At 60.6% G+C, this 224,270-nt stretch carries 222 protein-coding genes, 4 tRNA genes, 1 other RNA gene, 1 pseudogene and 1 riboswitch (2 of these 229 only partly in view); of the genes and pseudogenes, 151 read left to right on the top strand and 77 right to left on the bottom strand.

All coding sequences use genetic code 11. The annotated features are described in order from the left end of the window. The 10 genes from WDB88_RS05140 to WDB88_RS05185 all read left to right on the top strand — a co-directional run. Positions 1-565, top strand: partial view of a carbohydrate ABC transporter permease gene (locus tag WDB88_RS05140; protein WP_339109131.1) — the 3' portion only. 326 nt of this gene lie to the left of the window's left edge; 565 of the gene's 891 nt are visible here — the last part of the coding sequence; its start codon lies beyond the left edge, outside the window; the stop codon is at positions 563-565. 4 nt (positions 566-569) lie between these two features. After that, positions 570-1,661, top strand: coding sequence for a sn-glycerol-3-phosphate ABC transporter ATP-binding protein UgpC (ugpC, locus tag WDB88_RS05145; RefSeq protein WP_339109132.1), 1,092 nt, complete (start codon positions 570-572; stop codon positions 1,659-1,661). A gap of 334 nt (positions 1,662-1,995) precedes the next feature. Further along, positions 1,996-4,287 carry an arginine/lysine/ornithine decarboxylase gene (locus WDB88_RS05150; RefSeq protein ID WP_339109133.1) on the top strand — a complete coding sequence of 764 codons (2,292 nt, stop codon included), beginning with the start codon at positions 1,996-1,998 and terminating at the stop codon, positions 4,285-4,287. Between the two features lie 100 nt (positions 4,288-4,387). After that, positions 4,388-5,041 (top strand): HAD family phosphatase, encoded by a 654-nt coding sequence (locus tag WDB88_RS05155; protein WP_339109134.1) that lies wholly within the window; start codon positions 4,388-4,390, stop codon positions 5,039-5,041. Between the two features lie 79 nt (positions 5,042-5,120). Beyond that, a riboswitch (glycine riboswitch) is annotated at positions 5,121-5,212 on the top strand. A gap of 171 nt (positions 5,213-5,383) precedes the next feature. After that, positions 5,384-6,484: a glycine cleavage system aminomethyltransferase GcvT gene (gene gcvT / locus WDB88_RS05160; protein WP_339109135.1), complete on the top strand. Its 1,101-nt coding sequence runs from the start codon at positions 5,384-5,386 to the stop codon at positions 6,482-6,484. A 64-nt stretch (positions 6,485-6,548) separates the two neighbouring features. Next, positions 6,549-6,908, top strand: a complete 360-nt coding sequence (gcvH, locus tag WDB88_RS05165) for a glycine cleavage system protein GcvH (RefSeq protein WP_339109476.1) — start codon at positions 6,549-6,551, stop codon at positions 6,906-6,908. Positions 6,909-7,016: 108 nt separating this feature from the next. Then, a complete protein-coding gene (gcvP, locus tag WDB88_RS05170; protein WP_339109136.1) occupies positions 7,017-9,848 on the top strand; it encodes an aminomethyl-transferring glycine dehydrogenase in 2,832 nt (943 codons plus the stop codon). A gap of 103 nt (positions 9,849-9,951) precedes the next feature. Then, entirely contained in the window at positions 9,952-10,788 is an 837-nt protein-coding gene (nadC, locus tag WDB88_RS05175) for a carboxylating nicotinate-nucleotide diphosphorylase (RefSeq protein ID WP_339109137.1), read from the top strand. 67 nt (positions 10,789-10,855) lie between these two features. Further along, entirely contained in the window at positions 10,856-11,455 is a 600-nt protein-coding gene (locus WDB88_RS05180; RefSeq protein ID WP_339109138.1) for a sigma-70 family RNA polymerase sigma factor, read from the top strand. Then, complete coding sequence (locus WDB88_RS05185) at positions 11,452-12,147, top strand: anti-sigma factor (RefSeq protein ID WP_339109139.1); 696 nt, start codon at positions 11,452-11,454, stop codon at positions 12,145-12,147. The genes WDB88_RS05180 and WDB88_RS05185 overlap by 4 nt, the downstream gene beginning before the upstream one ends. A 71-nt stretch (positions 12,148-12,218) precedes the next feature. Here WDB88_RS05185 and WDB88_RS05190 read toward each other — a convergent pair whose 3' ends face one another. Next, entirely contained in the window at positions 12,219-14,540 is a 2,322-nt protein-coding gene (locus WDB88_RS05190) for an FdhF/YdeP family oxidoreductase (protein WP_339109140.1), read from the bottom strand. 179 nt (positions 14,541-14,719) lie between these two features. Between WDB88_RS05190 and WDB88_RS05195 the strand changes: the two genes are divergently transcribed. Then, positions 14,720-15,640: a formate/nitrite transporter family protein gene (locus WDB88_RS05195; protein WP_339109141.1), complete on the top strand. Its 921-nt coding sequence runs from the start codon at positions 14,720-14,722 to the stop codon at positions 15,638-15,640. A gap of 38 nt (positions 15,641-15,678) precedes the next feature. Here WDB88_RS05195 and WDB88_RS05200 read toward each other — a convergent pair whose 3' ends face one another. The 5 genes from WDB88_RS05200 to WDB88_RS05220 form a co-directional block, all read right to left on the bottom strand. Beyond that, on the bottom strand, positions 15,679-17,907 hold the full coding sequence (locus WDB88_RS05200) for a HAMP domain-containing methyl-accepting chemotaxis protein (RefSeq protein ID WP_339109142.1): 2,229 nt from the start codon (positions 17,905-17,907) through the stop codon (positions 15,679-15,681). 357 nt (positions 17,908-18,264) lie between these two features. Beyond that, positions 18,265-19,677 carry a HAMP domain-containing sensor histidine kinase gene (locus tag WDB88_RS05205; RefSeq protein WP_339109143.1) on the bottom strand — a complete coding sequence of 471 codons (1,413 nt, stop codon included), beginning with the start codon at positions 19,675-19,677 and terminating at the stop codon, positions 18,265-18,267. Further along, positions 19,674-20,333 (bottom strand): response regulator, encoded by a 660-nt coding sequence (locus WDB88_RS05210; protein ID WP_339109144.1) that lies wholly within the window; start codon positions 20,331-20,333, stop codon positions 19,674-19,676. The genes WDB88_RS05205 and WDB88_RS05210 overlap by 4 nt, the downstream gene beginning before the upstream one ends. A gap of 67 nt (positions 20,334-20,400) precedes the next feature. Further along, the gene (locus tag WDB88_RS05215) at positions 20,401-20,901 is read right to left on the bottom strand and encodes a DUF4405 domain-containing protein (protein ID WP_339109145.1); all 501 of its coding nucleotides are present in this window, start codon (positions 20,899-20,901) and stop codon (positions 20,401-20,403) included. Between the two features lie 72 nt (positions 20,902-20,973). Then, entirely contained in the window at positions 20,974-21,720 is a 747-nt protein-coding gene (locus WDB88_RS05220) for a siderophore-interacting protein (protein WP_339109146.1), read from the bottom strand. 726 nt (positions 21,721-22,446) lie between these two features. On the opposite strand from WDB88_RS05220, the gene cyoA reads away from it, so the two are divergent. The 11 genes from cyoA to cynS all read left to right on the top strand — a co-directional run bounded on the left by cyoA (position 22,447) and on the right by cynS (position 34,730). Continuing rightward, the gene (gene cyoA / locus WDB88_RS05225; protein WP_339109477.1) at positions 22,447-23,562 is read left to right on the top strand and encodes a ubiquinol oxidase subunit II; all 1,116 of its coding nucleotides are present in this window, start codon (positions 22,447-22,449) and stop codon (positions 23,560-23,562) included. Next, complete coding sequence (gene cyoB, locus WDB88_RS05230) at positions 23,552-25,549, top strand: cytochrome o ubiquinol oxidase subunit I (RefSeq protein WP_339109147.1); 1,998 nt, start codon at positions 23,552-23,554, stop codon at positions 25,547-25,549. Before cyoA ends, cyoB begins: the two co-directional genes overlap by 11 nt. Positions 25,550-25,551: 2 nt before the next feature. Further along, complete coding sequence (gene cyoC, locus WDB88_RS05235) at positions 25,552-26,175, top strand: cytochrome o ubiquinol oxidase subunit III (protein WP_339109478.1); 624 nt, start codon at positions 25,552-25,554, stop codon at positions 26,173-26,175. Further along, positions 26,175-26,549 (top strand): cytochrome o ubiquinol oxidase subunit IV, encoded by a 375-nt coding sequence (gene cyoD / locus WDB88_RS05240; RefSeq protein ID WP_339109148.1) that lies wholly within the window; start codon positions 26,175-26,177, stop codon positions 26,547-26,549. Before cyoC ends, cyoD begins: the two co-directional genes overlap by 1 nt. A gap of 86 nt (positions 26,550-26,635) precedes the next feature. After that, positions 26,636-27,358, top strand: coding sequence for an SURF1 family protein (locus WDB88_RS05245; protein WP_339109149.1), 723 nt, complete (start codon positions 26,636-26,638; stop codon positions 27,356-27,358). Between the two features lie 209 nt (positions 27,359-27,567). Then, positions 27,568-28,455 carry a uroporphyrinogen-III C-methyltransferase gene (gene cobA, locus WDB88_RS05250; protein WP_339109150.1) on the top strand — a complete coding sequence of 296 codons (888 nt, stop codon included), beginning with the start codon at positions 27,568-27,570 and terminating at the stop codon, positions 28,453-28,455. 387 nt (positions 28,456-28,842) lie between these two features. Continuing rightward, positions 28,843-31,287, top strand: a complete 2,445-nt coding sequence (gene nirB / locus WDB88_RS05255; RefSeq protein WP_339109151.1) for a nitrite reductase large subunit NirB — start codon at positions 28,843-28,845, stop codon at positions 31,285-31,287. Next, the gene (gene nirD, locus WDB88_RS05260; protein WP_339109152.1) at positions 31,284-31,610 is read left to right on the top strand and encodes a nitrite reductase small subunit NirD; all 327 of its coding nucleotides are present in this window, start codon (positions 31,284-31,286) and stop codon (positions 31,608-31,610) included. Before nirB ends, nirD begins: the two co-directional genes overlap by 4 nt. Before the next feature lie 45 nt (positions 31,611-31,655). Beyond that, a complete protein-coding gene (locus WDB88_RS05265) occupies positions 31,656-32,507 on the top strand; it encodes a formate/nitrite transporter family protein (protein ID WP_339109153.1) in 852 nt (283 codons plus the stop codon). A 65-nt stretch (positions 32,508-32,572) separates the two neighbouring features. Continuing rightward, positions 32,573-34,243, top strand: a complete 1,671-nt coding sequence (locus WDB88_RS05270) for a bifunctional protein-serine/threonine kinase/phosphatase (protein WP_339109154.1) — start codon at positions 32,573-32,575, stop codon at positions 34,241-34,243. Positions 34,244-34,265: 22 nt separating this feature from the next. Further along, positions 34,266-34,730 (top strand): cyanase, encoded by a 465-nt coding sequence (gene cynS, locus WDB88_RS05275; RefSeq protein ID WP_339109155.1) that lies wholly within the window; start codon positions 34,266-34,268, stop codon positions 34,728-34,730. 56 nt (positions 34,731-34,786) lie between these two features. Here the strand turns inward: cynS and WDB88_RS05280 are convergent, their stop codons facing one another. The 7 genes from WDB88_RS05280 to WDB88_RS05310 all read right to left on the bottom strand — a co-directional run bounded on the left by WDB88_RS05280 (position 34,787) and on the right by WDB88_RS05310 (position 44,771). Further along, complete coding sequence (locus tag WDB88_RS05280) at positions 34,787-35,953, bottom strand: ABC transporter substrate-binding protein (protein WP_339109156.1); 1,167 nt, start codon at positions 35,951-35,953, stop codon at positions 34,787-34,789. Then, entirely contained in the window at positions 35,950-36,534 is a 585-nt protein-coding gene (locus WDB88_RS05285) for an ANTAR domain-containing protein (protein WP_339109157.1), read from the bottom strand. The genes WDB88_RS05280 and WDB88_RS05285 overlap by 4 nt, the downstream gene beginning before the upstream one ends. A gap of 100 nt (positions 36,535-36,634) precedes the next feature. Next, positions 36,635-39,280, bottom strand: a complete 2,646-nt coding sequence (locus WDB88_RS05290; RefSeq protein ID WP_339109158.1) for a molybdopterin-dependent oxidoreductase — start codon at positions 39,278-39,280, stop codon at positions 36,635-36,637. Between the two features lie 25 nt (positions 39,281-39,305). After that, complete coding sequence (locus tag WDB88_RS05295; protein WP_339109159.1) at positions 39,306-40,544, bottom strand: FAD-dependent oxidoreductase; 1,239 nt, start codon at positions 40,542-40,544, stop codon at positions 39,306-39,308. 5 nt (positions 40,545-40,549) lie between these two features. Continuing rightward, positions 40,550-42,223, bottom strand: a complete 1,674-nt coding sequence (locus WDB88_RS05300) for a nitrate ABC transporter ATP-binding protein (protein ID WP_339109160.1) — start codon at positions 42,221-42,223, stop codon at positions 40,550-40,552. A 5-nt stretch (positions 42,224-42,228) separates the two neighbouring features. Beyond that, positions 42,229-43,320: an ABC transporter permease gene (locus tag WDB88_RS05305; RefSeq protein WP_339109161.1), complete on the bottom strand. Its 1,092-nt coding sequence runs from the start codon at positions 43,318-43,320 to the stop codon at positions 42,229-42,231. A gap of 83 nt (positions 43,321-43,403) precedes the next feature. Next, the gene (locus tag WDB88_RS05310; protein WP_339109162.1) at positions 43,404-44,771 is read right to left on the bottom strand and encodes a CmpA/NrtA family ABC transporter substrate-binding protein; all 1,368 of its coding nucleotides are present in this window, start codon (positions 44,769-44,771) and stop codon (positions 43,404-43,406) included. Positions 44,772-45,164: 393 nt separating this feature from the next. Between WDB88_RS05310 and WDB88_RS05315 the strand changes: the two genes are divergently transcribed. After that, entirely contained in the window at positions 45,165-45,428 is a 264-nt protein-coding gene (locus tag WDB88_RS05315) for a hypothetical protein (RefSeq protein WP_339109163.1), read from the top strand. Between the two features lie 369 nt (positions 45,429-45,797). Here WDB88_RS05315 and WDB88_RS05320 read toward each other — a convergent pair whose 3' ends face one another. Continuing rightward, on the bottom strand, positions 45,798-46,193 hold the full coding sequence (locus WDB88_RS05320; RefSeq protein ID WP_339109164.1) for a helix-turn-helix transcriptional regulator: 396 nt from the start codon (positions 46,191-46,193) through the stop codon (positions 45,798-45,800). Positions 46,194-46,531: 338 nt separating this feature from the next. Between WDB88_RS05320 and WDB88_RS05325 the strand changes: the two genes are divergently transcribed. Both WDB88_RS05325 and WDB88_RS05330 read left to right on the top strand, forming a co-directional pair. Beyond that, the gene (locus WDB88_RS05325) at positions 46,532-46,789 is read left to right on the top strand and encodes a hypothetical protein (RefSeq protein WP_339109165.1); all 258 of its coding nucleotides are present in this window, start codon (positions 46,532-46,534) and stop codon (positions 46,787-46,789) included. A gap of 926 nt (positions 46,790-47,715) precedes the next feature. Beyond that, complete coding sequence (locus WDB88_RS05330) at positions 47,716-48,114, top strand: hypothetical protein (protein WP_339109166.1); 399 nt, start codon at positions 47,716-47,718, stop codon at positions 48,112-48,114. A 372-nt stretch (positions 48,115-48,486) separates the two neighbouring features. On the opposite strand, the gene WDB88_RS05335 is transcribed toward WDB88_RS05330, so the two are convergent. Beyond that, a complete protein-coding gene (locus WDB88_RS05335) occupies positions 48,487-48,837 on the bottom strand; it encodes a hypothetical protein (protein ID WP_339109167.1) in 351 nt (116 codons plus the stop codon). Positions 48,838-50,983: 2,146 nt separating this feature from the next. Between WDB88_RS05335 and WDB88_RS05340 the strand changes: the two genes are divergently transcribed. Continuing rightward, positions 50,984-55,876, top strand: a complete 4,893-nt coding sequence (locus WDB88_RS05340; protein WP_339109168.1) for a type ISP restriction/modification enzyme — start codon at positions 50,984-50,986, stop codon at positions 55,874-55,876. A 106-nt stretch (positions 55,877-55,982) separates the two neighbouring features. After that, on the top strand, positions 55,983-56,822 hold the full coding sequence (locus WDB88_RS05345; protein ID WP_339109169.1) for a hypothetical protein: 840 nt from the start codon (positions 55,983-55,985) through the stop codon (positions 56,820-56,822). Here WDB88_RS05345 and WDB88_RS05350 read toward each other — a convergent pair. Together WDB88_RS05350 and WDB88_RS05355 are read right to left on the bottom strand one after the other, a co-directional pair. After that, positions 56,817-58,553 (bottom strand): integrase, encoded by a 1,737-nt coding sequence (locus WDB88_RS05350; protein ID WP_339109170.1) that lies wholly within the window; start codon positions 58,551-58,553, stop codon positions 56,817-56,819. The genes WDB88_RS05345 and WDB88_RS05350 overlap by 6 nt on opposite strands. 90 nt (positions 58,554-58,643) lie before the next feature. After that, positions 58,644-58,718, bottom strand: a tRNA-Thr gene (locus WDB88_RS05355). Between the two features lie 134 nt (positions 58,719-58,852). On the opposite strand from WDB88_RS05355, the gene WDB88_RS05360 reads away from it, so the two are divergent. The 17 genes from WDB88_RS05360 (at position 58,853) to WDB88_RS05440 (ending at position 70,905) form a co-directional block, all read left to right on the top strand. Beyond that, the gene (locus tag WDB88_RS05360) at positions 58,853-59,059 is read left to right on the top strand and encodes a hypothetical protein (RefSeq protein ID WP_339109171.1); all 207 of its coding nucleotides are present in this window, start codon (positions 58,853-58,855) and stop codon (positions 59,057-59,059) included. Beyond that, a complete protein-coding gene (gene murA / locus WDB88_RS05365) occupies positions 59,059-60,327 on the top strand; it encodes a UDP-N-acetylglucosamine 1-carboxyvinyltransferase (RefSeq protein WP_339109172.1) in 1,269 nt (422 codons plus the stop codon). Before WDB88_RS05360 ends, murA begins: the two co-directional genes overlap by 1 nt. A gap of 114 nt (positions 60,328-60,441) precedes the next feature. Then, positions 60,442-60,927 carry a DUF2948 family protein gene (locus WDB88_RS05370; RefSeq protein ID WP_339109173.1) on the top strand — a complete coding sequence of 162 codons (486 nt, stop codon included), beginning with the start codon at positions 60,442-60,444 and terminating at the stop codon, positions 60,925-60,927. 267 nt (positions 60,928-61,194) lie between these two features. Further along, on the top strand, positions 61,195-62,013 hold the full coding sequence (locus tag WDB88_RS05375; protein ID WP_339109174.1) for an ArsR family transcriptional regulator: 819 nt from the start codon (positions 61,195-61,197) through the stop codon (positions 62,011-62,013). Position 62,014: 1 nt separating this feature from the next. Continuing rightward, a complete protein-coding gene (locus WDB88_RS05380; protein WP_339109175.1) occupies positions 62,015-63,013 on the top strand; it encodes an ArsJ-associated glyceraldehyde-3-phosphate dehydrogenase in 999 nt (332 codons plus the stop codon). Then, positions 63,010-64,260, top strand: a complete 1,251-nt coding sequence (arsJ, locus tag WDB88_RS05385) for an organoarsenical effux MFS transporter ArsJ (protein WP_339109176.1) — start codon at positions 63,010-63,012, stop codon at positions 64,258-64,260. The genes WDB88_RS05380 and arsJ overlap by 4 nt, the downstream gene beginning before the upstream one ends. A 56-nt stretch (positions 64,261-64,316) precedes the next feature. Next, positions 64,317-65,618, top strand: a complete 1,302-nt coding sequence (hisD, locus tag WDB88_RS05390) for a histidinol dehydrogenase (protein ID WP_339109177.1) — start codon at positions 64,317-64,319, stop codon at positions 65,616-65,618. Positions 65,619-65,729: 111 nt separating this feature from the next. Next, the gene (locus WDB88_RS05395) at positions 65,730-66,209 is read left to right on the top strand and encodes a UPF0262 family protein (protein ID WP_339109178.1); all 480 of its coding nucleotides are present in this window, start codon (positions 65,730-65,732) and stop codon (positions 66,207-66,209) included. Then, positions 66,209-66,667, top strand: coding sequence for a low molecular weight phosphatase family protein (locus tag WDB88_RS05400; RefSeq protein ID WP_339109179.1), 459 nt, complete (start codon positions 66,209-66,211; stop codon positions 66,665-66,667). Before WDB88_RS05395 ends, WDB88_RS05400 begins: the two co-directional genes overlap by 1 nt. A 21-nt stretch (positions 66,668-66,688) precedes the next feature. Beyond that, positions 66,689-67,096, top strand: coding sequence for a ketosteroid isomerase-related protein (locus WDB88_RS05405; protein ID WP_339109180.1), 408 nt, complete (start codon positions 66,689-66,691; stop codon positions 67,094-67,096). Beyond that, the gene (locus tag WDB88_RS05410; RefSeq protein ID WP_339109181.1) at positions 67,096-67,677 is read left to right on the top strand and encodes a GNAT family N-acetyltransferase; all 582 of its coding nucleotides are present in this window, start codon (positions 67,096-67,098) and stop codon (positions 67,675-67,677) included. The genes WDB88_RS05405 and WDB88_RS05410 overlap by 1 nt, the downstream gene beginning before the upstream one ends. Then, a complete protein-coding gene (locus WDB88_RS05415) occupies positions 67,674-68,585 on the top strand; it encodes a carbon-nitrogen hydrolase family protein (RefSeq protein WP_339109182.1) in 912 nt (303 codons plus the stop codon). The genes WDB88_RS05410 and WDB88_RS05415 overlap by 4 nt, the downstream gene beginning before the upstream one ends. Before the next feature lie 87 nt (positions 68,586-68,672). Then, entirely contained in the window at positions 68,673-68,891 is a 219-nt protein-coding gene (infA, locus tag WDB88_RS05420) for a translation initiation factor IF-1 (protein WP_036636451.1), read from the top strand. 4 nt (positions 68,892-68,895) lie between these two features. Next, positions 68,896-69,471, top strand: coding sequence for a Maf family protein (locus WDB88_RS05425; RefSeq protein ID WP_339109183.1), 576 nt, complete (start codon positions 68,896-68,898; stop codon positions 69,469-69,471). Beyond that, entirely contained in the window at positions 69,468-70,511 is a 1,044-nt protein-coding gene (locus tag WDB88_RS05430; RefSeq protein WP_339109184.1) for a ribonuclease E/G, read from the top strand. The genes WDB88_RS05425 and WDB88_RS05430 overlap by 4 nt, the downstream gene beginning before the upstream one ends. After that, positions 70,508-70,687: a DNA gyrase inhibitor YacG gene (gene yacG, locus WDB88_RS05435; protein ID WP_339109185.1), complete on the top strand. Its 180-nt coding sequence runs from the start codon at positions 70,508-70,510 to the stop codon at positions 70,685-70,687. The genes WDB88_RS05430 and yacG overlap by 4 nt, the downstream gene beginning before the upstream one ends. Before the next feature lie 142 nt (positions 70,688-70,829). After that, positions 70,830-70,905 (top strand) — tRNA-Phe (locus tag WDB88_RS05440). A gap of 321 nt (positions 70,906-71,226) precedes the next feature. Here WDB88_RS05440 and WDB88_RS05445 read toward each other — a convergent pair. The 9 genes from WDB88_RS05445 to WDB88_RS05485 all read right to left on the bottom strand — a co-directional run bounded on the left by WDB88_RS05445 (position 71,227) and on the right by WDB88_RS05485 (position 82,465). Next, positions 71,227-72,150 (bottom strand): LysR substrate-binding domain-containing protein, encoded by a 924-nt coding sequence (locus WDB88_RS05445; RefSeq protein ID WP_339109186.1) that lies wholly within the window; start codon positions 72,148-72,150, stop codon positions 71,227-71,229. A 112-nt stretch (positions 72,151-72,262) separates the two neighbouring features. Further along, a complete protein-coding gene (gene ahpF, locus WDB88_RS05450) occupies positions 72,263-73,852 on the bottom strand; it encodes an alkyl hydroperoxide reductase subunit F (protein ID WP_339109187.1) in 1,590 nt (529 codons plus the stop codon). A 134-nt stretch (positions 73,853-73,986) separates the two neighbouring features. Further along, entirely contained in the window at positions 73,987-74,550 is a 564-nt protein-coding gene (ahpC, locus tag WDB88_RS05455) for an alkyl hydroperoxide reductase subunit C (protein WP_339109188.1), read from the bottom strand. Between the two features lie 114 nt (positions 74,551-74,664). Next, the gene (locus tag WDB88_RS05460) at positions 74,665-75,915 is read right to left on the bottom strand and encodes an amidase family protein (RefSeq protein WP_339109189.1); all 1,251 of its coding nucleotides are present in this window, start codon (positions 75,913-75,915) and stop codon (positions 74,665-74,667) included. Positions 75,916-76,138: 223 nt separating this feature from the next. Beyond that, positions 76,139-77,785 carry a BCCT family transporter gene (locus WDB88_RS05465; RefSeq protein WP_339109190.1) on the bottom strand — a complete coding sequence of 549 codons (1,647 nt, stop codon included), beginning with the start codon at positions 77,783-77,785 and terminating at the stop codon, positions 76,139-76,141. Between the two features lie 159 nt (positions 77,786-77,944). Beyond that, on the bottom strand, positions 77,945-78,976 hold the full coding sequence (locus WDB88_RS05470) for an HlyD family secretion protein (RefSeq protein ID WP_339109191.1): 1,032 nt from the start codon (positions 78,974-78,976) through the stop codon (positions 77,945-77,947). A 7-nt stretch (positions 78,977-78,983) separates the two neighbouring features. After that, a complete protein-coding gene (locus WDB88_RS05475; RefSeq protein WP_339109192.1) occupies positions 78,984-80,636 on the bottom strand; it encodes an MFS transporter in 1,653 nt (550 codons plus the stop codon). After that, positions 80,629-81,072: a MarR family transcriptional regulator gene (locus WDB88_RS05480; RefSeq protein ID WP_339109193.1), complete on the bottom strand. Its 444-nt coding sequence runs from the start codon at positions 81,070-81,072 to the stop codon at positions 80,629-80,631. Before WDB88_RS05480 ends, WDB88_RS05475 begins: the two co-directional genes overlap by 8 nt. A 151-nt stretch (positions 81,073-81,223) precedes the next feature. Then, complete coding sequence (locus tag WDB88_RS05485; RefSeq protein WP_339109194.1) at positions 81,224-82,465, bottom strand: Hsp70 family protein; 1,242 nt, start codon at positions 82,463-82,465, stop codon at positions 81,224-81,226. 173 nt (positions 82,466-82,638) lie between these two features. Here WDB88_RS05485 and WDB88_RS05490 point away from each other — a divergent pair. Continuing rightward, positions 82,639-82,712: transfer RNA gene (locus WDB88_RS05490), tRNA-Gly, on the top strand. A 137-nt stretch (positions 82,713-82,849) separates the two neighbouring features. Here the strand turns inward: WDB88_RS05490 and rlmF are convergent. Next, complete coding sequence (gene rlmF, locus WDB88_RS05495; RefSeq protein WP_339109195.1) at positions 82,850-83,755, bottom strand: 23S rRNA (adenine(1618)-N(6))-methyltransferase RlmF; 906 nt, start codon at positions 83,753-83,755, stop codon at positions 82,850-82,852. A 258-nt stretch (positions 83,756-84,013) separates the two neighbouring features. Next, positions 84,014-84,163 carry a hemin uptake protein HemP gene (locus WDB88_RS05500; RefSeq protein WP_339109196.1) on the bottom strand — a complete coding sequence of 50 codons (150 nt, stop codon included), beginning with the start codon at positions 84,161-84,163 and terminating at the stop codon, positions 84,014-84,016. Between the two features lie 334 nt (positions 84,164-84,497). On the opposite strand from WDB88_RS05500, the gene WDB88_RS05505 reads away from it, so the two are divergent. The 21 genes from WDB88_RS05505 to hypE all read left to right on the top strand — a co-directional run bounded on the left by WDB88_RS05505 (position 84,498) and on the right by hypE (position 105,813). After that, positions 84,498-85,850: an ATP-binding protein gene (locus tag WDB88_RS05505; protein ID WP_339109479.1), complete on the top strand. Its 1,353-nt coding sequence runs from the start codon at positions 84,498-84,500 to the stop codon at positions 85,848-85,850. Next, a complete protein-coding gene (locus WDB88_RS05510; protein ID WP_339109197.1) occupies positions 85,850-86,869 on the top strand; it encodes a HupU protein in 1,020 nt (339 codons plus the stop codon). The genes WDB88_RS05505 and WDB88_RS05510 overlap by 1 nt, the downstream gene beginning before the upstream one ends. Next, a complete protein-coding gene (locus WDB88_RS05515; protein WP_339109198.1) occupies positions 86,866-88,299 on the top strand; it encodes a nickel-dependent hydrogenase large subunit in 1,434 nt (477 codons plus the stop codon). Before WDB88_RS05510 ends, WDB88_RS05515 begins: the two co-directional genes overlap by 4 nt. 76 nt (positions 88,300-88,375) lie before the next feature. Further along, on the top strand, positions 88,376-90,640 hold the full coding sequence (hypF, locus tag WDB88_RS05520; protein ID WP_339109199.1) for a carbamoyltransferase HypF: 2,265 nt from the start codon (positions 88,376-88,378) through the stop codon (positions 90,638-90,640). 210 nt (positions 90,641-90,850) lie between these two features. After that, positions 90,851-91,927, top strand: a complete 1,077-nt coding sequence (locus WDB88_RS05525) for a hydrogenase small subunit (RefSeq protein ID WP_339109200.1) — start codon at positions 90,851-90,853, stop codon at positions 91,925-91,927. A gap of 2 nt (positions 91,928-91,929) precedes the next feature. Next, the gene (locus tag WDB88_RS05530; RefSeq protein WP_339109201.1) at positions 91,930-93,726 is read left to right on the top strand and encodes a nickel-dependent hydrogenase large subunit; all 1,797 of its coding nucleotides are present in this window, start codon (positions 91,930-91,932) and stop codon (positions 93,724-93,726) included. 13 nt (positions 93,727-93,739) lie between these two features. Next, the gene (locus WDB88_RS05535) at positions 93,740-93,934 is read left to right on the top strand and encodes a hypothetical protein (protein ID WP_339109202.1); all 195 of its coding nucleotides are present in this window, start codon (positions 93,740-93,742) and stop codon (positions 93,932-93,934) included. A 3-nt stretch (positions 93,935-93,937) separates the two neighbouring features. Further along, a complete protein-coding gene (gene cybH, locus WDB88_RS05540) occupies positions 93,938-94,717 on the top strand; it encodes a Ni/Fe-hydrogenase, b-type cytochrome subunit (protein ID WP_339109203.1) in 780 nt (259 codons plus the stop codon). 135 nt (positions 94,718-94,852) lie between these two features. Next, entirely contained in the window at positions 94,853-96,355 is a 1,503-nt protein-coding gene (locus WDB88_RS05545; RefSeq protein ID WP_339109204.1) for an FAD-dependent oxidoreductase, read from the top strand. A gap of 250 nt (positions 96,356-96,605) precedes the next feature. Beyond that, positions 96,606-97,247, top strand: coding sequence for a HyaD/HybD family hydrogenase maturation endopeptidase (locus WDB88_RS05550; RefSeq protein WP_339109205.1), 642 nt, complete (start codon positions 96,606-96,608; stop codon positions 97,245-97,247). After that, on the top strand, positions 97,247-97,567 hold the full coding sequence (locus tag WDB88_RS05555; protein WP_339109206.1) for a HypC/HybG/HupF family hydrogenase formation chaperone: 321 nt from the start codon (positions 97,247-97,249) through the stop codon (positions 97,565-97,567). The genes WDB88_RS05550 and WDB88_RS05555 overlap by 1 nt, the downstream gene beginning before the upstream one ends. A gap of 10 nt (positions 97,568-97,577) precedes the next feature. Then, entirely contained in the window at positions 97,578-97,994 is a 417-nt protein-coding gene (locus WDB88_RS05560; protein ID WP_339109207.1) for a hydrogenase accessory protein, read from the top strand. Positions 97,995-97,998: 4 nt separating this feature from the next. Next, positions 97,999-98,823 (top strand): hydrogenase expression/formation protein, encoded by an 825-nt coding sequence (locus WDB88_RS05565; protein ID WP_339109208.1) that lies wholly within the window; start codon positions 97,999-98,001, stop codon positions 98,821-98,823. Between the two features lie 17 nt (positions 98,824-98,840). Beyond that, on the top strand, positions 98,841-99,677 hold the full coding sequence (hybE, locus tag WDB88_RS05570; RefSeq protein WP_339109480.1) for a [NiFe]-hydrogenase assembly chaperone HybE: 837 nt from the start codon (positions 98,841-98,843) through the stop codon (positions 99,675-99,677). Further along, a complete protein-coding gene (locus tag WDB88_RS05575; protein WP_339109209.1) occupies positions 99,674-100,558 on the top strand; it encodes a hypothetical protein in 885 nt (294 codons plus the stop codon). Before hybE ends, WDB88_RS05575 begins: the two co-directional genes overlap by 4 nt. Next, positions 100,551-100,892 carry a hydrogenase maturation nickel metallochaperone HypA gene (hypA, locus tag WDB88_RS05580; RefSeq protein WP_339109210.1) on the top strand — a complete coding sequence of 114 codons (342 nt, stop codon included), beginning with the start codon at positions 100,551-100,553 and terminating at the stop codon, positions 100,890-100,892. Before WDB88_RS05575 ends, hypA begins: the two co-directional genes overlap by 8 nt. 131 nt (positions 100,893-101,023) lie before the next feature. Further along, a complete protein-coding gene (hypB, locus tag WDB88_RS05585; protein ID WP_339109481.1) occupies positions 101,024-101,779 on the top strand; it encodes a hydrogenase nickel incorporation protein HypB in 756 nt (251 codons plus the stop codon). Continuing rightward, positions 101,779-103,260 (top strand): sigma-54 dependent transcriptional regulator, encoded by a 1,482-nt coding sequence (locus WDB88_RS05590; protein ID WP_339109482.1) that lies wholly within the window; start codon positions 101,779-101,781, stop codon positions 103,258-103,260. The genes hypB and WDB88_RS05590 overlap by 1 nt, the downstream gene beginning before the upstream one ends. Continuing rightward, on the top strand, positions 103,260-103,550 hold the full coding sequence (hypC, locus tag WDB88_RS05595) for a HypC/HybG/HupF family hydrogenase formation chaperone (RefSeq protein ID WP_339109211.1): 291 nt from the start codon (positions 103,260-103,262) through the stop codon (positions 103,548-103,550). The genes WDB88_RS05590 and hypC overlap by 1 nt, the downstream gene beginning before the upstream one ends. A 7-nt stretch (positions 103,551-103,557) precedes the next feature. After that, a complete protein-coding gene (gene hypD / locus WDB88_RS05600; protein WP_339109483.1) occupies positions 103,558-104,694 on the top strand; it encodes a hydrogenase formation protein HypD in 1,137 nt (378 codons plus the stop codon). A gap of 96 nt (positions 104,695-104,790) precedes the next feature. Beyond that, entirely contained in the window at positions 104,791-105,813 is a 1,023-nt protein-coding gene (gene hypE, locus WDB88_RS05605) for a hydrogenase expression/formation protein HypE (RefSeq protein ID WP_339109212.1), read from the top strand. Positions 105,814-105,824: 11 nt separating this feature from the next. On the opposite strand, the gene WDB88_RS05610 is transcribed toward hypE, so the two are convergent. From WDB88_RS05610 to parE, 3 genes are read right to left on the bottom strand one after another with little or no spacing between them, the layout of a single operon-like run. Continuing rightward, positions 105,825-106,676, bottom strand: a complete 852-nt coding sequence (locus WDB88_RS05610; RefSeq protein WP_339109213.1) for an aldose 1-epimerase family protein — start codon at positions 106,674-106,676, stop codon at positions 105,825-105,827. A 4-nt stretch (positions 106,677-106,680) separates the two neighbouring features. Continuing rightward, positions 106,681-107,409, bottom strand: a complete 729-nt coding sequence (locus WDB88_RS05615; protein WP_339109214.1) for a hypothetical protein — start codon at positions 107,407-107,409, stop codon at positions 106,681-106,683. Beyond that, the gene (parE, locus tag WDB88_RS05620) at positions 107,406-109,364 is read right to left on the bottom strand and encodes a DNA topoisomerase IV subunit B (protein WP_339109215.1); all 1,959 of its coding nucleotides are present in this window, start codon (positions 109,362-109,364) and stop codon (positions 107,406-107,408) included. The genes WDB88_RS05615 and parE overlap by 4 nt, the downstream gene beginning before the upstream one ends. A 286-nt stretch (positions 109,365-109,650) precedes the next feature. Between parE and WDB88_RS05625 the strand changes: the two genes are divergently transcribed. The 3 genes from WDB88_RS05625 (at position 109,651) to WDB88_RS05635 (ending at position 112,465) form a co-directional block, all read left to right on the top strand. After that, complete coding sequence (locus tag WDB88_RS05625; RefSeq protein WP_339109216.1) at positions 109,651-110,247, top strand: class I SAM-dependent methyltransferase; 597 nt, start codon at positions 109,651-109,653, stop codon at positions 110,245-110,247. Between the two features lie 89 nt (positions 110,248-110,336). Further along, positions 110,337-110,969, top strand: a complete 633-nt coding sequence (locus WDB88_RS05630; RefSeq protein WP_339109217.1) for a cytochrome b/b6 domain-containing protein — start codon at positions 110,337-110,339, stop codon at positions 110,967-110,969. A gap of 143 nt (positions 110,970-111,112) precedes the next feature. After that, positions 111,113-112,465: an MATE family efflux transporter gene (locus WDB88_RS05635; RefSeq protein WP_339109484.1), complete on the top strand. Its 1,353-nt coding sequence runs from the start codon at positions 111,113-111,115 to the stop codon at positions 112,463-112,465. Here WDB88_RS05635 and WDB88_RS05640 read toward each other — a convergent pair. Further along, positions 112,462-112,884 (bottom strand): hypothetical protein, encoded by a 423-nt coding sequence (locus WDB88_RS05640; protein ID WP_339109218.1) that lies wholly within the window; start codon positions 112,882-112,884, stop codon positions 112,462-112,464. The two genes, WDB88_RS05635 and WDB88_RS05640, sit on opposite strands and share 4 nt — an antisense overlap. A 333-nt stretch (positions 112,885-113,217) precedes the next feature. Here WDB88_RS05640 and WDB88_RS05645 point away from each other — a divergent pair, with 333 nt between their 5' ends. Continuing rightward, entirely contained in the window at positions 113,218-113,544 is a 327-nt protein-coding gene (locus WDB88_RS05645; protein WP_339109219.1) for a VPLPA-CTERM sorting domain-containing protein, read from the top strand. Positions 113,545-113,643: 99 nt separating this feature from the next. Here the strand turns inward: WDB88_RS05645 and WDB88_RS05650 are convergent, their stop codons facing one another. Continuing rightward, positions 113,644-114,846 (bottom strand): pyridoxal phosphate-dependent aminotransferase, encoded by a 1,203-nt coding sequence (locus WDB88_RS05650; RefSeq protein WP_339109220.1) that lies wholly within the window; start codon positions 114,844-114,846, stop codon positions 113,644-113,646. Between the two features lie 81 nt (positions 114,847-114,927). On the opposite strand from WDB88_RS05650, the gene WDB88_RS05655 reads away from it, so the two are divergent. The 5 genes from WDB88_RS05655 (at position 114,928) to WDB88_RS05675 (ending at position 117,397) form a co-directional block, all read left to right on the top strand. Further along, on the top strand, positions 114,928-115,308 hold the full coding sequence (locus tag WDB88_RS05655; protein WP_339109221.1) for a helix-turn-helix transcriptional regulator: 381 nt from the start codon (positions 114,928-114,930) through the stop codon (positions 115,306-115,308). After that, positions 115,305-115,589: a succinate dehydrogenase assembly factor 2 gene (locus tag WDB88_RS05660; RefSeq protein ID WP_339109222.1), complete on the top strand. Its 285-nt coding sequence runs from the start codon at positions 115,305-115,307 to the stop codon at positions 115,587-115,589. The genes WDB88_RS05655 and WDB88_RS05660 overlap by 4 nt, the downstream gene beginning before the upstream one ends. Before the next feature lie 178 nt (positions 115,590-115,767). After that, complete coding sequence (locus WDB88_RS05665; RefSeq protein ID WP_339109485.1) at positions 115,768-116,262, top strand: winged helix DNA-binding protein; 495 nt, start codon at positions 115,768-115,770, stop codon at positions 116,260-116,262. Positions 116,263-116,417: 155 nt separating this feature from the next. Then, positions 116,418-116,801: a DUF2237 domain-containing protein gene (locus tag WDB88_RS05670; RefSeq protein WP_339109223.1), complete on the top strand. Its 384-nt coding sequence runs from the start codon at positions 116,418-116,420 to the stop codon at positions 116,799-116,801. Between the two features lie 20 nt (positions 116,802-116,821). Continuing rightward, positions 116,822-117,397, top strand: a complete 576-nt coding sequence (locus WDB88_RS05675; protein ID WP_339109224.1) for a hypothetical protein — start codon at positions 116,822-116,824, stop codon at positions 117,395-117,397. Here the strand turns inward: WDB88_RS05675 and epmA are convergent. Then, a complete protein-coding gene (epmA, locus tag WDB88_RS05680) occupies positions 117,369-118,424 on the bottom strand; it encodes an EF-P lysine aminoacylase EpmA (protein ID WP_339109486.1) in 1,056 nt (351 codons plus the stop codon). The two genes, WDB88_RS05675 and epmA, sit on opposite strands and share 29 nt — an antisense overlap. A 137-nt stretch (positions 118,425-118,561) precedes the next feature. On the opposite strand from epmA, the gene efp reads away from it, so the two are divergent. Beyond that, positions 118,562-119,131, top strand: coding sequence for an elongation factor P (efp, locus tag WDB88_RS05685; RefSeq protein WP_339109225.1), 570 nt, complete (start codon positions 118,562-118,564; stop codon positions 119,129-119,131). A gap of 169 nt (positions 119,132-119,300) precedes the next feature. Next, positions 119,301-119,528 (top strand): DUF1413 domain-containing protein, encoded by a 228-nt coding sequence (locus WDB88_RS05690; protein WP_339109226.1) that lies wholly within the window; start codon positions 119,301-119,303, stop codon positions 119,526-119,528. Between the two features lie 9 nt (positions 119,529-119,537). Here WDB88_RS05690 and irrA read toward each other — a convergent pair whose 3' ends face one another. Continuing rightward, positions 119,538-119,954 (bottom strand): iron response transcriptional regulator IrrA, encoded by a 417-nt coding sequence (gene irrA / locus WDB88_RS05695; RefSeq protein ID WP_339109227.1) that lies wholly within the window; start codon positions 119,952-119,954, stop codon positions 119,538-119,540. A 212-nt stretch (positions 119,955-120,166) separates the two neighbouring features. Between irrA and fabA the strand changes: the two genes are divergently transcribed. Genes fabA through WDB88_RS05710 form a run of 3 tightly spaced genes read left to right on the top strand, consistent with a single transcriptional unit; the run spans position 120,167 to position 122,732 of the window. After that, positions 120,167-120,676, top strand: a complete 510-nt coding sequence (fabA, locus tag WDB88_RS05700; protein ID WP_339109228.1) for a bifunctional 3-hydroxydecanoyl-ACP dehydratase/trans-2-decenoyl-ACP isomerase — start codon at positions 120,167-120,169, stop codon at positions 120,674-120,676. Between the two features lie 28 nt (positions 120,677-120,704). Next, on the top strand, positions 120,705-121,931 hold the full coding sequence (fabB, locus tag WDB88_RS05705; protein ID WP_339109229.1) for a beta-ketoacyl-ACP synthase I: 1,227 nt from the start codon (positions 120,705-120,707) through the stop codon (positions 121,929-121,931). A gap of 12 nt (positions 121,932-121,943) precedes the next feature. Next, entirely contained in the window at positions 121,944-122,732 is a 789-nt protein-coding gene (locus tag WDB88_RS05710) for an SDR family oxidoreductase (RefSeq protein WP_339109230.1), read from the top strand. Between the two features lie 57 nt (positions 122,733-122,789). On the opposite strand, the gene ssrS is transcribed toward WDB88_RS05710, so the two are convergent. Next, positions 122,790-122,948, bottom strand: a non-coding RNA gene (gene ssrS, locus WDB88_RS05715) — 6S RNA. Positions 122,949-123,065: 117 nt separating this feature from the next. Here ssrS and WDB88_RS05720 point away from each other — a divergent pair. After that, positions 123,066-123,536 carry an MmcB family DNA repair protein gene (locus tag WDB88_RS05720; RefSeq protein ID WP_339109231.1) on the top strand — a complete coding sequence of 157 codons (471 nt, stop codon included), beginning with the start codon at positions 123,066-123,068 and terminating at the stop codon, positions 123,534-123,536. 2 nt (positions 123,537-123,538) lie between these two features. Here the strand turns inward: WDB88_RS05720 and WDB88_RS05725 are convergent, their stop codons facing one another. Further along, positions 123,539-123,763: a DUF6324 family protein gene (locus tag WDB88_RS05725; RefSeq protein ID WP_339109232.1), complete on the bottom strand. Its 225-nt coding sequence runs from the start codon at positions 123,761-123,763 to the stop codon at positions 123,539-123,541. Between the two features lie 129 nt (positions 123,764-123,892). Here WDB88_RS05725 and WDB88_RS05730 point away from each other — a divergent pair. Continuing rightward, positions 123,893-123,969, top strand: a tRNA-His gene (locus WDB88_RS05730). Between the two features lie 82 nt (positions 123,970-124,051). Here WDB88_RS05730 and WDB88_RS05735 read toward each other — a convergent pair. The 15 genes from WDB88_RS05735 to WDB88_RS05805 form a co-directional block, all read right to left on the bottom strand. Beyond that, entirely contained in the window at positions 124,052-125,257 is a 1,206-nt protein-coding gene (locus WDB88_RS05735; protein WP_339109233.1) for a recombinase, read from the bottom strand. Then, a complete protein-coding gene (locus tag WDB88_RS05740; RefSeq protein WP_339109234.1) occupies positions 125,247-125,555 on the bottom strand; it encodes a hypothetical protein in 309 nt (102 codons plus the stop codon). Before WDB88_RS05740 ends, WDB88_RS05735 begins: the two co-directional genes overlap by 11 nt. Beyond that, positions 125,548-125,670: a hypothetical protein gene (locus WDB88_RS05745; protein WP_339109235.1), complete on the bottom strand. Its 123-nt coding sequence runs from the start codon at positions 125,668-125,670 to the stop codon at positions 125,548-125,550. The genes WDB88_RS05740 and WDB88_RS05745 overlap by 8 nt, the downstream gene beginning before the upstream one ends. Next, positions 125,671-125,868 (bottom strand): hypothetical protein, encoded by a 198-nt coding sequence (locus WDB88_RS05750; RefSeq protein ID WP_339109236.1) that lies wholly within the window; start codon positions 125,866-125,868, stop codon positions 125,671-125,673. A gap of 104 nt (positions 125,869-125,972) precedes the next feature. After that, positions 125,973-126,143, bottom strand: coding sequence for a hypothetical protein (locus WDB88_RS05755; RefSeq protein WP_339109237.1), 171 nt, complete (start codon positions 126,141-126,143; stop codon positions 125,973-125,975). A gap of 23 nt (positions 126,144-126,166) precedes the next feature. Beyond that, positions 126,167-126,358 carry a hypothetical protein gene (locus WDB88_RS05760; protein ID WP_339109238.1) on the bottom strand — a complete coding sequence of 64 codons (192 nt, stop codon included), beginning with the start codon at positions 126,356-126,358 and terminating at the stop codon, positions 126,167-126,169. 42 nt (positions 126,359-126,400) lie between these two features. After that, a complete protein-coding gene (locus WDB88_RS05765; RefSeq protein WP_339109239.1) occupies positions 126,401-126,649 on the bottom strand; it encodes a hypothetical protein in 249 nt (82 codons plus the stop codon). Positions 126,650-126,664: 15 nt separating this feature from the next. After that, the gene (locus tag WDB88_RS05770) at positions 126,665-126,844 is read right to left on the bottom strand and encodes a hypothetical protein (RefSeq protein ID WP_339109240.1); all 180 of its coding nucleotides are present in this window, start codon (positions 126,842-126,844) and stop codon (positions 126,665-126,667) included. A gap of 10 nt (positions 126,845-126,854) precedes the next feature. Next, positions 126,855-127,121: a helix-turn-helix transcriptional regulator gene (locus tag WDB88_RS05775; RefSeq protein WP_339109241.1), complete on the bottom strand. Its 267-nt coding sequence runs from the start codon at positions 127,119-127,121 to the stop codon at positions 126,855-126,857. Between the two features lie 208 nt (positions 127,122-127,329). Beyond that, on the bottom strand, positions 127,330-127,632 hold the full coding sequence (locus WDB88_RS05780) for a Gp49 family protein (protein ID WP_339109242.1): 303 nt from the start codon (positions 127,630-127,632) through the stop codon (positions 127,330-127,332). Between the two features lie 12 nt (positions 127,633-127,644). Next, positions 127,645-127,941, bottom strand: coding sequence for a hypothetical protein (locus WDB88_RS05785; protein ID WP_339109243.1), 297 nt, complete (start codon positions 127,939-127,941; stop codon positions 127,645-127,647). A 240-nt stretch (positions 127,942-128,181) separates the two neighbouring features. Then, entirely contained in the window at positions 128,182-129,165 is a 984-nt protein-coding gene (locus WDB88_RS05790) for a DUF2303 family protein (RefSeq protein ID WP_339109244.1), read from the bottom strand. A 3-nt stretch (positions 129,166-129,168) separates the two neighbouring features. Then, a complete protein-coding gene (locus WDB88_RS05795) occupies positions 129,169-129,546 on the bottom strand; it encodes a hypothetical protein (RefSeq protein ID WP_339109245.1) in 378 nt (125 codons plus the stop codon). Positions 129,547-129,638: 92 nt separating this feature from the next. Next, positions 129,639-129,788 (bottom strand): hypothetical protein, encoded by a 150-nt coding sequence (locus WDB88_RS05800; protein ID WP_339109246.1) that lies wholly within the window; start codon positions 129,786-129,788, stop codon positions 129,639-129,641. Between the two features lie 327 nt (positions 129,789-130,115). Then, positions 130,116-130,400, bottom strand: coding sequence for a helix-turn-helix domain-containing protein (locus WDB88_RS05805; RefSeq protein WP_339109247.1), 285 nt, complete (start codon positions 130,398-130,400; stop codon positions 130,116-130,118). 28 nt (positions 130,401-130,428) lie between these two features. Between WDB88_RS05805 and WDB88_RS05810 the strand changes: the two genes are divergently transcribed. The 8 genes from WDB88_RS05810 (at position 130,429) to WDB88_RS05845 (ending at position 134,608) form a co-directional block, all read left to right on the top strand. Further along, entirely contained in the window at positions 130,429-130,740 is a 312-nt protein-coding gene (locus WDB88_RS05810) for a hypothetical protein (protein WP_339109248.1), read from the top strand. 97 nt (positions 130,741-130,837) lie between these two features. After that, positions 130,838-131,272 (top strand): hypothetical protein, encoded by a 435-nt coding sequence (locus WDB88_RS05815; RefSeq protein ID WP_339109249.1) that lies wholly within the window; start codon positions 130,838-130,840, stop codon positions 131,270-131,272. Further along, positions 131,272-131,505 carry a hypothetical protein gene (locus tag WDB88_RS05820; RefSeq protein WP_339109250.1) on the top strand — a complete coding sequence of 78 codons (234 nt, stop codon included), beginning with the start codon at positions 131,272-131,274 and terminating at the stop codon, positions 131,503-131,505. Before WDB88_RS05815 ends, WDB88_RS05820 begins: the two co-directional genes overlap by 1 nt. Then, positions 131,505-132,206 (top strand): hypothetical protein, encoded by a 702-nt coding sequence (locus WDB88_RS05825; protein ID WP_339109251.1) that lies wholly within the window; start codon positions 131,505-131,507, stop codon positions 132,204-132,206. Before WDB88_RS05820 ends, WDB88_RS05825 begins: the two co-directional genes overlap by 1 nt. After that, positions 132,203-132,670: a DUF1937 family protein gene (locus WDB88_RS05830; protein ID WP_339109252.1), complete on the top strand. Its 468-nt coding sequence runs from the start codon at positions 132,203-132,205 to the stop codon at positions 132,668-132,670. The genes WDB88_RS05825 and WDB88_RS05830 overlap by 4 nt, the downstream gene beginning before the upstream one ends. Beyond that, on the top strand, positions 132,660-133,280 hold the full coding sequence (locus WDB88_RS05835) for a hypothetical protein (protein WP_339109253.1): 621 nt from the start codon (positions 132,660-132,662) through the stop codon (positions 133,278-133,280). The genes WDB88_RS05830 and WDB88_RS05835 overlap by 11 nt, the downstream gene beginning before the upstream one ends. Positions 133,281-133,496: 216 nt before the next feature. Further along, complete coding sequence (locus WDB88_RS05840) at positions 133,497-134,081, top strand: hypothetical protein (RefSeq protein WP_339109254.1); 585 nt, start codon at positions 133,497-133,499, stop codon at positions 134,079-134,081. Beyond that, positions 134,078-134,608 (top strand): hypothetical protein, encoded by a 531-nt coding sequence (locus tag WDB88_RS05845; RefSeq protein ID WP_339109255.1) that lies wholly within the window; start codon positions 134,078-134,080, stop codon positions 134,606-134,608. The genes WDB88_RS05840 and WDB88_RS05845 overlap by 4 nt, the downstream gene beginning before the upstream one ends. Positions 134,609-134,696: 88 nt before the next feature. Here WDB88_RS05845 and WDB88_RS05850 read toward each other — a convergent pair whose 3' ends face one another. Then, on the bottom strand, positions 134,697-135,431 hold the full coding sequence (locus WDB88_RS05850) for a DUF4396 domain-containing protein (RefSeq protein WP_339109256.1): 735 nt from the start codon (positions 135,429-135,431) through the stop codon (positions 134,697-134,699). A gap of 149 nt (positions 135,432-135,580) precedes the next feature. Between WDB88_RS05850 and WDB88_RS05855 the strand changes: the two genes are divergently transcribed. The 20 genes from WDB88_RS05855 (at position 135,581) to WDB88_RS05950 (ending at position 154,905) form a co-directional block, all read left to right on the top strand. After that, on the top strand, positions 135,581-136,291 hold the full coding sequence (locus tag WDB88_RS05855; protein ID WP_339109257.1) for a hypothetical protein: 711 nt from the start codon (positions 135,581-135,583) through the stop codon (positions 136,289-136,291). A 256-nt stretch (positions 136,292-136,547) separates the two neighbouring features. Beyond that, complete coding sequence (locus tag WDB88_RS05860) at positions 136,548-137,210, top strand: DUF1441 family protein (RefSeq protein WP_339109258.1); 663 nt, start codon at positions 136,548-136,550, stop codon at positions 137,208-137,210. A gap of 3 nt (positions 137,211-137,213) precedes the next feature. Next, positions 137,214-139,430, top strand: coding sequence for a terminase gpA endonuclease subunit (locus WDB88_RS05865; protein ID WP_339109259.1), 2,217 nt, complete (start codon positions 137,214-137,216; stop codon positions 139,428-139,430). A 3-nt stretch (positions 139,431-139,433) separates the two neighbouring features. After that, positions 139,434-139,637, top strand: a complete 204-nt coding sequence (locus WDB88_RS05870) for a hypothetical protein (RefSeq protein ID WP_339109260.1) — start codon at positions 139,434-139,436, stop codon at positions 139,635-139,637. Positions 139,638-139,640: 3 nt separating this feature from the next. After that, positions 139,641-141,089 carry a phage portal protein gene (locus WDB88_RS05875; protein ID WP_339109261.1) on the top strand — a complete coding sequence of 483 codons (1,449 nt, stop codon included), beginning with the start codon at positions 139,641-139,643 and terminating at the stop codon, positions 141,087-141,089. After that, complete coding sequence (locus tag WDB88_RS05880) at positions 141,073-143,124, top strand: head maturation protease, ClpP-related (protein WP_339109262.1); 2,052 nt, start codon at positions 141,073-141,075, stop codon at positions 143,122-143,124. The genes WDB88_RS05875 and WDB88_RS05880 overlap by 17 nt, the downstream gene beginning before the upstream one ends. A gap of 93 nt (positions 143,125-143,217) precedes the next feature. Continuing rightward, positions 143,218-143,550, top strand: coding sequence for a DUF2190 family protein (locus WDB88_RS05885; RefSeq protein ID WP_339109263.1), 333 nt, complete (start codon positions 143,218-143,220; stop codon positions 143,548-143,550). Further along, positions 143,547-143,873: a hypothetical protein gene (locus WDB88_RS05890; protein WP_339109264.1), complete on the top strand. Its 327-nt coding sequence runs from the start codon at positions 143,547-143,549 to the stop codon at positions 143,871-143,873. The genes WDB88_RS05885 and WDB88_RS05890 overlap by 4 nt, the downstream gene beginning before the upstream one ends. Next, a complete protein-coding gene (locus WDB88_RS05895; protein WP_339109265.1) occupies positions 143,870-144,280 on the top strand; it encodes a hypothetical protein in 411 nt (136 codons plus the stop codon). The genes WDB88_RS05890 and WDB88_RS05895 overlap by 4 nt, the downstream gene beginning before the upstream one ends. A 38-nt stretch (positions 144,281-144,318) precedes the next feature. Beyond that, on the top strand, positions 144,319-144,525 hold the full coding sequence (locus tag WDB88_RS05900; RefSeq protein WP_339109266.1) for a hypothetical protein: 207 nt from the start codon (positions 144,319-144,321) through the stop codon (positions 144,523-144,525). 3 nt (positions 144,526-144,528) lie between these two features. Next, entirely contained in the window at positions 144,529-144,975 is a 447-nt protein-coding gene (locus tag WDB88_RS05905) for a hypothetical protein (protein ID WP_339109267.1), read from the top strand. 106 nt (positions 144,976-145,081) lie between these two features. Beyond that, on the top strand, positions 145,082-145,534 hold the full coding sequence (locus WDB88_RS05910) for a hypothetical protein (protein WP_339109268.1): 453 nt from the start codon (positions 145,082-145,084) through the stop codon (positions 145,532-145,534). Between the two features lie 80 nt (positions 145,535-145,614). Next, positions 145,615-145,890, top strand: coding sequence for a hypothetical protein (locus WDB88_RS05915; RefSeq protein ID WP_339109269.1), 276 nt, complete (start codon positions 145,615-145,617; stop codon positions 145,888-145,890). A 101-nt stretch (positions 145,891-145,991) separates the two neighbouring features. Next, positions 145,992-146,498 (top strand): hypothetical protein, encoded by a 507-nt coding sequence (locus WDB88_RS05920; protein ID WP_339109270.1) that lies wholly within the window; start codon positions 145,992-145,994, stop codon positions 146,496-146,498. 89 nt (positions 146,499-146,587) lie between these two features. Next, positions 146,588-151,741 carry a hypothetical protein gene (locus tag WDB88_RS05925; protein ID WP_339109271.1) on the top strand — a complete coding sequence of 1,718 codons (5,154 nt, stop codon included), beginning with the start codon at positions 146,588-146,590 and terminating at the stop codon, positions 151,739-151,741. After that, a complete protein-coding gene (locus tag WDB88_RS05930) occupies positions 151,738-152,655 on the top strand; it encodes a hypothetical protein (RefSeq protein ID WP_339109272.1) in 918 nt (305 codons plus the stop codon). The genes WDB88_RS05925 and WDB88_RS05930 overlap by 4 nt, the downstream gene beginning before the upstream one ends. Further along, on the top strand, positions 152,655-153,644 hold the full coding sequence (locus WDB88_RS05935; protein WP_339109273.1) for a hypothetical protein: 990 nt from the start codon (positions 152,655-152,657) through the stop codon (positions 153,642-153,644). Before WDB88_RS05930 ends, WDB88_RS05935 begins: the two co-directional genes overlap by 1 nt. A 10-nt stretch (positions 153,645-153,654) precedes the next feature. Further along, positions 153,655-153,996, top strand: coding sequence for a hypothetical protein (locus WDB88_RS05940; protein ID WP_339109274.1), 342 nt, complete (start codon positions 153,655-153,657; stop codon positions 153,994-153,996). A 76-nt stretch (positions 153,997-154,072) separates the two neighbouring features. Then, positions 154,073-154,459 carry a hypothetical protein gene (locus WDB88_RS05945; RefSeq protein ID WP_339109275.1) on the top strand — a complete coding sequence of 129 codons (387 nt, stop codon included), beginning with the start codon at positions 154,073-154,075 and terminating at the stop codon, positions 154,457-154,459. Next, complete coding sequence (locus WDB88_RS05950) at positions 154,459-154,905, top strand: hypothetical protein (RefSeq protein WP_339109276.1); 447 nt, start codon at positions 154,459-154,461, stop codon at positions 154,903-154,905. Before WDB88_RS05945 ends, WDB88_RS05950 begins: the two co-directional genes overlap by 1 nt. 253 nt (positions 154,906-155,158) lie before the next feature. Here the strand turns inward: WDB88_RS05950 and WDB88_RS05955 are convergent, their stop codons facing one another. Next, a complete protein-coding gene (locus WDB88_RS05955; RefSeq protein ID WP_339109277.1) occupies positions 155,159-155,830 on the bottom strand; it encodes a hypothetical protein in 672 nt (223 codons plus the stop codon). 118 nt (positions 155,831-155,948) lie between these two features. On the opposite strand from WDB88_RS05955, the gene WDB88_RS05960 reads away from it, so the two are divergent. The 3 genes from WDB88_RS05960 (at position 155,949) to WDB88_RS05970 (ending at position 158,811) form a co-directional block, all read left to right on the top strand. Next, positions 155,949-156,602: a glycoside hydrolase family 19 protein gene (locus WDB88_RS05960; RefSeq protein ID WP_339109278.1), complete on the top strand. Its 654-nt coding sequence runs from the start codon at positions 155,949-155,951 to the stop codon at positions 156,600-156,602. 12 nt (positions 156,603-156,614) lie between these two features. After that, positions 156,615-156,950, top strand: a complete 336-nt coding sequence (locus tag WDB88_RS05965; protein ID WP_339109279.1) for a hypothetical protein — start codon at positions 156,615-156,617, stop codon at positions 156,948-156,950. A 64-nt stretch (positions 156,951-157,014) separates the two neighbouring features. Further along, positions 157,015-158,811 (top strand): SGNH/GDSL hydrolase family protein, encoded by a 1,797-nt coding sequence (locus WDB88_RS05970; RefSeq protein ID WP_339109280.1) that lies wholly within the window; start codon positions 157,015-157,017, stop codon positions 158,809-158,811. Positions 158,812-159,046: 235 nt separating this feature from the next. Here the strand turns inward: WDB88_RS05970 and WDB88_RS05975 are convergent, their stop codons facing one another. Genes WDB88_RS05975 through WDB88_RS05985 form a run of 3 tightly spaced genes read right to left on the bottom strand, consistent with a single transcriptional unit; the run spans position 159,047 to position 162,140 of the window. Further along, positions 159,047-159,742, bottom strand: a complete 696-nt coding sequence (locus WDB88_RS05975; RefSeq protein WP_339109281.1) for a hypothetical protein — start codon at positions 159,740-159,742, stop codon at positions 159,047-159,049. Between the two features lie 14 nt (positions 159,743-159,756). Then, on the bottom strand, positions 159,757-160,422 hold the full coding sequence (locus WDB88_RS05980) for an HAD hydrolase-like protein (RefSeq protein ID WP_339109282.1): 666 nt from the start codon (positions 160,420-160,422) through the stop codon (positions 159,757-159,759). Beyond that, on the bottom strand, positions 160,419-162,140 hold the full coding sequence (locus WDB88_RS05985) for a hypothetical protein (protein WP_339109283.1): 1,722 nt from the start codon (positions 162,138-162,140) through the stop codon (positions 160,419-160,421). Before WDB88_RS05985 ends, WDB88_RS05980 begins: the two co-directional genes overlap by 4 nt. A 223-nt stretch (positions 162,141-162,363) precedes the next feature. On the opposite strand from WDB88_RS05985, the gene WDB88_RS05990 reads away from it, so the two are divergent. From WDB88_RS05990 to WDB88_RS06005, 4 genes are all read left to right on the top strand, one after another. Beyond that, positions 162,364-163,419 (top strand): hypothetical protein, encoded by a 1,056-nt coding sequence (locus WDB88_RS05990; protein ID WP_339109284.1) that lies wholly within the window; start codon positions 162,364-162,366, stop codon positions 163,417-163,419. 320 nt (positions 163,420-163,739) lie between these two features. Continuing rightward, the gene (locus tag WDB88_RS05995) at positions 163,740-167,660 is read left to right on the top strand and encodes a glycosyltransferase family 2 protein (protein ID WP_339109285.1); all 3,921 of its coding nucleotides are present in this window, start codon (positions 163,740-163,742) and stop codon (positions 167,658-167,660) included. Between the two features lie 140 nt (positions 167,661-167,800). Then, entirely contained in the window at positions 167,801-168,445 is a 645-nt protein-coding gene (locus WDB88_RS06000) for a sulfotransferase family 2 domain-containing protein (RefSeq protein WP_339109286.1), read from the top strand. A gap of 544 nt (positions 168,446-168,989) precedes the next feature. Next, positions 168,990-170,195 carry a hypothetical protein gene (locus WDB88_RS06005; protein WP_339109287.1) on the top strand — a complete coding sequence of 402 codons (1,206 nt, stop codon included), beginning with the start codon at positions 168,990-168,992 and terminating at the stop codon, positions 170,193-170,195. Positions 170,196-170,467: 272 nt separating this feature from the next. Here WDB88_RS06005 and WDB88_RS06010 read toward each other — a convergent pair whose 3' ends face one another. The 3 genes and pseudogenes from WDB88_RS06010 to WDB88_RS06020 all read right to left on the bottom strand — a co-directional run. Further along, positions 170,468-171,289: an IS3 family transposase gene (locus tag WDB88_RS06010; RefSeq protein WP_339108529.1), complete on the bottom strand. Its 822-nt coding sequence runs from the start codon at positions 171,287-171,289 to the stop codon at positions 170,468-170,470. Positions 171,290-171,331: 42 nt separating this feature from the next. Further along, positions 171,332-171,640 (bottom strand): DUF1153 domain-containing protein, encoded by a 309-nt coding sequence (locus WDB88_RS06015; protein ID WP_339107151.1) that lies wholly within the window; start codon positions 171,638-171,640, stop codon positions 171,332-171,334. A gap of 51 nt (positions 171,641-171,691) precedes the next feature. Further along, a pseudogene (locus WDB88_RS06020) lies at positions 171,692-171,931 on the bottom strand (DDE-type integrase/transposase/recombinase); the annotation flags it as partial. Between the two features lie 289 nt (positions 171,932-172,220). On the opposite strand from WDB88_RS06020, the gene WDB88_RS06025 reads away from it, so the two are divergent. From WDB88_RS06025 to WDB88_RS06035, 3 genes are all read left to right on the top strand, one after another. After that, the gene (locus WDB88_RS06025; protein WP_339109288.1) at positions 172,221-172,649 is read left to right on the top strand and encodes a YeeE/YedE thiosulfate transporter family protein; all 429 of its coding nucleotides are present in this window, start codon (positions 172,221-172,223) and stop codon (positions 172,647-172,649) included. Continuing rightward, complete coding sequence (locus tag WDB88_RS06030) at positions 172,649-173,053, top strand: DUF6691 family protein (RefSeq protein WP_339109289.1); 405 nt, start codon at positions 172,649-172,651, stop codon at positions 173,051-173,053. Before WDB88_RS06025 ends, WDB88_RS06030 begins: the two co-directional genes overlap by 1 nt. Positions 173,054-173,220: 167 nt before the next feature. Then, the gene (locus WDB88_RS06035) at positions 173,221-174,606 is read left to right on the top strand and encodes a nucleobase:cation symporter-2 family protein (RefSeq protein ID WP_339109290.1); all 1,386 of its coding nucleotides are present in this window, start codon (positions 173,221-173,223) and stop codon (positions 174,604-174,606) included. Positions 174,607-174,707: 101 nt separating this feature from the next. Here the strand turns inward: WDB88_RS06035 and ilvD are convergent, their stop codons facing one another. Beyond that, entirely contained in the window at positions 174,708-176,549 is a 1,842-nt protein-coding gene (ilvD, locus tag WDB88_RS06040; RefSeq protein WP_339109291.1) for a dihydroxy-acid dehydratase, read from the bottom strand. A gap of 502 nt (positions 176,550-177,051) precedes the next feature. Between ilvD and WDB88_RS06045 the strand changes: the two genes are divergently transcribed. Together WDB88_RS06045 and rpsD are read left to right on the top strand one after the other, a co-directional pair. Further along, entirely contained in the window at positions 177,052-178,002 is a 951-nt protein-coding gene (locus WDB88_RS06045; RefSeq protein ID WP_339109292.1) for a lipid A-modifier LpxR family protein, read from the top strand. Positions 178,003-178,180: 178 nt separating this feature from the next. Beyond that, positions 178,181-178,801 (top strand): 30S ribosomal protein S4, encoded by a 621-nt coding sequence (rpsD, locus tag WDB88_RS06050; protein ID WP_339109293.1) that lies wholly within the window; start codon positions 178,181-178,183, stop codon positions 178,799-178,801. A 146-nt stretch (positions 178,802-178,947) separates the two neighbouring features. On the opposite strand, the gene WDB88_RS06055 is transcribed toward rpsD, so the two are convergent. Continuing rightward, entirely contained in the window at positions 178,948-179,238 is a 291-nt protein-coding gene (locus WDB88_RS06055) for a hypothetical protein (protein WP_339109294.1), read from the bottom strand. Positions 179,239-179,584: 346 nt separating this feature from the next. Here WDB88_RS06055 and hisC point away from each other — a divergent pair, with 346 nt between their 5' ends. Both hisC and WDB88_RS06065 read left to right on the top strand, forming a co-directional pair. Next, on the top strand, positions 179,585-180,688 hold the full coding sequence (gene hisC, locus WDB88_RS06060) for a histidinol-phosphate transaminase (protein ID WP_339109295.1): 1,104 nt from the start codon (positions 179,585-179,587) through the stop codon (positions 180,686-180,688). Then, positions 180,685-181,605: a prephenate/arogenate dehydrogenase family protein gene (locus WDB88_RS06065; protein WP_339109296.1), complete on the top strand. Its 921-nt coding sequence runs from the start codon at positions 180,685-180,687 to the stop codon at positions 181,603-181,605. The genes hisC and WDB88_RS06065 overlap by 4 nt, the downstream gene beginning before the upstream one ends. 45 nt (positions 181,606-181,650) lie before the next feature. Here WDB88_RS06065 and WDB88_RS06070 read toward each other — a convergent pair whose 3' ends face one another. Continuing rightward, positions 181,651-182,712 (bottom strand): DUF2125 domain-containing protein, encoded by a 1,062-nt coding sequence (locus WDB88_RS06070; RefSeq protein ID WP_339109297.1) that lies wholly within the window; start codon positions 182,710-182,712, stop codon positions 181,651-181,653. 63 nt (positions 182,713-182,775) lie between these two features. Here WDB88_RS06070 and WDB88_RS06075 point away from each other — a divergent pair, with 63 nt between their 5' ends. The 3 genes from WDB88_RS06075 (at position 182,776) to WDB88_RS06085 (ending at position 185,940) form a co-directional block, all read left to right on the top strand. Continuing rightward, complete coding sequence (locus tag WDB88_RS06075; protein WP_339109298.1) at positions 182,776-183,321, top strand: gamma-glutamylcyclotransferase; 546 nt, start codon at positions 182,776-182,778, stop codon at positions 183,319-183,321. A gap of 62 nt (positions 183,322-183,383) precedes the next feature. Further along, the gene (locus WDB88_RS06080; protein ID WP_339109299.1) at positions 183,384-184,556 is read left to right on the top strand and encodes a biopolymer transporter ExbB; all 1,173 of its coding nucleotides are present in this window, start codon (positions 183,384-183,386) and stop codon (positions 184,554-184,556) included. Between the two features lies 1 nt (position 184,557). Then, positions 184,558-185,940 (top strand): peptidoglycan -binding protein, encoded by a 1,383-nt coding sequence (locus WDB88_RS06085; protein WP_339109300.1) that lies wholly within the window; start codon positions 184,558-184,560, stop codon positions 185,938-185,940. Here the strand turns inward: WDB88_RS06085 and WDB88_RS06090 are convergent. From WDB88_RS06090 to WDB88_RS06100, 3 genes are all read right to left on the bottom strand, one after another. Continuing rightward, positions 185,937-186,785: a M23 family metallopeptidase gene (locus WDB88_RS06090; RefSeq protein WP_339109301.1), complete on the bottom strand. Its 849-nt coding sequence runs from the start codon at positions 186,783-186,785 to the stop codon at positions 185,937-185,939. The genes WDB88_RS06085 and WDB88_RS06090 overlap by 4 nt on opposite strands. A gap of 92 nt (positions 186,786-186,877) precedes the next feature. Next, positions 186,878-189,211 carry an ATP-dependent Clp protease ATP-binding subunit ClpA gene (gene clpA / locus WDB88_RS06095; RefSeq protein ID WP_339109302.1) on the bottom strand — a complete coding sequence of 778 codons (2,334 nt, stop codon included), beginning with the start codon at positions 189,209-189,211 and terminating at the stop codon, positions 186,878-186,880. Positions 189,212-189,337: 126 nt separating this feature from the next. Then, a complete protein-coding gene (locus WDB88_RS06100; RefSeq protein WP_339109303.1) occupies positions 189,338-189,733 on the bottom strand; it encodes a hypothetical protein in 396 nt (131 codons plus the stop codon). Positions 189,734-189,771: 38 nt separating this feature from the next. Here WDB88_RS06100 and WDB88_RS06105 point away from each other — a divergent pair, with 38 nt between their 5' ends. Then, on the top strand, positions 189,772-191,076 hold the full coding sequence (locus WDB88_RS06105) for a chloride channel protein (RefSeq protein ID WP_339109304.1): 1,305 nt from the start codon (positions 189,772-189,774) through the stop codon (positions 191,074-191,076). Here the strand turns inward: WDB88_RS06105 and gloB are convergent. Further along, entirely contained in the window at positions 191,073-191,843 is a 771-nt protein-coding gene (gene gloB, locus WDB88_RS06110; protein ID WP_339109305.1) for a hydroxyacylglutathione hydrolase, read from the bottom strand. The two genes, WDB88_RS06105 and gloB, sit on opposite strands and share 4 nt — an antisense overlap. Positions 191,844-191,905: 62 nt before the next feature. Between gloB and WDB88_RS06115 the strand changes: the two genes are divergently transcribed. The 7 genes from WDB88_RS06115 to WDB88_RS06145 all read left to right on the top strand — a co-directional run bounded on the left by WDB88_RS06115 (position 191,906) and on the right by WDB88_RS06145 (position 198,320). Next, complete coding sequence (locus WDB88_RS06115; RefSeq protein WP_339109306.1) at positions 191,906-192,721, top strand: hypothetical protein; 816 nt, start codon at positions 191,906-191,908, stop codon at positions 192,719-192,721. 311 nt (positions 192,722-193,032) lie between these two features. Further along, the gene (locus tag WDB88_RS06120; RefSeq protein ID WP_339109307.1) at positions 193,033-193,593 is read left to right on the top strand and encodes a F0F1 ATP synthase subunit delta; all 561 of its coding nucleotides are present in this window, start codon (positions 193,033-193,035) and stop codon (positions 193,591-193,593) included. Beyond that, positions 193,593-195,122 (top strand): F0F1 ATP synthase subunit alpha, encoded by a 1,530-nt coding sequence (gene atpA, locus WDB88_RS06125; RefSeq protein WP_339109308.1) that lies wholly within the window; start codon positions 193,593-193,595, stop codon positions 195,120-195,122. Before WDB88_RS06120 ends, atpA begins: the two co-directional genes overlap by 1 nt. 21 nt (positions 195,123-195,143) lie before the next feature. Next, positions 195,144-196,022 (top strand): F0F1 ATP synthase subunit gamma, encoded by an 879-nt coding sequence (locus WDB88_RS06130; RefSeq protein ID WP_339109309.1) that lies wholly within the window; start codon positions 195,144-195,146, stop codon positions 196,020-196,022. A gap of 22 nt (positions 196,023-196,044) precedes the next feature. Beyond that, the gene (gene atpD, locus WDB88_RS06135; RefSeq protein WP_339109310.1) at positions 196,045-197,463 is read left to right on the top strand and encodes a F0F1 ATP synthase subunit beta; all 1,419 of its coding nucleotides are present in this window, start codon (positions 196,045-196,047) and stop codon (positions 197,461-197,463) included. A gap of 11 nt (positions 197,464-197,474) precedes the next feature. Next, entirely contained in the window at positions 197,475-197,873 is a 399-nt protein-coding gene (locus WDB88_RS06140) for a F0F1 ATP synthase subunit epsilon (RefSeq protein ID WP_339109311.1), read from the top strand. 96 nt (positions 197,874-197,969) lie between these two features. Beyond that, positions 197,970-198,320 carry an H-type lectin domain-containing protein gene (locus WDB88_RS06145; protein WP_339109312.1) on the top strand — a complete coding sequence of 117 codons (351 nt, stop codon included), beginning with the start codon at positions 197,970-197,972 and terminating at the stop codon, positions 198,318-198,320. A gap of 10 nt (positions 198,321-198,330) precedes the next feature. On the opposite strand, the gene WDB88_RS06150 is transcribed toward WDB88_RS06145, so the two are convergent. From WDB88_RS06150 to groES, 3 genes are all read right to left on the bottom strand, one after another. Then, positions 198,331-199,563, bottom strand: a complete 1,233-nt coding sequence (locus tag WDB88_RS06150) for an EAL domain-containing protein (protein ID WP_339109313.1) — start codon at positions 199,561-199,563, stop codon at positions 198,331-198,333. Positions 199,564-199,863: 300 nt separating this feature from the next. Then, a complete protein-coding gene (gene groL / locus WDB88_RS06155; RefSeq protein WP_339109314.1) occupies positions 199,864-201,513 on the bottom strand; it encodes a chaperonin GroEL in 1,650 nt (549 codons plus the stop codon). Positions 201,514-201,571: 58 nt separating this feature from the next. Further along, positions 201,572-201,859: a co-chaperone GroES gene (groES, locus tag WDB88_RS06160; protein ID WP_339109315.1), complete on the bottom strand. Its 288-nt coding sequence runs from the start codon at positions 201,857-201,859 to the stop codon at positions 201,572-201,574. Between the two features lie 233 nt (positions 201,860-202,092). Between groES and WDB88_RS06165 the strand changes: the two genes are divergently transcribed. Continuing rightward, a complete protein-coding gene (locus tag WDB88_RS06165; RefSeq protein ID WP_339109316.1) occupies positions 202,093-203,100 on the top strand; it encodes a TraB/GumN family protein in 1,008 nt (335 codons plus the stop codon). Positions 203,101-203,201: 101 nt separating this feature from the next. Then, a complete protein-coding gene (locus WDB88_RS06170; RefSeq protein ID WP_339109317.1) occupies positions 203,202-204,122 on the top strand; it encodes a manganese-dependent inorganic pyrophosphatase in 921 nt (306 codons plus the stop codon). A gap of 30 nt (positions 204,123-204,152) precedes the next feature. Here WDB88_RS06170 and WDB88_RS06175 read toward each other — a convergent pair whose 3' ends face one another. Together WDB88_RS06175 and WDB88_RS06180 are read right to left on the bottom strand one after the other, a co-directional pair. Further along, positions 204,153-205,274, bottom strand: a complete 1,122-nt coding sequence (locus WDB88_RS06175) for an alpha-D-ribose 1-methylphosphonate 5-triphosphate diphosphatase (protein ID WP_339109318.1) — start codon at positions 205,272-205,274, stop codon at positions 204,153-204,155. A 42-nt stretch (positions 205,275-205,316) separates the two neighbouring features. After that, positions 205,317-206,192: a LysR family transcriptional regulator ArgP gene (locus WDB88_RS06180; protein WP_339109319.1), complete on the bottom strand. Its 876-nt coding sequence runs from the start codon at positions 206,190-206,192 to the stop codon at positions 205,317-205,319. A gap of 84 nt (positions 206,193-206,276) precedes the next feature. Between WDB88_RS06180 and WDB88_RS06185 the strand changes: the two genes are divergently transcribed. After that, positions 206,277-206,882, top strand: a complete 606-nt coding sequence (locus tag WDB88_RS06185; protein ID WP_339109320.1) for a LysE/ArgO family amino acid transporter — start codon at positions 206,277-206,279, stop codon at positions 206,880-206,882. Positions 206,883-206,933: 51 nt separating this feature from the next. Further along, positions 206,934-207,884, top strand: coding sequence for a DMT family transporter (locus WDB88_RS06190; RefSeq protein WP_339109321.1), 951 nt, complete (start codon positions 206,934-206,936; stop codon positions 207,882-207,884). A gap of 66 nt (positions 207,885-207,950) precedes the next feature. Here the strand turns inward: WDB88_RS06190 and choV are convergent, their stop codons facing one another. The 3 genes from choV to choX form a co-directional block, all read right to left on the bottom strand. After that, the gene (gene choV, locus WDB88_RS06195) at positions 207,951-209,003 is read right to left on the bottom strand and encodes a choline ABC transporter ATP-binding protein (protein WP_339109322.1); all 1,053 of its coding nucleotides are present in this window, start codon (positions 209,001-209,003) and stop codon (positions 207,951-207,953) included. A 1-nt stretch (position 209,004) separates the two neighbouring features. Continuing rightward, complete coding sequence (gene choW, locus WDB88_RS06200; RefSeq protein ID WP_339109323.1) at positions 209,005-209,868, bottom strand: choline ABC transporter permease subunit; 864 nt, start codon at positions 209,866-209,868, stop codon at positions 209,005-209,007. Between the two features lie 85 nt (positions 209,869-209,953). Further along, the gene (gene choX / locus WDB88_RS06205; RefSeq protein WP_339109324.1) at positions 209,954-210,883 is read right to left on the bottom strand and encodes a choline ABC transporter substrate-binding protein; all 930 of its coding nucleotides are present in this window, start codon (positions 210,881-210,883) and stop codon (positions 209,954-209,956) included. Positions 210,884-210,985: 102 nt separating this feature from the next. On the opposite strand from choX, the gene betI reads away from it, so the two are divergent. From betI to WDB88_RS06230, 5 genes are all read left to right on the top strand, one after another. Continuing rightward, positions 210,986-211,567: a transcriptional regulator BetI gene (gene betI, locus WDB88_RS06210; protein WP_339109325.1), complete on the top strand. Its 582-nt coding sequence runs from the start codon at positions 210,986-210,988 to the stop codon at positions 211,565-211,567. After that, the gene (betB, locus tag WDB88_RS06215) at positions 211,564-213,009 is read left to right on the top strand and encodes a betaine-aldehyde dehydrogenase (protein WP_339109326.1); all 1,446 of its coding nucleotides are present in this window, start codon (positions 211,564-211,566) and stop codon (positions 213,007-213,009) included. Before betI ends, betB begins: the two co-directional genes overlap by 4 nt. A gap of 87 nt (positions 213,010-213,096) precedes the next feature. Continuing rightward, positions 213,097-214,758, top strand: a complete 1,662-nt coding sequence (betA, locus tag WDB88_RS06220) for a choline dehydrogenase (RefSeq protein WP_339109327.1) — start codon at positions 213,097-213,099, stop codon at positions 214,756-214,758. A gap of 50 nt (positions 214,759-214,808) precedes the next feature. Continuing rightward, positions 214,809-215,477 (top strand): thermonuclease family protein, encoded by a 669-nt coding sequence (locus tag WDB88_RS06225; RefSeq protein ID WP_339109328.1) that lies wholly within the window; start codon positions 214,809-214,811, stop codon positions 215,475-215,477. An 81-nt stretch (positions 215,478-215,558) separates the two neighbouring features. After that, a complete protein-coding gene (locus WDB88_RS06230; protein ID WP_339109329.1) occupies positions 215,559-215,810 on the top strand; it encodes a DUF465 domain-containing protein in 252 nt (83 codons plus the stop codon). A gap of 90 nt (positions 215,811-215,900) precedes the next feature. On the opposite strand, the gene WDB88_RS06235 is transcribed toward WDB88_RS06230, so the two are convergent. Further along, positions 215,901-217,295 (bottom strand): short-chain fatty acyl-CoA regulator family protein, encoded by a 1,395-nt coding sequence (locus WDB88_RS06235; protein ID WP_339109330.1) that lies wholly within the window; start codon positions 217,293-217,295, stop codon positions 215,901-215,903. A 108-nt stretch (positions 217,296-217,403) separates the two neighbouring features. On the opposite strand from WDB88_RS06235, the gene WDB88_RS06240 reads away from it, so the two are divergent. From WDB88_RS06240 to WDB88_RS06270, 7 genes are all read left to right on the top strand, one after another. After that, the gene (locus tag WDB88_RS06240; protein ID WP_339109331.1) at positions 217,404-218,000 is read left to right on the top strand and encodes a hypothetical protein; all 597 of its coding nucleotides are present in this window, start codon (positions 217,404-217,406) and stop codon (positions 217,998-218,000) included. A 250-nt stretch (positions 218,001-218,250) separates the two neighbouring features. Beyond that, positions 218,251-219,783 (top strand): acyl-CoA carboxylase subunit beta, encoded by a 1,533-nt coding sequence (locus WDB88_RS06245; RefSeq protein ID WP_339109332.1) that lies wholly within the window; start codon positions 218,251-218,253, stop codon positions 219,781-219,783. A 6-nt stretch (positions 219,784-219,789) separates the two neighbouring features. Beyond that, complete coding sequence (locus WDB88_RS06250) at positions 219,790-220,212, top strand: DUF6497 family protein (protein WP_339109333.1); 423 nt, start codon at positions 219,790-219,792, stop codon at positions 220,210-220,212. Between the two features lie 196 nt (positions 220,213-220,408). Then, positions 220,409-220,537: a hypothetical protein gene (locus tag WDB88_RS06255; RefSeq protein ID WP_339109334.1), complete on the top strand. Its 129-nt coding sequence runs from the start codon at positions 220,409-220,411 to the stop codon at positions 220,535-220,537. Positions 220,538-220,756: 219 nt separating this feature from the next. Next, the gene (locus tag WDB88_RS06260) at positions 220,757-221,149 is read left to right on the top strand and encodes a hypothetical protein (RefSeq protein ID WP_339109335.1); all 393 of its coding nucleotides are present in this window, start codon (positions 220,757-220,759) and stop codon (positions 221,147-221,149) included. A gap of 379 nt (positions 221,150-221,528) precedes the next feature. Then, the gene (locus tag WDB88_RS06265; RefSeq protein WP_339109336.1) at positions 221,529-221,762 is read left to right on the top strand and encodes a hypothetical protein; all 234 of its coding nucleotides are present in this window, start codon (positions 221,529-221,531) and stop codon (positions 221,760-221,762) included. Between the two features lie 184 nt (positions 221,763-221,946). Beyond that, positions 221,947-223,950, top strand: coding sequence for an acetyl/propionyl/methylcrotonyl-CoA carboxylase subunit alpha (locus WDB88_RS06270; protein WP_339109337.1), 2,004 nt, complete (start codon positions 221,947-221,949; stop codon positions 223,948-223,950). Between the two features lie 21 nt (positions 223,951-223,971). Here the strand turns inward: WDB88_RS06270 and WDB88_RS06275 are convergent, their stop codons facing one another. Continuing rightward, on the bottom strand, positions 223,972-224,270 hold the 3' portion of the coding sequence (locus WDB88_RS06275; protein ID WP_339109338.1) for a DUF4174 domain-containing protein. The gene runs 64 nt beyond the window's last position; the window shows 299 of its 363 coding nt (coding positions 65-363); its start codon lies off the right edge, out of view; its stop codon occupies positions 223,972-223,974.

Here is a 224,270-nt window from a genome sequence, read left to right on the forward strand (position 1 = left end):
GAACGGCTATGTCTTTGCCCAGTGGCGGTTCAGGGGCGCGAATCTCTTCTTCGCCTTCCTGCTCTTTGGCTGCTTCATCCCGTTTCAGGTGGTGCTGCTGCCGATGGCGCGGATGCTGGGGATCTTCGGCATGGCCGGCACCATTCCGGGGCTGATCTTCGTGCATACGATCTATGGTCTGGGCTTTACCACGCTGTTTTTCCGCAACTATTACGTCACCATCCCGCATGAGCTGGTGAGGGCGGCCAAAATCGACGGGGCGGGCTTCTTCCGTATCTTCTGGTCGATCTTCCTGCCGCTCTCGCTGCCGATCTGCGTGGTGACGATCATCTGGCAATTCACCCAGATCTGGAACGACTTCCTCTTCGGGGTGTCCTTCAGCTCGGCGGGCAGCCAGCCGATCACCGTGGCGCTCAACAATATCGTTAACTCCACCACCGGCGTGAAAGAATATAACGTGGATATGGCGGCTGCGATCATCGCGGGCCTGCCGACGCTCCTCGTCTATATCGTCGCCGGCAAATATTTCATCCGCGGGCTGACCGCCGGTTCCGTGAAAGGCTGATCTCATGGCTCCTATCCTTGACATCAAACATCTGCGTAAAAGCTACGGCGCGACCGAAATCCTGAAGGATATCAACGTCTCTATCGAGAAGGGCGATTTCCTTGTGCTGGTCGGGCCGTCGGGCTGCGGCAAGTCGACCCTGCTCAACTGTATCGCGGGGCTCGAGGAGATCTCGGGCGGAACGGTCGAAATTGACGGGCGCGACATGACCCATGTCAGCCCGAAAGACCGTGACATCGCGATGGTGTTCCAATCTTACGCGCTTTACCCCACCATGTCGGTCGCCAAAAATATCACCTTCGGCATGAAGGTGCGCGGCGTCCCGCAGGACGAACAGGACCGCAAGCTGGCCGAAGTGGCGAAACAGTTGCAGATCGAGGCGCTTCTGAAGCGCCGTCCGGGGCAGCTTTCGGGTGGTCAGCGCCAGCGGGTTGCGATGGGTCGGGCGCTGGTGCGCGATCCGGCGCTGTTTCTGTTCGACGAGCCGCTGTCGAACCTTGACGCCAAGCTGCGGGTCGAAATGCGCTCGGAAATCAAGAAGCTGCATCACCGGCTTGGGGCGTCGATGGTCTATGTGACCCATGACCAGATCGAGGCGATGACGCTGGCCACCAAGATCGTGGTGATGAAGGGCGGCGTGATCCAGCAGATCGGCACCCCTGCCGAGATCTACAACCATCCCGCCAATACCTTTGTCGCCGATTTCATGGGCAGCCCGCCGATGAACCTGATCCCCGTGAAAACCCAAGCCGCAGGCGCTGGGGCGCAGGTTCGGATCGATCGCGACGGCATGGACCCGATTGTGCTGAATGTGCCGCGCAGCGATCTGCCTGCCGAGGTGCTGATGGGCGTGCGCCCCGAAGACCTTGCCGAGGCGGGTTATCGCGCGGGCAGTTCCGTCCAGCGCGCGCAGATCCGTGTGGATATGGTCGAACCTGCGGGGGCCGATACCTATGTGACCACCCAGATGGGGGGGCGCATGATCACCGCGCGTCTGCACGCCGAAACGCTGGCCCATGCGGGCGAGTTGCTGGATCTGGAATTCGATCTGGACAAGGTGACCTTCTTCGAACCCCAAAGCGGCGCGCGGCTATAAGCGCGTCTTGGGGCGGGCCTCTGTCAGGTGGCCTGTCCCCGCGCGTCCTTCGGGGGCGGTCGGGCGGTGCGAACGCCACGGGGCTTGCGGTGCAAAGCTGTGGATATCTTGTCGGAAATCGGGCTTTGGCCGCGTTTCCTGCAAATAGCGTCTTGCCAAGTTTGGATGTTTCGTGATCCTCGGCTTCGTGATCTGCTATGGTCGGGTTATCCTGAGTGATGGCTTGACGCTCGTCTTATGAGCAGTGACAAACAGGCAACCGCTCGTTTTGCCAGCAGGGTCAGCGGATGACCCTTCTGGCCCTTTGCAGACGCCATCCCTCAAGGAGAGTGTGATGAAGTTCCGTTTCCCCATTGTCATCATCGACGAGGATTTCCGTTCGGAGAATTCGTCAGGCCTCGGCATTCGCGCCTTGGCCGAAGCCATTGAAACCGAAGGGTTCGAGGTGCTGGGCGCCACGAGCTATGGCGATCTGTCGCAATTCGCCCAGCAACAATCGCGCGCCTCGGCGTTTGTGCTGTCGATTGACGACGAGGAATTCACCCCCGGTCCCGATCTGGACCCTGCGGTGATGAACCTGCGCAATTTCATCGAGGAGGTGCGTTGGAAAAACCCTGATGTGCCGATCTATGTCTATGGCGAGACCAAGACCTCGCGCCATCTGCCCAATGACATCCTGCGCGAGCTGCACGGCTTTATCCATATGTTCGAGGATACGCCGGAATTTGTCGCCCGCCATATCGTGCGCGAGGCGAAATCCTATCTGGAAAGCATCCAGCCGCCCTTCTTCAAGGCGCTTCTGGATTATGCCGAGGACGGGTCCTATTCATGGCATTGTCCGGGGCATTCAGGCGGCGTGGCCTTCCTGAAATCGCCCATCGGCCAGATGTATCACCAGTTCTATGGCGAGAACATGCTGCGCGCCGATGTCTGCAATGCGGTGGAAGAATTGGGCCAGCTTCTGGACCATAACGGCGCGATTGGCGCCTCCGAGCGCAATGCCGCGCGGATCTTCAATTCGGACCATTGTTTCTTCGTGACCAATGGCACCTCGACCTCCAACAAGATCGTCTGGCACCACACGGTGGCACCGGGCGATGTGGTGGTGGTGGACCGCAACTGCCACAAATCGATCCTGCATTCGATCATCATGACGGGGGCTATACCGGTTTTCCTGAAGCCCACGCGCAACCATTTCGGCATCATCGGCCCGATCCCGAAATCCGAATTCACGATGGAGTCGATCCGCGCGAAAATTGCCGCCAACCCTCTGCTGGCCGGCAAGGACAAGGAAGAGGCCACGCCCCGCATCCTGACCCTGACGCAATCGACCTATGATGGCGTGCTCTACAATACCGAAGACATCAAGGAGATGCTCGACGGCCATATCGAGAACCTGCATTTTGACGAGGCATGGCTGCCGCATGCGGCCTTCCACCCGTTCTATGGCCGCTTTCATGCGATGGGCCGCAAGCGCGGGCGCACCAAGAAATCGGTCACCTATGCGACGCAATCGGTGCATAAGCTCCTGGCGGGAATTTCTCAGGCAAGCCATGTGCTGGTGCAGGATAGCGAGGAGATCAAGTTGGACCGGAGCCTCTTCAACGAGGCCTATCTGATGCATACCTCGACCTCGCCGCAATATTCGATCATCGCGTCCTGCGATGTGGCGGCGGCGATGATGGAGCCTCCGGGCGGCACCGCGCTGGTGGAAGAGAGCATCGTCGAGAGCCTCAATTTCCGCCGTGCGATGGCCAAGGTCGATGAGGAATATGCCGCGGACTGGTGGTTCAAGGTCTGGGGGCCGGAAGATTTCGACCATAATTCCGATGGTATGGGGCAGGCCCGCGACTGGGTCCTGAAGAAAACCGATGCCGAGGGTGTGGAAACCGGCGGTGGCGACAGCTGGCACGGCTTTGGCGATATGGCGCCCGGTTTCAACATGCTGGACCCGATCAAGGCGACCATCGTGACGCCGGGTCTGAACCTTGACGGGCGCTTTGACGACTGGGGGATTCCGGCCTCTATCGTGACCAAATATCTGGCCGAACATGGCGTGGTGGTCGAGAAAACGGGCCTTTATTCCTTCTTTATCCTATTCACCATCGGCATCACCAAGGGCCGCTGGAACACGCTTCTGACGGCGCTCCAGCAGTTCAAGGATGATTTCGACAAGAACCAGCCGCTCTGGCGGGCGATGCCCGAGTTCTGCCACAAGCAGCCGCGTTATGAACGGATGGGGCTGCGCGACCTGTGCGATCATGTCCATAAGCTTTACGCAAAATACGATGTGGCGAAGCTCTCGACCGAGATCTATCTGTCGGATCTGACGCCCTCGATGACGCCAGCCGATGCGTTCTCGCATATCGCGCGGCGCACCACGCAGCGGGTACCGATCGATGATCTGGAAGGCCGCATCACCACCTCGCTTGTGACGCCTTATCCGCCGGGCATTCCGCTGCTGATCCCCGGCGAGGTCTTCAACAAACGCATCGTGGATTACCTCAAGTTCAACCGCGAATTCGCCCGCGAATGCCCGGGGTTCGAGACCGATATCCACGGTCTGGTGCAGGAGACCGGCCCCGACGGCCAGATCCAGTATTTCGCGGATTGCGTGGCCGAATAGGCCCCTGTTCCCTGCGTCATCCGGCCGGATCGGGTGACGCTGCCGCCCCCTGGCACGACCCGTGCGTGAGACCGATGCGCAGACCACACAGGAGCCGACCATGAGCTTTCCCCATCAGGCCATCTTCTGGGATATCGATGGCACACTTGCCGATAGCGAGCCGGTGCATGAGCGTTCGTTCCATCAGGCCATCAAAGGTTTGGGGCTCAGCCTGCCCGACGATCTGCATGACCGCATTCTGGGGCTGAGCGAGGAGGTCTGCCACGCTTTTCTGGTCGATCACTGCGGTCTGCGGATGGATCTGGCCGACTGGACCCATCGTCGCCATGCGATCTATATGGGGATGCTGGGCGAGGTGGCCCCCTTTCCCAGGGCGCTGCAGATCTGGGCCGGGCTGGAGGCGGCCGGAATCGCCCAGATGCCGGTCTCCAATTCCGACCGCAGGCTGGTGATGGCCAATCTGGATGTGCTCGGTCTGAGCCGTCCGCGGATGAAGCTGGTCAGTCGCAATGATGTGCGTGCAGGCAAACCCGCCCCCGAGCCTTACCTGCGTGCGGCATGGTTGCTTGAACTGGACCCGACCACCTGCGCGGTGGTCGAGGACAGCCCGACGGGCGTGCAGGCCGGACGGGCCGCGGGCATGACCGTTTATGCCGCCCCCGATATGGCGCCTGCCTTGCGTGAAAAGCTGGATCTGCCCTGCGCGCTAAGCCTTCTGGACGGGCTTCCGGCGCAGGCGGCACCTGTCGCCTAAAGTCGCAATTTATCGCGCAAGCGTCGGTTTTGCGTAAAAATCACTTGCCCTGTCGCAGCGGATCGGGCATCCCTCAGCCAACAGCCGCTACGGGAGAATCCGGCCATCGCGCCGGTGCCGAAGGAGCAACCGCCCCGGGAAACTCTCAGGCAAAAGGACCGAACGGCTACAGACTCTGGAGAGAGGCGCGGGAAACTGCGTCCGCCGAAGGAATAACATTCTCAGGCGCCTGAGACCCGTATGGGGTCGGGCAGGGACAGATGGGGCATCGAGCGGTTGCAGGGCTTTCCTGCGACGAAACACATCGATGCCGGGGATCCGGCTTTATATAAGGAGATCCCGATGACGGAGCTCTTGCGCACGGATCTGTATGATCTGCATGTGTCTTTGGGTGCCAAGATGGTGCCTTTCGCTGGCTGGGAAATGCCCGTGCAATATCCTATGGGCGTGATGAAGGAACATCTTCACACACGCGCCGAGGCCGGTCTGTTCGATGTCTCGCATATGGGGCAGGTGATCGTGCCCTTGTCAGCCATTGACGCGCTGGAAGCCCTGATCCCCGTCGATATCGCGGGGCTGAAGGAAGGCCGCCAGCGCTATGGCATTTTCACCAATGAGACGGGCGGCATTCTGGACGATCTGATGATCGCACGTAAATCCGACCATCTGTTTCTGGTGGTCAATGCCGCCTGTGCCGAGGCCGATATCGCCCATCTTCAGGCCCATCTGCCCGAGGTCACCGTTATCCGCGACCGTGCCCTGATCGCGCTGCAAGGCCCCAAGGCCGAGGCTGCTTTGGCCCGCCTGATGCCCTCCGTGGCCGAGATGCGCTTCATGGATGTCGCAGAGGCCGAATGGAACGGTCAGCTGCTGTGGATCTCGCGCTCGGGCTATACCGGCGAGGATGGCTACGAGATTTCGGTGCCCTCTGCGGTGGCAGTAAGCTTCACGCAGGCACTTCTCGATATGGACGAGGTTGCGCCCATCGGTCTGGGCGCGCGCGACAGCCTGCGCCTTGAGGCGGGGCTGTGCCTTTATGGCCATGATCTTGACCCCGATACCACGCCTGTCGAAGGCAATATCGCTTGGGCCATCCAGAAGGTCCGCCGCAAGGGGGGCGCCCGCGAGGGCGGCTTCCCCGGTGCGGACCGCATCTTGGCGCAGTTGGAGACAGGTGCCACCCGCCGCCGCATGGGCCTGCGCCCCGAAGGCCGCGCCCCCATGCGCGAGGGCGTCGAGGTCTTTGACGCGCCCGAAGGCGGAGCCAAGATCGGCACGATCACCTCGGGCGGTTTCGGCCCCTCGGTCGGCGCGCCCATCGCGATGGCCTATCTGCCCGCTAGCCTGACCGAAGGCGATACCGTCTGGGGCGAGGTCCGCGGCAAGCGCCTGCCTGCCAAGGTGGCGGCGATGCCCTTCCAAGTGCAAACCTACAAACGTTAAACCTACCTTCGTGCCCTAGGCACAAGCATCATCACATAGGCATCATCATACAGGGGAACGCATGATGAAATTCACCGAAGAGCATGAATGGCTCCGCGTCGAGGGCGATCTGGTTGTTGTCGGTATCACCGAGCATGCCTCCGAGCAGCTTGGCGATGTGGTCTTTGTCGAACTGCCCGAGCCCGGCACGCAAGTGGCCAAGGGCGACGAGATCTGCGTGATCGAGTCGGTCAAAGCGGCGTCGGACATCAGCGCCCCCGTTGATGGCGAAGTGGTCGAGGTCAATGACGCGCTGGCCGATAATCCCGCGCTGGTCAACGAAGACCCGCTGGAAGGCGCATGGTTCTTCAAGATGAAGCTCGAGGACATGGACCAGCTCGACGCCTTCATGGACGAAGACGAATATAAAGACTTCATCGGCTGATTGGCCGGTCGGACGGGCCCTTTTCGGGCCCGTTCGCACGATGGTCCGCCTCTATCGGTCCGCATGTTGCGGGCTGGACGTCTCCCCTATTGGAACAGGTGCTGCGCTATGCCCTTTACCCCTTCCGCCTATAATACCTATGACTTCGCCAATCGTCGCCACATCGGCCCCAGCCCCTCGGAAATGGCCGAGATGCTGAAGGTGGTGGGCGTGCAGACGCTCGACCAGCTGATCGACGAGACCGTGCCTGCGGGTATCCGCCAGAAGGACGCGCTGTCTTGGGCGCCTTTGTCGGAATACCGCCTGCTGGAGAAAATGCGCGAGGTGGCGGGCAAGAACCGCGTGATGACCTCGCTGATCGGGCAGGGCTATTACGGCACTGTCACGCCCCCCGCGATCCAGCGCAATATCCTCGAGAACCCCGCTTGGTACACGGCCTATACGCCCTATCAGCCCGAGATCGCGCAGGGCCGTCTTGAGGCGCTGCTGAACTACCAGACGATGGTGTCCGACCTGACTGGCCTGCCGGTGGCCAATGCCTCCCTGCTGGATGAGGCGACGGCGGCGGCCGAGGCGATGGCCATGGCGCAGCGTTCGGCCAAGTCGAAGGCCAAGGCGTTCTTCGTCGACATCAACTGCCACCCGCAGACGATTTCGGTGATCGAGACCCGTGCGCTTCCTCTGGGTATCGAGATCCTCAAGGGCGAGCCGGAAGAGCTGGTGGCCGATCAGGTCTTCGGCGCGATCTTCCAATATCCGGGCACTCTGGGCCATGTGCGTGATTTCACCGCCCAATGCGAGGCGCTGCATGAGGCTAAGGCCGTGGCCGTGGTCGCCACCGATCTGCTGGCGCTTTGCGTGCTGAAAGAGCCGGGCGCGATGGGCGCCGATATTGCCGTGGGTTCCGCGCAGCGCTTCGGCGTGCCGATGGGCTATGGTGGCCCGCATGCCGCCTTCATGTCCTGCCGCGATGAGTTCAAACGCTCCATGCCGGGGCGGATTGTGGGCGTGTCGATCGACGCCAAGGGCAATAAGGCCTACCGCCTTGCGCTGCAGACGCGCGAACAGCATATCCGCCGCGAGAAGGCGACCTCGAATGTCTGTACCGCTCAGGCTCTGCTGGCAGTGATGGCCTCTTTCTATGCCGTCTTCCACGGGCCGATGGGCCTGAAGGCGATTGCGGAATCGGTGCATTACCATGCCGTGCGTCTGCGTGATGCGTTGGTGGCGGCAGGGGCCGATGTGCAGCCCGCAGCCTTCTTCGACACGCTGACCGTGCGCGTGGGTGTGGGCCAGCAGGGCATCATGGCCGCTGCCCGTCACCGTGGGCTGAACCTGCGCAGGGTCGGCACGGACCGCGTGGGGATTTCGGTCGATGAGCTCACCGATGAGGGCGTGCTGACCCGCCTGCTGGACGCGTTCGGCATCACCGATCCGGCCCCCACGCAGGTTGAACGCGGCTTCCCCGAGGCGCTGGTCCGCGAAAGCGAGTACCTCACCCATCCGGTCTTCCAGATGAACCGCGCCGAATCCGAGATGATGCGCTATATGCGCCGCCTCTCGGACCGCGATCTGGCGCTGGATCGCGCGATGATCCCGCTTGGGTCCTGCACGATGAAGCTCAATGCCGCCGCCGAGATGATGCCGATCACCTGGCCGGAATTCGGCTCGCTGCATCCGTTCGCGCCGCGCAATCAGGCCGAGGGCTATCATGAGGCGATTGCCGATCTGACCGAGAAGCTGTGCGAAATCACCGGCTATGACGCGTTCTCCATGCAGCCGAACTCGGGTGCGCAGGGTGAATATGCGGGGCTTCTGACTATTGCCGCCTATCACAAGGCACGCGGTGAAGAGCACCGCAATATCTGCCTGATCCCCGTCTCGGCGCATGGCACCAATCCGGCCTCCGCTCAGATGGCGGGTATGAAGGTCGTGGTGGTGAAATCCGCGCCCAATGGCGATGTGGATATCGAGGATTTCGAGGCCAAGGCTCTGGAGGCAGGGGCCAATCTTGCGGCCTGCATGATCACCTATCCCTCGACCCACGGCGTCTTCGAGGAAACCGTCCGCACGATCTGCGAGATCACCCATAAGCACGGCGGTCAGGTCTATCTGGACGGGGCCAATATGAACGCGATGGTGGGTCTGGTGAAACCGGGCGAGGTCGGCTCGGATGTCAGCCACCTCAACCTGCATAAAACCTTCGCCATCCCGCATGGCGGCGGTGGTCCGGGCATGGGGCCGATTGGCGTGAAGGCACATCTGGCACCCTATCTGCCCGGTCACCCCGAAGAGGGCACTGATGGCACGGTCTCGGCGGCGCCCTATGGCTCGGCCTCTATCCTGCTGATCTCATGGGCCTATTGCCTGATGATGGGCGGCGAGGGTCTGGCGCAGGCGACCCGTGTGGCGATCCTGAACGCCAATTACATCGCCTCGCGCCTGAAAGGCGATTACCCGATCCTCTTCATGGGCAATCGTGGCCGTGTGGCGCATGAGTGCATCCTTGATACGCGCGGCTTTGCCGATGTGGGAGTGACCGTGGATGATCTGGCCAAGCGTCTGGTGGATAACGGTTTCCACGCGCCGACCATGTCCTTCCCTGTGGCGGGTACGCTGATGGTGGAGCCGACCGAGTCGGAAACCAAGGCGGAAATCGACCGCTTCATCACGGCGCTGCTGGCGATCCGCGAGGAAGTGCGCGCAGTGGAAAATGGCGAGATCTCGGCAGAGGATAGCCCGCTGCGCCATGCCCCGCATACGGTTGAAGACCTCGTGGCCGAATGGGACCGCGCCTATACCCGCGAGGCAGGCTGTTTCCCGCCCGGGTCGTTCCGCGAGGATAAATACTGGCCGCCGGTGGGGCGTGTGGACAATGTCCATGGCGACCGCAATCTGATCTGTATCTGCCCGCCGCCCGAGGCCTATGCGGCAGAATGATCCATAAGAGGGGGCGATAGCGCCCCCTTTTTCTTTGGCCTTTCGGCCTCTTTTGCTTGGGCGCATGACAGGGTAGAAACCGGCAAACCGGAGGAGGACCCCGATGCTTTACGATATGCGCAAGCTTGACGCCCAGATCGCGCTCTGGCTCGATGAAGATTGTGGCCAGTTCGATCTGACCGCGAAGATCATGGTGGAGGAGGACGCGCAGGGGCGGTTCGCCTTTAACGCGCGCGAGGATATGGTGCTGGCAGGGCTGCCGATGGCCGCGCGGGTGTTCCGCCATCTGGACCCGAAACTGAAGCTGGAGGCTTTGGCCGAGGAAGGCGAGCGGATCGAGGCGGGCACCACTTTCGCCATTATTCAGGGCAATGCGCAGGCGATCCTGACGGGCGAGCGTGTCGCGCTGAACCTGATGCAGCGGATGTGCGGCATTGCCACGCTGACCGCCGCCTATGTGGCCGAGATCAAGGGCACGGGGGCGTTTCTGGTGGATACGCGCAAGACCACGCCGGGGCTGCGCGGGCTTGAGAAATATGCGGTCACCTGTGGCGGCGGGCGCAACCACCGCCTCAGCCTTGATGGCGGGATCATGTTGAAAGACAACCATATCGCGGTGGCCGGATCGATCACTTTGGCGGTGGCACGCGCCAAGGCGGCAGCACCCGTTCTGACCAAGATCGAGGTCGAATGCGACCGTCTGGAGCAGGTCGAAGAGGCGCTGGCGGCGGGGGCCGATGTTATCATGCTGGATAATATGAGCAATGACGAGATGCGCGCGGCGGTCAGGCTGGTGGGCGGGCGCGTGCCGCTGGAATGTTCGGGCGGGGTGCGGCTGGACACGATCCGCGCCAAGGCGGAAACCGGCGTCGATTTCATCTCGGTCGGACGTATTACCCAAAGCGCGCCCTGCGTCGATATCGGGCTGGATGACCTGTAAGGTTTTCATGGACATAAGGGCGCAGGGTCTTAGATAATGGCCCGACCGCTCAGGGAGGATGAGGTCCATGCAGACGATCAGCGGGACTGCCCCGCGCAAGACCACAGGAGCGGTCGGGGGCAGGGTCTCGACGCCCGAAGAGATCGAGGGGCTGATCGCCCGTATTGTCCTGCGCGACCGCGCGGCGTTTTCGGCGCTTTATGATGCCACAAGCGCCAAGCTGTTCGGCGTCTGCCTGAACATCCTCGACAACCGCGCCGAGGCCGAAGACGCTTTGCAGGACGTGTTCCTGCGGATCTGGCGCAAGGCCGACCGTTATAGCGCCACAGGGCATAGCCCGATGACATGGCTGATCACGCTGGCACGTAATCTGGCCATTGACCGGTTGCGCAAGCGCCAGAAGGGGCGCACCGACCTTGACGAGATGCCCGATCTTTCCGATGGCCGCCCCGATCCCGAAGCGGTGCTGATTGCACATTCGGAGGCCCGACGGATCGGCTCCTGCCTTGAGCGGCTGGAAGATGGTCGTGCCGATGCGGTGCGCGGGGCCTATCTGCGCGGCGATAGCTATGCCGATCTGGCCGAGCGGCATGGCGTGCCGCTGAACACGATGCGAACATGGCTGCGCCGGAGCCTGATGAAGCTGAAGGACTGCATGAGCCAATGAGTGCCGCGCCCGATTCCGATGACGATCTGCTGGCCGCCGAACAGGCGCTGCGCCTGCTTGCCCCCGAGGAACAGGCCGCCTTTGCCAAGCGCGCGCAAGATGATCCCGCGCTGCGCACCGCTTTGCGCGCGTGGGAGACGCGGCTTTCCGCGCTGTCCGACAGCTTTCCCGAAGCGGCTCCCCCTGCCGCGCTCAAGCGCAGGCTGATGGGACAGATCGGCGGCAGGACCAGCCGGAAATCCGTTCTGCTCTGGGGCTGGCTGGCCAGTGGCGTGGTGGCGCTGGGGATTACGGCGACTTTCTTCGTGCCCAATATCCTGCGCATTCTGACGGCACCGGCGCTGCATGGCTTTACCGCCGGAATGCAGGCCGAGCTGATGGGGGCGGATGACCGCCTTCTGGTGCAGGTGCAATATGATACCGGCACCGGAGATGTCCGTCTGGTGCAGATGGACGGCGTCAGACATGCGGCAGATCGTTCGATGGAGCTTTGGCTGATCCCGCGCGGGCAGGCGCCGATCTCTTTGGGGCTGATGCCTGAAAATCGCGAGGCGCAGATGCCGATGCCCGAAAACCTGCGCCCGATGCTGGCAGGGGCCACTTTCGCGATTACCGACGAGCCTTTGGGGGGCGCACCTGCGGGCGTGGCGACAGGGCCGGTGATTGCGCAAGGGATGATGACGGCGGTCTAGGCTGTCCGGGGTCGCGCGGGGGCTGAAGCCGCGCGACCGCGTCCTGATCCGCTTGGACCAGCGCCCGATATTTAGGAGGCTGGCGCTTCGGGGATGATACGCACAGGGGTGCCCTTATAGGCGGGCGTGCCGGAGCGGATCTCGTGATGTTCCAGCGGAATCAACGGGTTCAGCTCGGGGTAATAGCCCGCGATGCACCCATCAGGCAGATCGAATGCGGTGACGCTGAGCCCCGACACGCGGCGGTCGCGCCCGTCGTCAATATCACAGACCAGCGTGACCTTCTGGCCCTCTGTCAGGCTGGCGCGCGCCATCTCGCCGCGATTGATCAACACCACCATACGCGAGCCGGACAGGCCCCGCAGCCGGTCGGAATGGCCGTAAATCGTGGTGTTGAACTGATCGTTCGAGCGCATCGTATTGAGCGTATAGCTTTGACCGCGCGCGGTTTCTCCGGGTTCCTGCCCCAATGCCGACAAGGTGGTCGGCGTGGTGAACAGCGCCTTTCCGGCGGCGTTGTTCCAGCGCCGTTCCCGTGCCGCATTCCCCCGATAGAAGCCGCCCGCCTGGCTCATCCGCGCATTCATATCGTGGAATTGCGCGGGCCATGTGGCGGCGATGAGATCGCGCACATGGTCGTAATTTGCGGTCCAGTCATCCCATTTCAGGGTGGGGTTTTCAGGCAGGATGGCCTTGGCGATGCCGGTGATGATCGCCAGTTCTGACTTCAGCTGGTCGCTTGGCGGTTTGGCGCGGCCCAGAGAGGCGAAGATATGGCTCATGGTGTCCTCGACCGTCTGCACCTGCGGCACGCCATTTTGCAGGTCCTCGTCGGTGCGGCCCAGACAGGGCAGGATATAGGACACCTTGCCCGGATTGAGATGCGACCGGTTGAGCTTGATCGCGATCGAGACCGTGAGGTTCTGGCTGCCCCATGCCTCTTCCAGCCGTTCGATATCGGGCATGGCGCGCAAGAGGTTGCCGCCAAGCGCGATGGTGGCCTTTACACGGCCCTCGATCACCGCCTTGCCTGCCTTGACGATATTCATGCCGCGTTCGCGGGGCAGGGTGACGCCGAACATCTCCTCCTGTCGGTCAAGCGGGAAGAGGGCGGGGTTTTCGCCAATGCCTACGGTGCGCTGGCCCTGCACATTCGAATGCCCCCGCACAGGCGAGATCCCCGCCCCCAAGCGCCCCATATTACCACGCAAAAGCAACAGGTTGACTAGCATCCCAAGGTTCAGCCAGCCATTCACATGCTGGGTCAGCCCCATGCCATAGACACCGATCACCCGTTTGGCGCTGACATAGATCTGGGCCGCTTCCTCGATCATCGCGCGGCTCAGGCCCGAGTGGCGCTCGATTTCGGCCCAGTCCATCATGCGGATCTCGGCCAGTGCCTCGTCCACGCCCTGTGTATGGTCTTTAAGGAAGGCATGGTCCAGCACGGTGCCGGGGGCGGCGTCCTCGCAGGCCAGAACATATTTGATCATGCCCGCCAATACGGCGATATCACCGCCCGGGCGCACCTGATAATAATGGTCCGAGATTTTGGTCGCTTTGCCCATGACCATCTGTTTCGGGCTTTGCGGGTCGGTAAATTCCAGCAGCCCTTTCTCGCGGATCGGATTGAACGTGACCACTTTGCAGCCGCGCTCGACCGCCAGCTTGAGCGTATGCAGAAGCCGTGGGCTATTGGTGCCGGTATTCTGGCCAAAGAAGAACAGCGCATCGCAATGGTCGAAATCTTCCAAGGTGCAGGTGCCCACCGGCACGCCGAGATAGGTGTTGAGATTGACCGAGGTCGTCTCGTGGCACATGTTCGAGGATTGCGGCAGGTTGTTGGTGCCATAGATCCGCGCCATCAACGCATAAAGATAGGACGGCTCCAGCGCCGCATGCCCCGAGGAATAGAATACCGCCTCGTCGGGGGCGATGGCCTTGAGTTCCTGCCCGATCTCGGCAAAGGCCTGATCCCAGGCGACGGGTTTATAGGTGTCGCTTGCGGCATCATAGCGCATCGGATGGGTCAGGCGTCCGGCATATTCCAGATCGTGGTCCGACCATTTGCGCAGATCGGCCACCTTATGCTGGTCGAAGAATGCCGGACCGACTTTCTTGGTGGTCAGTTCCCATAGCGTGGCTTTCGCCCCGTTTTCACAAAATTCGAATGTGCCGGGATTGGCGGGTTTTGCCCATGCGCAAGACGAGCACATGGCCCCGCCTTGCTTGTTCAGCTTGGCAAGGATCTGCAGCGCCAAAGGGGTTGGCGGCTCTTTTTTCATGATCCGCGCGACCCCTTCCAAAGACCCCCAGCCGCCTGCGGGCCGCTTGTAGGCGGGCGTGCCGGAATCGGCAGAAATGGGCGAATGGCTGTAATCTTCTGGCTTCATAATGCGATCTCCCTGCGCGCAAGGCTTTGGATTTTGTGCCGCGACGGGCGATATGGCACAAGCCTGTATGCGACAATCTATAGCACGCATCGCGACAGCCGGAACGATTTTGCACCGGCTAACGTTCCTCACCCGAGTGAAATTCTGCGTGAGTGCAGCGGGTTCAAGGGGAACAGGACGTGGCGGAAGATGGACAGGCGGCGGCAGATCAGGCGCAGACGCAGGCGGAGAAGAAACATGAAGGCTCTTTCGAAGAGCACGAATTACGCGCGATCGAGCAGACAGGGGCGATGAGCCCGCCCGCGATATTTGAATCGATCCGGCGGTCAGGTATCGAGGAGCTGATGCGTCCGGCCTCGGCCCTGGTGATGTCGGCACTGATTGCCGGGATTGCGATCGGGTTTTCGGTCTTCACCGAAGGCCTGCTGCGCGCGCATCTGCCGGAAACGGACTGGCGTCCCCTGATCGAGAATTTCGGCTATACGGTCGGCTTTGTGATCGTGATCATGGGGCAGATGCAGCTGTTTACCGAGAATACGATCACGGCGGTCTGTCCGGCCCTGGACGAACCCTGTGCCGATGTGTTCAAACGCTTGGCGCGCCTTTGGGGGATTGTGTTTCTGTTCAACCTGATAGGGGCGATGCTGTTCGGGTCGGTGATGTATCTGACGCGCGGCTACGACCCCGCACTCTGGCAGGCGGTGCTGGACCTCTCCGAAGAGGCCACCCATTTCCCGTGGATGGAAACCATGTTGCGCGGCATCGGTGCGGGCTGGTTGATTGCCGCTTTGGTCTGGATGCTGCCGAATGCGCGTCAGTCGAAGCTTCTGATGATCGTGTTGGTGACCTGGATCATCGCCACTGCCGAGTTTACCCATGTGGTGGCGGGATCGACCGAGGCGACGATTGTCATTCTGGCGGGCAAGATGGGCATCGTGGAGGCGTTGTCGGGTTTTACCCTGCCCACACTTATCGGCAATGTTCTGGGCGGTTCGGTGTTTTTTACCGTGCTGACATGGGCGCAGATCAAGACCGAGCTGGAAGAGCCGAAAGACTGCCCGTGGCGGCAGGATCAGAACGCACCCCGCCGCCGCGCCTGACGGGACTGGTGGGGCGTGCCCCACCAGTTCATCGCCATTCAGGCCGCGTGAGACCGCGTGTCCTGCGCCGTGCTCACACGGAACTGGGTGATGGCCTCGTTCAGCGTCTGTGCTTCTTGGGACAAAGCCAGACTCGCGGCGGATGTTTCCTCGAACATGGCGGCATTCTGCTGCGTCATCTGGTCAAGCTGGGCGGTGGCCGAATTGATCTCGCGCACGGCATGCGACTGCTCTTCCACCGAATTCGCGACGCTGGAGACATTGGTTGCGATTGCCGCAATGGAATCGGCGATGCGTTGCAGGGCCGTATCTGTCTGGCCCACCAGATCCACCCCGACCGTGACACTTTGCGAGCTTTCCGAAATCAGCCCGCCAATTTCGCTGGCCGCTTCCGAGGACCGCTGCGCCAGAGCCCGTACTTCCGAGGCGACAACGGCAAAGCCACGTCCGGCATCACCCGCCCTTGCGGCCTCGACCCCCGCATTCAGCGCAAGAAGGTTGGTCTGGAAGGCGATGTCGTCGATGACCCCGATGATCCGTGTGATCCGGTTCGAGCTTTCCGCAATCGAGTTCATGGCGGCAACGGCCTGTGCCATGATCTCCCGCGAGGCAAGGGTCTCGGATTTCGAACTGTCCACGATCTTTTCCGTGCGGCGGCTGTTTTCGGCGGCTGAAGCGGTGTTAGCGGCCAGTTCTTCGACTGCGGCGGCGGTTTCCTCCAGAGTGGCCGCCGCGCTTTCGGTGCGGTGGGACAGATCCGAGGATGCCTGACTGACCTCGGCCGAGTTGTTCAGGATGTGGCTCACGCTGGTCTGGATCGACCCGACCAGATGGCTCAGAGAGTCGATGGTGCGATTGTAATCGGTGCGCAGCGCCTCATAGCTGTCGGGGAAGGCGGTGTCGATGCGGCGTGTGAGGTCGCCATGCGACAGGCGGCCCAAAGCCTCTGCCAATGTCCGGACCACATGCGCCTGTTCCGCATTACGGGCCGCAGTCTCGGCCTCGGCCTGTGCGGCAAGGCGCTGTTTTTCGGCAGCGGCGCTTTGTTCGCGCTCCATCCGTTCCTGCGTCTCGCGGGTCTGACGCTCCATCTCGGCGCGTTCGGCATCCAATTTGCGCTGGGCTTCGGCCTCACGTTCGGCAGCTTCGCGTGCCCGAGCTTCGCGTTGCTGCTCTTCCAGGGCGCGGTTGGCCACGATGTTCTGACGGAAGGTTTCAAGCGCCTCGCGCATCGCGCCCAATTCGCCTGCGCGACGCTTCGCCCCCTCTAGCGCATCGGTGTCACCTTCAGCCAGTTTGCGGGTCCGCGAGGTCAGATCCCGCAGCGGGCGAACCAGCACAAACTGCAAGAAGCCGATGGTCAGCACCAGCACGACGATCGCGGCAAGGGTGGCCATTTCCATCATCCGCGTAGCACGATCCGTCGCGCTATTGAGAGTGTTCGCGCTTTCGCTCACCTCGTCCAAAGCCCTATCGCTGACGGTTTCGGCCGTTTCGCTGAGTTGGGAAACTGTTTTGAGTGCCGCAGTTGCCGCATCCGAGGCCTCTTGCAGCGCCGAGAGTTCCAGACCGCGTTGGGCGATCACCCCGGTGTCAGGGTCGATTATCGTGTTCAGGGTGGCGACATCATCCTCATACCCGCGCCCGAGACTGAAGATCAGCAGCTTCGTCTGCCCTTCAATCGCCGCTTTATGACGGTCCAGTCCGATCAGTTCGCCTTCGAAGGAAATGCTCACAATCTGGCGCAGGAGCGCCTGGGCATCGGCACGGGCTTGCGGGGTGCCCATCAGTTCGAGTTGCGATACCAGCAGTTCCAGCTTGGCAAGTTTGTCGCGCATGGTGGCATGTGCCTGCGCTGCATTCTCGCGGGCGGTCGACAGGGTGTCGATATTGCCTTGGAAGGCGGCCACCTGCCGGTCCAGCAGGGCGGCATCCTCTTGCGACAGCTGTTGGGTCAGGGCAATGAAGGCCTTGAATTGCTGGTCCGACGTGCTCAGCACCTGCTCTATGTCAGCGGGTGTGTCGGCCAGAAGCAAGGCGGTGATGATTTCGGGCAACCGGTTGGTGGCCACCATGATATCGTTTGTATTGCGCAGATCCGGCACGCGATTTTCGCTGAGCCTGTCCATGCTGAGCGAGAAGTGCTGGAAGTTCATCCAGGCCATACCGATGGCACTTCCCAGAATGCCTACAAGAACCAGTTGGCTAAAGGCCAGACGGGGGCCAATGCCCCCCAGAAAGCGTCGGATATTGGAGAAGGGTTTCATATGGTCCTTGGCCTCTTAGTTCTGGACGGCGGTCTGTGCGAAGGGGACCCCATCGGGGCGCGCATTGCCTGTCGTCGCTCTGCGCGTGTTTTGCCGTTGATCTGCGTCGGGTGGCAGGCCGCGCGCCGCTGTGCCCGAGCGGGGGCGGGCCGTGCACGGGCGGGACGTATATGGGCGGGGCGTATATGGGCAGGGCGCAGAATCTGCACCGGAGAAAAGCATTGCACCGAACGTCATGACACACCTTTCAAGCAAAACAGACCAAGGGGATGATTCCCGTCGGCTTGATTTCCTTGGGTAAGGGGCGGACCCTAAAAAATGTTTAGCTAATTGGCTAAAATGCTCATAACGGGTGATCTAACCGGAAAAAATGGCCATAAAACCGCGTTTTTGATCAGGTATGGGGCTGTAAAGTGACAAATCGGCCCCTGCGCGCTCGGCGATGACATGGGCGATCGCAAGGCCCAGCCCTGTGCCGTCGCCTGCTCCGTCGCCGCGTGCGAAACGGTCCGACATGCGGGCAAGCTGGTCGGCGGGCAGGGGCGCACAATCATTCTGCACCGAGAAACGGCCATCCGGCTGCAGTGCGATACCGATCTCGCCCTGACCATGTTTGCGTGCATTTTCAATAAGATTGCGGGCCAGAATGGCAAAGGCATCGGGGTCAAGGTCGCTCATCACCGGCGTGGCGGGACGCTCTACCGTAATCGCTGCGGCAAATTGCGGATCGGCGCGACGCATGTCGTCCAGAAGGATATCCAGAATCATGCGCAGATCGGTTTTCTCCTCCACCCGCAGCCTTGCGCCTTCGGCTCGTGCCATCTGCATCAGCTTCTCGGACAGGCGCGAGAGCCGCTTCAGCCCGCTCTCGATCTCGAGGGCGCGGGCGATCGCCACAGGATCCTTGCTTTCGGCACGTAGTCTCTGGGCCTGCGCGATCGCTCCGGCCACAGGGGTGCGCATTTCATGCGCCGCGTTCGAGGCAAAGCTGCGCTCTGACTCGAAGGCCGATCTGAGCCGGTTGATCAATCCGTTGATGCCCGCCGCAATCGGGCGCAATTCGGTGACCATGCCATCGCTGGCCAGTGGGTCCAGATTTTGCGGGCCGCGTCTGGCCAGAGCGCGCTCCAGACTGCGCACCGGATTAAGCGCGCGCCGCACCGCCAGAAAAATGCCGGAGAGGCCGAAGGGCAGGGCGATCAGCAGCGGCAGGGACAGCAGAACGATCATATTGCGCCGCACCGACTGCCGATGGTCCAGTGGCTCGGCCACGGTGATCGACAGCCCCGCCCGCCGCGAGATATCGGTGTAAAGCCGGTAGCCGGGCACCGTGACATATCCCGCACCAATGCGGGCGGGCAGCGTGATCGTCTTGCTGCCATCGGTTTGCAAAAGCACCTCGCCCGCCTGATTGCGCACGACAAATTCGACCGTATCGGGGCGTTCATCCAGCCGCGCAATGGCACGGCTCTCGGGCGGTGGCGGTGGCCAGAGACGGCCATTGGGGGGTGTCAGGACCTCGTCTCGGGTGCCTTTCGGACGGGAGGGCTCGTCGGTCTCGGTGCCGTCATTGCGAGCGCGCAGGCGCTGTTCGCGCAGCGCGAAAGGCAGGATACGCTGCGCCGTCGCGCTGAGTTCGCGGTCAAAGACGCTGTTCATCTCGTGGCTCATCAGCCCCGCCGTGACGATGGCCGCGACCAGCCAGAGCACGGTGATGCCCGCACCGATCAGCAGGGCAATGCGCAGCCCCAGAGAATGCGGCAGGGTCATTGCGTTACCAGCCGGTAGCCCAGACCGCGTTCGGTCTGGATACGGTCACGCCCCAGCTTTTTGCGCAGATGGCTGACATGGACCTCGATCGTGTTCGAGCCGATCTCGTCATCAAAGCTGTAAAGCGCCTCTTCAAGCTGGGCCTTGGACAGAAGCTGGCCGGGGCGGCCAAGAAAAGCTTCGAACAGCGCCCATTCGCGACCGGTCAGCGTGACAGGCTGCCCGTCACGGCTCACCGATTTCGCGGGTAGATCGATGCTCAGATCGGCAAGCTCGATCATCGGGTTCGGATTGCCGCTATAACGTCGCGCCACAGAGCCGATACGCGCGGACAGTTCGTCCAGATCGAACGGCTTGACCAGATAGTCATCGGCACCGGCATTCAGTCCGGCAATCCTGTCGCTGACCTGATCGAGCGCGGTCAGAATGATCACCGGCACGCTATTGCCGGCATTGCGTTGGTCCTTGAGGAAGGTGATGCCCCGCCCGTCCGGCAGCATCAGGTCCAGCAAGAGCAGGTCGAAGCGCGAAATCCTCGTAAGATCACGCGCTTCTTCAAGCGTTTGCGCCCAGTCGAGGGAATGGCCGTCGGCGCGGATCTGGTCGCTTACGGCGCTGCCAAGGCTCTTGTCGTCTTCGATCAGCAGAATACGCATGGGGCATGTCCTTCGCGGCGAGGGAGGCGGCCCCTGCCCAAAGCACAGGGCGGGGGCATCAAGGGGCTTATGGCATCAGCAGGCGCGCGACAGTGTCGGCGCTGGTGCCCGACGCTTCGGCGATCTGGGTGGCGGACTGGTCTGCGGTGCCTTGGTAGCCTGCCGACGTCAGACGGGCCAGAATGTCTTCAGGGGTGGTGTCAAGCACCGGTGCCACTTCCGATAGCGGCGCCTCCAGAAGCTTCTGTGCCAGCGCGAATTGCGGCGGACGGCCACCTTTGGCGGTGCCGGTCCCCGAAGTGGCCGGAATGGCAAAGGCCAGAGCGGCCACCAAAGACGCGGCCAGCGCCAGCGCCATAGGGGCCTTCTTCATGTAATTCATCAATGGGCGCCAGTTGCGCCACAGATGCAGGACGAAGGGCACGATCAGCACCATCGACAGCCATTCGTGCATGCTGTGGAACCAGCCCATCTGCCAATGGAAAAACAGGGCAACGCCGGAAACGAGGGATACCAGAAATAGCCCGGTGATCAGGGGCGTGGCGTAACGAAAGAAAAAGCTGCGCATGATGGACTCCAGAAAAGCGGTAAACGCGTTCTCTGGAATCCTTCAATATGAACCTGATGTAAAGCTGAAGCTTTAAAGCGATTTGTCGCTGGCATCGGCCTGTCCGGCCACCCAATAGCCTGCGGCCTTCATCCAGGGCAGGGGATGGCCGTTTTGTTGCAGGTGGTCACGCAGCGCTCGGGCCACGGACGCCTCGGCGGCGATCCAGACAAATGTGCCTTCGCCCAGCGGAATCTGCTTGAGCTGTTCCAGAAGCGGCGCGGGGTCGGTGGCATCGGTGCGATGGACCCAGAGCGGCAGGTGGTTTGCCTTGGTCGGCATGTCCTGTTCGTCTGCGGCTTCCGGCACGCCGACCAGCGTGGTCACCGGCGTTCCGGCCTCCATCTCGAAGAGGCGCCGCGCGATGGCGGGCAGGGCGGTTTCGTCCCCGATAAGAACCCAGCGCTGGATCGGGCCGGTGATGTTTTGCGAGCCGCGCGGCCCGCCCATCATCACGGTATCACCAACTTTGGCGGATTTCGCCCAAAGCGTGGCCGGTCCCGCTTCATGCAGGGCGAAATCGACGGTCAGCGACAGGGTTTCGGGGTCGAAATGGCGCGGGGTATAATCGCGCATCGCTTTCTCGCCATTCGCATCGGGGATCATCAGTTTGAAATGGTCATCCGGCGCGGTCGAGGTGAACCCCTCCAGCTCGGGGCCGGTCAGCACGATGCGGATCATATGCGGGGTCAGGGCGCGGGCTTCCGAGACGGTGAGGGTCCGGCGGACAAGTTCGTGGCGCTGGCGTTCAATGCGGGGCAAGCTATCGAGGTCGGTCATTATAATCCTTACTAAAGACGGAAGGCCGGTGCGTATGATGTGCATATGGGGTCAGCGGAGCGCGGCCTGTTATTTCTTGATAAAAAAGATCGAGATTGAGGTTTCGTCAAGCCGTCCCGATGCAGAATGGTCTGTGCAAATTTTCACTGTTGAGTGAGACGGGAAGCCGTCACGGGCCGATTTGCGCAAATCTCGGACGTAGAGCGGGAATTGCCATGAGTTCAGTGCATATCGGATATGCAATTTTATCAAAAAACTGTGAGTTGAAAACCGTATCTCCGGCGCGGGGCAGGGGCAGATAATCGGCTTGATTTGCGCCAGATCAATTCTGTCAACCCACATCTAGGAGAGGTGGAGATGTCGTTGCGATCAAGAAAAATTTTATGAACAAAAACAGGGTGATTTTTCAAAATTGTTATATTTTACATTCGCTTGCTTAGCAAAATTCACGCTTCGTTACACTTTTGTGATACATGATTCGCGCCGCCGGTTTTCGAAAAAGAGAATCGGCTAGTCCAAAGCATGCCCTAATGCAGCGCGTCGGAATGTCGCATCGCGAAATGGCGCCGTGATGCATAATGCGGGCAATAGTCTTGTCTTGGCGACATGCTCATGGCATGTGGTCACGACTTTTACTACCAATTGCGGCGAGGGTGCTGCATTGCATGCCCGAAGCTGCAAAGCTGCAAGAGGCACGCATTGTTGAAACACTTCAAACTCCCCCTGATGCTGTTGGCGGCAGCGTCTCTGGCGGGATGTCAGTACGAAGTTCTCGCACCGAGCGGCTGGGTCGCTGTGCAAGAACGAAATCTGCTGCTCATCTCGACAGTTTTGATGCTGCTGATCATCGTTCCCGTGATCGTCATGACCGTCTATTTCCCGTGGAAATACCGTCATGACCGTGATGACACCTCCGATTACGAACCCGAATGGGCACACTCGACCAAGCTCGAGGTGATCGTATGGGGTGCGCCCATCATTATCGTCGCTATCCTTGGCGTCTTCCTGGCGATCTATACCTATCGTCTGGACCCCTATCGTCCGCTGGACCACACCGAAAACATGGGTGCGCCGGTGGAAGTCGAAGCGGTATCGCTCGACTGGAAATGGCTCTTTATCTATCCCGAACAAGGTGTGGCTTCTGTCAATGAACTGGTGATCCCGGAAGGGCGCCCGATCAACATGAAGCTGTCCGGCTCGACCGTGATGAACACGTTCTGGGTTCCGGCGCTGACGGGGATGGTTTACTCGATGGCCGGTATGGAGACGCAACTGCACTTCATCGCCGATACCACCGGTGACTTCCAGTCGCGTTCTGCCCATTATTCGGGCCCCGGTTTCTCGAAAATGACGTTCACCACGCATTCCGTGACCGACGCCGATTTCGATGCTTGGGTCGAAAAAGCAAAAGCACAAGGTCAGCCTCTGACCCGCGCATCTTACTTGCAGCTTGAGCAGCCCTCGATCGCCGCCCCGATCAGCTATTACAATTCGGTCGAAGACAATCTCTTCAATCGCATTGTCGGGCTTTGTGTCGAAGAGAACAAAGTTTGCATGAACGAGATGATGATGCTCGACATGCATCGCGACATGATGCCGAAAGCCGAAGAGGACGATAAATCTTCCGAAGGCGAGCATGGTCAGATCGGTCTGCCGAAGCAGCTGTTCGAATATGACATGGAGCGTTCGATCGACGGTCATGGCAACCTGATCAGCCTTCCGGCCGACACGTCCGAAGAGCATATGTCTGCTTTGGACGCGCGCAAGCTGATGGCTCAGGTCGCACTTAGCGCCGATGGCCTCTGCCTCCCGAACCAGGAGTACAAAACTAATGTCAACTGAAGTCGCTCAAACGACGCATGAGACGATTTCGCCGATTTTCGGGCGGCTAAGTCTTTCGTCGATCCCCTATCACGAGCCGATCCTCATCGCGACCTTCGCGGGTGTGGCCGTGGCCGGGATTATCTTCTTGGCGCTCATGACCTATTTCAAGGCATGGAAGCCGCTGTGGACCGACTGGGTCACCACCATCGACCACAAAAAGATCGGCATCATGTATATGGTGCTCGGGTTCATCATGTTCGTGCGCGGCTTTGCCGATGCGCTGATGATGCGTGCGCAGCAGGCAATGGCTGCGGGCGGGGCAGAGGGCTACCTTCCGCCGCACCACTACGATCAGGTCTTCACCGCACACGGCGTGATCATGATCTTCTTCGTGGCTATGGCCTTCATCACCGGTGTGATGAACTTCGTCATGCCCGTGCAGATCGGTGCGCGCGACGTGGCCTTCCCCTTCCTGAACAACTTCTCGTTCTGGATGACGGTGGCCGGTGCGCTTCTGGTCAATATCTCGCTGTTCATCGGTGAATTCGCACGCGTCGGCTGGCTGGCTTTCCCGCCGCTGTCGGGCGCTGCCTATTCGACCGGACCGGGGATGGATTACTATCTCTGGGCGCTGAACATCGCGGGTATCGGGACAACGCTTTCGGGTGTGAACATGTGCGCCACCATCTTCAAGATGCGTGCGCCGGGCATGTCGCTGTTCCGCATGCCGGTCTTCACCTGGACCGCGCTGTGCACCAACGTTCTGATCGTGGCGGCCTTCCCGGTCCTGACCGCGACCCTCGTTATGCTGACGCTTGACCGCTATCTTGGCACGCATTTCTTCACCAACGACCTTGGTGGGAACGCGATGATGTATATCAACCTGATCTGGATCTGGGGTCACCCGGAAGTCTACATCCTGATCCTGCCCTGCTTCGGTATCTTCTCGGAAGTGGTTTCGACTTTCTCCGGCAAGCCGCTCTTCGGTTACAAGACCATGGTCTGGGCAACCTGCTGCATCATGGTTCTGTCCTTCATCGTGTGGTTGCACCACTTCTTCACGATGGGTTCGGGCGCAGCCGTGAACACCTTCTTCGGGATCACGACGATGGTTATCGCCGTGCCGACCGGTGTGAAGATCTTCAACTGGATTTTCACCATGTACAAAGGCCGCGTGCGGTTCGAGACCCCGATGTACTGGGTGATCGGCGGCATCGTGACCTTCACCATCGGTGGTATGACCGGCGTTATGCTGGCAATCCCGCCGGTTGACTTCCAGCTCCATAACTCGCTGTTCCTGATCGCGCACTTCCATAACGTGATCATCGGTGGCGTTGTCTGGGCGATCTATGCAGCCGTCTACTACTGGTGGCCGAAAGCCTTCGGCTTCAAGCTGCATGACGGTCTGGGCAAAGCCTCCTTCTGGTGCTGGTTCGTGGGCTTCTACCTTGCGTTCATGCCGCTTTACGCGCTTGGCCTCATTGGTGTGACCCGCCGGATCAACGAATATTCGGATCCCTCGTGGCAGCCCTATTTCGTGATCGCAGCCATCGGCGCGCTGTTCATTCTGGCAGGCATCCTGTTCACCTTCGCGAACTTCGCCTACTCGATCTACAAGCGCAAAGAACTGGCATGCGGTTCGGACCCGTGGAATGCCCGCACCCTTGACTGGGCAACCTCGTCCCCGCCCGCGAAGTACAACTTCCCGCAGGACATCCATGTCCACGGCATCGACGAGTTCTGGCGCATGAAGCAGGAAGGCTTCAAGTGGTCGACCGACTACCAGCCGATCCACATGCCGCATTACACGCCCGCAGGGTTTGTGATCTCGGTGCTGGCCTTCATCTTCGGCTTCGCAATGATCTGGTACATGTGGTGGCTGGCTGTTCTCAGCTTCGTCGGCCTCGTTGGCTACACGATCTACCACACCTTCAACTACAACCGTGATTACTACATCCCCGTAGAAGAAATCGCGGAAACCGAAGCAAAGGGAAATATCGCATGACGATGCTTGATACCCCCATCACCGGCCCCATCGAGGGGCCGGAAGGTCCGGACCATCATCAGGACCATCATCATGTGAGCCCGACGCCGATCGGCTTCTGGATCTACCTGATGTCGGACTGCATCATTTTCGGCACGCTGTTCGCGACCTATGCCGTTCTTGGTGGCAACTATGCCGGTGGTCCGGGCCCGAAAGATCTGTTCGAGCCGGGTCTGGTGGCGTGGGAAACCGCGCTGCTGCTGATCTCGTCGATCACCTTCGGCGTGGCCATGCTGAACGCGACTGCCCATAAGCTGGGCAGCACGATCATGTGGCTGATCATCACCGTTCTGTTCGGTGCAGGCTTCCTTGCCATCGAACTTTACGAATTCCACCACCTGATCCATATCGGTGCAGGGCCGGACCGTTCCGCTTTCCTGTCGGCGTTCTTCCTGCTGGTCGGGACCCACGGTCTGCACGTGACCTTCGGGTCGATCTGGCTGATCACTCTGGTCTTCCAGCTTCGTAAGCACGGCCTGATCGAGGCGAATATGCGCCGTCTGTCGACCCTGTCGATGTTCTGGCACTTCCTCGACCTGATCTGGATCGGCGTCTTCTCCTTTGTCTATCTCGTGAGGCTCGTCTAATGGCTGAACATAGCTCGCATTCGCATGGCACCATGGGGCAGCTGATGATCGGCTTCGTTCTGGCGGTCATCCTGTCGATCATCCCCTTCTATCTGGTGATGGCTGACGTCGAGATGTCGCGGACCACGATCATCGGGATCATCATGGGTCTGGGCGCGGTGCAGATCATCGTGCACCTCGTCTACTTCCTCCATGTCAACCGCTCGGTTGAAGAGGGCTGGACGCTGGCAGCCAGCGTTCTGGCGATCATCATCTTGTGTATCGTTCTGGCAGGCTCGCTCTGGGTCATGCACAACATGAACGAAAACATGATGCCGATGCCCAGCCAAGAACAGATGCTGGAAATGATGAACCTCCAGAACCAGCAAGGCTGATCCGAGGCGCATCTCCCAAAAGACGGGGCCGGGAAACTGGCCCCGTTTTGCTATCTGCAGCTCGCTTCCATTTGAGGATGACCACCATGAGCAGGAATATTCGCTGGGTCCGTTTGAGTATTGCGACCATCCTCGCCGCAGGGTTTGTGGCAGTTTTCATGTCATTGGGGATCTGGCAGGTGCATCGTCTGCATTGGAAGCTTGATCTGATCGCGCGGGTGGATAGCCGTGTGGCCGCCGCGCCCGTGCCCGCCCCCGGACCGAACGCTTGGGCCGGATTGACCCGCGAAGTGGATGAATATCGCCATGTCGCGGTCACCGGCACCTTCCTGAATGATCAGGAAGTGCAGATCTATACGCCCTCCATGTTCGGACCGGGATATTGGGTGCTGACGCCACTCAAGCGCGATGACGGTACGATCGTCATGATCAACCGCGGCGTCGTGCCCGAGGAAAAGAAATCCCCCGCAAGCCGTGTGGCCCCCGAGGGCGTGCAGCATATCACCGGCCTTTTGCGGCTGAGCGAGGATCACGGCTGGCTCTTCAGCCAGAAGGATCGCCCGCAGGATGGTGTCTGGTATCGTCGCGATATTGCATCGATCACCCAGACCAAGGGGCTGGAAAATGCCGCCCCCTATTTCATCGATCAGGATCTGACCGATCCCGAAGGCTTCCCGCGCGGCGGGCAGACGGTGGTGAAATTCCGCAATTCCCATCTCAGCTATGCTATTACATGGTTCGCGATGGCGCTTCTCAGTCTGGTGGGCTGGGGGGTCGTGCTTCGGCAAGAGCTGAAAAATCGGGACTGATCGCTTATTTTGCAGGCAAAACGAGCACCGCAAACCTGTTTGCCACGCGCCCTGCCGCAAGATCGTTGCGGCAGGGCTGTGTCTTTCGTAAGGGAAGGAAAGCGGCAATGGCGTCGCGCTGATCTCCAGTAAAATCCGGGCAAAGCTGCCTGATCGGGTGCCAAGGCATCGCGATCGGTCGGCTTTTTTCTTTTTGAGGGACCGTGACTATGATGAGCATTCCGTTGGCCTTGCGTGATCGCGTTCGGTGGTTCGGCATCGGGCTTGGGTTGGTCAATATCGATGCAGGGGCCAAAAGCCCGCAGCGGCTTCTGGCGCAGCGCCGCAAGGCCCGTGGCAAGACGGGGCATATCGCTTTGGTCGGGGCCGGGCCGGGGGCGGTGGATCTGTTGACCATGCGCGCCATCGACCGTATCCGTCAGGCCGATATCGTGCTTTATGACCGGCTGATCTCTGACGAGGTGCTTGATATCATTCCGCAGGGCGTCGAAACCGTTTATGTCGGCAAAGCCGTGGGGGCCTGCACGTGGCCGCAGGACAAGATCGACCGGCTGATCGTTGAAGAGGCCCGCAAGGGGCGGCGTGTCGTGCGACTGAAATCCGGTGATCCGTCGATTTTCGGCCGGGCCAGCGAAGAGATCGATGCGGCCCGCGCCGCAGATATTCCCGTCGAGATCATACCCGGTATTACAGCCGCTTCGGCGGCTGCCGCCAGCCTGACCCGCCCGCTTACGGAACGCGGCGAGACGGATACATTCGTGCTGACCACCGGCACCTGCCGTCCGGGGGATGCGCCTTCGGACAGGACCCGTTTCGCACGGCCCGGCACGTCGATGGCCTTTTATATGGCGGTCGAACGCGCTGCCGAAATCCAGCGGGATCTGCTGAAAGCGGGCGTACCGCCCGATTGCGCGGTGGATGTCGTTGGGTCGGTGAGCACCGCCCATGAGCGCCAAGGCCATATGACGCTGGGGCGGTTGTCGGAAGACATCGCAGCGCAGGGCCTGCAAAGTCCGGCGGTGATCTTGATCCGCTATCCGAAACAGGCCAAAGCCGCGCTTTCCAGAAAAGCCGCCCGCAAAGCCATAGCCGGATAAACCCTGTTCTATCTGAAAATACGCCGGACCAATGGTCCGGCTTTTTTTATTCTGCCAAGAAAGTAATCTTATCAGCCGATGATACATCAAATTTATGCATTCAAAGCGGGCATCTCCTTGTTTTTCGGCTTTCATCCAGCGAGCAACGAGAAATCTTTTGGCGGAATCGGGATGATTTCGTAAATATCTGTTCAAGGCCTGCTGAAAGGCCAGCTGCCGCAAAGGCGCGGTATCTTCCGAAAATGCCCCTAGGGGCCTGCGGCAATGGCGCTGCATTTCGCACTGATCTTCTTCAGAATGCGGGATGATGCCTGCCTGTCACTAAGCAGCTTCACTCCCGAACTCACTCGCCGCGACCATTGTGTTGCATGCCATTAGGGGTTCGTTATGACCAAGCAGAAACTCGTTATTGTTGGAAATGGTATGGCTCCGGGCCGGATGCTGGAGCATCTGTTCGAGACCGCGCCTGATCTTTATGATGTGACTATCTTCAACGCCGAGCCGCGCGTCAATTATGACCGCATCATGCTGTCGCCGGTTCTGGCAGGCGATAAGACCTATGAAGATATCATCATCCATTCCGAGGAGTGGTATGCCAGCCATGGTGTGACGCTGCATATGGGCGAGCGCATCATCGGCATCGACCGTGACGCGAAGACCGTGACCTCGGCCAAGGACCGTGTCGTGCATTATGACAAGCTGGTCATTGCCACTGGCTCCAACCCTTTCATCATTCCCGTTCCGGGGCATGAGTTGGAAGGCGTGCTGGCCTATCGCGACCTTGACGACACGCAGAATATGATCGCGGCGGCGGCCCGTGGTGGGCGTGCGGTGGTGATTGGCGGTGGTCTTCTGGGGCTTGAGGCAGCAGCTGGCCTGAAAAACCGCGGCATGGAGGTGACCGTTCTGCACCTGATGCCCTCGCTGATGGAGCGTCAGCTGGACCCCGCAGCCGGTCATCTGCTGCAGCAGGCTCTTGAGGCGCGCGGGATCGAGGTGCGCTGCAAGTCGAACACCAAGCGGATCCTTGGCACCGACCGTGTGGAAGGGGTCGAGCTGGAAGATGGCACCATTCTGGACGCCGATCTGGTGGTCATGGCGGTGGGTATCCGCCCCAATACCGGTCTTGCGAAAGAGGCGGGCCTTGAGGTCAATCGCGGCATCGTCACCGACGGTCAGATGCGCACCTCGGATGCCTCGATCTATTCGGTGGGCGAATGTGTCGAAGTGGGCGGTATGGTCTACGGGCTTGTCGCGCCGCTTTACGATATGGCGAAGATCGCCGCCGCTGATCTGGCTGGCGCACCGATTGCGGGCTTCAAACATGTCGATACGCCCACCAAGCTGAAGGTGACGGGCTGCGATCTGTATTCGGTCGGTCAATTCGGTGAAGGCTATGAGGAGATCGTGCTGCGTGACGCCTCGCGCGGGTCGTACAAGCGCCTGATCGTGCAGGACAATAAGATCGTCGGCGCGGTGCTTTATGGCGATGTGGCCGATGGCGGCTGGTATAACGAGATGCTCAAGGCGGGCACCTGTATCGAAGACATGCGCCAGACCATCATCTTCGGTCAGGCCCATCAGGGCGGCGGCAATTTCGATCCGGTCGAGGCAGCGGCGGCCATGTCCGATGATGCCGAGATCTGCGGCTGTAACGGGATCTCCAAGGGCACCATCGTTAAGGCCATCAACGAGCAGGGTCTGACGACGCTGGCGGATGTGCGCGCCCATACTAAAGCCTCGGCGTCCTGCGGGAGCTGTTCGAACCTTGTGGCCTGTGTGATGAAATCCGTTCTGGGCGAAGGTTTCGTACAGAAGGCGGTGGAACCCGTCTGCTCCTGTACCGAACATGGCCATGAGATCGTCCGTGCCACCATCAAGAAGGCTGGTCTGAAATCTATTCAGGCCGTCTATCAGACGCTGGAATGGAAGACCTCGGAGGGCTGCGCGAAATGCCGTCCGGCGATCAATTACTACCTGCTGTCGGAATGGCCGGGCGAATATGAGGACGACCAGCGCTCGCGTTTCGTCAACGAGCGTCTGCATGCCAATATCCAGAAAGATGGCACCTATTCGGTGGTCCCGCGGATGTTTGGCGGCATGACCACGCCCGACGAGCTGCGCGCGATTGCCGATGTCGCCGATAAATACAACATCCCCACCGTGAAGGTGACCGGCGGCCAGCGGATCGACCTCTTGGGCGTGAAGAAAGAAGACCTGATCCCCGTCTGGGCCGATCTGAACAAGGCGGGCATGGTCTCGGGTGCGGCCTATGCGAAGGGGCTGCGCACGGTAAAGACCTGTGTTGGCAAAGAGTGGTGCCGCTTTGGCACGCAAGACAGCACGGGGCTGGGGATCAAGCTTGAAAAGTTCCTCTGGGGGGCATGGTCTCCGGCCAAGCTGAAACTGGCGGTCACCGGCTGCCCGCGCAACTGCGCCGAGGCCACCTGTAAGGATATCGGCGTCATCTGCGTCGATAGCGGCTACGAGATCGTCTATGGCGGCGCGGCGGGTCTGCATATCCAAGGCACCACGAAGCTAGTGAATGTGGCCACCGAAGAAGAGGTTGTCGAATATACCGGCGCGCTGACGCAATGGTATCGCGAGACGGGCTTCTATCTGGAACGCATCTACAAATGGGCCAACCGTCTTGGCTATGACCATATCCAGGACGTGCTAGTGAACGACCCCGAACAGCGCCGCGCCTATTACGACCGCTTCGTCTATTCCCAGAAATTCGCGCAGATCGATCCTTGGGCCGAATTCGTCGCCGGTAACGGTGCGGCCGAAATTGAACCGATGGCAGAAATCAAACTGGAGGCCGCAGAATGAACGCCACCGCAACCAGCCTGCATTGGGTGGCCATCGGCCCCCTGACCGCAATCCCCCGCCTTGGCGCGCGCTGCGTTATCAAGGGCGATACCAGCATTGCCGTCTTTCGTACCAGCGACGACCGGCTCTTCGCGCTGGAAGACCGCTGCCCGAATGATAACGGGCCGCTGAGCCAAGGGATCGTGCATGACGGCCTTGTCACATGCCCGATCTGCAACTGGGTGATCTCGCTTGAAACCGGCGCCGCTCAGGGTGCCGATAAGGGCCAGACCCAGACATTCCCCGTCAAGCTGGACGGCGACACCGTCTATCTAGGCGTCTGACAGAAGATAAGACCTATAAAAATCAACCAACAGGGACCTAAACTCATGTCGTATATCCAACCCAAGGAATTCGCGGCCAAGATGGTCGATGCCGGTGAAGGCAAGATCTTCATGTCCACCAAAGACACGCTGATCCGTGCCTATATGGCGGGGGCCATTCTGGCGCTGGCGGCGGCTTTTGCGGTCACCATCGCGGTGCAGACTGGCAACTTCCTTGTCGCTTCGCTGCTGTTCCCCGTGGGCTTCTGCATGCTCTACCTGCTGGGCTTTGACCTCTTGACCGGCGTGTTCACCCTTGCTCCGCTGGCCGTGGTTGCCAAACGTCCGGGCTGTACCTGGGGCGGCGTGCTGCGCAACTGGGGGCTGGTGGCCTTGGGCAACTTCGGTGGCGCGATGACCGTGGCCGTGTTCATGGCGATCATCTTCACGATGGGCTTCTCGACCGAACCCAACGCCGTGGGCCAGAAGATCGGTAAGATCGGTGAGGCACGGACGCTGGGTTATGCCGCAGCAGGTGCCTCGGGCATGCTGACCGTCTTCATCCGCGCCGTGATGTGCAACTGGATGGTCTCGACCGGCGTGGTCGCCGCGATGATGTCGAACTCGGTCTCGGGTAAGATCATGGCGATGTGGATGCCGATCCTCGTGTTCTTCTACCTCGGTTTCGAGCACTCGATCGTCAACATGTTCCTGTTCCCCTCGGGCATCATGCTGGGTGGCCAGTTCACCTGGTCCGACTACCTGCTGTTCAACGAAATTCCCGTTGTTCTGGGCAACCTCGTTGGCGGTCTGACCTTCGTGGGCGGCATGATCTACATGACCCACTTCAAGGAATCCCCCAAGCGTAATGCGCAGATCTCGCGCAATAACGACGCAAGCGGCGTGGCCGCAGAGTAACCCACTCTCGGAGGAAGGCCCTGCCATTGGCGGGGCCTTTTTATTGAAGCCCGAAGGATATTTCCATGAAGCCAATGCGCAGTAGCCTTCGGGTCTCTCTTGGTCAGCTGTCGGTTGCGGGGGTGAAACCCGAAAATCAGGACCGCTCGGGGGCGATGCTGACCGATAGCGCGGGGCATGGGATCAGCCTTGTGCTGGCCGACGGGATCTCCACCTCGGACTTCGGAGCGGAGGCGGCGGAATTCGCGGTGACCTCCTTTCTCAACGATTACTACGCAACGCCTGTCTCTTGGCCTGTGAAGACAGCCGCCATGGGGGTGGTCTCTGCGATCAACGCAGCGCTTTGGGCCGCGAATGAGGCGCTGACCGATATCGAAAAGGGCCATGTGGCGACGATGGCGGCGCTTGTGGTGAAGGATCAGACCGCCCATTGCCTGCATCTCGGGGATAGCCGGATCAGCCTGTGGCGCGGGGGGCATTTGCAGGCGCTGACCGAAGATCACCGCACGGGCACCACGCTGGAGGCCGCTTTGGGGATCGGCCCCCAGCCCGAGGTAACCTATCGCAGCCTGCTCCTCGAAGAGGGCGATATCCTGATGCTCTCGACCGATGGCCTGCACGAGCATCTGTCGCCCGAGGCGCTGCGCATGGCCTTTCTTCTGCCTGACCCTCAGGAGGCCGCGCAGATGCTGGTGGATCAGGCGCTTCTGGCGGGCAGTGCCGATAATCTCAGCGTGCAGATCTTGCGGCTGGATCAGCTGCCCGGGGCCGATGCGCCCTTGCCGCAGGATCTTATCCTGCCTGCGCTGCCGCGCGCGGGCGAGATGCTGGACGGGTTTCGCATCATCCGCCAGATCCAGTCGACCGCCCGCAGCCATATCTATATGGCCGAAGCCCCCGATGGTCTGCACGTCGCGCTGAAGATCCCCACTGCCGAGATGGCCGAGGATCCGACCTTCCGCGCGGGTTTTCTGGCCGAGGAATGGGCCGCGCGCAGGGTCCGCTCGGACCACGTGCTGCGGGTGCCCGAGGCGGGGCCGCGCAGCTATCTGTTTGCCGTGTCGGAATGGATCGAGGGCCAGAGCCTGCGTCAATGGATGACCGACCATCCGCAGCCCGAATTGCCGCAGCTGCGTGCCATATTGGGCCAGATCATTCAGGGTCTGCGCGCGCTGCATCGGCGCAATATGATCCATCAGGACCTGCGCCCCGAGAATATCATGATCGACCGTCAGGGTACGGTGAAGATTATCGACCTTGGCTCGGTTGCGGTGACGGGCGTTGAACGCACGACCGCGGGTGGCTTTGGCGCTCAGGCGGGGACCTATCAATATACCGCGCCGGAATATCTGTCGGGCGATCAGGTCAGCTGGCGGTCGGATCAATATGCGCTGGCGGTGATCACCTATGAGATGCTGACGGGCCGTCTGCCCTATGGTGCCAAGGTCGCGCGCATCCGCTCGCGCAAGGATCAGGCAGCCCTTCGCTATGCCTCGGCCCGCGATGACCTAAGCGGCGTGCCCGACTGGATGGATCAGGCGCTGAAACGGGCCTGCCATCCCGATCCCAGCCGCCGCTATGATGCGCTGTCGGAGTTTCTGGCCGATATGACACGCCCCAATCCAGAGTGGCAATCAGGCCACCACCGCCCGCTGGTCGAGCGTAATCCGGTTTTACTCTGGCAAAGCCTCTGTGCCGTTCTGGCGGCGCTTTGCCTTTATCTTGCTGTCAGTTGACCGCCAATCAGGGAGAACGACCATGAAAGACCTTCTGACCGAAAGCCTGACCAAAGAAGACGTCACCGCCTTGATCCTACAGGCGAAAAAGCGCAAGTCCCTGACGTGGGAAGGCATTGCCGAGGGCATCGGCATGTCGCCCGTCTGGACCCATTCGGCAGCGATGGGAATGAATGCTTTCCCCGAGGCCAAGGCCCGCGCGGTGATTGACCTGCTGGATCTTCCCGAAGAGGCGCTGGAGGCGCTGACCGAAAGCCCGACCAAGATCTGGGATCAGACCGTGCCGACCGACCCCTGCATCTACCGCTTTTACGAGATCGTCGGCGTCTATGGTCCGACGCTGAAGGCGCTGATCCATGAGAAATTCGGCGATGGCATCATGTCGGCCATCGATTTCGACATGAAGGTCGAGAAGGTGCCGCATGAAAAAGGCGACCGCGTGAAGGTCGAGATGTCGGGCAAATACCTGCAATATAACTGCTGGTAAGCCTGCCGCCGCAAGATTACCTCTGACTGGGTCCAGAGCACGCTCTGGACCCTTTTTTAACTTTCGGGATCAAAGACCTGCCCGTCAAAGAAATGATCGGGTGACAGGATCACGCGGCCGCGTTCCGAAGGCACCGCCGTGGGCTGCGAAATGGCACCTTCAAGCTTTTCTGAAGCTCCGGGAAGATCAGCACCAAGCTCGCGCAGATGCTTGCGGTAGATATCGGTGCGGAAGCAGCTTTTGCCGGTCTTGATGGCGCTCGCCTCTTCCAGCCCAAGACGTTTGGCGATGCGCATGGCGATCCAGCTTGCCTGAGACCGCCATGGAAAGCCCACAGCACCTTCCTGAAAGGTCAGGAAATGCGGATCCTGCCGGACTTCACCCATTTCAGAAATTACGAAACTGCCATTCAGCCCGCGCTCGATCAGATTGACGGGCAGGTCCAGATATTCGGGGCGGGACATGATCTCGGCGGCTGTGGCGCGTTTGAGTGGACGGTCCAGCCAAGTGCCCGCCCGCCAAAGGGCCCGTAACAGCCGCCCCGCCAGATCGCTATTATCATCGGCCCAGCCGCCGCGCACCGCCAGCACCTTTTCGATTGCCGAACGCCTAATCGCGCTTGTGGGCAGCAAAAGCGTTCCTACGCCATTTTCGACCGAAAGCGACCCCCAAGGCTCGCCCACGCAGAAAGCGTCAATCTCGCCTGCGGCCAACGCATCGGCCATCAGCGGCGGCGGCACCGTATTGACCGCCAGCATCGCCGGATCGCTTAGCCCGCAGCGTTCAAGCCAGTAATACAGCAGCTCGGCATGCATCGAGAAGGGGAAGGGCACGCCCACCCGCAAAGGCCGCCCCAGCGCCAGCAGAGCCTCGCCCGCCGCTCGCGCATCGGCAAAATCGAAACGGTGCCCAGCGGCGCGCATCTCTTCGGCAATCGCGGCACTGACGCCGATCACATTGCCGCCCGTATTCATCGCCGCAATCGCATCGATTCGGCCCTCGGGGCCCGACAGCCCCAGCGCCTTGGCGACCGGTACCGGCGACAGAAGATGGGCCGCATCGATCATCCCCAGCATCAGGTAATCGCGCATCACCGACCAAGAGGGCAGTTTGACCAGATCGAGTTCCAGATCTTCCTCGGCGGCAAAGCCCATCTCGCGGGCAACAATCAGCGGGGCGGCATCGGTTAGCGGTAGAAAACCTGCCTTGAGTGTCAAAGTCATGCCAAAAGCCCTGCCGTCGTCACCAGAGCCTCGGCGACCTCAGAGACCTTGCGGCCCCGGTCCATCGCCGTCTTGCGCAGAAGGGCATAGGCCTCGTCTTCGGACAGGCCGCGTGCTTTCATCAGGATCCCCTTGGCGCGGTCGATCAGCTTGCGCTCTTCCAGAGCGCGCTTGGTGGTTTCCAATTCGCGCCGCATACGGTTGAACATATTGAACCGCGTGATCGCCGCATCCAGAACAGGGCGCACCCGATGGGCCTGCAGACCGTCCACGACATAGGCGGAAACGCCCGCCTCGATCGCCGCCCGTGTCAGGCTGTCATCGGATTTATCGACGAAAATCGCCACCGGACGCTCCAGCGGGCCGGAGGTCGCCGCAAGGTCTTCGAGAATATCGCGCGAGGGGCTGGCCAGATTGATCAGCACCACATCGGGATTGCGCTCGGCAATATGACGCGCCAGCCCCGCAGATTCGGAGATAACGGCAATTTTTACGCTTTGGTCTTGCGACAGAAGATCCACGATTTGCATCGCGCGATCACGGTCGGATTCGACCAGCAGGATGGAGAGTTCGTCTTTCATAACCGCAATCTGGGCCAGTTTCGCGGGCCACGCAAGCGCTGGCTGTCTCGGGCGTGATGCGACTTTCGGCGGGCCGCCCAAGAGGTGAAAATCCGGTCGTTCAGGCCTTCAGCTTTGGCACCTCAGTTCGTGCCAGCAGCCCCGCCAGCTCGGACCGGCAGGATCCGCAGTTGGTGCCTGCCTGCAGCGCAGCCCCTATCGCATCGACGCTCATCAGCTTTTGCGAGGTGATGGCACTGAGGATGGTGTTCATACCAACGTTGAAACAGGCGCAGATGATCGGCCCCGGATCGGGGCGGTCTTCGGGAGCGCGTCCCGAAAGCGCCTGGGGGGCGGATTGGCCGGGCAGGGTGGTCAGATAGTCGCGCATCACGGCCACCGGCTCGCGCGAGACAAATAGCGCCGCCTGCAGCGTGCCATTGTGGTGGAAAGCCATACGGATCATGCCACGCGCCTCGTCGCGCAGGATCTGCACGGGGCCGTCGGGCAGGTCAAAGAGCGCGCGGGCCCATGCTTCCCAATCGCTGGGGCGGCGCGATCCGGCCAGCTCGGCGCGGAAGCCCGCCTGCGTCGGCGCATAGGCCTGATAGTCGCAATCGGCCCGCATCGGCTTGGCCGAAATGGCAAACCCGTACCAGTCAGCCTCGAAACGATCCGCCCGCACAACGGCGGCCTTGCTTTCGGGCTGGCCCGAGACGGGGTCAACGACCGATGCCACCAGCGCATCCACGCGGGCCGAGGGCGCGGTCTCGCCCGTCCAATGGATCGGCGCAAAGACATCGCCCTTACGGGTGGCCTCGGTGATCAGCGCACGGAAGATGCCTTGGCCTGTGGGCGAGGTCAGCCGCACCAGATCGGCGGATTTGATGCCCTTGGCGGCCGCATCCTCGGGGTGGATCTCGACGAAGGGCTCGCCCAGATGCGCCGAGAGCCGCGCGGTTTTGCCGGTGCGCGTCATCGTATGCCACTGGTCGCGGATACGGCCCGTGTTCAGCCGCAGGGGATAGCGTTTCTCGGTTTTAGCGGCAGGTGGACGGTAGGTTACCGCCAGCGCACGCGCACGGCCATCGGGGGTGAAGAAGCGGCCATCGGCAAAGAAGCGACCGCCCTGTCGGGTGGCGCTGACCGGCCAGCGGGTAGGCGACAGCGCGTCGTAATCGCTCAGCGACAGGCTCTCGAAGCCGGAAATATCGAAATCGCGGCCAAAGCGGGCGGCCACATGCGACAGAGCGGCATATTCGCGGAAGATCTCGGCGGGGTGTTCATAGTCAAAGGCGCGGGGCCAGCCCATGCGGCGGCCTACCTCGGCAATCTGGCGCCAGTCTTCGCGCGCCTCTCCGGGGATCGGCAGGGCAGGGCGCTGACGCGAAATCGTGCGGTCGGAATTGGTGACAGTGCCGTTTTTCTCGCCCCAGCCAGCGGCGGGCAGCAGCACATGCGCCAGACGCGCGGTATCGGTGGCGCGGGTCACATCCGACACCACCACAAAGTCACAGCCCTTCAGCGCCTCGGCCACGCGGTCGGCGTCGGGCATCGAGACCACCGGATTGGTGTGGATGATCCAGACCGCCTTGATCTTGCCCTCGCCGATGGCGCGGAACATATCCACAGCCTTCAGACCCGGTGCCACGGGCATCTCGGGCGCATCCCAGAAGCTGCGCACGGCAGAGCGGTGGTCGGCATTCTCCAGATCCAGATGGCAGGCAAGCATATTGGCCAATCCGCCCACCTCGCGCCCGCCCATGGCATTGGGCTGACCGGTGACGGAAAACGGCCCACAGCCGGGCAGGCCGATGCGCCCTGTCGCCAGATGGCAGTTGAGGATCGCATTCACCTTATCGGCGCCCGAAGACGACTGGTTCACGCCTTGGCTGAAGATGGTGACCACTTTCTGCGTGCCGATCCAAAGATCATGGAAACGGGCGATGTCTTCGGGCGAAAGGCCGGTGACCGCAGGATCATCCATCTCGGCATTGCCAAAGGCCTCTTCCAGCCCCGCAACATTATGCGCAAAGGCAGGGTCCACGGCATTGCGCCGCGCGATCTCGGCCAGAAGCGAGTTGAACAGCGCCACATCCGTGCCGGGTTTCAGCGCCAGATGCAGCTCGGCCTGATCGCAGCTGGCCGTCCGGCGCGGGTCGATCACGATGATCTTCATCTCGGGGCGTGCGGCTTTGGCAGCCATGATGCGCTGGTAGAGCACCGGATGGCACCATGCGAGGTTCGACCCCGTCAGCACGATCAGATCGGCCTCTTCCAAGTCCTCATAGGTGCCGGGCACGGTATCGGTGCCGAAGGCGCGTTTATGCCCTGCGACGGTCGATGCCATGCAAAGCCTTGAATTCGTGTCGATATTGGCGGTGCCGATAAAGCCTTTCGCCAGTTTGTTGACCAGATAGTAATCCTCGGTCAAAAGCTGCCCCGACACATAGAAGGCCACTGAATCCGGCCCATGTTCGGCGATGGTTTCTTTGAACCGCTGCGCCACCAGATCCAGCGCCTGATCCCAATCGGCAGGGCGGCCATGGATTTCGGGCGCAAGCAGGCGGCCCTCAAGCCCCACGGTTTCACCCAAGGCGGACCCTTTGGAACACAGCCGCCCCTTATTGGCGGGGTGATCAGGGTCGCCCTTCACCTCCAGCCCATGGGCCGTATTGCGCAAAAGCACCCCGCAGCCCACGCCACAATAGGCGCAGGTCGAGCGGGTCCAAGGGGCGTCATTCAGGGCCAGATGGGTGTCTTTCATGACCTTGATCCTTCTCCAAGGGGGCTTAACCGGCGAGAGAGCACCGGCTTGGCTGGGCTGCGGCATTGGCCGAGGCAGGCCCGAAAATCAACGCCTCGCGCAGATCGGAAATATCGGCGCCATCACGGATCAGCCCGTAATAGAAACCGCCATGTTCGGTATCGCCATAGATCACCGCGCCAACCAGCTTCTGGCCTGCGATGACAAGGCGCTTGTAGATGCCATCTTCCGGCGCGCTCAGCAGGATTTCCTCGCGGTCCGGCCCTTCGGCGAAACAGCCCGCCGAGAAGAGATCACAGCCGGTGACCTTCAGCTTGGTCGAGGTCTCTTTCGGGATATAGCTCTGGTCCGCTCCAGTCAGATTGGCGGCCAGCACTTCGGCCTGATCGTAAAGGGGCGCGACCAGCCCGAAGAGAGCGCCGTTCAGCTCGACACATTCGCCAAGCGCGAAGATCGACGGATCGGAGGTGCGTAGATGGTCGTCCACCGTGATGCCGCGCCCGACCGCAAGCCCTGCCGCTTGCGCCAACGTGGTCGAGGGGCGGATGCCTACCGCCATCACCAGCAGGTCGCAGGGCAGGGTCGAGCCATCTTTCAAACGCAGCCCCGCCACATGGCCATCGGGGCCTGCGACAATCGCTTCTGACGCCCTGCTGCAACGGATCTTCAGCCCGCGCGCTTCCAAGGTACGCGCCAGCATCGCGCCGGCCTCTGCGTCAAGCTGGCGGTTCATCAGGTGGCTTTCCAGATGGACCACGGTCACATCCATGCCGCGCGCGGCCATGCCAGCCGCGGCCTCAAGACCCAAGACGCCGCCGCCCAGCACCACAGCGCGGGTGCCTTGCTGCTGGCCGATCATCACCTGCGTATCATCCCAGTCGCGCCACGAGATGACGCCGGGCAGATCATGGCCGGGCATGGGGATCACGAAGGGGTTGGACCCCGTCGCGATCACCAGCCTGTCATAGGGCACTGGGCCATGCTCGCCTATGACAGTCTTCGACGCGCGGTCAATCATGGTGACACGCTCGCCAAAGCGGGTTGTGATGCCGTGATCCGCATACCACTGCGCATCATGGGTCACGATCTCTTCGTAGGTCTTCTCGCCCGCCAGCACAGGAGAGAGCATCAGCCGGTTGTAGTTCCCGCGGTTTTCCGCGTTGAACAGGGTGATCTCGAAGGCATCGGGGGCGGTTTTCACCAGATGCTCCAGCATCCGCCCCGAAGCCATTCCCGCACCGATGACGACCAGACGCGTCTTCATGGCCCTTACTCCGCCGCGATCTTTGCGGGGCGCTTGGGTTTTGCGCCATGCTCGTATTCCTCTAGGAAATCGAGCACTTCCTGACGGTAGTTGTAGTAATCGGGGTGGTCGAGCAGCGCCTTGCGGGTGCGCGGGCGCGGCAGTTTCACATCGGTGATCTTGCCGATGGTCGCCTGCGGGCCATTGGTCATCATCACCACACGGTCGGCCAGAAGGATCGCCTCGTCCACATCATGGGTCACGCAGATCGCGGTGACCTTGGTGCGCGACCAGACCTCCATCAGAACCTCCTGCAGCTCCCAGCGGGTGAGGCTGTCAAGCATGCCAAAGGGTTCATCCAGCAGCAGAAGTTTCGGCGAGAGCGCGAAGGCGCGGGCAATCCCCACACGCTGCTTCATACCGTTCGACATATCGGCGGCGGATTTATCCATCGCATCGGCAAGGCCCACGCGTTCAAGGTAATATTCCACCACATCCTGACGCTCGGCGCGGCTGGCATTGGGGTAGACCTTATCCACACCAATCGCCACATTCTCCTTGGCGGTCAGCCACGGGAAAAGGTTGGGCGATTGGAACACCACGGCACGCTCGGGGTCGGCGCCTTCGACGTGGAGACCATCCAGCTTGATCGCCCCTTTCGAGATGCCGTTCAGCCCCGCGCACATCGTCAGAACGGTGGATTTGCCGCAGCCCGAATGGCCGATCAGGCTGATGAATTCGCCCTTCTGCACATCAAGGTTGAAGTCCTCGACCACGGTCAGCGGGCCTTTCGGCGTCGGGTAGATTTTGTGAAGCTGCGAGAACTGCAGGTATTTCTCGTCATTCAGGCTGCGGCCCGCTTCCTCATAGGCTTTGGGCAGCGCATGGATCGGGGTGACATTGGGCAGCGAACGCGACCCTTCGGCGGCGGCCTCGATGCCCGCATCCATCAGGTATTTCGTCACCTCACCGCGCAGGGCATGGAAGCCCGCGTCATGGTTCATGGCCGAGCGGTCACGCGGGCGGGGGATCGTTACGCGGAACTCCTGACCCAAAGTGCCATCGGGGTTGAGCGCGATGATACGGTCAGCCAGAAGGATCGCCTCATCCACGTCATTGGTGATCAGCACGCAGGTCTTCTTGTCGGCATCCCAGATCGCCTCGATCTCGTCGGCCAGATTGGCGCGGGTCAGCGCATCCAGCGCCGAAAGCGGCTCGTCCAGCAGCAGCACCTCGGGGTTCATCGCCAGCGCACGGGCCACATTCACCCGCTGGCGCATCCCGCCCGACAGCTCCGCAGGGCGGCGGGTCTTGGCATGGGCAAGCCCCACCATCTTGATGAAGTGATCCACTTTGGCCTGTTTCTCGGCCTTCGACAGCTGGGGGAAAACCGCATCCACCGCCAGCATCACATTGCCATCCACCGTCAGCCAAGGCATCAGCGAGTAGTTCTGGAAGATCACGCCACGCTCGGGGCCGGGGCCTGCGATCTTCTGGCCGCGGAAGGTGACCTCGCCGCGCGAGGGCGTATCCAGCCCTGCCATCAGGTTGATCAGCGTCGTCTTGCCGGTGCCGGAGAAGCCCAAGAGAACGAGGAACTCGCCCTCTTCTACCTCGAGGTTGATGTTGCGCAGGACATGGGTGGCATTGGTGCCATCGCCGTGGCTTTTCGAGACGTTCTTGAAGTCAATGATACCCATAGAGATCACCGGTTGTTCGAGAAGGTGAAGAGCGATTGCAGAGCGAACATCACACGGTCAAGCAGGAAGCCGATGATGCCGATGGTCAGCACGGCCACGATGATGCGCGCCAGCGATTGCGAGGAGCCGTTCTGGAACTCGTCCCAGACGAATTTGCCAAGACCGGGGTTCTGGGCCAGCATCTCGGCGGCGATCAGCACCATCCAGCCCACACCAAGCGACAGACGCAGGCCGGTGAAGATCAGCGGCAGGGCGGAAGGCAGAACCAGTTTGGTGATCTTGGTATAGGTGTTCATTTTCAGCACCTTGGAGACCGAGATCAGGTCTTTGTCGATCGAGGCCACACCAAGGGCGGTATTGATCAGCGTGGGCCAAAGCGAGCACAGCGTCACGGTGATGGCCGACACAAGGAAGGATTTGGCAAACAGCCCGTCATTGGTGGCATAAAGCGCCGAGACAACCATGGTCACAATCGGCAGCCATGCCAGCGGCGAGACCGGTTTGAAGATCTGCACCAGCGGGTTGATCGCGGCATTGGCATAGGGCGAGAGGCCCGCAAAGATGCCAAGCGGAATGGCGATGACCGACCCGATCAGGAAGCCGAAGAAGACGGTTTTGATCGAGGTCCAGATCTGGTCATAATAGGACGGCGCGCCGGTATAGGGGATATCCTTGACCTGATCGGCCTTGCCGGCGGCGATCAGCTTCTCGTTGCGGGCGGCAACGCGCTCGTTGTGCTGGTGCTCTTTGGCGGCTTTGGCGAGGGCATCGTTATTCAGCGATACGGCCTCATCCCAGACGGCGACGGGGCCGGGGATCGCGCCAAGCGAGGTCTGCACCTTGGGCGCAAGCGTGCCCCAAGCCACAAGGAAGGCCACGATGGCCAGAACCGGCACACCCAGAAGCTTCCAGATTTCGCGCCCTTGGGTGCGGGGATTGTCGCCCGCCATGATCTTCAGGATCGGGGTGATCCATGCCAGACCCAGCACCTTGAACCAGCCATCGGCGCGGTTGATGCGGGTGAACGCGCGGGCGCGGCGTTCTTCGCGGGCCTTGCTATCATTTGTCTCAAGCGATTGCGGGTCGATGGCGGTCATGATCGGATCCTTTGGGGCGATATGGCGTCTGGATGCCGGAGGAATGGGGGGAGGTCCGGCGGGCGGGCCGCCGGACGGTGCGCTTAGCCTTTGACTTCCGCGCCTTCGACGGTCTGCGCGTCTTTCAGGCCGATGGGCAGGCTGTCGATATAGGCGTTGGGGTGTTTGCCGTCATAGCCGATCCCGTCGATCACATCGGCTGCGGGGGTCGGGGCTTTGTAGCCATCGCTATCCCACGGGAAGTCGGCCTCGTTCGCCTTGCCTTCCTCGACCAGCATCCGCGCGGCTTTGAGGTAGATCTCGGGCTTATAGACCGATTTCGCCACTTCGTCATACCAGCTGTCGGGCTTGGCTTCGGGGATCTGGCCCCAGCGGCGCATCTGCGTCAGATACCACACCGCATCCGAATAGAAGGGGTAGGTCGCGTTGTGACGGAAGAAGGTGTTGAAATCCGGCACGTCGCGCTTGTCGCCTTTTTCATACTCGAAGGTGCCGGTCATCGAATTGGCGATCACTTCCGCATCGGCGCCGACATATTCGGGGCGCGACAGGATCTCCACCGCCTCGGGACGGTTGGCGTTGTCGTTCTCATCCAGCCAGATGGCGGCGCGGATCAGCGCTTTGGTGATGGCCAGCGTAGTATTGGGGTTTTCCTCGATGAACTCTGCGGTCAGGCCGAAGACTTTCTCGGGGTTGTTCTTCCAGATCTCGTAATCGGTCACCACCGGCACGCCGATGCCTTTGAACACGGCCTGCTGGTTCCACGGCTCGCCCACGCAATAGCCCATGATGGTGCCTGCCTCAAGGGTTGCGGGCATTTGCGGCGGAGGGGTCACCGACAGGAAGACATCCGCATCAATCTGGCCCTTCACATCTTCGGGCGAATAGTAACCGGGGTTCAGCCCGCCCGCCGCCAGCCAGTAGCGCAGCTCGTAGTTATGGGTCGAGACGGGGAAAACCATGCCCATGTTGAAGGGCTTACCTTCGGATTTAAAGCGGTCGACCACCGGCTTAAGCGCCTCGGCCGAGATCGGGTGCTTGATCTTGCCATCCGCATCGGTTTCCAGATTGGCCTTCATCTCTTCCCAGACTTCGTTGGACACGGTGATACCGTTGCCATTGAGGTCCATCGAGAAGGGGGTGACGATATGCGCCTTTGTGCCATAGCCGATGGTCGCCGCCAGCGGCTGGCCTGCCAGCATATGCGCGCCATCCAGCGTGCCCGAGATCACGCCATCCAGCAGCACTTTCCAGTTGGCCTGCGCCTCAAGGGTCACAAACAGGCCCTCATCGTCGAAATACCCTTTTTCATAGGCCACGGCCAAGGGGGCCATATCGGTCAGCTTGATGAAGCCGAAGGTCAGCTGGTCCTTCTCGAGATCCAGCATCTCGGCGAAGGTCGGGCTGGCCAGAAGCGTGCTGGCTGCGAGGCCAAGGAGAAGTTTCTTCATGTCACGTCCTTTGCGGGCTGCCATGCAGCAAAGTCGAAAAACAAAAAAGCCGCCGATGATCGGGCCCCGTTAGGTCCAATACATCGAGCGGCTTTGCTCATTCCCCGATCATCGGGGAGAAATTCCGTGTCGCGGCACCGTTGCCAAGCGACAAGACCTTCTTGCCAGAAAACCGGCGATTCGTGGGATTTCTTTCAGTTTCGCGCTGCAAAATGCTGCGTTACCCGTCTTGCGAGAGCATTTTGAGCGTGTGGGGCGGGCCCATGTGTAAAAAAGCGGCGAAATGCGAAGCGATCCACCGGAGAAAGTGGATAAAATGCGTAGGGCAAGCTTCTCTTTCGCGGCAAGAGAGATCAGTAAGGGGCCGCTATTGAGCGTCTGACTGATGGGTTTATGGTTTTGTTGAAGATTTTTGTGATGGCGATCGGGGTGATGGCAGCCCTGTCCGGTGCGGGTCGGGCGCAGGAGGCGGCGGTTCCCGCGCTTTCCTCTCCGGCGCAAAGCTTTCTGGAGCGCCTGCACGCGCTCGACGGCCCGAGGGCGGCAGTCTATGCGGGCTGCTGCAAGACCTGCCATAAGGGGAAAGCCTGCGGAAATAGCTGCATCAGCCGCAGCAAGCAGTGTCATAAAGGCGTAGGTTGCGCCTGCGATGGCTAACGCGGCTGCGGGTACCCCGGCCGGTATGGCGGCGGATAAACGCAGCCGCTGAATTCCCGCGCGCCCTTTTTATTGCCGGACAGGCAGGCGCTTTGCCGAAAGCGTCGCGTGCTAACGTCTGGCCTCAAGATCCAGCTTAAACATAAGGAACCTAGCTTGAGCGAGAGGTTATTATATATTTTCGGTGATTAAGTGGTGCTGCCGGAGAGATTTGAACTCTACCTAGTGATAATAAAATCAATGGCTTAGGTTTTGATCTGACACCTGATCCGGCCAGTATTCTGACACCAAATTATTTCTCAAAGCTACCTTATAATCGGCGCCGAAGCAAGATCGGGCAGGGCGGTGCACATTGCTTCGGCATTCGATTCATTTCCCGAAGATCGCCCGAAGTGCTGAGCGGGATCGGGCGGTGATGCGTGGATCGCTATCCTCTGAGGCCTCACGCAATTCCAGCAGCCAGCGACGCTCGTTCTCGGTGACTGGGCTTCCGTAGATCTCTTCGATGGCTTGCGCAGAGGTCTTCCCCACAGCTTGCTCCAGCGCGAGCCGGAGGAACCAAGCAGGGTCCGTCTCTAGCGCTTTGGCCAAAGATGGTATTCGGTCGAGAGGGATCTTCGACTTTCCTGCCTTCAGGATCGAGATCATATTGGCGTTCGTGAAGCCCGCCTCTGCGGCGATTTGGCTCTGGGTCTTACGGTGTGCTAGATCGTTGATACGCTCTCGAAGAAACCGGGCGGCCGTCGAGGTTTGATAGGGGTGCAAGTTCCGTCTCCTTTTGTGCTGCTTCGAAGCGCTTAGTTTATGTATTTAAATATATCAATATCAACGACTTGGTGGCTATTTGGCTATCCAGCTATTTGTCTCTCTAGCTAGCTTCAATACTCATTTTTTAGCTTATTTGCGGCCATAGGTCGGGTGGGGAAGTCGCTTCTAATTTTCGACATTATCAACTTGGAAGATCAGAGAGCCGCTCCTACCGTTCTAGCCGATAGTGGATGGCGGCGAGGAGCATCGTGAGATACTGGTTGGGCGGATTGTTCGTGGTTCTTTATTGCAGCTCTGCGCTGAGGGCTGAGCTGCCTTGGTCGATGCAGCAGCAGATGAGTGAGGCTCTGGTCGACTGGACTATGGCTGATTACTGCTTTGGGTCTGGTCTATTGTCTGAAGAAGAGTATGAAATCATTTCTCAGCCTGGGCGGAAACTCGACAGAGAAGTAGTTGCAGCTTTGCAGTCAGAGGACGCCAAAGCGATCCGTCGTGAAGCCGATGAGCTTGCGGTCAGCCTTGTCGCTATAGACGGCAACGCAGTGGCATTGCAGCCACTATGCGCTTCTCTTCGCATGAAGCATGACCGTTAGCACAGGGAGCTGGGTCGAGGTTGCAGCGCGTTCTATGATGGCGAAGTCCTAGAAAGAAATAGAGGCGCTGATTGGGGTGCCTCCGTTGGTGAGACCTGAAAATCGCCTCAACCCTCCGGGTGTGATGATGCGCGCCGCTAGACGCTTAAATCTCCTCCGCGCTGACGGAATCCATATTGCGTCCTGAGCATAGTAAGTGATAGCTTATCAGGGCAGGAGAGGGCAGGCACCCTCGGGTGCAGCAGACATGAGAGCAAGTCGGATCGGTCTTGAAAGAGTCCCATGCCGAGCGAGCCCAATGTCAAACATACTAGCCATCGAAAAGTCGAAAGCCTCCGGTTCGTCCGGCCTTTTCCCTCTCGTTGATGGTGCTCCCCATGATGTTATCTTCTGCTTGCCCGACCTCGGTCGGGAACTCACCTATGCGCGCTGGTTCGCTTGCCCCAAGCTGCACTGAAAACTCCCTAAATCAGCGACGTGGCGAACGTCCGAACTTTGTTTCCAAGCCCTCACGACGGAATGCGCGAAATCGTCAATGTGCACAGCCTTTTGAGGCCGTGGCACTCAAGGCGGATCAGTGTGCAGATGACCTTCCTTTTAATGGGGTTGTATCGCTCCTAACTCACCCGTCCTTCATCCCACCACAGCAGCCGGTCCAGCCTGTCCCGCGAGTGGTCTCGTCGCCCGCCTCGGGTAAGCCAACCAATCGTCAGCCTAGGCTCAAGTCTGTCCGTATCGATGAGATTGTGAAGACGAAGACGTGGGAGGGAACTAAGAGTAAGAAGCGGCGGGACCGATTGGGTAAGCGAGAAAAGTTCGCAGCTGCCGTCTGGGCCGCTGCGAGCGCGAATGGATACTCCTTCAGCCTCAATCTAGGCGCGCGTCGTGAGACAATGCTGTATGGTCATGCACGTCCTCATAGGCAGATGATGAACAATCTCAGGCGGTGCCTGAATGCACATGGCCTTGGCGATCTTCCGTATGCGGTGGTGTTGGAGGTCTCTGACACAGAGCGGCTGCATCTGCATGGTGTTATAGACACATCGGACTTAGATGCTGCGTCTCGTGCCGCCTTGGGTGACGCCCTGATCTCGGCGGGTTCAGAGGCCGTTGGGGCGATCGGCGGAAAGAGGCAGCTTGATCTGCAGGACATTTCTAGTGCTGATGGTTGGGCAGATTACTGTCTCAAGACTGCTTCCAAAACGGCACGCCTGCTCGAAGTAGATAAAGACGATCTGATAATGATCAACAATCCGATGAAAAGGGTCGCACGCCGGTTCTTTGAGGGGCTACAGCGCGAGCGCGGCGTAGGTCGGGTTTTCTGAAGGCACAGATTGACGATTCACAAGGGAATGGGATTGTGGTATATACATACCATCCGGTGAGAGGGATTGTTTTGGATCGGCGCGTGTTCACAGTGGACTGACGCTGATCCAATGACAGTATGAGGGATGGCCTAGCTCTACACATAGCCCATGGTTACTTAGGAAATCCATAGATAGCGGCATGTTTCAACGATCGTGCTCTCCTGCGGGTTGCCCCGTGGGATGTCAGATCGAATTGATGGAATGAAGAAGGGGCCTCGCGGCCCCTCGTCTTATTCTTCGCCCAGCTTTTTCTTGAGCCGCTTCTCTTGATGGTTCATCCAGAACACACCTATAATGGCGAATGCTCCGGCGGCGCCGAATACGATCCAATCACTTAGCATTCTCTTCCTCCTTCGCTTGTGTCACTTTCTTCTCCTTCCTCAATCTAGTGAGGTTGTCTTGAGAAATCCAGTGAAAAGCCACCATAAAGGCTAACCCCGTAATAATCTGGAGCCACCCAGGCTTGCCAAAACCATCACCCACATATCGCAACACCATAAAGCCAAAACATGCGAGACCCAAGTTATTCACAGTGTTGCTGAAAATCTTTACCTGCTCGTTAAAGGCCGCAATTCTGTCCTCGTCCGAGATCGTGTGGATATGAGGCTCTTTGGGCCTTTTGGGCTTCTCTGGCACCGATGGCCCACCGTGCTTTATGACGACCTTTTTCTCGATAATCAAAGGCCGTTTCCGTGAATACCTTCCCACCAATAACTCCTATTTCTTCGGCTTGCTCATGACAGAACCCATTGTGATCAAAAACTTGTCGAGGGGCAGGTAGCGTTGAAGGGCGCCACCACGGCTCTCGTAATTCAGCACCGGAGCATTATTGAAATCGCCCAAGGTTGCAAGATAGAGATCGCCTTAGAAGTGCTGCGTGTAGACTTCGGCTTGCCCATAGGGGGGGCTCAAGGGCGCGCTGGGTGGCCTCTGGCAGGCGTTGGGATGGTCTCCGGCCAAGGCAGGTGCGCCCAGCGCGAACGGGCTTCTATGGGCCGCTATTCCGAGCGTGGAGGGGGTGCTGGGCGGTGCCATCGGTAGAGGCAATCTGATAGAGAGTGCTGGTGGCTGTGGATGCTTTGGTCGGTTCGCTGCGGCGGTTAGTCGTCGATGTCGAGGTTAGCATCGCGACGGCTCTTCTGAGTGGAAGCCGGGATCCTGCTAAAGGTTACACCACTAAGCCCAACGCTTGCTCCGGCCCGTGCGGGCGAAGCTGTGAGGGTTTGCGGAATGACGAGCTTGGTCTTGCTCTTATGTGGCTGCTCAGAAAAGCTAGAGATGCAGACCGTGCTCACCCAGACAGGAAGCTCGTCCCGTGGGATGTCAGATCGAATTGATGGAATGAAGAAGGGGCCTCGCGGCCCCTTGTCTTAGTGTCTCTCGATGTATTTCGCGTATACGATGCCCGCGATGGCGGCAAACACGCCAAACCCATAAACGATCCAGTCAAGGTCAGTCATTGGCCTTCTCCTTCTTCGTGTCGTTAGTCTTCGCCGCTATTCTTAAAGATAGTGCGAATGGCGTTACGGAGCAATAGACGCCACAACCCAGCCAAGCAACGATCAGGGGCAGTTCTAACCTATCGTAGACCGAACCGTCGATTGTCTGATGATAGCGAGATTGCTGACATCCAAGGGCGTCGCGATTAGCTTTCGGCATTCGTCTTGCCGGAGATTTCGTCGGGAGTTCAGGCGGCATCGAAGTTTCAAGCACCTCAATCTTCACGCCTTCGATCTGTGTGCCTCAGAGCGCGCTGGGTGGCCCTTGGAAGGGGCTGACGGGGTGCCCCGCCAGGGGCAGCGCGCCGAGCGCAGATAGGCCTCTGTGGGCCGTTCCTTGGGGGTATGGAAAGGGGCGCTGGGCTGCTTTACGCATAGAGGCGATATGATAGGAGAGCGCTGGTGACCGTGGGTGCTTTGATCGGTTCGCGGCGGTTCTCTTGGACGTATCTGTGGTGGAGTGCTTCGGGGCCGGTGGTCTAGTTTTTCGGTGGTTCGGAGTGGTCTAGTTCACTGAAAAACTTAACATTTTGACGTTGACCGGCCCGAAAATGGAAAGATTGCGTCAGAGAATGTTAACTTTCCGGGCAAATATGTCGCGATTTCCGCTCGTAAAGTTAACATTAGTGGGCGAAAGTTACCATCAGGGCGGATCAGCTGGCGTCGAAGAGCCCTTGTTTTTATGGCGTTCTGGTGAGAATGTTTACGCTAAGTTGACAAAAGTCGCCACGAAATCGCGTTTTCTGAAAACAGCGGAGCCTTCCGGAAACGAAATCAGCCTCGCACGAAACGAAATGGCGACCAGATGCTAGGCGTAGGCATCCGTGCATTTATGGTCCTGATAGAGTGATTTCGGTGCTGAAAGGGCGCATTTCGTTTGTAGGGTCGCTTGCTGCTCGGCCTAATATGCGCTGGGCGGCAGTTTTCCTAGAGCTGTTCTAGGCAATCGAAATGCTGATGGATGGTGGCCTCAGACGCTTTGCGTCATTGATAGCCTTATGATGGTTGCAGAAGCGCAATCGTAAGGGCGGAAGCTATCTGGCGCGCGGTCGCTCTGTTCGCAGGCGGGTTCCACTCCGCTCCCTCCACCTCGCGCGGGCCGTAAAGTGCTGACGGTGGAGCGCAGCTCTCGGGGCGCACCGGGCAAGGCCAAGCGCGGAACCTGATATTGGATGGCACCGCCAGCGGTTGCAGCCTAGCCCAGAGGCCATGCTGTGGCAATCACCTCAGGCGCTCACGAAACGTCTTACCGCCTTGTTATCGTTGTCACCGTGCTGAATGTCCGATACCTCTATGCGTGACCATGATTTCGATAAGAGTCCCTTCTGATGTCTCCTCTTGATACCCTGCTGAACAGCTATCGCGAAGCCGCCGTAACCGAGCGAGAGAAGGGCACATATTTCGAACGCCTTGCCTGCGCATACCTGACTGCAGATCCAGTTCAGGCCGAGGAATATGAAGCCGTCTGGACTTGGGCAGACTGGGCCAAAGAGCGGGGCGAGAGCGGAAAGGACGTCGGTATTGACCTTGTGGCGAAGCTTCGGAATGAAGATGGCTACGCTGCGATCCAGTGCAAGTTCTACAGTGCGAGACACCGCATCCAGAAGGGTGATATCGACAGCTTCATCTCGGCCTCCGGTAAGGCCCCGTTCGTGCGTCGTGTCATCATGGATACGACCGAGGTGGACTGGGGCAGCAATGCTGAGGCGATGATCTCCGGGCAGTCCATTCCTGTTGTGCGGATCTCGCTGACCCATTTGCGTGAAAGCCAGATCGACTGGACCGCATTCGGGATCAAGGGAGAAGCTGTCCTCTCCGAGAAGAAGAAGCTTCGGGCGCACCAAGTCGAGGCTTTGGAGGCTGTCCGTTCGGGGCTATCGGAGGCTGATCGTGGCAAGCTGATCATGGCCTGCGGCACGGGTAAGACCTTCACGTCCCTCAAGATCGCAGAAGACCTCGTGGGCAAAGGCGGACGCGTTTTGTTCATGGTGCCGTCGCTTGCATTGATGTCCCAGACCGTGCGGGAATGGACCAATGATACGGAGACGTTGCTCCGGTCGTTCGCTGTCTGCTCTGATGGTCAGGTCGGGAAGCGTCGTGTGTCAAATGACGATACCGCCGAAATCGAGGCGCATGATCTCGCCTTTCCTGCAACGACCAACCCCGTGCGTTTGGTCGAGAAGGCAGGCGAGACCGATCCCGACCGGATGACGGTGGTCTTCTCGACCTATCAATCTATCGGTGTCCTGAGCGAAGCACAGAAGGTTGGGTTGCCTCCCTTCGACCTGATCATCTGTGACGAAGCCCACCGCACGACGGGCGCAACACTTGCTGGTGACGAAGAGTCCAACTTTGTGCGCATCCACGATGATGCTCATGTCGCGGGCCGTAAGCGCCTTTACATGACGGCGACCCCGCGCATCTTCGGGGATGCGGTCAAGACACGCGCCGATGAAGAGGCGGCTGTCCTGTCCTCTATGGATGACGAAAGCCTCTACGGTAAGACCCTTCTGCATAAGGGCTTCGGCTGGGCCGTCCAGAATGGTCTGCTGACCGACTACAAGGTGATCGTCCTTGCAATGGACGAGGGTCTGGTCAGCGCGAACGTCCAGAAGCGTCTGGCGGATGAAAACACCGAGCTGGACCTCGATGACGCGACGAAGATTATCGGCTGCTATAAGGCGCTGACCAAGCAGGATCTCCAGCAGGATATCACCTTCGATCCGCAGCCCATGAAACGGGCGCTGGCCTTCTGCAAAAGTATCGCGGCCTCCAAGCTGATCCGGGACGAGTTTGCCAATGTGGTGGCCGAATATACCGGCGATGACGCACTCATCGATGACGAAGCCCCTTCGGACCCGAACCGCCTCGATATCGAGATCGAGCATGTGGACGGCACGTTCAACGCCAAATCCCGTAACCAGCTCCTCGATTGGCTGAAGGCCGAGGCCGATGGCAATACCGCCCGCATCCTCACCAATGCCCGCTGCCTCTCTGAGGGCGTGGACGTGCCCGCTCTGGACGCGATCATGTTCCTGCACCCCCGCAAGTCCCTGATCGACGTGGTGCAGTCTGTGGGGCGCGTTATGCGCCGTGCAGAGGGCAAGCGGATGGGCTATGTGATCCTCCCTGTGGGCGTGCCTGCGGGTGTGGAGCCCGAGGTGGCGCTGAAGGATAACGAGCGCTACCGCGTCGTCTGGCAGATCCTCAACGCGCTCAGGGCGCATGACGAGCGCTTTGACGGCACCATCAACCAAGCATCCCTCGGTCAGGACGTATCCGACCGTATCCAGATCGTCGGTGTCACCAGAGAATCTGAGGAGCTGAAATCGATCACCCATGAGGTGACCGATCTGCCCACCCGCAAAGCCAAGGCCGAGGCAGGGCTGGGGCGCGGTGGCAATGAGGGCGATGCCGTCAAACCCGGACCGGCCCCCATCCAAGGCGAACTGTTCATCGACGAGTTCTCCCGCGCCATCATGGCCAAGATCGTCAAGAAATGCGGCACCCGTGACTATTGGGAGGATTGGGCCACCAATATCGCCGAGATCGCCCAGCGCCATATCTCGCGCATCACCGGCATCCTTGCCGAGCCGGACACGCCAGCACGCCAAGCCTTCGACAGCTTCCTTGCCGAGCTACGCGATGACTTGAACGACTCGATCAGCGAACAGGATGCAATCGAGATGCTGGCCCAGCACCTCATCACGCGCCCCGTCTTCAAGGCGCTCTTCGAAGGTCATGCCTTCACCGACCAGAACCCTGTCTCCCGCGCCATGCAGCAGGTGCTGAACATTCTGGACGAGAACCGGCTCGATAAGGAATCGAAAGACCTCGACAAGTTCTACGAGAGCGTCCGCAACCGTGCGCATGGCATCACCGATCCTCAGGCCAAGCAGCGCCTGATCGTTGAGCTATATGACAAGTTCTTCCGCAACGCCTTCCCGCGCACCACCGAGAAGCTGGGCATCGTCTATACGCCGGTCGAGATCGTCGATTTCATCCTGCATTCGGTCAACGAGATGCTGCAGGAGCATTTCGGCCAGACGCTCGGCTCGCGTGGCGTCCATATCATGGACCCGTTCACCGGCACGGGCACCTTCATCACTCGCCTGCTGCAATCGGGGCTGATCGCGCCTGAGGAGCTGGAACACAAGTTCCGGCACGAGATCCATGCCAACGAGATCGTCCTGCTGGCCTATTACATCGCCGCGATCAATATCGAGGCCGTCTATCAGGGGCTGGCGCAAAGCGACGACTATGTGCCCTTCGAGGGGATCTGTTTGACTGATACGTTCCAGATGTATGAGGGCGCGGATGAATTGGCGCTTTACATGCCCGACAACTCCGAGCGCCGGACCCGTCAGAAGGAGCTGGATATCCGCGTGATCGTGGGCAACCCGCCCTATTCGGTGGGTCAAGAAACAGCGAACGAAAACAATACTAACGTCGCATATGCCGGCCTTGATGGGCGAATACGCGAGACCTACGCCGCTCGCACGGAGCAAACATCGGTTCGCACGCTTTACGATAGCTACATCCGAGCCATCAGATGGGCCTCTGACCGCATCGGTGATGCGGGGGTCGTCGCGTTCGTGACGAACGCTGGCTGGGTCGACGGCAATGCGACCGATGGAATGCGTGCTTGTCTGGCTGAGGAGTTTACGGACCTCTACATCTTCCACCTTCGGGGCAATCAGCGGACCAGCGGCGAGCGATCGCGCAAAGAGGGCGGCAAGATCTTTGGCTCGGGCAGCCGTGCGCCCATCGCCATCAGCGTCTTCGTCAAAAAACCGAATGCGGCAGAACATGGCCGCATCTTCTTCCATGACATCGGCGACTACCTCGATCAGAAGCAGAAGCTATCGACCATACGCGGCTTTGGCTCTCTCGGAGGCATTGGCAATGTCGCAGGTTGGGATCGCATCGCTCCCGACGATCAGCACGACTGGGTCAACCAGCGTGACGTGAGTTTCGACGCTTTCATGAAGATTGGTGACAAGAAGCGGGACGCTGCGCCGCCACTGTTCGAGACCTACTCGCTTGGCGTCGCAACAGGGCGAGATGCTTGGAGCTTCAATGCCTCAAAAACCGAACTCATCGTCAACATGCAGCGAATGACGGAGGCCTATCACGCTGATCTCAATGAGGTTCTTAGCGGAGCAGTAACTAGCGAGGTTCATCTAAATTCGGACGCCAGAAAGATCAGCTGGTCACGCGCATTAAAAGCAGACGTCTTTAAGAGGAAGCCGCTGGAGCTCGCGAGCGCCTCGCCTACACTCGCAATGCATCGACCCTTTGATAAGAAATGGCTCTATTTCGGTCGCAGATATAACGAGATGGTCTACCAGATGCCGCGCATCTTCGGACGGCCAGATTGGATCAATCGAGCAATCGCGATTTCGGGTCCAGGTAGCATGACGGGGTTCACCGCGTTGATGATTGGGAGTGTCGCGGAGCTATGTGTCGCAACCATGAAGGGCGGCTCGCAATGCTTCCCCCTCTACCTCTACGACCAGCAGGACGAGGAGCCGGGCGGCCTCTTCGCAGGTCAGGCCTCCGGTCTCCAGCGCCGTGACGCGATCACCGATGCCGGGCTGGCGCATTTCCGCGCCGCCTATCCGGGGGAGGCGATCAGCAAGGAGGACATCTTCTACTACGTCTATGGCCTGTTGCATTCGCCTGACTATCGCGAGCGCTATGCCGATAACCTGACCAAGGAACTGCCCCGTATCCCTTGCGTGAAGACCTATGCCGATTTTCGGGCCTTCTCGGAGGCAGGGCGGCGCTTGGGTGATCTGCACGTCAATTACGAGACGGTCGATCCCTATCCGGTCACCTATAAGCAGGGCACGCCCGAACTCTGGAAGATCGACAATCCGAAAGCCTTCTACCGCGTCACCAAGATGAAGTTCGGCGGCAAGCGCCCGAAGACCGACAAGACGACCGTGGTCTATAATGCCAACATCACCATGACGGACATCCCGCTGGACGCCTATGACTACATCGTCAACGGCAAGCCCGCGCTGGAATGGGTGATGGAGCGCCAAGTCGTCAAGACCGACAAGGCCAGCGGCATCGTCAATGACGCCAATGATTACGCGAACGAGACGATGCACGATCCGGCCTATCCGCTCGACCTCTTCCGCCGCGTGATCACCGTTAGTCTGGAGACGATGAAGATCGTGAACGCACTGCCAAAGTTGGATTTGCCGAAGTGAACATGAATCGCGCGTGAGAGGCGCTGGGAGGGGGCTTAGATGGGTGTGAAGTCGAAAGTGGCCTCGATGGCAGCGGGGCGCACAGAAGTGCTCCTCTGAGCCTCCTGTGACGAATGCAGAGCTATATGCGAAGTCGCCCCCTTTGTTGACCGATCAGGAGCAGGCGCACTTCAAGTTCGGTGACCGCTCTATCGACAATTTCTTCCTCGGACTCTCCGATGTCTTGAAGGCCTGTTATCGTAACGGGCATGGTGCAGCAGATGTCTCGAAGGTGTTGAACGCCAGAGGGGCCCGAACAGCCTGCGGGGCGCAATGGACACCGCGTCTGGCATGGTTCCTTATGAAAACATGGCGCACGGTTCATCTGCGCGAGCAGAAGCGGGAGGCAGAGCGTCGTCAGGCCGAACGGTTCTCGAGCCAGGGCACTGCAAAGCACGATGCGCTGGGCCGTGCGATACAGCGTCAGGATGAGCTGACCTATAAAAAGGTGCTTCGAGGGTATTTCAAGAACCCGACCCTTGGCGAGATCTTTCCCGAACTTAGTGCTTTTCGAGACAAGCTGGCTGGGAAGGCCCCCGACGCGGCTCCTGAGGTTGGGGTGAAAGCCGAGCAGGTTACGAAAAAGAAGTCGGCTAAAAAGCCGAAGCGTTCCACACCCGTCGAGGAGGTGACGGCTGTCGGGCCGGAAGCCGCTTCTAAAGTGGTGCCCGATTTGCGCGTCTTCAGTGGTCCTTGGCGAGAGTTTTTCGGCGATCCGAGGGGACGTGGCTATTTGGTCGCATTGGTGCGTGAGCATCCGAGACTGCTAGAGCTAGATCCGACAAAGCCCACAGGGTTTCTGGGTTGTCTACGGTCACGCAAGGCGAAGCATCCGGCGAACCGATATTGGGAGCCAGCCGATGCAGATCAGGTTCGGCTGGCGATATTTCAAAACCTTCATCTATGAGACGTTTTTCGACGGCGAGCTAGAGTTGCGAGCAGCTAAGTCGTAATTCTCAAGTTTCGTTATGACACCCTTCTTGGCGAGCAGCGTAGAGTCGCCATAGCCGCCACTTGCACCGCTAGTTGCATGGCCATTAATCGCGTCTACGACATCCCGATTCAGGGACAAGTCGCGGCTGAGGGTTTTAAAGCGATGCCGCCACGCGTGATTAGGCTGCATGTTTTCAGGAATAAGCCCGAGGGATTTGAGCCATTTGGCAACCCTCCCCCCTGTCGCACGCGCACTTTTGAGGTATTTTTCGGGATCAGTCGCGTTGTGGAACAGCGGTCCTTCGTCACTTGATGCGAGGAAATTCAGAAAGCCAAGTTCGATCAGTTGTTGATGAAGCGGGATGTCACGATATCTTTTGTCTTTAACGGAGCCAGCCTCCGGTGTGATGCGCATAACCCAGCCATCGCCCTCTTGCCTAATGTCTTCTTTTCTTAGCTGGGTGATCTCGGTGATACGCGCACCGGTGAAGGCACAGAGCAACGGCGCCCAGCGCTTAGCTGCTGTAATATGGGCACTTTCGCGGTTAGCCGGGTTGTCTCTATACTCGGGGACGTAATTGACGCAGGTCTGCAGGATCGCTTCCGCTTCGAGGGTGGTGAAGCCTTGCTCACGAGTTTTGATTTTTTTCTTGGTCTCTTGTTTGACATCTTCGGAGGGGTTGTGCTCGAGGATGTCATTGACTTTGGCCCACTTGAAGACCGCACGAATTGCAGCAAGGTATTTGGCGGACACGGTTTTGGTGGACTTGCCCTCTTTGAGGAGGCTATCGCGCCATTTTAGGAGATCGGCCTTCGCGACCTTTCTGGCGTCATCGTGCCCAAGAAAATCGATCAAGTGGATGAAACAGGGCCGCCAAGCGCGTCCGCCGTCTACATGCGTGCCTACATGCTGTTTGGTTGCTATGTATTGCTCGAACAGTTCCATGAGCTTTACCGGGGCAGTTGGTGTGCTGCGCGGTGTTACCGGCTGAATGATGGTGTCGCGTGGGGTGTCGTTATAGATGCCCTGGTCCCGCTCCATAGTGCGATCTAGCGCATCAATTTCGGCTCGGATCATCTTCATAGCGAGGTCGCGCCATTCAGCGCTACCTGTCGCAAGATCTAGCCCGTTGCTGGCGATGAATGCATTCAAGGCTGGGGTGATAATCTTGGTCTCCGCCGCCTGCAAATCTCGCCGGAGGGCACTCAGCTTGCGAGTGCGTAATTGTTCATAGAAATAGCGTGCTCCTGCGGCCATTCTATAATCGGCGTCCTCGCTCAACACGCTCAGCCCATATTTCTCTACATCTGAATAGCCTTGCGCGACGCGTTCGTAAAAACGCTCTAGCTCGCGTTCTATGTCCGCTGGGCTGGGCATTTCTGCCCGCTTGGCGGTGTCTTCCGTCAGGACCGATTGGAAATGCTCCCAGATCGCGCGCTTGATGTCGTCCTCCGATAGAGCGCGCAGAGATGCGGGCTTGGCAGGGGGTGCCACTTGCTTAAGGGCTTCTTGAGCTAATTTAATCTGTCTCTTGAGGCGAGCGACAGCTTCGTCGTGCTCGTGCTTTGCTACACGAAGGTCTCCACCGAGAGGCTCTGTGAGTTCGGTCTTTCCGCCAAAAAGATGACGAATGTCTTCACGCAAAGTAATGCGCGCCCAGTAACGGCCATTCTTCTCTTTCCAGTAACGAAGTTTCGCTGCCATGTGACACTCGATTCTGACACCAATTCTGACACCAGAAATGGCACTTCGCCCAGCAAATCAAGGGTCTTCTTTGTTGTCAGTGGGTTAGTGTGGTGCTGCCGGAGAGATTTGAACTCTCGACCTCTCCCTTACCAAGGGAGTGCTCTACCCCTGAGCTACGGCAGCATCCTGTGTCGGTGGCGGTGCTTTTCAGTGCCGCCCTTCGACCGTGAGCGGGGATTTAGAGGAGGTCGCCGACGGGTGCAAGAGAAAAAATGACATCTCTCGACAGATTTTTCTCCTGACGCTACAGAAGGCGCATGGCACAGGATCCGAAGAACCCCAAGAACGGGTCGAAAGACCCCAAATCGGCGCGAGAAGATCGTTTGCGCGCGGCCTTGCGTGCGAATCTTTCCCGCCGTAAGGCGCAGGCACGCGGTCGTAAGGCCGAGCAGATAGAAACAGATAGGGATGGTGCAGCCTCTCACGGCACGCCGCCACACGAGCAGAACGAAAAGGACAGCTGATGGACCGCATTATCGTGCGCGGCAACGGGCCGCTTTCGGGGCAGATCCCAATCGCGGGCGCGAAAAACGCCTGTCTGGCGCTGATGCCGGCCACGCTTCTGTTGGAGGAACCGCTGACGCTGACCAATGCGCCGCGTCTGTCTGACATCCGCACCATGACCGATCTTCTGGCCAGCCTCGGGGCAGAGGTCACCCAGTTGCAGGAGGGCAAGGTGCTGGCCTCGGCCTGCCATGGCGAGATCAATCCGGTCGCCGATTATGACATCGTGCGCAAGATGCGGGCCTCGAACCTCGTGCTGGGGCCGCTTCTGGCGCGTCTGGGTCATGCGGTCGTCTCGCTGCCCGGTGGCTGTGCGATCGGCGCGCGCCCGATGGATATCCATATCGATGCGCTCACCGCTTTGGGCGCCGAGATCGAGCTGAAGGAAGGCTATCTGCATGCCAAGGTTGCCGGTGGCCGCCTGAAAGGCGCTGTGCACGAGATGCGCTTTGCCTCTGTGGGGGCCACCGAGAACTTCCTGATGGCGGCGGCGCTGGCCAAAGGCACCTCGGTGCTGAAGAATGCCGCGCGCGAACCCGAGATCGTCGATCTGGCGGATTGCCTGCGGGCGATGGGGGCGCAGATTTCGGGCGATGGCACGTCGACCATCGAAATTCAGGGTGTGGACCGTTTGCATGGCGCGACCCATCCCGTTGTGGCCGACCGGATCGAGCTGGGCACCTATATGCTGGCCCCTGCGATCTGTGGCGGCGAGGTTGAATGTCTGGGCGGCAAGATCGCGCTGGTCGAATCCTTCTGCGAGAAGCTCGATGCGGCGGGCATTCATGTCGAAGAGACCAGAGACGGGATCAAGGTCAAGCGTCGCGGGGATGTGGTGAATGCGGTGGATGTGGTCACCGAACCCTATCCGGGCTTCCCGACCGACCTGCAGGCGCAGATGATGGCACTTTTGTGTACCGCCGAGGGGACTTCGGTTCTGGAAGAGAAGATCTTCGAGAACCGCTTCATGCATGCACCCGAACTGGTGCGGATGGGCGCCAATATCGAGGTGCATGGCGGGCATGCCACCGTGCATGGCGTCAAGAAGCTGAAGGGGGCGCCGGTGATGGCGACCGACCTGCGGGCCTCGGTGTCGCTGATTTTGGCGGGTCTTGCCGCCGAGGGCGAGACCATCGTCAACCGTGTCTATCACCTTGACCGCGGCTATGAACGTCTGGTGCGCAAGCTGAAGGCCGTCGGTGCCGATATCGAGCGCGTGTCCGAATAGGCACCGATCCGGAAGGGGGATAGACCTTCTGGCCGGACTTTCTGGACAGACTTTCTGGACGGGCAGACCTGCCCGTCTATCTTTGCGGCAGCAGATCAATGGACGGAGGCGACTATGGCGGATGCAAGATTCGAGGACGGGGCGGAACGCGCCTTGGCTTTGCGGGCGGAGACGGCCGAAGACCTGCCGGTGATTTCCGCGCTGGTGCAGGATTGTGTCTTGCCGGTGACCGAGATCCGCTATGATCGCGCCCGTCGCCAACTGGCGCTGCTGGTCAATCGTTTCCGCTGGGAAGATCGTGCCGCCGCCGAAGCCGATGGGCGCGCCTATGAGCGGGTGCAATCGCTTCTGGTGGTGTCCGAAGTGCTGGCCGTGCGTTCGCAAGGGGTGGACCGGGCCGAGAAAGATCTGGTGCTCTCGATCCTAGATCTGGTCTGGACCCCTGCGGAGGATGGCGCGGGCGAGCTGGTGCTGACCTTGGCAGGGGATGGCGCGATTGCGGTTTCTGTCGAGGCATTGGCCGTGGATTTGCGCGATGTGACCAAGCCTTACAAGGCTGTCTCGGGCAAGGTGCCGCAGCACCGTGACGATGGCATGTAAGGGCTGTTCGGCAGTCGGGGATCTGCGGTCGGGGATCTGCGGGCGGGGAGCTTCGGGGGATGTCACGTTGGCTGTGCATCTGACGGGCGGCATCTGACTGCGTGAACGGCATTATATCGCGCTCGCGCTGGCCTTGACCATTGCGCGGCTCTTCTGGAGGACGATCAAAGATCCTTTCCCGCCACAGTAGGAGCGTCCGGGCCGTCTTCCTGCGTCGTTACAAAAGTTTCACTGGTTGCAGGTCCATATTTCGCATATCCACGAAATATGGAAAAAGAGATTGCAGAAATTCTCGCCGTTTTGGGCCATCCGCAGCGGCTTGCGGTGTTCCGTCTTCTGACGCGCCGCTATCCCGATCAGTTGCCCGCAGGCGAGATCGGGCAGATCCTCGGGTTGCGGCCCAGCACGCTTTCGGCCTATCTTGCCGCGCTGATGCAGACGGGGCTTTTGGCGAAAGAGCGGGTGGGGACGTCGCTTCTTTACCGCATCGAGATGGAGGTCGTGCAGACCACTTTCGGATTTCTGCTGGATGACTGCTGTCGCGGGCGGGTGTCGGACTGTCTGTCTTTGGCCCCCCGCAAGCCTGCGCGCCGGTATCGGGTGCTGTTTGTCTGCACCGGCAATTCCGCGCGCTCGATCTTTGCCGAAGCCCTGTTGCGCGAGCTGGGGGCAGACCGTTTCGAGGTGCATTCTGCGGGCACCCATCCCGGAAGTATGATCAACCCGCAGACGGTGACGCTGTTGCAGCAGCAATGCCATGATGTGGGCGGGCTGTTTTCCAAGGATCTCGGCTCCTTGGCCGATGAGCCGCCTTTCGATTTTGTGTTTACGGTCTGTGATCTGGCCGCCAACGAGGATTGCCCGGCCTTGCCCGGACGGCCTGTCAGCGGCCATTGGGGCGTGCCTGATCCGGTGGCGCGGGCCGCGCAGGCACGCAGCCCCGCCGAGGCGGCCTTGGCCTTCCGCGAGGCTTACGGAGCTTTGCGCCGCCGGATCGAGGCGTTTATCGCGCTGCCTCTCGAAAGTCTGGATCGCCTCGCCGTGCAGCGCGCCGTGGACGATATTGCCCGCAGGGAGGGACATTAGAATGGTACGCTATGCGCTGAATGGTCTGGGCCGGATGGGAAAGCTGGCGCTGCGCCCGCTTCTGGATGCGGGGGCCGAGATTGCATGGATCAATGACGCGATCGGCACGCCCGAGCTTCACGCCCACCTGCTGGAATTCGATAGCGTGCACGGGCGCTGGGATTCGCTGTTCGCGCATGATGCGACATCGGTCAGCATCGACGGGGTGCGCCTGCCTTTCGTGGGCACCCCTGCGCTGGCCGATCTGCCGCTGGAGGGTGTGGATGTCGTGATCGACTGCACCGGCAAATTCAAGACCGAGGCCGATCTGGCGTCCTATTTCGCAGCGGGAGTGAAGAAGGTGGTGGTTTCGGCGCCGGTGAAGGACGGGCCGACGGCGAATATCGTCTATGGCGTGAATAACGACAGCTATGACCCCGCCCGCCATCATATCGTGACGGCGGCCAGCTGCACGACCAACTGTCTGGCTCCGGTGGTGAAGGTGATCCATGAGGGGCTGGGCATCAAGCACGGCTCGATCACCACGCTGCATAATGTCACCAACACCCAGACCCTCGTGGACCGCCCCGCCAAGGACCTGCGGCGCGCGCGCTCGGCGCTGAATTCGCTGATCCCCACGACAACCGGCTCGGCAACGGCGATCACGCTGATCTACCCCGAGCTGAAGGGCCGTCTGAACGGTCATGCGGTGCGGGTGCCCCTGCTGAACGGGTCACTGACAGATTGCGTCTTCGAGGTCGAACGCGCAACCTCTGCCGAAGAGGTCAACGCCTTGTTCAAGGCGGCCTCGGAAGGGGTGTTGAAGGGCATTCTGGGCTATGAAACGCGGCCTCTGGTTTCGGCCGATTACGTCAATGATGTGCGTTCGTCGATCATTGATGCGCCCTCGACGATGGTCATCAATGACACGCAGTTAAAGATCTATGCGTGGTATGATAACGAATATGGCTATGCCCATCGTCTGGTGGATGTGGCTTTGATGGTCGGGCAGTCGCTGTGACCTCCGGCGGGCAGAAACCCGAGGGGCTTTCCGCCTATATCGCGGTCACGGCGGCCTATTGGGCGTTCATGCTCAGCGATGGCGCGCTGAGGATGCTGGTGCTGTTGCATTTCCACAGCCTCGGGTTCTCGCCTGTGCAGCTGGCCTATCTGTTCCTCCTCTATGAGGTGGCGGGCATGGTCACCAATCTTTGCGCGGGCTGGATTGCGGCACGCTTCGGGCTGGCTTCTACGCTTTACGCGGGGCTGGGGCTGCAGGTGGTGGCGCTTCTGGCGCTGGCGGGGCTGGACCCCGCATGGGGGGTGACAGCCTCGGTTCTCTATGTGATGGCGGTGCAGGGCGCCTCTGGCGTGGCCAAGGATCAGGCGAAGATGTCGTCGAAATCGGCGGTGAAGCTCTTGGCCCCTTCCGCACAGGGCGGGCTGTTTGCTTGGGTTGCGGTGCTGACGGGGTCGAAGAACGCGGTGAAGGGCTTTGGCTTTCTGCTGGGCGCGGGGCTTCTGGCGCTGGTGGGCTTTACGGGGTCGATCCTTGCCATGGCGCTTGTGCTGGCGGTGATCCTGATGGCCATCGTGATCGCCATGCCGAAGGGGCTGCCGCAGGGGCGCAAGGGGGCGAAATTCTCCGAGGTCTTCTCGAAGTCGGCCAATGTGAACCGGCTCTCGGCGGCGCGGGTGTTTCTGTTCGGTGCGCGGGATGTGTGGTTTGTGGTGGGCATCCCGATCTATTTCACCGCAATCCTGTCGGATGGCACCGAGGCGGGCGACCGTGCGGCCTTCTTCCTGATCGGCAGCTTCATGGCGGGCTGGATCATCCTTTACGGGCTGGTGCAGGGCTTTGCCCCAAAGATCCTGCGCGCCAAGACCCGTGCGCCAGAGGCGCTGGTGGCGGATGCGAAACTTTGGGCATGGGGGCTTTGTGTGATACCTGCGGGGCTGACCATTGCCGCGCTGGGCTTGGGCGGGCAGGGGCTGACCGTGGCGCTGGTGATCGGGCTGCTGGTCTTTGGCGCGGTCTTTGCGGTGAATTCCTCGCTGCATTCCTATCTGATCCTCGCCTTCACCAAATCCGAGCGCGTCACCATGGATGTGGGGTTTTACTATATGGCCAATGCGGGCGGGCGCCTTCTGGGGACGTTGGCCTCGGGACTTAGCTATCAGCTGGGAGGGCTGCCCCTCATGCTGGGGGTGGCCACGGTGATGGTGGCGCTGTCGGCGCTTATGGCGGGGCGCCTATCCGCGCAGTAGTGCTTGCCCATGCCTGCCTGCTGGACTATTTCCGTGGCGACCTCAAGGAGACTCCCATGCCGCATTTCCTGACCACGCTTGCTGCCGATTTCGAGACCCGTTTCACCGCGCTTTTGGGCATGAAGCGCGAGGATAGCCCCGATGTGGATGCGGCTGTGGGCCAGATCATCGCGGATGTGCGGGCGCGGGGCGATGTCGCCGTGCTGGAGCTGACTGCGAAATTCGACCGGCTGGAGCTGACGCCCGAGACCATGCGCTTCTCGGACGCCGAGATCGAGGCCGAGATCGCCCGCGTGCCGGTGCCTGAGCGTGAGGCGCTGGAACTGGCCGCCGAGCGTATCCGCATCTATCACGCCCGCCAGATGCCGCCCAATGCAATGTGGGAAGAGGAAAGCGGCGCGAAACTGGGCTGGCGCTTCACGCCTGTTTCGGCGGCCGGGCTTTATGTTCCGGGCGGTCTGGCGAGCTACCCGTCTTCGGTGTTGATGAATGCGATCCCTGCCAAAGTGGCGGGCGTCGAGCGTCTGGTGGTGGTCTGCCCCACGCCCGATGGCAAGGTGAACCCGCTTGTTCTGCTGGCCTGTAAGATTGCAGGTGTGGACGAGATCTACCGTATCGGCGGCGCGCAGGCGGTGGCGGCACTGGCCTATGGCACGGAGACCATCCGCCCCGTGGATAAGATCACCGGTCCGGGCAATGCCTTTGTGGCGGCGGCCAAACGTCGGGTCTTTGGCAAGGTGGGCATCGATATGATCGCCGGTCCCTCGGAGATCCTCGTGATTGCCGATGGGCAGAATGACCCCGACTGGATCGCTTTGGACCTGCTGTCTCAGGCCGAGCATGACGCTTCGGCGCAATCGATCCTGATCACCCCCGACGAGGGTTTCGCCAATAAGGTCGTCGAGGCCGTGGAAAAACGCCTTGAGACGCTGGAACGCCGCGAAATCGCGGGCGCAAGCTGGCGTGACTTTGGCGCGGTGATCCTCACCCGCGATCTGGCCGAGGCGGCAGAGCTGTCCAACCGCGTGGCGCCCGAGCACCTTGAGCTTTGCGTGGCCGAGCCCGAGGCTCTGGCGCAAGAGATCACCCATGCGGGCGCGATCTTCATGGGTGCCTGGACGCCCGAGGCGATTGGCGATTACATCGGCGGGCCGAACCATGTTCTGCCGACGGCACGTTCGGCACGCTTCTCTTCGGGGCTATCGGTGTTCGATTTTGTCAAACGCACCACGCTGTCGATGATGACGCCCGAGGCGCTGCGTCAGATCGGGCCGGGGGCCGAGGTGCTGGCGAAATCCGAAAGCCTTGAAGCGCATGGTCTTTCGGTCCGCGCGCGTCTGGATGCGCTGAATAAATAACCCGATCGTCGCAATCGCGCCTGCCTCTGTCGCGGGACGCGGTTGCGCGTGGCCATTACTCGGTCTAGCCTTTCCTAAAGCCGCGTCGCCGGCCACAGGGAGAGAAGAGTAATGGCCCATATTGCCAAGTTGGAAGTCGATGATTCCGGTCTGCCCGCGCCGAGCGCGGAGATCGAGCAGGAACGTCGTGTGGCCATTTTCGACCTTCTGGAAGACAATAGCTTCACCCTGCCGGGGAAAGGCGATCTGGCCGCGCCGGAAGGGCCGTTCAACCTGCTGCTGTCGGTGCGCGACGGGCGGCTGGTCTTTGATACCCGCAGCGAGAGCGATGATCCGCTGGCCGAGTTCCACCTGTCTTTCGGCCCCTTCCGGCAGGTGATCAAGGATTACTTCCAGATCTGCGAAAGCTATTTCGAGGCTGTGAAAACCATGCCGCCCAGCCAGATCGAGGCGATCGATATGGCGCGGCGCGGCATCCATAACGAGGGTGCGCGGATCCTTGAGGAACGTCTGGAAGGCAAGGCCGAGCTGGATCTTGATACCGCCCGGCGGCTGTTCACCCTTGTTTGTGTCCTATCGCCGGTGAAATAATGTCAGGCTTGCCGCAATCGGTGCTGTTTTGTTGTGACTACAATGCCACGCGCTCTCCGATGGCCGAGGGGATGATGAAGCGCTTCTATGGCCCTGGCGTGTATGTGCAATCGGCAGGCGTCAAATCGGAACTGGATATCGACGGGTTCACGATTGCCGTCATGCATGAGGTGGGTGTGGATCTGGAACGCCACCGCGTGCGCAGCTTCGAGGATATGCAGGAATGGGGCGATGATATCTCGACCTTCGATCTGATCGTCGCCTTGTCGCCCGCCAGCCAGCGTCAGGCGCTGGAGCTGACCCGCTTCTATCATCTGGATATCGAATATTGGCCGATCATGGACCCCACGGGCATCGGCGAGGGGCGCGAGGCCAAGCTGGCCGCCTATCGCCAGACCCGCGACCAGATCCGCGACCGGATGGTGTCGCGCTTCGGGCCACCCACCCATAATGAATAACAAAACCAGCAGGATGGAACCATGTCACGCCTTGAGGCTCTTGAGACCCTGAAAACCTATTACGATGCTTTCAACGCCGGAGATACCGCAGCGATGGAGGCGCTTCTGGCGGATGATTTCGAACATCATGTGAATGAGGGCAATATCCGCCGTGGGGCCGAGGCCTTCCGCGAATTCAATGCCCATATGACGCAGTGCTACCGCGAGACGCTGACTGATCTCTGCGTGATGGCCAATGAGGCGGGCACGCGGGCTGCGGCGGAATTTATCGTCAACGGCACCTATCTGAAGACGGATGAAGGCCTGCCCGACGCCAAGGGGCAAAACTACCGCCTGCCTGCGGGCACCTTCTTTGACCTCAAGGATGGCAAGATCGCGCGGGTGACCACCTATTACAACCTCTCGGACTGGATCAAGCAGGTCTCCTGATGGAGGTGCGTGTGCTTACGGGGGCGGCGCTGGATGCCGCCTTGGACGATGTGGCAGAGCTGCGCATCCGCGTGTTCCGCGACTGGCCCTATATCTATGACGGCTCGCTGGAGTACGAGCGGCGCTATCTGGAACGCTACCGCTCGTCGAAGGACGCGGTCGTGGTTGGCGCTTTTGACGGCGCGCGGCTTGTGGGGGCGGCCACCGGCACGCCGCTGGAAGACCATGCCGCAGATTTCGCGGCCCCCTTTGGCCGCACCGGTCTGGCGCTGGGGAATGTGTTCTATTGTGCGGAATCGGTTCTTCTGCCGGACTATCGCGGGCAGGGTTTGGGCCATGCCTTCTTTGAGGCCCGTGAAACACATGCACGGGCGCTCGGGCGCAGCCACAGCGTCTTCTGCGCGGTAATCCGCGAGGGTCACCATCCTTTGAAGCCCGCGGCCTATCGCCCGCTGGATCAGTTCTGGCATAAACGGGGCTATCAGCCGCTGGAGGGGGTGATCGCCGGTTTCCGCTGGATGGATCTGGGCGAGACGGCTGAAACGGTGAAACATCTGCAATTCTGGGGGCGTGCCCTATGACACTCCATATCGCTACCGCTGCCTATCCGCTGGACTGGCATGACAGTTGGGACGCCTATGAGGCCAAAGTGACGCAATGGGTCGAAGAGGCCGTGGCCGAGGGCGCCCAGCTTCTGGTCTTTCCCGAATATGGCGCGATGGAGCTGGCGTCACTGGGCGGGACCGAGGCTGCGCGCGACTTGGAGGCCGCACTGCAGGTTGTGGCGCGTTATCGCCCTGAAATGGAGACGCTGTTTATCGATCTGGCCTTCCGGCATCGCGTGCATATCCTTGTGCCCTCGGGGCCGGTAATCGAAAACCATACAGGGGCCGATATCCGCACCAACCGCGCGACCCTTGTGGGGCCTGCCGGTCTGATCGGCCATCAGGACAAGGCGGTGATGACGCGCTTTGAACGCGAGGATTGGCAGATTGGCGCGGGCGAGGGGCTGCAGGTCTTTGACACCGCCCTCGGGCGCATCGGCATCACCATCTGCTATGACAGCGAATTCCCCCTGCTGGCGCGGGCGCTGTGCGAGAAGGGCGCCGAGATCCTTCTTGTGCCGTCCTGCACCGATACGGTGGCGGGCTACTCGCGGGTGCGGATCGGGGCGCAGGCGCGGGCGCTGGAAAACCAATGTGTCACAGTGCAATCGCCCACCGTGGGAGATGTCGATTGGTGTCCTGCGGTCGATACGAACCGCGGGGCTGCGGGGGTCTTCGGCCCGCCCGATACCGGCTGGCCGGAAACGGGGGTGCTGGCCGAAGGCGGGCTTGATTCTCCGGGCTGGGTCCATGCGCAGGTCGATCTGGATCAGGTACGGCAATCGCGCCATGATGGCGGGGTTTTGCTGTTTCAGCACTGGCCCGAAAGCGCCGATCAGGCCGAAACGGTCGCGATTGTGCGTGAAACTGCCCCCCAGCCTTGACATTAAGCTTGAATTTTAAAGCGGGCGGGCGCATTTAAGCGCCACGATGGCGCGTTTCAAGCGCCTTTACGCAATTATGGAGTGACCATGGCCAAGGAAGAAATGCTCGAATTCCCCGGCGTCGTGAAGGAACTCCTGCCAAATGCGACGTTTCGGGTCGAGCTTGAGAACGGCCATGAAATCATCGCACATATGGCAGGGAAGATGCGCAAAAACCGCATCCGCGTTCTCGCCGGCGACAAAGTTCAAGTCGAAATGAACACCTACGACCTTTCGAAAGGTCGCATCAACTACCGCTTCAAGTAAGCCCATGAAACTGATCCTAGGCTCCGCGAGCCCGAGGCGACGCGAGCTACTGGACCAGCTAGGTCTGGTGCCCGACGCCGTGCGGGCACCCGATATCGACGAGACCCCCCGCAAGAATGAACGCCCCCGCGATTATGTCGCGCGGATGGCCCGCGAGAAGGCAATGGCGCTGGATCTTGCGGCCGATGAGGTCATTCTTTGTGCCGATACCACCGTCACCTGTGGCCGCCGCATCTTGGGCAAACCCGAAGATGCCGCCGAGGCCGCCGAATTTCTTTTTATGCTGTCGGGCCGTCGTCACCATGTGCTGACGGCTGTGGCCGTGCGTGGGGCCTTTGGCATCCGTGAACGTCTGGTCGATACGGTGGTGAAATTCCGCCCGCTGTCGAATGAGGATGTGAACGCCTATCTTGTCTCGGGCGAATGGCAGGGCAAGGCGGGTGGCTATGCCATCCAAGGCTTGGGCGGGGCGTTTGTCCCGTGGATCCAAGGGTCTTACACCGGCGTCGTGGGGCTTCCCCTCGCCGAGACCGCAACCCTACTGACATCGGCGGGCGTGACCGCCAAGGAGGCCGTATGAAGGGGCGTACTATCGTTCTGGGCAGCTACAAAGAACGCGAGGCCGCCGCTTTGATGGTGGATGGTCAACTGGAAGATTTCCTGATTGATGCCTCCGAAGTGCAGCCGCTTGCGCCGGGTGCGATCCTGCGCGGCAAGGTGGGCCGCCAGATGAAGGGGCAGGGCGGGGTTTTCGTGGACCTGCCCGAAGGCCAGCGCGGCTTCCTGCGCGAGGTCAAGGGCCTTGCGCCGGGTCAGACTGTGATCTGCATGGTCACTGGCGGCACCGAGGCGGGCAAGGCCGTTCCTGTCTCGCTGCGGGTGCTGTTCAAATCGCGCTATTGCATCGTGACGCCCGGTGCGCCCGGCATCAATATCTCGCGCCGTATCCGCGACGAGGACACCCGCGATGGTCTGAAGTCGCTGGCGGATGTGGTGATGGACGGCTCGGATATGGGGTTGATCCTGCGCTCTGCCGCGCCGCTGGCCGAGGAGGGCGAGCTGGCCGAGGATATCAACGCCATGCGCGAGCTGGCCGAGGCGGTGATGGCGGACCTCTCGGGCGAGCCGGAGCTGCTGGTCGATGTGCCGGACCCGCATGAGGAAGCATGGCGCGACTGGGCCGAGCCGGAACCCGAAGAGGTGATCGAGGGCTCCTTCGAGGAGCACGGGGTGCTCGAGCAGCTCGACGCGCTCCTGCGCGCGCGGGTCGAGTTGCCGGGTGGCGCGCATATGATGATCGAGCCGACGCGCGCGCTGATCGCCGTGGATGTGAATACCGGCAATGACACCTCGCCTGCGGCCAGCCTGAAGGCCAATATCGCGGCCGCGCGCGAGCTGCCGCGTCAGCTGCGTCTGCGGGGCTTGGGGGGGCAGATCGTTGTCGATTTCGCGCCGATGCCCAAACGTGACCGCCAGCCGCTGGAGCAGCAGATGAAGACTGCCTTCAAGGGCGAGGCCGAGGCGTCGCTTGCGGGCTGGACGCCCTTGGGCAATTACGAGCTGCAACGCAAACGCGATCGCGTCTCGCTGGAGGCGCTGGTCGGGAAGGGGGCAGCATGAGCTGCCCCGTCTGCGGCAAGAAAGCCGATGCCAAATACCGGCCGTTCTGTTCCAGACGCTGCGCCGATGTGGATCTGGCGAAGTGGCTTAACGGGTCCTATGTGATTCCGGGCGATATTGCCGAGGAAGAAGAGCGCGCACCGGAGGAATGGGCCCCCGATCAGAAACCCCACTGATCTGAAAATACTGGAGAATTCGGAATTTTGAGGGGGGCTGGAAGGAAATTTGAAAAAACTTCAAATTCCCTCTGGACACCACCCCCGAGCTTCTCTAAATACCGCCCTACCGAAGCAGAGGGCAGCGCCCGAAGCCGAAAGTGCCCGGATAGCTCAGTTGGTAGAGCAGCGGATTGAAAATCCGCGTGTCGGTGGTTCGAATCCGCCTCCGGGCACCACGTTTTCACCCTGAAATTGTTGGATGCTCTGTTCTGTAAGGCCTGATGCTTTATCGGGGCTGGCAGTGCTGGTCCTGCGCTCGATCGCTTCTTGATAGGCCTGAATCGTTGCGCTGCTGCGTTTGGCGAGCGCCAAGGCGGTTTGACCGAGGCATTGATCGCGGCCGTTTGTCGGGCGCTCTTGAGTGTCAATGCGTGGACGTTGATCCAGAATTGGAGATGTCGGGCGCAGAGGGCGATCATGCGCGGCGCCGGCATTTCGGAAGGTTCCGGCAAAACGGTCTTGAGAGGTCAGCTTTGCACGGCGTTTGATATCGCTGTTTATGTGGTGCTTTTGCTTTGCTGGCCAAGCCGTGTCTTGGCGACCTGTGCGGTGATCTTCGCGATCTGGCGGAGAAGCGGTACCATATAGGAGCTGCGCCGCCAGATCATACCGATCTGCCGTCCCGGTTCGGGGGTGTCGGCGAGGGGGATCAGGCTCATGACGGCGCTGGCGGCCATCGGGCCTTCGGTGGCGAGCTTGGGCAGCAGTGTAATTCCCATGCCCGCTGCCACCATCTGGCGCAGGGTCTCGAGGCTGGTGGCGCGGAAGCCTTCGATCTCGTCAAGGCCCCAGCGGTTGCACAGGCTGACCGCCTGATCGCGCAGGCAGTGGCCATCTTCCAGCAGCATCATTTCCTCGGCCCCCAGATCGGCGAGATATAGCGGCCCGCTATGCGCCAGCCGATGGCCTTGCGGCACAGCCAGCAGGAAGGGTTCCTCGAAAAGTGGCTGGGTCTGGAGGGTCGGATCCTCGATCGGCAGTGCCAGAAGGGCGGCATCCAGATCACCACTGCGCAATAGCCCCAGAAGCGTTTCGCTTTTCTCTTCAAAGAGCTGCAACTGCAGCTTGGGGAATTTGCGCGCGATTTCGGGCAGCAGGGCCGGAAGAAGATAGGGGCCAAGCGTCGGGAATGCCCCAAGCCGCAGGCGGCCCGTATCGGGGGCGCGGTTGCGTTCGGCGATGGCGCGGATATCGCGGGCCTCGTCCAGCATCTTCTGCGCACGGGCCACGATTTCCTCGCCCACCGAGGTCAGCAACACCTGCCGTTTGCTCCGCTCGATCAACTGGACGCCAAGGCTTTCTTCGAGCTTGCGCAGCTGGGTCGAGAGAGTGGGCTGGCTGACATTGCACATCTCTGCCGCACGACGGAAATTCCGCAGGCGGGCCAGTTCGACCAGATATTGGAGTTCGCGCAATGTCATGGGCAAAGACCTGTGACATTTACCGGCGCAAGTAAAGAGGCCAGAACAAGGCGCATAAAAAACCGCGGTCCTGACGGGCAGAACCGCGGCCTTTACCGTGAGTGGTGCACGATTACGCGGCGACCTCTTCTTTTTTCGCGGCGGTTTCTGCCGGAACAGACGTGCGGATCAGGTGGTCGAAGGCGCCCAAGGCCGCCGTTGCCCCGAGCCCCATCGCAATGACGATCTGCTTATAGGGCGTGGTGGTGCAGTCACCGGCAGCAAAGACGCCATCCATCGAGGTTGCGCCATGCGCATCGATGATAATCTCGCCACGCGGGCTCAGATCGACGGTGCCTTTGAGGAAGTCGGTATTCGGCAGCAGGCCGATCTGCACGAAGATGCCTTCGAGCGCGACATGGTGGTCCTCGCCGGTGGTGCGGTCGCGATAGGCCAGACCGTTCACTTTGGTGCCGTCGCCGGTGACTTCGGTGGTTAGGGCGTTCATGATGATCGTGACATTCGGCAGGCTGCGCAGTTTGTCCTGCAGCACCTGATCGGCACGCAGCTTGGTGTCGAACTCGATCAGCGTCACATGCGCCACGATGCCCGCAAGGTCGATTGCCGCCTCGACGCCCGAATTGCCGCCGCCGATCACCGCCGTGCGCTTGCCCTTGAACAGCGGGCCGTCACAATGGGGGCAATAGGCCACGCCCTTGTTTTTGTATTCGTTCTCGCCGGGCACATTCATCTGGCGCCAGCGGGCACCGGTCGAGAGGATCACCGATTTGGACTTCAGAACGGCGCCGCTTTCCAGCGTGACCTCAACCAGATCCCCCTTGCGGGCAAGGCCGGTTGCGGTTTGCAGGTTCATGATGTCCACGTCATATTCCTTGACGTGCTGTTCCAGCGCCGTGGCCAGTTTCGGGCCTTCGGTATGCGGCACCGAAATCAGGTTCTCGATGGACATGGTATCCAGCACCTGACCGCCGAAACGCTGGGCGGCCACACCGGTGCGGATACCTTTGCGGGCGGCATAGACGGCGGCAGCGGCACCGGCGGGGCCACCACCGACCACGAGCACGTCGAACGCGTCCTTGGCATTGATCCTGGCGGCGGCCTTGTCTGCCGATCCGGTATCGATTTTCGCGACGATCTCGCCCAGTTCCATCCGGCCCTGTCCGAAGACCTCGCCGTTCAGGTAGACGGTCGGCACGCTCATCACCTCGCGGGCGTTGACCTCGTCCTGAAAGTCCGAACCGTCAATGGCCACATGTTTTACATTGGGGTTCAGCACGGCCATCAGGTTCAGCGCCTGCACCACATCGGGGCAGTTCTGGCAGCTTTGCGAGAAATAGGTTTCGAAGGTGAACTGGCCGTCGATCTCTTTGATCTGGTCGATCAGCTCCTGTTCGACTTTCGGCGGATAGCCCCCCACCTGCAAAAGCGCCAGCACCAGCGAGGTGAATTCATGGCCCATCGGCAGGCCTGCGAAAGTCAGCGAAATATCGACCCCCGGCGAGGTCAGGCTGAAGGAGGGCTTGCGGGTATCGGTGCCATCAACGGCGACCGACACTTTGTCATTGAGTTCCGCGATCTCGGTCAGCAGCTCGACCATTTCGGCAGAGCGGGCCGTGTCATTGGTCGAGGCGGTCAGAACGACCGGACGCACCAGCCGTTCGAGATAGGCGGAAAGTTGGGTCTTGAGCGTGCTGTCGAGCATGGGAGAACTCCGAATGTCTGGGGGAGGACCAAAACGTGCGCTCTGCGTCCTTGCGGCGCAGTGATCGGCATCGAGCTTTGGCGGGGGAACCTCTGCGCAAGGAGCGCAGAGGCGATGTTCGTGATCCTGACGGATCAGATTTTGCCGACGAGTTCGAGCGACGGTGCGAGGGTTTTCTCGCCTTCTTTCCATTTAGCGGGGCAGACTTCGCCCGGATGCGCGCGCACATATTGTGCAGCCTTGATCTTGCGCACGAGGTCGGAGGCATCACGGCCGATCCCTTCTGCGGTGATTTCCATCGCCTGGATCACACCATCGGGGTCCACGATGAAGGTGCCACGATCTGCCAGACCTTCATCTTCGCGCATCACTTCGAAATTGCGGGTGATCGCGCCGGTCGGGTCGCCGATCATCGCATATTGGATCTTCACGATGGTATCGGAGGATTCGTGCCATGCTTTATGGGTGAAGTGGGTGTCGGTCGAGACCGAGAACACTTCCACGCCCATTTTCTGCAGCTCGGCATAATGGTCGGCCACGTCGCCCAGTTCGGTCGGGCAAACGAAGGTGAAATCGGCAGGGTAGAAGAAGAACACTGCCCATTTGCCCGCGATATCGGCGTCGGTCACGTCGATGAATTTGCCTTGCTTGAAGGCTTTGGCGGCGAACGGTTTGATCTTGGTATTGATGAGAGCCATTGTCGTGTCCTCGTCTTTCGGTTTGGGAGGCCGGTTCTTTACGATCCGGTTCGGGATTTAACCCTTGGACGCACATTGTCACGTTCCGCAGATTATATGAAATTGATTGTTCTGCTAGTTTTGATAGCTTTTATCTATCGTGCCTTCCTCCGGCACGGCGCAGGCGGCCAGCAAGGGAGCCAGCTCATGCGCGGCATGGATCAGCTTGGCATCCTCGTGCCGCGCCGCTACCAGCATCAGCCCGACGCCGGCATGGGGCAGCGGCAGGGATATCGCACAACCGTCGATCACATTGGCCAGCGACGTGTTGCGCAGCGCCAGCTGGTTGAGGCGGTTAAACGCCTCTTCGTCCTCCAGCGCCGAAAGCTGCGGCGGCAGGATCGGCGTGGTCGGCAGCACGATCGCGCGGCCCAGAAGCTCGCGCTTGGCGCTGCGGGCGATCGTTTCGCGCAAGAGCAGGCTACGGGCGTAATCGGGCGCGGTGACCTCATCGGCGCGCGCCATGCGTTTTGTGACACGTGAATCAATACGGTCGTGGTGTTCGGCATATTCGCTTGCGTGATGGAGCCGCGATTCGACCGCCGAGAAATGCCAGATCTCGAGCTGGCGATAGAGGTCGAGGAACGGTAGGTCCATTTCGATGATGCGGTAGCCCGCCTCCGTCAGCACCTCCCGCGCATTCTCGAAGGCCTCTGCCACCTGCGGGTCCAGCGCATCGCGGCCAAAGCTGCGCGGCAGGATCAGCTCTTGCGGCAGTTCGGCCTCGTCATAGGGGGCATCGCGCAGCACTTCCATCGCGGCATGGAGGGTCAGCGCATCGCGTGCCATTACCCCAACGCTATCCAGTGTATGTGACAGCGCTACGGCACCGTCGCGGGGCACATCGTCAGCGGTGGGTTTGAAGCCGATAATCCCGCAAAACGCCGCAGGAATGCGCAGCGAGCCGCCCGTATCGGTGCCAAGCGCGATATCGGCCACGCCACGCGCCACAGCGGACGCCCCGCCCGAGGTCGACCCTCCGGCAATCGCACCCGCGATCAACGGTGTCAAAGGGGTGCCGTAATGCGGGTTCTGTCCGAGGCCGGAATAGGCGAATTCCGTCATATTGGTGTGGCCGACAAGCCCCGCGCCTGCCGCACGCATTCGCGCGACGGCAAGGGCATCTTTTGTCGCCAGCGGGCGGGTGTCACGAGCTTTGGAACCCGCGCGGGTCTGGTAGCCTTGCACATCAAAGAGGTCCTTGACCGCCACGGTCAGACCGTCCAGCGGCCCGTCCGATGGCCCGGGCACGGGGCCTGTGAAGACCTGAGTGAAATCGGGCGCTTTGGCACGGGCGCGGGCGAGGGTCAGCGGATCGGAGGTCATAGCGGCACTTTCGGCTGTCGGCAGAGTTGATCGGTGCGGACCGGATCTGCCAGAGAAATCTGCCCCGATTTGTGAGCCAGCTTTCCTGTGAAGTCCAGCCCTCCCGCCTTGTGCACAGACAGGCCCGAGTAAGAGGTGGCCCGAGTAAGAGGCGGCCCGAATAAAGCATGGCCGAGCGCAGAAAGGTCAAAGGGCAGGTCTGCGGACCTGCCCCTTGCGTCGGTCAGTCTTTTGCCGGTGCCATCTCGGGCGGTGGGGTCGGGTCCGCGCCATAAAGATCGCCGGGCAGTTCGGGCGGCATGGCATGGTCGGCCTCGTCGTCATTGCGATAGATCTGGTTGTGGCGGTAGATCATCAGCGTGTCCCAACGCAGCGCCTTCAGAAGCCCGATCAGGATCAGGAAGCACACCACCGCGAAGGGGAAGCCCGCGACCACGGCCGCCGCCTGTAGCGCGTTCAGCCCGCCCGCGATCAGGAGCACCGCCGCCACGCAGCCTTCGGTCACGGCCCAGAAGATCCGCTGGATCTTGGGCGGGTTCGGGTCGCCGCCTGCGGTCAGCATGTCGATCACGAAGGAGCCCGAATCCGAGGAGGTGACGAACCACATCACGATCAGGATCATCGCGAAACCGGAGGTGAGGTTCGACATCGGGAAATAGTCCAGAAGGGCGAACATGGCCTGCCCGTAAGCCTGTCTGGTGGCCTCGACCAGCGTGTTATCCCCGCCCAGCGAGATATTCAGCGCGGTGCCGCCAAAGGCGCAGAACCAGAAGAACATGATCGAGCTTGGCAGCAGCATCACCCCCAGCACGAATTCGCGGATGGTGCGCCCGCGCGAGATCCGTGCGATGAAAACCCCCACGAAGGGCGACCAGCTGACCCACCACGCCCAGTAGAAGATCGTCCAGCTGTTCTGCCATGTGCTTTTTTCATTATAGGCTTCGGTCCACGTGGCCCAGCTGATGAAGTGCGAGATGTAATCGCCATAGCTCTGCACATAGAGATCGAAGATGAAGATGGTGGGGCCGACGATCAGCATGAACAGCAAGAAGACCATCGAGAGGCCGATATTGAGGTTCGAGAGCCGTTTGATCCCCGCATCAAGCCCCGCCACGACCGAGATGGTCGCCGCGAGCGTGATCAGGGCGATGATGATGACCTGTGTCAGGATCGACTGTTCCCAGCCGAACAGATCGCCCAGACCCGAATTGATCTGCATTGCCCCGAGGCCCAGCGAGGTCACGATGCCGAACATGGTGCCGAAAACGGCAAGGATATCCACCGCATCGCCCCATTTGCCGAAGATGCGCTCGCCCAGAATGGGATAGAGCGCCGAGCGGATGGTCAGCGGCAGCCCCTTGCGGAAATGGAAATAGGCCAGTGCAAGCCCGATCACGGCATAAATCGCCCAGCCGTGGATGCCCCAATGCAGGAACGAGATGACCATCGCCTGTTTGGCGGCCTCTTCGGTTTCGGGCGTGCCGACCGGCGGTGCGAAATAGTGGTAAAGCGGCTCTGCAACCCCCCAGTAGATCAGCCCGATGCCGATGCCTGCCGAAAACAGCATGGCGGTCCAGCTGAACAGCCCGTAGGCAGGTTTTTCATTCATCCGTCCAAGCCGGATATCGCCGAAGCGTCCAAACGCCAGATAGATCGCGGCGATGACGAAGAGATTCATCTCGATAATGATCGCCCAGCCGAGATTGGTGGCGAACCATGTCTGCAAACCGCCGAAAAGGGCATTTGCCTGATCGTTAAACAGCGCGCCATAGATGATGAAGCCGACGATCAGAATCGCCGAGACCGAAAAGACGCGTTTATGAACCTTTGGAAAGAACAGCAGGCGTTCCTGCTGGAGATTATCTGCCATATCTGGCCTGTCCCTTTGTTTTCGCTTGTTGTTTTGGCGTGTCTGCGCGCCGCTCGGGACGCGGCGCTCCAGACAGGGCAACAAACGGGGGCAGGTTGGGTTCCGCAAAAAGCTCACAAACCCTCACCGCCATGTGAGGGTGCGGCGTGGCGGGCGGTCTTACTCGCGGGAGATATCGACCACCACCGACAGACCGGGCACCAGCTTTTCGGCCCCGTCCTGTCCCGCATCAATCGTGATCCGCACGGGCACGCGTTGGGCGATCTTGGTGAAATTGCCGGTGGCGTTCGAGCTTGAAAGGACCGAGAATTCCGATCCGGTGGCGGGCGAGAACCCTTCCAGATGGCCAGTAAAGGCTTTGCCGCCAAGCGCATCGACCGTGAAACGCACCGGCTGCCCCAGCGCCATGCCCTGCAGCTTGGTTTCCTTGAAATTGGCAATGACCCAGACATCCGTGCCCACGAGGCTCATCAACGTGGTGCCTGCCGCCACATATTGCCCGCCGCGCACCCCGATCTGGCCCAGCCGACCGTCTATCGGGGCGGTGATGGTGGTGTGTTCAAGGTTGATCCGCGCCAGTTCCAAGGCGGCTTGTGCGCTTTCGACGCTGGCTTGCAGGGTCTGGGTGTCCATCTTGACCGATTTCAGATCCTCTTCCGCAACATGGCGGGCGGCAATGGCCTCTTCCAGCGAGGCTTTGGCCTGTTGCAGGGCAAGCTGCGCGTCATCGGCATCCGATTGCGAGAGGTAGCTCTTGTCTTTCAGGCGCGAGGCGCGCTGCCATTCGCGCTCGGTGGTGGCCACCGAGGCCTGCGCGGAATCCTGCGAGGCCTTGCGGGATTCAATCGTGGCCTCGGCCGAACGGATGTCTTGGGTGTTGTTGGCCAGCGCGGCTTTGGCGGAATCCAGATTGGCCTGCGCCTGATTGAGGGCCTGCACATATTGCCGGTCATCGATCTTGGCCAGCACATCGCCTTTTTTCACCACCTGGAAATCCTGCACCGGAACGTCGGTGATGAAGCCCGAAAGCTGCGGGGCGATCGAGGTCAGGCGACCGCGGATATAGGCATCATTCGTCTGTGCGACAGAACTGCGGAAGGGGGGGATCTGCCATGCATAGAGGATGATCGACAGGCCGATCAGTCCGAAAGCAAGAGCGATAAGCGAGGGAAGGTAACGTTTTACGGACATTGGGGACTCATGCGGTTTGCGTCTGGAGACGCTCTTGGCGTTTGGTCCAGAGATAGTGGAGGATCAGGCAGGCCAGCGTGGCCAGAGCCAGATAATTGAGGGCGCGGAATGCATCGGCATAGGCCAGCACACTGGCTTGCACGCTGACACTGTTGGACAGGGCCGTCAGGGCCTCGGCCTTGATGATGGTGGGGTCCGCCGAGGTGGTGGCGTAAAGGGCCTTGAGCTGGGTCATCGTGCTGGTGACGATGGGGGCACCATCCCTCAGTTGCTCGTTCAGCAGTTGCGTATGCAGATTGGTGCGCAGCTGGACCATCGAGCGGAAGACCCCCGATCCGATCACCGCGCCAAGGCTCTGGCTGGCCAGAAAGACGGCAATGAAACTGAGCAGGTAGTTCGGGCTGCGCTTGAAGGCGCTCATCACCCCGTTGGCCATAGCCGTCGGCAGGAAGATCGTCGAGGCAAAGCCCAGCATGGCCTGACTGAGGAAGAACTGCTGCGGGCCGTATTGTGCTGTCACACGTGTATCCATTGCCAGCCCGACCGCCATCATCGCCAGCGCGGCCATGTGCATTTCGGGCATGCGCTCCATCTTGAAGGTCAGGGCGCAGACGATCCCCCCCGAGATGGTGGCGATGGTCACGATCAGGAACAGAAGCTGCTCTTGGTCATTGCTGTAGCCCAGCGTGTTCAAAAGGCGTGGAATGCCAACGGTCTGTTCGCTCAGCAGCATCCGCATCAGAAACAGTGCCGCAGCAAGCCGCAGGATCGGCCAGGAGGCCAGCCAGCGCAGATCGATCAGCGGGCGCTCGCGTTTGAGCTCTATCGCCACGAAGGCGGTGAGGCAGGTGACAGCCAGCGCGGCGACGCCGCCCAGCCATGTCGCATCGGTCCACCATACGGTGGTGCCCCAGAAAAACAGCACCACGATCGACCCGAAGCCGATGGCCAGCAACCCGAAGGTCAGCACATCCATCACCGAAATAACCGGTGCGCGCGGCATGGGGGACAGCGGCAGGATGTAGATCAGCGCGATCATCAGCAGCGAAAGTCCGAATTCCATCTGCCGGAGCGAGAGGAAGTTGAAATGGTGATAGAGGCTGGGCGAAATTGCATAGGCCAGCGGAGTGCCGACCAGAATGAAGGTCATGACCAGTGGCAGGCCCAAGGTGGTTTTCTTGGGCAGGGGCATGATCTCCAGCATGTAGAGCACCGCAACCGAGGCCAGCGGGGCCGAGGCGCAGCCTGCGAAGAATTCGACCACGATGGCGCTATGTAACCCGTCCACCCAGAGGGTCGCGAAGTTGATCAGCGCAAAACAGGCCACCGATAGAATGGCGAAATTGCGCAGGCCGTATTGGGTGCGCAGTTTGACCAGCATCAGCGACAGCGAGGCGCGGGGGATCATATAGGCCGCCGTCAGCCATAGGGCCTCGGTCTGGCTGGCTCCGAGGTCACCGGCAATGCGTTGCGAATTGGCCGTTACAAACCCCTGGCTGAGCGACATGGCGATGGCCACGCAGATGGACGCCGTCACATATCCCAGAACATGCAGGCGCGGCTTCGGCTCGAAGGGCGGCGGCGGGCGCTGCTCTTTGGGCGAGGGGTCGCGCGGGTTCGGGTTCACACCCGGGATATGTAGATGCGGTGTCTCAGACATTTTTTGCCATATCGTCCAGATTGACGTGCAGACGTTGCACCAGCTCGTAAAGCTGGGCGAATTCCTCGTCGGACAGGTTGTGGAACAGGTCGTGCCGCAGCGTATTCGTGTATTGCAGGATATCGGCGGCCTTATCTTTCGACAGATCGGTCAGGAACACGCGCCGCACACGCCGGTCGCCCTCGACAGCGCGTCGTTCGATGAAACCGGTCTGTTCCAGACTGTCCAGCGTGCGGTTCAGGGTCGGGGTTTCGATGCGCAGGGCCTCGGCAAGCTCGGTCTGGCTGCTGCCCTCATTGCGGGCGATTTGTAGCAATGCTTGTGCGCGGGCAAAGGTCAGACCCAACGCGCTGGCACGGGCGTCAAAGGCCTTACGCAAGCGGCGGTTTAAAAAAACCATACTGTTCAAGACCATACGGTCATCAAGGCGGGTCATGGCGCTCCTCTGGGTTAGCACTCTAACTATTAGCAAGCTTATTTAAGGAAGGTGTATATCTTTTGCGTGTTTTTCCAATGCCAAACTTCGGGAAAAACGGTGCACTTATGCAGACGCATTGCGCGCGCAAGGCACAATGCTGCAAAAATGGTCAGGGTGTGAAATTGGCCGTGGCCAGCGCCAGCCCGTCGATCACGGCAGTGAACGCTTCGGCCTTGCGTAATTGGGCGTTGGGGCAGATCGATTGTGCCTCTTCGGCGACAAGCGCCATCAGGCTGGAGCCGCCTACCAGCACCACCGCATCCAGCATTTGCGGGGCCAGTTGTGCCTGCATCAGCGTCTGGTAGATTGCATTGCGCAGTGCTTCCTGATGCTGGCTGAGCGCGGCGTTGAGCATGCCACGGGTCAGGCGGACCTCGAGCTTGGGTTCGATCATGCCCATTCGGATGGCGGCCTGTGCGGCGTTCGAATTTGCCGCGATCTTGCCGCTTTCAACGGCAAAGGCCAGTTCATGGCCAAGCTGTTCGTCCACCACCCGCGCCAGACGCCCGATGCGCAGCGGGTCCAGCGCGTTGCGCGCCATATCGGCCACGAGGCGACGGGTTTCCGGCGTGTAGACAAAGGGGATCTTTTCCCAGCGCGACAGATCGACATAGATCCCGCGCGGTACGGGCAGGGTGCCGTCGCCCATCTCGCGTTTCAACGTGCCGCCCAGACCGAGTTCGGGCATCGCGCGGGCCAGCGAAAGCGCATGGTCGAAATCGGTGCCGCCCAGCCGGATGCCGTGGCTGGCGAGGATGCGGATCTCTTTTCCCTCGCGACGGTAGACCGAGAAATCCGAGGTGCCGCCGCCGATATCGATGATCAGTCCGGTCTCGCTGGCGCGTTCGGAATGGCCTGCCGCCAAGGCGGCCGCTTCGGGCTCGGGCAGGAACCGCACCGTCTCGAAACCCGCCGCCAGATAGCAGGCGCGCAGATCGGCTTCGGCGCGGGCATGGCGTTGGGGGTCGTCGTGGAAGGCCACGGGGCGGCCCGAGAGAACCTCGGTGAAACGCACCCCCGTCTGGGCTTCTGCCTCCTCGCGCAGGCGGATCAGGAAAATCGTGATGATCTGGGCAAGGCTTTGCCGTTTGCGGCCAATGCGCCGTTCCTCGTGCAGAAGCTCCGTGCCCAGAACGCTTTTGAGCGCCCGCATATAGCGTCCGGCATCGCCTTCGATCAGTGCCTCGCCTGCCGCGCGCCCGATCCGCATCTCGCTGCCGTCTTCGGGAAAGAACACCGCCGTGGGCAGGGTGTCCTGCCCGTCTTCCACGGTCAGGCGGCGGATGCCGTCAGTCTCCAAGACGGCAAGGGCGCTATTGGAGGTTCCGAAGTCGATGGCAAGGCAGGGCATGGGCGTCTCTTTCAGGCAGGTGCGCGCCACTGTTCAAAGCGGCGGAACATGCCAGCTAATGAGTTCATCGCGCTCTGGCAAGAGGCCGCGAGAGAGATGCAAAACTTCCCCCGACGCAGATCGGAAAGGGGCTTGCATCGCGGCTGTCGCTTCTATATCCACTCTCCCACTACGCGGGCGTTGTGTAGTGGTAAGACCTTAGCCTTCCAAGCTAATGACGCGGGTTCGATTCCCGCCGCCCGCTCCAAACTCCCCGACATCATCCTGTATCTGCAAACGGTTGCGACTGTTTCGTCCCGTGCTCAACCGGGCCGTGGGTCACATGTGTATAGCGTCATCCGGTCAGGCCGGATCGGTGGGGGCCGCAGGGCGCGTGGGGCTCCGTTACAGGCTGCGCTGTCTTTCGGGGTAGTAGGTCCAGGCAAGAAAACGGCTGGTTTTCTGCCCCTGTGCCATGTCAACGGTCCGGTATTCGGCGACTTTTGCCCGTTTCAACAGCCGGTATAGCGGATCGAGATTGTCTTTTTTCGAGACCAGACAGCTGAACCACAAACATTGCTCGGCGACATCCATGCTTTGTTCGATCATGGTCGCGATGAAGCCGATTTCGCCACCGGGGCACCACAGCTCGGCATTCTGTCCACCGAAATTGAGTTGCGTGGAAGGCGTCTTGCCAAGGTTGCGCCATTTGCGTCGGGTGCCTTTTTGCGCCTGTTCGGGCGAGGCATGGAAGGGCGGGTTGCATAAGGTGACATGGAACAGGTCATCGGGCGTGATCACCCCTTTGAAGATATCCTCGCGCCGGGGCTGGTATCTGAGCGTGATGTCAAGCGCGTTGGCGCGGCAGATATCCTGCGCCGACCGGATCGCTTCGGGGTCGATATCGACGCCGGTGAAGCTCCAGCCATATTCGCTTTGACCTGTCAGCGGATAGACCAGATTCGCGCCGGTGCCGATATCCAGTGCCCTGATCTGCGGGCCGCGCGGAATGGCGCGGTGGTTACTTTCTGCCAGAAGATCGGCCAGATAATGGATGTAATCGACCCGTCCGGGAATCGGTGGGCAGAGATAGCGGGCCGGAATATCCCAGAACCCGATGCCGTAATGGGTCTTCAGAAGCGCACGGTTCAGCATCCGGACAGCCGCGGCTTCCTTGAAATCTATTGTCGTCCCGCCCAGAGGATTTTTCAGGGTGAAGGCCTCAAGCTCGGGGGTCTGCGCCACCAGACGCGCAAAATCATACCCTTCCCGATGCTGGTTTCGGGGATGCAACATGGGTTTGGTCGTCACGGGAAAGCTTCCATTCAGGGGGGGCGGGCGATGCGGGCAGTCTAAAGGGTCATGCGCGGCGACGGAATACCCGAACCGGATTTAGCGCCCTATGGCTTTGGGCCGGACTGGAAGGCGGGGGCGGTGGCTGCGTGTGACACAGGTGGGCGCGGCCTGTTCCGAAGCCTCCGGCCTGTGGGGCACAAAAAAGGGAGCGGCTCGTGAGGCGCTCCCTTGGGATAATGATAAAAATGAAATCTGGACCCTGCGGAATACGCTTCACTTGGTCAGGATCAGCTTGCCGGCGCGGGTGATGCGCAGCGTATAGACCTGACCGTTGAGAAGGATATTGGCCTGATTGCCGCCATTGGTCAGATCTTCTGCATCATGCGCGGGAAGGGCTTGGGTGAAGCTAGGGGAAATGGTCATCTGGTTCTCTCAATTCTGTCTAGCATGGTGTCGATTGCATTCGTGCGCGGGCTGAAGCCGTCGCACAGGGCTTGTACGAGGTCTGCGAGTGTAATCGGTGTGGTCGAGCCCGATTTTGCCTGTTTTGCAGGCCGGTGGGCGGGGCGTAGGCGCATATCCATCATCCTTTCGGCAAGCGGCTGGTCGAGATCAACTGGCATCGTGGGGCTTAATCTGAGTGAAAAAATCAGGTTTGTAAAGTCTGATTATTATAGTCAGGTATTATTTCTGCAAGATCCTGCCACAAAGCAATGCAGACAAAGCCGGCGCAAGCGATTAGGGTTGATATATGAGCATGGAACACGATCACACGCCCTATGACAGCCCTGCTGCTGCCCCGCCTCTGGCGGTAGAGGAGGCCGCTTGGGTCGATGTTTTGTCCGCGATGGACAAGACCTATGCGAATCTCGTCGATTATCAGGCGCAGCTGGAAGACCAGAATCATGCGCTTGAGGATATGCGCTCCTATCTGAACTCGATCATGTCTTCGGTGTCGGATGCATTGATCGTTGTCTCGCGTCAGGGGCGTGTGGAAGAGACCTCCAGCTCTGTGGCGCAGATGACCGGCTGTTCGGCGGGGGATCTGTCGGGTCTGGATATCCTCGATATTGTTGCCCCCTCCAGCCGCGACCACCTGATTGCGGCGCTTTCCGAATGCACCGACCGTCGCGCCACTGTGACCTGCGAGCTTAGCCTGAGCGGGCCGGAGGGGGAGATCTTGCTGGAGATGTCGATCAATGCGCGCTTTGACGAACGCGGGCGGCTGAGCGGGCATGTGCTGACGGGGCGGCCTGTGGGGGAATTGCGGCGCGCCTATTCCGAGCTGGCGGCCAGCCATGACGCCTTGAAATCCGCGCAATCCCTTCTGGTGCAGAATGAAAAGCTGGCCTCGCTGGGGCGGCTTCTGGCCGGTGTCGCGCATGAGCTGAACAATCCGATCAGCTTCGTCTATGCCAATACCCATGCTATGGAGCGCTATGCGACCAAATTCGAAACCTATTTCAACGAGGTGCAGGACGGTGCTTCGCGGGAAAAGCTGATGGCTCTGCGCGAGGAATTGCGGCTGGATCGCGAGGTGCGCAACCTGCGCGAAGCCATTGCCGGTGCAAGGGACGGGGCCGAGCGGGTACGGGATATTGTCGAGGATCTGCGTCGCCTGTCCTCGGATGGTTCCGGCGAGAGCGTCGCTTTCGATCTGGTGACAGTGGCGCGGACTGCGGCACATTGGGTCGCGCGCGGGTCGGATCGGGAGGTCGCCATTGTGTTTGACGGGCTGGCTGTGCTGCAGGCGATGGGGCGCGCAGGCCATATCCAGCAGATCATCATGAATCTTGTGCAGAACGCGCTGGATGCAATGGTGGCAGAGCCTGCGCCGCATCTGACGATCACGGCATCCGAAGAGGCCGGTATGGCCCGCCTTGTGATCTGCGATAACGGGCCGGGTATTTCCGAAGAGGTGGCGCGCTCGATGTTCGATCCGTTCTTCACCACCAAGGAAGTGGGGCAGGGCACGGGGCTGGGGCTGGCCATCAGCCACCGCATTGCCACCGATCATGGCGGGCGGCTATCCTATCGGGCCAATGCGGCGGGCGGGGCCTGTTTCCTGCTGGAATTGCCACAGACTAAACAGATGGGGTCCAAGGTTTAATGAATGTTCTCTGGCTGCAATCCTCGGGCTGCGGCGGTTGTACGATGTCGCTGTTATGCGCCGAAGGGCCGATCCTGTTCGACCGGCTGGCCGATGCGGGGATCAACCTGCTCTGGCATCCTTCCCTGAGCCTCGAGACAGGGGCCGAGGCCCGCGCCCTTCTGGCACGGGTCGAGGCCGGAGAGATCGCGCTTGATGTGTTATGTGTCGAGGGCGCAATCGCGCGTGGCCCGCGCGGCACGGGGCGGTTCCAGATGCTGGGCGGCACGGGCCGGTCCATGCTGGACTGGGTCAGAAGCCTTGCCGCCAAGGCGCGCCATGTGGTGGCGGTGGGCACTTGTGCCGCCTTTGGCGGGGTAACCTCTGCGGGCGAGAATCCCTCGGATGCGTGCGGGCTGCAATATGAGGGCGCGCATAGTGGCGGCATCTTTCCCGCCAGTTTCCGTGCGGCGGGTGGTTTGCCGGTGATCAATGTGGCGGGGTGTCCGACCCATCCCGATTGGGTCAGCGAGACCCTGATGCTGCTGGCGGAAGACCGGCTGGGTGCCCAGGATCTGGATGCGCTGGCGCGACCGCTTTTCTATACCCGCCATCTTGTGCATCACGGCTGTCCGAAAAACGAGTTCTACGAATACAAGGCATCGGCTGTGAAACTGTCCGATATCGGCTGCATGATGGAAAATCTGGGCTGTATCGGGACGCAGGCGATGGGGGATTGCAATATCCGCCCGTGGAACGGGTCGGGGTCGTGCACGCGCGGCAATTACCCCTGTATCAACTGCACCGCTCCCGAATTCGAGGAACCGCGTCACAGTTTTACCGAGACCCCGAAAATCGCGGGCATTCCGGTGGGGCTGCCCACCGATATGCCGAAAGCATGGTTCATGGCGCTGGCATCGCTGTCCAAGGCGGCCACCCCCGAGCGTCTGGCCCGGAATGCCGTGGCCGACCGTGTGGATGTGCCGCCAAGCCTGCGGGGCAAAACCGCGGGTGCGGCGCAGACGAAGGGGCGCAAATGACAAAGCTGGTGGTCGGGCCATTCAATCGGGTCGAAGGGGATCTGGAGGTGCGGCTGGAGATTGCAGGGGGCGCAGTCGCGCAGGCCCATGTGAATGCGCCGCTTTATCGGGGGTTCGAACGCATGCTGGTGGGCAAGGATCCGCGCGATGCGCTGACCATCACGCCGCGTATCTGCGGGATCTGTTCGATCAGCCAGTCGGCGGCTGCAGCGCGGGCCTTGGGGGCGGCAATGGGGCTTTCCCCCACGCCGCAAGGTGCGATGATGGCCGCGTTGATCCATGCGGTCGAGAATGTGTCCGACCATCTGACGCATTTCAATCTGTTCTTCATGCCCGATTTCACACGACCGGTCTATGCGGGACGGTCGTGGCATGGCCGCGCGCTACAGCGGTTTACCCCGATGGAGGGCTCGGCGCAGCGTGCCTGCGTCGCAGCCCGCGCGGAATTGATGCATATTCTGGGCCTGATGGCGGGGAAATGGCCGCATACTCTGGCACTCCAGCCGGGGGGAGTGACGCGGGCACCGGGGCCAAGCGAGCGGCTGCGGATACGTTCGGTTCTGCGCGGGTTCAGGCGCTATCTGGAAGAAGTGGTCTTTGGGGCACCGCTGGAAGAGTTTGTCGCGCTGGCGGGCCTTGGGGATCTTCTGGCGTGGCGCAGTGGCGATGCCGGACTGTTTTTCGAGATCGCCGAGACGCTCGGTCTGGCCCAGCTGGGGCAGGGGGGGGACCGGTATCTGAGCTTCGGTGCCTATCCGCTGCGTTCTGATGGGGGCGCGCCTGCTTATGGCTTTGCCGCCGGCATCTGGGAAGGGGAGGCGCGGCCGCTGGATTTGCGGGGGCTGGTGGAAGATCCGTCGCATGCGTGGATGCTGGGCGAGGCCAGGCATCCCGCATATGGCGAGACCCGTCCCGACGAGATGATGCGCGAGAGCGCCTATAGCTGGTGCAAGGCCCCGCGTCTGGACGGGCGCGTGTTTGAAACCGGCGCTTTGGCGCGGCAGGTCCTGGATGGCCATCCGCTGGCCCATGCGATGCGTGGGGCCGGTGTTCTGGGCCGGATCGGCGGGCGGTTGCTGGAGCTTGCACGGACCCAGATGCTGATGGAGCGCTGGGCCGAGGCGATTGATCCTGCAGCGCAGTTCATGCAGCAGGGCAAGATGCCGAAAGAGGGCGTGGGCGTCGGTCTGGTCGAGGCGGCGCGTGGGGCGCTCGGGCATTGGCTGCGCATCGAACGTGGTGTCATTGCCAGCTATCAGATCATTGCGCCGACGACATGGAATTTCAGCCCGCGCGATGCGCAGGGGGTGCCCGGTGCGCTGGAGGCAGCGCTGGTCGGGGCACCGGTGCAGGAGGGCGAGGAGGTGCCGGTTTCGGTGCAGCATATCGTGCGCAGTTTCGACCCCTGTATGGCCTGCACCGTGCATTGAGCATCGCAAGGGGCTCTGCCCCTCTTGGGGCCTTGGCGGCCCCAATTCACCCCGGGATATTTAGGGCAGCTGGAACATGGAAACAGTCGAGATTCGCGTGCGGGGGCAGGTTCAGGGTGTCGGGTTCCGGCCCTTTGTCTGGCGTCTTGCACAAGAGCTGGGGCTGTCGGGGCATGTTCTGAATGATGCGGGCGGGGTGGTGATCCGTGTGCGTGGTGCGGCGGTGGAGGCTCTGGTTGCGCGGTTGCGGGGTGAGGCTCCTGTGCTGGCGCGGGTCGATCAGGTGGAGGTTTCGCGCTGGCTGGGTGCGTTGGCCGAGGGGTTCGTTATTCTGGCTTCGGAGGCGGGGGCTGTGCGGACGCGGGTGACCCCCGATGCGGCCAGCTGTCCGGACTGTCTGGCGGAGGTGGCCGGAACGGGGCGTCGGGCGGGCTATGCTTTTACCAATTGCACCCATTGTGGCCCGCGATTCTCGATTGTGACGGGGCTGCCCTATGATCGGGCGCAGACGACCATGGCAGCTTTCGCGCTTTGTGCCGATTGCGCGGAGGAATATCGCGACCCTGCCGACCGGCGCTTCCATGCGCAGCCGATCGCCTGCCCTATCTGCGGCCCCAAGGTCTGGTGTGTGCCCGAAGCCGGAGACTGGCTGGCGGCGGCGGCGGCGCGGTTGCGCGCGGGCGAGATTCTGGCGATCAAGGGGTTGGGCGGGTTCCATATTGCGTGTGATGCGGGCAATCCGCAGGCGATTGCACGGTTGCGGGCCCGCAAGCACCGGCCTGCCAAGCCTCTGGCCGTGATGGGGGATCCGGCCATGATCGAGGCGGCCTGTCATGTGAGTGACCCCGAGCGTGCCTTGTTGCGCGATCCTGCCGCGCCGATTGTGGTGTTGTCCCTGCGGGCCAGGGCTATGGGTGTGGCGGCCCGCGAACTGGCGCCGGGGCAGGGCTGTCTGGGCTGGATGTTGCCTTATACGCCGCTTCATCATCTGCTGGTGGCGGCAACCGGTCGTCCTTTGGTGATGACCTCGGGCAATCCTTCGGGAGAGCCGCAGGTGATTGGCAATGAGGAGGCTTTGGCCAAACTGGGCGGGATTGTGGATGGTTTTGTGCTGCATGACCGTGCCATTGCGCGCCGTCTGGATGATTCTGTCGAGCGGATGACCCCGCAGGGGCCGATGGTGCTGCGTCGGGCGCGCGGGCGGGTGCCAGATGTGCTGGATCTGCCCGAAGGGTTCCGGGAGGGGCCGCAGGTGATTGCCTATGGCGGGCAGATGAAAGGCGCGATCTGTCTGGTGCGCGAGGGGCAGGCGCTTTTGGGGCACCATCTGGGAGATCTGGACAATGCCCTCAATATCGCGGCGTTCGAAGCGGCGGATCGGGATTATCGCGCCTTGTTCGAGCATTCCCCCGATCTGGTGGCGGTCGATCTGCATCCGGAGTTTCGTGCGACACGGTATGGCGAGGCGCGGGCGCAGGCGGAGGGGGTGGGGCTGGTCCGCGTGCAGCATCATCATGCGCATCTGGCGGCCTGTCTGGCGGAAAACGGCTGGGCGCGGCTGGCGGGGCCTGTGGCGGGGATCGTGCTTGACGGGTTGGGGCTGGGCGAGGATGGCCATATCTGGGGCGGCGAGCTTTTGCTGGGCGAGTATGCCACCTGTCAGCGGGTGGCACATCTGTCGCAGGTGCCGCTGCCCGGTGGGGATCGGGCCAGCCGCGACCCTTGGCGCAATCTTCTGGCCCAGCTGGACCATGCGGGGCTGGGCGCGCTGGCGGATCTGCTGCTGTCGGGGCAGCCTTTGGCCCTGTTGCGGCAGGCGATGGCGAAAGGGCTGAATGCGCCGTCCTGCTCGTCTGCCGGACGGCTGTTCGATGCGTTCGCGGCCGCTTTGGGATTTGCGGGCTCGCAGAGCTTTGAAGGCGAGGCCGCGATGGGGCTGGAGGCTTTGGCGCGCAAGGCGCTGCAGGACGGAGGGGTCTGCGACGGCTATCCGTTCGGGGCGGGTGAAGAGATAGATACGCGCCCTCTCTGGCAGGCATGGGCCCAAGACCGCGCCCGTGCCGTGCCGCCCGAGATCATGGCGCTCCGGTTCCATCGCGGATTGGCGCAGGCCTTCGCGCAGCGGGCCGGCGATCTGGTGCGCGCGGGACGGGCGCAGGCGGTCGCGCTGTCGGGGGGCTGTTTGCAAAACACCGTGTTGCAGGACGAGCTTGTGGCCGCCTTGGCGGGCGTGCCGGTTTTGCTGCATCATAAGGTTCCGGCCAATGACGGCGGATTGGCCTTGGGGCAGGCGGTGATTGGCATGGCGCGGGCAATGGGTGAAAGCCAAGCTGCCAGATAGGCGGAGAGTTGGTAGCCAAGTGACCGATCAATCCTGCGTCCTATATGGATATTTTTGACCAACTGTATGAAAATAAATCATAAAACGGACCTGTGACATTTTGTCATTTTCCGCGGGCCTTGGCCCGTCCGCCTGTGGCATCCAATGGCATACCACGCGCGGTGCGGGCTTTGGCCCCATCCCGCAGCCAGGCACCAGGGAGGGAAGGTCTTGTCCTCGATCGAGACATTCTACGACGTTATGCGCCGTCAGGGGATCACCCGGCGCAGTTTCATGAAATACTGCTCGCTCACCGCAGCGGCTTTGGGGCTGGGGCCGTCTTTCGTGCCCAAGATCGCCCATGCGATGGAAACCAAACCGCGGACGCCGGTGATCTGGGTGCACGGGCTGGAATGCACCTGCTGTTCGGAAAGTTTCATCCGCTCGGCGCACCCGCTGGCCAAGGATGTCGTGCTGTCGATGATCTCGCTCGATTATGACGACACGCTGATGGCGGCCGCAGGTCATGCCGCCGAAGCCGCCCTGCAGGACACGATCGAGAAATACAAAGGCAACTACATCCTCGCGGTCGAGGGGAACCCGCCGCTGAATGAAGACGGGATGTATTGCATCATCGGCGGCAAGCCCTTCACCGAGCAGCTCAAACATGCCGCCCAGCATGCCAAGGCGATCATCAGCTGGGGGGCCTGTGCCTCCTATGGCTGTGTGCAGGCCGCCGCCCCCAACCCGACCCGTGCGACCCCCGTGCACAAGGTCATCACCGACAAGCCGATTATCAAGGTTCCGGGCTGCCCGCCCATCGCCGAGGTCATGACCGGTGTTATCACCTATATGCTTACTTTCGACCGGCTCCCCGAGCTGGATCGTCAGGGGCGGCCGGCGATGTTTTATTCGCAGCGTATCCATGACAAGTGCTATCGCCGGCCGCATTTTGACGCTGGGCAGTTCGTCGAACATTGGGACGACGAGAACGCCCGCAAAGGCTATTGCCTCTACAAGATGGGCTGTAAGGGCCCGACGACCTATAACGCCTGTTCCACCGTGCGCTGGAATGATGGCGTGAGCTTCCCGATCCAGTCGGGCCACGGCTGTATCGGCTGTTCGGAAGACGGGTTCTGGGATCAGGGGTCTTTCTATGACCGGCTGACCAATATCAAGCAATTCGGGATCGAGGCCAATGCCGATAAGGTCGGTGGTGTGGCCGCAGGCGTTGTCGGTGCCAGCGTGGCCGTGCATGCCGCCGTCTCCGCGCTCAAGCGCGCCCAGAAGAAAAACGAGGAAGTCTGAGCATGAGCGTTCTCAATACTCCCAACGGCTATGCCATGGACAATTCGGGCAAGCGGATTGTTGTGGACCCCGTCACCCGTATCGAAGGCCATATGCGCTGCGAAGTGAACGTGGACGAGAATGGCGTCATCCGGAACGCTGTCTCGACCGGCACCATGTGGCGCGGTCTGGAAGTGATCCTGAAGGGGCGTGACCCGCGGGATGCATGGGCCTTCACCGAGCGCATCTGTGGTGTCTGCACCGGCACCCATGCGCTGACCTCCTGCCGCGCGGTGGAAGATGCGCTGGGGATCCAGATCCCCGATAACGCCAACTCCATCCGCAACCTGATGCAGCTGGCATTGCAGATCCACGACCATATCGTGCATTTCTATCACCTGCATGCGCTGGATTGGGTCAACCCCGTCAATGCGCTCAAGGCCGATCCGAAGGCGACGTCGGAGCTGCAGCAGATGGTGTCTCCCAGCCATCCGCTGTCATCTCCCGGCTATTTCCGCGACGTTCAGAACCGGCTGAAGAAATTTGTCGAAAGCGGACAGCTTGGGCTGTTCAAGAACGGCTATTGGGACAATCCCGCCTATAAACTGCCGCCCGAGGCGGATCTGATGGCGACCACCCACTATCTGGAGGCGCTGGATCTTCAGAAAGAGGTGGTGAAGCTGCACACCATCTTCGGTGGCAAGAACCCGCATCCCAACTGGCTGGTGGGCGGCGTGCCGTGCCCGATCAATATCGATGGCGTGGGCTCGGTGGGGGCGATCAACATGGAACGCCTCAACCTTGTGAAATCGATCATCGACAAGGGGCTGGAATTCAACCGCAATGTCTACATCCCCGATGTGATCGCGATTGGCGGCTTCTACAAGAACTGGCTCTACGGGGGCGGCCTGTCGTCGCAATCCTGTCTGGCCTATGGCGATATTCCCGAGCATCCGAATGATTTCTCGCCCGAGCAGCTGCATCTACCGCGCGGCGCGATCATCAATGGCAATCTGAACGAAGTGCTGGATGTCGATCCGCGCGATCCCGAACAGGTGCAGGAATTCGTTGACCACTCGTGGTATGAATATGGCGAGCCGGGCAAGGGTCTGCATCCTTGGGATGGCGAGACCAATCCGAAATTCGAACTCGGTCCCAATGCCAAAGGCACCAAGACCAATATCGAAGAGCTGGATGAGGGCGCCAAATACAGCTGGATCAAGGCTCCGCGCTGGAAGGGCCATGCGATGGAGGTGGGGCCGCTTGCGCGCTACATCATCGGTTATGCCAAAGGGCATGAGGACATCAAGGGGCAGGTCGATGGCCTGCTGTCCAAGATGGATCTGCCGTTTGATGCGGTCTTCTCGACGCTGGGCCGGACTGCGGCACGGGCGCTGGAATCCGAATACTGCTCGCGTTTGCAGCTGCATTTCTATGACAAGCTGATCAACCGCATCAAATCGGGCGACCAGTCGACCGCCAATATCGAGAAATGGGACCCGAGCACCTGGCCGAAAGAGGCCAAGGGTGTGGGCATGACCGAGGCCCCGCGCGGCGCGCTTGGCCACTGGATCAAGATCAAGGATGGCCGCATCGAGAACTATCAATGCGTGGTGCCCACCACCTGGAACGGTTCGCCCCGTGACAGCAAGGGGAATATCGGCGCGTTCGAGGCCTCGCTGATGAACACCCCGATGGAACGCCCCGAGGAGCCGGTCGAATTGCTGCGCACGCTGCATTCCTTCGACCCCTGCCTCGCCTGTTCGACCCATGTGATGTCGAATGACGGGCAAGAGCTGACCACGGTCAAAGTGCGCTAAGGGAGGGATCATTATGAAACGTCTGGCAATTCTGGCTGCATTCGCAGCGACCGCGACACCGGCACTGGCCCATCCGGGCCACCCGACGGCCCCCGGCCCCTTCGGGCATGAAATCGCGCATCTTCTGATGGCGGCGGTTGCTGTAGGGGCGGTCTATCTGGTGCTGGAAGCTGTGCGGAAGGTCTTTGGCAAGTCCAAGGAGGACTGAGTCATGGCCGACAAGCATATCCACCAGCCTGCGGTCGATGCGTCGGAGATCATGCCCGGCGCACGGCTGACCGGTGATGCGACGGCGGCGGATCTTGAATCGATCCGTCGGCAGAATTCGGTCTATGTCTACGAGGCGCCGGTGCGCCTGTGGCACTGGACCAATGCGGCCTGCATCATCGTTCTCTGCGTCACGGGCTATTTCATCGGCGCACCGCTGCCTTCGATGCAGATCGACGAGGCCTATAACCAGTTCGTCATGGGCTATATCCGTTTCGCGCATTTCGCGGCGGCCATGATCGTGACGGTCGGCTTTTTCGGGCGGCTCTACTGGGCAATGGTGGGCAATCACCATGCCAGGCAGATGTTCTATGTCCCGATCCTCAACATGCATTTCTGGAAAGAGGTCATGTTCGAGATCCGCTGGTATCTGTTCCTTGAAAACAAGCCGAAGAAATATGTGGGCCATAACCCCTTGGCGCAGCTTGCGATGTTTTTCTTCATCACCATCGGGCTGACCTTCATGCTGGTCACCGGCTGGGCGCTTTATGCCGAAGGCGCTGGTCAGGGATCGCTGCCTGACACGCTGATGGGCTGGGTGCTTGGCCTTGTGCAGAACAGCCAGCGTCTGCACACGCTGCATCACCTTGGCATGTGGGCGATCATCATTTTCATGATCATCCATATCTATGTCGCGATCCGCGAAGACATCATGTCGCGCCAGTCTATGGTCTCGACCATGATTTCGGGGCACCGGACCTTCAAGGATGACGAGGTAGAGTAATTTAAATAAATAATTTCATTATGTTGAAAGGCGTTGGAGGTGGTGCTCCGGCGCCTTTCATTGTTGTGAGGGCCGCTGCGGGAACGTGGGCGGCCGCTTCGCGTTGAGGGAGAAACGTATTTCAGGAGGAGCATCATGGAAGACCAACCCGATTTCAAGGCAGGCATCCGTTTTGACACGCTTGAAGAGAACCAGCCGCTTACGGGGAGTTTCGGTAATCAGGAGGTGACGGTGGTGCGTCAGGGGCAGCAGGCCTATGCCGTCTCCGCCCGTTGCACCCATCTTGGGGCCGATCTGGGCACGGGGCTTGTTGCCGAGGGCGAAATCCGTTGTCCGTTCCACCATGCCCGTTTCGATCTTCGGACCGGCGAGGCGACAGGTGCTCCGGCGATCACGCCGCTTGGCTGCTTTCAGGTCGAAATTACCGATGGCCTCCTGCGGGTGACAGGAAAGCGTGCGCCCGCCGCAGAGCCACAGGGCGCGGCCCCGAAGGAGAAGATCGTCATTATCGGGGCGGGCGCCGCAGGGCATGCTCTGGCCGACCGCTTCGTGACGGCGGGGCAGGGGGCGAAGGTGACACTGATCTCCGAGGATGCCGAGGCCCCTTATGATCGCACCTTCGTGTCCAAGCAGGTTCTGTCAGGAATGAAGGCACCCGAGGCGGCGGCGCTGCCTTTTGCCCATCCGCACAATCCGCAACCCGTGCTGCTCCGGGGGATCAGCGCCCGCAAGATCGACAGGCAGGCCAGACAGGTGCATCTGTCCGATGGTCAGATCCTTGAATATGACAGTCTCGTGCTGGCCACGGGGGCGGTGCCTGTCCGTCCGGATTTCGAGGGGGCGGATCATGCCGCGGTCTTCACGCTGCGCACCCTGTCGGATGCCCGCGCGATCATGGCGCGGGCGGAGACGGCGCGCTCGATCGTGGTGCTTGGCTCGTCTTTCATCGGGTTGGAGGCGGCAGGGGCGCTGGCCGCAGAGGGGCGTAAAATCCATGTGGTGACCCGGGATCAGGTGCCTATGGAAAAAACGCTGGGGCGCGAAATCGGACACTTCGTGCAGCGCCAGCATGAGAGTGACGGGGTCGCGTTTCATCTGGGCACCACGCTGACCGGTTTCGACGGGGCGCAGGTGACGCTGGAAAACGGCCATCGGCTCGAGGCCGATCTGGTGATTTTGGGCATCGGCGTTGCTCCCGATCTGACGCTTGCCAAAGAAGCAGGGCTGGATCTGGCCGAGAAGGAGAACGGCGTTCTGGTGGATGCGCAGTTCCGCAGCTCCGATCCGGCCATTTTCGCAATCGGTGACATCGCGAATTATCCGGCATGTGATGGGTCGGGGCGGTTGCGGATCGAGCATTGGGCCCATGCGGCGGATCAGGGCGCGCATCTTGCCGCCTATCTCATGGGCCAGACCGATCAGCCTTTCGACCGTATCCCGTTTTTCTGGACCAAGCAGGGCGATGCGCAGTTGCGCTATGTCGGGCATGGGGTTCCGTCGCAGGGCGTGCGGGTGGATGGCGATCTGGCCGAGAAAGATTTCGCAGCCCATATTCGCGGCAGTTTCCTGCATGGCGCGCTTTTGACCTGCAACCGTGATATGGAGGCCCTGCAAACGGAACGCGACTGGGAGGCGTGACTCTTTTCGGGTGAATTGGCCTCTTATGCTATGGAAGTCACCTGTCCTTACTGTCGCTTAAAGTGGATAGGTGGCTTCCATTATTCATGCATCCTTTTTGTATTATATTCTATATTATCTATTAAATTCAGTCATATGCTATAAGAATACTTTTTTTCATGAAGTGCTCTGTTTTTGATCATCGCTTGTCTATGGTCATTCTATGACCGGAGGCGAAAGGCCTCTTGCCAGCAGGCGAAAGGAGCACGCCATGCAAGCCGATAAAACCAAGGTCCCGCAGAATATTCTGGTATTGGGCATCGGGAATGTGCTCTGGGCGGATGAAGGATTTGGCGTGCGCTGCGTCGAAACCATGGCCCAGACCTATTCCGTTCCGGCGAATGTCCGTTTGATGGATGGCGGAACGCAGGGGCTGTATCTGCTGCCGTTCCTTGAGGAATGTGATGCGCTGATCGTGTTTGATGCCGTTGATTTCGGGCTGGAACCCGGCATGATGGTGACCCTGCGCGACAAGGACGTGCCCGCCTTTATGGGGGCGAAAAAGATGAGTCTGCACCAGACCGGTTTTCAGGATGTGCTGGCGACCGCCGAGCTGATGGGCTACGCGCCCGCATATCTGACCCTGATCGGCTGTCAGCCCGAAGAGATCGAGGATTACGGCGGCGGTCTGCGGCAGGTGGTGTCCGACCAGATCCAGCCCGCTATCGCTGAATGCATTCGCGAATTGCAACGCTGGGATGTTGCGGTCGTGCCCGGCCGGACCGATAGCGAGGATCTGGCCGATGTCTCGATCCAGCGCGGTGCCTATGAGAACGGACGTCCCGATGAGGACGAGGCCTGCCGTATCGGCGATCACCGCTTCTTTCCCTCGGCGGCCAAGGTGCGCGCCTGATGTGCGTCGGTATTCCGCTGCAGTTGATCGCGCGCGAAGGCATCCGCGGTGATGTGATCGAGGAAGGGCAGCCGCAGGTGATCGACCTGTCGCTGACCCCCGAAGCACAGCCCGGTGACTGGCTGCTGGTGTTTCTGGGGGCCGCGCGCGAGGTGATCTCTGCCGATGAGGCCGCCAAGATCGCCGCGGCGCTCGAGGGGTTGCGCGCCTTGATGGCGGGCGGCGATCTGGGCGCGGCTTTTGCCGATCTCGAAGCCCGCAGCCCCGAACTTCCCCCGCATCTGGCTGCCGCTGCCGCGCAGGGCCGCAAAACCGCCTGAAGGACCGATAATGCACGATTTTGTAATGCCTAGTGACGCGAAGCCCTCGGGGGAAATCCATCCTCTGGTGCAGCGTTTGAGTAACGAGTTCTCTTATCCCCGTCTGGCCACTCTGGAAGCGGTGGCCGATTTTACCGCGCAGGAGGGGGTGCATTGCCTCTTTGTGCCGGGGGATTCCAAGCGCAATCTGGAAACGCCAGATGCGGCGGTTGTGCTGCCCGAATTGCGTATGGCGTTCCAGAACCTGTTCGACTGTGCGGTGATCGATGATGCCATCGAGGCCGAGCTGCGCCAACAGACCCGCGCGCTGAAGACGCCGGGCTTTTTGTTCTATCGCGATGGTGTCTATCTGGGGGCTATCGAGAAAATCCGCGACTGGGATGACTATATTGCCCGCACCTCGCATATCCTTGATCTGAAAGGCTGATCTCATGGTGAACAATTTCCATCTGCCGCCGATGGGCTTCGGTCCCGGGTCACAGGAAACCGGCGAGGAGCTGGAATATATGGAGCTGCCCTCGGGCATGCGCACCTATTCCGCGCATATGCCCGAGGTCGATGATCCTTCCGCGATGAGCCCTGCCTTGAAGACGCTGGCCGATATTGCCACAGCCGTCGAGGCCTGCGCCAAGGGGGGGATGGCCAGCTTTGACCTGTCGGGACTGGATGCGGCCAACCGTGCGCTGATCGCCGAGACGATGGGGCAGGGGGAAGTGGCCATGAAAATCCGTGGCATCCCCGCCCTGATGGTGCAGGAAAGTGTCTTTGCGGGGGTCTGGTCCGTGGCCGGATCGGGTGTGGACCGGATCGAGATCGGGCCGGTGCCGTCGGTGTCGATGACCCGTGCGTTCGAGCCGTTCCGCGAAGGGCAGGGGCCGCAGGCACAGCGCCCGAATGGTGTGGTCAACGCGCCCGCTCTGGTGGCCGAGCTTTACGACAAATCCGAAAGCTATAAGGGCGGTATGCCGCATGTCGTCAATCTGACGCTGCTGCCGCATACCGAAGAGGATCTGCTCTGGCTGGATCGGGTGCTGGGCGAAGGGGCGGTTACCATTCTGTCGCGGGGCTACGGAAATTGCCGGATTACCGCCACAGCCTTGCGCCATGTCTGGCGTGTGCAGTTTTTCAACTCGATGGACACGCTTATTCTGGACACGTTCGAGGTGACCGATATGCCCGAAGTGGCTCTTGCCGCACCGGAAGATCTGGAAGACAGCGCCGACCGTATCCGCGAAGTGCTGGAGGCGATCAGATGAGCGCGGATGTTGCACAAGTGACAGGGTTTGAAGGCAGCTATATGGGCGCGCATGACCGGATTTCCGATCAGGCGTTGATGGAATGCAAGATCTGCTGGTCAACCTATGATCCGGCAATCGGCGATGATTTCCGGCAGGTCTTGCCCGGAACGCCGTTCAATGCGCTGCCAGAAGACTGGAAATGTCCGAATTGCGATGCGCCCAAAGCCCAGTTCATGGTCCGCGAGGACCCCGGCGCGCCGCTGATGATCGAGCAGCGCCGGATCGACGAGCATGTTCGAAATCTGACAGCCGATTTTCGCGAGATCTGGAATTCGACCATGCGCGACGTGCCGCTGTCGAATAAGGCGCTTTCGGTCGAGGCCGTGGGGTTCCGCCCCTATGAAGGACGCGCTTTGGGGGTGCTGTTCAGCCCGTGGTTCATGAACCTGATCCTTCTGCCGGGCGCAGGCGAGGATTGGTCCGATCTGGTTCCCGGGGCCAAAGAAATGGTGGAATTTCCGTCCGGCTGCTATGAGTTCATCCATAACAAGCGGGACCTGACGGGGGGCTATAAAGCCTGTTCGCTGTTCTCTCCGATGGAGGAATTCCAGACCCAGATGCAGGCGCGCGAGGTGGCACAGGCCATCATGGCGGAATTGTTCAAGGAAGAGAACCGCGCGGAGACGGACCGCAAGTCAGAGATCCGCGCGACCCGCGAGGCCGAGCTGGCAGAGAAAGAGGCAGAAGCCGAGACCGGCGGCGCGGAATTCGCGCAGCTCTCCGAAGACGGCGTCGCCGAACTGGCCACACCATCGCGGCGTCAGTTGATCTCGGGGGGGCTTGCATCGGAGCCCGCGAAGGAGACGGAATGAAACAGGTTTTGGGCATAGGTCTGGAGCGACGTGGCGAGATGATTGCCCCGCGTTTGCGTCTGCCTGCGCCCATCTCTGTGGGGGCCATGATGCGGGGGCGCGACCCCGAGGCCGCAGCCCAGATGATGGGGCGGCTGTTCAATCTGTGCGGGGCGGCGCAGTCGCAGGCGGTGCGGCTGTCTTTGGGGCTGCCGGCCGATATGTCAGACACCCGACACGAGATCCTGCGCGACCACCTTGCAAAGCTTTTTCTGTTCTGGCCCAAGGCATTGGGGCACGCGCCGCAAGCCCTGCCCGATGGGTGGGCACAGGGCGGGCCTGCATTGCTGCACCATCTGTGGGGCCGTGGCGAAATTACCGATCTGGCGGCTTGGCTTGTCTCGGGGCAGGGGGTGTCGCCCCTGATGGCGGGGATCGATGCGGCATTTGCCCCGCATGAGGCCGAGGCGCGGGTGGCCGATCTGTTCGACCCGATGCTGAAGATGGCGCAGGAAAATTCGCCCGCCGGTCGTGTGGCGTTCCATCCGCTAATGAAACAGGCCGAAGAGACGCGGGGGCGCGGTCCTTTGTGGCGGGCGCTGGGGCGGCTGGTGGATCTGACGCGGGTCGTGACCCGCCCTGCGGCACCGGTGCTGCGCCCCGATAATACCGCGCTGGTCGAGGCCGCGCGCGGGGTTTATGCGCTGCGCGGACAGCTTACGGGCGGCGTGGTGAGCGCGGTAGAGCGTGTGACGCCCACCGATCACCTGCTCGCTCCGGGCGGTGCGCTCGAGCTGTCGCTGGCCACATTGCCTTGGCGGAAAGCTGGGCTTGCCGCTTTGGTTGTGGATATTCTGGACCCTTGCGTGGCGGTCGAGATCGAGGGGGTGTCGCATGCATGAGATGTCGATTGCCGAAGGAATCCGCTCCGTGGTGGAAGACGCCGCCCGTGCCAATGGGGTGACACAGATCACCAAGCTACGCCTTGAGATCGGGCGCTTTGCCGGTGTGGAAAAGCACGCACTGGAATTTGCGTTCGACGTGGTTATGCGTGGCAGCCCTGCCGAGGGTGCGGTACTTGAAATCATTGATCTTCCCGGTCGGGCGATGTGCTACGATTGTATGGAAGAGGTGGAGATTATGGATCGTCTGGACCCATGCCCGCGCTGCGGGGGCGGCAAGTTGATGCCGCAGGGGGGCGACGAGATGCGGATTAAAGATATGGAGGTGGCGTGATGTGCACGGTGTGCGGTTGTAGCGGCCATTCGGTCGAGGATGAATTCAAGGCGCATCTGGCAAAGCAGGGCCAGCAACTGGCCAGGGGGCAACTGCCTTTCGATCTGCCGAAAGGGGTGCCCACCAGACCTATGGCGCAGCCGCAAGCTGCGCGTCAGGTGGTCAGCGACGGCCTTGATATCCATTGCGGACATGGTGCCGCGGGCGTTGAGGTGCCGGGCTTCTCGCAGGCGCGCCTGATTGAAATCGAGACGGACATATTGTCCAAAAACAATGATTTTGCCGCGAAAAACCGTGCATATCTGGCGCAGAATGGCATTTTTGCGACAAATCTGGTTTCGTCGCCCGGTTCGGGGAAAACCACGCTTTTGTGTCGCACGATCGAGATGTTGGGCGACCAGCCTCTGGCGGTGATCGAAGGCGACCAGCAGACCACCAATGATGCCGACCGTATCCGCGCCACCGGCGCGCAGGCGATTCAGGTCAATACCGGCAAAGGCTGCCATCTGGATGGTAAGATGGTCGACACCGCGCTGGGGCGGCTTGCGCTTGCCGAAAACGCGCTTCTGTTTATCGAGAATGTCGGCAATCTGGTCTGTCCTGCGGCTTTTGATCTGGGCGAGGATGCCAAAGTGGCCATTCTTTCGGTCACCGAGGGTGAGGACAAGCCTCTGAAATACCCCGATATGTTCACAGCTGCCAAGATCGCGCTTCTGAATAAGGTGGATCTGGCCCCCCATTGTGATGTCGATCTGGATCTCTACGAGGCCAATCTGCGCCGTGTGAACCCCGATCTGATCATTCTGCGCGTTTCGGCCCGCACGGGCGAGGGAATGGCGGCATGGCTGGACTGGCTGAAGGCGGGATTGGCCCGCAAGGCGCGCTGATGGCGCGCGCCCCTTTGCCCTCCATTCTGCTGGTCGATGACGAGCCGCATTCGCTGACGGCGATGAAACTTGCGCTTGAGGACGAGTTCGAGATTTTCACCGCTCCGGATGCGTCGGTCGCGCTGGACGTGCTGGAAAACGAATGGATTCAGGCGATTTTATGTGACCAGCGCATGCCGGGGCGGACGGGGGTGGATTTTCTGACCGAGGTGCGCGAGCGTTGGCCCGAAACCGTGCGGATGATGATCACCGGCTATACCGACAGCAATTCGATGGTGGCGGCGATCAATGATGCGGGCGTGCATCAATTCATTGCCAAACCGTGGCATCCCGAACAGCTTTTGATGGCGGTGCGCAATGCGGTGAAGCTGTTCCATCTTGCGCGTGACAACGAGCGGATGCAGCTCGAGATGCGCTTTCTGTCCAGCACATCCGAAAGCCGTCTGGAAAAGCGTCGCCGTGCCCTGCGCGAAGGGATGGGCTTTGAAACCATCCTGCGCAGCCCCAATTCCGCGATGAATGATGCGGTGGCGATTGCGCGCCAATATGCCAGTTTCGACATTCCGGTTTTGCTGACGGGCGAGGCGGGCACTGGCAAGGCGCAACTGGCCCGCGCGATGCATTATGGCAGTCTGCGGTCGGAAAAGCCGTTTTATGAATTCAATCTGGCGGGCCTGCCGGAAGATCTGGCCATGGTGGAACTTTTCGGGGCCAAGCGCGGTATCTTGCCGGGCGGGGTGAACCGCATCGGGCTCATGCAGAAAGCGGATCGCGGCACGCTCTACCTTTCGGGGATCGAGGAAGCCTCGCCTGCGATGCAACTGGCCTTGCTGCGTGTGCTGTCCGAAGGGTCCATCACACCGGTCGGCGGGCAGGAAACGGTGGGCACCAATCTGCGGCTGATCTGTGGCGCGGGTGTGGATCTGCGTTCGCGTGTGGCCGAGGGCGGGTTCCGCACCGATCTTTACTATGCGCTGTCAGTAGGCGAGATCGGGCTTTTGCCGTTGCGGGCGCGACGTGGCGATGTGGCTATGCTGGCGCAGCATCTTCTGGCCGAGGCGGCCTCGACCCATTCCAAGCCCGTCATGGGCTTTGACGCGGCGGCGCTGGAATTTCTGGAAAACTACGACTGGCCGGGGAATCTGCGCGAACTGACCAACGAGGTCACGCGTATGCTGATCTTTGCGCAGGAAAACGTGCTGGGGGCCGAGCTGATCTCGCGCCATATCCTGCAGGCTGTGCCTTCGGATGAGGGAGCGGATCGTGCGGCGGAAGAAGACGCGCTACAGGCCAGCGGGCAGTTGAAAGACCGGATCGAATTGATGGAAATGCGGATCCTGCGCGAGACGCTGACTCGCCATCGCTGGAACAAAAGCCGTGCGGCCTCCGAGCTGGGCCTGAGCCGTGTGGGTCTGCGGGCCAAGCTCGACCGTTACGGAATAATGGGGCCGTCAGCCCGTATGGATGAGGAGGAAGACTGATGTGTCTGGGTATTCCGGGACAGATCGTCGAGATCACCGATGAGGCGCGTATGATGGCGCTGGCCGAGGTGTCGGGGGTGCGGCGCGCGGTCAATGTGGCCTGTATTGCCGATGGGCCTTTGCAGGGGCTGATCGGGGAATGGGCACTGATCCATGTGGGCTTCGCTATGGCGAAGATCGACGAGGACGAGGCCGCGCAGACTTTGGCCGCCCTGCATGAGCTGGGCGAGACACAGGAGGCGCTGGAACAGATGGCCGCAGGCGATGCGGCGCTGGAAGGGCGGGTGTAAGATGGCGCTGAAATTTGCCTCCGAATTCCGCGACCCGAAACTGGCGCGCGCATTGCTTTCGGCGATTGCCGAGAAGGCCGATGCGATAGGTGCCACCCGCGAAAAGCCCGTGCATATCATGGAAATCTGCGGCGGGCATACGCATTCGATCTTTCGCTACGGGCTGGATAAGCTGATCCATGAGGGCATCGAGTTCATTCACGGTCCGGGCTGTCCGGTCTGCGTGTTGCCGCGTGCGCGGGTCGATGAATGTATCGAACTGGCCGAGCGCCCCGAGGTGATCTTCACCACCTTCGGCGATGCGATGCGGGTGCCCGGGTCGAAGAAGTCGCTCATTCAGGCCAAGGCCGATGGGGCCGATATCCGCATGGTCTATAGCCCCCTTGATGCGCTGGAACTGGCGCGGCGCAATCCCGACCGCGAGGTGGTGTTTTTCGGGCTGGGGTTCGAGACAACCACGCCGTCCACCGCGCTGGCGATCCAGCAGGCGGCGCGTGAGGGGCTTAAAAACTTCACCGTCTTCTGCAACCATATCACCGTGCCCGAACCCATCAAGGCGCTGCTCGATGACCCCTATATGATGCTTGACGGCTTTATCGGGCCGGGCCATGTGTCGATGGTGATCGGCATCCACCCCTATGATTTTATTGCGCAAGATTATGGCAAACCGATCGTGGTGGCAGGGTTCGAGCCCACCGATCTTCTGCAATCGGTGCTGATGGTGCTGACCCAGATCGAACAAGGCCAACCGCGCGTAGAAAACCAATATGGTCGCGTGGTGCCCGAAAATGGCAATCCGGTCTCGTTGGCTGCCATCGAGGATGTTTATGAAAAACGTCCGTCCTTCGAATGGCGGGGTTTGGGCGAAATCGACGCCTCGGGCCTGCGGATTCGCCCTGCCTATCGCGCCTATGACGCCGAAGAGAAATTCGGCATCGGCTATGCGGTGGGTCGCCGAGAGGTGCCGGAGGTCGAGGGCTGCGCCTGTGGTCAGGTCATGACGGGCCGGATCAAACCGACCCAATGCCCGCAATTCGGCAAGGGCTGCACACCGGAAACCGCCCTCGGCGCGCTGATGGTCAGCTCGGAAGGCGCCTGCGCGGCCTATTGGCAATATGGCGGCGCCCGTTCGGCGGCAGAATAACCGAAATCATAGGCGGCATCGGAGGCAATGCCTCCGGCGGCGCAAGCGGGGCTCGATGCCCCGTTGGGCCGCAGCCCCCCTCAAAGGACAAGACTTATGGCACTACGAGGCGAACGCGTCACCTTGGCGCATGGCGGCGGTGGCCGTGCAATGCGCGACCTGATCGAGGAAATCTTCACCTCCGCCTTCGCACCCCCCGGCATGGAGGATCAGGCCCGCCTGATGACCGACGCCCTGCGCGAACCGGGCGCGCGCCTTGCCTTCACCACCGACGGCTTCGTCGTCACCCCCATGGAGTTTCCGGGCGGTGATATCGGCAAGCTCGCCATTTGCGGCACGGTCAATGACCTCGCCGTGGGCGGGGCAAAACCGCTCTGGCTTTCGGCCGCCTTCGTCATCGAGGAAGGCACCGAATTCGCCCTTCTGCGCCGCATCGTGGCGACCATGGCGCACGAGGCCGAGGCTGCAGGCGTGCGCATCGTGACAGGCGATACCAAGGTCGTCGAACGCGGCGCCTGCGATGGCGTTTTCATCACCACCTCCGGCATCGGCGTGATCCCCGCTTCCCGCGATATGGCGGCCTCCCATGTTCGCGCGGGCGATGTGGCTATCGTCAACGGGGTGCTGGGCGACCACGGCGCAACCATCCTCGCGGCCCGTGGCGATCTGGCGCTGTCTTCGGCGATCGAGAGCGATTGCGCCGCCCTTGGTCACCTGATGGAGGCCGCTCTTACCGCAGCACCTCAGGCTCGAGCCGCCCGCGATCTGACCCGAGGCGGGCTGGCCTCCGCCCTGAATGAAATCGCCGAAGAGGCGGGTTGTGGCATCGTCATCGAGGAAGACGCCCTTCCGCTCCGCGCCGAGGTCGTCGGCATGTGCGAGATCTTGGGGCTCGACCCCCTCTACCTCGCCAATGAGGGGCGTCTGGTGCTCTTTGCGCCCGAAGAACAAGCCGAGGCCGCGCTTGCCGCCATGCAGGCCCTGCCCGAAGGCAAGGGTGCCGCGATCATCGGGCGGGCCGTGGCAGACCATGCGGGCCAAGTGCGGATGCGCACCGCATTCGGCGGCACCCGCATCGTGGATATGCTGGTGGGCGAGCAGCTGCCCCGTATTTGCTAAGCGCGTCTTTCTCAGTCGCGGATCGTCACGAACCATGCAAAGCGGGCAGTCTCGCCCGCGCCTAGGCTTAGCGTATAGGGGCGGTCCTCGATTTTTGCCCCCGCCCCATGCCATGCCGCCATTCCGTGCCAGGGCTCGATGCACAGGAACGGCGCGCCGGGCGGCTGCCAGAGCGCGAGGTTCGGCAGATTGGCAAAGCGGAAATCGAGGCTCGGGCCGGTTTCACCCTGATAGCGCAGCGCCTCGCCCGTGCCTTCGGGGAAGATCGCGGCATTCTTGGCGAATAGATCATGGCTCAGCGTCAGGCTCCCCTGATGGAAGGGCGAGGCCTCGGTTTCGCGCGAGATCAACCCATCGACCACGCGGTTCATCGCGGGCTCGGCCCCATTGGCCAGCTCGACCTTATGCGCGCCGGTGGCATTGGGCAGCGGCCAGCGGAAGGCCGGATGGAAGCCCAGTCCGAAGGGCATCGGCACGCTGTCCTCATTGGTGACGGTGGCCGCCACCTCAAGCGTCGGGCCGGTCACGCGATGGGTCAGTTGCAGACGGAATTTATAGGGGTAGCTTGCGGTGGCCTCCGAGGGCACCAGCTCATGTGTCACATGCGCCTCGTCCTGCGCCACCACCGTAAAGGGCAGGCGGCGGGCAAGCCCGTGCTGGGGCATATCGAAGCTCTCGCCACGGATTTCGATTTTATCGTCGGGCGCACGGCCCACGATGGGAAACAGAACCGGCGAGCGCCCCGTCCACCATTCGGCATCGCCATTCCAGAGGAATTCCTGCCCACGGAAGGTAAGCGACTGCATCTCGGCCCCCATATCGGAGACGGTCACAGTGAGGTCGGGGGAGGTGATGGTGGTCATAGGTTCAGTCCTTAGGCGGCACACATTTTATTTCCGTGATGCTCCCTTTGGACCACCGGAATGTCTGCTGCCGCTTTTTGTTGCGATTACTCATCGAAGTGATCGTTATATCTGTTTGCGCTTCTTTGGTGCTTTCGACGATCAACATATAGTCTAAGACCTCGTAACGCCTTAACAAGTTGAACTTTTTCTCAGTGCTCACCGCCGTTTTCGAAGAGATGGTCAATTCTCCAGCGGTGCAATCGGCTGCTATATTTTGGAATTCGAGGTTCTGATGTAATTTTCCGTCCACGACTCTTGAGTGGGCCTTACGCGCAGTGAGAAGAGGATACGTTTCTACGATGATTTGTTTTCGTTCTTCAGCAAGCTGCAGTCTTGTGTTGCGTGCCTGTTCTTCCATCGTTTTGGCTTGCGTTCCGAGATGTTCCGCGGATAGGCGTTGCTGTTCTACAGAGTTTCGCAGTTCTTCTGTTTGTAGGTTGAGCGCTTCAACACTGTTTTTAAGTTCAGCCTGCTGGATTTCCAGCGCTTTGTTTTGTTGCAAGTAGCCGTAAACAATCCAGATTAGCGCAACTGTTCCGGCAGTCCCCGCGAGAAAGTCGCCGATCTCGTTGAGTGGCATAACGATGAAACGATCCCAATCTCTGATAACAAGCCCGACCATTACGCCAATGGTCAGGCAGGTCACGATAATAAGGATGATGGTTGCCCAGCCAGCCTTGGGACGCATCACACATCCAGTTCCTCGACGAACTGGGCGTTCTCGGTGATATACTGGAAGCGGAGCTCGGGTTTCTTGCCCATCAGGCGCTCCACGAGGTCGGCCGTTTCGCCGCCCAGATCGTCGTCGATGGTGACGCGGATCAGTTTGCGGGTGGCGGGGTCCATTGTGGTTTCTTTCAGGTCCTTGGCATCCATCTCGCCCAGACCCTTGAAGCGCTGCACGTCGATTTTACCCTTGCCGCCCAAGCCCTTGGCTAGCCATTCCTCTTTCTCGGCGTCGGAGGCCACATACATGCGCTTGGCGCCTTGGGTCAGGCGGTAGAGCGGCGGGCAGGCAAGGTAGAGGTGGCCTTGGTCGATCAGCGGGCGCATCTGGGTGAAAAAGAAGGTCATCAAGAGCGACGCGATATGCGCACCGTCGACATCAGCATCGGTCATGATGATGATCTTGTCGTAACGCAGGTCCTCGACGTTGAACTTGGTGCCAAGGCCCACACCCAACGCCTCGCAGATATCGCTGATCTCGGCATTGGTGCCCAGTTTCGAAGAGGCCGCGCCGAGGACGTTCAGGATTTTACCCTTCAGCGGCAGCAGAGCCTGCGTTTCGCGTTTGCGCGCGCCTTTGGCCGAGCCACCTGCCGAGTCGCCCTCGACGATGAACAGCTCGGTATTGGCGCGGTTTTTCGCGGTGCAATCGGTCAGCTTGCCCGGTAGGCGCAGCTTTTTGGTGGCCGATTTACGGGCGGTTTCCTTTTCCTGACGGCGGCGCAGACGCTCTTCGGCGCGCAGCACAAGGAAATCGAGGATTGCGCCGGCGGATTTCGTATCCGAGGCCAGCCAGTTGTCGAAATGGTCGCGGACGGCGCCCTCGACCAGACGATGCGCCTCGACGGTGGCCAGACGGTCCTTGGTCTGGCCGACGAATTCGGGCTCGCGGATAAAGCAGGACACCAGCGCGCAGCCGCCCGTGATCAGGTCGTCGCGGGTGATGTTCGACGCCTTCTTGTTGTTGATTAGCTCGCCATAGGCGCGGATGCCCTTGAGGATCGCCGACCAGAAGCCCGCCTCATGGGTGCCGCCCTCGGGGGTGGGGACGGTGTTACAATAGGACTGGATGTAGCCATCACGCGAGGGGGTCCAGTTGATCGCCCATTCGACCGAACCGGGGACGTTGAATTTCTCGCGGAACTCGACCTTGCCCGAGAAGGGGCGGTCGGCATAGGTCATCGCCTTGCCCAGCGTTTCCATCAGGTAGTCGGCCAGACCGCCGGGGAAGTGGAAGGTGGCCTCGGTGGGCGTCTCGCCATCGTCGATCGCGGATTTCCAGCGGATTTCAACGCCCGAGAACAGATAGGCCTTCGAGCGCACCATCTTGATCAGCCGCGCGGGTTTGAAGCGGTGATGGCCGAAGATCTGCTCGTCGGCATGGAAGGTGACCATGGTGCCGCGACGGTTGGGGGCGGCGCCGATTTCCGCGACCGGCCCCTGCGGGATGCCGCGCGAGAAGCGCTGTTCGTAGAGCTTCTTGTTCTTGGCAACCTGCACCACCATCAGATCCGACAGCGCATTCACCACCGACGCGCCCACCCCGTGAAGGCCGCCCGAGGTTGCATAGGCATCGCCCGAGAATTTGCCGCCCGCATGCAGCGTGCACAGGATCACCTCCAGCGCCGATTTACCCGGAAATTTCGGGTGCGGGTCGATCGGGATGCCGCGGCCATTGTCGCGCACGGTGATCGAGTAATCCGCGTTCAGCTCGACCTCGATGCGGCTGGCATGGCCTGCCACGGCTTCGTCCATCGAGTTGTCGAGGATCTCGGCCAGCATATGGTGCAGCGCGCGCTCATCGGTGCCGCCGATATACATACCGGGGCGTTTGCGAACAGGTTCCAGCCCTTCCAGCACCTCGATAGAGGAGGCGTCATATTCGGACTCGGACTGGGTGGAGAGAAGATCGTCGGACATCTGCTCGCTTTCTTTGGTGGGGTTGGCCTTGAGCCATACATCATTTGGGGCAAAATCGGCAAGCGCCCTGCCGAAACCGTCCACAGGAAGTTTCACGTCCGGTTGGCCGGATCGGGGCCGCCGGTTTGCCGCCTGCCTGTTTTACGGGCGTCATGGGTGGAAAACGGCCCATTGGCAGGCTGGTTTGTGCCTGAGGGGTTTTCCCTTTGAGGGCAAGAGACTACGTCATCTTGTTACATAGGATGCGAATGCCATTTTGAGTCAAAAGATATAAAGGAGGAGGAGAATGTGGGATCAACGCTATGCCCATTCGGACTATGTTTTCGGAACCGCTCCGGCAGAGTTCGTGCGCCGTCAGGCAGGGCGGCTGACACCGGGTATGCGCGTGCTGTCGCTGGCCGAGGGCGAAGGGCGCAATGCCGTGTTTCTGGCCGAGCAGGGCCTGGAGGTGACGGGGGTCGAGCTTTCGGCTCCGGCGCGTGAGAAAGCCCAGCGGCTGGCGGCGTCGCGGGGGGTGACGATCACCATGCTATCGCAGGATCTGCGCGGCTGGGATTGGCCCGTGGCCGAATATGACGCGCTTTTGGCCTGTTTCATCCAGTTTGCCGATCCGGCCTTCCGCGAGGATATTTTCGACGGCATGCGGCGTGCGGTCGCGCCGGGAGGGGTGGTTATGATCCACGGCTTTGCCCGTCGTCAGCCGCGCTATGGCACAGGCGGGCCGAGCAATGTGGAACAGCTCTATGATCTGGATCTGCTGCGCGAGGCGTTTCCGCGCTGGAAAATCCTGCATCAGGCCGATTACGATGCCGATCTGAGCGAGGGAGAGGGGCATTCGGGCCGTGCCGCGCTGATCGATTTCGTGATGCAGCGTCCATCCTGACCGCTGCCCCGTCCTGACCGATTTACTGCATGACATCAGAGCGACCTTGCGCGACACTCGGCGGGCAGGGTTTTGAAAAAGGATTTGTCATGACGCATCGATTTCAATCGGATCCCTCCGACACCGACAGCCGCTTCGAGACAGTGCCGGTCTGGGATCCTTTCGTGCGCGCGTTCCATTGGGCGCTGGTGGTGCTGGTCTGTGGTGCATGGGGGCTTGGAAAATGGGGGCCCGTTGACATGAGCCTGCATTTCTGGCTGGGCTACGGCATCGGCGCGCTGGTCGTGGCCCGCGTCTTCTGGGGGTTTTTCGGCCCGCAAACGGCGCGGTTTGCCAGCTTTGTAAAAGGGCCCGGCGCGATTGCGCGCTATGGTCGCACGCTGGTGTCGCGCAAGCCGTCCTACACGCGCGGGCATAATCCTGTGGGCGCGTTATCGGTTGTGCTGATCTTGGGGCTCTTGGCGGCGCAGGTCGGCACGGGTCTGGTGTCCGATCCGGATGATTATATCAATGTCGGCCCCTTTGCGGATTGGGTGGGGTACGAGAACGCCGTGCGGGCGGTTGATCTGCACGAGACCCTCGCCAATCTGCTGCTGGCGCTGGTCATCATACATGTGCTGGCGATTTTCTGGTATCGCTTCTGGAAGCGCGAGAACCTTGTGACGCCGATGATTACAGGCCGCGCCCGCCTTCCCCGGCGCGCCCCGATGACGCAAAAGTAACGCCGCGCGCAATCCTAGCGATGCTTACTAAGGCTTGACGGGTTCATGGGGGCGTGGCACGGGCTGATTATTGACCACTCGATCAGGAATGCGAAATGGCCAGCCCCGTGATGACCCAGACCGACAAACCCCTCGACACCTCGATGGGGGCGTTTGGCCATATGCGCGCCATTCTTACGCTGGGCTTGCCGCTGGTAGGGTCGAACCTTGCGGCAGCAGGGCTTGGTGTGACCGATACGATCATGATGGGCTGGTACGGGGTGCCGGAACTGGCCGCTGTGGTTCTGGGCACGAATTACCTGTTCTTCTTCTTTCTCTTCGGCACGGGCTTTGCCAATGCGATCATCGGGCGCGTCTCGATGGCGCTGGGGGCCAATGACGAAACGCAGGCACGGCGCGATACCCGTATGGCGCTGTGGCTGTCGGTGCTGACGGGGCTGGTCTCGATTCCCTGTATGTGGCATTCCGCTGCGGTGCTACAGGCATTGGGGCAGGCCCCCGAAACCGCGAGGCTGGCACAGGACTATCTGCGCATCGCGGGGCTTGGCATCGTGCCCATGCTGGTGGTGGCGGTGCTGCGCAGCTATCTTTCGGCGTTCGAGCGGACACAGATCGTGCTTTGGGTCACGCTTTCTGCGGTGGGGCTGAATATCGTCTGCAACTGGCTTCTGATCTTTGGCGAGATGGGCTTTCCCGAAATGGGCGTGCGCGGCGCGGCGCTTTCCTCGGTGCTGGTGCAGACGGTGTCGATGCTGGTGCTGATGGTCTATGCCCATCGTGCGCGCGGGCTGTCGCATGTGGCGCTGTGGCAGCGGTTCTGGCGCCCTGACTGGTCTGCGTTCGGGGCCGTGGCGCGGATGGGGATTCCGATCGGGCTGACCATTCTGGCCGAGGCGTCCATGTTCCAGATGGCCGCGCTGATGATGGGATGGCTTGGCACAATCGAGCTGGCGGCCAATGGCATTGTCATGGAAACCAGTGTTCTGGCCTTCATGCTGCATATGGGGCTGGCCAATGCCGCGACCGTGCGGGCAGGGCGCGCCTATGGGGCCGGTGCCCCCGAACATCTGCGGCGCGGGGCCATCACGGTGATCTGCATGTCACTGGTCATCGTGGCGGTCACGGTGACCGCATTTCTGGGCATTCCGGAAAAGATTGTCAGCCTATTCCTGAAGCCGGGCGGGGATTCCGCGCAGATCCTGCTGCTGGCAAGCGGCCTGCTGGCGCTGGCGGGCCTGTTCCAGCTGTTCGATGCCATGCAGGTGCTGGCAATGGGGTTGCTGCGCGGCCTGCAGGATACGCGCGTGCCGATGTGGATTGCGCTGGCCAGCTATTGGCTGGTCGGGATTCCCACGGGCTATGTGCTGGCCTTCCATGTAGGGCTGCAATCGCACGGGGTCTGGCTGGGGCTGGCCGCAGGGCTTGCCACGGCCTCGTCGCTGCTGATGTATCGCTTCTGGGTCGTGCGCGGCGGCGGGCGGCGCCCTATGGCCTAATCGTCGCGGGTCTCGGCCTGCTGTCCCATCAGCCGCTCGGCCTTCTTGCGCACAAGAACGCTGCGCAGATCATGCATGGCCAGCAACAGCGCGTCTGTGACATGCTCGAGCTGTGCATCGGTGGCTTTTGACTGCACCCATTGCGTGGTCAGGTTCAGGTAATCGACGGCGCGGTGGATGTCGTCGATGTCGCGCTGCGCCAGCAGGGCACTGCGATCGGCCATCCATTGGGTGATCTGGCGCATATCCGCATCGGTCAGCTCGCGCCCGCCCTGCGGTTTGATGTCTCCATTGCGGATATTGACCACGGCGATCTGATCCATCTCGATCCGGCGCTGGCGGTTCTGGGTGTCTACCCGAAATACGGCCGCGCCATTCTCGCGGATTCGGAAGTAATATTCGGGCAGATCGAGGCTCATGGGGCAGCTTCCAGACTGTTGATGCACCATCCTTAACGACAACTGCGGTGGGGGATCAACTGACCGCTTGCGCGAGGGGTCAATAAAATATGGCTCTTCCGGCTTGATAATGGCATATTATGCGATCTTCCGCCGATTGAAAAAAATCCTCATTGCAATTCTCGGGTGGAGAAACATGTTTACCTTACGTGACTCGACCTGTGGTGGGTGGGGCACGCTTTTGACAGCCTATAAGGATGTTTTTTTATGATTAAGAAAATCGCAACTGTTGCGACGATTTGCGTGTGGGGAAGCTCGGTATTCGCATCGACATACCAAGCGGACTCTAAGTCCATGGATAGCAAGGATTATGGCTATTCCAGCGACTTCAAATCCGAGGGGCATGGGGATTGGTTCGGGTCTGACAAGGACTGGAAAGACCAAGACGACCATAAGTGGGGGGATACCCCTGATTATGCCGAGGCGACCAAACCGCATTGTGGCTGCTCGGCCGATTTCGGTCATGACGGGCAGGGTGGTCATGGTGGCCACGGCGGTCACGGTGGTGGCGATGAGCAGGTCAGCCCCGTGCCGCTTCCGGCGGGTGGCATTTTGCTGCTTGGCGCGCTGGGTGGCTTTGCGGCGCTGCGTCGTCGTAAATCGGGCGTGAAAGCGGCCTGAGTCAAACGGGAAAAGCCGCTCGACCGAGCGGCTTTTCTTTTTGTTCCAGACGTGTCGTAATCGGCTGGCCGCAGGGTGGTGCGACCTTCGCGATGTGGCTTACCTGAGGCCTTCGCAGAAGCGTTTGATCCGGTTGCAAGCCTCCGTCAGCACCGTGTCCGAGGTGGCGTAGCTGATGCGGAAGTTGGGGCTGAGGCCGAAGGCTGCGCCGAACACCGTGGCCACGCCGGTTTCTTCCAGAAGCGCCGTGCAGAAGGTCTCGTCATCGGTGATCTTGGTGCCTTGGGCCGAAGTTTTGCCGATGCAGTCCTTGATGGACGGGTAGACATAGAAGGCCCCTTCGGGCGTGGGGCAGGTGATGCCGGGGCAGGCGTTGAGCCCCGCAACCACCAGATCGCGGCGGCGGTGGAAGGCCTCGCGGCTGTCGCGGATGTAATCCTGCGGCCCGTTCAGCGCCTCGACAGCGGCCCATTGGCTGATGGTGCAGGGGTTCGAGGTGGATTGCGACTGCATCTTGCGCATCGCGGTGATCAGCTCCACCGGACCACCGGCATAACCGATCCGCCAGCCGGTCATCGCATAGGCTTTGGACGCGCCGTTCACCGTCAGCGTGCGGTCATAAAGCGCGGGCTCCACCTCGGCGGGGGTGCAGAATTCGAAGCCGTCAAAGACGAGGTGTTCGTACATGTCGTCGGTCATCACCCAGACATGGGGGTGGCGTATCAGCACATCGGTCAGCGCCTTCAGCTCTGCCCGCGTATAGCCCGCCCCCGAGGGGTTGGAGGGCGAGTTGAAGAGGAACCATTTGGTTTGCGGCGTGATCGCGGCCTCCAAAGCCTCGGGCGTGATCTTATAGCCCATATCCGCCTGACCCTGCACGAAGACCGGCGTGCCGCCCCCGATCAGCACCATATCGGGGTAGCTGACCCAATAAGGCGTGGGGATGATGACCTCGTCGCCCGGGTTCAGGGTGGCCATGAAGGCGTTGAACAGCACCTGCTTGCCGCCCGAGGACACGCTGATCTGCGCTTGCGTATAGCTCAGCCCGTTCTCGCGGGCGAATTTATCGCAGATCGCCTGTTTCAGCTCGGCGATCCCGTCAACGGTGGTATATTTGGTGCGGCCCTCAGTAATGGCGCGGGCGCCTGCATCCTTGATGTTCTGCGGCGTGTCGAAATCGGGCTCGCCCGCCGAAAGGCTGATGATGTCGCGCCCTGCGGCCTTCAGCTCTGCCGCCTTGCCAGTCATGGCCACGGTGGGCGAGGGTTTTACGCGGGCGAGGCTGTCGGAGAGAAAGGCCATGAGGGGCTCCGTTCGGATGGGTTTGTAACTTGCGTGGCCATGTCTTACGCTCGGGTCAAATGGCGATCAAGAGGAGGCCCCATGGCGGATGACTGGTATGGCGAAGATGCCGCGACCTTTGGCGACAGGCTGGAGGGCGCGCGCGAGGCCGCAGGGCTGAGCCAGACCGAACTGGCCGCAAAGCTGGGCGTGCGGCTGGAGACGCTGCAGTCATGGGAAGAGGATATGGCCGACCCGCGTGCCAACAAGTTGCAGATGGTGGCGGGTATGTTGAATGTTTCGCTGATGTGGCTGCTCAATGGCGAGGGCGCTGGACTTGACGGGCCGCCGCAAGGGGTAGATGAGGCAGAACGAGAGCGGGAGATCTTGCGCGAGATACGCGAGGCCCGTGCGGTGATCAAAGACCTCGATGCGCGGCTGGAACGGCTGGAGCGCAGGGTCAAAGCGGGAGAGAGCCAATGACCGGACAGGTTCAGGAAACGCCGGAAGCACGGTTGAAGCGGATGGTGATGCGCAGCTGGCGGCGCGGGATGAAAGAGATGGACATGGTGCTTGGCCCCTTTGCCGATAGCGAGCTGGCAAAGATGGATCCGGCCACCTTGGACCTCTATGACGCGCTGTTGGAAGAATATGATCAGGATCTCTATCTGTGGGTGTCGGGGGCGAAACCCTGCCCGCCGGAGTATCTTCAACTGCTGCAAGTGATTGCGGCCTTTGCGAAAAAACGTCATTCGGTTGCATGATTCAATTATGGCGGAAGGGGCAAATTGCCTTGCTTCCGCCATGTTGTCTGAAAATTATTGTCAGATTTGCGATAGATTTAATTCGCTTAACCGAAATTTTGGCATTTTCCCGCATGGTGTCTTTCGGGGCATAGATGATGCGGAGAATGAGATGAGTATAGAACCCCCTATGGGCCAGATGGGCGGCGTGGTCGCGGACCGCGCCATGCAGCAGGGGCTCATGACCGGGTATCTGGACACGCTGGCCCTTGTGGAACGGCTGCACAGATTGCTGCTGGATGTGATCAAGGACGAATTCGAACGTCTGGCGATCATCGAGATCAATCCGGTTCAGGCCCTTTTGCTGTTCAATGTCGGCGATAACGAGGTCACGGCAGGCGAATTGAAGAGCCGTGGCTATTATCAGGGCTCGAATGTCAGCTATAACCTGAAAAAACTGGTGGAAAACGGCTATATGCACCACCAGCGCTGTGATGTGGACCGCCGCTCGGTGCGGGTCAAGCTGACGGATAAGGGGCGCAAGCTGCATGATGCGGTGCGCGAACTGTTCGAGCGCCATGCTGACGGGATGGGCACGCGTGGCGTGATCGATTTCGAACAGATGGACGAAATGAACCGGACCCTCAAACGTATGGAACGTTACTGGATGGACCAGATCCGGTATATCTACTGAGTTTCAGAAAAAGGGCAGCGTGGGGCGCTGCCCTTTTTGGGGAAAGGCCCCGCCGCCTGTCCGCCTAAGGGCACGCCTGTCTTGACGGATATCCCGTTCGGGGGCAGGCTTCGGTTGCCGGATTATCGTGATCCGGATGCCATGCGGGGGATAGGATGGATAAGGATCTGCCGGTCAATGTCTTGGGTGGCCCGTTGGAGCCTTGTTCGCTGGTGCCTCTGACCGGGTTCTTTCGCGATGGCCATTGTAATACCTGCGCCGAGGATCATGGCGCCCATACGGTTTGCGCGATCATGACCAAAGAGTTTCTCGCGTGGTCGGCCTATATCGGCAATGACCTCTCGACCCCGCGTCCCGAATACGGATTCGAGGGCCTCAAACCCGGAGATCGCTGGTGCCTGTGCGCGGGGCGGTTTCTGGAAGCGCATGACGAGGGCTGCGCGCCCGAGATCGTGCTGGAGGCGACCCATCAGCGCACGCTTGATGTGGTCCCGATCGAGGTCCTACGGCTGCATCGGCATTTGTCGCCTTTTCAATAGGGGGTTCGACCCTGTTTCTGATGAAGTTCTTCTTTCTATCCGCATCCTTCTGCCTTGCCGCTTCAGCCGCCCTGTCCCAGCCCATCGTCGAGGGGCCGGTCGTTGAGGAATATCACTTTGACGCGGATGGCGATGGGACAGAGGAGCTGATCACCGATCTCACGACGCGCGATCTTGATCGGGTGCTTGTTATCTCGAAGGACACAGCCGAGCCGCCAGTTGTGATTGGTCCTCTTTGGGCGAACCTCACTATGTTAGACTCGGTTACCTCAACAAAGCCGGGCCGTTTTACCATCGCGACGGGCTGCGATACCTGCGGGCGCAACGGGAGCAGTTTGCAATGGCATGTGGCCTTCCGCGAGGGGCGGTATATCGTGGCGGGGGTGACTATCGTGCAATCGGACAGATTAAGCGCTGAATCGGTGCTCTGCGATGTCAATCTTCTGACGGGCCAAGCCGATGTGTCCCGCGACCCGGATATGCCGGAAACGCGCATCACCACGGATGAGCGCGCCCCCGATCTGCTGGGGCTGCCCAGCGACTACAGCCCGAAGGTCTGCGATGATCTTATCGCGGGCTTCTGGGCTGTGCGATAGGGCTCCAGAGGATGTCGTCGATGCGGGGGGCACCTGTGGCCAGCATCACCAGACGGTCAAAGCCGAGCGCGATGCCGGAGGCCTCCGGCATCAGTTCCAGCGCGGCAAGGAAATCCTCGTCCAGCGGGTAGCGCTCGCCATAGATGCGCTCTTTCTCGTCCATCTCGGCCTCGAAACGGCGGCGTTGCTCGGCGGGGTCGGTGAGCTCTCCGAAGGCATTGGCCAGCTCCACCCCGCAGGCGTAAAGCTCGAAGCGTTCCGCCTCGCGCGGGTCATCGGCGCAGGGGCGGGCGAGGGCGGCCTCGGCGGTCGGATAGCGGTCGAGCACGGTGATCCGCCCGTGGCCCAGATGCGGTTCGACCCGATCCACCAGCACTTTTGACAGAATATCGGCCCAACCGTCATCCTCGGAAATGGCAAAACCCACCCGCGCGCATTCGGCGGCCAATGTTGCGCGGTCGGTTGACCCATCGGCGCGGCAGCTGGCCAGCAGGTCGATGCCCGCATAGCGCTGGAAGGCTTCGGCCACCGAAATCCGTTCCACCGGCGCGAAAGGGTCGCAGGTGATGCCGCGATAGTGCAGGTGATCCGCCCCGCAGGCGCGTGCGGCAAGGGCCAGCATCGCATGGGCATCCTCGATCAGCCGGTCATAGGGGGTATCGGCGCGATACCATTCCAGCATGGTGAATTCGGCACTATGGCGGTTGCCGTTTTCGCGGTTGCGCCAGACATGGGCGAAGGCGAAGATCCGGGGCTCGCCCGCCGCAAGGATCTTTTTCATCGTGAATTCGGGCGAGGTGTGCAGATACATCCGATGCGCCACCCCGTCATGGCCGATGAGATCGGTGGCGAAAGCATGCAGATGCGCCTCATTGCCGGGGCTGGTTTGCAGGCAGGCGGGGTCGGTTTCGAGGAAGTCCTGATCGGCAAACCACTGCCGGAGCGCGGCCTGAACTTTGTTGCGTGCCAGCAAAAGGGGGCGGCGGTCGGCGTGGCGATGGGGGTGCCACCAGGGTGTTTCGGTCATCTCTTGCGCTTTCGAACAGGCTTTGAACTGGAAATCCGTCTTCAGATGGTTTAGGCGACGGGGCATCCGGGCGCCAGTCTTCACGCCGTGCCTGAGCCTCATTTGCCCAAGCGGGCATCTCGTTCAAAGGAAATGCAATGGTTAAAGTCATCGCCTCGCAGCTGCGCAAGGGCAATGTTGTCGAAATCGACAGCCACCTCTATGTCGTTCTGACGGCAGAAAGCTTCCACCCCGGCAAGGGCACTCCGGTGACCCAGGTCAATATGCGCCGCATCTCGGATGGCACCAAAGTCTCCGAACGCTGGAAAACCACCGAAGGTGTGGAGCGCGCGCATGTCGAAGAGCGTGAATTCGACTTCCTCTATGAAGATGGCGAAGGCTATCACTTCATGGAACCCACCACCTACGAACAGGTTGCCGTGTCCGAGGACGTGATCGGCGATGCGAAAGTGTTCCTGCGCGACGGGATCCGCTGCTGGCTGAAAACCTATAATGATGGCGTGATCGCGATCGAACTGCCGCAGAAGGTCACCGTGGAAGTCGAAGAGACCGAGCCGGTTGTCAAAGGCCAGACGGCGTCCTCGTCCTACAAGCCCTCGACCTGCACCGGTGGTATCCGTGTGATGGTGCCGCCGCATATCGGCGTGGGCACCCGCATCGTGATCAACACCGAGGATCTGGCCTATCAGGAGCGCGCCAAGGACTGAGGGTCCGGCGTTTCGGGTCCGAAAGGGCCACGGCTTCTTTGCAAAGGCGCTCTTCAGGGGGCGCCTTTCTTCATGCGGGCGTCATGGCAAAATGCGCCAGATCAAAGAGGCGGAACTGTAACGGATTTATGTCGTTGTCGAAGGGGATCTCACAGGGAGATGTTGCGCCATGACACTGACGGACACGTTGCATCATTTTACCAACCGGTTGACCGGCCATCCGCAGGGGCCGTTCCATCTGCATGACATCTACGGACCGCAATGGGCGGCGTTTTCTGTCGAGGACAAGCTGAGGCTGGGGCGCGATTTTCTGATCCATGTCCGGCAGGGGGCCATTCCGCAGGTCCATGACAGCGGGCAGAGCGATCTGCAGGGGCGGGTCTTCGTGAAAGGCTGAAGGGTGTGGCTACAGCTTGCGCAGCCGCACCACCACATCGACCGAGGCAATCTCGTATCCCTCTGGCGGGGTCGGGAGCTTGGTGATCTGCATGTCTTCTTTGGGCGCATCGGAAATGCGGGCCTCGTCCTCCCAGAAGAAATGCGGATGGTCATCCATGCGGGTGTCGAAATAGCTGCGCGTGCCATCTACCGTGACCTCATGCATGAGGCCCGCATCGCAGAACGCGCGCAGGGTATTGTAGACGGTGGCAAGCGAGACACGCTCGCCGGCATCCAGTGCCGAGGTATGCAGCAGCTCGGCGGTCACATGGCGGTCCTCGCCATCGCCCACAAGCAAGGACGCCAGCGAAAGGCGCTGGCGGGTGGGGCGCAATCCCCCTTTGGCAAGCCATTGCTGGCCACGGTCGCGTGCGTTGGGTGCCATTTAATCCGTTTCTCCTCACCCCAATATGCGCTTGGGGCGGGAAAGTTTCAATCTGGCTGCGTGCAAACTTCATAAAAATGTCGCATATGTCGCGCGGAATTGGCACCCCCAGTTGCATTTGACGCAGGTCGCAAAGCGTCAGCAGCCTTGCGTCTTTGCCTAGACGGGTGTTAGAGGGAACGAAACTGGACCCAAGGGGGGAAGAATATTCCATGGCAGGCTTTCCGACGAGCTTCGACCGGGACGAATTACTGAAATGCGCACGCGGCGAGCTGTTTGGCCCCGGCAATGCGCAATTGCCCGCACCGCCCATGCTGATGATGGACCGTATCACCGAGATTTCCGGTGATGGCGGCGAATTCGGCAAGGGTCATGTTGTGGCCGAGTTCGACATCAAGCCGGATCTTTGGTTCTTTGATTGCCACTTCCCCGGCAACCCGATCATGCCGGGCTGTCTGGGCCTTGACGGTCTGTGGCAGCTTACCGGCTTCAACCTTGGCTGGCGCGGCTGGCAAGGGCGCGGCTATGCGCTGGGTGTGGGCGAGGTCAAGCTGACCGGCATGGTGCGCCCCGAACGCAAGATGCTGACCTACAAGGTCGATTTCACCAAAGCCGTGCAAACACGCCGCCTGACCATGGGCGTGGCCAACGGGATCGTCGAAGCCGATGGCGAGGTGATCTATGTGGTCAAGGATATGAAGGTCGCTCTCTCCGAGAGCTGATCCGAGACAGATTACGAGGAGGCCAGCTATGCGCCGTGTCGTTATTACCGGTCTGGGCATCGTCAGCCCGATCGGCAACTCCGCCGAAGAAGTCACCGCCAGCCTGCGCGCGGGCAAATCGGGGATCACCTTCCAGCAAGACTATGCCGACCGTGGCTTCCGTAGCCAGGTCGCCGGTGTGCCGGAGGTCGATTTCGAGGCGCTGATCGACAAGCGCCAACTGCGCTTCATGGGGCCGACTGCGGCTTATGCCTATATCGCCATGCAGCAGGCGATCGCGGATTCGGGCCTGTCGGACGATCAGGTCTCGAACGAGCGCACGGGGCTTGTGGCAGGCTCGGGTGGTCCGTCGACCTCGAGCGTGTTCCAGGCGCATAGCATCACCGTTGAAAAGGGCAGCCCCAAGCGGATGGGCCCCTTCATGGTGACGAAGGCCATGTCCTCGACCGTCTCGGCCTGTCTCGCGACGCCCTTCAAGATCAAGGGTGTGAACTACTCGATCACCTCGGCCTGCTCGACCTCGGCACATTGCATCGGCAACGCGGCCGAGCTGATCCAGATGGGCAAGCAGGATGTCGTCTTTGCAGGCGGTGGCGAGGAAGTCGACTGGACGCTGTCGTGCCTGTTTGACGCGATGGGCGCGATGTCGTCGAAATATAACGATGCGCCGGAAACGGCTGCGCGTGCCTTTGATGCGACCCGCGACGGGTTTGTCATCGGTGGCGGCGGCGGTATTCTGGTTCTCGAAGAGCTGGAACATGCCAAGGCCCGTGGTGCCAAGATCTATGCCGAAGTCACCGGCTATGGCGCGACCTCGGATGGGTATGACATGGTGGCGCCTTCGGGTGAGGGCGGCGAGCGCGCGATGCGTCTGGCCACCGCAACCCTGCCGGAAGGCCGTAAGGTTACCTATATCAACGCGCATGGCACCTCGACCCCCGTGGGCGATGTGCGCGAGGTCGAAGCTGTCCGCCGCGTGCTGGGCGAAGACCATGCGCCGATCTCCTCGACCAAGTCGATGACCGGCCACGCGCTGGGGGCTGCGGGCGTCAACGAGGCGATCTATTCGCTGCTGATGCTGCAGGGCGGCTTCATTGCGCCCTCGATCAACGTGACCGAGCTTGATCCGGCGCTGCGTCCCGAAGAGATCGCGACCCGGCTGATCGACAATGTCGAGCATGATTCCGTCCTGTCCAACAGCTTCGGCTTTGGCGGCACCAACGCATCGCTCGTCATGAGCAAGTACCAAGAGTAAGGGGTCGCCTGAATGGCCGAGTTGATGAAGGGCAAGCGCGGGCTTGTCATGGGGGTGGCCAATGACCGCTCCATCGCATGGGGGATCGCCAAGGCGCTGGCCGAGGAAGGCGCAGAACTGGCGTTTTCCTATCAGGGCGAGGCCTTCGGCAAGCGCGTGCAGCCGCTGGCAGAGTCGCTGGGCTCGTCCTTCCTTGTGGATGTGGATGTGACCGATGATGCCTCGATGGATGCGGCTTTTGCCCGTCTGAAAGACGAGTGGGGCAGCCTTGATTTCATCGTTCATGCGATTGCCTATTCCGACAAGAACGAGCTGGCGGGCCGTTTCATCAATACTACCCGCGAGAACTTCAAGAACTCGCTGTCGATCAGCTGCTTCAGCCTGATCGATATCGGTCGCCGTGCCGAAGAGCTGATGCCGAATGGCGGCTCGATTATCACGCTGACCTATGCCGGTTCCAACCGCGTGACGCCCTTCTATAACGTGATGGGCGTGGCCAAGGCGGCACTCGAATCCTCGGTGCGCTATCTGGCCAACGACCTTGGTCCGCAGGGCATCCGCGTGAACGCGATCTCGCCCGGTCCGATGAAAACGCTGGCGGGGGCCGCCATTGGTGGCGCGCGCAAGACCTTCCGCCACACGGAGGCCAATAGCCCGCTGCGGTCGAACGCGACGCTGGAATCGATCGGCGGCACGGCTGTCTGGCTGTCGTCGGATTACGGCGCCTGCACTACTGGCGAGACGATTATGGTCGATTGCGGCTATCACGTCTTGGGCATGCCCCAGACCGAGAACCTGTGATCGGGTTTACAGAATTGAAAAGGCCCCGAGGAAACTCGGGGCCTTTTTCATGAGGTGGCGGAAACCGCAGCAACCGTTGGGAGGTTGAATTTCCCGAGGACCTGAAAAATCAGGTGGGCGCCAGGTAACAAGGCCAAGACCCTGACAGAGCCAGCTCCCTCGGAATCGGTATAGGCCACTGGAAAGACGTTCCCGTTACGAGAAGAGCAGTAACCGCCGAATCCACAGATAGGAAAGCGTGCAGCTCTGCGCAAGCCCCTTGATGACATGCGGGGGTAACTTGTGAGGGGAAGGGGGCTGGACTTATGTTCTGGCTTCGTTCATTTTCGGGCTATGTCCGATAGCCGATCTCTTTCCGATATGCAGCCGGGTCAGGTGCTGGCCCGTGGTGTGGCGCGTGCGCTGGCCGATCTGGGGCTGGCCTCGGTGCTGGAGATGCCGCTCCGCCCGCGCCTACGTGCCGATGTGATGGGGCTGACCCGTAAGGGCGAGATCTGGATTGTCGAATGCAAATCGAGCCGTGCGGATTTTACATCCGACCGTAAATGGCAGGGCTATCTGGACTGGTGCGACCGCTATTTCTGGGCGGTGGATGCTACATTCCCTCTGGAGCTTCTGCCCGAGGATACGGGGCTGTTTATCGCCGATGGCTATGGGGCTGAAATGCTGCGCGACGCCCCCGAGGCGCGTCTGGCCCCCGCCCGTCGCAAGGCGCTGACGCTGGATTTCGCGCGGGTGGCAGCCGCGCGGCTTCAAGGCTTTCGTGACCCGTCCTTGCCGGTTCTGCCCGAAGCCGCCCGCTGAGATTATTTCTTTTTCTTGGGCGATTTGCCGCTGCCGGTTTCGGCTTGGATCTGGCGGGCCGCATCGGCTGCCGCGCGCAGTTCTTCGGCGATCTCTTCGGCCTCGTCAGGATCGAAATCCATCGGCAGATCGAGCCCGTCCCCTTCCAGATAGATTCGCACCATACCGCGATCGGTCGGACCGATTTGCAGGTTCGCGGCGGTTTCATGTTCGCTGTTGATGCTCATATCCTGTCTCCGATTGGGGTGTTGCGCGTTGCCTAGACGTGATTATGGGCTGAGGCAAGGAAAATGCCAAAAACCTGTCACACCCCCCTTGCAATCCTCCGCAGCAATCGGTAAATCCCGCCTCACGGTGCCGCTTTAGCTCAGTTGGTTAGAGCGCTGGATTGTGGATCCAGAGGTCCCCTGTTCAAGCCAGGGAAGCGGTACCATTTTTCAATGACTTAGCTGAAACGCCGTTCCGAGTTGTAACGAGTTGTATCCAACCGTTGTAACGTTGTAATCGGGCCTGATTCACGTGGAACGGCGCAGTTTTACGACCTCGGCCACCGAGTCATTCTTCTCCCGGATATAGCGGTCGGTCGTGCGCATATTGGTGTGGTTCGCCTGGTGCTGCAGCTGGATCGGCGTGGCGCCGTGGCGCTTGGCATCGTTGATCGCACCGGCGCGCGCATCCATCATCTTCAGCTCTTTCGGCAGGCCTGCCGCCCGTGCCGCCAGCCGGAACATCCGCGCCCAGTGGTGGCGATCGTAAGGCATGCCGTTCTTGTCGATGATCACCGGCCCCACGCGATCATTGACCGGCGTCTCGTCCAGGCGCGCGCGCAGCTCCGGCACGGCGGTCAGGTCGAAGATCATGGCTTCGCTATCGCTGCGCTCGGTTTTCGAGGGCGTCTTGCGGATCTGCGTGAGGTCCGCATCGATCATGTCCCATGTCAGCCCGTCCTGCCAGCGCCGCCCGCCGCGCATGATCCCCGTCCGGTCGTCATCGGTCGGGCGCAGATACTGGCCGCGCACATCAACGGCGCGCAGGGCGAACCACCACTGCATCATGTAGCCGGTGGCAAAGGCGCGATAGCCCAGCTCGTCCGCCTTCTCGATCACGGCGGCGATCTGTTCCGCCGTGGGGGCGATGGTGCGGGGCTTGGGCGATTTGAAGCGCGTCTTCGAGAGAATCAGGGACAGCTTGGCCGCGCCCTCGAACTCGATCTGCACCCCGTAATTGACGAAGATCCGCAGGTGCCGGAAGGAGGTGGCGATAAAATGGGTGCTGCGCCCGTTGTCCTTCATCGCCTTTTCCCAGCGCCTGATCGCGGCGTAATCGGCATCCGTTACCAGCATGTCGCCGATCGCGCCGCGCCAGTAGTTGCCATAGTGGCGATATTGCTCGCGGGTGTTCTGCTTGACGTCCTGCACGGGCGAGATCTCGTCGTTCAGATAGCGGGCGATCAGGTGGTGGAAGGTGCCGGGCTCGAGGCGCTTCTCGTTCTCGGCGGTCTCCATCCAGCGCACCATATCGCGCGTCAGCTCGCGTGCGCGGCTGGCGCGTTCCTCGTCGCGGTTATCGCCGATCTGTCCGGGCAGGGCGACAGGCCCCACAACATAGCCCATCGTCTGGGCGGTCTTTGTGGCCCGCCAGTAGACGCGGCCCTTCGATTTGGCAGTACAGGGGGCGTAGAGCGGGTCTGACCCGTCCCAGAGCGCATCCTTAAAACGCATTCGTTCTTTCCTTCTTACGGTTCTGCGCCTCGGCCTGTGCCGGCGCCACCGTGCCGTCGCTCACGCGGCGGCGTTTTTCAATCCATGCCATGACATCGGCCTTGATGGTGAGACCGGTCAGCGGGTCTCGTTTCGGGAAGCCCTCGCGGCCCAGCTTCTCGCGGTTGGTCCTAAACCACGCGATTTTGCGCCCCAGTGTGGAGGCCACCCAAAGGTCGGAGCCATAGGCCGATATGACCGAAAAGGTCGGATCATCATTTTGCGGCTTCAGTCCGAAGTTATGGTCGTGCTCACCCATCGTTCCCTTCCTTTCTCTCGACCCGATTGGCGGGTGCGCTGTCCTCGTGGTGGCCGGTGGCGCGCTGGCGCTCGGCCTGTTCGTCTTTGGCGTTGGCTTCGGCGGGGGTGAGCATCTATCCCTCGCCCCAATATGAGACGTCACTTTCTGCACAGGCCTCAGGGCCATTGTCGCGGTAGAGCGGGTCTGCGTGATAGCTCTTTGCAACTTCCTTGCAGTAATCATCAACAGATTGACCATCATCAAAGGTGTCGAAACCTGCGAGGCGCTTGGCCTCTGCTGTGAACCGACGTGTGAATTCTTCAAGGTCCATATCGGCCTCTTTATCTTTGCTGTTCTGAGCGGGGCCGGTGGCCCGCGCTGGGGGTATGTGGTCGGGCGCGCATGTCATTCGGCGGTGACCTGTGGGGGCTTGGATTACTTGATGACGATGGCTTCTGCCGGAACGGCGTACGACTTCATGTCGGAGGTGAGGGGGTAGAAGAAATCGACCTCTCGCACCGGCTGGCCGCTATCAAGCTGGACTGGCATGTCGCCGTTCTGGTCGAGTAGGTCCTCAAGCTGGGAAATCAATTCTGTGAGTTGCATTGTGCCTCCTAGGGGTGTCTGGATCAGTCGATCAGGCCGAGCCGATCGGCCAGAGAAAAGGCGAACAAAATCATCCAGATCACCGCCGCAGGCGAAAAGATCGCAGCCATCAGGGCCTTGTCCTTTGCCACCGCTTCAACTGTAAACGCACAGAGCATCACTATCATTGCAACGGTGCCGATGATATCGGCATAGCTTCCGATTGCTTCTTTCATTGGGTAGGTCCTCCTCGGACTGGGAAACGGGTTTTTGAGGTTTCAGTAGCTGAAAAGGCCAAGGTCACGGGCTTCGGCCCATGCCTCTGCGCGGATACGGCGACTCGCCGCGTCAGGTGTTTCTGGCATCGGCGGGTGGTCGGTGAAATGGGTATGATACCCTGGCCAGTCGCTGTCATTTGGGGTGCCGATCCATGCAGGCTCACCCAGCCATTCGCCAGCAGGGCCGAGCGCCCACCACGTCTTGTTGCCCATGTCTTCATGCCAGCTTTCGATCGGTCGAGCAGTCATAGTTTCCTCTAGGGGTTAGCTGGCTTTGGACATTTCGGCGTCTATGCGCCGGTCCAGATCGTCGCCGTTCAGGACGACATTTTCCGGCGTTAGACCGGCGAAGACGCCCCCGCTGCGAATGGTGTCCAGGTCACGAGATTTGAGCCACCTGTAGCGGGCGGCATCGCGCTCAGTATCGTTCAGTTTCTCGGGCATATCGGCCTCCTTATCTCTGCTGTTTTGAGCGGGGCCGGTGGCCCGCGCTGGGGGGTGGCCGCTTGGGGCGGCGGATCTCGATCTCCACGCCGAAGCGGGTGGCCAATGCGATCGCGCCATAGCGGTCGCGCGCGCCGAGCTTCCGGGCGATCTGGCGGATGTGCATCTTGATGCAGGGCTCCGAGAGGTTCAGGCGGTGCGCGGCCTCTTTGTAGGGCAGCGCGATCAGCGGCAGGACACGGCTCTCGGCGGGGGATAGCAGGGTGATCGTGGTCATCTGAAAGTCCATTCGTGATAAAAGAGGATTGCGAGGCAGGCGGTGAACGCCGCGCCTGCGATGATGGCGATCAGCATGTGGCCTCCTGAATGACTGGATCTGCGGGGGTGCGTCGGACAGCATTGCCCCCGCAGATCATCCGCGCGACCGCCGCGCGAATTCCTGTTCTTCGGGATGCCGCCCCGGCACGGGGGCGGGCACCGGAAGATCAGGCTGTGAGTTGATCACGCAGACGGAAGCCGAGTAGCGGCCAGATCTTCTCACGGGCGTTGCTGCGGGCGATCTTGCGACCGATCTCGGAATTGAAGTTCTCGGGGCTGGCGCAGGCGCTTTCACCGGTGACCGTGAAGCCGTTCTTTAGCATCAGGCAGCAGACCGTCAGGCAGGATCCGAGGAACACGTGGTATTCCTCGCCCATGATCTCGGCATCCACGTCATCTGGCGTGATGCGTTTGGCGGTCAGGCCTTTTGCTTTGATTTCGTCCTCGATAGCTGCTTCGTCTTTGCTCATTTTGGTGTCCTTTCAGATGATAATTTCGGTGGGGTCGTGCGCGTCGCGCGGGCGGCGCAGCTCTTCTGCGATCAGCTGGATCATGACCGCCCCGAGGGCCGCACCCTTCACGCTGCGGCGCGGCTGCTGGGTGAGGATGACCGGCTGGCGCGGCGCGGTTTCGGGGCGGTCGGCCAGCAGGCTGGATTTGCTCTCCCAAGGGGCGCGCGACAAACTGACCGAGCGGGCGCAGAAATCTGTTTTCCCGAGACCGTCGGGGATGATGACCGCGCGCTTCTCGATCGCGCGCGCCGAAGAGGTAGAAGGCATGGGCTGTCCTTTCATGAAAATCGGCGGAAGCGGCATTTCCCGAAAACAGATCACTGGTGATGCGCCGCTTCCGCCTGTCCGGCGCGCGTGGGATGCGCCGAATTCCTGAACTTGGGGCAGGGCCTGTCTGGCTCTGGCCGAAGGTCGGGGAGGGTCTGGGTCTGGATCTCGGGGCGGCGCGGGGTGAATTTGCGCCGCCCCATATCTGGCCCCCGAAACAGGGAGGATGGGGCCGGATGCTTAGGCGGCAGTCGGGGCTTCCGGCTTGCCGATGTAGAGGGGCAGATCGGTGGCTGCCGTGGTCATGGTGAAGGCTTCCTCGACCGCGTTGCGCAGCGCCACTTTCGGGTCATGCATCGAGATGATGAACGCCACGCCTGCGCCTTTCTTGCGGTAGCGGAAGCGCACGGGGATGCGGTAATGCGGCCCGCCATCGAAAACGGGGATGGCGATGATAAAGAGGTTCGGCACGCTGACCGGATTGCCCTCGGGGTCGCGGTGTTCGTTCTGGAACTGGATTACCTGTTCGCCCGTATCGCGGTTGAACGAGGTCGAGAGGTTCGACACCTCGTTCACAGTGAACTCGCGCGACAGCATGTTCAGCCGCTGATAGGTGGCAAAGCGCCCGTTCAGCATGCCCGCCACGGCGATGAAATCGCGCTCCCAATCGTCCTGCGGTGCCCCGTTGCCCAGCAGGGCGGCGGTGGGGTTCAGCACGTCTTTGGCATGGGCCTCGATAAATTCGCCCATATCGGGGCCGGACAGGTCTTCGCCGTCGATGCTGGTCCAGTCCTTCCATTCCTGCGACAGCGGGAATTCGTAATGCGCGCGGTGGCGGCCATGACGGGCGCGCGGATCGCGGTCGAGATTGACTTCGGCAGGGCCTGCGCGGTTGTAATCGATCACGGCGGTCATGCTGGGTGTCTCCGAGATCTCGCCGAAAATCACGCTGTCCTCGTCCTTATGGCGGTTCACCCATGCCTGAAAGCTGGCCAGATCCAGAATGCGGCTGGTGCCGCGGCGCTGGATCGGGGCGAAGGTCTCGGCGGCGGCAATGATATCCGCCCGCAGGTTCTGAACCCGGCGGCTCTCGGGCACCGATAGCAAGAACGGCTCGCTCAGATCGGGGGAAATCCCATAATCACCAGGGGGCGCGATGCGGTCGATCTGCAGAAGTTCGGGAAGCTTGTCGAGGATCGTCTGCGCGATATTCTCTTCGGTCATGGCTTAGGCCTCTTTGGGTTGGGAACGGTCGGTGAAGCTGGATGTGGCAAAGGCGCGCTGGCCATTGCCTGCATCGCGGATTTCCATGCGGGACTGTGCGGGGTTGTGGGCGGAAATGCCGCCTTCGCCGGTCAGCCAGCCCACGCCCTTGCCTTTGGGCGGCTTGGGGCCGGTGATCTTGTGATCGAGCTGGCCGAAACGGTCGATCTTCATTTCCAGCGTGATCGCGATCTTGGACTTGGCCCCATTGCCGAAATCCAGCGCGTGCTGGCGCATCTCGACATTGTTGCCCTCCATTTCTTCGACAAGGCGCTGCAGATACATGCCGTCATCGACCAGCGACAGGATCTGGTCGAGGCCGCGCAGGGGGCGTTCCGTCATGGGAATATCCTTCGGGGTTGGAAAAGGCCGGGCGGCGGCGAGCAGCGCACCGCCCGGCAGTTGGGTTGCGAGCAGTCATCAGGCAACCGATCTCAGAAAGCGGGGTGCTCGACCTGCCAATGTGCGTGGGAAATCTGCGCGACGGGGTCGAGGTGGATCATCAGGGCAAGGAGAGCCGCGCCAATGCCGACGGCGGCCCAGAGGGGCATCCGTGAGTTGGTGGTTCGTGACATCGTCTGCATTGCGCGGCTCCGTTTCCTTGAACTGCGCTAATGTTGCTACATTCGCAACTTTTTAGTCAAGCTTATTTTTTGCGAAAAACGCAAAGTCTTAGATGAGGAAAAGGAAACCCCTTGTTTTTAAAGAGAACTCAGACGTGCCACTTATGATTTTGTTTTGTAGATCGCCAGATTAGGACGCTAATTCTGACTTTTTCAGATATAGCGTCTTTATTTGAGGGGGGCGACTTGTTAAGCTTACGCGGACAGGAGGCCCTATGCTGCGCTACGAGCTATTACACCTTATGGATAGGTTATCTGAAATGCAGCGGAAAGAGCTGCATTTATTTCTTATTTATCTGCAAGAAACCGAAGGAACTCTTCTGCCTGCCTCTTCTTTTCGTCAGATAAGGAATCATAGATCTCGAGCAGATGATGGTTGCTCGACGTCAATCGTTGATCGGCATTAAAGAAGGCAACGATCTTTGGCGCTTCTTCCGATTTAACGCGCCGTTTTCCAGATATTATCTTTGAAACGATGTCAGGCGATACGCCAATAGCATCCGCCAAGCGCGATTGTTCGCCGCGCTCGCCCTTCAGGTGTCGTTTGATCCATTTTGCGTCGATGACTTCCATCCTGCGATTGTCGCAAATCGTTTCAGGAATGAATATCGACGAAATCGCAACTTTTCTGTTGACGAAATCATGCGAAATTCGCAAGTTGCCTGCCATGATGGAACCTGCTCACACAGTAATCAAAATATGCGGTGGCATCTCGGTGGTCGCCGAGATGGTTTCGCGTAGCGAGGTGCGGGTACGCCGATGGGGGTATCCCAAAGCACGTGGGGGGAGTGACGGAATTATTCCTGCGGAGCTGCAACAGCTGCTGCTGCGTGAGGCGATTTCTCGCGGCATCCCTTTACGGCCTGAACACTTTTTTCCCGCGTCGCTTTTGCAGGCTGAGCAAAAGGAGTGATTGGTTTGGGAGGATGTTTCGAACTGGGCTGTCATGCGACTTTTATCGGCTTCCTGCTGCCTCACGGGCAAGGAAAACCGCTTTCCGAGGTAAACCAATGATTGAAAGCTACGAAAGCGCCGCGCTGCGGGCGATGTTTGCCAGCCTTGTGCAGCATGCCGGAAAAGGCCCTGCCGTGGTGGCCGCGATCCGCGAGACTACGGGGCGGCAGATGTCGGAAGGGACGCTGAGCAAGATCATCAGCGGCGAGGGCCGGTTCGACTGGAATCTCGCCTTCCAGCTGGAAGAGATCGCGGGGCGGTTCCCGATCCGCACGATGCTGATGGCACGGGTGCCCGGCGATCCGGTCAAGGCGCAGTTTGACGAGCTTGCGGTGCGGACGATGAAAGAGGTGGGCGATATCGGCCCCGCTCTTCTCGATGCGGTGCGCACCGGCGATTTCACCAAGCTCGACAAGGAAGGCCCCGAGGCGGTGACCGCGATCACCGCCGCTATGGCCTTCGGGCGTTCGGCCCGCGAGGGGGATGTGTGATGGTCGAGAGAACAGTCGCCCCGCCGCGCCGCCCGCAGGAGGTGCAGGCCACGGTTTCTGCCAAAGTCTTCAATCATACCAATGGTGCAGAGGTTGAAGTGTCGCTGTCTCAGCGCGGGTTGATGGTGCGGGTGATCGAAGGAGACGAAAGGGCAGAAGCCTTCGCCTTCCTGAGCGTGCCACAGGCGCGGTTGATTGCACGCAATATCCTCGAATTCGTGGGGGATGAGTAATGCCGATCAAGTCGATGCAGGGGCGAGGCGCCCCCAAGGCGGCAGTCACCTGCGATCAGTGCGGCAGAACGGAGGTCGTTCCGTGCGACTACACCCGCGACCGGCCGGTCGCGGGTCAGGTCTTGAGAAAGATGCAGGGGCAAGGATGGCAGGTCCGCAAAGGCAAGCACCTTTGCCCGACCTGCGCGGCGCGGCAGCGGGCCGCATCAGCTAATACAAGCAAGGAAGATCAGATGGCACAGGCAGAGATGCGTCAGCCTTCGCGTGAACAGAAGCGCGACATCATTGATGCGCTGCACGCGGCGTATGACGTCAAGGCTGGGCGGTATGATGGCGGGTATACCGACAAGCGCGTGGCAGAAGAAATCCGTAACGGGATCTTGCCGGGGTGGGTGTCGGAGATTCGTGAGGATCTATTCGGCCCTGATGGCGGCAACCAGGAGTTGGTCGATCTGACGAAAGAGATCCAAGACTGGAAGGGCAACGAGGATAGCTTCTTTGCACGCGTTTCGGCGGTCGAGAAACAGCTGAAGTCTTTGCGGAAAGACCTGCATGCGCTTTCGGCGCGCGAGGCTGCTTTGTTTAATGACCTCAAAAAGCTTCAGGACGATGGTCAGAAGCTCGATACGGTCTATGCAAAGATCTCGGCACGGGTGGATGCGGTGAAGGCCGCTGTGGGGCCGAAGGCGGCGAAAGCATGAGCGCCCCCTTTGATCTTTGGGCCGATCTCGCCCGCGCCGCCAAGCCGCAGGACTGGTCCGCCCCGATTGTCTTCGGGGTGGGGCCGGTCGAGATGGCGCAGCGCTCGGGCGGGCGGATGGTCTATGTCACCACGCCGGTGCGGATCGATTGCTGGCAGGTGCCGGAGGCCGTGGCGCTGGATGCGGCGCGGGCGGCTGCCGAGCTTGCGCGCTTCCGCGTGGCGGCGGTTTCGCCGGTGGTGCTGGGCGCGGCCATGCTGGAAGCCGATATGCATCTGAGCCTGCGCGAGCCGAAACACTGGGCCCGCTGGGTCGCGCCGATCCGCAATGCGGCGGGCGCTTTGTGGGTTCCGGCCAGCCGTGGCTGGCGGGCCTGTCCGCAGATCTGGGCGGATGTGCAATGGGCGTCCTCGCATGGGGTGCCGGTCATGGTCGAGGCACAGGAGGTCCGTCATGGGGGTTGAGCGCAGTTTCACGGTGGTCGAGGCGGGCGGCCTGCCGGACTATCCGATCTCGTCCAACGACCGGCTTGATAGCCATTATTTCGTCACGTGGAATCTCAAGCGCTGGCGTGGCAGCGAATTCCGGCGCGGGGCCTATGCCGATCCGGAGGTCGGCTTCTTCGGCATGGAGCTCTTCTGGGCCGCGCAGGACGAAACGCCGATCGGCACCTTGCCTTGTGATGACGAAAGCCTCGCCTTCCTGCTGCGCATGGCCGTGCCGCGTTGGCGCGAGCTCAACAACCGCGTGGTCTCGCCATTGCATGGCTGGGCGCGGGTCCAGTGCGATAACGGCCAGACGCGCCTTGCGCATCCGGTGGTGACCGCGATTGCGTTGGAGGCGCTGGGATCGAAGCGGCGCAATGATGCCAAGCACGCGGATGACCGGATGCGCAAACGGTTGGGCACGATTGCCGGTCATCTGGCCAAGAGCATTCCGGGCGGGGCGCGTCTGGCCGAAAGCGAGGAAAGGCTCAATGCGATCAGCGACTGGATCGAGGCGGCCTATCCCGGTGGCAGTGCCACCGTGAAGCGGATCCGCGAGGCGATTGAGGATCTGTCGAGCCGTGTCTGAGCTGTTCGAAAACTTCCGCAATTCTTCCTTGAAACTTCCACCGGAAGAAATGGGAATTTTTCAGGAAGATTTTGGAGCTTTTTATTTTTTCCAAAAACCGCGCCGCTGAAAGGAAAAGAGAAGAAATGACAAGAAAAGAAACTTTCCGATCCGGCGCAAAAAGGGAGTGTCCGCCTGTGGATAAGTCGGGATTTGCTGAGAGAAAGGAGCGGCGACATGGACAGTGTAGAACAGGCAGCCGGTGAGAAACGTGTGCGGGCGGTGCTGTTTGAGCCGCTCTTGCGGCTGGGGCTCGGGCGCCCTTCGACCGTGACCAAGGCGGCATTTGACGACATGATCGCGGATGTCTGTGGCAAGCTGGCCTATATGTCGGCGCTCAATCTGGGCGCACTGGCCGACGAGATTGCCGCACACCCCGGCGGGCCGCAGAAAGACCGGCTTTGGACCGGTACGCAGATCCTCGACAAGGCCTGCGAGATCGAGCCGCCCGAGGATAGCGGCAGCCCGCTTCTTCGCGCGGTTTTCGCTAACGGGATCGGGCAGGAGGCGTTGCGCGATGGCTGGGCCCCCGAGTTGCGCTTCTGGCTCAAGCAGAACCGGCGCTGGCCGAATGCTTTCGTGGCCAATCAGCTGCGCGAACAGGCCCGCGACAACCAACGCCGCTTGACGGTGATCGAAGAGAATATCGCAGCGGGGCGCAATGTCCCCGATGCGGATCTGGCCTTCCGCCAGCGGCGGCGGGCGGCAATGGGCAAATGCGAGACAATCGCACAACTGGCAAGGGCAGGAGACGGGGCATGAGCAAGGCAATGCGGAAGCTGAAGGTGACGATGGCGCGCTCCCCATGGGATCTGGGGCAGACGACGGATGCGCAACTGCGCGGCAAGACCTTCGAGAAGGTGATGGTTGTTAATCGTGAAACAGGGAAATCCGAAAATCCAGATGGGGCGATCCGTGCGCGGCGCGAAACATGGGTGGACCGGTATGAGCGCAAGGATCAGCTGACTGCGGCGCAGGCCCATGTGGCACGGGCTCTGGCCTTCGCGGCGGAAGGCGAGAGGCAGCGCGACCCGCTCGCGGCGCTCGGGATTGTCGATCAGTCGGGGAAGGTGGATCGGGCGGCGGCCTTTGTCGATCGGCGGCGGCGGTTCCACCGGATGTGGGCCGAAGTGCCGCAATTCGCCCGCCCCGTGGTGGCGCATGTGGTGCTGGGGGACGGGTCTCTGGGCAGTATGTGTGGAGGAGGGCGCGATCAGTCCCGGCATCTGGATCGCCTTCAGCGGGGCCTCCAAGCGCTCGTGGAGACCTGCCAGAAGAAAAAGGATTGACGCGGAAAACTAAACGCTCCAGATTGGCATTATCGCAAGAGCTGCGCCCGGAACGGATAAAACCGTTGCCGGGCTTTTTCATGCGCACTTACATCGCTTCCTTCACGCCAATCTTGATAAGCCACCAGTTGACCGGAAAGGCGGTCACGAAGCCGCAGAGCATTGCGATTTGCATCATCAGCCAGAATTCGACTGTATTGGCTCGAAGCTCGACGCCCAGTACCTGCGGGAACAGCCAGAAATGGGCGATGGCCATGAAGCCATACATGCCGATCTGCCAGGATGTGAGCGAGGCGGCATCGGCTTTGACGGCCTCCTTCAGGGCTTCGCCTTTCGAGATGTCGCGCATCGGTTTGATGGCGAAATACTGGAAGGCGACACCGAAGCCGAAGGCGAGGATGAAATCGAGAACCCAAACGGCGAAGATCTTCTCGGCGAAGAACCATTGCCAGCCGAAGGCCACGGCCACCGCCGGAAAGAAGAAGGCCAGCCATTCGGCGATGATGTCGCCCAGCGTGCAGCCGCTGCCACAATGCAGCGCGCCCTTGGCAACGGATTTGGCGGTCGGACCTGACATGTTGTGACTATGCCCGTGGTGGTGGCCATGGCCGTGATGATGCTGATCCTGTCTGAGAGGCGCACGGCCCACGGACACGTAGAAGCCCAGAACAAGGACGCTGCCGAAGAGGGCACAAAGCGGCCAGACGAGGTTCATGATCCACATATGCTGCGGCCTCTTTCGTTCGTCCTGAGCGATCCAGATGGCGCAGACCACGGCAAGGGCGAGAGAGATGAGGGCGACGATATGCAGGGCGAGGGGCAAAGCAGGCTCCTTTTCAATGGGGGCTGGTTCTCAATGGGCCCGCTCTTGAAAAGTTCCGCACCTATCCTCGTCGTGCAAGTATTCGGCCTCCAACTCGTTGATGATGTCATAGGAGGGTAAGCATCACCTTTGAATGTGGGAGTATCAAGATGCCTAGCCCTATCCTCGACATCTCCGGCTTCACCTCGGCGCTCGACACGCTGGCCAAGCGTGATGTGGTGATCGCCTCGACTTGGGCGCTCAATGATACGGTGGAAGAGGCGCGGGCGCAGGTGGCGGACCGGATGACGGTGGTCTTCGACCGGCCCACGCGGTTCACTCAGAACGCCTTTCGGGTGAAGAAGGCGCGGGCCTCGGATCTGGAAGCGGCGGTGGAAGAGCGGGCCACGATTGGCCGACGCCATTACCTGAAGGTGCAGGAAGAGGGCGGGCCGCGCGGCCAGACGGGCTTCGAGAAGCTGCTGGCGCAGAACCTCGCCTTCGAGGGCATCATCCAGTCGGTGATCCCCGCCGAGGGCGCGCGGCTCGATGCCTATGGCAACTGGTCGACGGGCGAGCGCAATCAGGTGCTCTCGGCGCTGAATGCCCAGCGGGACCGGAGCGCCAACGAGACCACGGCCTCGCGCAAGCGCCGCCCCAAGCGGGCGCGCTACTTCGTGCCCAAGGCGGGGCTGACGCAGGACATCTACAAGCGCGGGCCGTCGGGCATTGCCGAGCGGGTGGCGATCCTGTCGGACAAGGTGCCGGTCTATCAGAAGCGCCTCGGCTTCTTTGCCGAGGCCGAACGGATCTACGAGACGCGGCTGCCCGCGCATCTGGGCCGGACGCTGGCCAAGATGATCGCCAAGCGGTTCGGCTGAGCCCCGCCATCCGCGCCGGATCGGCCACGGGTCCTTCCGGGGGCCTGCCCGCATGCGGGTAATTCGCACCCCGTGACTTTCGCCTGTTCGGGATCTTCCGACAGGGGAGGTTGGGGTTGTTGTTGTTATTCTTTTCAATGGGATGGGCCATGAGCGCCACGCCGCTTGAGCAGGTGTTGCGCGATCTGGCCACCCGACGGCTGGCGACCTTCGGGGCGGGTGCCTCGTTGATCGCGCTCTAATCAGGAGAGAGTTTATGGATACCCTTGTCACGCTATCCGACGGGAGCGTGCTCGATGTCGCGCGCTTTCCGCTGCCCGAGGGGCTGACGGATGGCGTGATGAACCGCGCGCAACTGGCGGTGGCCTTCAATGTCTCCGAGAACACGGTGACCAAATGGGTGGGGCAGGGCATGCCGGTGGAAACGGCAGGCCAGAACGGCGTCAGCTACGAGTTCCAGTTGTCGCATTGCTATGCCTGGCGGCGTGCCCGCGAACAGCAGTCGCGCGAGAGCAAGGCGCGCGGCGATGCGCTGGCCATGCAGGCGTCGCTCGCCTTCCGCAACCTCGACGAAGAGCAGGAGGAAGAGGAGGGCGGGCTGACCGCCAAACAGCTGCGCGAATGGTCGGAGGCCGAATATCACCGCAACCGCGTGGCCGAGCAGCGCGGCGAGCTGGTGCGGGCGGCCAAGGTCTCGGAGCTGCTGGAAGACCTGATCGGGGTGGTGGCCACGGCCTTGGGCACCATGCCCGACCACCTCGAGCGCGATCTGGGGCTGGGGGTCGAAGAGGTCGCCAAGGTCGAGGCGCGCTGTGATCAGGTGGTGATGAAGATGCGCAATATGATCGAGCTGTCGATCATGGGCACGGCGCAGGTGACGCAGCTTGCCGATTACGAACAGCAGGATATGGGGCTTTAGAACATGGTCGAGATGATGGATCGCGGGGCCTCGGTGCTGAGCATCCCGCCGCTTCCGGCATGGATCCAGCCGCGCGAGCTCCTGGCCGATGCGCTGCCGCTGCTGGACCCGCCCTCGCGGATCTCGGTCACCGATGCCGCCGAAGCCTATATGCATGTGCCGATCGGCACGGACTGGTCGCGCTTCGACCGCGCGGTGGCGCCCTATATGGTCGAGCCCGCCGATATCACCCAGTCGCGCAAGTTCAAATCGGTCTGTTTCGTGGGCCCGTCGCAATCGGCCAAGACCACGATGCTGATCACGGTGGCGGTGCATTCGGTGATGTGCGCGCCCGCGCCGGTGCAGATCATCCATATGTCGAAGCCCGATGCGGATGCATGGGTCGAGGAGAAGCTCGATCCGATGATCGAGAATTCGCGTTCGGTGCGGGACCGGCTGGGCCGCGCGCGTGATGACAGCACCTTCTCGCGCAAGCGTTTCAAGGGGATGCGGCTGACCATCGGCTATCCGGTGGCACGCCAGCTGTCCTCGCGCTCGCAGCGGCTGGTGCTGCTGACCGATTACGACCACATGCCGCAGGTTCTGGGGCCGAAGGACGCGCCCGAAGGCAGCCCCTACGGGATGGCGCGGCAGCGGATCCGCACCTTCATGTCGCGCGGCTGTGTCCTTCTGGAAAGCACGCCTGCCTTTCCGGTCACCGACGAGACCTGGAAGGCGGGGCCGCAGAACCCGCATGAGCTGCCGCCCGTCTCGGGCGGGATCGTGCGGATCTATAACGAGGGCACGCGCGGGCGGTTCTACTGGCAATGCCGCGACTGTGGCCAGCTGTTCGAGCCGCATTTCAAGCTCCTGCGTTATGACGCGACACTCGAGCCTGCCGTGGCGGGCGCGCGCGCCGAGATGGGCTGCCCGCATTGCGGCGCGCTTTACAGCCATCGCCACAAGAACGAGATGAACCGCCAGATCCTCAGGGGGCGGGGCGGCTGGCTGCATGAGGGCAGCACGGTCGGGGAGGATGGCAAACGGGCGCTGGTCACCATCGACGATCCCGATCTGCGGGCCACCGATGTGGCGAGCTATTCGCTCAACGGGGCGGCGGCGGCCTTTGCCAGCTGGGAAGGCATCGTGACCTCTTACGAGCTGGCGCTGCGACAGGCCGAGCAGTTCGGCGATTATACCGAGCTCAGCCGTGTCTACTTTACCGAACGCGGCGAATCCTATGTGCCGCATGGGGGGCAGGTCGAGGGCGAGCTGACCACGGCCATGCTGGCCGATCATGCCGTGCGCCTCGATCAGCGCACAGCCCCCGGCTGGACGCGCTTCATCACCACCTCGGTCGATGTGCAGGGCAACCGTTTCGAGGCGCTGGTCATGGCCTGGGGCGCGCAGGGCGAGCGGGTGATCATCGACCGCTTCGCGCTGGCGCAACCGCCCGAGGACGCCCCGAAGGCCAAAAACGAGGATGGCCAGTTCCGCGCGCTCGATCCCGGTCGCTATGCCGAGGATGCGGGGGTGCTGGTCGGGCTGGCGGCGCGAACCTATCCCGTGGCGGGCCAGCCCTGGGCGCTCGCGCCCTGCGCGCTGGTGGTTGATTTCAACGGGCCTGCCGGATGGTCCGATCATGCCGAACGGTTCTGGCGCGCGCGCCGGCGTGCGGGCGAGGGGGATCTGTGGTTCCTCTCGATCGGGCGGGGCGGTCTCAAGCATAGCGACAGGGTCTGGTATGCCTCGCCCGAACGCGGCTCGAACGGCAAGAAGGCGCGGGCGATCAAGCTGTTGAACATGGCCACCGACCGGCTGAAGGATTCGGTTCTGGCAGCGCTGGGGCGGTTCGAACGCGGCCCCGGGGCCCAGCACACGCCCGACTGGCTGGACGAGGAACACCGCGCCGAGCTGCTGGCCGAACGCAAGGGCCCCAAAGGCTACGAGCTGAAGACCGGCGTCAAACGTAACGAGACGCTCGATCTGTCGGTGCAGGCGCTGGCGGTTGCCGAGCATAAGGGGATCAGCCGGATCAACTGGGACGCCCCGCCCGACTGGGCGCTTCTGGGGGCCGTCAATCCCTTCGCGCAGGCCTATGGGCCGGATCGGACGCCACCGGCGGATCCGGCTTCCGGCGCAGGCGCGGCCACCGGTGCGGGGGAGGCCCCCGTGCCCTCCCCATCATCCGCGCCCCCGCCGCCTGCGCGGATGGGGATCCGCTATCTTCGAGGACGCTAGAGCATGGCCTGGACCGAGGCAGACATCACCCGCATGGAACGTGCGATCGCCACCGGCGCGCGGGTGGTGCAGATCAATGGCGAGCGGGTGGAATACCGCTCGCTCGACGAGATGCGCGCCACATTGGTGCTGATGAAGGACGCGCTGCGCGGCGCGCGGCCCGGCGCCTTCAGCGTGAGCTACCCCAAGACCTTGCGAGGCCTCTGACCCATGAACCCCATTGATCGTGTGGTGACCTTCTTCAGTCCTGAAGCGGGTCTCAAACGCATGCGCGCCCGTGCGGGGGCGGCGCAGCTGATGAACTATGACGCCGCCTCGCGCGGGCGGCGCACCTATGGCTGGAAAGCGCCGGGGGCTGCGGCGGATGCGGCGGCCTTCGGCCATCGCGCGCGGCTGCGCAATCTCTCGCGCGATATGATCCGCAACCGCCCCTATGCGGCGCGCGGGCGCGATGTGGTGGTGGCCAATGTGGTGGGCGAGGGGATCACCCCCTCGATCCGTGCGCAAAGCGACCGCGAGCGCGGCCTTGTGGCCGAGGCCCTGCAGCATCTGCTGACCCCCGATATCGACAGTCTCGGCGAATATGACCTCTACGAGATGCAGGGCATCGTGATGGGGACGGTCTTTGGCGATGGCGAGGTGCTGGTGCGCAGGCGGATGCGCAACCCGCGCCATGATCCGCATCTGCGTCTGCCCTATCAGGTCGAGCTGATCGAGGCCGATTACCTCGACCAGACGGTGCAATCGCACGGGCAGAACCTTGTGGTGGAGGGCATCGAATACGGCCCCACCGGCGCGATCGAGGCCTATCACCTCTATAACGAGCATCCCGGTGCCGTGCAGAACCGCAAGGCGCTGTCCTCGACGCGGGTGCATTGGTCCGATGTCCTGCATATCCGGCGCTTCGATCGGGCGGGCCAGTTGCGCGGGGTGCCGTGGCTGGCACCTGTCATGATGACGCTGGGCGAGCTGGGCGATTATCAGGAGGCGCAGATCCTCAAACAGCGCATGGCGGCACTGATGGCCGTGGTGATCGAATGGGAGGATGCGGCCACGCGGCCCGCCAATGCGGGGGCGGGGCTGGAAGAGCTGGCCCCGGGCGCGGTGGTCAACCTCCCCGCGGGGGCCAAGCCCAACTTCACCGATCCGCCGAAGGTCGATGGCTATGACGAGTTCATGCGCCGTGGCCTTGGCATGGTCGCGATGGGGCTGGGGATCAGCTACGAGTCGCTGGCCGGTGACCTCAAGGGGGTGAACTCCTCCTCGGGGCGGATGGGCCGGATGGAGATGGATCGGCTGGTGCGCATGTGGCAGCGCAACCTGATGATCGGCCAGTTCTGTCGCGGCATGGAACGCTGGTTCCGCGAGGGGCTGGCGATGGCGGGCCAGACGGGCCTTGCCTTCACGTTGGACTGGACCCCGCCGCGCCGGATCCTTGTCGACCCCACCAAAGAGATCCCCGCCATGATCGACGAGGTCGAGGCGGGGCTGAACTCGCGCCAGCGTACCCAGCGCGAGCTGGGCCGCGATCCCGATACGATCCGCGCCGAACGGGCGCAGGATCAGGCCGAAGACAGGGCGGCGGGCCTCGCGCCGGTCCAGCCCAAAGGGGCCGAGCCGCCCGCAAAGACAGAGGAGAGTGATGATGAAGGCGACTGACCTGATTGTGGGCGGCGAGCTGATCCTGAGCGGGACGGTGCTGCTGGACGATTATGTGGGGTATATGTGGGAGGAAGATGTGTTCTTCGCCCCGCGTATGGTCCGCGAGGCGCTGCAGATCCTGGGCGAGGGGCCGGTGACGGCGCGCGTCAATTCGGGTGGCGGCCATGTCTGGGCGGGCGAGCAGATCCGCGCGATCCTTGCCGCCCATCCGGGGGGCGTGACCATCGTGGTCGAGGGGCTGGCCGCCTCTGCCGCCTCGCTGCTGCTGATGGCCGGACGCACGCGCCTGATGTCGGCAGGCTCGCAGCTGATGATCCATGACCCGTCGGGATGCGTCTTCGGCACCGAGGCCGATATGCGCCGCGAGGCCGATGTGATCGGGGCCTCGGCCAATACCTATGCCGCCGTCTATGCCAGCGCCTCCGGCAAGACCCCCGAAGAGATGCGCGAGATCATGAAGGCAGAGACCTGGTACGGCCCCGAAGAGGCCGTGGCGCAGGGCTTTGCCGATGCGGTTGCGGGCGAGGAGAGCCCCACCGCGCGCCTGACCCGATTTACCACGATGGAGGCGGCCCGTGCGGCCTTCATGAGTGCGGGCGCCACCTATGAGCGCCTGCTGTCCCGTCTTCCCCGATTGTCCATTGCAAAGGATGCAACCATGACCACCCCCACCGAACAAACCACCTCCCCGACGCCCGCGCCGGTCCCGCCCGCGCCGCAACCGGCCCCCGCGCCGCAACCGGCCCCCGATCCGGTCGCCGCCGAGCGCGCCCGCGTGAAGGGCATCCGCGAGATGGCGGCGCCGTTTCTGACCTCGGGCCGGTTGATGCAGGCCGATATCGACGCGCTCGTCGATGACGGCACGCAGGTGGCAGAGGCCGGTCTGCGGCTGATGGCGCAGATGGCGGCGGCAGAGGCCCCCACCCGCAGCCATGCGCCGGCGCAGATCACCCGCGACGAGACCGACACCCGCATGGAAGGGATGATCGGCGCGCTGATGAAGAAGACCGACGGTCCGGCAGCGGACTATCGCGGGCTGCGCCTCAAGCGCATGGCGATGGATCTCGCGGGTAGCTCGCGCGGCTATGACGAGGCCGCCCAGGTCAAGCGCGGCATGATGGCCACCACCATGACGGGCGGCGCATTGGGCGTCAGCGATTTCGCCTATATCACCACCGAGGTGATGAAGCGCACCCTGATCGAGGCCTATATCCGCCGCGCGGCCAGCTGGCAGCTGGTGACCGGCGCGCCGATCTCGGCGGCCGATTTCCGCGAGCTGCATGCGGTGCGCTTCGGCGGGGATTTCCAGCTCAAGCCCGTGGGCGAGAATGGCGAGTATAAACAGGCCCGTCTGGTCGATGAGGCCGAAGGCCTGAAGGTCGAACGTCGGGGCCGCACCATCAACCTGACCTTCGAGGCGGTGATCAATGACGATATGGGGGCCTTCCAGCGCATCCCGACCGAGTTCGCCACCGCCGCGCGGCTGATGGAGGCGTCGATGGTCTGGACGCTGTTCCGCACCAATGCCAAGCTCAAATCCGACGGCAAGACGCTGTTCCATGCCGATCACGGCAATCTCGCGGCGCAGGCGGCGGCGATCTCGGTCACCTCGGTGGCCGCCGCGCGCAAGGCGATGTGGGAACAGCGGGCCTTCGGCTCGAAAGACAGCGATGACTTCCTGTCGATCGAGCCCGACCGGCTGATCGTGCCGCCGGCGCTGGAGCTGCCCGCCATGCAGTTCGCCGCTGCCATCACGCCGGCCAAGAATGCCGATGCCAACCCGTTCTCGAACTCGCTTACCCCCTCGACCGTGGGCAATCTCGGCGCGGCGGCGGGCGGCTCGGATACGGCCTGGTATCTTGTCTCCAGCGATATGCCCCCGATCCAGCACGCCTATCTCGAAGGTTACGAGGCCCCCACCGTCGAGACGCTTGATGGCATGAACCCCGATGTGGTGACGATGAATGCCCGCCACATCTTCGGGGCGGCGGCGGTGGAATATCGCGGCGTCTACAAGAATGCGGGCCAATAAGCGGGTCGCATAGACCGGTTTCCATGATCGGGCGAACGGGCATCCATGACGGGTGCCCGTCGCCGTTTTGACGTTAAGCGACAGGAGCTTGTGATGAAGAACTATGTAGCACCGGGCGAGCATATCACCCTGACGGCAGAGGCTGCGGTGACCGCAGGCCAGCTGGTGAAGATCGGCGCGGTGACGGGGGTGGCGCAGCACGATGCCGCTCTGGGCGATCCGGTGACGCTGGTCCGCCGTGGCGTGTTCGAGCTGCCCAAGACGGAGGCGCAGGCCTGGACGGCAGGGGCCAAGGTCTATCTGGCGGCAGAGGGCGATGTGCTGACCACCACCGCCTCGGGCAATACGCTGGTGGGGGTCGCGCTCGAGGCGACGGTCGATCCGTCCGCCGTCGGGGTGGTGCTGCTGGACGGCGTGATCCGGTGACGGGGGTCTTCGCGGGCATGGCGGGGGTGCTGGCCGATGTGCTGGGCGGGCCGGTGCTCTACACGCCCAAAGGCGGGGCCCCGCGCGAGATCCGCTCGATCTTCCGCACCGAACCGATCGAGGCGGAGGATCAGGACGGCCACCCGATCGTCATCATCGCCCCCAGCTGGCGGGTGGGCCGCGATCTGGTGCCGGAGCTGGCCAGGGGCGACCGGATCGATCCGCAGACGGGGACGCTTTACACCGTCGAGCTGATCCGCCCCTCGGGCTCGCCCGCAGGGGATGCCTTTGTCATCTGCGAGCTGCGCAAGGTGCAGCCATGAGCCGCGCCCTCTATCGCGCGCGGGCCAAGGCCGCTCTTGCCAGCGCCCCCGATCTTGCGGGGGTCACGCTGGTCTCGGCCTGGGCGGGGAACTTCTCGGCCAGTGACCTGCCGGTGATGGGGGTCGCCACCCCGCGCGAGCGGGGGCGTCCGGGCACGCTCAATGCCTTCGAGCGCGAGGTGCTGTTGCAGGTGGTGATCAAACGCCTCGGCGGTGCCGAGATCGAGGATCAGCTCGACCGCGATGCGGCGGCGATCGAGGCGGCGGTGATGGGGGCCTTCGGGGCCGAGCGGCTGACGCTGACCCCCGAAGAGGTCACCATCACGCTCAATGGCGAGGGCGAGGCGGTGATCGGCACCGCCGTGGTCAGCTTCACCCTCAACTATCTCAAACCCCTGCGCGGCTAAGGCGCGGGGATCTTTCTTCATAGCAAAGGAGCTTCGCGATGCCGAAGGTCAAGAATAGCGGGGCCAGTGATCTGACCCTGCCCAGCGGTCACATCCTGCCTGCGGGCAAAGAGACCGAGATCGCGCAATCGGTGCTCGATCTGATCGACAACCGCAATGTGCTGGGCGGGCGAATCCGCTCCGGCGCGATCACCCTTGCGGCGGAGGCCAAACCCGCCGCCACCACCCCCGAGAAGAAAGGCTAAGCGATGACCCAACGCACCTATATCGGCGCCACCGTGGAAGTGGCCGAAGGCAAACCGGCCACGCTGGATGCGGCGGGCTTCGGCGCGATGACCGGCTTTGCCGAGGTGGGCGAGATCCTCGAGTTCGGGGAGATCGGCGACACCTCGGAAGACACCACCGAGACCACGCTCAAGGGCCGCACGCTCCACGTCAACGGCGCGCTCGATGGCGGCACCTGCGATTTTACCTTCCTCGTGACCGGCAACACGGATGCGGGGCAGGAGATCCTGAAGGCCAAATCGAACAGCAATGACGACGTGTCGGTGAAGATCACCGATCCCGATGGCGAGGTGGTCTATCTGCACGCCAAGGTCGCCAATGTCCGCGACCGTTCGCGCACGGCCTCCACCGCCAAGGGCATGACCGGCCAGTTCCGCATCAACTCGGCGCTGGTGCGCGTGGCGCCCTAACCCCTGATCCATGCCGGGAGACCGGCGTGGCTGTACGGCCCGGGGCGCGCGTGGTTCATGCATTCCGGGCCGTTTCTTCTGAACCGGAACCACAGGGATTTACCTCATGGACTTTACCAAATTCGACAGCCGCTCTGCTGCGGACACCCCCGCCCGCCTGCATCTGAAAGACCCCGCCAATGGCGAGCCGCTCTTTGCTGATGCCGGGCGCACCAAGCCCTGCATCGTGCTGGTGCGCGGCACCGAAAGCCGCAGCGTGCAGGCGGCGCTGCGGGCGCTGCAGCGCGCCAAGCTGAAGGACAAGCCCAAGAAGGACGAGGAGGTCCGCTCGCTCGAGGATCTGCACGGCCAGATGGTCGATAGCGCCGTGCCGCTGGTCACCGGCTTCGAGAATATCGCGCGGGGCGAAGCGGCGCTGACCACCTCCGAGGATGATCTGCGCTGGTTTTTGAACCTGCAGATGCTCAACGGGCAGGAGGGCGAGAAGAGCTTTGTCGAACAGGTGCTGGCCTTCGCCTCCACCCGCGAGAGCTATCTGGGAAACGCAAACGCGCGCTGATCCGCTATGCCCGCCAGCTGGGCCATCTCCATTCCACGCCCCGCTCGTGGAAGGAGACCCGGCTGGCCTTTGCGCGCCGGATGGGGCGGCCTCTGGGCCTGCCCGATCTGGATGCGGGGGCCTATCTGGTCGAGGCGATGATCCGCCTCGATCCGGTCCGCTCCACGGGGCTGGATCTGCGCGCCACCGACTGGCCCGAAATCAGCGCCTTCATGCAGGCCACGGGCCGGATCAGCGAGGGCTGGGAGGCGGAACTCCTGTTCGACATGTGCGCGGGGTATTTCGAGGCAAGGCAGGCAGGGGAGGATCCGCTGGCCGTGGGGGATTTTGAGATAGAGATTATCAATGAGACGTAACGTCTTGGTTCTATTCGTAAAGTGCATCCTTAGGTTGCGATCTATTCGTTGGAACTACGAACGATTTCGAAACTACAAGGTCCGTTTGAGAGGAACTGAAATTGAATACCCAAACAAATAACGTATCAGAAGCTACACCTGAAAATGCGGCTCCGTCCGGCGGTGTGGCCGCATTTGTCCGCGAATGGAAAACCCAATTGTTGGCGATTGCTGGAGCGCCGTTTGTTGCAATCGGTTACTTGCTGAACGTCTCTGCACAATCGCAAGACTATCCGCTATTTGCTAATGCTTTGTGGGGTATAATCGGTTTTCTGATATGCGTTCTCATTTTTGCACTTAGCCTTTTGGTTTGTGGAATGATCGCAACAATCGCAAGCCCGCAGGCGAATTCCAGCTCCGAAAAATGGTATCGAAAATTAGGGCGCCGGCTGTTTAACTTGCTTCTTGTAGTAGGCGGAATCTTCATTCTTATACTCGGATGGTATTCTCTACAGATTGGCACGCAGGCATTCGGGCGCGTTAAGCCTTACTCCCAAGAGTTGCATCGTGCAGTTCAAGAGCATAATGCCGTTTCCGATGATGACCAAAACGTTGGTTCGGAACACTAGCGCCTCGGCCTGATTACCCAACAAACATGAATTTCCCCTAGGGGCGGACCTCGCGGTCTGCCCCTTTTTCTATGCGAATGAGGTGCGTTATGGCGATGGGCCAAGCGGGTGCGATGCAGGCGAAGCTGGGGCTGGACCTGAGCCAGTTCCAGTCCGGAGCGCGGGCGGCGAGTGCCGAGGCGCAGAAGATGGCGGGCAATATCAATCAGGCCTGGGCGGGGGTGCGCGCCTCGGTCGAGGGGAAGGCGGCGCGGTCCTTCGACCAGCTGCGCGCCTCGATCGATCCGGCCTTTGCGGCCAGCCAGCGCTATGCCGATATCCAGCGTCAGGTGGCGGGCTTTGTCGAAAGCGGCGTGGCCAGCCAGCGCGCGGCCAATCAGGTGCTTGAACAGGCGGCGGCCAAATATCTGGGCGTGGCGACCGCTGCCGATCGCGCGGCGCAGGCGGTGCGGGCGGGGGAGGCGGCGCAGGCCGAACAGGCCCGCAGCGCGGCCAATGCGGCGCGCGCCTATGAGAGCCTGCGTGCCTCGGTCGATCCGCTCTATGCCAGCTCGCAGCGCTACAAGCAGGCGGTCGAGGTGCTCAATGCGGCGCAGGCGGCGGGGGTCATCGATGACCGCGCGCGGGCCAATACGCTGAAGCTTCTGGGCCAGCAGCTTTCGGCCACCAATGGCGTGATGCAGAAGGCGGGCGGGATTTCGGGGCGGATGTCCTCGGCCTTCTCGAACGCCTCGTTCCAGGTGCAGGACTTCTTCGTGCAGATCGCGGGCGGCACCGATGCGATGCGCGCCTTCGCGATGCAGGCGCCGCAGCTTCTGGGCGCGTTGGGGTTCACGGGCAAGCTCGCGATGGTGGGCTCGGCGCTCGGCACGATCGTGGCCGTGGGGGCGGTCGTGCTGCCCTTGCTGACCGATTTCGGCAAGAAGGCCAAAGACCTCGATACCGCGACCAGCGATCTGGAAAGCTCGCTCGGGGATCTGCGTTCGGCGCTTGAGACCGCGACCACCCCCTTGGCCGCGCTGCGCAAGGAGTTCGGGGACAATGCCGAGGCCGCGCGCGAGATGAACATCGCCATCCTCGATGCCAAGAAGATCGAGGGGTTCGACCAGATCGGAGAAAAAACCAAGGCCATCCAGAACAGTCTGAAAGGCGTGATCGGGAGCTTGCAGGACTATGATGATGCCATCACGCAGACCGGCACGTCCTTCATGATCTACGATCAGGCCGGTGCGGCGGTCGATGAGCTGAACAGGAAATACGGCCTGACGATCGATCAGGCGCGCAAGGTCAAAACCGCGATGGACGAGATGGCCAAAGCCAAAAGTCCGCAGGAGGTCGCGGCGGCCACGCAGGAACTCTACCGCCTTCTGGGTCTGACCGTGGACGAGACGGGCAAGATCCCCGAGGGCCTGCGCGAGGCACGGCTGGCGGCGGCCCAGACGACGGTCGAGGCGTTCCAGATGCGCAACCTCTTCGAGCTGTCCGACAAGCTGGCGGCGGGGCTGCCCGTGAGCCTCGATAGCGCCGCCGATGCCGCCCAGCGTCTGGCCTCGGCGATGGCGGCGGCTTCGGGGTTCTCGGCCAATCTCGACAACCAGATCGCCATGCTCGACGTGCAGATCGAAGCCACGCGCAACAAGCAGAACGTGGCCAATGCCACGCGGGTTGCGGGGCTGCGTCTCGAGGCGCAGGCGCTGCGCGACAAGGCGGTGGCGGAAGGGGTGGATCTGGCTTTGGCCGATGCGCAGCTTCTGAGCCAGAACCAGAAGATCGACACGATGGAGAAGGATCTGGCCACGCTCGACCAGCTGACGGCGGCGCAGAAGGCCGCGACCAAGGCTGGCACGGCAGGCGCGAAGGCCGCCGAGCGGCTCGAGAAGGCGCAGGCGAAAGAGGCCGAACGCTGGCGCGATCTGATCGATCCGCTCAACAAATACCGCCGCGAACTGGCCGAGCTGAACACGCTGGCCACGAAGGGCCTGCTGACCCCGCAAGAGGTGCAGAAGGCAATGGCGCAGCTCAATGCCGGGCTGGCCGATAGCCTGCCGCTGGCGGGCGAGCTGACCGACACGCTGGTCGACGGGCTGTTTGCGGGCTTCCGCGGCACATTGGGAGATATCGGGGATATGTTCAAAACCTGGCTCAAACAGATGATCGCCACGGCGGCCAAGAACCGCATCATCGTGGCGATGGGGCTGACCGGCTCGCTCACCGGCGTGGCCGGAACGGCGGCGGCGGGCTCTGGTGCGGCGGCTGCGGCGGGCGGGGCGGCCTCGGCCAACGGGCTGGGGCTTGCGGGCACGCTCGGCGGTCTGGGCTCGTCCGCGCTTTCGGGGGCGGCGGGGCTCTGGACCAGCCTCACCGGCGCAGGCGGCGGCTTCGGGGCGGCGGGCACCTATCTCAGCTCGGTGCTGGGCGGGGCCACCTCCAGCCTGTCGGGCTTTGCCGCGGCGGTCGGGGCGATTGCCCTGCCGGTTGCCGCTGTCAGCCTGCTGATCTCGGGGCTGATCGGCAAGACCAAGGTGCTCGATACCGGCATTCGCGCGCTGATCTCGGGCAGCGATGTCACCGTGCAGACCTACCAGCTGATCGAGAAATCCAGATTCTGGGGGCTGTCCAAGTCCACGAAGACCAAATATAGCGCGGCCTCTGCCGATCTGGCCGATCCGGTCACCCGCGCGGTCTATGACGTGCAGGCCTCGATCGTGGCGGCGGCGGACAGTCTCGAGATCGGGGCCGAGGCCTTTGACGGCTTCACCTATGCGTTGAAGTTCTCGACCAAGGGCCTGTCGAAAGACGAGGCGCTCGAGGTGCTGGAAGAGAAGCTGACCGGTCTGGGCGATGCCTATGCCGGCCAGATCGAGGGGCTGGCGGCGTTCCAGGCGGAAGGCGAGGGCGCGATGGCCACGATCACCCGTCTGGCCTCGGCGCTGGCCACGGTCAATGCGGCGATGGACACTCTGGGCAATACCTTCCGCGCCACGGGGCTGGTGGGGGCCGATATGGCCAGCCAACTGACCCAGCTTCTGGGCGGCGACGAGGCGTTCGGCACGGCGGTCAGCAGCTATTATCAGGCCGTCTATTCCGAGAGCGAACGGCTGGCCACCACCACGCGCCAGACCACCGAGGCGCTGGCGGAACTGGGGCTGAGCATGCCCGCCTCGCGCGCGCAATACCGCGCGCTGGTCGAGGCGCTGGATCTTGGCACGGCGGGCGGGCGCAGCCTCTGGGCGGCGCTGGTCGGCATGGCGGGGGTGTTCGACGAGATCCTGCCGCAGGTCGCCAGTTTCACCGCGCAGATCGAGGCGCTGTCGGGCACGGTCTCGACCTCGCTCGACAGCTCGATCTCGGCCTATACCGCCGCCCAGCAGGCCTCGGCGCAGGCCGCCACCAACTGGTACAAGGCCGCCGATACAATCGCGGCCTTTCTCGCCGAGATGCGCGGCACCTCCTCGGCGATGACCTCGCCCGGGGCGGCGCTGTCCTATGCGCAGGGGCGCTACCAGATGACGCTGGCCGCCGCTCAGGCGGGGGATCTGGACGCGGTCACCGGCCTGACGCAGGTGGCGCAGACCTATCTCGACCGGATGGGCGCTCAGGCGGGCACGGCGCTTGAGCTGGCGCGGGCACAGGCGCAGGTGGCCGCCGATCTGGGCCAGACGCAGGGCATCGCGCAGATCGAGGGCGCGCGCGCCGAGGCGATGGCCAGCCTGAGCCAGAGCCAGGTCGATCTGCTGACCGAGGCCCGCGATTATCTGGCGGCGGGCAATGCGCTGAGCGATGCGCAGATCGGGGTGCTCGAGACGCAGCTGGGCGCGCTGGACGAGGCGATCACCGCCGCTGCCGCGCTCAATTATGCGGGGCTGCGCAAGCAGATCGATCTGGCCATCGATGTGGTCGAGGACGCGCAGATCCCCGCCTATCTCAAGGCGATGCTGGCCGATAGCGCCACGGGGGTGAGCCGCTATGTGGATTTCATCGCCCGCTCGGATCTGAGCGCCGAGCAGAAATGGCTGGCGCTGACGGGGGCCTCGGAACATGTGAAGACGGTCACCTATCTGGCGCAGAACGATCTGGGCGCGGATCTGACCGCGCTGGCACTGGCGACCACTTCGAGCCTGCAGAAACAGGTGCGGCTCTGGGCGGTCAACAGCCTCGATGCGCAGGAGATGGCGCTGGCGCTGGCGGGCAATTCGACGCTGGCGCGCGGGGTGCGGGTCTATCTGGCGCAGGGGCTCGAGGCCGATCTGCGCGCAGCCCTTCTGGCCACCGACCGCGCGATGACCCGCACGGTGGCGGTGGCGGTCGACCAGTCGGGGCTGAGTGCGGCGCAAAAGACGCTGGTGGCGGCGCTTTCGGGCGGGGCCACGGCCACGATCCGGCTGGGCGGCAGCTTCAGCTTCGATCCGGGCGCGGCCTTTGCCAGTCTTCTGGGCAGCACGGTCGAGGTGCCGCTGCAGGCCGCGCGCGAGACGATGGTGCAGCTGCGCAACCATCTCAACGCGCTGCGGGTCGCGGTGCAGGCGCAGACCGCCTTCGCCCAGGCCCAGGCGCAGGAGGTGAAGCTGGCGCAGGCGCAGGCCAGCTATGCGGCGCTGGCCGAAGAGCTGGCCGCGTTCTCGCCCGCGCAGGCGGTGGCGCTTCCGGTCTATAGCGCGGTGACGCAGCTGATGAAGCTGGGCTCCTATGTCAGCACGGGGCTGCAAAGCTATGTGGTGGCGGGCCAGACCTTCAAGGCCAGCGCCAGCGACCCCTCGCTGGCCGGTCTCAGCCGCTCCGATGGCAGCGAGGCCTATCTGACGGCGGTCAATGCGCTCAACCGCTCGGCCTATGAGAAAGCGCTGGCCTATGCGCAGACGCTCAATGCCGATGCCGCCGCCGAACAGCTCAAGCAATCGGGGCTGCAGGAGGCGCTGGTGGCGGCGGCGCAGGAGCTGCAGGCGATGGGGGTCGATATCGAGATCCCGCAATTCGCGCGCGGCGGGCTGCATGGCGGCGGGCTGCGGCTGGTGGGCGAGAACGGCCCCGAGCTGGAGGCCACCGGTGCCAGCCGGATCTGGACGGCGGACCAGACCCGCAGGATGCTTTCGGGCGGGGAGGGCGCGCAGGACGGGCTTCTGCGCGAGGTGATCGCCGAGCTGAAGAGCCTGCGGCAGGAGAACCGCCAGCTGCAGCTCAATGGCAATAGCGATCTGCGCAAGATCCGCACCCTTGAAGAACGGCGGGAGGCCGAGGCGCAATGACCCAAGCTCTGATGATCATCCCCGTGGCGATTGGCGCGGGGGCGATGCAGGCCACGAATGTGACCGAGGAAGACCATCCCGAATGGGACGCCGCTGCGGTCTATCAGACGGGCGAGCGGGTCATTCTGGCCGCCCGTCACCAGATCTACGAAAGTCTGGCGGACGAGAACTCCGGCATTGCCCCCGAGGGGGCGGATCTGTCGGCGCAATATTGGGTGGCTGCGGGCTCGACCAATCGCTGGCGGGCCTTTGACGCGACGCTCGGGCTGGTTACCAGCTGGCCCGAGGCGATCACCTATCGCATCGGCCTGCCGGCGCGGGTCGATGCGGTGGCCTTTATCGGGCTGGTGGCGGTGTCGCTGCAGCTGGTGATCCGCGACAGTGGCGGCAGTGTGGTCTATGACCGCACCGCCAATCTGCTGGACACGGGCGCGATCCAGAGCTGGCTGGATTTCTTCACCTATGAGGACAGCTTCGACCCCGAACAGATCTTTGCCGATCTGGGCGCGCTGTCGGGCTTCACGCTCGAGATCACCATCGCCAATCCCGGCGGCACGGCCTCGGTCTCCGAGATCGTGATGGGGCGGGGCGAATTGCTGGGCGAGGTGCTGGAAGGGTCCAAATCGGGCTTCACCGATTACTCGCGCCGCGAGGTGGATGATTTCGGCAATATCTCGATCGTCAAACGCGCCACCGCCCGCAAGGCCGAATGGCAGCTCTCGTTCGAGGCCACCGCCAACCGCCGCATCCAGCGCGCGCTCGAACAGGCACGCGGGGCGCCGGCCTATTTCTACCCGGGCGATGACATGACGCCCTTCGCCCTCGCCGTCTATGGCGTGGCCGATGACTTCTTCCCCGCGCTTTCGGGCGGCGGGCACACGATTGCAACCCTTTCCCTGACAGGAGTCGCCTGATGGCAAAACCCACTCTCACCCCCGCGCCCAATGACCCGCCGATCCTTGGCAGCCCGACCTTCGCCGCCGATGCGCAAGGCTTTCTCGGCTGGTTTCCGGTGATGGGCCAGTACATGCAGGACATGGGCGACTGGATCGAGACCATGATCGGCGATGTGCCCTCCGAGAATATCGCAGCCTTCGCCCATCTGACCGGCGCCGCCAACAAGCTGCCCTATTTCACCGGCGCGGGCGCAATGGCGATGGCGGATCTGACGGCGGACGGGCGGTCCCTTCTGAGCCAGTCCGGCGCGCTGAAGGTGGCCGGTGGCCTGGCAAGCGGTACGGCGGTCACGCAGAGCAAGTTCGACCAGACCACTGGCCGGCTGTTGAAGGCGGGTGATAACGGCATATTGGGGCCGGTGGTCAATGCGACCGCAGTTGGCATCACAAGTCTCGATGATGCCCCGATAGGCTCGCTGATCAACTGCTATCCCATTGCTACAAATCTGCCCGGATCGGCCTCGATCGGTTTCGTGAGAACGATGGCGATTGATAACGGAAATATTTGTCAGGAATTCACCCCGATCTATCCGACATCCGCACTCAGGCAGCGGTATTTCCGTCATCGTATGTTCGGCGTCTGGACGGGGTGGACGGCGATGCATCCTGAATATGGCTCGAATGCGAATGGCAATTATGTCCGTCTTCCGGATGGGACGCAAATTTGTCATGCAAGGATAATCGCTGCGGACGCTGCGTGGGCCACGGCGCAGGGCGCTGTATATCGCCAGGATACCAGCAACACTTGGACATATCCCGCAGCGTTCTTTGACAATAGTAACCTGACGATTACGGGGTCAATCGAGACGGGCACGACCGTCGTCGGTGGCATGACCTTCAATGGTGTCGGTGCAACTTCTGCCAATTACAGGGCTTGGTCCGTTGTCGCAATGGCAGCTGGAAGCGCAAAAATCATCCACCTGAAGGCCATTGGTCGCTGGAAATAAGGGTCACCTCATGAACATCATCTTCTCACCAATCGTCCGCCGCCCCGGTACGGATGACGCCCTTGATACGCTCTCGGTTTCCGGCTCCACGCTGACCCTCAACGGTCAGGCGCAGGATCTCGCCGCGCTGGCCGTGGATCCCGAGACGGGCCTTGCGCTCGATGCAGGCTACATCCAGAGCGCTGTCCGTGATGGCGATGACTGGACCGTCACGCTTCTCCTGCCGATCGGGGACAGTGCTTCCGAGGCGCAGCGGTTCCCCGTGCCGGTGACGGTGGACAGTGGGCCGGTGCCCTTGCCCGAGCCGCCCGAGGCCCCGCCTGAAGATCCCGCCCCTGAAGACACGTTCTGACCCGCCCCCGAGGCGGGCTTTTTTATGGGAACACCTGCGCATCTCGATATGCGCGGCCAACCGGAAAGACGAAACAATGCCCGAAAAAGACCCCAGCCTCTGGGAAAATATCTGGCTCTACCTGTCATTGATCATCACATGGGCGACCGGCGCGGCGGGTCAGATCTATGTGTCGGGCGGGGTCGGCGGCGCGGTGCGCTGGATCATGGAGATCAAGGGCAAGAGCCCGATCAGTTTTCTGCGGATCCTTCTCGACGGGGTCACCGCCGTGATCACGGGGGCGATTTTCGCCCGCTATCTGGGGCCGGTCATCGCGAACTGGCTGGCGGGCGTCGGCATGTGGCCCGATGCCGGAGACGCCACCACGGCGGGGTTTCTGGCGGGGGTGGGCGGCATGTCGGTCGCCAAGGTCGTGATCGCCATGATCGACGCGCAAAGCCATAAGTTCACGGGGAAGAAGTGATGTTCGAGGCGCTATGGCGGCAGCTTCTGCGGGAGCGCGAGATCTGGTTCCGGCTGGTTGTGGGCTATCTGGTCTTCGTGACGGTGCCGCCCTGGGTGGAAAGCCAGCTCTGGCCGGTCTCGGGGCCGTTGCATATCACGCAGGTCACGCAGACCGAAGAGGGCGTGCGGATCAGGGGCTGGGCCGAGCGCTACCGCTCGGGCTGCGATTTCCTCGGCCTTGTCTGGTGGCTGGGCGATCGCCACGGTCAGGCGGTGCGGGTGCCCGCGCGGTTCGATGACAAGCCGCAGATCCGCGCGGTCGGGCGTATGGAGTTCGAGGCGCTGGTGGTCGGCCTGACCGAGGCCCAGCTGGCCGAGAGCTACGCCGATGTGCGCCACGCCTGCCACGGGCGGATCGGCGAGAAAGCCTTCCTCTGGGCCACAGGGTCCAAATTCTGGAACTGACACACCCCGCCGCCGGAAATCGGCGGAAGGCGGCGGAAGCTGTTTGTGAGGGGCTAAAAGAAAGAGGCGCGGGACTATGCTGCCACCCGCGCCCAAGTATCCTTTTTGAGGGTATCAAAACAATGCGTGTTGATCTGTCCAGCCTAGGCCGCGACCATCTATCCGTTCAAGGAAAATACCCGCGTCGCGCGAATTCTGACGCGCCGTAACTTTGCGGGAGGTGGATGCCACATGATCGCCGTTTGGCGGGATCTCACGCCTCGATGTCTTCCGGCTGTAGGAGCGGCAGGAAGACGGCTGCCACGAAGAGGATGATGAACAGGACCAGAAAACAAACTGCCGTGTAGAGTGACATGGCCTCGAAGATGAGAGGGGCCTGCGGTGTGCCCGGAACGAAACGACACAGAAAGAAAACGGCGATGATCAGTTGAAGGCCGGCAATCGCACCGGAGAGGTGGAATTCGAAATTCCGCAGCTTTTCGGAGGAGAGCGCCAAAATCGTCGCGGCACTGACCATGATGCACAGGATCGTGCCTCCGGACATCCGGTCGCCCGCTGTCCGGTTGGGGATAAGGTAATCCAGATCCAGATCTGCGGTCAGCCGCAATCCGATATTGACCATTGCGATGACCGCAGCCGTAAGACTGCAAATTCTTGCGGTGTTGTTTTTGGGAGGCAGGGCGAAAACCGCCGCGCTGCCGATAAACAGCAAGGCAATGCTGACCGCCGTGCTGGGCACCATTGCCGCATCCGGAAACCGGACGAGGGGCTGAAGATCAAAGCTCCATCCCAAGAGGTTGAATGCCACCACCGCCAAGCCGAAAGCCACGAGAGCTTCACCGATATGGCGCCGAACTTTGTCAGTTTGATATGTATGCATGCGGGAGGTCGATATTTGAAACGCAACTAAATTCGGTGAGTCCATCTAGAATATCAGATATTCGGGTCAATCCAAAAAGTAATATTTATTAATCCTTTTTGACGCCTGAACCCTAACCCCCACACCCCGCCCCTCCGGCGGGGTTTTTTCATGGAGAAACCACATGCTGAGCACAGCACATCTGGCGGCCATCGCAGGCCGTCGGGAAACCCCGCTTATGCGGTCGGTGGTGGCCGGTCTGGCCGATCCCCGCGCGCGGGATATGGCCCCGCCGCACCGGCTGGCGCAGTTTGTCGCGCAGATCGCGCATGAAAGCGCGCGCTTCCGCTATGCCGCCGAAGCCTGGGGCCCGACGCGCGCGCAGCGCCGCTATGAGGGGCGGCGCGATCTGGGCAATCTGCAGGCGGGCGATGGCTACCGCTTTCGCGGGCGCGGGCCGATCCAGATCACGGGGCGGGCGAATTATGCCCGCTTCACCGCCTGGGCCGAGGGGCCGGATTTCGAGGCGGTGCCCGATGCGGTCATGGGCGATCCGTGGCTCGGGCTGTCGGCGGTCTGGTTCTGGCAGGCGGGGGCGGGGCGCAGCCTCAATGCCTATGCCGATAAAGGCGATATCGAGATGATCACCCGCCGCATCAATGGCGGGCTGAACGGCTATGCCGACCGGCTGGCCCTCTATACCCGCGCGGGGCTGGTGCTGCTGGGGCAGGGCCCGAACGACGTGCGGGCCTTCCAGCGGCTGGCCGGTCTGACGGTCGACGGCCTCGCAGGCCCTGCCACGCGCGGCGCGCTCCATTCCCATCTTCTCAAGCTCTGAAAGGATCTCCCAATGCTTGACGCAATTATCGCGGCGCTGATGCCGCACATCCTGCAACTGCTGGCGCTGGCGGTCACCGCGCTGGTCGGCTGGATCGCCGCCGAGGTCAAACGCCGCTTCGGTATCGAGATCGAGGCCCGCCACCGCGAGGCGCTGCATTCGGCGCTGATGACCGGCGCGCAGCTCGCGCTGGCGCGGCTGGGGGCAGGGGCGGGCCCCACGGCGCTGACACAGGCCGCCGTCGATTACGCCAGAACCTCGGTGCCCGACGCGATCAGCAGGCTCGGGCCTTCGGCGCAGGTGCTGCAGGATCTGGCCGAGGCCAAGATCGCGGCGCTGGCCGCGTGATCTTCTGCTGGCGCGGGGGCGGATCGCGCGCCAGCTCTATCCGTTTCAGAACAGGAGGACCGTTATGGTCAGCTATACCTTCCCGCTGCCTGCGGGTGAATTTGTCGCGCTGATGCGGGCCGATGCGCAGGCGGCACGGGTGCAGAACTCGGGCGGCTTCGACATCTACCTGCTGGCCGGCGTGGGCGATGCGGCACCGCGCAGCCTTGCGGGGGCGCAACGGCTTCCGGCAGGGGCGCTGCGCGATGTGGAGATCGCCACGCTGTTTCCCGGCATCGCGGGGGCCGATACGCTTTGGGCCTGGGGGCTGATGGGCGGGGCGGCCAGCGTCTCGCATGCGGGGGTGCTGTTGCCGCAGCCGGTGCGCGAGGCACGGCTTGCGCCGGGGGCGGGCGAGGGCGAGGTGACGCTCGATCTGGTCGCGCCCTATGATGGCGGCAGCCCGCTGACCGCGCTGGAATACAGCCTCGATCAGGGGATCAGCTGGACCGCGCTGCCCGATGTGGCGGGCGGCAGCTACACGCTGGCGCTTGGCACCGGCAGCCACCTGCTGCAGCTGCGGGCGGTGAACGCGCTCGGGGCGGGGCCGGTGTCGCGCCCGCTGCGGGCGTTGGGCGGGCGTCCGGCGGGGCGCAAGCGTTTCAAGCGGCTCGTCTTTGTCGGGGCCTCGATCATGAACCGCACCTTTGGCGGGGCCAGCCTTGCCGAGGATTCCTCGGGCGGCTCCTGGGCCGATATGGAGGCCAAGCTGGCGGCCAATGGCGCACCGGGGGTCGAGGTGCGCTGCCGCGCGGTGGGCGGCTATACGGTGGCGCAGATCCAGCCGCTGTTGCAGGAGGCGCTGGACGCCTATCCCGGCGATGACACGCTGTTCTGCCTGCATGCGGGCGGCAATAACGCGACCAATGCTCAGGATCAGGCGACTTTCGAGGCCGAGGTCGACGCCATGCTTGCGGTCATCGCCACGCGCCCGGGGCAGGTGCTCTGGTCCGATATCAGCTGGCGCACGCCCTATGTTACCACCAAGGCCGATGCGGTCTCGACCGCGGCCAATTACAACAGCTGGCTCAAGGCGAAACTGCTGGCGGCCAAGAGCACGCTGTTTGCCGACGGCTATTACGATGACATGACCGCCGTGACCTGCTTCAACGATTGGGTCTATGCGCATCGGGCGCATTTCTTCGAGACCGATGACATCGTGCATCCGGACGCGGACGGGCAGGAGCGGCTGCGCGGCTGGTTTGCCGAGCGTCTGGCGCCGCTGGTCAGGGGCAGCCGGAAGGCGGTCCGCTTCGGCTGGGCGGATTTTGCGCCAGAGATCACCGCGCCCGCGATCAACGCCTTCGTGCTGATCTCGCCGCAGATCGTGCATGGCTGTCACCGGCTGAGCTTCACCGAAACGGGGGCCTATTTCGATGGCCCTGCCGACAAGGTGCTGAATTACGACGGCAGCTATGGGGGCCTGACGGCGAAGGGCACCTATACCGGCGCGGCGGTGCTTTATAACTCGACGGGCCGTGCGGACGGCAATCCCGAGTGGCAGGGCACTCTGGATTACATCGAGTTCACGCGCCGGTCCTGTTCGTGGAACACCGCGCAGGCGGTGAAGATCGAGCTGTATGCGGCCCCGAACACGGTGCTCGATATCGACTTCACGGCCTCGCGCAAATCGACCAGCGTGACTAATGCGCTCTGGACGGGATCGGACGGCACCAGTGTCGAGCATAGCGGCACGGCGGACCCGACCTCGATCGTCTCGGCGCAGTTCACGACGGACGGGACTGGCCGGCTGGAGCTCGTGCAGACGCTCCTGTCGGGCTACGCCTATGACGGTGTACTCTGGGTGCGCAACGCCGCGTGAGGAGAAAGGAAAAGGGGAGCCGGTTGGCTCCCCTGAAACTCGATATATACGAACCAAGTTAATCGTTATGTCGGCTGCCTATATGCATGGTTCGGTATATCTTGGAAACCTATCTAAAAGGTTAGGTTCGGTGACAGTTGTCAGTTTCGGCTACTGAACGTTCTAGACGAGTTCAGTAGCGAAAACCTAGGCATTGAGATTGACTCCTCGCTGACCGCCGCACGCTCTAAAAGCATTATTTGATCTGATAGATCTTCTCGGCGACAAGAAAATCGTCTTGCCAGTCGATATCGAATGCTTCGAATTTGCCAACTTCAAGAAGGAAAGGGGACTGTCCAATACGATCACAGCGAGCGATCATGTCATCCTTCGGAATCATGAATACCGCGCTGTTGACTTCATATATGGGATCAAGATCCTGAGTTTGGGGCCACTTTGCTTCATCGCGGTTATGGCTGATGCAGTTCCCGCGATGATCCCAAAGGAATGTCTGGATACGTGACACTCCCATCACGCTATCGAACTCACCATTCTCTACTTCTCTGCGGTACGACAAGACTGCGTCGTCAATTTCTTTTGCACCGAAAAATGGTGATGTTACATGGGTCCACATGATGACGCCATCTGGCATGACTGATGGAACATACGCTACGAAATCGTCCAGCGTACCTGCCGCAGCCAGTTCTGCAGGCCGCTCAGACACGTACAGGGGAATATTGAAGATTTTGCGCTGCCCTTCTGCAATGCGTATTACTTCTGGATCATCCGTATTTACGGTTACCGAAGCAATTTCTTTGGCTTCAGCGAGCTGAGTTAGTTTGAGTTCTAATAATCCTCCGGGGATATCTGCGAACGGACGCGTATTTTTGCCAGGAACTCTCTGGCTACCTCCGCGGCAGGGTAGGAATACATGAACTGGTGAAGGCGTCATCTCGAAGTTCTTTCTTAAAGCGCGATATCCGCAAGTGTTGCAACGTGAGGGAACGCGTGTTCCGCTCGTAGTACAGCCATTCCAGCCGGATCCGCTGCGTAATGGGAGACCTGAAGGAAGGCTACACCATTCGATGACGCTGCCTCAAAGTCGACCTTTGCGTCGCCAACGAATAGAATTTCAGACGCATCCACATCCTGCTCTTGTCGAAGGATGTCTGCGACCAAATCGCTCTTCTTCCGAGGTGAACCAAGGATGTCACGGAAATTTTCAGCGAGACCGATTTTCTTCAATGCTTGGCGGAGTTCGCTTTGCTCTGATCCCGAAGCAACATAAGCGATGCATTTCCGTGCGGACAGAGACTGCAGAAGTTCAGTTGCTCCCGCTGTGACAGGTTGGTGAGGGTATTGGGACTGACAGTAGGCTGCGAACTCTGAAAGTAGCTTCTCCTTCTCACTATCCGCAGGAGGGCGTCCCAAGAAGCGATCAAAAAATGCATCGAATGTTCTAAACCGCGAAAGCCCGAAGGCCGTCTTTTGGAATTCGAGGAATGGCTTGACGCATTCCGTCGGATACTCGGATACAACTTCGGCAAAGGCGGTTGTCTTCATATTGTTCGAGTCGAGCAACACGCCGTCACAATCGAAAATCCACAGCTTAAATTTGGAAAAATCGATCAATGTTCAAATTTTCCTTGGATTTTCGCGTAAAGCGATTGCGCAGGAATTTCATAAAGGGTGGGTGTCACGGATGCCATGTTTCCAGCCCAAGGAGTTGAGACATCGAGACCATAGTTGATCGCAGCTTGAACGTCTTGTGCATTGTTCTGTTGCGAGACAGTTGCTTCGGAATAACCATCGAACCCTGCAAGATAGACTTTCTTCGATGAAATCGCCTCAGCTGCTCCGATTGCCATGCCGAGGGGCGGTTCATCGGTCACCGGGCCAAGCTTCTGGAGGTTCGATTCTTTTACGGCGTAGCTAAGCTGACAGATATTCTTAGAGCCGGGAATCGAATTACGGAACCTCGGGGGGGGAGTCGTCAGGACAAGAGTATGTTGCTGGTTAAAAAGCTCTGCTTCCTCGGACGAGAGGCGGCTAAACTCTTGTCCAGCGAGGCAGAAGATCTGCGCGAGGTCGCAGTTTTTGAAATAGGCTGCATTACGAGTGGATGAGTGCACAAGTACCATATCTTCGCGATGTGCTAGTTCGATCAGCGCACAGGCATGATTCTGGGCACTAAGCCCGCCGCCGATGATGAGCGCGCCTTTTCCTCTGATTTCATTTGCGATCGGTGTGGTTTCGAGCGCAGGATACTCATCATTATCGAATTCGGTATCGCTGCTGAGCCGAAGAGCTTCCACGATTGAGTCCATCTGATAGCGCCGCGTGCCGAGCCAGTCCATGACATTAGCTTGGGGTAAAGACGCCACGCCGGATACCATGTAGGCTAGGTTTGTACCCCAACCGTATTCTTTTTGCATGGTTTCGAACTGCTCGAGGGCTTTTGCAAGTGGGCCGAAATGGCAACCGGTCGGAGTTTGCTGCTCTCGATAGACCGCGATCAGTTCGGTCTTGAGATTGCCAGCTCCGCGGCCCATGCCTGTAAATGTCGCATCCAACATCGTGGCACCTGCTTTGAGAGCGGAGAGGCTATTGGCAAAAGCAAGCGAAAGATTGTCGTGGCCATGATATCCGATGGGTTGAGGCAATAGCTTTACAGCCTGCGCAATGGTGCGTTCTGCCTGCTCAGGCATAACGCCACCATAGCTGTCGACAAGCGCGACATAATCAACCACGTCCTCGGCGTCAGCTAGAGGTAGGAGTACAGTGTCAGCTTGGTCAATATATTTCGTCATATACATAACGTTGATTGCCACCTTAAGCCCCTTGGCTTTAATTTGGCGACCATATTCAATGCACTCTTTCAAGCTATCAGGTGGACACGCGAAGCGGATTAGATCAACGGTTCCTACTATGTCAGATGTTAGTGTATCGATCAGATTGCCATTCATATCTTTGAAGTTGAACATGATTGCCAGGCTCTGATCAGAGCGCAACTGTGCTTTTAACTGCTTTAATGTTGTTAGGTTGAGATGAAAAAATTGTCCTACGTATCCAGCTTTTTCAGGGCTTCGATACCCAACTTCTACATACTTAATGGGCAAAGACCTTACCGCTTGGAAATATACTTCTAGAAGAGGTTTAGAGAAGTCCCAATTAGTGTAGTATCCGCCATCGCGAAGGGTGCAGTCTACGATTTCAAAATGGCGCAAAGCAACTTTTCCTTTATTCCTGAGGTATTGGTCTGCCTTAAGGACGACTTTAAGGGTGCCATCGAGAACGTGGACTTGAGTTGTTTTTTTTGCAAGAGCAACTTTGAGCGTTCTTGCTGTCATCCGAAGGTGGGTTTTGAAAAGTTGTTTAGAAACTTAATGAATGGTTCACGACTTACGTTAGTTCGCATCATAATTTTTTTTGGCGCTTTGGCGAAATATTACCTTATCTTACATCCTTCTAAAAAAGGACTTTCGCTATCACCATTAGCCAAATAATCATCGTCTGATCGGCTATGCTGAAGTGAGCTTTCAATTTAAGGTGGGACCTAATTTGCAGGGGGAAATGTTGTTCAAGCAAGAGTATGGGGATTTGCCCGAGTCTAATGTTGGGGTAGTGGAGATCGGTGAAGTGCATCTTAACAAAGTGCACTTGAATGTCTCTTTCCAATCTCTCGCCTTTCAGAGACTGTTTGTTGTGGTCTTTTATCTTGAGGGGTCTTGTCAGGCATATCCAGTCGATTTGCCAAGCGTTGCAGGTGTTACCATTAACTGGATTCAAGAGTTTGACACATCGCGAGTTGTTAAACAGATTGCTGTTGTGGTCGATGAAGACGGTGAATTCGCGCGCTTAGGTCAAAATCCAGAAACTAGCTTTTTGGACCGTCTGCTCTCTGTAAACTTGAAGCAGGTAAATGCTAATCTGCGCTGGGTTGGCCGCATTCCACATCTCGAAACTAGGTTTTTTTGTGCATTAAATTCGATCAAAGCAACGCCTGGAAATTTCGATCTGCATTGTCGTTGTTTGGTTTCCGTCGGGTATCAGGCCTTGGAGCGTGGGAATGGGTCGATAATCGAATGGTCGGAAGATTTTTGTCAAAGTTGTTCGCATGAATTGGCCAGTACGAAAGATGTGGAAATTCGCGCATCGGTTTTGATGCTGTGGATTCATTTGGCTGTCTGGCAACAAAACGTAAGCGATATTCGTTATATAGGGGAAAACTTAGGAAGGTTTCTTGAAGGGATCGAGAGTTATCCTGTTGGGTCGTACAATGCCGTTCGTATTTCTCTATTAATCGGATCTATCTATCTATTCGCTGGCGACTGCGAACTTGCAGTGAAGATCTTCTCTCCAGCGGATAAAATTTTCCGATTGGCCGTTGATAAATACCCGCGCGGTTTGGTGAATTATCGTGAACTCGTTAGCATTTCTGACAGGCTTTTTTATTGTCAAATTGGCCTGGAAATGGCGAAAGGTTCGGCTTGGAAAGTGAATATCGATCCTCTAACTCCCCAAATGGCTTGGAATAAGGGTGCGCGATTTTACGATAAAGATGCAATGATCGCTGGACGTAAGAGGTATGTTGAATTAGTTTCGCTGATGCAGCGACCTAATCAATGAGCGCGCTTAATGTGGGCTTGATTTGTGTTTTGCGCTTCGCTTGTTGTTTCGGCATTGATGTGCGCTACTGATGATTAGAGTCGAGCATTTTCCCGTTATAGAACTGTGATAGTCGGGACTTGCCATTAAGGTTTCATCCAGTTGCGACTTGAGTCCAGTTGGTGTTCTCGCTTATCGACGTCCTTATCGCACAAGCAACCGAAGTTCCACCTAACGCAGGTACCAATCGCTTAAAAACGCGCATAGACGGTTGCGCTTATTGCGCTCATGTGGCGTGTTCTCGTTCAGGACATTTTGTCTTTTTGACTAGGAAAGTGAAGATGCGGCAGATTGGTGCAAAGTTATTTCGTAATCGCTTAGGCTATGTAGAGAGTGTTCGATCAGCCCAACTTCACGGCTGGGTGCTTGATCGGGACACGCCACAGGAGTTCAGGCTGTCATTCGAGGGCACCAGCTATCATCCGAGCTTTAAAAGAGTGGAACGGGCGGATGTTCAGGCATCGATCGAGGATGCACCGCTTATGTCGGGCTTTGTGCTCGATATCCCTGAACAACTTTTGAATGGCGATGCCCCGCGCGATCTCAGCACCATTGCTGTCTATTTTGGCAAGCGTAAACTGCCGATCCTTCCGGCGGCTATAGAGGGGCTCCAATCCGTTGCGGCAGGGGCGGAAACAGGGAATGTTGTAACTTCTTCGAAGCAAGAGGGTCTTTACATCGCTCTTGAAGCGTCAATCGTCGGCATGTTGCAACAAAGTGACTGCATCGAATTGGTTTCGAAGGCCGAAAAGTATATCGCGCGTCTTGCGCCTCTAGTGGCTCAAGTCGAGGGGATCGATGAGAGCGCACGGATTGAGGTGCCCGCTACTCTCTGGGCAGAGCTTGCTCGTAATGAGCGCTTGGTCCTGAAGCTGATCGCAGATGGCGAGTTTGTGACGCAGATCCTGATCTCTCGCGATGAGCTTACCCGCGCGCTCGCGCAGCAGGGCCAGAGTGTCGAGACGCCACAGATGGAAACCCTTCTGGCGCTTGAGCACGTTCGCGAAATATCGCGCCGCTATAAGCTCGCACCAGAGGTGGCCAGCTGGGCACGCGACGCCGCAGGTCGGCATAATATTGTCGAATATGTCACGGAATACTTCAAAACTGATACTGTTAAGGCCTTTCACGGGACCGTGGAGCAATCAGATAGCGCAAAGCACGCGGCGGCTTTAAGGGCCGCATGGGCTCGTTTCGAGAAACAAGGTGGCCCGAGCGCTGCGGTGCTCGATCAGGTGATCGTTGATTATAAGTTAAATGGCGCTCTCGCCGAAGAGCTGCTTAAGAGTTTGGCTCCCTACTTCTGTCAGAAGCGGTGTTTTGAAGAGATTTCTCATCGTATTGATGAAGAAACGCTCATGAAGTGGCGTGCGCAGCAGGATGCCTGGCACGTCTCTTTGACGCTGCCCTTCCTTGCTATCCGTGGGCGGGTTGGCGAGCTTATCGATGAGATGCGGCGTCTGGACGAATTGCAAGGCTGGCTAAATACAGAATGCGTCTTGGAGAGTTCGAGACTTATTGCGGAGGGCGTTGCATCCGGAGAAGCCCAGCGAGAGTTCATTTACGGCTTTAAAGACTTTGTTCAAAATATGAGCGGCTCCTATTGGACACGACTATATGACAGGTCTTTGGCCGAGGCTGCTGCGGTCTGGTTGAAGCAACTTAATTACTTGCCGGATTGGCTTGCGCGCGATGCGTCCAAGATGATGCTTTCAGTCTTCGGACTTTCGCGGGACTTTTGGAGCTTCTATGAAAGTTCACAAGAGATCCTTCACCGGGCCGTTGCGCTGGAGCTGAAAAATGCCCACTGCGCTTTCAACGTCATTGAAACGTTGCGGTTGGGCGATTGCTCCGAGCCCGATGTGGTAAAACTTCTGAATGCAGCCAAGCATTTCAGAGGGAAGGGAAATGCCGACGCAGACAAGCTCATCCATGAAATCTGTCAGCACATCATCATCCGCTTCCCAGACGATGCGACGCTTATGTCGACGGCAGAGGCAGAGCTGCGGGCCCTCTCGCTGGATGCCTATGCGAAGCTTTTCTTCCATCCAGCTTATAAAGATAAAGTGGATCCTGCCGATGCGGATGGGTTTGCTGAATATCTTGCGTCGGAGATCTCCGGCAGTTCTCGCGCTAATTATTCACCGCGTGCAAGTGTTATGCTTTGGCTCGCGAAGCGCATCGGCGAGCTGAAAGGTGTTGAAGACGTAAGCCCTGCGGACTGCGCCCAGTTGATCAAGGTGGCGAAAACGCTGGGTAACCAGGTCTGCGGCTGGTTGAGTGCGGATGTCCTTTTCTCGGCGGCCAACGCCATACCCAAGACGAGTGCGGCGTATTTCCATATCAAGACCGAGGCTGAAGCCGAGCTTTCCCGCATCTTAGCGACCTGTGAGACCGTGGAGTATTACCCCGCAATCGCGAGTGCTGCTGCCAAGAAGAAGGCCGGAAAGACAGAGGCCAGCGGTGTTACCGGCAAATCGCCATTGTTCGGCGACACCCTGTTAATTATCTATTCCTGCAATAAATATCTTGAGGATCGGATCCCGAAGCTGCGGGATAGCTGGCTCAAAGACCTCGACGCCAAGGGTATCCCTTACCTGATAATGGTCGGAGATGGCGATAATAGCGTGGATGGGGATCTTCTGCGGCTGGACGTTTCCGATACTTACGAGGATCTTCCGGATAAGACGCTCAAGATGATCGAGTGGGTCTATCGCAACGCTGATTATCAATACGTCATCAAGGTCGATGACGATTGCGCACTTAATGTCGATCGTTTCTTTGATACGCTGGCCTATCGCAAGCATCACTATCGTGGTCGGATCCTATCCAAGGGCGTGGGGGGGATCGCACGCGACTGGCACCAGCAGAAATCACATACGTTGCTCGCTCAAACGAGCCTCGACCGCTCTCCCGAGCCGAGCACCTATTGTGACGGCGGTTCGGCCTATAGCCTCTCGCGCCATGCAATGAGAAGCCTCATTGCTTCGGCTAATACCACCTTCGGTCGCTGGTTGCAGTCGGTTTCCTATATGGAAGATAAGCTCGTTGGGGATCTATTGGCCAAGAAGGGCATCAAGCCAAGCGAGGAGGGCTATTACGTCCATATTCTTCGCCGGACGCATGCGGGGGCCAAGCCTCTGACAATGTATGCCAACTACATGCTCGGCTCGAAGGCATCGCCCGTGAGTGTTGTTCATCTCGATGAGGCCGAAACGCTGGCCGAGCACTATAATATCAGCAAGGGATCCACGCTTGGCCCGGCTCGGATCTGGCCTGTGACACAGAAGATGAAGTTCGGCTGGAACTCGCATGCCCTCGAATATATCGGGTCGCAGTCGGGGCTGGATAAAGTAACCCAAGGAACGCATGTTGTCGTATCCGTTCTTCGGAATGAAATGACGATGCTCCCTCACTTCTTGGAGCACTATCGCCGATTGGGTGTCGATGCGTTCCTGATCGCCGATAACCTTTCAGACGATGGCACGCGTGAATATCTTCTCGAGCAAAATGACGTGGCGCTCTATTCGGTAGATTCCGAATATAAGAGTTCACATTTCGGCGTAGATTGGCAGCAAACTTTGCTCTCGCATCATTGCTTAGGCAAATGGGCATTGGTGGTCGATGCAGACGAGTTCCTGACCTTCGAGAACGTTGCCGAAACCGGCTTGCGAGGGCTGACGAAAGAGCTTTCCGAGCAAGGCTATGATGCGGCGCTCTCGCATCTGATCGATATGTATCCGAAGGGGCTGCTGGCGGATTGCGATTTCAAGAAAGGCGCTCCCTTCGATCTGGCACCTTATCACGACAAGACGCCGGTCGTTGCCGCTCCTGGCTCGGGCTATTTCTCGAATAGCGGAAACTCCGTTGCCAGCGCGTTGCGCCACCGTTTGTCTCCAGACTCGTCTCCAACCCTGTTCACCGGTGTGAAGGTGCCCCTGATACGCTACAGCCCGTTGCTCCGGCTTTCGGAAGGGATCCACTTTGTCGGGAATGTTAAACTCTCACCGCAACCACTATTCCTCGCCCACTTCAAATACCATTCGCTCTTTGCGGAAAAGGTTGAAAATGAAATTAAGCGTAAGCAGCATTATGGGGGAGGCGTAGAGTATCAGAAATATCTGACGATGCTTGCGGAAGCGCGAGGGGTGCTGTTTGATAAAGATGTTAGTGTTCAGGTTGCGGACACGTACCGCTGTTAGGGGCGGCTTAGTTTTCTCGCATACAAGAACAATGCGACATCTAAGTAAGTCGACCTGTTAGAATTTACATATAGTTGCAGCGTAGGGAGGCTGGATATAGTCTGCCAATCAGGCTGCTGCGTCGGACTAAGGAATAAATTGTGACTATCATCCTCCCTAAAGTTGGTATCTTTTATGCATCCGTGCCTAAAGTGGCCTGTACATCAGTAAAGGAATTTTTTTTCAAGATTGAGAATGGTTTCGAATTCCGTCCCTTTAAAGCGAACGGTCGTTGGAGCCATATCCACCATTTTTATCCAGCGATCGCACGCAAAAATTACCCCGAAGAAAAGATAAGCGGTCTTCGTCGAGTGACGGTTGTCCGTGATCCAGTTTCACGGTTTTTATCGGCATATTCAAACCGTGTAATTTTTCATAAAGAGCTTTCTAAAGACAAAGCAGGTAAATCCCTTGAGGAGCTTGGACTTCAAGCTAATCCAGATTTGGACACTTTTGTCGATTTATTTGACGAGTATCGTAAGGCGAACGTTTCAATTCATCATCATACGAAAACGTTGGTGAATTTTCTTGGCGATGATCCATCTTATTTTCACAAAGTGTATAGGATGAATGAGTTGCCAGATCTTGCTAGAGACATGAACGAAATCGCTGAAACCAATATAGAAATGCCACACTCTCAAAAGGGGGGGCCGAAGCTCAGTCGCGATGCGTTGTCAGCCGCACAGCTAGCGAAAATTGAAGGTTTCTATGCCGATGACTACAAGGCTTTTGGGCGCTATTTTTAAATATAGTTTAACGCCCGTCTGACGAATTTGAGCAGCTTACCTAAGGTGCTTTACGCCATCACTTGGCACCACATTCATCGCAGACGCTCTTCATCGCGGTAAAGGTCCCACTCATGCGCTACAGTCCATGGCTGCGACTGTCGCCAGAACCACTCTTCTTGGCGCATTTCAAGTATCATTGGCTCTTTGCCGAGAAGGTAGAAAACTAAGTCAAAAAGAAGCAGCATTATGGTGGTGCTGTCGAGTATTAGAAGTACCTAACGATGCCTGCTGAAGCTCGAGGCGTCCTGTTTGATAGCTGAGCACTTCAAGTGGCAGTAGGTATCTACTCGATAAATAAGCGAATATCTGGGTGCTTTCTTTGAAAGACTTTCACCCGACCTGATGAAATAATGAAAAAAATGGCGATGCTCTGAGCTAGTATTGCCATTTTTTGCTTTTGAAACTTGCTTCTGAAGAGCGGGTAGTTAAACCTCGAGGGGAGAAAAGCTTAGCCATAATAAAGTGGAAGCTACTCAGAAAGAATAGAGCTGGGGCGGCACGAATGAAATGTATCTTGCATATCGGCACGGAAAAAACTGGAACCACGCTTTTGCAAGATTGGCTGTATTCCAACCAAGAAGTTCTGCGCAAAGAGCGTATCTACCTGTCTGAGATGTTAGGAAAGAGTAACAACAGGAAGCTGCCTGCTTGTTTCAGTACTCAATTCGATGATTTTGCGAAGCAACACGGTTATTCCACATATGAGCAGAAAGCTGTTTTCTTCGAGGGGTTTCTTGATGCATTTGCTGACGAAATAAAAAACGCGAAACTTAATTCGGATCTCTTCATCATTACGAGCGAACATTTCCACTCTCGAACTACCCTGCGCGAAGAGATCCAAGAGCTCAAAGATTTTTTGAGCCTGCACTTTTCTGAGATAAAAGTAGTTTGTTATTTCAGAAACCAGTTCGATACACTCGTGTCATTGTACAGCACAGCATTGAAAGGGGAAGATACCCTAACATTGGATGAGTACCTCAATGTTCGAGCGACGCCGGAGCTTTACTACGCGAATTATTTGCAGGTCGCCGATAATTGGAGTGAGGTGTTCGGGCGCGATGCGTGTGAGTTCCGGATCTATGACCGCGCGAGATTTTTGGACGGCGATCTCCGGAAAGATTTTATCAGCCTTGTCGCGGATAATTCTCTGATAGCGTCAATGGATTTTAGTGTTAGTTCTGCCAATGAGTCCTTGTCATATTTACAAGCTGTCGCTTTTAGACGGATCAACGAGATGTATCCCTTTTGGACGGATACTCCGGTAAAAATTAATAAGGACAATACACGGAAAAAAGCGGAAATCCTTGCATTGGATAGCCTGAAGCAGGGTAAACTAGGGTCGCATAGGCGTGCGGAAGTCGAGCAGAGCTTCAGATCAAGCAATGAGGAGTTTTTTGAGAAATATTTTGGCTCCGGAAATCAATTTCTTTCAGTGGATATTGATGAAAAACCAGCAGATGGGTCTGCCGTGGATTGTGAGAAACTGATTGACGAAATGTTGGGGTACGCAATTCAAGGCAGTGATTTCAAGCCATTGACTGCTGCAGTTGATGGGCTTCGTGATATGGCATTGCGAATGCATCAAGGTGCGGCACCTTCCAAACAGGATGCGCTCTTCCTTATGCAATTGGCATTAGCTGGCCGCCCTAACGGCCCCCTCCTGAAAAAGAAGGTTGCGGAATGGTCAAAAACGCTCTCAGTCGACTAAGCGATATCTTTTCTACCGCACCTTAAAGTTTCCATCCCTCTTCTGCTCCCGTGCGCTGCTGGGTATCGTCGCGCTAAACAAATCGTCCCAATACGATTTGAAAGCCGCACCTAAACTTGGATTGCCAGCAGCCGATCAAGCTTACTGCTGCTGGCTTTCAAAGGGGTTTGATTTCTTTCACTTATATCAAAATTGTGGATCTAGAGTCATTTCTATATGATTTGTCTTCAGCCGTGGCCCGACTTGTATTGACCCAGCTGAATCTGCTCAGGTTAAGCCGCTGATCTGAATGCCTCGACAGGCGTGCGCATTGCAAGGGCCTGATGAGGGCGGCGGTTGTTATGAAAGCTGATCCAGTCGCCGATGACGCGGGTCGCGTGCTGGATGCTCTCGAAGCGGTGCCGGTGAATGCACTGCTCCTTGAGTGTGCGGATCACGCGCTCGACCATTCCGTTCTGCTGCGGGCAGTGCGGCGTGATGACCTCCTGGCGCAGGCCATAGCTACGAACCAGAGCTGTGAAGTGGCGGCTGGTAAAAACGAGCCCGTTGTCTGACCTTAGCAGAAATCCCCGATCGACCCGACCGAGCGTGCCGAACCGGCTGATCAGGGCGTGCTCGAGCGCGGCACTGGCCGTGGTAGCCTTTCCTGAGCGAGACAGGTGCCAGCCCAACAGTTCGCGCGTGTGGCAGTCGATGACCAACGCCAGAGACGCCCAACCGTCCTTCCCGGTCCAGACCCGCGCCAGATCCGTCGACCACCTCTCGTTTGGCGCGGTGGCGACGGAGGGCACCGCCTCGATGCGCGGCCGCATGCCCACAGCGCGCTTGCGGACCTGCCAGCCCTTGAGCTGAAAGATCCGCTGCACCGTGTTCTTGTTGAAGCCAAGCAGCCACGCGACCGTGCGATAGCCAAAAGACGGCTCTTGTTCGATCAGCGCCTTGATAGGATCGGCGAAGGGAGGATCGATCTTCGGCGCGGCTTTGGTCGGTGTATAATAGACCGTCCGCCGTGGCACGCCGAACCAGGCGCAGAGCCTGGCGATCGAGACCGCTACACCATCGGCTAGCAGGCCCTCATGGAGCGTCCGGATCAATTGCCGTCCTCCGTTCGGCAGTGGCCTCGGACCAGTGGCGGCCTACTGCCTCACCATGAGGGCCTGCAGCTTTTTTCGAGCGCGCAGTTCCAGCATCGCCTCACCATAGGCTTCCTGCAGATCCTTCAGCTGCTTCTCGTATTGCTCGCGAATGTCGAGCGGGTTCGCGCGCAGGGAGTTCTCCATGCCCCGCTTTGCATCCTCGACCCAGCCTTCGATCTCGGAAGGCGTCAGGTCGAACGATCGGCTGGCTTCGGCCACCGTCGTTTTGCCTTGAATGATCTCGATGACCAGCGCCGTCTTCCGCTTGGCCGTCCAACGTTTGATGCTGTCGTCCATTGTCATACTCATTGCCACGTTCTCCTTTGTAGCATGAGCAGGATTTCAGTGGGTCAATACACACCATCGCAGAATGGCGTTACTGGTCAGTTTGGTTCCGTTGTCGCTGACAACCATGCCGGGCTTTCCACGACGCTCGATCAGGGCCGTGAGTTCACGCGCGACACGGCGCCTCGAGATCGAGGTATCCAGGATTGCCGCGAGACATTCACGGGTGACATCGTCGACCACGTTGAGCACCCGGAAGCGCTGGCCGCCCGCGAACTGGTCGTGGACGAAATCTAGCGACCAGCGTGCGTTGGGTCGGAGATAAAGGCGGCTATCCGGAATTGGATGACCTTCTATAACCATCAGCGCCCGCATTCAGCCCTGGGCGGCCAGCCTCCGGCGCTGGCCTGTTGGCAGAGAAATGATATCAACCAACCCGATCAGCAAGTACAACGAATAGCGCAATTTACGCCAGATCCTGTCCAAGGGATGGGGCATAGCTCAGAAAGCTCAGCGGTGTTTTTAAGTACATTCGTATATTGAAAGCGGAATGTGTTGTGCTACATATCGTCTTGAAGTTTTGCTTGGCGATATGGAGGCCGGGATGAGCGTGCCATTGGACTGGATCTGGGGGCTATTGGGGGGCTTGATGATTGGCGGTGCCGCCGTAGTCATGCTCTTGGTCAATGCGCGGATTATGGGGGCGAGCGGTATCCTTGCCGGATTGATGCAGCCGGGCGGGCAGGTCTTCAAAGAACGGGTTGCCTTCGCTTTGGGTCTTGTTGGAGCGCCTGCGCTTGTGGGGCTTGTCTGGGGCGCGCCGGAGACACATGCGAGCGGCAACTTTCTTGTGTTGATTGTGGCCGGACTTCTGGTCGGGTTCGGGGCGAGGCTTGGAAATGGTTGTACCTCGGGACATGGCGTCTGCGGTATGTCGCGGTTTTCGCTGCGTTCGATTGTTGCAACCTGCGTCTATGTTGGCTTCGGCATGATTGCCGTGGCTGTGGCGCGTCATCTTCTGGGAGTGATCTGATGCGTGTTTTTGTCTCGTTGCTGTCGGGGGTGATCTTCGGATTGGGGCTTATGGTCTCGGGCATGACCGACACCCAGAAAGTGCGCGGCTTTCTGGATGTGTTTGGCGCATGGGATCCGACATTGATATTTGTGCTGGGGGGGGCTGTTCTGCCGATGGTCGTGGCATGGCGGGTTGCCGCGAAACGCAAGACCTCGCCGATGGGCGAGGCCTATCCGGGCAAACCCTCGACCAGACTGGATGGCAAGCTTGTGCTGGGGGCACTGTTGTTTGGTGTGGGCTGGGGGCTGGGCGGCTTCTGTCCGGGACCCGCGATGGCCTCGCTCAGCTATGGCGGCTGGGGCGGGCTGGTCTTTGTGGTCGCGATGTTTGTCGGCATGGCGATCGAACGCCGCCTTGCCTGAGCCTTTCCGAGGCGATCTGTTTTTGGGCGGGCCCGAGCGGTCCGCCTATTTTATTTGCAAGTTTTAGGGTCTTTTCGCGATGCGCGTAAGGGTTGTGGCGGCTTTACTTCCCTTTGACCGGTCTGCGGCGCCCAATCGGGGAAACTATCCCTCGAAAGGAGCGCAAGATGGCCGACCATGTCTCCCTGATCTACAAGCTCGAGGACCGTCCTCCGCCGGCGCGCGCAGCTCTGGCCGCCTTCCAGCACATCCTTGCGGCGATTGTCGGGATCGTCTCGCCGACTTTGGTGATTGGTGGCGTTCTGGGGTTGGGGGAGCAGGTGCCCTACCTGATCTCGATGGCGATTTTCGTCTCGGGGGTCGCGACCTTTATCCAATGCCGACGGATCGGGCCGGTTGGATCGGGGCTTCTGAGCCTGCAGGGCACGTCTTTTGCCTTTCTCGGGGCGATCCTTGCTGCAGGGATGAGTGTGAAGGCCCGTGGTGGCACGCCCGAGGATATTCTGGCGATGATTTTCGGCCTGTGCCTTGTCGGCTGTCTGGTCGAAATCGTGCTGTCGCAATTCATGGACCGGCTGAAGCGGATTATTAACCCCACGGTCACCGGCATCGTCATCACCATTATCGGGCTGAGCCTCGTGAAGGTTGGTTTTACCGACTTTGCGGGCGGGGCGATGGCGGGCGAGGATCTGGGGCAACCGGTCAACCTTCTGTTGGGTGCAATTGTGACGGCGGTGGTCTTGATCTGCACCTTCACTGGCAAGCCGATGTTGCGGATTGGCGCGATCATGATCGGGCTCGTCGTGGGGACGCTTGTTGCAGCGGGGCTGGGAATGGTCAGCTTGGCGCCTTTGGCGAAAGCACCGGTTTTTGCCCTGCCGATTCCGTTCCGCTACGGGCTGGATTTCGATTTCGGTTTGTTCGTTCCGGTGGCCTTTCTCTATCTGGTGACGGCGATCGAAACCTCGGGCGATCTGACGGCAAGTTCGGTGATTTCGGGGCAACCTGTCGCGGGGCCGCTGTATCTGAAACGCATCAAGGGCGGGGTGCTGGGCGATGGGGTGAATTCCGGTTTGGCGGCGATTTTCAATACGTTCCCCAATACGACCTTCAGCCAGAATAACGGGGTGATCCAGATGACGGGCGTGGCCTCGCGGTATGTCGGGCTTTATGCCGCCGCTATTCTGGTGATCCTCGGGTTCTTTCCCATTCTGGGGGCGGTGTTCACGCTGATCCCGAAGCCGGTTCTTGGCGGGGCGACGCTTGTGCTGTTTGGCACGATTGCGGTGGCGGGTATCCGTATTCTGGCGAGCCAGCCGATGGATCAGCGTCAGGTCTATATCATGGCCGTCAGCTTTGGGTTGGGGCTCGGGGTGACATTGGTGCCGGAGGCGACGCAGCATCTTCCGGTCTTGTTGAAACAGGTTGTGGCCACGCCGATCACCCTGTCGGGGCTGAGCGCCATCCTGCTGTCCCTGATCCTGCCCGAGCACAGGGTGGACCAGCCAGCGGGGGAGGGCGACCATGCAGAACTGCATAGCCCCGCCGAATAGGATGCGGTCGTTCTGTTAAACGGAAAAACCCGCCCGAGGGGCGGGTTTTGCGCGATATGTCGGATCGGCCTTTTGGCCGATCCTCCTGCGGGCGCCTGTGGTTACTGGTCTTCCGGAAGAATACGCACGCCGCCTTTGGCCGCCGAGGAGGCGAGCATTGCATAGGCTTTGAGCGCGGTGGAGACCGCCCGTTTGCGCGGCGCTTTGGGTTTCCACGGCAGCGGCCCCATTGCCTCGCGGCGGGCGGCCAGCTCGTTTTCGGCCACGGCGAGGTTGATGGTGCGGTTGGGGATGTCGATCTCGATCAGGTCGCCATCCTGTACCAGACCGATCGTGCCGCCTTCTTCGGCTTCCGGCGAGACGTGGCCGATGGACAGGCCCGAAGTGCCCCCCGAGAAGCGCCCGTCGGTCAGCAGCGCACATTTCGCGCCCAGACCTTTGGATTTGAGGTAGGAGGTGGGGTAGAGCATTTCCTGCATGCCCGGTCCGCCACGCGGCCCCTCGAAGCGGATGATCACCACTTCGCCCTCTTTGACCTTGCCGGTGAGGATGGCCGAGACCGAGTCGTCCTGGCTTTCGAACACACGGGCCGGACCGGAGAATTTCAGGATGGAATCATCCACCCCTGCGGTTTTCACGATACAGCCATTCAGGGCGATATTGCCGAAGAGCACGGCGAGGCCGCCATCCTTGGAGAAGGCATGCTCGCCCGAGCGGATCACGCCGTTTTCGCGATCCCGGTCGAGCTCCTTATAGCGGTTCGACTGGCTGAAGGCCTGGGTTGTGCGGACGCCGCCCGGGGCGGCACGGTAGAACGCGTCGACCGTATCGGAATTCGAGGTGACGATATCCCATTTGGCCAGCGCCTCTGCCATGCTTTCCGAATGCACGGTGCGGCAATCGGCATGGATCAGACCCGCGCGGTTCATTTCGCCCAGAATGCCCATGATGCCGCCTGCGCGGTGCACGTCTTCCATATGCACGTCGGCCTTGGCGGGCGCGACCTTGCACAGCACCGGCACCTTGCGCGAGAGACGGTCGATATCATCCATCGTGAAATCGACCTTGCCCTCATGTGCGATCGCCAGCAGGTGCAGCACGGTATTGGTAGAGCCGCCCATCGCGATATCGAGCGACATGGCATTTTCGAACGCCTCGAAGGTCGCGATGTCGCGCGGCAGCAAGCCGGGCTTCTCGTCCTCGTAATGCGCCTTGGTGATCTCGACGATTTTGCGACCGGCCTCAAGGAACAGCTCCTTACGGTCGGCATGGGTGGCCAGCATCGAGCCATTGCCCGGCAGCGCCAGACCCAGCGCCTCGGCCAGACAGTTCATCGAGTTGGCGGTGAACATGCCCGAGCAGGAGCCACAGGTGGGGCAGGCGTTCTTTTCGAACTCGTCAACCTGTTCATCGGTATATTTGTCATCCGCCGCCACGACCATCGCATCGACAAGGTCGACGGCCTTTTCGAGGTCATTGATGGTGACCTTGCCCGCTTCCATCGGACCGCCCGAGACGAAGACCACGGGAATGTTCAGGCGCATTGCGGCCATCAGCATACCGGGGGTGATCTTGTCGCAGTTGGAGATACAGACCATCGCATCGGCGCAATGGGCATTGACCATATATTCCACCGAATCCGCGATGATCTCGCGCGAGGGGAGCGAATAGAGCATGCCGTCATGGCCCATGGCGATCCCGTCATCGACCGCAATGGTGTTGAATTCCTTTGCCACGCCGCCGGCTTTCTCGATCTCGCGGGCCACCATCTGACCCAGATCCTTCAGGTGGACGTGGCCGGGGACGAATTGCGTGAAGGAGTTGACGACCGCAATGATCGGCTTGCCGAAGTCGCTATCGGTCATGCCGGTTGCGCGCCACAATCCGCGCGCGCCCGCCATATTGCGGCCATGGGTCGATCTGCGGGAACGATAATAGGGCATTGGCTGCTCCCTTTCTTTGGGCAATGGCTTCGAGGGCGCATGCGCCCCTGCTTTCGGAGCGCAGCTTTAGCGCAACCGGCAACGGAAGAACAGGCAAAACAGCCATCCGCTTTTGTAATGCCTCGTTCTGCAGGGACTCCGCGAAAGAAAGTTTCGCGAGGAGAGGTGCCACCCCCGCGAGCAGCTAAGGGTGGCACCCAAAGGCCCCCCGTGGCAGCGGCGGGGCTGAGTGTCCGTTACTCGCCATCGGGTATCCGGCATCACGCGGGGATTAGGCCGGTGGTGGATTCGCCTTTGGCTGTCGGAACAGGATCCATCAATCACCAACTGCGGATGGGAGCAAGGCGTTTGCGCGTGATTGTGGTCTTGGGGCCACTTGCCGCAGCGCGCGCGTGATCTGCTTGCAACGCCGCGCAGGGATGAGCGGCTGGCGGTGCACAAGGCGTTTGCGGCGCATTGCGGCTGTGGCAGGGTCGCAGAAAGACCGCTGAGGGAGCGTAGGATGCACAGGCAGAGCTATGGGGTGATCGGGGCATTGGCGCTGATGCTGGGGGCTGCGGCACCGCTTCGGGCGGAGACCGCCGCTGTGGTCGAGACGCTGCCCGCGCAGGGGTTCCATTATCTGGGCTGGTCGCGGTTCCATTATAATGACCTGATCGGTGACGGTCATGACCGCTGGCAGACCGGCGGTATGAGCCTGTCCGTTCTTGCGGGGGCGGACTGGACGGGGCGGGCACCTGTGGTGCCTTTCTCGCTTTGGGAATTCCGGTTGGGCGGGTCGGTCATCGCGCCCCAGTCGCTCGAGCATCCGGCCGCCGATGACCGCCGTTATGTCAGCCGCACGGAACTGAGCGCGCGCAGCTATTTCGAGCAGGCAGGCTGGCAGGCTATGGTGGGCTTTGGCGTGGTGGGGATCGGGCCGGACCGTTTGCCGGGCAAGGTGCAGGATGCGCTGCATGACATTCTGGACCAGCCCGATCCGCAGGCCGCGCAGGACCAGCAGCTTGGCAATAAGGTCTGGCCGATGGTGGTGGCCGAATTGCGCTATCCGGTGGAGCTGTCCGAGCGGACGCAACTGATTCCCTTTGTTGCGGGCAAAAGCGGCGACGAGGATCTTCTGACCGCAGGCGCCGATCTGGTTTTCAATGCGGCGCATGGAGAGCTGTGGTTACGCGATGATGTGCTGGGGCGGCTCTATCTGGGGCTGGGCGACACATATGCGCGGGCCACGCGTTTCGGCCTCGGTGCGGATGTGAGCCATGTCGGCCATAGCGACCTGTTTCCCGGCGAGACTATTGCGGCGGAAGAGACGCGCTATCGTTTGCGGGCCTTTATCAGCCACGGATGGGGTTGGGGGCATATCAGCTATGGGGCAACATGGCTGTCGAAGGAATTCACCACCCAGCCAGAGGGGCAGGTGTTGGGAGATCTGCGCGTGGATATCCGTTTCTGAGCGGCCTGCGGTCTTAGGCGTTGACAGCAGGGATGGTCCCTGTATAAGCGCGCGGATCGGTGGCGCAGGCTGCCGGTTTTTCTTTGGTGTTGGTGGATCTCGCAAGAGAAAACCTGTCGCCGGTCGCAAGGCCGGAGGAGGACAACGCCCTTCGAAACTTTGATGAAGGAGATCAGCCGTGACCAAACGCACGTCTGCCAAGTACAAAATCGACCGCCGCATGGGCGAAAACATCTGGGGCCGCGCAAAGTCCCCGGTCAACCGTCGTGAATATGGCCCGGGTCAGCACGGTCAGCGCCGCAAGGCAAAACTGTCGGACTTCGGTATCCAGCTGCGCGCCAAGCAGAAGCTGAAAGGCTACTACGGCGACCTGACCGAAAAGCAATTCCGCCGCATCTACGGTGAAGCAGAGCGCGTCAAGGGCGATACCGGTGAAAACCTGATCGGTCTGCTCGAGCGCCGCCTCGACGCCGTTGTGTACCGCGCCAAGCTGGTCCCGACCGTCTTCGCAGCACGCCAGTTCGTCAACCACGGCCACGTTCTGGTGAACGGCAAGCGCGTGAACATCCCCTCCTACCGCGTGAAAGAGGGTGACGTGATCCAGGTGCGTGAGAAGTCCAAGCAAATGGCGCTGGTCATCGAAGCACAAGCCTCGGCAGAGCGCGATATTCCGGACTATCTGGAAGTCGACGGTTCGAAGCTGACCGTGACCTTCACCCGTACCCCGACCCTGTCCGACGTGCCCTATCCGGTCGTCATGGAACCGAATCTGGTCGTCGAATTCTACGCAAAGAACTAAGGTGGCGGGCCTTCGGGCCCCACCGGTTCTTTGCCGAACTCCGCAAAATACAAAAAGCCGCAGCTTGGTGCTGCGGCTTTTTACGTTTTGGTCAGTCTTGTCGTGTAACGCTGTGGAGGGGCATGACATTCTGTCATTCTGCCGGCTCATCCGCCCTTGAAGACGTTCAGGAAGGACCAGAGCTGGGCGTCGGATTCCTTCTGGAAGTAATCCCCGAATTCGCCGGATTCGAGTTTGGCGATATAGACCTGCGCTTCGCGTTGGGAAACAAGGCGCGGGCGGTACATCAGTTGCGAGCGTTTCGCCACCTCTTCGGCCCCGCGTCGCAAGGCGCGCTCGGTTCCGGGGCTCCAGTTTTCATCGACGCGACCGACGAAAAGCTGATAGCGCGACAATGTCTGTTTGACGGCAATGCGCTTGGCCTTCGGTAGGGACATGAACACATCCTGCAGGCTGTCCGCGCGGACAGTGGCAGGTAATCCCAAGGCACATAGGAAGGTCGTGGCAAATGCCAGAGGAGGGGCCGCATATGCAGGTATTTGGGACATTGAGAACATTCCTTTGGACTATGTAACGCTTAAGTTGTGAAATCTAAATGAGGCGTAAATCTGTCCGGGGAGCGGTCCATAAACGGGTAAGATTTTAAAATTTGCGTAAGTTTTTTCTAAATATGTGGGGCATCTCCCACGCCCTCTGCGGCAAATCTTTGCAGCGACCAAAGATTGCTGGAAAAACTCCCGCCTCGCAGATAAAGAGGCGGCGCAAGATGAGGGTAGATGCATCATGAATGACCAAATTCAACCGCAACCCGGAATTATGGATATCGCGCTTTATGAAGGCGGCGCGTCCAAAGTGGCAGGCCGCACGGATGCGGTGAAGCTCAGCTCGAACGAGAACCCGTTCGGGCCGTCCGACAAGGCGAAAGAAGCCTTTGCGCGCTGTGCGCATTCGATGCATCGCTACCCTTCGACCGATCATGCGGGCCTGCGCGGGGCCATCGGTGATGTCTATAAACTGGATGCCGATAAGATCATTATCGGTGTCGGTTCGGACGAGATCATCCACATGCTCTGTCAGGCCTATGTGGGCGCGGGGTCCGAGGTGGTCTTCACCGAGCACGGCTTCCTGATGTATCGCATCTCGACGATGGCGGCCGGTGGCACGCCGGTCGAGGTCAAAGAGCGCGACCGCACCACCGATGTGGATGCGATTCTGGCCGCCTGCAACGAGAACACCAAGCTGGTGTTCATCGCCAACCCCAATAATCCGACCGGCACGATGATCGCGCCCGCCGAGCTGGAACGTCTGGCCCGTGGTCTGCCGCCGCAGGCGATCTTGGTGATCGACGCCGCCTATTCGGAATATGTCGAGGGTTATGATGGCGGCGCCGATATCGCCACCCGTCTGGAGAATGTCGTGATGACGCGCACCTTCTCCAAGATCTACGGCTTGGGCGGGTTGCGCGTGGGCTGGGGCTATGGTCCCAAAGCCATCATCGATGTGCTCAACCGCGTGCGCGGGCCGTTCAATATGTCCACCGCGCAGCTTGAAACCGCCGAGGCTGCCGTGCGCGATCAGGACTGGCTGGAACGCTGCCGCAATGACAACACCCGCCTGCGGGCCTGGCTGGCCGAGGCGCTGGCCGAGAAGGGTGTGCCCTCCGATACCTCCACCGCCAATTTCATTCTGGCGCGCTTTACCTCGACCGCCGAGGCGGAAGCCTGTGACGAGTATCTTAAATCCGAGGGCATTATCGTGCGCCGTGTGGCGGGCTATAACCTGCCGCATTGCCTGCGTATTACCGTGGGGGACGAGCCGTCCTGCCGTCGTGTGGCCCATTTGATCGGTCAGTTCAAAGCGCAGTTCATGGCCGGTGATCTGGCATGATCTTCGGGAAAGTGGCGCTGATCGGGATGGGGCTGATTGCCTCGTCCCTTGCTCATGCGACAAAATGGAAAGGGCTTGCGGGCGAGGTGGCGGGCTATGACCGCGACCCCGAAGTGCGTCGTATCGCCGCCGAGATCGGGCTGGTCGATACTGTCTGTGACAGCCTCTCCGATGTCGTGCGTGATGCCGATCTGGTCATGCTTTGCGTGCCAGTGGGCGTGATGGGGGCGGTCGCCGCCGAGATCGCGCCGCATCTCAAACAGGGGGCCATTCTCAGCGATACGGGCTCGGTGAAACAGGCCGTGGTGGAGGCTGTCGCGCCCCATGTGCCGCAAGGCGTGCATTTCATCCCCGGCCACCCGCTGGCAGGGACCGAGCAATCGGGGCCGCGCTCGGGCTTTGCCACGCTGTTTGTCAACCGCTGGTGGCTGCTGACCCCCTCCGAGACGACCGACCCGCAGGCACTGGCCAAGCTGCGCGCCTATCTCGAGGGGCTGGAGGCGAATGTCGACACGATGGATGCGCCCCATCACGATATCACTCTGGCGGTGACCTCGCATTGCCCGCATCTGATTGCCTATACGATGGTGGGTGTGGCCGATCATGTGCGCCGCGTCAGCCATCAGGAGATCATCAAATACTCCGCCTCGGGTTTTCGGGATTTCACCCGTATCGCAGCGTCGGACCCGACGATGTGGCGCGATGTCTTCCTGACCAACAAAGAGGCCACGCTGGATATTCTGGGGCGCTTTGCCGAAGAGTTGTTCGTGCTGCAACGTGCGATCCGCACTGGCGACGGCGAGATGCTGCACGACTATTTCACCCGCACCCGTGCGATCCGGCGCGGGATCATTGATGCGGGGCAGGATACCGATGCCCCCGATTTCGGGCGGGTGCCCAAGCAGGCGGGCGAGTAGAGGCCGCAACCGTAACGGGCCCCGCGCGGGGCCCGTTTTTTGTGTTTACCCTTCCGCCGATTCAGGGATCTGGATCACCGGAGCTTTGCCCAGCGGCAGCGGCCCGAGCTTCATCTGGCCAGCGCGGAAGGTCAGCGGCAATGTCAGCAGGCCGGATTTGTCGACCATCTGCCCCGCCAGAAGCTTGACCATATCCACGCGGTTCCGCGCGATCAGCCCCGCATCGACAGCCACCTCCAGCCAAGCTTCCCAATCCGGCGTGCTCAGCAGGATCTCGCCTTCGGGCTGGCCGGTTTCGGTGATGGTCAGGGCCCCTTGCGCACTGACCAGCTTGGCGTCCCAATCCAGCGTGAAATTATCAATCCGCAGCGTTTGCAGCGCGGGCATGCGGGCAAGGCTGCTATTGTCCAGCGGTGTGGCCGTGCCGATGGCGGCATTCAGGTGGATCTGGTCGATTTTGTCCGCCAGCGGCGTGTCGGTTGCCGCGCCGTCGGGCAGAAGCTTGCGCAGCGCATCCAGCGGGATCTGCACCTCGTCCATATTGGCTGTGACCTGATAGGCATGGGCAGGGGTCAGTGTGGATTGCGCATCTGACGGGTCCACGATCGAGGCCGCACCGCTTTTGGCTTCGTTCAGCGTTACGCTGATCTGGTTCGCGCCAAAATCGATCTTTTCACCGCTGATCTCGGGCTGGTCGAGCACAAGCTTGGCCGCGTTCAGCGGTAGCGAACTGCTCAGCCCCAGATCGACATGAAGCTGGTTGGAGATGTTTGACAGCGTGAACTGATGCCCCGCCCAACCCAGATCGGCTTCTTCGGGCAGGGTCATGGTGATCGAGGTCGGGCTGAACACACCGGCATTGAGCTGGGCATATTCGGCAGCCCAGTTAAAGCCGCCATCGGGCTGGGTCAGCTCGGGAGATTCGAAATTGGCAGTGAATTTCGTGGGAAAGCCACTGACAGCCACTGCCTGTGCCGACCCCCAGCCACCGGCTTCGGCGCTGGCGATCAACGTTTTCGCACGGCTTTCGATCGCGCGTGACATCAGCACCCAATAAGTGCCGAAAATGACACCCAATATGATGATGAGACCCACTAATTTTCGCATTATATACCTCTTCACGCCTCTTGATATCTTATCTATTCGGCACAAGAGAAAAGGACCAGAGACATGAACAAGACGTTATGGGTTTTCGGCTATGGTTCGCTGATCTGGAATCCGGGATTTGTACCGGAAGAACAGGCACTTGGTCGTTTGAAAGGGTGGCATCGCTCTTTCTGCATGACGTCCATTCACTATCGCGGCACTATGCGGAACCCGGGCTTGGTGCTGGCGCTCGACGCGCAGGAAAACGCGGTTTGCGCGGGGGTGGCACTGCGGGCCAAAGCGGGGGAAGAGGCGCAGGTGCTGTCCTATCTGCGCGCCCGCGAGCTGGTCTCGGATGCTTATGAGGAACGTCTCCTTCCGGTGGCGCTGGCGGACGGGCGCGTGGTCGAGGCGGTGACCTATGTCATCGATCCGGCGAACACCCAGTATTGTCACCATCCGCTAGAGGATCAGGCGCAGATTATCGCCCGCTCCTGCGGCAAGATGGGGCCGAATTGCGAATATCTCTATAATACTGCCCAGCATCTGGGCAGGTTGGGTATCGCGGATCCCGATCTGGACTGGCTCGCGGCACGGGTGCGCCATCTTGCCGAGGAGGCGCGCGGATAGCCCTTGGAGAAACCGCCTGTGACGATTAGGGTCGAGCCGGAAACAGATAATCTAGGCCATCCATGTCGAAGCTGAAGCTTGAACCGCAATTCTCCCAGCCCGTGCGGCAGATCTTTATGATGCTGGTGGTGCTGGGGCTGGTCGCCACCGGTGCTGTTTTCGCCTATGCGCGGATTTTCCCGATTTTCCTGTCCAACCCTTGGCTGAACGGCGTGATTGTGGTGACCTTCGTGCTGGGGGTGCTGGCCTGTTTCTGGCAGGTGGTGCAGTTGATCAAGGCGGTTAGCTGGCTGGAAAGCTTTGCGGCGGACCGTCCGGGCCGGCCCGATGTGCGGGCGCCCGTGATGCTGGCACCGCTGGCGGCCCTTCTGGGGACGCGCCAACGCGCCGATATTGCCACCTCTGCGGGGCGCTCGATTCTGGAATCCGTGGCCGAGCGGATTGATGAAGGCCGCGATATTACCCGCTATATCACGGGGTTGCTGATCTTTCTGGGGCTTCTGGGCACCTTCTACGGGCTGGCCACAACGGTGCCTGCGGTGGTTGACACCATCCGCGCGCTGGCTCCTCAAGAGGGGCAGTCGGGGCTAAGCGTCTTTGACAACCTGATGACCGGCCTTGAGGGACAGCTGGGGGGGATGGGCACGGCGTTTTCTTCCTCGCTTCTGGGGCTTGCGGGGTCGCTGATCGTCGGGTTGCTAGAACTGTTCGTGACGCATGGCCAGAACCGGTTCTACCGCGAGCTTGAGGAATGGATCAGCTCGATCAGCCGGCTCAGCTTTGCCGGCGGTGATGGCGAGGAATCGGCGGTGATCGAGATCCTTGACCATATGGCCGAGCAGATGAACCAGCTGAACGGGCTCTTTGCCGAGAGCGAGGGCTCGCGCCGTCAGGTGGATGTGCGTCTGGGTCAGCTTGCGCATGTGATGGAGGGGCTGTCCGACCGCCTTGATAGCGAGATCGCCGCGCGCAGTGCGCAGGCCGAAAGCCTTCAGCGCATGGCCGACGGCCAAGAGCGGCTGGTGATGGCGCTCGAGACGATGGCGGCCTATTATGCCTCTGATCTCTCGGCGGAAAATGATGCCGAGATGCGGATGCGCCTGCGGTCGATGGATGGGCAGATGGCGCGTATCCTCGAAGAGATGTCGGCGGGCCGTCAGGAAAGCATGGCCGAGCTGCGCAATGATTTCGCCGCGATGACGCGCGCCATTCTCGCCCGCCCGCGGGAGAGCTGAGATGGCACTGGCGCGGCGCGGACGGCAGCGGTTTTCCACCAATATCTGGCCCGGTTTCGTGGATGCGATGACCGCGCTTCTGTTGGTGGTCATCTTTGTGCTGTCGATCTTCATGGTGGTGCAATCGGTGCTGCGCCAGCAGGTGAATACGCAGGAAAATGAACTGGCCTCGTTGAATGACACGGTGGACGGGCTGGCGCAGGCGCTGTCGCTGTCGCGTCAGAAGGTGGGGTCGCTGGAAACCAAGCTGACCGATGCCGAAACCGAGGCGCAGCGGCAGGCGACCCTGATTGCCAATCTCACGGGCCAGCTTCGGGATCGCCAGTCCGATTTGGCCGCAGCAGATACGAAAATCACCGCTTTTGAAGCACAGGTGGCGCATCTTCTGGCAGCGCAAAAGGCGCAGATGCAGGCGTCTGACCAGAAGCTGCGCGTCTCGCAAGCGACGATTGATGACCTTCGCACTAAGCTGCAGGTGTCGGGGGAAGAGATTTCCACGATGACCCTCGCACTGGAGGAGGCCCGCCGTCAGGCCGAAGACACGCTGACCAAACTGGCAGCCGCGCAGGCCGCGCGCGATGATCTGCAGGGCAGGCTGGACAGTCAACTGACCGAGGCCGAACGGCAGGCGGCGTTGCAGGCGGTGGCCGAAAAGGCGCTGGCCGAGCAGAAAGATATCTCGCAAGACGCGGCCCGCAAGGTCGAATTGCTGAACCAGCAGATTGCGGCCCTACGTGGCCAGCTGGGGCAATTACAGGCCGTTCTGGATGATAGCCAGACGCGATCCGCGGCTTCCAAAAGCCAGATCGAATCGCTTGGCACTCAACTCAACTCGGCGCTTGCGCAGCTTGCCGCCGAGCAGAAACGCCGTGCCTCTCTGGAAGAAGCGGCGCGCAAGAAGGCGGAAGCCGAGGCGCAGGATCTGGCAAGCTACCGTTCGGAGTTTTTCGGCCGCCTGTCGAAAATTCTGCAAGGGCGCGAGGGGGTAAAAGTGGTCGGCGACCGCTTCGTCTTCTCCTCCGAAGTGCTGTTCCCGCAGGGGTCTGCCACCCTGTCCGATGAGGGTAAGGCGCAAATCGCGCAGGTGACCCGCTTGCTGGACGAGTTATCTGCCGAGATCCCGCCGCAGCTTGACTGGATCATTCGTGTTGATGGCCATACCGATGACGTGCCGCTTTCGGGGACGGGGCAATATCGCGACAACTGGGAGCTCAGTCAGGCGCGCGCGCTTTCAGTCGTGCGCTATATGATCGACAGTCTGAAATTCCCGCCCAACCGTCTGGCGGCGACAGGTTTCGGGCAATATCGTCCGGTTGCCAAAGGCGATAGTCCAGAGGCGCGTGCCGCCAACCGCCGGATCGAATTGAAGCTGACCGAACGCTAGGGCACGGTCACCTCTTCGGCGGTGATATGCCCCGTGGTGTCCGTGACGGTAAAAGTATAGGTGCCCGGTTTCAGGCCGGTTTTTACATTGCGCCCGATGTAGCGTAGATAAAGCGCCTGCGGCTTTTCAAAGGCGATGTTCTGGCTCAGGTTCTGGCCGCCCCCAGAAAGGGTTGCATGTAGATCAGCTTCGGGCTGTCCGCCAAAGCCGTAAATCCACAGGATCAGACGGCCCGCGCCCTCTTGCGGCAATGCGGGCAAACGGCCCTGTTTGATGGCATCATAATCGGGGATTTCACTGGTGAGCCCTGCCAGAAGCACGCCGCCCCCGTCATAGGCAATGGGCGTCGTCCAAAGTTGGGCGTGATCGGCGGCAAGGGTGCAGGCGCTGTCGCCTGCGGTGAACGGGTCAAGCGATTGCCCGTTATGCCGGATTTCGAAATGCACATGAGGAAAGGCCGCCAGCCCGGACTGTCCGATTTCTCCCAATGTGGTGCCGGTGGTCACTTTCTGCCCCGGCTGGACCAGAATAGAGCCGTTTTTCAGATGGCAATATTGGGTTTGCCAGCCTGAGGCATGATCAATGATAACCCCGTTGCCGCATTCTTTATCTTTGACCGAGGCACCGTCAGCAAAGGCGGAATCGGGTTCTCCATCACGGGTGGCGCGCACTGTTCCATCAAGCGCCGCGTAGACTGCGATAGTCTTGCGCATATCTGCGCGGGTAGGGACTGCGATATCGGTGCCGTCATGGCCGTCATATGTCAGATTCCCGCAGGCGCTATCGGTGGCCCCGGGGCCGGGATCGTGATCGACATAGTTCTGGATATAGCAGGTTTTTCCCAAGGTGCAGTCGACCGGAAAGGCAAATCGCGGCTCGGATAAAGTTTCGGCCCCGCAAGGCAGGGCCGAAACAAGTAGAAGAAGAAAAGGCCGCATCAATCGGCTGTCAGCAGCGGTGGTTTCGAGCCGGTGATCCGCGGTTTGCCAGGCTCTTCGACCTCGATAACGATTTCGTCGTCCTTCACCGAGACCTTGGCCAGACCGCCTTTGGTCAGCTTGCCGAATAGCAGCTCTTCGGCAAGCGGCTTCTTGATATGCTCTTGGATCACGCGGCCCAAGGGACGGGCCCCCATCCGCTCGTCATAACCTTTCTCGGCCAGCCAGTTTGCAGCTTCCGGTGTCAGCTCGATATGCACGTTGCGATCGATCAGCTGGGCTTCAAGCTGCAGCACGAATTTATCGACCACTTGGATAATGGTCTCGCGCGGTAGCGGGGCGAAGCTGACCACCGCATCCAGACGGTTGCGGAATTCCGGCGTGAAGGTCCGTTCGATCGCGGCCGTGTCTTCGCCCTCGCGGCGATCCCGACCGAAACCGATTGCGGCTTTTGCCATATCGGAGGCACCCGCATTCGAGGTCATGATCAGGATCACGTTGCGGAAATCGACCTGACGACCGTTATGGTCGGTCAGTTTGCCGTTATCCATCACCTGCAGCAGGATGTTGTAGACATCGGGATGCGCTTTCTCGATCTCGTCCAGCAGCAACACGCAATGCGGATGCTGGTCGACGCCATCGGTCAAAAGGCCCCCCTGATCAAAGCCGACATAGCCCGGAGGGGCGCCGATCAGGCGCGAGACCGCATGTTTCTCCATATATTCCGACATATCGAACCGCAGCATCTCGACGCCGAGCGAGCTGGCAAGCTGTTTGGCCACTTCGGTCTTACCCACACCGGTCGGACCGGCAAAGAGGTAGTTGCCGATGGGCTTCTCGGGCTCGCGCAGACCGGCACGGGCCAGCTTGATCGAGGCGGCCAGCACTTCGATGGCCTTGTCCTGACCGAAGACCACGCGTTTCAGCGTTTTCTCCAGATCGCGCAGCACCTCGGCATCGTCTTTCGAGACGTTTTTCGGCGGGATGCGGGCAATCTTGGCCACGACATTCTCGATTTCTTTCGGTGTGATCGTCTTGCGACGCTTGCTGTCGGGTAGCAGATGCTGGGCGGCACCTGCCTCGTCGATCACATCGATCGCCTTATCGGGCAGCTTACGGTCGTGGATATAGCGCGCCGACAGCTCTACCGCAGTCTTGATCGCATCATTGGTGAAGCGGATGTCGTGATGCTCCTCGAAATAGGGCTTGAGACCCATGAGGATTTTCACGGCATCTGCGGTCGAGGGCTCGTTCACATCGATCTTCTGGAAGCGCCGCGACAGGGCGCGGTCTTTCTCGAAATGTTGACGGAATTCCTTATAGGTGGTCGACCCCATGCAGCGCAGCTTTCCGCCAGCCAGCGCCGGTTTCAGCAGGTTCGAGGCATCCATCGCGCCGCCCGAAGTGGCCCCCGCACCGATCACGGTGTGGATCTCGTCGATAAACAGGATCGCATCGGGATGGTCTTCAAGCTCTTTCACAACCGCTTTCAGACGTTCCTCGAAGTCACCACGGTAACGGGTGCCCGCCAGAAGCGCGCCCATGTCGAGCGAATAGATCGTCGAGCCTTTCAGGATCTCGGGCGTCTCGCCACGGGTGATCTTCAGCGCAAGACCTTCCGCGATTGCGGTTTTCCCCACGCCCGGATCGCCCACCAGAAGCGGGTTGTTCTTGCGACGGCGGCACAGCACCTGCACGCAGCGTTCCACCTCTTCATGGCGCCCGATCAGCGGGTCGATATCGCCTTTCTTGGATTTCTTGTTGAGATCGACGCAATATTTGGCCAGCGCCGACTCCTTGCCCTCGCGCTCGGACTGATGGTTGGTGGTGTCGGCCTTGTTGGTCTCTTCCTCCTCGGCACCGGTGACAGACCGGTTTTCGCCGAATTCCGGATCTTTCGCGACACCATGCGCGATAAAGTTCACCGCATCATAGCGGGTCATTTCCTGCTCTTGCAGGAAGAAGGCCGCATTGGATTCCCGCTCTGCGAAGATCGCGACCAGCACATTGGCCCCCGTCACTTCGGAGCGACCCGAAGATTGCACATGAATGGCCGCGCGTTGGATCACGCGCTGGAAAGCAGCCGTGGGCACCGCTTCGGAGCCTTCAACCTCGGTAATCAGGGTCGAGAGGTCATCATCGATGAAGTCGGTTAGGGTTTGACGAAGTTCATCCAGATCGACCGAGCAGGCCCGCATGACGCGATTTGCGTCGGGCTCGTCGATCAGCGCCAGCAGCAGGTGCTCAAGCGTCGCCAGTTCGTGCCGGCGCGCGTTGGCCAGTGCCAGCGCACCATGAATTGCTTGTTCCAAAGTGGTCGAGAACGAAGGCATGTGGTGCTCCTTTCCTATGTTGGCGGCGGTATCAAAGCGACCCGATCACCAACCTGGCCTCATAGTATTAAACTTCGGTGGAAATTCGCGCTGTTCAAGACCTTTGGTGCAAATTCCAGTTAAGTTTCAGGCTCCGCTGGAAAAGTAAACAGAAGGTAACCAGAAAGATCTTTCACGTGGCTTGCCTTGCAAACTGGCCTTTTGCGCCAGCGATTTCAATCCGCTGTCGAAAATTTGCGACAAAATTACGACAAGTTGTGCTAAAAAAATAGGCAGATGCAAGATCGGGACCGCGCGGTTGCGAGATTCGGATTTTCTGACGGAACGGCAAAACCGGCGGAGTTTCTCGTTTTTCCGGAAGTCAGCTAAAAATAAGCTTGATTGCGACAATTCGTACCGGCTTTTCGAAGAGATTGAGACTTGAAACCGGAGAGGCTGCGGCACTAGGGAGGCGGGGGAGCCCAAAGGTTTAAAATATGCGCAGATATAAAATTTCTCGAAATGCAATGTTGCGGCGGTCACGGGCTATGGTGTCCTCGCGCAGATTGTGGAAATCGCGCTTGATTTTCTGGCTCGGGGCTATCGCGATTGGTGTGATTTCGGTGGGTTTTGCGACCGCTGCCGATTACGCCCAAGAGCTGTTTCGTGGGCTTACGGTCGATGCCGGCCGGAACTGGTTGCCCCTGATCATCACCCCGCTTGGGTTTCTGTTATGTGCCTATCTGGCCCTGACCCTTTTTCCGGGCACGTCCGGGTCGGGTATTCCGCAGGCGATCGCCGCCCAGACCCTTACCGAACCGGGAGAGCGCGCGAAGCTCTTGTCGTTGAAGATGGTGTTCGGGAAGATTCTATTGACCATTCTGGGGCTCTTCTCGGGCGGGTCCATCGGCCGTGAGGGGCCAACGGTGCAGATCGGTTCGGCCATCATGTTGCAATCGGCCAGTCTGGGCGGGATGGCCCATTCACGCGGTCTAATTCTGGCGGGGTCGGCCGCCGGGATCGCGGCTGCGTTCAACACGCCGCTGGCGGGCATCGTGTTCGCGATCGAAGAGATGAGCCGCAGCTACCAGTCGCGTACGAATGGTGTGGTGTTGTCGGCGGTGATCATCGCCGGTATCGCCTCCCTCAGTCTGCTGGGAAACTATACCTATTTCGGGATTTCTGACTCGATTGGCGAATTGCCGCGCGATCTCGGTCTGGTGCTCGTTTGTGGCGTGACCGGCGGGTTGTTCGGCGCGCTCTTCTCGCGTCTGGTGATCAATATCACGCGGCGTATCCGTCGCTGGAAAGCCAATGGCAACGCCTTTCGCCGCTCGCTTCTGCAGGCGTTGATCTGCGGGATTATCACGGCGGTGATCGGCTATGTTTATGCGGGCTCGACCTTCGGGACTGGCTATGGCGAGGCGCGGGCCTCGATCGAGGGCGAAGCCCTGCCGCTGACGTTCTTCTTTGCCAAGCTGATTGCCACCGTCGCGGCCACCGTTTCGGGGATTCCGGGCGGTCTTTTTGCACCGTCTCTCGCGGTCGGTGCCGGGCTTGGGTCTTCTATTGCCTTGATTATGGGGACAAATGTCGGACTTGCATCCATCCTCGGGATGGCAGGGTATTTTGCGGGGGTTGTGCAATCCCCGATGACGGCTTTCGTGATTATCGTCGAGATGACGGGCAGCCATAGCAATATCGTGCCGGTCATGGCAGCGTCGATGATCGGCTACGGGACCGCGCGCTTTGTGTCGCCCGAACCGCTTTATGGTACCTTGGCACGGTTTTTCATTGCGGATGCGTTGCGTCTGCGGCGCGCTAAGGCGCAGGCCGCGCGCGAGGCCGATACCGATGCGGCCCCCGAAGGCGCCGCAAAAGCTTAGAACTGGTCTTTGGCCTGCCGCGCCTTGGTAAAGACATCAAGCGCGGAGGCCGTTGACGGAAGGCCGAGGGCGGCCTTCAGATCCGGATCATCGGCGCGCAGGAACGGGTTGGTGGCTTTTTCCAGCGCAAGGGTCGAGGGCACGCTTGGCTCGCCCCGATTGCGGCGGGTCAGGGTCTCGCGCATGCGGGACTTCAGCGCGGGGTTGTCGGGTTCGAGATGCAGGGCGAAGCGTCCATTGGCTTCGGTATATTCATGCCCCGAACAGACGATGATGCCATCGGGCAGGGCCGCGAGGCGGCGCAGGCTGGCCAGCATCTGCTCGGGCGAGCCTTCGAACAGGCGTCCGCAGCCCCAGCTCATCAGGCTGTCTCCGGTGAATACCATGCCGGATTGCGGAAAATAATAGGCCAGATGCCCGACGGTATGGCCCGGCACATCCAGCACCTGCACCGCGTCCGATCCGATCTGGATCTGGTTGCCCGGTTCAAGCGCCACATCCAGCGGCGGCAGGCGATGGGCATCGGCGGCCGCTCCGATGACCTTGGCACCGGTGCGGGCGCGAATTTCAGCCACGCCCGCGATGTGATCCTCATGGTGGTGGGTCAACAGGATTCCATCCAGTTTTACCCCCGCAACCTTGAGAGCTTCGAGGATCGGCGCGGCCTCGGGCGCATCGACCAGCGTCACGGCACCGGTTGGCGCGTCTTTGACGATATAGGCGTAATTGTCGCTACGGCAGGGGATGATCGACAGTTCGATGGTCATGGCGTTTTCGAGAACCTTCACTATGTTTAGGGCAGGCTAAGCCGAATAGGACAAAAGCTGCAATGCATGTAGATGTGCTTGATCTGCGAAATTTCTATTACCGGACCCAGTTGGGACGGGTGGCACAACGGGCGCTGCGCGATCAGGTGCTGGCGATCTGGCCTGCCGACGGGGCAGGGGCTACCGGGCGCACGGTTGCGGGCTTCGGCTTTACCGCTCCGCTTCTGCGTCCCTATCTGGAGAATGCGCGGCGGGTGATTTCGCTGATGCCTGCGCCGCAGGGGGTGATGCCGTGGCCCGCAGGCGAGCCGAATGTCTCGGTGCTGACCGAAGAACTGCAATGGCCGCTGGAGACCGGTCTGGTGGACCGTCTGGTGGTCATGCATGCCATCGAGCAGTCCGACAATGCCAATGACCTGTTGGAGGAATGCTGGCGTGTCATGGGGCCCGGAGGGCGGGCGCTGCTGATTGTGCCCAACCGTGCGGGGCTTTGGGCCCCGCGCGAGACAACGCCGTTCGGGTTCGGAAAACCCTATACCCTGTCGCAACTTGATAATCTGGCGCGGCGCAACGGGTTTGTCCCTGAACGCCACACTGCGGCGCTTTATATCCCGCCATCGCACCGGCGATTCTGGCTGCGTTCGGCGCAGATGTGGGAAGGGGTCGGGCAGAAGATTTCCGGCCTGCTCGCGGCGGGGGTCGTGATGCTGGAGGTGTCCAAACAGGTCACCCAGCCACGCAAGCCGGGCTTGGGCGCAAGGGTGCGGCGGCCGCTCTCCATTCTGGAAGGCGCAGCCAAGCCCGCGACAGAGCCGTCATGGCGGATCAACCACGGGCGCGGCGGCAATGTTACACATCATCGTCTGACGGATCACTAGGGGCTGGGGCAAATTGACGCAGATTCGGCCCGCTATTTGTGTATTTGGTATTAAAATATGACGAATAGGCGTCTTGACTTGGCCGAACTTGTTAATGGTAGCGCCCTCAGCCAAAAAAACAGGCGAAATCTGTCGGCTATGTTCACGGCTTAGTGCGCAAGAAGGTTGCGGGTGGGGGGCGGCTCTGTTACATCCTGCTACCGAAACGAGGGCGAGCGTGGGCGCGCCCTGAGGAGATCTCCGGTTGTTGCCTTCCGGTCCGTTTAGGGGCGGGGGGCTACGGGTGGAGGATTAACATCGGAAGGGTGGCCGTGTCCGAACCAGCTTCAATTTCCGCAGGCATTGCCGACCGTTATGCAACGGCGGTTTTTGAGATTTCCAAAGACTCCGGTCAGCTTGATACGCTGAAGGCTGAGGTCGATGCCTTGGAGGCCGCGCTTGCTGAGAGCGCCGATCTGCAAGACCTGATCAACAGCCCGATCTATACGCGTGACCAGCAGGACGCCGCGATCGAGGCCATCGGTAAGTCGATGGGGCTGAGCGCGACGATGATCCACACGCTGGGTCTTATGGCACAAAAGCGCCGCCTGTTCATTCTGCCCGCATTGCTGCGCGCTCTGAGCGCGATGATCGCGGAAGCAAAAGGCGAGGTCACCGCAGATGTGACCTCTGCAACCGAACTGTCCCAAGAGCAGCAAGCCAAACTGGCCGACGCCCTTGCGGCAAAGACGGGTAAAACCGTTAAGCTGAACATTGCAGTCGATGAGACCCTCATCGGTGGCATGATCGTCAAGCTGGGCTCGCGCATGGTCGATACCTCGATCCGCTCGCAGCTCGCTTCCCTCCAGAATAGCATGAAAGAGGTTGGATAATGGGTATCCAGGCATCTGAGATCTCTGCGATCCTCAAGGAGCAGATCAAGAATTTCGGGCAGGATGCCCAGGTCGCCGAAGTCGGCCGTGTTCTTTCCGTAGGCGACGGCATTGCCCGCGTTTATGGTCTGGACAACGTCCAAGCCGGTGAGATGGTCGAATTCCCGGGCGGCATCCGTGGCATGGCGCTCAACCTCGAAACCGACAATGTCGGTATCGTTATCTTCGGCTCCGACCGTGACATCAAGGAAGGTGACACCGTCAAGCGCACCAACGCCATCGTTGACGTGCCTGCAGGTGACGCGCTTCTGGGTCGCGTTGTGGACGCCCTCGGCAACCCGCTCGACGGCAAAGGCCCGATCGAGGCGACCGAGCGCCGTGTGGCCGACGTTAAAGCGCCGGGCATCATCCCGCGTAAATCGGTTCACGAGCCGATGGCAACCGGTATCAAATCCGTTGACGCAATGATCCCGATCGGCCGTGGCCAGCGCGAGCTGATCATCGGCGACCGTCAGACCGGTAAGACCGCAATCGCGCTCGACACCATCCTGAACCAGAAAGTCTACAATGACGCAGATCCGGCAAACGCGCTGCACTGCTTCTATGTGGCTATCGGTCAGAAGCGTTCGACTGTTGCCCAGCTGGTGAAAAAGCTCGAAGAAGCGGGCGCGATGGCTTACACCACCGTGATCGCGGCAACCGCTTCGGACCCCGCGCCGATGCAGTATCTGGCTCCCTATGCGGCAACCGCAATGGCCGAATACTACCGCGACAACGGCAAGCACGCGCTGATCATCTATGATGACCTCACCAAGCAGGCTGTGGCCTACCGTCAGATGTCGCTGCTGCTGCGTCGTCCGCCGGGGCGTGAAGCATTCCCGGGCGACGTGTTCTATCTTCACTCGCGCCTGCTGGAGCGTTCGGCCAAGATGAACGAAGAGTTCGGTCTTGGTTCGCTGACCGCTCTGCCGGTGATCGAAACCCAAGCGGGTGACGTGGGGGCCTATATCCCGACCAACGTGATCTCGATCACCGATGGTCAGATCTTCCTTGAAACCGACCTGTTCTACCAAGGCATCCGCCCTGCTGTGAACACCGGTCTGTCGGTGTCGCGTGTGGGGTCGTCCGCTCAGACCAACTCGATGAAATCGGTGGCTGGTGCCGTGAAGCTGGAGCTCGCGCAATACCGCGAGATGGCCGCCTTCGCCCAGTTCGGTTCCGACCTCGACGCTGCGACCCAGAAGCTTCTGAACCGTGGTGCGCGTCTGACCGAGCTGATGAAACAGCCGCAATATTCGCCGCTGACCAATGCCGAGATCGTTGCTGTGATCTTCGCAGGGACCCACGGGTTCCTCGACAAGGTCGACGTGAAGGATGTGACCCGCTGGGAAGCCGGTCTGGTGACCTTCCTGCGTTCGTCCAAGAAAGACGTGCTTGACTGGATCACCAACGAAGATCCCAAGATCAAGGGCGAAGCAGCTGACAAGCTGAAAGCAGCCATCGAAGCATACGCAAAGACGTTCGCGTAAGCGGCCCGGAAGGATAGGGATATGCCCAGCCTTAAGGACCTCAAAAACCGGATCGCGAGTGTCAAGAACACTCGTAAGATCACGAAGGCGATGCAAATGGTCGCGGCAGCAAAATTGCGCCGCGCCCAGGAAGCAGCCGAAAGCGCACGGCCCTTCGCCGAGCGTATGAACGCTGTGATGTCATCGCTGGCCGCCTCGGTGGGCGGCTCTGATAGCGCGCCCCGGCTTCTGGCCGGGACGGGTTCGCAGCAGGTGCATCTTCTGGTGGTGATGACGGCGGAACGCGGCCTGTGTGGCGGCTTCAACGTCAATATCGCCAAGAAGGCAAAGCAAGCAGCGCATAAGCTCAAGGCCGAAGGCAAGACGGTGAAAATCATCACCGTCGGCAAGAAAGGCCGCGATTCGATGCGCCGCGAGCTTGGTGACCTGTTCATCGATCACGTCGATCTGTCGGGGGTGAAGAACCTGCGTTATGTCGACGCGCAATCCATTGCGAAGAACGTGCTTGCCCGCTTTGACGCAGGCGAGTTCGATGTTGCGACGATCTTCTATTCGCGCTTCCAGTCGGTGATCGCCCAGATCCCGACGGCGCATCAGATCATCCCCGCAACCTTCGACGCACCGGAAGATGCAACTGGCGCTTCGGCAGTCTATGACTACGAGCCCAGCGAAGAAGCGATCCTGCATGACCTGCTGCCGCGTGGTGTGGCAACGCAGATCTTCACGGCGCTTCTGGAAAATGCTGCATCGGAGCAAGGCGCACGGATGTCCGCAATGGACAACGCAACGCGCAACGCCGGCGATATGATCGACGACCTGACCGTGGAATTCAACCGTTCCCGCCAGGCCGCAATCACCACCGAGCTTACGGAAATTATTTCGGGCGCTGAGGCGCTCTGACCGAACCGGAGAAAACACACCAATGGCAAAGCATGGCAAAGTGACGCAGGTCATCGGCGCCGTCGTGGACGTTCAGTTCGAAGACGGCCTGCCCGAAATCCTCAATGCGCTCGAGACCACCAACAACGGCAACCGCCTCGTTCTGGAGGTTGCGCAGCACCTCGGTCAGGGCACCGTTCGCACCATCGCGATGGACTCGACCGAAGGTCTGGTCCGCGGCGCGGGCGTGACCGATACTGGCGCACCGATCTCGGTGCCGGTTGGCGCGCCGACCCTCGGCCGTATCCTGAACGTCATCGGCGAGCCGGTTGATGAAAAAGGCGAAGTCGCGAAAGACGAAGTCCGCGCGATCCACCAGCCCGCTCCGGAATTCTCCGAGCAATCGACCGAGAGCGCCGTTCTTGTGACCGGCATCAAGGTGATCGACCTTCTTGCGCCCTACGCAAAGGGTGGTAAGATCGGTCTGTTCGGTGGTGCAGGCGTGGGTAAAACCGTTCTGATCATGGAACTGATCAACAACATCGCAAAAGTGCACTCGGGCTTCTCGGTGTTTGCAGGTGTTGGCGAGCGGACCCGTGAAGGGAACGACCTCTATCACGAAATGATCGAATCCGGCGTTATCGTTCCCGATAACCTGTCGGAATCGAAAGTGGCACTGGTCTACGGCCAGATGAACGAGCCTCCGGGGGCACGTTCGCGCATCGCCCTGACCGGTCTGACCATCGCAGAGCAATTCCGCGACAGTTCGGGTTCGGACGTTCTGTTCTTCGTGGACAACATCTTCCGCTTCACCCAAGCCGGTTCGGAAGTGTCGGCCCTTCTGGGTCGTATCCCTTCGGCCGTGGGCTACCAGCCGACGCTGGCCACCGATATGGGCGCGATGCAGGAACGCATCACCTCGACGAAGAAGGGCTCGATCACCTCGATCCAGGCCGTCTACGTTCCTGCGGACGACTTGACCGACCCCGCGCCGGCAACCACCTTCGCCCACCTCGACGCAACCACCGTTCTGTCGCGTGCGATCTCGGAACTGGGGATCTACCCCGCCGTTGACCCGCTCGACAGCTCCTCGCGCATGATGGATCCGCAGATCCTCGGCGAAGAGCACTACAAAGTGGCGCGCGACGTGCAAAACATCCTGCAACGCTACAAATCGCTGCAAGATATCATCGCGATCCTCGGTATGGACGAACTGTCGGAAGAAGATAAGATCACCGTGCAACGCGCACGTAAGATCCAGCGCTTCCTCTCGCAGCCGTTCGACGTGGCAAAAGTCTTCACCGGCTCGGACGGTGTTCAGGTTCCGCTGGAAGACACGATTTCGTCCTTCAAGGCCGTTGTCGCTGGCGAATATGACCACCTGCCGGAAGCAGCCTTCTACATGGTTGGCGGCATCGAGGAAGTGAAAGCCAAAGCCGAGAAACTCGCGGCGAACGCGTAAGGAGGCGGCTCATGGCCAATACGATGCAAGCCGATCTCGTGGCCCCCGAACGGAAGCTCGCTTCCGTTCAAGCCACGCAGGTTCTCGTTCCGGGTGCCGAAGGCGACATGACGGTCATGCCGGGCCACGCGCCCGTCATTACCTCGCTGCGCCCCGGCAAGCTGACGATCGTGTCTGAAGCGGGGGAAGAAAGCTATGCCGTCACTGGCGGCTTTGCCGAGATCTCGCAAGACGGTATTGCCGTTCTGGCCGAGCGTGCCCTTCCTGCGGCAGAGTTCACGGCAGAGATTGCCGCGCAACTCGTTGACGAAGCGCGCAAGGCACATGCGGAGGCAACTCCTTCGGTTGCCGAGATGACCGCGAAGATGCTTGCCGACATGGAAGCCCTCGGAGCACATATGCTCGGTTAATTCCGGACACATCACAGAAAGAGCCCCACAAATTTGTGGGGCTTTTTTTTACTTTATCGGTATATGGTCGGGTTGAAAGACGGATGGAGCGGCTTGATGCTGAAAATTGACGCACAACAGGTTGGCATCGGCCAAGGGACCTTGGTGCTTTTTTCGGACTATCAGGATGGCGGCAAGATGTGGACGGGCACCGGCCCGCGCGAATTGCGCCGCGTGGTGAATTTTGACGAGGCCTATGCAATGCCTCCCAAAGTTCAGGTCACGCTTTCGATGTGGGATATCGATCAGCAGCATAATCCGCGTATGGATATCTCGGCGGATATGATCACCACCGAAGGCTTTGTGATCGTGTTCCGGACATGGGGGGATAGCAAGGTGGCACGGGTGCGCGCCGACTGGCTTGCCATCGGTCCTGTCCGTCATGATGACGACTGGGATGTGTATTGAGGCGTCGTGCTTAATGCTGGCGGGGCAGCGGGGCTGGGCGTCCCAGATAGAAGCCCTGACCGTATTTCACACCAAGATCCATCAGGATCGCTTTCTCGTTTTCGGTCTCGATCCCTTCCGCAATCAGCTCGCAACCGGTCTCTTTCGAAAACTGCAATAGCGCACTGACCATCGCACGGTTTTCCTTTCGATTGGCCAGCTCGGCGACGATCACACGATCGAGCTTGATCAGATCGGGTTTCAGCGCAAGGATATGGGCCAGCCCTGCATTGCCTTGTCCGACATCATCAAGCGCGATCTTGACGCCGAGCGCCCGTAAGGCATCCAACCGCCGTCCAAGCCGTGCGAAATCCTGAATGACCGCTTGTTCCGAAATCTCTACAGCAAGTGCACGCTGGGCATTTCCTTCCAGATAGGCTTCGAAGCGGCTTTGCAGTGACGGGGCCAGAAGGCTGTCCGGCGAATGGTTGATGCTGATCAGGCTGGTGAGGTTCAGACGCTCGGCCTCGTCAAGGATGCAGTTTGCGGCGTTCAGCTCCAGCTTTGGTCCCATGCCGTAATTCTGCGCCAAAGCGAACATGTCTTGCGGGCTGTGCTGCGGCATTTCCTGAAAACGCGACAGGCCCTCATAGCCGATGATATGCCCGTCCTCGAACCGCTTGATGGGCTGGAAGACGGGGCTGATTGCAGGCTTGCGGAGGGTTTGCGCCAGATCCTCGCAGAGCGGTTCGTCAAGTCCGGAGATCTTCGCATGCAAGCGCAGATTGGCGGAAATCATTTCGGCCATCGTGCGGAACATTCTCAGCTCTACATCGGTCAGCGGCGGGCGTTCCTTTCTGGAGAAACAGCAGATGGTGCCGAAGGGCAGACCCGGGTGGATGTGGATCGGAAAAGAGACATGGATCCCGATATCGAAGTTCTCGTCGTCGCGGAGGTGGCGCACGGTCTCCATGATCGGATCGCGGGACTGGATGATATGCGGCAGGATGTCGTTGCAGACCCAATAGCAAAGCGTGTCGTTGAGGGGCAGGCCATTACCGGGGATCAGCGGCTTCAGAAACGGGGTGGCTTCATCAACGGTCAGAAACCACAGGCGCCCGTCCTCAATTTCCGACACGAAGATGGTTTCCATGCCAAGATAGTCGCGTAACGCGCTCAACGACTCTTTGAGCGTGTCCACGACGGCTTCGCGGATCGTTTGATGTTTCGATCGGTTCAATACCGAGGTGAAATCAGCATTCATATCAGACCCTGCATCGGAGCCCACCAGTTACTCTATAAGGTAAACAATTCCTTATTAACCGATTCGTAATAGAGGAATGATGGGCGAGCAACCGCTGATTGTGAATTTTCGTTTCGAATTATCTGAATTTGTGAAGACGTTGCACAAAGGCCTGTTTCGGGCGAAATGTTCCGCATCTGTTCGCCTCTTCGTTGCGCGCGCGCCGCCCGTCCTCGGGGAAAAGCGGCCCGCCGCATCGCATGAATGCAAAAAGGGTGCCCGAAGGCACCCTTTTCGTTTCCAAGGATGGAAAGCGGATGATTACATCATGCCGCCCATGCCACCCATGCCGCCCATGCCGCCCATATCCGGCGCGCCTGCGCCTTCTTTTGCGGGCTTGTCGGCAACCATTGCTTCGGTGGTGATCAGCAGGCCTGCGATCGAGGCTGCGTCTTCCAGCGCGGTGCGGGTGACCTTTGCCGGATCGATAACGCCGAAGGAGAACATGTCGCCATATTCTTCGGTCTGTGCGTTGAAGCCGAACTTGAGGTCGCTCGATTCACGGATCTTGCCAGCGACAACCGCGCCGTCAACACCTGCGTTTTCAGCGATCTGACGCAGCGGAGCTTCCAGTGCGCGACGGACGATTGCGATACCCGCATCGACATCGGCATTCGCGCCGGTCACGCCTTCAAGCGATTTCGCGCCTTGGATCAGAGCAACACCACCCCCCACAACGATGCCCTCTTGGACAGCGGCGCGGGTTGCGTTCAGTGCGTCATCAACGCGGTCTTTGCGCTCTTTCACTTCGACTTCGGTCAGGCCGCCAACGCGGATCACTGCCACACCGCCTGCGAGTTTCGCAACACGCTCTTGCAGCTTCTCGCGGTCGTAATCCGAGGTGGTTTCCTCGATTTGCGTGCGGATCTGGCCAACGCGTGCCTCGATCTCCGCCTTGTCGCCAGCACCGTCCACGATGGTGGTGTTGTCTTTGGTGATCGTGACTTTTTTCGCGGTGCCCAGCATGTCCATGCCGACGCTTTCCAGCTTCATGCCCAGATCTTCCGAGATCACCTGACCGCCGGTCAGGATCGCGATGTCCTGCAGCATGGCCTTACGGCGATCACCGAAGCCCGGAGCTTTGACAGCCGCAATTTTCAGGCCGCCGCGCAGCTTGTTGACCACGAGGGTCGCCAGTGCTTCGCCTTCGACGTCTTCTGCGATGATGAGCAGCGGTTTTTGCGACTGGATGACTTGCTCCAGCAGCGGGACCATCGGCTGCAGCGACGAGAGTTTTTTCTCGTGAAGCAGGATGAGGCAGTCTTCCAGCTCGGCAACCATTTTGTCGCCATTGGTCGCGAAGTAGGGGGACAGGTAGCCGCGGTCGAATTGCATACCTTCGACGACTTCGACCTCGGTCTCCATACCTTTGTTTTCTTCGACGGTGATCACGCCGTCATTGCCGACTTTCTGCATTGCGTCTGCAATGAAGCGGCCGATGGTGGCTTCGTTATTGGCCGAGATGGTGCCAACCTGTGCAACCTCGTCGGAATCCGCAACCGGACGCGACGCGGCTTTGATCGCTTCGACAACCTTGGAGGTCGCTTGGTCGATGCCGCGCTTGAGGTCCATCGGGTTCATGCCCGCTGCGACAGCTTTCATGCCTTCGCGAACGATGGCTTGTGCGAGAACGGTCGCGGTGGTGGTGCCGTCGCCTGCTTCGTCATTGGTGCGGGAAGCGACTTCCTTCACCATTTGCGCGCCCATGTTCTCGAACTTGTCTTCGAGTTCGATCTCTTTTGCGACCGAAACACCGTCTTTGGTGATGCGCGGTGCGCCGAAGGATTTGTCGAGAACGACGTTACGGCCTTTCGGGCCCAGCGTCACTTTGACTGCGTCTGCGAGGATGTTGACACCCTTGAGCATGCGATTGCGTGCGTCGGTGCCGAATTTTACGTCCTTGGCTGCCATATTCTTTGGCTCCTTGACTGGAATTTCTTGAAATCAGGGTTCAGGTAAGTCCTTGGACTTACGCGATGATGCCCATGATGTCGGATTCTTTCATGATCAGGTACTCAACGCCTTCCAGCGTGATCTCGGTGCCCGACCATTTGCCGAACAGGACGCGATCGCCTGCTTTGACGGAGGGTGCGATCAGCTCGCCCGAATCCTTACGTGCGCCTTCGCCCACGGAAACGATTTCGCCTTCTGCCGGCTTCTCTTTTGCGCTGTCGGGGATGATCAGGCCGCCTTTGGTCTTTTCTTCGCTCTCGACGCGCTTGACCAGAACACGGTCATGAAGCGGTTTGAATGCCATCTGGGTCACTCCCAAAATCTGTGTTGTTGCTTTTAGCACTCGCTGTTGGTGAGTGCTAACGATGCCGGAGTTAGGCATTGCCCCCCGAACATGTCAACACCCCGTCGCGGAATTTTTTGCGTCAATCTTTAAAACCGTGCGTTGGCTCTTGTCTGGCCGGATGGCCGATCTTCGGGCTGGTATTGGCCGCGCGCTGCGATACACTGGTGTCGCAACTGGGGAAGAGTTTGAAGATGCTACGTAAAATCCTGCGCTCGGCCATGCTTCTGGGCAGTCTCTTCGGGCCGGTCGCGGCACATGCGGCCTGTTCTGGCGCAAATCTTTTTGACGCGCTGCCCCGTGAAGTCCGTGCCATGATGCTGGAACGGGCGCATGCCGTGACGCATGGTCAGGGGCTTGTGTGGCGCGCCACCAAGGGGCGGCAGTCCATTTTGCTGATCGGCACCAATCACGTGCCGGATTCGCGTCACATCGCCTTGCTGCAGGAGGTGCAGGCCGAATTCGGTCGGGTGAAGGCGCTTTATGTCGAGGCGGGGCCTGACGAAGAGGCGGCCTTGCAGAAGGCTATGGCCGAGCGGACCGATCTGATGTTCATGACAGACAAGACCCTGCCCGATATCCTGCCGGAAGCCGATTGGCAGGCCCTGCGCAAGGCGGGGAAAGACCGCGGCATTCCGGGGCCACTTCTGGCCAAGATGCAACCGGCATTCGTCATGATCACACTGGCGATGCCACGCTGTATGATCGAGGCATTGCAGGCGGGCCAAGGCGGGGTGGACAAGCGGCTGATCGCCGAAGCGACCAGACAGCACGTGCCGATTGTGGCGCTTGAGCCTTATGATACGCTGTTTCGGGTCATGGACGGGCTGTCGCAAGAAGACGCCATTGCCATGTTGCAATCGACTTTGGCGGCCACCGAGGATGGTGATGCCACGATGGCCACGTTGGCCGATCTTTATGCGCGCGGCGAAGTGCAGCTGATCTGGGAATTCGAACGCCAGCAGGCCTTGGAGCGCGGTGATCCACCGGCAGAGGTCGAGCGGCAACTGGCGCTGACCCATTCGCTTTTGATTGCCGGGCGCAATCGGACATGGGTGCCCGAGATCGAAGAGGCGGCTGCGAAAGGCCCGATCATGGTTGCTGCCGGTGCGCTGCATATGGTGGGCGAGGACGGGGTGCTGGCACTTCTGGAGCGCGATGGCTGGAAGGTTTCGCCGCAAATGCGGAAGCTGGGCTTCTAGCGCCGCCTGCCGATAGGTGCCATAAGCCATCGCTGCTAGGTGACAAGTGTTAATCCAGCGTCTAAGACATTGCCCAAAGTCATTCAAATCCGAGGAATCCGATGACCACCAAGGTTTTTGGCCATAAATCTCCCGACACCGACTCGACCGGCTCGCCCATCATCTGGGCGTGGTATCTCAACGAGATCAAAGGCATCGACGCCAAGCCCTGCCTCTTGGGCGAACCAAATACCGAAGCGGCCTTCGTGCTGGAGCATTTCGGTCTGGACAAGCCCGAGATCATTTCGGGCGTTGAGGCTGGCGAGAAGGTTGTCATCGTTGACACCAATAACCCCGCCGAGCTGCCCGAGGGCATCAATGCCGCCGATATCACCGCGATCATCGACCACCACAAGCTGGTCGGCGGTCTGGAAACCAAAGGCCCGATCGATATCACCATCCGCCCGCTGGCCTGCACCGCGACCATCATGCATGACCTGATCGGCGATGATCTGGCCAAGGCACCTGCGGGGATCAAGGGCGCGATGCTGGCCTGTATCCTGTCGGATACGCTGGAATTCCGCTCGCCCACCACCACCGATCACGACAAAGCCGTCTGCGAGAAACTGGCCGCGGATCTGGGCATCGAGATCAATGATCTGGCGACCAAGATGTTCGAGGCGAAATCCGATGTCTCGGCCTTCTCGGATGCCGAGCTTCTGCGCATGGACTCCAAGGAATACACCGTGGGTTCGACGGGGCTGCGCGTCTCGGTTCTGGAAACCACCGCGCCGCAGCTTCTGCTGGACCGTAAGGATGCGCTGATGGGGGCGATGCCCGCCGTAGCCAAGGAAGATGGCGCCGATGAGGTTCTGCTGTTCATCATCGACATTCTGAACGAAGAGGCCACGCTCCTGGTGCCCAATGACACGGTGAAGCAGATCGCCGAAGCCTCTTTCGACTGCTCGGTTTCGGGCGATACGGTCGTTCTGCCTGGCATCATGTCGCGCAAGAAACAGATCATCCCTAATCTGAAGGCCTGAAGGGCGGGGCGGGGGCTTTCCCCGCCCATTTTACCCCAGTCGCTCGGCCAGCTCGCCCGATAGGAACACCGGGCGTCCAGCGGCAAAACAGCCCATGACGCGGCGGCGCTCGGGGCAGAGGATCACCAGATCCCCGCGTTTGCCTGCCTCAAGGGTGCCGCGATCCGTCAGCCCCATGACCTGCGCGGGCCCTTCTGATACCAGCCACCATGCCTGCGCCAGATCGCAGATCCCGCGATCTACCAGCGCAAAGACCGCGCCGATCATTGCCGGATAGTGGTAATCCGAGGCCAGTGCATCCACCAGACCTTCCGCCACTAGATCGCCTGCCGAGACCGAGCCGCGATTATGCGACCCCCCTCGCAGCACATTGGGCGCGCCCATGATCACCGCATGTCCCTGTGCGCGGGCCGCCACGGCCGCCCCGCGTGAGACCGGAAATTCCGCAATCCCCACGCCACGCGCGGCCCAAACGTCCCGCAGCCCCGCGTCATCATCATGCGAGCCGAAATGCAAATCGGGCAGGGCCTGCATCACCGCGCGCACAAAGCCCTCGACCTCTGCATCACGGGCCTTCAGCGCCTGCATCATCGCGTGATGGGCCTCGGGCGAACGCCCCGCCTTCAGCGCCGATCCGTTCAGTCGAGGCGGTTTCTTGCCAGATTCCAGCGCCTTATGCGGCAGGTGGTCGTTGAACAGCAGATAATCCAGCCCCGTCTCGTTGGCCAGATCCACCACCGCCTTGAGATCATCGATCATATGGGTTTCCAGCCGCAGCTGCATCCGCATATCCAGCCGCAGATCGGCCGCCTTCAGCGCATGGGCCAGCCGCGTGGCAAATTCGGGGCCGCGCATGCCGCCCTCCCATGACCAGAATTGCGCCAGCCAAGCGGTGGTGATGCCACAGGCCGCCAGTTCGCCCTCGACAAAGCCCAGATTGGCCCCCAGATCCGAAACCATCCCACGGCGCGGCGCCAAGTGACGTTCAAACGCATCGCCATGCAGATCCACGATCCCCGGCAGGATCCAGAAGCCCCGCGCATCCAGCTGGTGACGCCCCATACCCGTGCCGATCACGCCCGAGGCCAGCGTCAGCGTGCCGTCGCTCAGGGTCTCGTGCAGGATCTGCCCACCTGTGATCTGCCAGCTCATGGCGTTCTCCTTTTGCTTGGGCGCCGTCTTCATGGGCGTTCCCTAACGCGGGCAGGCGCCTGAGGCCAGCGAAACCATCTGCGCTTTGGCCGCCTGCTGTAAGGCGCGCGACAGAGGCGCCAGCGGCTCTTTGAGATTGCGCAGGAATTGCCAGTAAAGCGGCACCTCGGCCTGAGTTTCATCCAGCGCCACCAGCCCGCCAGATGCCAGATGGTCCCGCGCCAGCATCTGGGGGTGTAACGCCCAGCCCATCCCCAACAGCCCCGCGCGCAGGAAGTCATGGGTCGCGCCAATCTGATGGCGCTTCAGCGGGCGGGTCAGGCCATAGTGCTGCCGCGCCCAAGCGGCCTGCAGCCCGTCTTTGGCGGAAAACACCAGCGCGGGCGCCTCGGCCAGTGCCTGCGCCGTGACGCCTTGCGGGAAATGGCGCGCGATAAAATCAGGCGTCGCACAGGGGATATAGCGCATCCGGCCCAAAGCCACGATGTCACATCCCGCCACGGCGTGGGCATTGGTGGTGACCGCGCCCATGACCTCGCCGCGTTTCAGCCAGCCTTCGGATTGGGTCTCATCCTCGATCACCAGATCAAAGAGCGCCTCAAGCCCCGCCATCGCCGGAAGCGCCCAAGTCGCCAGACTGTCAGCATTGATCGCCACCCGCAGCCGCGCCTCGCCTTGCGCCCTCAGGCTATGTTCCAGCAGTTGCACCTGTGCCAGATGCTGCGCCAGCCGCAGCCCCTGCGCGGTGCCCGAACAGGGCTGGCCGCGCACCACAAGAACCGCGCCCATCCGGTCCTCCAGCGTCTTGATCCGCTGCGACACCGCCGAGGGCGTGACCCGCAGCGCATGGGCGGCTGCCTCAAAGCTTCCACTCTCGATCACAGCGGCCAGAGCCTGTAGCGCGGGATAGTCCAACATTAGCCTGCCTTAATCTGGGTTAGTCCATTTCAGTATGACTGAAGTCCGCCCCATGCGATAGGGCGCAAAACGGAAGGAAGGCAGATGGACGCAGCTTTTGCAGGGTTCCGGATCGGGCTTGGTCTGATTGTGGCGATTGGCGCGCAGAATGCCTATGTTCTGCGCCAGGGTCTGCGGCGCGAGCATGTCTTTGCGGTGGCGCTGTTCTGTGCGGTCTCGGATGCGGTGCTGATTGCGCTGGGGGTGTCGGGCTTTGGCGCGCTGACGGGCTCTGTGTCATGGCTCGGGGAGGTGCTGCGCTGGTTGGGGGTGGTGTTTCTGACCTATTACGCTTTGCGCGCCTTTAGGGCGGCATGGCAGGGCGGGGCGCATCTGGACCCCGCGACCGCGACCTCCGAGCCTTTGCGTAAAGTGCTGGCCGTGATGGTCGTGCTGACATGGGCCAATCCGCATGTCTGGATTGATACGGTGCTGCTGCTGGGGGCGGTTTCGGCGCAGTTTCCGGTGCAGGGGCTGGAATTCGGGCTGGGGGCGGGGGCGGCCTCTTTCACGTTTTTCTTCGCGCTGGCCTATGGGGCGCGGCTGATTGCGCCGCTTTTTGCCAATCCCCGCGCGTGGCAGGTTCTGGATTTCGGCGTGGGCTGTCTGCTGCTATCGGTGGCGGGGCGTTTGGCCCTGATGGAAATGTAAGCATACATCTGAGTGCTTGCCTTCCGCACGGGGCCTGCCAATGATCCAGTCATGGAAAAGACGTCTCCCTCCGCCCGCCAGGCCTATGGCCCCGCCTTTGCGCCGGCATCGGGCCATGCGCCCTTGCGTGCCATCCTGTGGATGCTGGCAATGACGCTGTGCTTTGCACTGGTCAATGTCATCGTGCACCATCTCGGAACCGGCCTGCCTGCGGCACAGGCATCGTTCATCCGCTACGCCTGGGGGATCCTGTTCATGGCACCGGTGCTGGTGCGGATCGGGCGGCGTGGCTATGCCCCGAAAATCTGGGCGCTCTTCGGGCTGAGAGGGGCGTTCAATGCGGCGGGGGTGGTGCTGTGGTTCTATGCGATGGCGCGTATTCCGATCGCGGATGTGACGGCCATCGGCTATCTCAATCCCATTGTGGTCACTTTGGGTGGGGCGCTTTTGCTGGGCGAGGGGCTGGCATGGCGGCGGATCATGGCGATTGTCGTGGCGCTTCTGGGGGCGCTGATCATCCTGCGTCCGGGCCTGCGCGAGATCACCCCCGGCCACTGGTCGCAACTGGCGGCGGCGGTGATGTTTGGCGGCTCCTATCTTCTGGCCAAGCGGCTGACGGGGCTGGCGGCGCCCACCGAGATTGTGGGGATGCTGACGCTGGTGGTCGCGCTTTGTCTGGCGCCGCTGGCGATGGCGCAATGGCAGCCGGTATCAGGAACGCAGGTGGGGCTTCTGGGGCTGGTTGCCGTGCTGGCGACCTCGGCCCATTATGCGATGACGCGGGCCTTTGCGGCGGCACCTGTCAGTGCGACGCAGCCTGTCGTGTTCCTACAGCTTGTCTGGGCGGCGCTTGCGGGCTGGTTTGTCTTTGGCGAGGCGATTGATCCCTATGTCCTTTTGGGCGGCGGGATCATCGTGCTTTCGGTCAGCTATATGGCTTGGCGCGAGGCCCGATTGCGCCGCCGTGTTACCCCCCTGAGCGGGGCCACCAAGCAGATATGACAACGCGCGCCGCAAGGGCGCGCGTTTCGGGAGCTGTTTTTGGGGGCCTCTGGCAGGGCTGGCAGGTCAGGCAGCCGAGCCCTGCGGGTCGATCAGCTTGCCGATCACACCTTCACGGGTAATCTTGCGGCCATCCTCAAGCGCCACCATCGGATGGGTGCGCAAAAGATGCATGACCTCCTTGACCGGCGTATGGGCATTCAGGACCGGCGCTGCGGCAACGTCTGCCGCCCCGTTTGCAGGAGGCGCGTCGGCGGGATCTTCGGCCAGATCTTCAGCGGTCAGCACGCCCATCGGGTTCATATGCGCGACAAAGTCCTGCACATATTCGTCGATCGGATTGGCGATGATCTCGCGGGCAGTGCCCACCTGAACGATCCGTCCGCCTTCCATCAGCGCGATGCGGTTGCCCAGCTTGAAGGCCTCGTCCAGATCGTGGCTGACGAAGATGATCGTGCGCTTCAGCTTGGCCTGCAGCTCTAGCAGTTCGTCTTGCAGCTTGGCGCGGATCAGCGGGTCCAGCGCCGAGAAGGGCTCGTCCATCAGCAGGATCGGCGCGTCGGTGGCAAAGGCGCGGGCCAGACCCACGCGCTGCTGCATGCCGCCCGACAGCTCGCCCACGCGCACATCGGCCCATTGCGCAAGGCCTACCAGTTCAAGCTGCTCTTCGACCTTGGCGCGGCGTGCGGCTTTGGACATGCCCCCCAGTTCCAGACCAAGCCCCACATTCTCGCGCACCGAGCGCCACGGCAACAGGCCGAATTGCTGGAAGACCATCGCGATCTGGTGGCGGCGCACATTCAGCAGCTCTGCCCCTTTGGCATGGCTGACATCGACACGGCCCTTGGGCGTGTTCACCAGCACCGAGCCACGGCAGACGGGATTGAGCGCGTTGACCGCGCGCAAGAGCGTCGATTTTCCCGAGCCCGAAAGCCCCATCAGCACAAGGATTTCGCCCTCGGCCACCTTGAGCGAGCAGTTATGCACGCCCAACACCTGACCGGTGGCCTCCTTGACCTCGGCACGGGTCTTGCCCGCATCCATATGGGGCAGGGCCGAAAGGGGCTCGTCACCGAAGACGATGGAGACATTGGCGAATTCGATTGCGGTTTTGGCCATCTTAATTCTCCTTGCGCACTTCGAGCATCAGGCGCAGCACGGTCGCCAGCGCCACAATGACAAAGCCCGATTCAAAGCCCAGATCGGGTTTCATACGGTTGAGCCCGTTCATCACCGGCGTGCCAAGGCCCCCTGCGCCCACGAGGGTCGCGATCACCACCATCGACAGCGACAGCATGATGGTCTGGTTCAGGCCAACCATGATCTGCGGGAAGGCAGCGGGCAGCTCGACCTTCCACAGCTTCTGGAAAGAGGTCGCGCCAAAAGCCTCGGCGGCTTCGGTCAAAGCGGTGGGGGTCGAGGAGATCCCCAGATAGGTCAGCCGGATCGAGGCGGGCAATGCGAAGATCACCGTGGCAATCAGGCCCGGAACCATGCCGAGGCCGAAGAAGATCACGGCGGGGATCAGATAGACAAAGGTCGGCAGCGTCTGCATCAGGTCCAGCACCGGCTCCATACTGGAATAGATCCAGCGTTTGCGCGCGGCCAGAATCCCCAGCGGCACCCCGATCCCCATACAGACGATACAGCTTACAAGAATAAGCGACAGCGTCTCGGTGGTGTCTTCCCAATAATCCTGATTGAGGATGAACAGCATCCCTAGCGCCACAATCAGGCATTTCTTCCAGCTGCGCTGGAGGCCCCATGTCAGGGCGACAAAAATTAGGATCAATACCAGCGGTGGCGGGGTCTGCAGCAGCCACAATACCGCGTCAATCAGGGTTTCCATAACCATCGACAGCCAGTCGAAGAAACCGGCGGCATGGGTCTTCAGCCAGTCGACCGTTGCCTCGGCACCATCGCCTATGCGGATCTTTCCGTCGTCATCGACAAAATAGGCTATGATCCTGTGGAACCATTCCATAATGCGTTTACTCCGTCATTCCCTGTGTTCCCGCTCCGGTATCCGGAGCGAGGCGGAGCGGCAGAGGTTCTACCGCTCTCTGTTATCACTTCATTGCCGCCTGAAAGGCCGCATATGCGTTCTGGCCGTCGCGGGTGGTTACCCCTTCGAGCCAAGGAGAGACGGCCGCAATATGCGCCTTCAGCCAAGCTTGGGCAGCCTTGTCGGGGTCTTGACCATCATCCAGGATCGCCCCCATCAATTCGTTTTCAGCCTCAAGCGAGAATTCGAGATTTTCCAGCAGCTTGCCAACATTTGGGCAGGCATCGACATAGCCTGCGGTCGTGTTGGTGCGCACTTCGGCCCCGCCAAAATCCGGACCGAACCAGTCATCCCCTCCGGAGAGGTAGGTCAGGTCGTAATTGGTGTTCATCGGATGTGGTGCCCAGCCCAGAAAGACAATCGGTTTCTCGCGGTCGACCGCACGGCCAACCTGTGCAAGCATCCCTTGTTCCGAGCTTTCGACTACGTCAAAATCGGCAAGATTGAACGCGTTTGCGTCAATCATGTCTTCAATAAGCCTGTTTCCGTCATTGCCCGGCTCGATACCATAGATCTGGTGGCGCAGCTCTTTGGCATGTTTGGCGATGTCCGCGAAATCCTTGATTCCGAGGGCGGCTCCGGCGGCGTTGGTGGCCAGGGTATATTTGGCACCGGTCAGATTCGTGCGGACCGTGTCCACAGTGCCAGCCTTGATATAGGGGGCGATATCGGCCTGCATCGTGGGCATCCAGTTGCCCAAGAAAACATCAACATCGCCACTTGCAAGGGCAGAATAGGTGACGGGCACGGATAGAACACGCTTTTCGGTCTTGTAGCCCAGTATTTCGAGAAGTTTCGTCGTTACAGCGGTTGTCGCGGTGATGTCGGTCCAGCCAACATCGGAAAATACCACGTCGTTGCATCCTTTCGCCTGTGCCGAAACCGCAAGGGTCATCGAGGCAGCAGCCGCGAGAAGAAAGGAACGATAGGTCATACAGTACTCCAGAATTTTGCCATGTTTTTTCTTGATTGACGAGTCAATAAACTATCTTGTAGCCAAGGAATGCAAGTCATTTCTGAGTCAGGAATAAAGCAAATGCCCAGAGTTGGCGCCGAACCGATTAGAAAAGCAGCGTTAATCGACGCGACCATCGCCTGTGTCGGCGAGGCCCGTTCGCTTGAGGTGACGGTAGCGCAGATTGCCAAACGCGCGGGCATGTCCTCGGCTTTGGCGCATCACTACTTCGGGTCAAAAGACCAGATCTTTCTGGCGGCGATGCAGCATATTCTGGCGACCTACGGGCAGGAGGTGCGCGGGGCGCTGCGCGGCAAGACCGATCCCGAAGAGCGACTGCGCGCCATCGTGCGCGGGAACTTCGCCGAGGCCAGTTTCCAGCAGGCGACGATCTCGGCATGGCTGAATTTCTACGTTCTGGCTCAGAAAAACGCGAATGCGCGGCGGCTGTTGTCGATTTACCAGCGGCGGCTGCGGTCGAATCTTCTTTTTGCGCTCCGTCCCTTGGTGGGGGCGCATGCGCTGGCTGTGGCCGAGGGGCTGGGGGCGCTGATCGATGGCGTCTATATCCGCGCCGCTCTGGTTGATGGCCCTGCCGACCCCAAGCGGGCGGTCGGCATCATCATGGAATATCTGGATAGAGAGTTGGAGGGCCACCGGTGAAGGCACAACCCAAAGCAAGCCATTTTGTTGATGGCGACTATATCGAGGATACCGCAGGCGAGGTGATCGAGGTCACCTATGCCTATACCGGCGAGACCATCGCGAAACTGCATGCGGCCACGCCTGCGGTGATGGAAAAGGCGATTTCCTCGGCGGTGCGGGCACAGAAGGAATGGGCGGCACTGGCACCTGCCGAGCGTGGGCGCATTCTTAATCGTGCCGTGGCGATCATCCGCGAACGCAATGACGAGCTGGCAGCCCTTGAGACGCTGGATACCGGCAAGCCCTTGCAGGAAACTCTGGTGGCGGATTGGCCGTCGGGGGCGGATTCGCTGGAGTATTTCGCAGGTCTGGCGGCGACGCTGACCGGCGAGACAATGCCTTTGGGCGGGGATTTCGCCTATACGCTGCGCGAGCCTCTGGGCGTTTGCGGTGGCATTGGCGCATGGAACTACCCCAGCCAGATCGCTTGCTGGAAGGCCGCGCCCGCGCTGTCGACCGGCAATGCGATGGTGTTCAAACCCTCCGAGGTGACGCCGCTTGGTGCGCTCAAGCTGGCCGAGATCTTCATCGAGGCCGGTGTGCCTGCGGGCGTCTATAACGTCGTGCAGGGCTATGGCGCCGTGGGCGCGCAGCTTGCGACCGATCCGCGGATTGCCAAAGTGTCGCTGACGGGGTCGGTGCCGACGGGGGCCAAGGTCTATGAGGCGGCTGCTCCGCATATGAAGCATGTGACGATGGAGCTTGGCGGGAAATCGCCGCTGATCGTCTTCGAGGATGCCTCGATCAAGGATGCCGTTGGGGCGGCGATGCTGGGGAATTTCTATTCCTCGGGGCAGATCTGTTCGAACGGGACCCGCGTCTTTGTCCATAAGGACATCAAAGACGCGTTTCTGGCAGAGCTGGCCGAGCGTACGGCCAAGATCCGTATGGGCGACCCGATGGATATGGCAACCGATTTCGGGCCGCTGATCACCAAGCGTCAATATGATCAGGTGGCGGGCTATCTGGAGAAAGCCAAGGCCGAAGGTGCGCGTCTGGTTTGTGGTGGGAAGGCTCTGGACGGGCAATTCGTCGAGCCGACCGTCTTTGCCGATGTGAAGGACGATATGACCATCGCCCGCGAGGAGATTTTTGGCCCCGTGATGTCGGTGCTGGAGTTCGAGACCGAGGACGAGGTTTTGGCGCGCGCCAATGACACGCAGTTCGGTCTGGCGGCGGGTGTGTTTACCCGCGATCTGGCGCGGGCCCATCGGGTTGTGGCGGGTCTTGAGGCGGGCACCACCTGGATCAACGCCTATAACCTGACGCCGGTGGAGATGCCCTTCGGTCCGGTGAAGGCTTCGGGCTTCGGGCGCGAGAATTCGCGTCACGCGATCGAGGCCTATACGCAGGTCAAAGGTGTCTATGTCGGGTTGAACCCTGTCGACAGCCCTTGGTGACACACGGGCAAGGGGGGCTGTCTGCCCCCCTCAGGCGCCAGGGCGCCTTCACCCCCCGAGGATATTTGGAGCAAATGGAAAATGGGCGTGGAAGCTGATTATGTTGTGATTGGCGCCGGATCGGGTGGTACGGCGCTGGCCTACCGTCTGGCCGAGGCCGGTAAGCGCGTGGTGATTATCGAGCATGGGGGGTCGGATGCCGGTCCCTTCATCCAGATGCCCGGGGCGCTGTCCTATCCGATGAATATGGGGATTTACGACTGGGGTTTCCAATCGGAGCCCGAGCCGGGTCTGGGCGGGCGTGTTTTGGCGACGCCGCGGGGCAAGGTGATCGGGGGGTCGTCTTCGATCAACGGGATGGTCTATGTGCGCGGGCATGCGGGCGATTATGAGCATTGGGCCGAGCAGGGCGCGGAAGGCTGGAACTATGCCGATGTGCTGCCCTATTTCAAACGGCAGGAGACATGGCACGGGGCGCAGGATGGTGCGGATGCCGATTGGCGCGGCCAGTCGGGGCCTTTGCATGTCAGCCGTGGCCCGCGCAAGAACCCGCTGTTTGACGCTTTTGTGCAGGCTGGCCAAGAGGCGGGTTATGGCTATACCGCCGATTACAATGGCGAGCGTCAGGAGGGCTTTGGCCCGATGGAGGCCACCATTTACAAGGGCCGTCGCTGGTCTGTGGCCAATGCCTATCTGCGCCCCGGTCAGAAGGCCTTCGGGGACCGTCTGGCCGTGGTGAAGGCTTTGGCCTTGCGGGTTGTCTTTGAGGGCAAGCGTGCGATTGGCGTCGAGGTCGAGAAGGCGGGGCAGAAGCAGGTGATTGCGGCGCGGGCCGAGGTGATCGTTGCGGCGAGTTCGATCAATACGCCGAAGATCCTGATGTTGTCGGGCGTAGGGCCTGCCGATCATCTGCGTGCGCATGGGATCGAGGTTCTGGCGGATCGGCCCGGAGTGGGTGGCAACCTGCAAGACCACCTTGAGGTCTATTTCCAATATGCCGCGAAAGAGCCGATCACGCTTTATAAATACTGGAACCTTTGGGGGAAGGCTTGGGTGGGGGCGCAGTGGCTGTTCACCAAGACCGGTCTGGGCGCGTCGAACCAGTTCGAGGCCTGCGGCTTTATCCGTTCGGATAAGGGGGTGCGTTACCCCGATATCCAGTACCATTTCCTGCCGCTGGCCGTGCGCTATGATGGCAAGGCCTCGGCCGAGGGGCATGGGTTCCAGGTTCATGTGGGTCCGATGCGGGCAGCCTCGCGCGGGCGGGTATCGCTGCGCTCGGGCGATGCCAAGGACAAGCCGAAGATCCTGTTCAACTATATGACCGAGGATCAGGACTGGGTGGATTGGCGCAAGACCCTGCGTCTGACGCGCGAGATCTTCGAGCAGCCCTCGATGGCGCGTCATGTGGCGCGCGAGATCCAGCCCGGTTCGGATGTGACTTCGGATGCGGCGCTGGATGATTTCGTGCGCGAACATGCGGAAAGCGCCTATCATCCCTGTGGCACCGCGCGGATGGGGCGTGCCGATGACATCCATGCGGTGGTTGACCCCGATGGCCGCGTGATCGGGGTCGAGGGGCTGCGCGTGGCCGATAGCTCGATCTTCCCGCGGGTGACCAATGGGAACCTCAACGGGCCCTCGATCATGGTGGGGGAGAAGATTGCCGATCATATCCTTGGCCGCCGTCTGCCTGCCGAGAACGTCGCGCCGTGGTTCCACCCTGACTGGGAAACGTCTCAGCGTTAATTCGCCGGTAATGAGCGGCGGTAATCACCATATCTCTGGACAAATCAGCCATGCCCCGCGATATGTGGGGCATGTTTCGTTTATGGTCTGTTCTGATTTTTGCGTGTCTTGTGCTGGGGGTGACTGCGCCCGCGCATGCCGAGACCCTGTATGGCAAGGCACGGGTGGTCGATGGCGACACGCTGGACGTCGCAGGCCGCAAGATCCGGATTTATGGAATCGACGCGCCTGAAAGCAAGCAGACCTGTCTGCGTGACAACGGCCAAAGCTGGCCGTGTGGGCAGGACGCGACGGCCCAGATGCGCAAACTGGCCACAGGGCGGGTGGCCTGCACCGGAACGCAGGCCGACCGCTATGGCCGTCTGATTGCCCGATGCGAGGCACATGGTGTGGATCTGGGGGCGCAGATGGTGGCGCAGGGCTATGCGCTTGCCTATCGGCAATATTCCACGGCCTATGTCAGTCAGGAAAAATCCGCGATGATTGCCAAGCGCGGGATCTGGGTGGGGCAGGTGGAAACACCCGCGCATTACCGCGCCCATGTGAACGACCCGCAAGGCCGTTGTAAGATCAAGGGAAATATTTCGAAAAACGGCCATTTGTACCATGTGCCGGGCATGGCGTCCTATGCCGCGACCAAGATCGATACTGCAAAGGGGGAGCGCTGGTTCTGCACGGAGGCAGAGGCGCGTTCCGCCGGATGGGTGCGTGCGAAATAGGTCCGCTTTGATCCTTATCAAAGCGGTGCATGTTCGGGGCTGTTAGTATCGGGGCAGATACCAACAGAACGGAGGTCGCACATGTCTGAACATCTTCATACCCTGAGTGTCGAGTTTCCTGCCTATCGGGTGCAGCTGCGGGAGCTGAAGGCAAGCGACCCCCATGCCGCGCGTCTCATGGAAGATTATGAAGAGGTCAACGAGCAGGTTCTGCGCGCGATGGAAGGGTTGCAGCCGATGGAGGCTCTGGCCGAGGTGGATCTGCGTAAGAAACGGGCCCAGTTGAAAGACCAGATCGCGCGGGCGCTGGCCGAAGAGGTCAATGCCGCCTGAGGTTTCTTGGACCGTATCAGGGGTTCGGTTTTTAGTCAGTGCGAGGTTTGTTGGCCTCCGGCGTCCTGCCGGAGGCTTTCGCATGGCCGGTCAGGCGATGTCATAGGGCAGCAGGCCGCGACGGTCGAGGTCGACGGTCAGTTTGCGCTCCAGCGGCGGCACCGATCTCTGATGGCAGTTACGGCGCTCGCAGATGCGGCAGGAGATGCCGATGGGCTCGTAGGCGCGGGGGTTGCCCAGCTCCATATCATCGGCATAGACGAGATCCTTGGCATGGCTGACCTCGCAGCCCAGACAGAGCGCATAACGGCGCACCGGCGCATGGAAGCTGCCCCCCTGTTTCGAAACATCCTTGGCCACGCAAAGATAGCGCGCCCCGTCTGGGGTCTCGGCCAGCTGGCGCAGGAAGCGGGTGGGGGTTTCAAAGGCCTGATGCGCGATCCATAGCGGGCAGGAGCCGCCGAAACGGGCGAATTGCAGCCGCGTGGCCGAGTGGCGTTTGGTGATGGTGCCCGCCTGATCGATCCGCATGAAGAAGAAAGGCAGACCCTTGGCGCCGGGGCGTTGCAGCGTTGATAGCCGGTGGGCGACCTGCTCGATCGAGGCGCCGAACAGCTCTGCCAGTATCTCCAGATCATGGCGGTTGTCCTGTGCCGCATCCAGAAACTGCTTGTAGGGCATCACGGCGGCCCCCGCGAAATAGTTGGCCAGACCGATCTTGGCGATGGCGCGGGCGGTGCTGGACTGGAAGCGGGCCAGATCCAGCGTTGCCTCGAGCAGTTCGTTCTGGGTAATCAGCGCGACCTGATGCATCAGCTGGAAAGCCTGCGTGGATTTCTTCGCATGGGTGGCGATGGTGATCACCCGCCCGTCTTTCTCGCGCACGCTGGTGATATCGGCAAATTGCACGGTGATCCCGCGTGCCTCCAGCGCCGAAATCGCCCGTGGAATGGCATCGACGCGCGGTCCATCGGGGCAGGCGAAATGTTCGGCTGCGCGGTCTACCGCATCAATGTAATTGTCACAGTAATGGAAGAAATCGCGCACCTCTTCCCAAGGGCTCTGCACGGTGGTGTTGGCATCATGACCAAGCGCGGCATTCAGCGAGGCCAGCCGTTCATGGGTCCGGCGATAGGCGCTGTGCAGTTCGAGGAAAGAGCGCGCAAGGGCAGGGGCATTGGAGGCTGCCAGCCGGATATCGGCCAGCGGCGTGGCGGCATCGGAGAAGATCGGATCGGCCAGCGCCTCGCGCATGTCCGAGACCAGCCGTTCGGCATCGCCTGCCGAAAGCTCGGTCACATCCAGTCCGAATTCCGTGGCCAGTGCCAGCACCACCTGCGCCGACACGGGGCGATGGTTGTTTTCCATCTGGTTGAGATAGGGCAGCGACACGCCAAGCCGGTCGGCAAAGAGCTTTTGCGTCAGGCCGAGCCTTGTGCGCGTCTCCCGCAGCTTGATACCCGCATAGAGTTTTGGAGTCGCCATGATCTACTCTCCTTTGCAAACCCCGCTGATACATATGCAAACTGTATTTGGTCAATTGCCTTTGCGGCATTTTTGACCTTATTTGAGAGAAGCTTTGTCGGAGGCCTTATGCGTATTGTGGTTTTGTTGCAGACACTTGGTTTTGCTGCGCTGTTCGGGCTTGCAGGATGTGCACCGGCTGCGCTGACCGAAGGGGATCTGGCCGCAGTGGCGCACCCTCCGGCGCAGGTGCAGGCCGAGGTGGCGCAGTTGTTGCCGGTGGCGATGCGTGAACTGGACCCGATCGAGGCGCATATTCTGGCTGCGGGGCGGCCGCTGACCCCCGTTGAAATGGGCTTTGCCCGCCGTGCCGGTGTGGCGCATCCTGAAAAGGTGCGCGTTCTGGCATGGCCGCAGGCGTTCCGCCCGCCCGAGGATAAAGCCTTTGCCAAGGTCTATCATCCGCAGGGGGCCTTCGCGATTACCTTTGGCTACGGGATTGCCCTGCGCAAGGAAGCGCCTTGGGTTCTGGCCCATGAGCTGGTGCATGTGGGCCAATATGAACGTCTGGGCGGGCGGGAGGCGTTTACCCGCGCCTATCTGACCCAGACGCTGGTGCTGAAGACCTATGCGATCCCGCTTGAGCGCGAGGCCTTCAAGCGCGGCAACCAGATTTCGCCGGTGCCCCAAGGGGCGACTCGCCGCTGGATTGAAACTTTGCAGTAAGAGACGTGACGTCAGAGCTAAGCCTTTGGTCGTGGGCGGATTGTCTTGCCCGATCTGGCGACGGACCATCTGCGCATTTTCGCGGGCAAAGGGGCTGTGGTTTGCAAGGATTTTTGTTGTTTTAAAGTGTCAAATTGGATTATTTGCAATTCGCAACATGCCTTTTGCCAAGATTTTGCAAATTTTCTGATTTTTGCTTCCAACTCGTGATGGCCCTGCATAAGGTGACCACGAGGATGAGGGGAGCCACATGAGAGATATCCTGCAAGAGCTTGAAGATCGTCGCGCACAGGCCCGTATGGGCGGAGGAGAGCGGCGGATTGCAGCACAGCACAAAAAGGGCAAGCTGACCGCGCGGGAGCGGATCGAACTCTTGCTCGACGAAGGGTCCTTCGAAGAATTCGACATGTTTAAAACCCACCGCTGTGTGGATTTCGACATGCAGTCGGACAAGCCTTATGGCGATGGCGTTGTCACCGGCTGGGGCACGATCAATGGCCGTATGGTCTATGTTTTCAGCCAGGACTTTACCGTTTTTGGCGGCTCGCTGTCGGAAACCCATGCCGAGAAGATCTGCAAGATCATGGATATGGCGATGCAGAATGGCGCGCCGGTGATCGGGCTCAATGACTCGGGCGGGGCGCGGATTCAGGAAGGGGTCGCCTCGCTTGCGGGCTATGCCGATGTGTTCCAGCGCAATATCGAAGCCTCGGGTGTGATCCCGCAGATTTCCGTGATCATGGGCCCCTGTGCGGGTGGCGCGGTCTATAGCCCCGCCATGACCGACTTCATCTTCATGGTGAAGGACAGTTCTTATATGTTCGTGACCGGCCCCGATGTGGTGAAGACGGTGACCAACGAGGTGGTGACCGCCGAAGAACTGGGCGGCGCGCTGACGCATACCAAGAAATCCTCGGTGGCCGATGGGGCGTTCGAGAATGATGTCGAGGCGCTTTACGAAGTCCGCCGTCTGGTTGATTTCCTGCCGCTGTCGAACCGCGAGAAAGCGCCCGTGCGGCCCTTCTTTGATGATGTGGCGCGGGTGGAAGACAGCCTTGACACATTGATCCCTGCCAACCCCAATATGCCCTATGACATGAAGGAACTGATCCTGAAGGTCGCGGATGAGGGGGATTTCTACGAGATCCAGAAGGATTACGCGGGCAATATCATTACCGGCTTCATCCGTCTGGAAGGTCAGACCGTGGGCGTGGTGGCGAACCAGCCGATGGTGCTGGCGGGCTGTCTGGACATCGACAGTTCGCGCAAGGCGGCGCGTTTCGTGCGTTTCTGTGACTGTTTCGAAATTCCGATCCTGACCTTTGTCGATGTTCCGGGCTTCCTGCCGGGCACCTCGCAGGAATATAACGGCGTGATCAAACATGGCGCGAAGCTGCTCTTCGCTTATGGGGAAGCGACCGTGCCGAAAGTGACGGTGATCACCCGTAAAGCCTATGGCGGGGCTTATGACGTGATGAGCTCGAAACACCTCAAGGGCGATTTCAACTACGCCTGGCCGACGGCAGAGATCGCCGTTATGGGAGCGAAAGGGGCGGTCGAGATCCTTTACCGTTCGGAACTGGGCGAGCCCGAGAAGATTGCCGATCGCGTCAAGAACTACGAAGACCGTTTCGCCAATCCGTTCGTTGCCGCCGAGAAAGGCTTCATCGACGAGGTTATCCAGCCGCGGTCTACTCGCCGCCGTGTGGCCCGTGCCTTCGCGTCGCTACGTTCCAAAAAACGTAGCATGCCCATGAAGAAACACGACAATATTCCGTTGTAAGAGGGCATGATGCGGTTCCGGTGCGGCGGGCTTGTTGCAGTATGTCTTGGGATGCTGTGTGTCGGGCCTGTCGCGCTGGCCGATGGCGGGGCCACGCGTGGCGTGGTTGTCGCCGTGCCTTCGGGGGCGCATGTGGAATGGCTGCAAAGCCAGACCGATGCCAGCGGCCCCGATGGTCTGACCCTTCGCCATTTCTTTCTCGCGCCGGATCTGGCGCGGGAAGATCCCGATGTCGCTCTGACGGATATGCAGGCGCTTTGCGAACAGTTTGCGCTGCCGCATCTGTCGTCTGTCGGGCCCCAGCCCCAGCAGATCGTCATCTCCCTTTCTGATCGTCCTGTTGCCTTTGGTGATAGCGATCCCGAGGCAACGCAACTCTTCGCGGGCTATGCGATTTCGCCTCCTCACTGTGTGGAAGAAATGTTCTGATGCTTGATCGGCGGGAAAGTGATGATGCGATTGTGATGCCTCTGGGCAAGCGCATAGAATCTGCTACGCTTTGCGCGGGCCGCTTCGGCTCGGGGCTGCTGATCGCACAGGATTATCTGTCTGATATCACGGCCTCCTTCCCAGCCATCGTCACTCCGTTGCGGATGCGTTCCCTCGGCGTGAAAAGGAGAAGAACATGTCGACCAAACTCATTCTCGCTCTCGGTCTTGTCGGTTTCATGGCAGCCTGCGCCCCCAAGCCGGAGCCGCAGCCCGTTATGCAAGAGCCCGTCACCACGGAGCCGGTCTACCACAGCAAGCTCTGACCTTGCAGGCGGGCAGGGGCCTTCCCCTGCCTGCCCCCCTTTTCCGGTGCTTTCGGCATTTGCCGGAAAACTGGGACGGACAGCGCCTTTAATAGTGTTTATGAGGAACAGGCCCGCGCATTTGCGTCCGGCACTGACCCATAGCATGGCACGAGCCCGCTCTTGCCCTGCTGCGAACACGAAACCGGAGAGGATTGCTCCGGAGAAGAAAGGCGCCACATGCTAAAACACCGCGGTTTTCCCGGGCGTTTGCCCAGCACCGATTTCCAATTCACCATCCGCCGCGCCAATAAGAAAGGCGCGACCAAGATCATCCGCCGCGAACGGTTCAAGGACCGTGCCGCCGGTGATCGCCGCGCGGATGAAGGCTTTCTGGCCGCTTTGTGGACCCATTTCGGCGAAGAGCCCTTTGAGCGGGGCAATCTGGACGCCGGTCGCCTGAGCTGGCTGTTCGGGCGTGAGGTGGTTGCCGCCGAAGACCCGTTCGATCCCGAATCCTACGACGCCCTTCTGAAAATCGACCGTCGCCGTGCCGAGGCGTCGTTCCCCGAGGTATTTGCCGATCCCGACGCGTTCGATTGGGACCAAGAAGACGAGGACGACTGGGACTGATGCGGATGCGGCTTGACAGAAATCGGCAAGGCTTTGCTGTTTTCCCTGCGAATGGGGTTGCAAGCCGCGCGTTTCGCGCGCAGGTTGATTTCTGTCGGCCCGCCTTCGGGTGCTCCGGCATTTCTCCCGCGAGGGAACTCCCTGTTGGAACTTGCCGGCTCCGGGCTGTCGCTATGCGCAGTGCCTTTACCGGGCCGGATCTTTCCGGGAATATGATCCCCGCCATGTTCACGCCTTCCGCAGTTGCGGACGTGCAGGATCGGCAAACGCTTGCCGAGGCAATGCGTTACGCGCGTTCTTGTGCAAGAATCCGCTTTTCTTCCCCGCTGGCTGTATTAGGTTCACAAAGGAACACTAATACTCACGGAGTAGAAATCTCATGCGTAAATCCGCACTTCTCATCGCGATTCTCGGTGCGACGGCCCTTGCTGGCTGCCAGAACTCTGGCAATGGTAACTTCCTCAGCACCGATGGCGGTCGCGCATTGGTTGGCGCGGGCGCAGGCGCGCTGGTTGCCGACGCAACTGACAACAACGTTCTTGCAGGTGCTGCGATTGGCGCAGGCGCAGGCGCGCTGTGCGACGATGCAGGTGTCTGCTCGCGTAGCTACTAAGATCTGCAAGGCAGGCGCTTTTTGCCTGCCCGAAGGTATGCCGATTGAAACGTCATCGGGGCGCTCTGCCTTGGTGGCGTTTTCTTTTCCGGACGTTAACATGAACATATTGGGGGGGAGGGCAAGCCGCGGCTAGAGCCTTCTGGCCCGCGGGCTTGCTTCCACCGGAAGTGGAGGAAAGCCGATGTTCAAGAAGATCCTGATTGCCAACCGTGGGGAAATCGCGTGCCGCGTCATGAAGACCGCACGCGAGATGGGTATCCAGACGGTGGCCGTCTATTCCGATGCCGATGCGCAGGCGCTGCATGTGCAGATGGCCGATGAGACGGTGCATATCGGGCCGCCGCCTGCCAACCAATCCTATATCGTGATCGACAAGATCATGGAGGCGATTGCCAAAACCGGTGCCGAAGCGGTGCATCCGGGCTATGGGTTCCTGTCGGAAAACGCGAAATTTGCCGAGGCGCTGGAGGCGGCAGGTGTGGCCTTTATCGGACCGCCCGTGAAAGCCATCGAGGCGATGGGGGACAAGATCACCTCGAAAAAGATCGCCCAAGAGGCCGGTGTGAACACCGTGCCCGGCTATATGGGGCTGATCGAGGATGCGGATGAGGCGGTCAAGATCTCGGAAGAGATCGGCTATCCGGTGATGATCAAGGCCTCTGCGGGCGGCGGCGGCAAAGGCATGCGGATTGCATGGAACGCCACTGAGGCGCGCGAAGGTTTCCAGTCGTCGAAAAACGAGGCGGCCAATTCCTTCGGGGATGACCGGATCTTCATCGAGAAATTCGTGACGCAGCCGCGCCATATCGAAATTCAGGTTCTGTGTGACGCCCATGGCAATGGCGTCTGGCTGAACGAGCGTGAATGCTCGATCCAGCGCCGGAACCAGAAGGTGATCGAAGAGGCCCCCTCGCCCTTCCTTGATGCGGCCACCCGTAAGGCGATGGGCGATCAGGCGGTCGCTCTGGCCAAGGCGGTGGGCTATACCAGCGCTGGCACGGTGGAATTTATTGTCGATGGCAACAAGAACTTCTACTTCCTCGAGATGAACACCCGTCTTCAGGTGGAGCATCCCGTGACCGAGATGATCACCGGCATCGATCTGGTCGAGCAGATGATCCGTATCGCCAATGGCGAGCCGCTGTCGATCACTCAGGACGATGTGAAGATCAACGGCTGGGCGATGGAAAGCCGTCTTTATGCCGAAGACCCCTATCGCAACTTCCTGCCCTCGATCGGTCGTCTGACCCGCTATCGTCCGCCGGTCGAAGGCCCGACCGCCTCCGGCGGTGTGGTGCGCAACGATACCGGCGTCTATGAGGGCGGCGAGATCTCCATGTTCTATGACCCGATGATCGCCAAGCTCTGCACATGGGGAGAGACCCGCGACGCGGCCATCGAGGAAATGCGCGTGGCGCTTGACCGTTTCGAGGTCGAGGGTATTGGCCATAACCTGCCGTTCTGTGCGGCTGTGATGGATCATGCGCGCTTTACCTCGGGCAATATCACAACGGCTTTCATCGCCGAGGAATATCCCGAAGGGTTCCACGGTGTGGAGCTCGGGCCGGAGATGCTCAAGCGTGTGGCAGCGGCTGTAGCGGCAATGGAGCGGGTGGCCGAAATCCGGCGCACGCGCATTTCCGGCACGCTGGGCAATCACGAGCGGCTGGTGGGCGATGACTGGGTTGTGAGCCTGCAGGGCACGACCTATCCGGTGAAAATCTCGGCGGATAAGGCGGGCGCGGATGTCAGCTTCTCCGATGGCACGATGCATCGCGTCAGCTCGGACTGGACACCGGGCGACCAGCTTGCGGAACTGCTGATCGATGGTGCGCCGCTGGTGCTGAAGGTCGGCAAGATCTCGATGGGCTATCGCATCCGCCTGCGTGGTGCGGATCTGAAAGTGCTGGTGCAAACACCGCGCCAACACGAGCTGCATCTGCTGATGCCCGAGAAGCTGCCGCCGGATACCTCGAAATTCCTGCTCTGCCCGATGCCGGGTCTGGTGGTGAAAATCAACGTGGCCGAAGGCGACGAGGTGCAGGAAGGGCAGGCGCTGGCCACTGTCGAGGCGATGAAGATGGAGAACATTCTGCGGGCAGAGCGTCGCGGCGTTGTGAAATCCATCAATGCCGAGGCCGGGGCGTCGCTGAAGGTGGACGACATCATCATGGAGTTCGAATGACCCCATGACGGGCCGCGCCGATCATAACTTGGCAAATGTGCGGGGCGCTTTGCCCTGCACGGTTGCGCCGCGACGGAGTTCCTCGCGGCGCAGCGGCATCTTGTCGATCGAGCGGATGATTTCACGCCCGCTCCAGGGCAGCGGTTTGCGCAGCGCCACCGTGCCGTCCTTGGCAATGATCACCAGCGAAAATCCCGATGGGCGCAGCTTGCGGCGGATGGCGCTTGGCGTGGCGGGGTCGGTATCGGTGATCACCACCACGTCACGGGCGGCCAGTTCGGGCCAGCGTTCTTCCAGTGCGGCCATCTGGTCCGCGAAGG

It is taken from the genome of Thioclava sp. GXIMD4216 (assembly GCF_037949285.1).
Classification (GTDB): domain Bacteria; phylum Pseudomonadota; class Alphaproteobacteria; order Rhodobacterales; family Rhodobacteraceae; genus Thioclava; species Thioclava litoralis.

What these genes read in the sequence shown, in the direction of transcription:
- WDB88_RS05445 (WP_339109186.1), bottom strand. Translation starts at nt 72,150, where the DNA reads ATGACATTGCGCGAACTCCAATATCTGGTCGAACTGGCCCGCCTGCGG.
- WDB88_RS05875 (WP_339109261.1), top strand. Translation starts at nt 139,641, where the DNA reads ATGAACCCCATTGATCGTGTGGTGACCTTCTTCAGTCCTGAAGCGGGT.
- WDB88_RS05410 (WP_339109181.1), top strand. Translation starts at nt 67,096, where the DNA reads ATGGAGGTGCGTGTGCTTACGGGGGCGGCGCTGGATGCCGCCTTGGAC.
- WDB88_RS06235 (WP_339109330.1), bottom strand. Translation starts at nt 217,295, where the DNA reads ATGGCGACTCCAAAACTCTATGCGGGTATCAAGCTGCGGGAGACGCGC.
- WDB88_RS06045 (WP_339109292.1), top strand. Translation starts at nt 177,052, where the DNA reads ATGCACAGGCAGAGCTATGGGGTGATCGGGGCATTGGCGCTGATGCTG.
- WDB88_RS05865 (WP_339109259.1), top strand. Translation starts at nt 137,214, where the DNA reads ATGGTCGAGATGATGGATCGCGGGGCCTCGGTGCTGAGCATCCCGCCG.
- WDB88_RS06015 (WP_339107151.1), bottom strand. Translation starts at nt 171,640, where the DNA reads ATGAGTATGACAATGGACGACAGCATCAAACGTTGGACGGCCAAGCGG.
- fabA (WP_339109228.1), top strand. Translation starts at nt 120,167, where the DNA reads ATGGCAGGCTTTCCGACGAGCTTCGACCGGGACGAATTACTGAAATGC.
- WDB88_RS06075 (WP_339109298.1), top strand. Translation starts at nt 182,776, where the DNA reads ATGAACAAGACGTTATGGGTTTTCGGCTATGGTTCGCTGATCTGGAAT.
- WDB88_RS06250 (WP_339109333.1), top strand. Translation starts at nt 219,790, where the DNA reads ATGATGCGGTTCCGGTGCGGCGGGCTTGTTGCAGTATGTCTTGGGATG.
- WDB88_RS05955 (WP_339109277.1), bottom strand. Translation starts at nt 155,830, where the DNA reads ATGGACTCACCGAATTTAGTTGCGTTTCAAATATCGACCTCCCGCATG.
- WDB88_RS05265 (WP_339109153.1), top strand. Translation starts at nt 31,656, where the DNA reads ATGTCGTATATCCAACCCAAGGAATTCGCGGCCAAGATGGTCGATGCC.
- hypE (WP_339109212.1), top strand. Translation starts at nt 104,791, where the DNA reads ATGGCACTACGAGGCGAACGCGTCACCTTGGCGCATGGCGGCGGTGGC.
- nirB (WP_339109151.1), top strand. Translation starts at nt 28,843, where the DNA reads ATGACCAAGCAGAAACTCGTTATTGTTGGAAATGGTATGGCTCCGGGC.
- WDB88_RS05645 (WP_339109219.1), top strand. Translation starts at nt 113,218, where the DNA reads ATGGATAGCAAGGATTATGGCTATTCCAGCGACTTCAAATCCGAGGGG.
- WDB88_RS05210 (WP_339109144.1), bottom strand. Translation starts at nt 20,333, where the DNA reads ATGCGTATTCTGCTGATCGAAGACGACAAGAGCCTTGGCAGCGCCGTA.
- WDB88_RS05970 (WP_339109280.1), top strand. Translation starts at nt 157,015, where the DNA reads ATGGTCAGCTATACCTTCCCGCTGCCTGCGGGTGAATTTGTCGCGCTG.
- atpA (WP_339109308.1), top strand. Translation starts at nt 193,593, where the DNA reads ATGGGTATCCAGGCATCTGAGATCTCTGCGATCCTCAAGGAGCAGATC.
- WDB88_RS05795 (WP_339109245.1), bottom strand. Translation starts at nt 129,546, where the DNA reads ATGACGGAACGCCCCCTGCGCGGCCTCGACCAGATCCTGTCGCTGGTC.
- WDB88_RS05610 (WP_339109213.1), bottom strand. Translation starts at nt 106,676, where the DNA reads ATGACCACCATCACCTCCCCCGACCTCACTGTGACCGTCTCCGATATG.
- WDB88_RS05930 (WP_339109272.1), top strand. Translation starts at nt 151,738, where the DNA reads ATGACCCAAGCTCTGATGATCATCCCCGTGGCGATTGGCGCGGGGGCG.
- WDB88_RS05835 (WP_339109253.1), top strand. Translation starts at nt 132,660, where the DNA reads ATGGGGGTTGAGCGCAGTTTCACGGTGGTCGAGGCGGGCGGCCTGCCG.
- WDB88_RS05915 (WP_339109269.1), top strand. Translation starts at nt 145,615, where the DNA reads ATGGGGCGGCCTCTGGGCCTGCCCGATCTGGATGCGGGGGCCTATCTG.
- WDB88_RS05710 (WP_339109230.1), top strand. Translation starts at nt 121,944, where the DNA reads ATGGCCGAGTTGATGAAGGGCAAGCGCGGGCTTGTCATGGGGGTGGCC.
- atpD (WP_339109310.1), top strand. Translation starts at nt 196,045, where the DNA reads ATGGCAAAGCATGGCAAAGTGACGCAGGTCATCGGCGCCGTCGTGGAC.
- WDB88_RS06185 (WP_339109320.1), top strand. Translation starts at nt 206,277, where the DNA reads ATGGACGCAGCTTTTGCAGGGTTCCGGATCGGGCTTGGTCTGATTGTG.
- parE (WP_339109215.1), bottom strand. Translation starts at nt 109,364, where the DNA reads ATGTCCGACGATCTTCTCTCCACCCAGTCCGAGTCCGAATATGACGCC.
- cyoC (WP_339109478.1), top strand. Translation starts at nt 25,552, where the DNA reads ATGCTTGATACCCCCATCACCGGCCCCATCGAGGGGCCGGAAGGTCCG.
- cyoB (WP_339109147.1), top strand. Translation starts at nt 23,552, where the DNA reads ATGTCAACTGAAGTCGCTCAAACGACGCATGAGACGATTTCGCCGATT.
- WDB88_RS05300 (WP_339109160.1), bottom strand. Translation starts at nt 42,223, where the DNA reads ATGGGTATCATTGACTTCAAGAACGTCTCGAAAAGCCACGGCGATGGC.
- WDB88_RS05550 (WP_339109205.1), top strand. Translation starts at nt 96,606, where the DNA reads ATGCAAGCCGATAAAACCAAGGTCCCGCAGAATATTCTGGTATTGGGC.
- WDB88_RS06265 (WP_339109336.1), top strand. Translation starts at nt 221,529, where the DNA reads ATGCGTAAATCCGCACTTCTCATCGCGATTCTCGGTGCGACGGCCCTT.
- WDB88_RS05810 (WP_339109248.1), top strand. Translation starts at nt 130,429, where the DNA reads ATGAATATCGACGAAATCGCAACTTTTCTGTTGACGAAATCATGCGAA.
- groL (WP_339109314.1), bottom strand. Translation starts at nt 201,513, where the DNA reads ATGGCAGCCAAGGACGTAAAATTCGGCACCGACGCACGCAATCGCATG.
- WDB88_RS06005 (WP_339109287.1), top strand. Translation starts at nt 168,990, where the DNA reads ATGAAATGTATCTTGCATATCGGCACGGAAAAAACTGGAACCACGCTT.
- WDB88_RS05995 (WP_339109285.1), top strand. Translation starts at nt 163,740, where the DNA reads ATGCGGCAGATTGGTGCAAAGTTATTTCGTAATCGCTTAGGCTATGTA.
- WDB88_RS06255 (WP_339109334.1), top strand. Translation starts at nt 220,409, where the DNA reads ATGTCGACCAAACTCATTCTCGCTCTCGGTCTTGTCGGTTTCATGGCA.
- WDB88_RS06245 (WP_339109332.1), top strand. Translation starts at nt 218,251, where the DNA reads ATGAGAGATATCCTGCAAGAGCTTGAAGATCGTCGCGCACAGGCCCGT.
- cybH (WP_339109203.1), top strand. Translation starts at nt 93,938, where the DNA reads ATGGCCGACAAGCATATCCACCAGCCTGCGGTCGATGCGTCGGAGATC.
- hypF (WP_339109199.1), top strand. Translation starts at nt 88,376, where the DNA reads ATGGAAACAGTCGAGATTCGCGTGCGGGGGCAGGTTCAGGGTGTCGGG.
- WDB88_RS06065 (WP_339109296.1), top strand. Translation starts at nt 180,685, where the DNA reads ATGATCTTCGGGAAAGTGGCGCTGATCGGGATGGGGCTGATTGCCTCG.
- WDB88_RS06240 (WP_339109331.1), top strand. Translation starts at nt 217,404, where the DNA reads ATGCGTATTGTGGTTTTGTTGCAGACACTTGGTTTTGCTGCGCTGTTC.
- WDB88_RS05805 (WP_339109247.1), bottom strand. Translation starts at nt 130,400, where the DNA reads ATGGAAGTCATCGACGCAAAATGGATCAAACGACACCTGAAGGGCGAG.
- WDB88_RS05480 (WP_339109193.1), bottom strand. Translation starts at nt 81,072, where the DNA reads ATGACCCGCCTTGATGACCGTATGGTCTTGAACAGTATGGTTTTTTTA.
- hypC (WP_339109211.1), top strand. Translation starts at nt 103,260, where the DNA reads ATGTGTCTGGGTATTCCGGGACAGATCGTCGAGATCACCGATGAGGCG.
- WDB88_RS05905 (WP_339109267.1), top strand. Translation starts at nt 144,529, where the DNA reads ATGACCCAACGCACCTATATCGGCGCCACCGTGGAAGTGGCCGAAGGC.
- WDB88_RS05880 (WP_339109262.1), top strand. Translation starts at nt 141,073, where the DNA reads ATGATGAAGGCGACTGACCTGATTGTGGGCGGCGAGCTGATCCTGAGC.
- WDB88_RS06230 (WP_339109329.1), top strand. Translation starts at nt 215,559, where the DNA reads ATGTCTGAACATCTTCATACCCTGAGTGTCGAGTTTCCTGCCTATCGG.
- WDB88_RS05960 (WP_339109278.1), top strand. Translation starts at nt 155,949, where the DNA reads ATGCTGAGCACAGCACATCTGGCGGCCATCGCAGGCCGTCGGGAAACC.
- WDB88_RS05790 (WP_339109244.1), bottom strand. Translation starts at nt 129,165, where the DNA reads ATGACCGAAGAGAATATCGCGCAGACGATCCTCGACAAGCTTCCCGAA.
- WDB88_RS05180 (WP_339109138.1), top strand. Translation starts at nt 10,856, where the DNA reads ATGCAGACGATCAGCGGGACTGCCCCGCGCAAGACCACAGGAGCGGTC.
- WDB88_RS05755 (WP_339109237.1), bottom strand. Translation starts at nt 126,143, where the DNA reads ATGCAACTCACAGAATTGATTTCCCAGCTTGAGGACCTACTCGACCAG.
- WDB88_RS05505 (WP_339109479.1), top strand. Translation starts at nt 84,498, where the DNA reads ATGGAACACGATCACACGCCCTATGACAGCCCTGCTGCTGCCCCGCCT.
- WDB88_RS06085 (WP_339109300.1), top strand. Translation starts at nt 184,558, where the DNA reads ATGGCACTGGCGCGGCGCGGACGGCAGCGGTTTTCCACCAATATCTGG.
- WDB88_RS06030 (WP_339109289.1), top strand. Translation starts at nt 172,649, where the DNA reads ATGCGTGTTTTTGTCTCGTTGCTGTCGGGGGTGATCTTCGGATTGGGG.
- WDB88_RS05185 (WP_339109139.1), top strand. Translation starts at nt 11,452, where the DNA reads ATGAGTGCCGCGCCCGATTCCGATGACGATCTGCTGGCCGCCGAACAG.
- WDB88_RS06175 (WP_339109318.1), bottom strand. Translation starts at nt 205,274, where the DNA reads ATGAGCTGGCAGATCACAGGTGGGCAGATCCTGCACGAGACCCTGAGC.
- WDB88_RS05775 (WP_339109241.1), bottom strand. Translation starts at nt 127,121, where the DNA reads ATGACCACGATCACCCTGCTATCCCCCGCCGAGAGCCGTGTCCTGCCG.
- WDB88_RS05945 (WP_339109275.1), top strand. Translation starts at nt 154,073, where the DNA reads ATGCCCGAAAAAGACCCCAGCCTCTGGGAAAATATCTGGCTCTACCTG.
- WDB88_RS05155 (WP_339109134.1), top strand. Translation starts at nt 4,388, where the DNA reads ATGAGCTTTCCCCATCAGGCCATCTTCTGGGATATCGATGGCACACTT.
- epmA (WP_339109486.1), bottom strand. Translation starts at nt 118,424, where the DNA reads ATGACCGAAACACCCTGGTGGCACCCCCATCGCCACGCCGACCGCCGC.
- WDB88_RS05290 (WP_339109158.1), bottom strand. Translation starts at nt 39,280, where the DNA reads ATGAAAGACACCCATCTGGCCCTGAATGACGCCCCTTGGACCCGCTCG.
- WDB88_RS06035 (WP_339109290.1), top strand. Translation starts at nt 173,221, where the DNA reads ATGGCCGACCATGTCTCCCTGATCTACAAGCTCGAGGACCGTCCTCCG.
- WDB88_RS05565 (WP_339109208.1), top strand. Translation starts at nt 97,999, where the DNA reads ATGGTGAACAATTTCCATCTGCCGCCGATGGGCTTCGGTCCCGGGTCA.
- WDB88_RS05635 (WP_339109484.1), top strand. Translation starts at nt 111,113, where the DNA reads ATGGGGGCGTTTGGCCATATGCGCGCCATTCTTACGCTGGGCTTGCCG.
- WDB88_RS05280 (WP_339109156.1), bottom strand. Translation starts at nt 35,953, where the DNA reads ATGACTTTGACACTCAAGGCAGGTTTTCTACCGCTAACCGATGCCGCC.
- WDB88_RS05910 (WP_339109268.1), top strand. Translation starts at nt 145,082, where the DNA reads ATGGACTTTACCAAATTCGACAGCCGCTCTGCTGCGGACACCCCCGCC.
- WDB88_RS05510 (WP_339109197.1), top strand. Translation starts at nt 85,850, where the DNA reads ATGAATGTTCTCTGGCTGCAATCCTCGGGCTGCGGCGGTTGTACGATG.
- WDB88_RS05735 (WP_339109233.1), bottom strand. Translation starts at nt 125,257, where the DNA reads ATGCGTTTTAAGGATGCGCTCTGGGACGGGTCAGACCCGCTCTACGCC.
- WDB88_RS05380 (WP_339109175.1), top strand. Translation starts at nt 62,015, where the DNA reads ATGGTACGCTATGCGCTGAATGGTCTGGGCCGGATGGGAAAGCTGGCG.
- hypB (WP_339109481.1), top strand. Translation starts at nt 101,024, where the DNA reads ATGGCGCAGCCGCAAGCTGCGCGTCAGGTGGTCAGCGACGGCCTTGAT.
- nadC (WP_339109137.1), top strand. Translation starts at nt 9,952, where the DNA reads ATGCTTTACGATATGCGCAAGCTTGACGCCCAGATCGCGCTCTGGCTC.
- WDB88_RS06115 (WP_339109306.1), top strand. Translation starts at nt 191,906, where the DNA reads ATGCATGTAGATGTGCTTGATCTGCGAAATTTCTATTACCGGACCCAG.
- WDB88_RS05545 (WP_339109204.1), top strand. Translation starts at nt 94,853, where the DNA reads ATGGAAGACCAACCCGATTTCAAGGCAGGCATCCGTTTTGACACGCTT.
- WDB88_RS05770 (WP_339109240.1), bottom strand. Translation starts at nt 126,844, where the DNA reads ATGCCCGAGAAACTGAACGATACTGAGCGCGATGCCGCCCGCTACAGG.
- ilvD (WP_339109291.1), bottom strand. Translation starts at nt 176,549, where the DNA reads ATGCCCTATTATCGTTCCCGCAGATCGACCCATGGCCGCAATATGGCG.
- hypA (WP_339109210.1), top strand. Translation starts at nt 100,551, where the DNA reads ATGCATGAGATGTCGATTGCCGAAGGAATCCGCTCCGTGGTGGAAGAC.
- WDB88_RS05215 (WP_339109145.1), bottom strand. Translation starts at nt 20,901, where the DNA reads ATGCGCAGCTTTTTCTTTCGTTACGCCACGCCCCTGATCACCGGGCTA.
- WDB88_RS05245 (WP_339109149.1), top strand. Translation starts at nt 26,636, where the DNA reads ATGAGCAGGAATATTCGCTGGGTCCGTTTGAGTATTGCGACCATCCTC.
- WDB88_RS05150 (WP_339109133.1), top strand. Translation starts at nt 1,996, where the DNA reads ATGAAGTTCCGTTTCCCCATTGTCATCATCGACGAGGATTTCCGTTCG.
- choV (WP_339109322.1), bottom strand. Translation starts at nt 209,003, where the DNA reads ATGGCCAAAACCGCAATCGAATTCGCCAATGTCTCCATCGTCTTCGGT.
- WDB88_RS05800 (WP_339109246.1), bottom strand. Translation starts at nt 129,788, where the DNA reads ATGCAGACGATGTCACGAACCACCAACTCACGGATGCCCCTCTGGGCC.
- cynS (WP_339109155.1), top strand. Translation starts at nt 34,266, where the DNA reads ATGAAAGACCTTCTGACCGAAAGCCTGACCAAAGAAGACGTCACCGCC.
- WDB88_RS05400 (WP_339109179.1), top strand. Translation starts at nt 66,209, where the DNA reads ATGTCAGGCTTGCCGCAATCGGTGCTGTTTTGTTGTGACTACAATGCC.
- infA (WP_036636451.1), top strand. Translation starts at nt 68,673, where the DNA reads ATGGCCAAGGAAGAAATGCTCGAATTCCCCGGCGTCGTGAAGGAACTC.
- WDB88_RS05870 (WP_339109260.1), top strand. Translation starts at nt 139,434, where the DNA reads ATGGCCTGGACCGAGGCAGACATCACCCGCATGGAACGTGCGATCGCC.
- WDB88_RS05515 (WP_339109198.1), top strand. Translation starts at nt 86,866, where the DNA reads ATGACAAAGCTGGTGGTCGGGCCATTCAATCGGGTCGAAGGGGATCTG.
- WDB88_RS05895 (WP_339109265.1), top strand. Translation starts at nt 143,870, where the DNA reads ATGAGCCGCGCCCTCTATCGCGCGCGGGCCAAGGCCGCTCTTGCCAGC.
- WDB88_RS05475 (WP_339109192.1), bottom strand. Translation starts at nt 80,636, where the DNA reads ATGTCTGAGACACCGCATCTACATATCCCGGGTGTGAACCCGAACCCG.
- WDB88_RS05555 (WP_339109206.1), top strand. Translation starts at nt 97,247, where the DNA reads ATGTGCGTCGGTATTCCGCTGCAGTTGATCGCGCGCGAAGGCATCCGC.
- WDB88_RS05405 (WP_339109180.1), top strand. Translation starts at nt 66,689, where the DNA reads ATGTCACGCCTTGAGGCTCTTGAGACCCTGAAAACCTATTACGATGCT.
- WDB88_RS06270 (WP_339109337.1), top strand. Translation starts at nt 221,947, where the DNA reads ATGTTCAAGAAGATCCTGATTGCCAACCGTGGGGAAATCGCGTGCCGC.
- WDB88_RS05840 (WP_339109254.1), top strand. Translation starts at nt 133,497, where the DNA reads ATGGACAGTGTAGAACAGGCAGCCGGTGAGAAACGTGTGCGGGCGGTG.
- gcvT (WP_339109135.1), top strand. Translation starts at nt 5,384, where the DNA reads ATGACGGAGCTCTTGCGCACGGATCTGTATGATCTGCATGTGTCTTTG.
- WDB88_RS05765 (WP_339109239.1), bottom strand. Translation starts at nt 126,649, where the DNA reads ATGACTGCTCGACCGATCGAAAGCTGGCATGAAGACATGGGCAACAAG.
- WDB88_RS05625 (WP_339109216.1), top strand. Translation starts at nt 109,651, where the DNA reads ATGTGGGATCAACGCTATGCCCATTCGGACTATGTTTTCGGAACCGCT.
- ugpC (WP_339109132.1), top strand. Translation starts at nt 570, where the DNA reads ATGGCTCCTATCCTTGACATCAAACATCTGCGTAAAAGCTACGGCGCG.
- WDB88_RS06190 (WP_339109321.1), top strand. Translation starts at nt 206,934, where the DNA reads ATGGAAAAGACGTCTCCCTCCGCCCGCCAGGCCTATGGCCCCGCCTTT.
- WDB88_RS05340 (WP_339109168.1), top strand. Translation starts at nt 50,984, where the DNA reads ATGTCTCCTCTTGATACCCTGCTGAACAGCTATCGCGAAGCCGCCGTA.
- WDB88_RS05200 (WP_339109142.1), bottom strand. Translation starts at nt 17,907, where the DNA reads ATGAAACCCTTCTCCAATATCCGACGCTTTCTGGGGGGCATTGGCCCC.
- WDB88_RS05535 (WP_339109202.1), top strand. Translation starts at nt 93,740, where the DNA reads ATGAAACGTCTGGCAATTCTGGCTGCATTCGCAGCGACCGCGACACCG.
- cyoD (WP_339109148.1), top strand. Translation starts at nt 26,175, where the DNA reads ATGGCTGAACATAGCTCGCATTCGCATGGCACCATGGGGCAGCTGATG.
- fabB (WP_339109229.1), top strand. Translation starts at nt 120,705, where the DNA reads ATGCGCCGTGTCGTTATTACCGGTCTGGGCATCGTCAGCCCGATCGGC.
- WDB88_RS05270 (WP_339109154.1), top strand. Translation starts at nt 32,573, where the DNA reads ATGAAGCCAATGCGCAGTAGCCTTCGGGTCTCTCTTGGTCAGCTGTCG.
- WDB88_RS05285 (WP_339109157.1), bottom strand. Translation starts at nt 36,534, where the DNA reads ATGAAAGACGAACTCTCCATCCTGCTGGTCGAATCCGACCGTGATCGC.
- WDB88_RS05630 (WP_339109217.1), top strand. Translation starts at nt 110,337, where the DNA reads ATGACGCATCGATTTCAATCGGATCCCTCCGACACCGACAGCCGCTTC.
- WDB88_RS05825 (WP_339109251.1), top strand. Translation starts at nt 131,505, where the DNA reads ATGCCGATCAAGTCGATGCAGGGGCGAGGCGCCCCCAAGGCGGCAGTC.
- WDB88_RS06130 (WP_339109309.1), top strand. Translation starts at nt 195,144, where the DNA reads ATGCCCAGCCTTAAGGACCTCAAAAACCGGATCGCGAGTGTCAAGAAC.
- groES (WP_339109315.1), bottom strand. Translation starts at nt 201,859, where the DNA reads ATGGCATTCAAACCGCTTCATGACCGTGTTCTGGTCAAGCGCGTCGAG.
- WDB88_RS05560 (WP_339109207.1), top strand. Translation starts at nt 97,578, where the DNA reads ATGCACGATTTTGTAATGCCTAGTGACGCGAAGCCCTCGGGGGAAATC.
- WDB88_RS06145 (WP_339109312.1), top strand. Translation starts at nt 197,970, where the DNA reads ATGCTGAAAATTGACGCACAACAGGTTGGCATCGGCCAAGGGACCTTG.
- hisC (WP_339109295.1), top strand. Translation starts at nt 179,585, where the DNA reads ATGAATGACCAAATTCAACCGCAACCCGGAATTATGGATATCGCGCTT.
- WDB88_RS05990 (WP_339109284.1), top strand. Translation starts at nt 162,364, where the DNA reads ATGTTGTTCAAGCAAGAGTATGGGGATTTGCCCGAGTCTAATGTTGGG.
- cyoA (WP_339109477.1), top strand. Translation starts at nt 22,447, where the DNA reads ATGCTGTTGGCGGCAGCGTCTCTGGCGGGATGTCAGTACGAAGTTCTC.
- clpA (WP_339109302.1), bottom strand. Translation starts at nt 189,211, where the DNA reads ATGCCTTCGTTCTCGACCACTTTGGAACAAGCAATTCATGGTGCGCTG.
- WDB88_RS06140 (WP_339109311.1), top strand. Translation starts at nt 197,475, where the DNA reads ATGGCCAATACGATGCAAGCCGATCTCGTGGCCCCCGAACGGAAGCTC.
- WDB88_RS05470 (WP_339109191.1), bottom strand. Translation starts at nt 78,976, where the DNA reads ATGTCCGTAAAACGTTACCTTCCCTCGCTTATCGCTCTTGCTTTCGGA.
- WDB88_RS05665 (WP_339109485.1), top strand. Translation starts at nt 115,768, where the DNA reads ATGGGCGGCGTGGTCGCGGACCGCGCCATGCAGCAGGGGCTCATGACC.
- WDB88_RS05750 (WP_339109236.1), bottom strand. Translation starts at nt 125,868, where the DNA reads ATGGACCTTGAAGAATTCACACGTCGGTTCACAGCAGAGGCCAAGCGC.
- WDB88_RS06150 (WP_339109313.1), bottom strand. Translation starts at nt 199,563, where the DNA reads ATGAATGCTGATTTCACCTCGGTATTGAACCGATCGAAACATCAAACG.
- WDB88_RS05745 (WP_339109235.1), bottom strand. Translation starts at nt 125,670, where the DNA reads ATGCTCACCCCCGCCGAAGCCAACGCCAAAGACGAACAGGCCGAGCGC.
- WDB88_RS05780 (WP_339109242.1), bottom strand. Translation starts at nt 127,632, where the DNA reads ATGAGCAAAGACGAAGCAGCTATCGAGGACGAAATCAAAGCAAAAGGC.
- hisD (WP_339109177.1), top strand. Translation starts at nt 64,317, where the DNA reads ATGCCGCATTTCCTGACCACGCTTGCTGCCGATTTCGAGACCCGTTTC.
- WDB88_RS05325 (WP_339109165.1), top strand. Translation starts at nt 46,532, where the DNA reads ATGAGTGAGGCTCTGGTCGACTGGACTATGGCTGATTACTGCTTTGGG.
- WDB88_RS05485 (WP_339109194.1), bottom strand. Translation starts at nt 82,465, where the DNA reads ATGCCCTGCCTTGCCATCGACTTCGGAACCTCCAATAGCGCCCTTGCC.
- WDB88_RS05965 (WP_339109279.1), top strand. Translation starts at nt 156,615, where the DNA reads ATGCTTGACGCAATTATCGCGGCGCTGATGCCGCACATCCTGCAACTG.
- WDB88_RS05360 (WP_339109171.1), top strand. Translation starts at nt 58,853, where the DNA reads ATGGCACAGGATCCGAAGAACCCCAAGAACGGGTCGAAAGACCCCAAA.
- WDB88_RS05925 (WP_339109271.1), top strand. Translation starts at nt 146,588, where the DNA reads ATGGCGATGGGCCAAGCGGGTGCGATGCAGGCGAAGCTGGGGCTGGAC.
- WDB88_RS05670 (WP_339109223.1), top strand. Translation starts at nt 116,418, where the DNA reads ATGGATAAGGATCTGCCGGTCAATGTCTTGGGTGGCCCGTTGGAGCCT.
- WDB88_RS05820 (WP_339109250.1), top strand. Translation starts at nt 131,272, where the DNA reads ATGGTCGAGAGAACAGTCGCCCCGCCGCGCCGCCCGCAGGAGGTGCAG.
- WDB88_RS05460 (WP_339109189.1), bottom strand. Translation starts at nt 75,915, where the DNA reads ATGACCTCCGATCCGCTGACCCTCGCCCGCGCCCGTGCCAAAGCGCCC.
- WDB88_RS05935 (WP_339109273.1), top strand. Translation starts at nt 152,655, where the DNA reads ATGGCAAAACCCACTCTCACCCCCGCGCCCAATGACCCGCCGATCCTT.
- WDB88_RS05855 (WP_339109257.1), top strand. Translation starts at nt 135,581, where the DNA reads ATGCCTAGCCCTATCCTCGACATCTCCGGCTTCACCTCGGCGCTCGAC.
- WDB88_RS05590 (WP_339109482.1), top strand. Translation starts at nt 101,779, where the DNA reads ATGGCGCGCGCCCCTTTGCCCTCCATTCTGCTGGTCGATGACGAGCCG.
- WDB88_RS05760 (WP_339109238.1), bottom strand. Translation starts at nt 126,358, where the DNA reads ATGAAAGAAGCAATCGGAAGCTATGCCGATATCATCGGCACCGTTGCA.
- WDB88_RS05655 (WP_339109221.1), top strand. Translation starts at nt 114,928, where the DNA reads ATGGCGGATGACTGGTATGGCGAAGATGCCGCGACCTTTGGCGACAGG.
- WDB88_RS05900 (WP_339109266.1), top strand. Translation starts at nt 144,319, where the DNA reads ATGCCGAAGGTCAAGAATAGCGGGGCCAGTGATCTGACCCTGCCCAGC.
- ahpF (WP_339109187.1), bottom strand. Translation starts at nt 73,852, where the DNA reads ATGCTCGACAGCACGCTCAAGACCCAACTTTCCGCCTATCTCGAACGG.
- WDB88_RS05860 (WP_339109258.1), top strand. Translation starts at nt 136,548, where the DNA reads ATGGATACCCTTGTCACGCTATCCGACGGGAGCGTGCTCGATGTCGCG.
- WDB88_RS05395 (WP_339109178.1), top strand. Translation starts at nt 65,730, where the DNA reads ATGGCCCATATTGCCAAGTTGGAAGTCGATGATTCCGGTCTGCCCGCG.
- cobA (WP_339109150.1), top strand. Translation starts at nt 27,568, where the DNA reads ATGATGAGCATTCCGTTGGCCTTGCGTGATCGCGTTCGGTGGTTCGGC.
- WDB88_RS05465 (WP_339109190.1), bottom strand. Translation starts at nt 77,785, where the DNA reads ATGGCAGATAATCTCCAGCAGGAACGCCTGCTGTTCTTTCCAAAGGTT.
- gcvP (WP_339109136.1), top strand. Translation starts at nt 7,017, where the DNA reads ATGCCCTTTACCCCTTCCGCCTATAATACCTATGACTTCGCCAATCGT.
- WDB88_RS05330 (WP_339109166.1), top strand. Translation starts at nt 47,716, where the DNA reads ATGATGAACAATCTCAGGCGGTGCCTGAATGCACATGGCCTTGGCGAT.
- WDB88_RS05640 (WP_339109218.1), bottom strand. Translation starts at nt 112,884, where the DNA reads ATGAGCCTCGATCTGCCCGAATATTACTTCCGAATCCGCGAGAATGGC.
- WDB88_RS05575 (WP_339109209.1), top strand. Translation starts at nt 99,674, where the DNA reads ATGAAACAGGTTTTGGGCATAGGTCTGGAGCGACGTGGCGAGATGATT.
- WDB88_RS05975 (WP_339109281.1), bottom strand. Translation starts at nt 159,742, where the DNA reads ATGACGCCTTCACCAGTTCATGTATTCCTACCCTGCCGCGGAGGTAGC.
- irrA (WP_339109227.1), bottom strand. Translation starts at nt 119,954, where the DNA reads ATGGCACCCAACGCACGCGACCGTGGCCAGCAATGGCTTGCCAAAGGG.
- WDB88_RS05830 (WP_339109252.1), top strand. Translation starts at nt 132,203, where the DNA reads ATGAGCGCCCCCTTTGATCTTTGGGCCGATCTCGCCCGCGCCGCCAAG.
- WDB88_RS05675 (WP_339109224.1), top strand. Translation starts at nt 116,822, where the DNA reads ATGAAGTTCTTCTTTCTATCCGCATCCTTCTGCCTTGCCGCTTCAGCC.
- WDB88_RS05785 (WP_339109243.1), bottom strand. Translation starts at nt 127,941, where the DNA reads ATGCCTTCTACCTCTTCGGCGCGCGCGATCGAGAAGCGCGCGGTCATC.
- WDB88_RS05295 (WP_339109159.1), bottom strand. Translation starts at nt 40,544, where the DNA reads ATGAAGACGCGTCTGGTCGTCATCGGTGCGGGAATGGCTTCGGGGCGG.
- WDB88_RS05415 (WP_339109182.1), top strand. Translation starts at nt 67,674, where the DNA reads ATGACACTCCATATCGCTACCGCTGCCTATCCGCTGGACTGGCATGAC.
- WDB88_RS05220 (WP_339109146.1), bottom strand. Translation starts at nt 21,720, where the DNA reads ATGACCGACCTCGATAGCTTGCCCCGCATTGAACGCCAGCGCCACGAA.
- WDB88_RS05985 (WP_339109283.1), bottom strand. Translation starts at nt 162,140, where the DNA reads ATGACAGCAAGAACGCTCAAAGTTGCTCTTGCAAAAAAAACAACTCAA.
- choW (WP_339109323.1), bottom strand. Translation starts at nt 209,868, where the DNA reads ATGGAATGGTTCCACAGGATCATAGCCTATTTTGTCGATGACGACGGA.
- WDB88_RS05190 (WP_339109140.1), bottom strand. Translation starts at nt 14,540, where the DNA reads ATGAAGCCAGAAGATTACAGCCATTCGCCCATTTCTGCCGATTCCGGC.
- WDB88_RS06165 (WP_339109316.1), top strand. Translation starts at nt 202,093, where the DNA reads ATGCTACGTAAAATCCTGCGCTCGGCCATGCTTCTGGGCAGTCTCTTC.
- WDB88_RS05660 (WP_339109222.1), top strand. Translation starts at nt 115,305, where the DNA reads ATGACCGGACAGGTTCAGGAAACGCCGGAAGCACGGTTGAAGCGGATG.
- WDB88_RS06080 (WP_339109299.1), top strand. Translation starts at nt 183,384, where the DNA reads ATGTCGAAGCTGAAGCTTGAACCGCAATTCTCCCAGCCCGTGCGGCAG.
- WDB88_RS06170 (WP_339109317.1), top strand. Translation starts at nt 203,202, where the DNA reads ATGACCACCAAGGTTTTTGGCCATAAATCTCCCGACACCGACTCGACC.
- WDB88_RS05310 (WP_339109162.1), bottom strand. Translation starts at nt 44,771, where the DNA reads ATGAAGAAACTTCTCCTTGGCCTCGCAGCCAGCACGCTTCTGGCCAGC.
- yacG (WP_339109185.1), top strand. Translation starts at nt 70,508, where the DNA reads ATGAGCTGCCCCGTCTGCGGCAAGAAAGCCGATGCCAAATACCGGCCG.
- WDB88_RS05530 (WP_339109201.1), top strand. Translation starts at nt 91,930, where the DNA reads ATGAGCGTTCTCAATACTCCCAACGGCTATGCCATGGACAATTCGGGC.
- WDB88_RS05425 (WP_339109183.1), top strand. Translation starts at nt 68,896, where the DNA reads ATGAAACTGATCCTAGGCTCCGCGAGCCCGAGGCGACGCGAGCTACTG.
- WDB88_RS05650 (WP_339109220.1), bottom strand. Translation starts at nt 114,846, where the DNA reads ATGGCCTTTCTCTCCGACAGCCTCGCCCGCGTAAAACCCTCGCCCACC.
- WDB88_RS06070 (WP_339109297.1), bottom strand. Translation starts at nt 182,712, where the DNA reads ATGCGAAAATTAGTGGGTCTCATCATCATATTGGGTGTCATTTTCGGC.
- WDB88_RS05950 (WP_339109276.1), top strand. Translation starts at nt 154,459, where the DNA reads ATGTTCGAGGCGCTATGGCGGCAGCTTCTGCGGGAGCGCGAGATCTGG.
- WDB88_RS06055 (WP_339109294.1), bottom strand. Translation starts at nt 179,238, where the DNA reads ATGTCCCTACCGAAGGCCAAGCGCATTGCCGTCAAACAGACATTGTCG.
- WDB88_RS06225 (WP_339109328.1), top strand. Translation starts at nt 214,809, where the DNA reads ATGCCCCGCGATATGTGGGGCATGTTTCGTTTATGGTCTGTTCTGATT.
- WDB88_RS06260 (WP_339109335.1), top strand. Translation starts at nt 220,757, where the DNA reads ATGCTAAAACACCGCGGTTTTCCCGGGCGTTTGCCCAGCACCGATTTC.
- ahpC (WP_339109188.1), bottom strand. Translation starts at nt 74,550, where the DNA reads ATGGCTCTCATCAATACCAAGATCAAACCGTTCGCCGCCAAAGCCTTC.
- nirD (WP_339109152.1), top strand. Translation starts at nt 31,284, where the DNA reads ATGAACGCCACCGCAACCAGCCTGCATTGGGTGGCCATCGGCCCCCTG.
- WDB88_RS05845 (WP_339109255.1), top strand. Translation starts at nt 134,078, where the DNA reads ATGAGCAAGGCAATGCGGAAGCTGAAGGTGACGATGGCGCGCTCCCCA.
- WDB88_RS05315 (WP_339109163.1), top strand. Translation starts at nt 45,165, where the DNA reads ATGGTTTTGTTGAAGATTTTTGTGATGGCGATCGGGGTGATGGCAGCC.
- efp (WP_339109225.1), top strand. Translation starts at nt 118,562, where the DNA reads ATGGTTAAAGTCATCGCCTCGCAGCTGCGCAAGGGCAATGTTGTCGAA.
- WDB88_RS05885 (WP_339109263.1), top strand. Translation starts at nt 143,218, where the DNA reads ATGAAGAACTATGTAGCACCGGGCGAGCATATCACCCTGACGGCAGAG.
- WDB88_RS05720 (WP_339109231.1), top strand. Translation starts at nt 123,066, where the DNA reads ATGTCCGATAGCCGATCTCTTTCCGATATGCAGCCGGGTCAGGTGCTG.
- choX (WP_339109324.1), bottom strand. Translation starts at nt 210,883, where the DNA reads ATGACCTATCGTTCCTTTCTTCTCGCGGCTGCTGCCTCGATGACCCTT.
- betI (WP_339109325.1), top strand. Translation starts at nt 210,986, where the DNA reads ATGCCCAGAGTTGGCGCCGAACCGATTAGAAAAGCAGCGTTAATCGAC.
- gloB (WP_339109305.1), bottom strand. Translation starts at nt 191,843, where the DNA reads ATGACCATCGAACTGTCGATCATCCCCTGCCGTAGCGACAATTACGCC.
- WDB88_RS06180 (WP_339109319.1), bottom strand. Translation starts at nt 206,192, where the DNA reads ATGTTGGACTATCCCGCGCTACAGGCTCTGGCCGCTGTGATCGAGAGT.
- murA (WP_339109172.1), top strand. Translation starts at nt 59,059, where the DNA reads ATGGACCGCATTATCGTGCGCGGCAACGGGCCGCTTTCGGGGCAGATC.
- WDB88_RS06025 (WP_339109288.1), top strand. Translation starts at nt 172,221, where the DNA reads ATGAGCGTGCCATTGGACTGGATCTGGGGGCTATTGGGGGGCTTGATG.
- WDB88_RS05940 (WP_339109274.1), top strand. Translation starts at nt 153,655, where the DNA reads ATGAACATCATCTTCTCACCAATCGTCCGCCGCCCCGGTACGGATGAC.
- WDB88_RS05350 (WP_339109170.1), bottom strand. Translation starts at nt 58,553, where the DNA reads ATGGCAGCGAAACTTCGTTACTGGAAAGAGAAGAATGGCCGTTACTGG.
- WDB88_RS05500 (WP_339109196.1), bottom strand. Translation starts at nt 84,163, where the DNA reads ATGACCATTTCCCCTAGCTTCACCCAAGCCCTTCCCGCGCATGATGCA.
- WDB88_RS05815 (WP_339109249.1), top strand. Translation starts at nt 130,838, where the DNA reads ATGATTGAAAGCTACGAAAGCGCCGCGCTGCGGGCGATGTTTGCCAGC.
- gcvH (WP_339109476.1), top strand. Translation starts at nt 6,549, where the DNA reads ATGAAATTCACCGAAGAGCATGAATGGCTCCGCGTCGAGGGCGATCTG.
- WDB88_RS05690 (WP_339109226.1), top strand. Translation starts at nt 119,301, where the DNA reads ATGACACTGACGGACACGTTGCATCATTTTACCAACCGGTTGACCGGC.
- WDB88_RS05375 (WP_339109174.1), top strand. Translation starts at nt 61,195, where the DNA reads ATGGAAAAAGAGATTGCAGAAATTCTCGCCGTTTTGGGCCATCCGCAG.
- WDB88_RS05205 (WP_339109143.1), bottom strand. Translation starts at nt 19,677, where the DNA reads ATGACCCTGCCGCATTCTCTGGGGCTGCGCATTGCCCTGCTGATCGGT.
- WDB88_RS05725 (WP_339109232.1), bottom strand. Translation starts at nt 123,763, where the DNA reads ATGAGCATCAACAGCGAACATGAAACCGCCGCGAACCTGCAAATCGGT.
- WDB88_RS05370 (WP_339109173.1), top strand. Translation starts at nt 60,442, where the DNA reads ATGGCGGATGCAAGATTCGAGGACGGGGCGGAACGCGCCTTGGCTTTG.
- WDB88_RS05740 (WP_339109234.1), bottom strand. Translation starts at nt 125,555, where the DNA reads ATGGGTGAGCACGACCATAACTTCGGACTGAAGCCGCAAAATGATGAT.
- WDB88_RS05305 (WP_339109161.1), bottom strand. Translation starts at nt 43,320, where the DNA reads ATGACCGCCATCGACCCGCAATCGCTTGAGACAAATGATAGCAAGGCC.
- WDB88_RS05430 (WP_339109184.1), top strand. Translation starts at nt 69,468, where the DNA reads ATGAAGGGGCGTACTATCGTTCTGGGCAGCTACAAAGAACGCGAGGCC.